The 168263-nt window shown below is 49.4% G+C and carries 155 protein-coding genes and 1 tRNA gene (1 of these 156 running past the window's edge); 73 read left to right on the forward strand and 83 right to left on the reverse strand.

Annotated features, from left to right (window positions below; all coding sequences use genetic code 11):
- Positions 1–545, forward strand: the final stretch of a protein-coding gene (locus tag AR688_RS11710; protein WP_068233633.1) for an HD-GYP domain-containing protein. Its footprint begins 583 nt before the window's first position; 545 of the gene's 1128 nt are visible here — the last part of the coding sequence; the start codon falls outside the window, past its left edge; it ends in the stop codon at positions 543–545.
- Position 546: 1 nt separating this feature from the next.
- Here AR688_RS11710 and AR688_RS11715 read toward each other — a convergent pair whose 3' ends face one another.
- Positions 547–1320, reverse strand: coding sequence for a general secretion pathway protein GspB (locus AR688_RS11715; RefSeq protein WP_068233636.1), 774 nt, complete (start codon positions 1318–1320; stop codon positions 547–549).
- Between the two features lie 18 nt (positions 1321–1338).
- A complete protein-coding gene (locus tag AR688_RS11720) occupies positions 1339–2265 on the reverse strand; it encodes an ExeA family protein (RefSeq protein ID WP_068233638.1) in 927 nt (308 codons plus the stop codon).
- 97 nt (positions 2266–2362) lie between these two features.
- Here AR688_RS11720 and AR688_RS11725 point away from each other — a divergent pair, with 97 nt between their 5' ends.
- A complete protein-coding gene (locus tag AR688_RS11725) occupies positions 2363–3592 on the forward strand; it encodes a multifunctional CCA addition/repair protein (protein WP_197412222.1) in 1230 nt (409 codons plus the stop codon).
- Between the two features lie 6 nt (positions 3593–3598).
- Here AR688_RS11725 and AR688_RS11730 read toward each other — a convergent pair whose 3' ends face one another.
- From AR688_RS11730 to folB, 3 genes are read right to left on the reverse strand one after another with little or no spacing between them, the layout of a single operon-like run.
- A complete protein-coding gene (locus tag AR688_RS11730; RefSeq protein ID WP_068233640.1) occupies positions 3599–4402 on the reverse strand; it encodes an undecaprenyl-diphosphate phosphatase in 804 nt (267 codons plus the stop codon).
- A 2-nt stretch (positions 4403–4404) separates the two neighbouring features.
- Complete coding sequence (folK, locus tag AR688_RS11735) at positions 4405–4893, reverse strand: 2-amino-4-hydroxy-6-hydroxymethyldihydropteridine diphosphokinase (protein WP_068233643.1); 489 nt, start codon at positions 4891–4893, stop codon at positions 4405–4407.
- Positions 4893–5246 carry a dihydroneopterin aldolase gene (gene folB / locus AR688_RS11740; protein WP_068233653.1) on the reverse strand — a complete coding sequence of 118 codons (354 nt, stop codon included), beginning with the start codon at positions 5244–5246 and terminating at the stop codon, positions 4893–4895. The genes folK and folB overlap by 1 nt, the downstream gene beginning before the upstream one ends.
- Positions 5247–5384: 138 nt before the next feature.
- Between folB and plsY the strand changes: the two genes are divergently transcribed.
- The gene (plsY, locus tag AR688_RS11745) at positions 5385–5990 is read left to right on the forward strand and encodes a glycerol-3-phosphate 1-O-acyltransferase PlsY (RefSeq protein ID WP_068233655.1); all 606 of its coding nucleotides are present in this window, start codon (positions 5385–5387) and stop codon (positions 5988–5990) included.
- A gap of 151 nt (positions 5991–6141) precedes the next feature.
- Here the strand turns inward: plsY and tsaD are convergent, their stop codons facing one another.
- A complete protein-coding gene (tsaD, locus tag AR688_RS11750; RefSeq protein WP_068233658.1) occupies positions 6142–7155 on the reverse strand; it encodes a tRNA (adenosine(37)-N6)-threonylcarbamoyltransferase complex transferase subunit TsaD in 1014 nt (337 codons plus the stop codon).
- 180 nt (positions 7156–7335) lie between these two features.
- On the opposite strand from tsaD, the gene rpsU reads away from it, so the two are divergent.
- The 5 genes from rpsU (at position 7336) to AR688_RS11775 (ending at position 12793) form a co-directional block, all read left to right on the forward strand.
- Entirely contained in the window at positions 7336–7551 is a 216-nt protein-coding gene (gene rpsU, locus AR688_RS11755) for a 30S ribosomal protein S21 (protein ID WP_027671378.1), read from the forward strand.
- Positions 7552–7744: 193 nt separating this feature from the next.
- Positions 7745–9499, forward strand: a complete 1755-nt coding sequence (dnaG, locus tag AR688_RS11760) for a DNA primase (protein WP_068233661.1) — start codon at positions 7745–7747, stop codon at positions 9497–9499.
- A gap of 84 nt (positions 9500–9583) precedes the next feature.
- Positions 9584–11428 (forward strand): RNA polymerase sigma factor RpoD, encoded by a 1845-nt coding sequence (gene rpoD, locus AR688_RS11765; protein WP_068233666.1) that lies wholly within the window; start codon positions 9584–9586, stop codon positions 11426–11428.
- 162 nt (positions 11429–11590) lie between these two features.
- Positions 11591–11667 (forward strand) — tRNA-Ile (locus AR688_RS11770).
- A gap of 127 nt (positions 11668–11794) precedes the next feature.
- Complete coding sequence (locus AR688_RS11775) at positions 11795–12793, forward strand: PAS domain-containing protein (RefSeq protein WP_068233668.1); 999 nt, start codon at positions 11795–11797, stop codon at positions 12791–12793.
- A 50-nt stretch (positions 12794–12843) separates the two neighbouring features.
- Here the strand turns inward: AR688_RS11775 and AR688_RS11780 are convergent, their stop codons facing one another.
- Positions 12844–14010, reverse strand: a complete 1167-nt coding sequence (locus tag AR688_RS11780; RefSeq protein WP_082694765.1) for an MBL fold metallo-hydrolase — start codon at positions 14008–14010, stop codon at positions 12844–12846.
- A gap of 120 nt (positions 14011–14130) precedes the next feature.
- On the opposite strand from AR688_RS11780, the gene AR688_RS11785 reads away from it, so the two are divergent.
- Positions 14131–14727, forward strand: coding sequence for a TetR/AcrR family transcriptional regulator (locus tag AR688_RS11785; protein ID WP_068233672.1), 597 nt, complete (start codon positions 14131–14133; stop codon positions 14725–14727).
- 6 nt (positions 14728–14733) lie between these two features.
- On the opposite strand, the gene AR688_RS11790 is transcribed toward AR688_RS11785, so the two are convergent.
- The 6 genes from AR688_RS11790 to AR688_RS11815 all read right to left on the reverse strand — a co-directional run bounded on the left by AR688_RS11790 (position 14734) and on the right by AR688_RS11815 (position 23762).
- On the reverse strand, positions 14734–15000 hold the full coding sequence (locus AR688_RS11790) for a DUF3325 family protein (RefSeq protein ID WP_068233674.1): 267 nt from the start codon (positions 14998–15000) through the stop codon (positions 14734–14736).
- Positions 14997–15320 (reverse strand): hypothetical protein, encoded by a 324-nt coding sequence (locus tag AR688_RS11795; protein WP_156420287.1) that lies wholly within the window; start codon positions 15318–15320, stop codon positions 14997–14999. The genes AR688_RS11790 and AR688_RS11795 overlap by 4 nt, the downstream gene beginning before the upstream one ends.
- Positions 15311–16861, reverse strand: coding sequence for a PepSY-associated TM helix domain-containing protein (locus AR688_RS11800; protein WP_197412209.1), 1551 nt, complete (start codon positions 16859–16861; stop codon positions 15311–15313). The genes AR688_RS11795 and AR688_RS11800 overlap by 10 nt, the downstream gene beginning before the upstream one ends.
- A 196-nt stretch (positions 16862–17057) precedes the next feature.
- Positions 17058–20993, reverse strand: a complete 3936-nt coding sequence (locus AR688_RS20650) for a di-heme oxidoredictase family protein (RefSeq protein WP_068233683.1) — start codon at positions 20991–20993, stop codon at positions 17058–17060.
- 392 nt (positions 20994–21385) lie between these two features.
- Positions 21386–22021, reverse strand: coding sequence for an alternative oxidase (locus AR688_RS11810; protein WP_156420288.1), 636 nt, complete (start codon positions 22019–22021; stop codon positions 21386–21388).
- 118 nt (positions 22022–22139) lie between these two features.
- A complete protein-coding gene (locus AR688_RS11815) occupies positions 22140–23762 on the reverse strand; it encodes a methyl-accepting chemotaxis protein (protein ID WP_068234182.1) in 1623 nt (540 codons plus the stop codon).
- A 249-nt stretch (positions 23763–24011) separates the two neighbouring features.
- On the opposite strand from AR688_RS11815, the gene AR688_RS11820 reads away from it, so the two are divergent.
- From AR688_RS11820 to AR688_RS11835, 4 genes are all read left to right on the forward strand, one after another.
- Positions 24012–24875 (forward strand): DUF4394 domain-containing protein, encoded by an 864-nt coding sequence (locus AR688_RS11820; protein ID WP_068233688.1) that lies wholly within the window; start codon positions 24012–24014, stop codon positions 24873–24875.
- A complete protein-coding gene (locus AR688_RS11825; protein WP_068234184.1) occupies positions 24865–25464 on the forward strand; it encodes a methylamine utilization protein in 600 nt (199 codons plus the stop codon). The genes AR688_RS11820 and AR688_RS11825 overlap by 11 nt, the downstream gene beginning before the upstream one ends.
- Positions 25465–25545: 81 nt before the next feature.
- Positions 25546–26649: a DUF2891 domain-containing protein gene (locus AR688_RS11830; RefSeq protein ID WP_068233695.1), complete on the forward strand. Its 1104-nt coding sequence runs from the start codon at positions 25546–25548 to the stop codon at positions 26647–26649.
- Between the two features lie 218 nt (positions 26650–26867).
- The gene (locus tag AR688_RS11835; protein ID WP_068233701.1) at positions 26868–28412 is read left to right on the forward strand and encodes an ATP-binding cassette domain-containing protein; all 1545 of its coding nucleotides are present in this window, start codon (positions 26868–26870) and stop codon (positions 28410–28412) included.
- 151 nt (positions 28413–28563) lie between these two features.
- On the opposite strand, the gene AR688_RS11840 is transcribed toward AR688_RS11835, so the two are convergent.
- Genes AR688_RS11840 through AR688_RS11850 form a run of 3 tightly spaced genes read right to left on the reverse strand, consistent with a single transcriptional unit; the run spans position 28564 to position 34384 of the window.
- On the reverse strand, positions 28564–29946 hold the full coding sequence (locus AR688_RS11840) for an efflux transporter outer membrane subunit (protein WP_068233705.1): 1383 nt from the start codon (positions 29944–29946) through the stop codon (positions 28564–28566).
- A complete protein-coding gene (locus AR688_RS11845; RefSeq protein ID WP_068233708.1) occupies positions 29939–33103 on the reverse strand; it encodes an efflux RND transporter permease subunit in 3165 nt (1054 codons plus the stop codon). Before AR688_RS11845 ends, AR688_RS11840 begins: the two co-directional genes overlap by 8 nt.
- A 9-nt stretch (positions 33104–33112) precedes the next feature.
- Entirely contained in the window at positions 33113–34384 is a 1272-nt protein-coding gene (locus AR688_RS11850; RefSeq protein ID WP_068233711.1) for an efflux RND transporter periplasmic adaptor subunit, read from the reverse strand.
- 452 nt (positions 34385–34836) lie between these two features.
- Here AR688_RS11850 and AR688_RS11855 point away from each other — a divergent pair, with 452 nt between their 5' ends.
- From AR688_RS11855 to AR688_RS11865, 3 genes are all read left to right on the forward strand, one after another.
- The gene (locus AR688_RS11855; RefSeq protein WP_068233715.1) at positions 34837–35451 is read left to right on the forward strand and encodes a TetR/AcrR family transcriptional regulator; all 615 of its coding nucleotides are present in this window, start codon (positions 34837–34839) and stop codon (positions 35449–35451) included.
- Between the two features lie 122 nt (positions 35452–35573).
- Positions 35574–36473: an AraC family transcriptional regulator gene (locus AR688_RS11860; protein ID WP_197412210.1), complete on the forward strand. Its 900-nt coding sequence runs from the start codon at positions 35574–35576 to the stop codon at positions 36471–36473.
- A 91-nt stretch (positions 36474–36564) separates the two neighbouring features.
- Positions 36565–37494, forward strand: a complete 930-nt coding sequence (locus AR688_RS11865; protein WP_068233718.1) for a DMT family transporter — start codon at positions 36565–36567, stop codon at positions 37492–37494.
- Between the two features lie 18 nt (positions 37495–37512).
- Here the strand turns inward: AR688_RS11865 and AR688_RS11870 are convergent, their stop codons facing one another.
- A complete protein-coding gene (locus AR688_RS11870; protein ID WP_068233721.1) occupies positions 37513–38379 on the reverse strand; it encodes a pirin family protein in 867 nt (288 codons plus the stop codon).
- Positions 38380–38474: 95 nt separating this feature from the next.
- Here AR688_RS11870 and AR688_RS11875 point away from each other — a divergent pair, with 95 nt between their 5' ends.
- On the forward strand, positions 38475–39359 hold the full coding sequence (locus AR688_RS11875; RefSeq protein ID WP_068233724.1) for a LysR family transcriptional regulator: 885 nt from the start codon (positions 38475–38477) through the stop codon (positions 39357–39359).
- A 55-nt stretch (positions 39360–39414) separates the two neighbouring features.
- Here the strand turns inward: AR688_RS11875 and AR688_RS11880 are convergent, their stop codons facing one another.
- The 5 genes from AR688_RS11880 to AR688_RS11900 all read right to left on the reverse strand — a co-directional run bounded on the left by AR688_RS11880 (position 39415) and on the right by AR688_RS11900 (position 44059).
- A complete protein-coding gene (locus AR688_RS11880) occupies positions 39415–40053 on the reverse strand; it encodes an NAD(P)H-dependent oxidoreductase (RefSeq protein WP_068233726.1) in 639 nt (212 codons plus the stop codon).
- Between the two features lie 106 nt (positions 40054–40159).
- Positions 40160–41002 carry a DNA ligase gene (locus tag AR688_RS11885; protein ID WP_068233729.1) on the reverse strand — a complete coding sequence of 281 codons (843 nt, stop codon included), beginning with the start codon at positions 41000–41002 and terminating at the stop codon, positions 40160–40162.
- A gap of 70 nt (positions 41003–41072) precedes the next feature.
- Positions 41073–42305: a serine hydrolase domain-containing protein gene (locus tag AR688_RS11890; RefSeq protein WP_068233731.1), complete on the reverse strand. Its 1233-nt coding sequence runs from the start codon at positions 42303–42305 to the stop codon at positions 41073–41075.
- Between the two features lie 79 nt (positions 42306–42384).
- Complete coding sequence (gene mtgA / locus AR688_RS11895) at positions 42385–43074, reverse strand: monofunctional biosynthetic peptidoglycan transglycosylase (protein ID WP_068233735.1); 690 nt, start codon at positions 43072–43074, stop codon at positions 42385–42387.
- Between the two features lie 103 nt (positions 43075–43177).
- Positions 43178–44059 (reverse strand): YihY/virulence factor BrkB family protein, encoded by an 882-nt coding sequence (locus AR688_RS11900; protein WP_231732047.1) that lies wholly within the window; start codon positions 44057–44059, stop codon positions 43178–43180.
- A 226-nt stretch (positions 44060–44285) separates the two neighbouring features.
- On the opposite strand from AR688_RS11900, the gene bla reads away from it, so the two are divergent.
- Positions 44286–45197, forward strand: coding sequence for a subclass B3 metallo-beta-lactamase (gene bla / locus AR688_RS11905; protein ID WP_068234194.1), 912 nt, complete (start codon positions 44286–44288; stop codon positions 45195–45197).
- A 291-nt stretch (positions 45198–45488) separates the two neighbouring features.
- Here bla and AR688_RS19920 read toward each other — a convergent pair whose 3' ends face one another.
- On the reverse strand, positions 45489–47327 hold the full coding sequence (locus tag AR688_RS19920; RefSeq protein ID WP_197412211.1) for an eCIS core domain-containing protein: 1839 nt from the start codon (positions 47325–47327) through the stop codon (positions 45489–45491).
- A gap of 448 nt (positions 47328–47775) precedes the next feature.
- Between AR688_RS19920 and AR688_RS11915 the strand changes: the two genes are divergently transcribed.
- Both AR688_RS11915 and AR688_RS11920 read left to right on the forward strand, forming a co-directional pair.
- Positions 47776–48726, forward strand: a complete 951-nt coding sequence (locus AR688_RS11915; RefSeq protein WP_082694749.1) for a peptidylprolyl isomerase — start codon at positions 47776–47778, stop codon at positions 48724–48726.
- Positions 48727–48779: 53 nt separating this feature from the next.
- Positions 48780–49061 (forward strand): hypothetical protein, encoded by a 282-nt coding sequence (locus tag AR688_RS11920; RefSeq protein WP_068233742.1) that lies wholly within the window; start codon positions 48780–48782, stop codon positions 49059–49061.
- Positions 49062–49245: 184 nt separating this feature from the next.
- On the opposite strand, the gene AR688_RS11925 is transcribed toward AR688_RS11920, so the two are convergent.
- The 5 genes from AR688_RS11925 to AR688_RS11945 all read right to left on the reverse strand — a co-directional run bounded on the left by AR688_RS11925 (position 49246) and on the right by AR688_RS11945 (position 53188).
- Complete coding sequence (locus AR688_RS11925; RefSeq protein WP_068233749.1) at positions 49246–49713, reverse strand: hypothetical protein; 468 nt, start codon at positions 49711–49713, stop codon at positions 49246–49248.
- Positions 49714–49777: 64 nt separating this feature from the next.
- Entirely contained in the window at positions 49778–50695 is a 918-nt protein-coding gene (locus AR688_RS11930; RefSeq protein ID WP_068233751.1) for a DUF2971 domain-containing protein, read from the reverse strand.
- 48 nt (positions 50696–50743) lie between these two features.
- A complete protein-coding gene (locus tag AR688_RS11935) occupies positions 50744–51106 on the reverse strand; it encodes a hypothetical protein (RefSeq protein ID WP_068233752.1) in 363 nt (120 codons plus the stop codon).
- Between the two features lie 312 nt (positions 51107–51418).
- A complete protein-coding gene (tmpT, locus tag AR688_RS11940) occupies positions 51419–52072 on the reverse strand; it encodes a thiopurine S-methyltransferase (protein WP_068233753.1) in 654 nt (217 codons plus the stop codon).
- A gap of 225 nt (positions 52073–52297) precedes the next feature.
- Entirely contained in the window at positions 52298–53188 is an 891-nt protein-coding gene (locus AR688_RS11945) for a LysR family transcriptional regulator (RefSeq protein ID WP_197412212.1), read from the reverse strand.
- 149 nt (positions 53189–53337) lie between these two features.
- On the opposite strand from AR688_RS11945, the gene AR688_RS11950 reads away from it, so the two are divergent.
- Entirely contained in the window at positions 53338–53955 is a 618-nt protein-coding gene (locus AR688_RS11950; RefSeq protein ID WP_068233757.1) for an FMN-dependent NADH-azoreductase, read from the forward strand.
- Positions 53956–54287: 332 nt separating this feature from the next.
- Here the strand turns inward: AR688_RS11950 and AR688_RS11955 are convergent, their stop codons facing one another.
- Both AR688_RS11955 and AR688_RS11960 read right to left on the reverse strand, forming a co-directional pair.
- On the reverse strand, positions 54288–56552 hold the full coding sequence (locus AR688_RS11955; RefSeq protein ID WP_068233760.1) for an exonuclease domain-containing protein: 2265 nt from the start codon (positions 56550–56552) through the stop codon (positions 54288–54290).
- Between the two features lie 32 nt (positions 56553–56584).
- Positions 56585–57556 (reverse strand): calcium/sodium antiporter, encoded by a 972-nt coding sequence (locus AR688_RS11960; RefSeq protein WP_068233763.1) that lies wholly within the window; start codon positions 57554–57556, stop codon positions 56585–56587.
- Between the two features lie 136 nt (positions 57557–57692).
- On the opposite strand from AR688_RS11960, the gene AR688_RS11965 reads away from it, so the two are divergent.
- A complete protein-coding gene (locus AR688_RS11965) occupies positions 57693–57881 on the forward strand; it encodes a hypothetical protein (RefSeq protein WP_068233764.1) in 189 nt (62 codons plus the stop codon).
- Here the strand turns inward: AR688_RS11965 and AR688_RS11970 are convergent.
- The 3 genes from AR688_RS11970 to AR688_RS11980 form a co-directional block, all read right to left on the reverse strand.
- Entirely contained in the window at positions 57811–61023 is a 3213-nt protein-coding gene (locus AR688_RS11970; protein ID WP_068233765.1) for an efflux RND transporter permease subunit, read from the reverse strand. The genes AR688_RS11965 and AR688_RS11970 overlap by 71 nt on opposite strands.
- 3 nt (positions 61024–61026) lie before the next feature.
- Positions 61027–62088 (reverse strand): efflux RND transporter periplasmic adaptor subunit, encoded by a 1062-nt coding sequence (locus tag AR688_RS11975; protein ID WP_068233768.1) that lies wholly within the window; start codon positions 62086–62088, stop codon positions 61027–61029.
- 92 nt (positions 62089–62180) lie between these two features.
- Complete coding sequence (locus AR688_RS11980) at positions 62181–63002, reverse strand: zinc-dependent peptidase (RefSeq protein WP_068233770.1); 822 nt, start codon at positions 63000–63002, stop codon at positions 62181–62183.
- 182 nt (positions 63003–63184) lie between these two features.
- On the opposite strand from AR688_RS11980, the gene AR688_RS11985 reads away from it, so the two are divergent.
- Positions 63185–63646, forward strand: a complete 462-nt coding sequence (locus AR688_RS11985) for a tellurite resistance TerB family protein (protein WP_068233772.1) — start codon at positions 63185–63187, stop codon at positions 63644–63646.
- Between the two features lie 150 nt (positions 63647–63796).
- Here AR688_RS11985 and AR688_RS11990 read toward each other — a convergent pair whose 3' ends face one another.
- Entirely contained in the window at positions 63797–64105 is a 309-nt protein-coding gene (locus AR688_RS11990) for a hypothetical protein (RefSeq protein WP_197412213.1), read from the reverse strand.
- A gap of 132 nt (positions 64106–64237) precedes the next feature.
- On the opposite strand from AR688_RS11990, the gene AR688_RS11995 reads away from it, so the two are divergent.
- Entirely contained in the window at positions 64238–65416 is a 1179-nt protein-coding gene (locus AR688_RS11995) for a substrate-binding periplasmic protein (protein WP_156420290.1), read from the forward strand.
- Here AR688_RS11995 and AR688_RS12000 read toward each other — a convergent pair.
- From AR688_RS12000 to AR688_RS12010, 3 genes are all read right to left on the reverse strand, one after another.
- On the reverse strand, positions 65413–66591 hold the full coding sequence (locus AR688_RS12000) for an ABC transporter permease (protein ID WP_068233779.1): 1179 nt from the start codon (positions 66589–66591) through the stop codon (positions 65413–65415). The genes AR688_RS11995 and AR688_RS12000 overlap by 4 nt on opposite strands.
- On the reverse strand, positions 66588–67517 hold the full coding sequence (locus AR688_RS12005) for an ABC transporter ATP-binding protein (protein ID WP_068233780.1): 930 nt from the start codon (positions 67515–67517) through the stop codon (positions 66588–66590). The genes AR688_RS12000 and AR688_RS12005 overlap by 4 nt, the downstream gene beginning before the upstream one ends.
- Before the next feature lie 107 nt (positions 67518–67624).
- On the reverse strand, positions 67625–69901 hold the full coding sequence (locus AR688_RS12010) for a patatin-like phospholipase family protein (RefSeq protein WP_068233781.1): 2277 nt from the start codon (positions 69899–69901) through the stop codon (positions 67625–67627).
- Positions 69902–70096: 195 nt separating this feature from the next.
- On the opposite strand from AR688_RS12010, the gene AR688_RS12015 reads away from it, so the two are divergent.
- Complete coding sequence (locus tag AR688_RS12015) at positions 70097–72430, forward strand: putative bifunctional diguanylate cyclase/phosphodiesterase (RefSeq protein WP_068233782.1); 2334 nt, start codon at positions 70097–70099, stop codon at positions 72428–72430.
- Positions 72431–72442: 12 nt separating this feature from the next.
- Here the strand turns inward: AR688_RS12015 and AR688_RS12020 are convergent, their stop codons facing one another.
- Positions 72443–72682 carry a DUF2798 domain-containing protein gene (locus AR688_RS12020; protein WP_068233783.1) on the reverse strand — a complete coding sequence of 80 codons (240 nt, stop codon included), beginning with the start codon at positions 72680–72682 and terminating at the stop codon, positions 72443–72445.
- A 138-nt stretch (positions 72683–72820) separates the two neighbouring features.
- On the opposite strand from AR688_RS12020, the gene AR688_RS12025 reads away from it, so the two are divergent.
- Positions 72821–73771 carry a D-2-hydroxyacid dehydrogenase gene (locus AR688_RS12025; protein WP_068233787.1) on the forward strand — a complete coding sequence of 317 codons (951 nt, stop codon included), beginning with the start codon at positions 72821–72823 and terminating at the stop codon, positions 73769–73771.
- A gap of 53 nt (positions 73772–73824) precedes the next feature.
- Positions 73825–75879, forward strand: coding sequence for a tetratricopeptide repeat protein (locus AR688_RS12030; RefSeq protein ID WP_068233790.1), 2055 nt, complete (start codon positions 73825–73827; stop codon positions 75877–75879).
- A gap of 12 nt (positions 75880–75891) precedes the next feature.
- Here the strand turns inward: AR688_RS12030 and AR688_RS12035 are convergent, their stop codons facing one another.
- Positions 75892–76737 (reverse strand): RluA family pseudouridine synthase, encoded by an 846-nt coding sequence (locus AR688_RS12035; RefSeq protein WP_068233796.1) that lies wholly within the window; start codon positions 76735–76737, stop codon positions 75892–75894.
- A gap of 85 nt (positions 76738–76822) precedes the next feature.
- Between AR688_RS12035 and AR688_RS12040 the strand changes: the two genes are divergently transcribed.
- Both AR688_RS12040 and AR688_RS12045 read left to right on the forward strand, forming a co-directional pair.
- A complete protein-coding gene (locus AR688_RS12040; RefSeq protein WP_068233798.1) occupies positions 76823–77479 on the forward strand; it encodes a choice-of-anchor H family protein in 657 nt (218 codons plus the stop codon).
- Complete coding sequence (locus tag AR688_RS12045) at positions 77480–78403, forward strand: hypothetical protein (RefSeq protein WP_068233802.1); 924 nt, start codon at positions 77480–77482, stop codon at positions 78401–78403.
- Here the strand turns inward: AR688_RS12045 and AR688_RS12050 are convergent.
- Both AR688_RS12050 and AR688_RS12055 read right to left on the reverse strand, forming a co-directional pair.
- Entirely contained in the window at positions 78395–79465 is a 1071-nt protein-coding gene (locus AR688_RS12050) for a hypothetical protein (protein WP_068233806.1), read from the reverse strand. The genes AR688_RS12045 and AR688_RS12050 overlap by 9 nt on opposite strands.
- 107 nt (positions 79466–79572) lie before the next feature.
- The gene (locus AR688_RS12055; RefSeq protein WP_068233810.1) at positions 79573–80964 is read right to left on the reverse strand and encodes a PhoH family protein; all 1392 of its coding nucleotides are present in this window, start codon (positions 80962–80964) and stop codon (positions 79573–79575) included.
- Positions 80965–81204: 240 nt separating this feature from the next.
- Between AR688_RS12055 and rapA the strand changes: the two genes are divergently transcribed.
- From rapA to AR688_RS12080, 5 genes are all read left to right on the forward strand, one after another.
- A complete protein-coding gene (rapA, locus tag AR688_RS12060; protein WP_068233811.1) occupies positions 81205–84117 on the forward strand; it encodes an RNA polymerase-associated protein RapA in 2913 nt (970 codons plus the stop codon).
- A gap of 26 nt (positions 84118–84143) precedes the next feature.
- Positions 84144–84758, forward strand: coding sequence for a pseudouridine synthase (locus tag AR688_RS12065; protein WP_442965998.1), 615 nt, complete (start codon positions 84144–84146; stop codon positions 84756–84758).
- Between the two features lie 169 nt (positions 84759–84927).
- Entirely contained in the window at positions 84928–86007 is a 1080-nt protein-coding gene (locus tag AR688_RS12070) for an OmpA family protein (protein ID WP_068233817.1), read from the forward strand.
- A 213-nt stretch (positions 86008–86220) separates the two neighbouring features.
- The gene (locus AR688_RS12075) at positions 86221–86580 is read left to right on the forward strand and encodes a hypothetical protein (protein WP_068233819.1); all 360 of its coding nucleotides are present in this window, start codon (positions 86221–86223) and stop codon (positions 86578–86580) included.
- A gap of 72 nt (positions 86581–86652) precedes the next feature.
- Positions 86653–87429 (forward strand): DUF3530 family protein, encoded by a 777-nt coding sequence (locus AR688_RS12080; protein WP_068233821.1) that lies wholly within the window; start codon positions 86653–86655, stop codon positions 87427–87429.
- On the opposite strand, the gene djlA is transcribed toward AR688_RS12080, so the two are convergent.
- On the reverse strand, positions 87424–88233 hold the full coding sequence (djlA, locus tag AR688_RS12085; protein WP_068233824.1) for a co-chaperone DjlA: 810 nt from the start codon (positions 88231–88233) through the stop codon (positions 87424–87426). The two genes, AR688_RS12080 and djlA, sit on opposite strands and share 6 nt — an antisense overlap.
- 139 nt (positions 88234–88372) lie before the next feature.
- On the opposite strand from djlA, the gene lptD reads away from it, so the two are divergent.
- The 7 genes from lptD to AR688_RS12120 all read left to right on the forward strand — a co-directional run bounded on the left by lptD (position 88373) and on the right by AR688_RS12120 (position 97025).
- Positions 88373–90646: an LPS assembly protein LptD gene (gene lptD / locus AR688_RS12090; protein ID WP_068233827.1), complete on the forward strand. Its 2274-nt coding sequence runs from the start codon at positions 88373–88375 to the stop codon at positions 90644–90646.
- Positions 90647–90657: 11 nt separating this feature from the next.
- Positions 90658–91947, forward strand: coding sequence for a peptidylprolyl isomerase SurA (gene surA, locus AR688_RS12095; RefSeq protein ID WP_068233830.1), 1290 nt, complete (start codon positions 90658–90660; stop codon positions 91945–91947).
- Complete coding sequence (gene pdxA, locus AR688_RS12100) at positions 91947–92942, forward strand: 4-hydroxythreonine-4-phosphate dehydrogenase PdxA (RefSeq protein WP_068233833.1); 996 nt, start codon at positions 91947–91949, stop codon at positions 92940–92942. Before surA ends, pdxA begins: the two co-directional genes overlap by 1 nt.
- Complete coding sequence (gene rsmA / locus AR688_RS12105; RefSeq protein ID WP_068233836.1) at positions 92935–93747, forward strand: 16S rRNA (adenine(1518)-N(6)/adenine(1519)-N(6))-dimethyltransferase RsmA; 813 nt, start codon at positions 92935–92937, stop codon at positions 93745–93747. The genes pdxA and rsmA overlap by 8 nt, the downstream gene beginning before the upstream one ends.
- Entirely contained in the window at positions 93744–94121 is a 378-nt protein-coding gene (apaG, locus tag AR688_RS12110) for a Co2+/Mg2+ efflux protein ApaG (protein WP_068233839.1), read from the forward strand. Before rsmA ends, apaG begins: the two co-directional genes overlap by 4 nt.
- A complete protein-coding gene (locus AR688_RS12115; protein ID WP_068233842.1) occupies positions 94121–94939 on the forward strand; it encodes a symmetrical bis(5'-nucleosyl)-tetraphosphatase in 819 nt (272 codons plus the stop codon). Before apaG ends, AR688_RS12115 begins: the two co-directional genes overlap by 1 nt.
- Positions 94940–95012: 73 nt before the next feature.
- Positions 95013–97025, forward strand: a complete 2013-nt coding sequence (locus AR688_RS12120; protein ID WP_068233845.1) for a methyl-accepting chemotaxis protein — start codon at positions 95013–95015, stop codon at positions 97023–97025.
- Positions 97026–97086: 61 nt separating this feature from the next.
- Here the strand turns inward: AR688_RS12120 and AR688_RS12125 are convergent, their stop codons facing one another.
- The 5 genes from AR688_RS12125 to rplU form a co-directional block, all read right to left on the reverse strand.
- Positions 97087–97467 (reverse strand): DUF3718 domain-containing protein, encoded by a 381-nt coding sequence (locus AR688_RS12125; RefSeq protein ID WP_068233847.1) that lies wholly within the window; start codon positions 97465–97467, stop codon positions 97087–97089.
- Between the two features lie 76 nt (positions 97468–97543).
- On the reverse strand, positions 97544–98032 hold the full coding sequence (gene folA, locus AR688_RS12130; protein ID WP_082694751.1) for a type 3 dihydrofolate reductase: 489 nt from the start codon (positions 98030–98032) through the stop codon (positions 97544–97546).
- Between the two features lie 9 nt (positions 98033–98041).
- The gene (gene cgtA / locus AR688_RS12135) at positions 98042–99199 is read right to left on the reverse strand and encodes an Obg family GTPase CgtA (protein ID WP_068233850.1); all 1158 of its coding nucleotides are present in this window, start codon (positions 99197–99199) and stop codon (positions 98042–98044) included.
- 167 nt (positions 99200–99366) lie between these two features.
- Positions 99367–99624, reverse strand: coding sequence for a 50S ribosomal protein L27 (rpmA, locus tag AR688_RS12140; protein ID WP_068233853.1), 258 nt, complete (start codon positions 99622–99624; stop codon positions 99367–99369).
- Positions 99625–99639: 15 nt separating this feature from the next.
- Positions 99640–99948 carry a 50S ribosomal protein L21 gene (rplU, locus tag AR688_RS12145; RefSeq protein WP_068233856.1) on the reverse strand — a complete coding sequence of 103 codons (309 nt, stop codon included), beginning with the start codon at positions 99946–99948 and terminating at the stop codon, positions 99640–99642.
- A 210-nt stretch (positions 99949–100158) separates the two neighbouring features.
- On the opposite strand from rplU, the gene ispB reads away from it, so the two are divergent.
- Positions 100159–101130, forward strand: a complete 972-nt coding sequence (ispB, locus tag AR688_RS12150) for an octaprenyl diphosphate synthase (protein ID WP_068233859.1) — start codon at positions 100159–100161, stop codon at positions 101128–101130.
- A 56-nt stretch (positions 101131–101186) separates the two neighbouring features.
- Here ispB and mdh read toward each other — a convergent pair whose 3' ends face one another.
- Positions 101187–102125 carry a malate dehydrogenase gene (gene mdh, locus AR688_RS12155; protein WP_068233862.1) on the reverse strand — a complete coding sequence of 313 codons (939 nt, stop codon included), beginning with the start codon at positions 102123–102125 and terminating at the stop codon, positions 101187–101189.
- 187 nt (positions 102126–102312) lie between these two features.
- Between mdh and argR the strand changes: the two genes are divergently transcribed.
- Positions 102313–102786 carry a transcriptional regulator ArgR gene (gene argR / locus AR688_RS12160; protein ID WP_068233865.1) on the forward strand — a complete coding sequence of 158 codons (474 nt, stop codon included), beginning with the start codon at positions 102313–102315 and terminating at the stop codon, positions 102784–102786.
- On the opposite strand, the gene AR688_RS12165 is transcribed toward argR, so the two are convergent.
- Entirely contained in the window at positions 102787–103707 is a 921-nt protein-coding gene (locus tag AR688_RS12165; protein ID WP_068233868.1) for a Dyp-type peroxidase, read from the reverse strand.
- Between the two features lie 705 nt (positions 103708–104412).
- Between AR688_RS12165 and prsT the strand changes: the two genes are divergently transcribed.
- Positions 104413–107226: an XrtA/PEP-CTERM system TPR-repeat protein PrsT gene (gene prsT / locus AR688_RS12170; protein ID WP_068233871.1), complete on the forward strand. Its 2814-nt coding sequence runs from the start codon at positions 104413–104415 to the stop codon at positions 107224–107226.
- Here prsT and AR688_RS12175 read toward each other — a convergent pair.
- Together AR688_RS12175 and ilvC are read right to left on the reverse strand one after the other, a co-directional pair.
- Complete coding sequence (locus AR688_RS12175) at positions 107218–107655, reverse strand: methylglyoxal synthase (protein WP_068233874.1); 438 nt, start codon at positions 107653–107655, stop codon at positions 107218–107220. The genes prsT and AR688_RS12175 overlap by 9 nt on opposite strands.
- A gap of 183 nt (positions 107656–107838) precedes the next feature.
- Entirely contained in the window at positions 107839–109320 is a 1482-nt protein-coding gene (gene ilvC, locus AR688_RS12180; protein WP_068233877.1) for a ketol-acid reductoisomerase, read from the reverse strand.
- A 158-nt stretch (positions 109321–109478) separates the two neighbouring features.
- On the opposite strand from ilvC, the gene ilvY reads away from it, so the two are divergent.
- Positions 109479–110363, forward strand: a complete 885-nt coding sequence (gene ilvY, locus AR688_RS12185; protein ID WP_068233880.1) for an HTH-type transcriptional activator IlvY — start codon at positions 109479–109481, stop codon at positions 110361–110363.
- Between the two features lie 20 nt (positions 110364–110383).
- Here ilvY and AR688_RS12190 read toward each other — a convergent pair whose 3' ends face one another.
- The 8 genes from AR688_RS12190 to zapE form a co-directional block, all read right to left on the reverse strand.
- Positions 110384–110803 carry a ClpXP protease specificity-enhancing factor gene (locus tag AR688_RS12190; protein ID WP_442965999.1) on the reverse strand — a complete coding sequence of 140 codons (420 nt, stop codon included), beginning with the start codon at positions 110801–110803 and terminating at the stop codon, positions 110384–110386.
- Complete coding sequence (sspA, locus tag AR688_RS12195) at positions 110803–111441, reverse strand: stringent starvation protein SspA (RefSeq protein WP_068233883.1); 639 nt, start codon at positions 111439–111441, stop codon at positions 110803–110805. Before sspA ends, AR688_RS12190 begins: the two co-directional genes overlap by 1 nt.
- Before the next feature lie 77 nt (positions 111442–111518).
- Positions 111519–112256 carry a cytochrome c1 gene (locus tag AR688_RS12200; RefSeq protein WP_068233886.1) on the reverse strand — a complete coding sequence of 246 codons (738 nt, stop codon included), beginning with the start codon at positions 112254–112256 and terminating at the stop codon, positions 111519–111521.
- Positions 112256–113530 carry a cytochrome b gene (locus AR688_RS12205; protein WP_068233888.1) on the reverse strand — a complete coding sequence of 425 codons (1275 nt, stop codon included), beginning with the start codon at positions 113528–113530 and terminating at the stop codon, positions 112256–112258. Before AR688_RS12205 ends, AR688_RS12200 begins: the two co-directional genes overlap by 1 nt.
- A complete protein-coding gene (gene petA, locus AR688_RS12210; RefSeq protein ID WP_068233891.1) occupies positions 113530–114120 on the reverse strand; it encodes a ubiquinol-cytochrome c reductase iron-sulfur subunit in 591 nt (196 codons plus the stop codon). The genes AR688_RS12205 and petA overlap by 1 nt, the downstream gene beginning before the upstream one ends.
- Positions 114121–114378: 258 nt before the next feature.
- The gene (gene rpsI / locus AR688_RS12215; RefSeq protein WP_068233894.1) at positions 114379–114771 is read right to left on the reverse strand and encodes a 30S ribosomal protein S9; all 393 of its coding nucleotides are present in this window, start codon (positions 114769–114771) and stop codon (positions 114379–114381) included.
- A 12-nt stretch (positions 114772–114783) separates the two neighbouring features.
- The gene (gene rplM / locus AR688_RS12220) at positions 114784–115212 is read right to left on the reverse strand and encodes a 50S ribosomal protein L13 (RefSeq protein WP_068233896.1); all 429 of its coding nucleotides are present in this window, start codon (positions 115210–115212) and stop codon (positions 114784–114786) included.
- Positions 115213–115415: 203 nt separating this feature from the next.
- Complete coding sequence (zapE, locus tag AR688_RS12225; RefSeq protein ID WP_068233899.1) at positions 115416–116507, reverse strand: cell division protein ZapE; 1092 nt, start codon at positions 116505–116507, stop codon at positions 115416–115418.
- 125 nt (positions 116508–116632) lie between these two features.
- Between zapE and AR688_RS12230 the strand changes: the two genes are divergently transcribed.
- The 3 genes from AR688_RS12230 to AR688_RS12240 all read left to right on the forward strand — a co-directional run bounded on the left by AR688_RS12230 (position 116633) and on the right by AR688_RS12240 (position 119686).
- Entirely contained in the window at positions 116633–117073 is a 441-nt protein-coding gene (locus tag AR688_RS12230; protein WP_068233902.1) for a YhcB family protein, read from the forward strand.
- Positions 117074–117160: 87 nt separating this feature from the next.
- Complete coding sequence (locus tag AR688_RS12235; RefSeq protein ID WP_068233905.1) at positions 117161–118510, forward strand: Do family serine endopeptidase; 1350 nt, start codon at positions 117161–117163, stop codon at positions 118508–118510.
- A gap of 159 nt (positions 118511–118669) precedes the next feature.
- Entirely contained in the window at positions 118670–119686 is a 1017-nt protein-coding gene (locus tag AR688_RS12240; RefSeq protein ID WP_082694767.1) for a trypsin-like peptidase domain-containing protein, read from the forward strand.
- Positions 119687–119696: 10 nt separating this feature from the next.
- Here the strand turns inward: AR688_RS12240 and murA are convergent, their stop codons facing one another.
- Genes murA through mlaF form a run of 7 tightly spaced genes read right to left on the reverse strand, consistent with a single transcriptional unit; the run spans position 119697 to position 124221 of the window.
- On the reverse strand, positions 119697–120956 hold the full coding sequence (murA, locus tag AR688_RS12245; RefSeq protein ID WP_068233911.1) for a UDP-N-acetylglucosamine 1-carboxyvinyltransferase: 1260 nt from the start codon (positions 120954–120956) through the stop codon (positions 119697–119699).
- Positions 120957–120962: 6 nt separating this feature from the next.
- A complete protein-coding gene (locus AR688_RS12250) occupies positions 120963–121220 on the reverse strand; it encodes a BolA family protein (protein WP_068233914.1) in 258 nt (85 codons plus the stop codon).
- A gap of 9 nt (positions 121221–121229) precedes the next feature.
- On the reverse strand, positions 121230–121523 hold the full coding sequence (locus AR688_RS12255; RefSeq protein ID WP_068233917.1) for an STAS domain-containing protein: 294 nt from the start codon (positions 121521–121523) through the stop codon (positions 121230–121232).
- Positions 121520–122173, reverse strand: a complete 654-nt coding sequence (locus AR688_RS12260) for an MlaC/ttg2D family ABC transporter substrate-binding protein (RefSeq protein ID WP_068233920.1) — start codon at positions 122171–122173, stop codon at positions 121520–121522. Before AR688_RS12260 ends, AR688_RS12255 begins: the two co-directional genes overlap by 4 nt.
- The gene (gene mlaD / locus AR688_RS12265; RefSeq protein ID WP_068233923.1) at positions 122173–122637 is read right to left on the reverse strand and encodes an outer membrane lipid asymmetry maintenance protein MlaD; all 465 of its coding nucleotides are present in this window, start codon (positions 122635–122637) and stop codon (positions 122173–122175) included. The genes AR688_RS12260 and mlaD overlap by 1 nt, the downstream gene beginning before the upstream one ends.
- Before the next feature lies 1 nt (position 122638).
- Positions 122639–123421 carry a lipid asymmetry maintenance ABC transporter permease subunit MlaE gene (gene mlaE / locus AR688_RS12270; RefSeq protein ID WP_068233926.1) on the reverse strand — a complete coding sequence of 261 codons (783 nt, stop codon included), beginning with the start codon at positions 123419–123421 and terminating at the stop codon, positions 122639–122641.
- Positions 123418–124221: a phospholipid ABC transporter ATP-binding protein MlaF gene (mlaF, locus tag AR688_RS12275; RefSeq protein ID WP_068233929.1), complete on the reverse strand. Its 804-nt coding sequence runs from the start codon at positions 124219–124221 to the stop codon at positions 123418–123420. The genes mlaE and mlaF overlap by 4 nt, the downstream gene beginning before the upstream one ends.
- A 285-nt stretch (positions 124222–124506) precedes the next feature.
- On the opposite strand from mlaF, the gene AR688_RS12280 reads away from it, so the two are divergent.
- The 11 genes from AR688_RS12280 to AR688_RS12330 are packed head-to-tail and all read left to right on the forward strand — an operon-like array spanning position 124507 to position 132229.
- Entirely contained in the window at positions 124507–125484 is a 978-nt protein-coding gene (locus AR688_RS12280; RefSeq protein WP_197412214.1) for a calcium/sodium antiporter, read from the forward strand.
- Between the two features lie 10 nt (positions 125485–125494).
- Positions 125495–126463 (forward strand): KpsF/GutQ family sugar-phosphate isomerase, encoded by a 969-nt coding sequence (locus AR688_RS12285; RefSeq protein ID WP_068233932.1) that lies wholly within the window; start codon positions 125495–125497, stop codon positions 126461–126463.
- Between the two features lies 1 nt (position 126464).
- Complete coding sequence (gene kdsC / locus AR688_RS12290) at positions 126465–127019, forward strand: 3-deoxy-manno-octulosonate-8-phosphatase KdsC (protein ID WP_068233934.1); 555 nt, start codon at positions 126465–126467, stop codon at positions 127017–127019.
- Positions 127016–127570 (forward strand): LPS export ABC transporter periplasmic protein LptC, encoded by a 555-nt coding sequence (gene lptC, locus AR688_RS12295; protein WP_068233937.1) that lies wholly within the window; start codon positions 127016–127018, stop codon positions 127568–127570. Before kdsC ends, lptC begins: the two co-directional genes overlap by 4 nt.
- Positions 127560–128051, forward strand: coding sequence for a lipopolysaccharide transport periplasmic protein LptA (lptA, locus tag AR688_RS12300; RefSeq protein WP_068233939.1), 492 nt, complete (start codon positions 127560–127562; stop codon positions 128049–128051). The genes lptC and lptA overlap by 11 nt, the downstream gene beginning before the upstream one ends.
- On the forward strand, positions 128048–128770 hold the full coding sequence (lptB, locus tag AR688_RS12305; protein ID WP_068233942.1) for an LPS export ABC transporter ATP-binding protein: 723 nt from the start codon (positions 128048–128050) through the stop codon (positions 128768–128770). The genes lptA and lptB overlap by 4 nt, the downstream gene beginning before the upstream one ends.
- Positions 128771–128818: 48 nt before the next feature.
- Complete coding sequence (locus tag AR688_RS12310) at positions 128819–130300, forward strand: RNA polymerase factor sigma-54 (RefSeq protein WP_068233945.1); 1482 nt, start codon at positions 128819–128821, stop codon at positions 130298–130300.
- 26 nt (positions 130301–130326) lie between these two features.
- Positions 130327–130614, forward strand: coding sequence for a ribosome hibernation promoting factor (hpf, locus tag AR688_RS12315; protein ID WP_068233948.1), 288 nt, complete (start codon positions 130327–130329; stop codon positions 130612–130614).
- A gap of 7 nt (positions 130615–130621) precedes the next feature.
- Complete coding sequence (gene ptsN / locus AR688_RS12320; protein WP_068233950.1) at positions 130622–131095, forward strand: PTS IIA-like nitrogen regulatory protein PtsN; 474 nt, start codon at positions 130622–130624, stop codon at positions 131093–131095.
- Positions 131092–131952: an RNase adapter RapZ gene (gene rapZ, locus AR688_RS12325; protein WP_068233953.1), complete on the forward strand. Its 861-nt coding sequence runs from the start codon at positions 131092–131094 to the stop codon at positions 131950–131952. Before ptsN ends, rapZ begins: the two co-directional genes overlap by 4 nt.
- Before the next feature lie 4 nt (positions 131953–131956).
- Positions 131957–132229: an HPr family phosphocarrier protein gene (locus AR688_RS12330; protein ID WP_068233956.1), complete on the forward strand. Its 273-nt coding sequence runs from the start codon at positions 131957–131959 to the stop codon at positions 132227–132229.
- 4 nt (positions 132230–132233) lie between these two features.
- On the opposite strand, the gene AR688_RS12335 is transcribed toward AR688_RS12330, so the two are convergent.
- The 6 genes from AR688_RS12335 to AR688_RS12360 are packed head-to-tail and all read right to left on the reverse strand — an operon-like array spanning position 132234 to position 138082.
- Positions 132234–132602, reverse strand: a complete 369-nt coding sequence (locus AR688_RS12335) for a Na+/H+ antiporter subunit G (RefSeq protein ID WP_068233959.1) — start codon at positions 132600–132602, stop codon at positions 132234–132236.
- Positions 132603–132611: 9 nt separating this feature from the next.
- Complete coding sequence (locus tag AR688_RS12340) at positions 132612–132881, reverse strand: K+/H+ antiporter subunit F (RefSeq protein ID WP_068233961.1); 270 nt, start codon at positions 132879–132881, stop codon at positions 132612–132614.
- Complete coding sequence (locus tag AR688_RS12345; RefSeq protein ID WP_068233964.1) at positions 132875–133414, reverse strand: Na+/H+ antiporter subunit E; 540 nt, start codon at positions 133412–133414, stop codon at positions 132875–132877. The genes AR688_RS12340 and AR688_RS12345 overlap by 7 nt, the downstream gene beginning before the upstream one ends.
- Complete coding sequence (locus AR688_RS12350) at positions 133411–134934, reverse strand: monovalent cation/H+ antiporter subunit D (RefSeq protein ID WP_068233967.1); 1524 nt, start codon at positions 134932–134934, stop codon at positions 133411–133413. The genes AR688_RS12345 and AR688_RS12350 overlap by 4 nt, the downstream gene beginning before the upstream one ends.
- Positions 134934–135287: a Na+/H+ antiporter subunit C gene (locus AR688_RS12355; RefSeq protein ID WP_068233970.1), complete on the reverse strand. Its 354-nt coding sequence runs from the start codon at positions 135285–135287 to the stop codon at positions 134934–134936. The genes AR688_RS12350 and AR688_RS12355 overlap by 1 nt, the downstream gene beginning before the upstream one ends.
- Positions 135287–138082, reverse strand: a complete 2796-nt coding sequence (locus tag AR688_RS12360) for a monovalent cation/H+ antiporter subunit A (RefSeq protein ID WP_068233973.1) — start codon at positions 138080–138082, stop codon at positions 135287–135289. Before AR688_RS12360 ends, AR688_RS12355 begins: the two co-directional genes overlap by 1 nt.
- 363 nt (positions 138083–138445) lie before the next feature.
- Here AR688_RS12360 and AR688_RS12365 point away from each other — a divergent pair, with 363 nt between their 5' ends.
- The 6 genes from AR688_RS12365 to AR688_RS12390 all read left to right on the forward strand — a co-directional run bounded on the left by AR688_RS12365 (position 138446) and on the right by AR688_RS12390 (position 146830).
- Positions 138446–139825 (forward strand): class II fumarate hydratase, encoded by a 1380-nt coding sequence (locus AR688_RS12365; RefSeq protein WP_068233976.1) that lies wholly within the window; start codon positions 138446–138448, stop codon positions 139823–139825.
- A gap of 268 nt (positions 139826–140093) precedes the next feature.
- Entirely contained in the window at positions 140094–142070 is a 1977-nt protein-coding gene (locus AR688_RS12370; protein WP_068233980.1) for a pectate lyase family protein, read from the forward strand.
- A 152-nt stretch (positions 142071–142222) separates the two neighbouring features.
- A complete protein-coding gene (locus tag AR688_RS12375) occupies positions 142223–143302 on the forward strand; it encodes a YjgN family protein (protein WP_068233983.1) in 1080 nt (359 codons plus the stop codon).
- Positions 143302–144348 (forward strand): M48 family metallopeptidase, encoded by a 1047-nt coding sequence (locus AR688_RS12380; RefSeq protein WP_068233986.1) that lies wholly within the window; start codon positions 143302–143304, stop codon positions 144346–144348. The genes AR688_RS12375 and AR688_RS12380 overlap by 1 nt, the downstream gene beginning before the upstream one ends.
- 74 nt (positions 144349–144422) lie before the next feature.
- Positions 144423–146087 (forward strand): amidohydrolase, encoded by a 1665-nt coding sequence (locus tag AR688_RS12385; RefSeq protein ID WP_068233989.1) that lies wholly within the window; start codon positions 144423–144425, stop codon positions 146085–146087.
- Positions 146084–146830 carry a TrmH family RNA methyltransferase gene (locus AR688_RS12390; RefSeq protein ID WP_068233991.1) on the forward strand — a complete coding sequence of 249 codons (747 nt, stop codon included), beginning with the start codon at positions 146084–146086 and terminating at the stop codon, positions 146828–146830. Before AR688_RS12385 ends, AR688_RS12390 begins: the two co-directional genes overlap by 4 nt.
- A gap of 100 nt (positions 146831–146930) precedes the next feature.
- Here the strand turns inward: AR688_RS12390 and AR688_RS12395 are convergent, their stop codons facing one another.
- The 11 genes from AR688_RS12395 to AR688_RS12445 form a co-directional block, all read right to left on the reverse strand.
- Positions 146931–147323, reverse strand: coding sequence for a hypothetical protein (locus tag AR688_RS12395; protein ID WP_156420292.1), 393 nt, complete (start codon positions 147321–147323; stop codon positions 146931–146933).
- Between the two features lie 81 nt (positions 147324–147404).
- Positions 147405–148106 (reverse strand): hypothetical protein, encoded by a 702-nt coding sequence (locus tag AR688_RS20360; RefSeq protein ID WP_068233997.1) that lies wholly within the window; start codon positions 148104–148106, stop codon positions 147405–147407.
- A 111-nt stretch (positions 148107–148217) separates the two neighbouring features.
- Positions 148218–148529, reverse strand: a complete 312-nt coding sequence (locus tag AR688_RS12405) for a hypothetical protein (RefSeq protein ID WP_068234000.1) — start codon at positions 148527–148529, stop codon at positions 148218–148220.
- Between the two features lie 97 nt (positions 148530–148626).
- On the reverse strand, positions 148627–148941 hold the full coding sequence (locus AR688_RS12410; protein WP_068234002.1) for a hypothetical protein: 315 nt from the start codon (positions 148939–148941) through the stop codon (positions 148627–148629).
- A 102-nt stretch (positions 148942–149043) separates the two neighbouring features.
- On the reverse strand, positions 149044–149358 hold the full coding sequence (locus tag AR688_RS12415) for a hypothetical protein (protein ID WP_068234005.1): 315 nt from the start codon (positions 149356–149358) through the stop codon (positions 149044–149046).
- Positions 149359–149802: 444 nt separating this feature from the next.
- A complete protein-coding gene (locus AR688_RS12420; protein ID WP_068234008.1) occupies positions 149803–150582 on the reverse strand; it encodes an MBL fold metallo-hydrolase in 780 nt (259 codons plus the stop codon).
- A gap of 33 nt (positions 150583–150615) precedes the next feature.
- The gene (locus AR688_RS12425) at positions 150616–152010 is read right to left on the reverse strand and encodes a serine hydrolase (protein WP_068234011.1); all 1395 of its coding nucleotides are present in this window, start codon (positions 152008–152010) and stop codon (positions 150616–150618) included.
- A gap of 64 nt (positions 152011–152074) precedes the next feature.
- Positions 152075–152497, reverse strand: coding sequence for an IS1096 element passenger TnpR family protein (locus tag AR688_RS12430; protein WP_068234015.1), 423 nt, complete (start codon positions 152495–152497; stop codon positions 152075–152077).
- 34 nt (positions 152498–152531) lie between these two features.
- Positions 152532–152798, reverse strand: coding sequence for a DUF2442 domain-containing protein (locus tag AR688_RS12435; RefSeq protein ID WP_068234018.1), 267 nt, complete (start codon positions 152796–152798; stop codon positions 152532–152534).
- A gap of 10 nt (positions 152799–152808) precedes the next feature.
- The gene (locus tag AR688_RS12440) at positions 152809–153075 is read right to left on the reverse strand and encodes a DUF4160 domain-containing protein (RefSeq protein WP_068234204.1); all 267 of its coding nucleotides are present in this window, start codon (positions 153073–153075) and stop codon (positions 152809–152811) included.
- Between the two features lie 119 nt (positions 153076–153194).
- On the reverse strand, positions 153195–153479 hold the full coding sequence (locus AR688_RS12445) for a helix-turn-helix domain-containing protein (RefSeq protein ID WP_068234022.1): 285 nt from the start codon (positions 153477–153479) through the stop codon (positions 153195–153197).
- Between the two features lie 197 nt (positions 153480–153676).
- Here AR688_RS12445 and cysM point away from each other — a divergent pair, with 197 nt between their 5' ends.
- The 8 genes from cysM to AR688_RS12485 form a co-directional block, all read left to right on the forward strand.
- Positions 153677–154561, forward strand: coding sequence for a cysteine synthase CysM (gene cysM / locus AR688_RS12450; RefSeq protein WP_068234025.1), 885 nt, complete (start codon positions 153677–153679; stop codon positions 154559–154561).
- A gap of 133 nt (positions 154562–154694) precedes the next feature.
- Entirely contained in the window at positions 154695–156005 is a 1311-nt protein-coding gene (locus AR688_RS12455) for a porin (protein WP_068234028.1), read from the forward strand.
- A gap of 39 nt (positions 156006–156044) precedes the next feature.
- The gene (locus AR688_RS12460; protein ID WP_068234031.1) at positions 156045–157673 is read left to right on the forward strand and encodes a BCCT family transporter; all 1629 of its coding nucleotides are present in this window, start codon (positions 156045–156047) and stop codon (positions 157671–157673) included.
- Positions 157674–157709: 36 nt separating this feature from the next.
- A complete protein-coding gene (locus AR688_RS12465) occupies positions 157710–159593 on the forward strand; it encodes a DUF294 nucleotidyltransferase-like domain-containing protein (protein ID WP_068234034.1) in 1884 nt (627 codons plus the stop codon).
- Between the two features lie 2 nt (positions 159594–159595).
- Complete coding sequence (locus tag AR688_RS12470; protein WP_068234036.1) at positions 159596–160348, forward strand: 3'-5' exonuclease; 753 nt, start codon at positions 159596–159598, stop codon at positions 160346–160348.
- A gap of 45 nt (positions 160349–160393) precedes the next feature.
- Entirely contained in the window at positions 160394–161290 is an 897-nt protein-coding gene (locus AR688_RS12475) for a DMT family transporter (RefSeq protein ID WP_231732048.1), read from the forward strand.
- 121 nt (positions 161291–161411) lie between these two features.
- Positions 161412–162272, forward strand: a complete 861-nt coding sequence (locus tag AR688_RS12480) for a sulfotransferase family protein (RefSeq protein ID WP_068234042.1) — start codon at positions 161412–161414, stop codon at positions 162270–162272.
- On the forward strand, positions 162269–168263 hold a 5995-nt coding region (locus AR688_RS12485), incomplete at its 3' end, for a DUF4347 domain-containing protein (protein ID WP_156420293.1). The genes AR688_RS12480 and AR688_RS12485, both read left to right, overlap by 4 nt.

Consider the following 168263-nt stretch of genomic DNA (forward strand, 5'->3'; position numbering starts at 1 on the left):
ATTATCTGCAAATGGCAGATCATCTGGCAATTCCGGCCAGTTTAAATGCGCTGCAAAAAACAGCCAAACTGGCTGGCGAAGTGTCGTTGTGGATCAGCCAGCATTGTGCCCACCTGGATGGCAGCGGCGTGCCTAAAATTGCCACACGGCAAATAGAAAAAGGCAGCCGGATGCTGGCAATAGTGAATTCTTACGAGAAACTGACCGCATCACTGGCACCTAAACTCGGCCCACTGGCAGCGTCCCGCCAGTTGCTGGAGCGCACACCACATCAGCTGGATGCCGAACTGCTGCAACTGTTTATTAAATGTATTGGTATTTACCCACCGGGATCGGTAGTGAAACTGAGCAGCGGCAAGCTGGCGCTGGTGCTGGAAAATAACGCCAAAAAGCCACTGTTACCCAAGGTTAAAGTGTTTTACCACAGTGTGCACCAACACCATATTCCGCCTAAAATCCTCGACTTATCACGCCAGCAGGAAGAGCAGATAGACAGCTGCGTTGATCTGAAAAAATTCGGCCTGGATGTAAAAAACTATATCTGAATCAGCCCGCTGGCCATTCAGTTAACGCCGCCATACTGAATAACTGCGTACCCAGTTCCATTAGCACATACTGTGGGGTAATTTCTTTAATCCGGATATCCGCGGTTACCCACTGCCCTTCCTGCAAGGTTTTACCATTCACTTTTACCCAGCGCTGGCTGACAGTGGTGGCATATACGTGGGCATCAAAGCGCAGTGGTGGAATTTGCTGCTGTAGCTGTATATCCAGGCTGTTTATATCGGTAGCAGGGGCGTTGTGGCTGCGCAGTGTGCTGGTGTTTGAGCTGGTATTTTCTGTCGCTTTTAACGCTGAGGCAAATTTATCCCGCAGCTCACCGGATATTTCCGCTTCAGGCTTGGCCGCTGGCTCAGGTTCAGGTTTAACCAGTGGCTGTGACTCTGCCGCTGCAGTACCTGCTGTCAGGGTTTTCACCTCAGGCAACGTAGTAAACTGCTCTTGTACCGGCTGTGGCGGTGGTTTTATGGCCTGGGTAATTTTGCTGTCAATAACCGTTGCGGCTGCGCTGGCAGCGGCTTTATTGTCTGCCTCGCTCAGTGCAGCAAAAATATTAACAGGCTGCGCCGGGCTAACCGGTTCAACCACAACAGGTTCAGCCTTGACTGGCAGCTTAAACCAGTATGCGGCAGCAGCACCCACACACCCGGCCAATAATAATGCCAATATTAACGCCAACTTACGCCAAAAAGCACCGCTGTCAGCAGCAACGGGCGCCTGCTGGTTTTGCTGTTTCAATGCTTCCATTAAAATTGACATACGCTTCTCTACTTCACTTTATTGGCTTTGCAGCAACGGCATAATAATCAGTGCCAGGCTAAAGCCCAGCACTATAGCGCAAACGCCCAACACAGGCCAGAACCAGCGTGGTAATGCGGCTTTGGTTACTTGATCTGATAGGGGCAAAATTTCACCGGCTGCGCGGCTTACCAGCTTATCGCTGACGATAGCCTGCTGCTGGCTAAATGCCCCCAGCAGTGCTCTGTCTGCCATCAGGTTAACTAAGCGTGGTATACCGCCACTTAACTGATACAAGCGCTTCACCGCCCCATCGCTAAATACCGGCCGGCTGCAACCGGCAACCTGCAGGCGGAACTTCAGATAATGCCTGACTTCATCCAGGTTTAGTGGCAACAAGTGATAGCGCGCAGTAATACGCTGCGCCAACTGGCGCAAATCATTACGCTTTAACAACTGCTGCAGCTCAGGCTGGCCAATTAAAATCACCTGCAGCAATTTACGGGTATTGGTTTCCAGGTTGGTCAGCAGTCGCAGTTGCTCCAACACTGCCGGTTGCAGATGCTGGGCTTCATCGATAATCAGCAGTGTGTGTTTACCGGCTTCGTGGTTTTTCAGCAGGCGGGCTTTTATTTTATCGCCCAGCAGTTTTAAACTGGCATCAGATTTTTTATAGCGGATTTTCAGCTCATCACAAATTGCCGCCAGCAACTCCAGTTCCGATAAAGTAGGGTTTAAAATAAAGGCCACTTCGGCACGTTCATCCAGTTCTTGCAATAAACAGCGCGATACCGTGGTTTTGCCGGTGCCGACTTCACCGGTAAGCAAGACAAAACCACCGGCTTCGCCTAAACCAAAACGCAAATGCGCTAAAGCTTCGGCATGGCGTGGGCTTAAATACATAAAGTCCGGGTTAGGGGCAATTGAAAACGGGGCACTGGTTAAGCCGAAAAATCCGGTATACATACTGCTTCCTGCTGGTTAGGGCGCTGCCATTTGTTGCGACCGTGCATTTTGAAAGGCGATGGGTATAATGGCAAAAAAATTGCCAACAGGAAAGCCGGTGCAACGATATCTGGTAGGTGGTGCAGTACGTGACAGTCTTTTAGGTTACCCGTTTCACGAGCGTGACTGGGTGATAATAGGTGCCACACCACAGCAAATGCTGGATGCAGGCTACCAGCAGGTGGGCAAAGACTTTCCGGTATTTTTGCACCCGCAAACGAAAGAAGAACATGCACTGGCCCGCACCGAGCGTAAAAGCGGTAAAGGCTATACCGGCTTTACCGTTTATGCAGCACCTGATGTGACACTGGAACAAGACTTATTGCGCCGCGATTTGACTATCAATGCCATCGCTCAGGCCGATGATGGCAGCTTGGTGGACCCTTTTGGCGGCGTAGCCGATATCAGGCAAAAAATACTGCGCCATGTGTCAGACGCTTTTGCCGAAGACCCGCTGCGCGTGCTGCGTGTAGCACGCTTTTATGCCCGCTATGCCCATTTGGGTTTTAGCGTTGCAAGCGAAACCCAGGCGTTAATGCGCCGCTTAAGTGATGAGCTTAGCACTTTGACACCGGAGCGGGTGTGGCAGGAAACCGCCAAAGCGCTTAGCGAACAAACGCCACAGGCGTATTTTCAGCTGTTATACGACACCGGCGCACTGCAAATACTGATGCCGGAACTGGCTGCTTTGTGGGGCGTACCGCAACCGCCTCAGTGGCATCCGGAAATTGATACCGGCGTGCATACTTTAATGGTGTTACAACAAGCCGCTGTGTTATCGCCGCGGCTGGATATCCGTTTTGCTGCGCTGGTGCATGATTTGGGCAAAGGTGTAACCAAACCTGAACTCTGGCCGGCGCATCATGGCCATGAACATACCGGTTTACCGCTAATTAAGCAGTTATGCGAACGTTTACGGGTACCAAATGATTGTCGCGATCTAGCATTGCTGGTGTGTGAGTATCATCAACTGGTGCACCGGGCTCGCGAACTGAAAAGCAGCACGGTATTAAAACTGTTTGAGGCAATAGATCTATGGCGCAAGCCAGAGCGACTGGATGCCATATTACTGTGCTGCACCGCAGACCTGCGCGGCCGTACCGGCTTTGAGCAGGCTGACTATCCGCAGGCCAGCTACCTGCAGGCACTGGCAACTGCAGCCCGCAGTACTAATGCCCGTGATTTGGTAGCACAGGGTTTAACAGGTGAAGCCATCAAGCAGGGCTTACAAAAAGCCCGGCTGAACAGCATAAAAGCGGCTAAAGCAAACGCCCAGAAACCGAATTAAAGCGCATTAAGCCGCACTGCTAAGCACCGCCAGTAACACCACGCCCAGTACCAGCCGGTAGATTACAAACGGCAGCATGCCCATACGCTCTATCACTTTTAAAAACAGGTGAATACAGATAAAGGCGCTGACAAAAGACAAACCTGTGCCCAGTAAAATAGCGCTAACATTGTAATGTGTTGGTTCAGCCAGCAGCTTGGTGCCCTGATAACCGCCGCTTAATATAATAATGGGAATTGACAGTAAAAAAGAGAAACGCGCGGCACTTACTCTGTCTAGCCCCAGCATTAATGCTGCCGTCATGGTAATGCCAGAGCGCGATGTTCCCGGAATTAATGCCACTGCCTGAGCAATACCAATCAGCAATGCCTGTTTCCAGGTTAACTGCTCCATCGTTTGTATTTGCTTTGCTGTCGCGTCTGCCAGCCAAAGCGCCAAGCCAAACACTATCGTAGTAATAGCAATAACATAAGGTGAGCGCAGGAAGGTTTCAATCAGATCAGCTGCCAGTAAGCCAGCTAAACCCGCAGGAATAGTAGCCAGAATCACCCACCACGCCAGTTTACTTTCAGTGCTGTGCTTGCCCCCCAATGACTGCACCCAGCCCACGGTTAAATTGGCGATATCACGGCGAAAATACAACATTACCGCCAGCAAAGTGCCAACATGCACGGCAACATCAAACACCAGGCCCTGATCTTCCCAGCCAAACATCGCTGATGGCAAAATAAGGTGGGCTGAAGAGGAAATAGGTAAAAACTCGGTGAGGCCCTGAATAATGGCCAGAATAATGACTTCCACTGTACTCAAAGTTAGATGCTCCAGTTAAATGGCACCGGCCATAATTTTTGTTGTTTCGAATATTGTTGCCACATGTCACTGTAACTGCGCCTGGTAAGCGGATGCATTACATCAGGTGCAATTTCAGCCAGTGGCCATAATACAAAGGCATTTTCAGTAATTTCGGCCCGCGGCAACTCTACCGGTTGCTGGCACACCACATCATCGTAGGTTAGTAAATCCAGATCCAGAGTACGGCCGCTGAACTTAGCAGCGCTTCTGTCACGGCCGTAACTGTCCTCAATTTGCTTAAATAAGCCAACACAATCGACTATCGATAAGGTGGTATCAACCGCAACAACCATATTGTAAAAAGCACTGCCGGCAAAACCCACGGCCTCGCTTTCATATACCGATGATAGCGTAAGCGGGCCAAAGTGTTGCGTAAGTGCGCTGACTGCTGCCTGAATATGATAACTACGATTGATATTGCTGCCGATACTGATATAAATGCGTGCCATCAGCTACGGCTCCGCACTATAGTAACGCCGACCGTTTCCGCCTGCTCCAGTGCGCCAGGCTTTTGCACAGACACTTTAACCTGAGCGGTGGCAAACTCGTTTAGCAGTAACTGCGCCACGCGCTCGGCTACTGTTTCAATCAGTTCCAGTGGCTGGGCGGTAATTAACGCTATTACACGCTGGGCAATAACGGCGTAATCCAGAGTCTGGCGAATATCATCCTGCTTTGCTGCGTTACTGATATCTGTAACCAGCTCCAAATCTAACAACAAGCGTTGCTGAATGGTTTTCTCCCAGTCGTAAACGCCGATCACGGTGTCTACTTGTAGCTGTTTTATAAAAACTATGTCCATTCAGTTACATCCGCATTGCGTTATTTCTCGTTTCAGGTAGGCTGGTCGGATAGGTAAAACCGCGAAAACCCTATAATCTGCTGGCCTTAAATCAGGCTGCAATCTTAACGTAAAAACTGGTGCTGAGGAACCGCCTTAATGACCCCGCTGATTGGAATTATGATGCTGGCAGCCTATCTTTGTGGCTCCGTTTCGTCGGCAGTGCTGGTCAGCAAGCTGTTTCGCTTACCCGATCCCCGCTTACATGGCTCCGGCAACCCTGGCGCAACCAACGTACTGCGTTTAGGCGGCAAGCTGCCAGCTGTGCTGGTACTGCTGTTTGATATTCTTAAAGGCACTATTCCGGTATGGGGCTCGTACTTTCTGCAAATAGAGCCGTTGTATCTCGGTCTTATTGCCATATGCGCCTGCCTGGGCCATATTTTCCCGCTGTTTTTTGGTTTTCAGGGTGGTAAAGCTGTTGCTACAGCCTTTGGTGCCATGATGCCAATCGGGCTGGATTTAGCCGGTTTACTGATCGCCAGCTGGTTAATTATTGTCGCAATCAGTGGCTATTCATCGCTGGCGGCTATTTTAACCGTTACCTTAGCACCAATTTTTACCTGGTTTATTAAACCACTGTATACCGTGCCGGTGTTAATGCTGAGTATTCTGATTATTGTACGCCACCGCGAGAATATTATGCGGCTGTACCGTGGCAAAGAAAGTAAAGTGTGGGATAAGTCTAAGCGGATTCAGGAATGAGTTAACGGCAACTCAGTGCTAGCTTTCGGTTGCAACTCCCGCCTTGGCTCGCCACAGCAACTCGCTGCCGCTCACGCGTCCGCTCAGACACTCTGTGTCGCCCAAATCGGGATTCCAACCTTCAGCCAAACTACTAACGTAACATCATCATTTAAACTGCCGGCAAATCCTGCATGGGCCAGCGCGGTGTTACACCAATAGTTAAATCCTGCTGCTGCCCTGCTGCTAAGCGGTAATACCCAGCCAGCGCTATCATGGCACCATTGTCGGTGCAAAACTCTTTGCGTGGGTAAAATACCTCACCACCATGGCGCTTCAGTAATTGTGCTAACTGCCCGCGTAGCGAAGTATTGGCGCTCACACCACCGGCTATCACCAGGCGTTTATAACCGGTTTGCAGCAGCGCCCGCTCGCATTTAATCACCAGTGTATCTACCACCGCCTGTTGAAACGACGCGGCGATATCAGCCTGCACCTGCGCGCTGTTACCTTCTTTGGCTATTACATTCGCTGCCGAGGTTTTCAGCCCGCTAAAGCTAAAATCTAGACCGGGCCGGTCTGTCATCGGCCGCGGAAACTTGTACTTTTTGCTATCGCCCTGCACCGCCAACCTAGCTAACAGCGGGCCGCCGGGGTAATCCAGCCCCATTAATTTGGCGGTTTTATCAAAGGCCTCACCGGCAGCATCATCAATAGATTCACCTAGCAGCTCATAACGGCCAATACCTTCTACCGCCACTAACTGGGTGTGGCCACCGGACACCAACAGCGCCAGAAACGGAAATTGCGGCGGATTAGCCTCCAACATCGGCGCCAATAAATGGCCTTCCATATGATGTACTGCCAGCGCCGGCTTGCCCCAGGCCATAGCCAGCGAACGGCCAATAGCCGCACCTACCAGCAAAGCACCGGCTAAGCCCGGACCTGCTGTATAGGCTACGCCGTCAATATCGGCGGCAGCGCAATTGGCTTCAAGCAGCGCCTGTTTTATCAGCGGTATGGTTTTACGGATATGGTCACGCGAGGCCAGCTCCGGCACCACGCCACCGTAATCGGCATGTAGTGGGATCTGGCTGTACAGTACATGGCTTAATAAACCCAGCTTGTCGTCGTAAACGGCAATACCGGTTTCATCGCAGGACGTTTCTATACCTAAAACTCGCATCTGTGTCTCAAATCCGCTAAAATGGCGGCCATTGTACCGGCTCAGTTCATTCAGAGCCAGAGGATCGGATTTAGATCGCAGAACTGCTTTACATCGCCCTGTCTTTTTGCGTAAAATGCCGCACCATTTTTAATCGTATTGGTTCACAGATAACCAATTTGGCCCTGAGGTGAGAATTTAATGCCTGTTGTTAAAGTAAAAGAAAACGAACCGTTTGACGTAGCATTACGTCGTTTCAAGCGCTCATGCGAAAAAGCTGGTGTATTAGCTGACGTACGCGCTAAAGAATTCTACGAGAAGCCAACCTGGATCCGTAAGCGTAAAAAAGCAGCAGCTGTTAAGCGTCATGCTAAGAAGCTGTCTCGCGAAAACGCACGTCGCATCAAGCTGTACTAAGCATCAGCCGCTTATAGTACCTGCTTAGCGACACCGGTGCTTTGGCTGTGCATTATGTTTGCCAGCCCAGCTGTAATAACAGCATGCTTTATTAGCATAGATAAAGCCCGACGTAACAGCGCAAAGTTGACATCTGCATACCGTGCCCGCAAGGCACGGTTTGTCTTTTTCTGAATAACGCCGAAGGAAAAAGGTGGCAGGACAAATCCCCAGACAGTTTATCGACGAGTTATTGGCCCGTACCGATATCGTTGAACTGATTGACCAGCGCGTACCGCTTAAAAAAGCCGGTAGAAACTACGCCGCCTGCTGCCCGTTCCATAGCGAAAAGTCGCCCTCTTTTACCGTTAGCCCGGATAAACAGTTTTATCATTGTTTCGGTTGCGGCGCGCACGGTAATGCCATCAGCTTTATGATGGAATTTGAACAACTCGAATTTGTTGAAGCCATTGAAGAGTTAGCGCAGCAACACCATCTTGAAGTACCGCGCGAGCAAGGCGCCGTTAAAAACCGACCGGCTGCCCAGGCTGATGATTACCATTTGATGCAGCAGGCTGCTGAGTTTTATCAGCAACAGCTGCAAAGCCACCCTAACGCCGGTATGGTGCAGCAATATTTGACCAAGCGCGGCTTAAGCAGTAAAACCCTGACCGATTTTGCCATTGGTTATGCTCCGGATGGCTGGGATAACCTGTTAAAACGCCTAAGCCCGAACAACCACAAAGCGCTGCGCGATCAGCTGTTTGAACTACGGCTGATAAACCGCAACGACAATGGCCGCGAGTATGATTTTTTCCGCGAACGCTTAATGTTTCCAATTCGCGACAAGCGCGGTCGCGTTATTGCTTTTGGTGGCCGCGTACTGGGTGATGGCACGCCGAAATATTTAAATTCACCGGAAAGCCGGCTGTTCCACAAAGGCCGCGAGCTGTATGGCTTGTATGAAGTACGCCAGCAACCAGGTCATGTTGAGCAAATACTGGTAGTTGAAGGCTATATGGATGTAGTGGCGCTGGCCGAGCACGATATCCGCTTTGCCGTCGCCTGCTTGGGCACTGCCACTACATCGGATCATATGCATACGCTGTTTCGCTATACGCCCAAGGTAGTGTGCTGTTACGACGGTGACCGCGCCGGGCGTGATGCAGCCTGGCGCGCATTGCAAAGCGCACTGCCGCAACTAAAAGACGGCGTAGAGTTAAATTTCGTGTTTTTGCCCGACGGCGAAGACCCGGATTCATTAGTACAAAAAGAAGGCAAAGACGCGTTTTTACAACGCATAGCCGGCGCTATGCCGCTAAACCAGTACTTTTTTGAGCATTTGGTGCAGGAGTTTGATCCGGCCACAGACGGCGGTAAATCAGCGTTATCGGTAAAAGCGGCAGAGTTAATTAAACAAATACCGAGTGAATTTTACCGCGACAGCTTAAGCGATAAACTGGCTAACCTGTTGGGTAAGCCGCGTGAGCGCACAAAAGCGGCAGTAAACCGGGCATCAAACCGGGTAAAACCGGCAGCGATGAAAATAACACCAATGCGCCGTGCTATTGGTTTATTGCTGCAGTACCCCAATTTAGCTAATGTCATGCCGGATGCGCCAGAGCTTGGCGAAGCGAATATTCCGGGTATTGGGCTGCTACTGGCACTGCAACAACGGCTGCAACAACAAACGGATTTAACCACGGCGCAACTGATCGAACAATGGCGCGATTTGCCCGAACACAGCATTTTAATGACACTGGCCGCCTGGGATCACCAGATCGAGCCGGAACAATTGTCACAGGAATTTGTCGATACTTTTCACTCGATTGAAGATCAGTATTTGCAACAACGGCTGGAAGCCCTGGAACGAAAAGATAAACTGCAGCAACTGAGTAAAGCCGAATGGCACGAATACAAACTGCTGCTGCAAGCGCTGAAAAGCAAAAAACCAAAGCTTGCGAACTAATGCGGCTGGCTAGAAAAGCCGCGCTTTGTTATAATCGCTAGTTCGCAATTTTACATTAATCAAATTGGTGGAAGATAAGTCTCTATGGAGCAAAATCCTCAGTCGCAGCTAAAACTCCTGATCATTAAAGGTAAAGAGCAAGGTTATCTTACCTTTGCTGAGGTGAATGATCACCTGCCGCAAGACATTATCGATTCAGATCAGATAGAAGACATTATCCGCATGATCAATGACATGGGGATCCAGGTGTTTGAAACAGCACCGGATGCCGACGATCTGATCATGACCGATGCCACCACAGATGAAGACGCCGTAGAAGAAGCGGCCCAAGCTTTAGTCAGCGTGGACAAAGAACTGGGCCGCACTACCGACCCGGTACGGATGTACATGCGTGAAATGGGCACCGTTGAGCTATTAACCCGCGAAGGCGAAATTGACATTGCCAAGCGGATTGAAGACGGCATCAACACAGTTCAAAGCTCTGTTGCCGAATACCCTGAAGCCATTACTTACCTGCTGGAACAGTGGGATAAGTATGAAGCTGAAGAAATTCGCTTAAGCGACATTGTTACTGCCTTTATTGACCCGAACGATATTGACGAAGCGCCGATCGTTGGCAGCCACATCGGCTCAGACGTACCAGAAGATAAGCTGGATGATAACGACAGCGATGATGACGATGAAGACGGCGACGCTGATGCCGACGACGGCGATAGCGGCCCGGATCCGGAAATGGCACGGCTGAAGTTTGGCGAGCTGCGTACCCAGTACGACGTTACCCGTAACTCTATCGTGAAAAACGGCCGTGAACACGCCACTACCAAAGTAGAAATTGAAAAACTAAGCGAAGTATTCCGCTGTTTCCGTCTGGTGCCAAAACAGTTCGATCGCCTGGTTAAAAACATGCGTGAAATGATGGACCGTGTGCGGGTGCAGGAACGCATTGTCATGAAGCACTGCGTTGAATACGCCAAAATGCCAAAGAAAAACTTCGTTAAAGCCTTTACCGGTTTTGAAACCTCAACTGCGTGGTTAGACGCCGAAATTGCGGCTAACAAGCCCTATTCAGCCAAACTGAAAGACATGCAGGAAGAGCTGGTACGCAGCATTGAAAAGCTGAAAAAAGTTGAAGAAGAAACCGGCTTAAGCATCTTTAAAATTAAAGATATTAACCGTCGTATGTCTATTGGCGAAGCCAAAGCCCGCCGCGCGAAAAAAGAAATGGTAGAAGCTAACTTACGTCTGGTTATCTCTATCGCAAAAAAATACACCAACCGTGGTTTGCAGTTCCTTGATTTAATTCAGGAAGGTAATATCGGCTTGATGAAGGCGGTAGATAAGTTTGAATACCGTCGTGGTTACAAGTTTTCAACTTACGCCACCTGGTGGATCCGTCAGGCCATTACCCGCTCTATCGCGGACCAGGCCCGCACCATCCGTATTCCGGTGCATATGATTGAAACCATCAACAAGTTAAACCGTATTTCCCGACAGATGCTGCAGGAAATGGGCCGCGAGCCATCACCGGAAGAATTATCCGAGCGCATGCAAATGCCGGAAGATAAAATCCGCAAGGTGCTGAAAATCGCCAAAGAGCCGATTTCAATGGAAACACCGATTGGTGACGACGAAGATTCGCATCTGGGTGACTTTATCGAAGATGCCACCGGTGAATCACCGCTGGATTCGGCAACCATGGAAAGCCTGAAAAACGCGACTAACGAAGTGTTAGCCGGTTTAACGGCGCGCGAAGCCAAAGTACTGCGGATGCGCTTTGGTATTGATATGAATACCGACCACACGCTGGAAGAAGTAGGCAAACAGTTTGACGTAACCCGTGAGCGGATCCGCCAGATTGAAGCCAAAGCCCTGCGTAAACTGCGCCACCCATCACGTTCAGAAGTATTAAAAAGCTTCCTGGACGAGTAAGCAGCAGCGTTCGTAACAACACAGATAAAGGCGCCAAACGGCGCCTTTACTATTAAAACCCGTTTAAAGACTAAAAAAGCAGCAATTAACCACACTTAGCATAACAAGCCGGATGACAAAGCCGGTAAAAGTTTTTATACTGCCTGCCGCTTCATCTATGATGGCCCCATAGCTCAGTTGGTTAGAGCGCTCGACTCATAATCGATCGGTCGCTGGTTCGAGTCCAGCTGGGGCCACCATTTCACGCTTCGCGCTCATGCTAACCCAGCAGACTATTCTTATATAATTCCCCAAAACACTATTAGCAGTGCTTATTGCTTTAGCTTACACTTAATTACCCGCAGTTATTTTTAATGACGTAACCTTATGCATTTACCGGAAGTTCCTGATAATGAAGCTGAACGTCTGCAGGCGCTGATTGCCTCCGGCTTGCTGGACGACACATCAAGCGATGACTTTGACCGTTTTACCCGTCTGGCCCAGGCATTATTTGGCTGCAAGATATCGCTGTTCAGTTTGATTGATGAACGGCGGCAATGGTTTAAATCGCGCCAGGGTATTGCGCTAAAAGAAACACCGCGAGATATATCGTTTTGTGCCCATGCAGTATTTAACGACAAGTTGCTATATGTACCGGATGCGACGGCAGATGAGCGCTTTGCTGATAACCCGCTGGTAACCGGCGATCCTGCCATACGGCTATATGCCGGTGTGCCGCTGCATTCTGTTGACGGGCTGCCGCTTGGTACTTTGTGTATTGTTGACGATATGCCACGTGAACTAAACCAGTTGCAACTGACATTGCTGCAGGACCTGGCTGCACTGGCCGAAACCGAAATAGCCCGCAGTACGCTGGCAAAACAAACCGCCCAGCTGCAGCAAGACAAAGAACAGCAAGAACAACACCGGCAACGGCTGGCTGCATTTATTGACAGTTCGCGCCTGGCAACCTGGGAATGGAATGTGCAAACCGGCGATGTGATTTTTAACGAGCGCTGGGCAGAAATGCTGGGGTATGCCTTATATGATTTATTGCCGTTAAGTTTTGACACCTGGCTAAAGCTGGTGCACCCGGCTGACAGAGTACGCTCTGAGCGCCTGTTACAGCAGCACTTCGATGGCGAACTGGCACATTATGAGCTGGAATGCCGTATGCAGCATAAAGACGGCCACTGGGTATGGATTTTAACGCAGGGTAAGTTGATAAACCGTACAGAGCACGGCCAGCCGCGACTGATGGCAGGCACGCATCAGGATATCAGTGAACGTAAAGCCAACGAAAACGCCATAACGGAAGCTTACAGTTTGTTGCAGCGGGTATGCCGCAATGCCGGGCTGGATATTACTGATTACAATAACCGCTAACACCGCTATTGCCCGGCCGGTTAGCATACACTTAACGGCCGGGTCGTAATCTATTGAGCTGCCGCTTCGGTAGCGCCAGTTGCAGCCAGTTCAGCCTGCGGTATCAGCGCCTGCCACCAGTGGCTGTTTTGCACCACACTGCTATGCAATTGTGACATAGACACCACTTGGCCAAACTCTGGTGTTAACAGTGCGGTATCAGCTTGTGTTGCAGCTGCACTAACCCGCTCAAGTGGCTCATACCAGGCATGAAACGCCAGGTCAAAAGTACCGTTATGTACCGGCACCATTACCTGGCCTTTTACATCCAGGTGCGCCTGCACACTTTGCTCCGGCGTCATATGAATATGCGCCCAGTCATTATCGTAAGCGCCGGTTTCAATAAAGCTGATATCGAACGGGCCATATTTACTGCCTATTTGCTTAAAGCCATCAAAGTAACCGGAATCACCACTGAAATACACCGCACCGGCCAGAGTTTTAATTACCCAGGAGCCCCATAAAGTGGTGTTACCATCACCAATGCCACGGCCAGAGAAATGCTGCGTTGGCGTAAAGGCAATCAGCGCATTGTCGCTGACCTGCTCCTGCCACCAGTCAAAACGCTGAATTTTCTCTGCTGCCACCCCCCATTTCTGTAAGTCGGTTTCTACCCCCAGCGGCACCAAAAACTGCGTGGTTTTCGCTGCCAGTTGTTTAATGCTGGCTTTGTCTAAATGATCATAGTGGTTATGTGAAATCAGCACTTTAGCAATGGCTGGCAGCTCAGCAATACTGATTGGCGTTTGGTGAAAGCGTTTCGGGCCCAGAAATGAAAACGGCGAAGCGCGCTGCGAAAATACCGGGTCTAACAGCCAGTATTCACCATACACTTTTAACAGCACCGATGAATGCCCCAGCTTAACAAAATGCACATCGTTATCCGACAAGGCATCAAGTTGCTGCCGGCTCAGTGGCTGCAGCGGTATGGTTTTCGCCGGCACCTTGTCTACTGCCGGCTCAGTGAAATAACGTTTGGCAATTTCCAGCGTTTTAAGCAAACCCGGTTGTTCAAAAGCATGCACATTATGAAACTTGCCATGTTGATACTGGCTGGCATCCGTTAAGGTTGTTGCATCAACATTCGCTACTATCTTGGTATTTAGCATCACTATTCCTGCCCCTGTCAGCGCCAGACTGCCCAGCAGCCAGCTTAGTGGTTTAATTACTCTGCGCATAAGCTCACCCGTCATAAACTACACCGTGCAGTTTACATACAAAAACGCACAAGTAAACTGGTTAGTGCAGTTTTTTCTGTCTTGGGCTACAATAGCGGCACTAATGCAAGGCTAAAAACGATGAAACTAACAGACCAGAAACGCATGCAAATACTTGATGCGGCAGAAGAACTGTTCCACAGCAGCGGTGTGGAACATACCAGCATGGACCAATTGGCACTGCAGGCTAAAGTATCAAAACGTACGGTATACAACCATTTCGCCACTAAGGATGCGCTGTTTCAGGCAATCTTGCAGCGTATGTTCGACAAACTGGCGCAAGGCGGTGAAGTAAAGTTTGATGCTGCCGTACCAATTGATCAACAACTACGCCGCATAGCGCAGGATGAAGTTGCGCTGCTTAGCTCTGCCGCTTTTTTACGGGTGGCCAAAATTGCCATTATGCAGGTTATGCAGCGCCCGGAACTGGCACAGCTGATGAGCGACAGCAGCCTGGGTTGCAAGCGCTATATAGACAAATTTTTAGTCGACGCCTGCACTGCCGGGGTGCTGAAAATTACCGATATCCCCTTTGCAGGCAAGCAGTTTATTTACCAGTTGAAGTCCTTTGTATTTTACCCCAGTTTATTTGGTCTGGAACAACAGACCCCGGCGCAACAGGCGCATATTATTAACGAAGCTATAGCGCTGTTTCTGGCGAGGTATCAGGCTAAATAACGTTAGTTAACGCCGCTGCCGGTATGCCAGCACCGATGCTATCAGCAGTGCTGTCATGGTCAGAATACCAAACCAGGTGACTAAGTCTTCAGCCAGTTGTTGGCGCTGCAACACCAGCAGGAAAGACAACAGTAATAGTGCAAAACCGCTTAGCCGCCAGCCACGCTCTGAGCGCTGACTTAAATGGCGCAAGCCAAACAGCCGGCGATAGCGGGGCATGGCCAGGCTCAGCAGGCTAAAACTGGCCAAACATAATAGCCACAGTACAATCATCCGGCTTGCTCCGTTTTGTTGCTGACATCTGTCGGCAGCGCGGTGTAAACCAGGCTCAAATATAAGCCGGCGCTTAACAGCAGCAAGATCAGGCTGGTTCTGCCTAACCGCTTAGTGCTTATTACCCACAGAATAATCAGGCTGTACCAGACAAAGCTCAGCAGCATCAGCCAGACAAAAGCACCGGCTTTATCTGCCCCCGATAGCGCCAGAATGCCGGGCACAGCCGCCGTGGCCAGAATACTCAGGTAAAAGCCGCCGGCAATGGCCAATAACAGACGGTAACTTAACTGCATTGTGGGGTGGGATATTAACGGCATGTCAGCTCCTGCGAAGCATCGCTTTGCGGTTTAGCTTTATTCTCGCGGCGCAAGGTAAAACGCCACAGCAGAAAAAAGCTGGCGGCGCTTAGTAATAACGCCAAATCAACGGCCATTAAGGTGGTGTCAGCAGGAAAACGGTAACTAAGTACATTGCGCTGCACCGTGAGTATGCTCAGCAGCGGTAACGCTAAATACGTTATTGCGAGCAGCAAGGCGCCCTCGCGCCAGCTGTTGCCTATACCACGTAGCAACGGATACAACAGCATTAACGCCCAGCCGGCAAAAAAGCAGTGAATTTCCATCTGTGCGCGGTTTTCCAGCGCCAGCGGTAGTAAGCGGTTGGCGTAAAAATACGCTGCCACAGCCAATGGCAAACCCAGAATAACGCCGACATTTAACCAGCGTACCAGTTGCTGCCCCGGCGCTATCTTATTATTAGCGCCCTGCTTTCGCAGCCGCTTTTCTGACCATAACACCAGCCCGGTAGCGATCATCAGCGTGCCCATCACCCCACTGATAAAATACAGCCAGCGCAGCTGCAAACCAGCAAAGCGGCCTGCATGTAAATTCACCATAGTGCGGCGGGTATGCTCGGCGGCCAACTGTGGTTGCTGCTGGCTGAGCAATTCGCCACTCTCAGCCGAATACATCAGCGAACGGCCGGGCACAATAAGTGACTGCGTACTGCCTTCAGTAAACTGCACAGTGGCAGCCGCATCACCGGGATTATTCACTGCCACAAAAGCAATAGGCGCACCGCTTAACTGTAACATTGCCCGTTGATACAGCTGCTGCAGCGGCAGCATAGCGGCCGCTTCACCACTGGCCACCACCGCCGCAGGTTGCCGGGTTAAGGTTTCAAACAGGGTATTGCGATCACCAAAGCCAAGCGAAATAGCCCAGGACAAATACATAAACATCAGCGTAACCAGGCCGGTGTAGGTGATCATTAAATGAAACGGCAACGCCAGCACAGCCGTAATAGTATGCGCATCCAGCCAGCTGCGCGGCCCTTTGCCCGGCTGAAAGCTGAAGAAATCTTTAAAAATCTTTTTATGAATAATTACGCCGCTGATAATAGCCACCAACATAAACATGGTGCAAATGCCCACCAACCAGCGGGCCCACAGCACCGGCATATAATGTAAATCGAAATGAAAACGGTATAAAAAGCTGCCGCCACGGCTGTCTCTTAACGCGACTTCCTCACCGTTGCCATCGAGCGTAGCACGCTGAAAACCACGCCGGCCGGCGCTGGCATCACGCCAAAACAGATTAGTAGTAGCTGAGCGATTATCAGGCAACGACACAGACCAACTGACAGAGCCCGGCGCTTTTTGCTGCAAAAATGCCTGCGCCTGTGTCAGGCTATGCTCAGGATTGGCTTTATGTTGCAGTTCGGGCTGCATCCAGTCGGTAATTTCGTGCTGGAAAAATGCCAGAGTGCCGGTTAAAAATACCGCAAACAACACCCAGCCAACGACCAGCCCGGACCAGGTATGCAGCCAGGTCATGCTGTCGCGGAATCTTGCTTTCATTCGTCTTACCTTTAATGCACGGCCGTATTATGTAACAACAGAGGCAACTACTGCGGTGGCTACTGTGCGTTTTTGTACCTGTAAAGAAGGCTGGCATTATTAGCATAAAGCACAAACAATAACAATTATCATTTGCATGCATTAACAAAAACGGCACTACTATTGAGTGCCGTTCAGGTAAGCGGGTTGCTATTGGCTACAAGCTGTTTAAAAACGCCAACAAGGCATCTTTGTCTGTTGCCGACAGGTTCTGGTAGTTCACCCGGCTTATTTCTGCTTCACCACCGTGCCAGCGTATCGCTTCATCAATAGTGCGGGCGCGGCCGTCATGCAGATAATTGCCATCCGGCGTGCAATACTCATAGCCATCCAGACCAAACGCATCCCAACCTATATTGCCTGCTACCCCACCGGTAACACAGGCGGATAAACCCAGGCCCCATAGTGGTGCGGTGCGCCACTCAGAACCGCCAGCCTCCCCTTCGGCTAAGTTATCCGCCAGGCCCGGCCCCATATCATGCAGCAGCAAGTCGGTGTACGGGTAGATAGTCTGGTTACGTAACTCTGCCAGCGGGTGATATTCACTGGTTTGAAAGCTTTCGGTATGGCAACCGTTGCAGCCGATAGTGCTGAATACAGCTTTGCCTTGCAACACCTGCGGGTTGTTGTAATCACGCTGTGGCCGCACGCCCAGCAACGAGATGTACTTCACCAGATTATCCAGATGCTGATCTGCCAACTGCGCGCCCGCGCCGCAATTACTCTGGCTGGCGCCGCAGTCTGGTGTGGGTAATATCGTAGTCATTACGCCCATATCGTTATTGAGTGCAGCAGCTACCTGATGTCTTACGCTGGCAGTTGCCGCTTTATAACCAAAGCGGCCTAAACGCGCTTCACCGGTAACGGGGTCAATCACGCGATGGGCACGGCCGGAAATGCCATCACCGTTGGCATCATCAATATCTTCCAACGCTAATATTGCCGCTTCAGGTATGGCCTCCAGCAAGCCGATACCGTTTAACTGTGGTGCAATACGGGCCGAGAAAGTGTCAGGCACAGTGCCACTAAACTGGTAGTTAGGCGTACGCAGGCCGTTACTTTCAGTAAACGAAGCAATAGATGGCATGCTTTCATTACTGGCACTGCCGTTTCGCCGTGGTTGCAATACCCGGCCTAATTCGGCATGTGATAAACCATCGGCATTACCTACCCGAAATACCCATTTGTCCAGCGGCGAGCCAACGGCGCCAATTGGAGCCCGGCCATTACGCACATGGCAGCCGGAGCAGCGCTGGTTAATATAATTCGAACCCGCTAACCCCACCATGCCGGCAAAAATACCGTTTTCGGCGTTTTCGTCATGGCTGCCATCAACAAAAGAGGTATGGTGCAAGCGGCGTCCCAGTACAAAAGGCTGGCCATTGTCGTAACCCAGGTTAGTCGCCATTTGTTGAAAATGGCCGTCTGGCTCGGCAGTCATTTGTACATGCAGGGTGGTGTCACCACCTAAACGCGCGCTGGCAGGCAGCGGCACTGAATCGCGCTGTAAATAGCGGCCGGGCTGGAAAATTTCTTTATCGGTAACATCCCATGGCACTATGCCCTGGCCAACAATATATAAAAAAGTGGTGCCATAATAGTTAGCGCGGCCACGCGGCAGGGTAGAGCCATCTAAAAACTGGCTGACTTCAAACTCCAGCTTATCACCCACCTGAATAGGCCGGCCTTCGCGGCAGTTATAGCTTTCTTCTTTCCAGTAGTGGGTGTTATCTACCATGTTCATCACACCATTACCGCAAAACTCTGCCAGCGTATTCATACCGATATACCACCAGCGGTTTTCTGCTTCGGTGTCATGCAGTTTATTTTGCGTCACCACATTCATCCGAATACTGCTGCCGCCTTTGGCGACGTAGTCGACAATTTCAATGGCAGCCGTTCTGTCTTCCCAGTAAAACGTCAGGTAATGATCATAAGCCTGAAAATGGTTTTCCTTGGCATGTCTGTCGCGGGCGCGATCAGAAAAACGGGTAACCAAGGCATCGCCGCGATCATACTGAATCGCGTTCTCCAGCGGTGTAGCCGCATTAAATAACGGCACTACATTCAGTGCTGTCAGCGGGCAACCATTGGCATTTACCGGTGTACCGGCCGGCGTGCCGGGGCAATTGTCCAGTGCATCATTCACACCGTCGCCATCACTGTCCTGGACCGGATCAGGATCTGGCCCGCCCGGATCCGGGTTAGTTCCGCCGCCATTACCGCTTAGGGTAAAACTTTGCTCTGCCGTATCAACAGCATAGCCATTCGCGGTATCCCAGTAGGTAAAAAAATATGTCAGCACACTACCGGGCGCTAAACCCGATACCTGGTAGCTGTTTACCCCACTTGCCTGTTGCATAGCGACATTAATTTGCCCGCCATTATTTACCCGGTAATGCACATCAGCCCAGCCTGTGCTATTAACAAAAAACCGCACACTATCGGCCGCCGTTTGCGCCACACCAAAAGCCCCGGCGGCAGCCGGGCAACCGTTTGCATCCACTACTGTACCGCTGGCAGTATTGGCGCATTGGTCCAGGTTATCAGGCACACCATCGCCATCACTGTCGGCCAGCGCATTGCCACCGCCGCCTTCCCAGACAATATCATCAATCGCAAACTCAAAGCTGCTGCCGGGTAACTGGCCATCCATGCTGGCGATGTAAAACATGCCGGTTAACGCCTGTAGCGCGATTAGCTCGCCACGTAAATCGGCAACCGGAATAGTGGCCTCTGCCCAGTCTCCGTTGCGTACCAAACCATAGCGGGTTTCATTGGCGGGGAAGTTCAGCCAGTTTTCATTGGTGTATGAATCGGCAATGCCAATTTTAAAGCTAACATTAGCCGGGATTTTGATACTGAACTTCATACTGCCGTTGGCAAAGTTGCTCATATCGCGCACCTGGCGGGCTTGAATTCCACCACCAAACCACTGGTTCGGGCTGGTGTAGTTCCAGGCAATAACATTATTGCCTTCCAGCGGTGCGGTGTTACCCGCCACTACTGACGCCTGGTTCCAGATATAAATATCTGAACTGACACCGGCCTGCAGTTGGTTGCTTGTCGGTGTAGTATCGGTAAATACGCCAAAGCTCCCCGTTTCCGGTGGGTTTACATTGCCGCTAAATACCTGCCCCATACCGTTTAGCTGATATACCCGTACGTAATCGATATACATTTTACCGGGCAACGGCGCCGTCACCTGCGCATTCGTTGCGGCATCAGTAAAGTTACCGCCTACCGCCATATTAAACAGCAAATAAAACGGTTGCTGCAGCTCGCTGGATTCCTCAGTAATACTGATGGGTGCATCGTACATATCGTACTCAACACCATTGTCTATTACGGTAAAACGCAGTTGGGTGTCCGTCCAGTAAGTGCGATAGGTGACAAAACGGTTGCTCAGCGGCTGGGCCGCTACATAGGCGTTGTCGGTTTGCCAAGCTGTCATGGCGGCGCAGGTTGGGTTTTCCGGCACACAGGCAGCATCGGCGTAAAAAATGGCATTGGCACCGACATAGCTATTGATATCCGCACCGGGGTGGCCAGCCTCCGCCCTACCCTGAGCACGATGGCCCATTTCCATCATGTCAATTTCGCCCTTGGCCGGCCAACTGGCGGTACTGGTGCCCAGCATCCAGGCGGCAGGCCATAAGCCAATACCCAGCTGCGGCACCCGCAAACGCACTTCTATCATGCCGTACTGCACGGCCAGCTTTTGTTCACTATCAATTTTACCCGAGCTAAAAGCGCGCCCGCCTATAGCGTCGTTACGCGCCTGCAGCACCAGCGCTTTATTACCGGGCTCACCCGGTACATCTTCAATGCTCAGGTTGTCTGCGCTATACCACTGCAGTTCCTGGTTGCCCCAGCCACATAAGCCGACCTGGCAGCCATCGCCGTCAATTTCATTCCATGTGTTGCTGTTCAAACTGCTGAAATTATCTTCAAATAACAGATTACCAATAACAGGATTAGTTACATCTGCCGAAGAAGCGTGCGACACACCTAAACAACAGAGTGCCAGCAAAGTAGAAAATGACGGCCATAGCTTAGCGTGCTGTGCCGGATTGTTTTGACTGTTTTTCATGTGCAATAACCCACAGTTTATGTGCAATTAAACGGGTCACGCCGCTAGCTTTTACTGCATGCTTAAGCGTGCCAGACAAGGCATGCTGAGTGTGAAAACGGTTTTACGGCTATAACAACAGCGGCAAAACACATTTTGCTGGTGGGGTTAACAACAATAGTGTGGCAGCCCGGTATTTTAGCGGGCTGCGTTTTAACAGCAGGTATTGCCACCTGTTGCTGCACATTACTTTTATCCTGTCCTGCTGCGCTTATCCGTTCTGCCTTGTTACCCGTGGCACAGGCAGTATTATTATGTCTACATCAAAATGTAAGCGCTTACTTAAGCTAGATGAGATTAACCAGCAGGTCAAGTTATTGTGATAAATAAGGCATATATTAGTTGCAGAATACTCACTGCTGAGCTAACTGATTGGCAAAATCGTGGTTAACATCACGATGCCCGGCTTCGTCGGCTCTTACGGCAATAACCACCTCACGCAAGCGGGCGTCAGCGGGTAATTTCCAGTATTCTATTGCCACCTGAGGTGCGGCAATATTGTCAATTGCGCCACTTTCTATCTCGGCCAGATAACAGCTGTAGCTGTATACCGCCTCTTCTTCAAAGTAGCCCACCAGGCGGTGCGCGGTTTTTGCTGACACCATATACAGCACTAAAAAGCCGGTAAAAAACAGGCCCTGCGCCAACAGGATCAGCATGCGCTCAAACCAGTTCGGTTTGGCAATTTCAATAAAGGTCATCAGATGCATGCGCTCGTTTTCGGCCTCATCCAGCAACACCCTGATCCAGCCATGATCGTCTTCCATGCGGCGCAAACTGCGCATATGGCGCAACATGCCAGCCACCATACCCGGCACACCTGCTACGGTTTCCAGAATAACTGCACGATGGCCATAACGTTTGGCAAAAAAGGTGTCGGCGCAAAAGCGCAGCATTTTGGTTAAGCGAAAGGCGATACGATCAGATAAATTCTGTGGTTTATGGTGCGCGGCTAAAGGATCAGACGGGTTCAACTGCTCTTCAGACATCAGTATCTCCTGGTACGATATGGTTAGGCACCGTAGCAGAAGGCAACTGAACCCTTACTGAGCATCACACCAGCAGCTAAGATTGTTAGCTGCTGCAATACTTTATGCCAGCACAAATTTATACACGGAAATGGTTTACCAGTTCGCTAAGTGTTTGTGCCAAACGGGCCAGCTCTGCACTTGATGCCTGGGTTTCATTGGCGCCCGCAGAAGTTTGTACTGATAAATCGCGAATATTCACCAAATTACGGTCAACTTCTCGGGCCACCGTGGCTTGCTCTTCTGCCGCGCTGGCAATGGTCAGGTTTTGATCACTAATTTGGCCAATAGCTTCGGCAATCAATTGCAAGGCTTCGCCTGCCTGCTGGGCAATTTGCAGTGTTTCGGTTGCTTTACCACTGCAGCTGTTCATGCTTTCTACCGTGTTGTGGGTTTCAGCCTGCACCGCATGCATCATCCGTTCAATTTCTTTAGTCGACTCCTGGGTGCGATGCGCCAGAGCGCGCACTTCATCTGCCACAACTGCAAAACCGCGGCCACTATCGCCAGCGCGGGCAGCTTCGATCGCAGCATTTAGTGCCAATAAGTTGGTTTGTTCCGCAATAGCCCGGATAACCCCCAGCACCGAACCAATGTCTTTCACCCTGTCAGCCAGCTTTTCAATGCCGTGGCGTGACGATTGTAGCTCGCCATCCAGCGCCTGAATGGTGTGAATAGTATGGTTTACCCGTTCTTGCCCCTGCCGGGCTTTATCGTTGGCAATTTCGGAATCACGCGAAGTTGAGGCAGCACTGCGGGCAACTTCCTCAATGGCGGTCGTGAGCTCGGTTACTGCCGTTGCGCCCTGCTCCAGCTCTTCACTTTGTTGATGTAAGGTACGGCTAGATTGCTCTGTTACCACACTTAGCTCTTCAGACGTAGCCGCCAGTTGCGATGAAGACTGGTTTATTTCATGTACCGTGGTTTTTAATTGTTGCTGCATTTGTGCCATAGCGCGGATCATTTCGCCGGCTTCGTCCGGCTCGTCATCATGGAAAACCTGATTAAGCTCACCCGCTGCAATTTTCTGGCTAATTGATACCGCCGCCTGCATTGGCCGGACTAAACTGCGGCTTAGCATCAGCCCAAGCACCAAAGCAACTATGACAGCAATAACAACCACCACAATCATATTCATAAAGGCAAGCCCAATGCTGTGCTTGGCACTTTCGGCTTGCTGATTAGCCGTGGTTTGCTGGTAATGCGAAACGGCCATCAGCGCATCAGTCACTTTGCGTGCCGCATCATTTAAACCCTGATGGCGAAATTGCTCGGCCTGCTCCAACTGCCCCTGATTAATTAGCGCCAGCAGTTGCTGGTGTAACTGATCGTATTGTTGTTTAGCCGTTACCACCTGGCTAAATACCGCACTTCCCGCCGCCGTTTTATGAAATGCTGCCGCACTGTCTGACGCCTGCTGATAGCTGCGCATGGCATTTTGTAATGTTGTTTGTGCCGATTGCCGATCCGCGTCAGAATTGGCATACATAACATTGAGGGTGTATAAACGAACTAACAAAAACTCCCGGTTCATATCTCCGGCCAGCAATGAAGCGGGCAGGCGGCGGTCGGCAATATTGTGGATATTCGTTTCCGTTTCAGCAAAACGATACTTTGCTACTGCACCAACAATGATTGTCAGCGACACCATCAATGTAAAGACAACGGCAAGCCTTTTACCAATTTTAATTTTTCTTAACATAAGTTCCTCATCCAACAGCAATTTATTATATGAAACAGACTAAGCATAGGATGCTGGTTACAGGACGCAAGGCTCTATGGTAGATACATACAACAGTGCGGATTTATATTTACTAAACCAATAACAGTGCTATACCGTAATACGTGAAAACTACAGCGAAGAGATCAACTTACCTCACTAATGCTGTGTTTTATAATTATAACGGCCAGCGTATTGCAGGCCAGTTAAAACAGATAAAGGACGTACAATATGAAAATAACTAAACAGGTTTTCGGTTCTACCCTACTGGCTGTTACTGGCTTGCTCTCATCCGGCATAAACGCAGCGGCTATGCCAGAGCTTAAAGGCAATGAAGTACTGTGGTTGCTTAACCAGGCCAATCAGTTAATTAAAGTTAACCCTTCGGCACCGGATAAAGTTATTGAGCAAAAAACGCTTACCGGCCTGGCAAAAGGTGAAATGCTGCAAGGTATAGATTATCGCGTGGCTTATGGTGTGTTATTTGCGTTATCAGATAAAGGCCAGCTTTACACCATTAACACCGGTACTGGTGCCTTAACTGCGGTAGGTGCGCCTTTACCTGCAGGCACTTTACAACAAGGCCAGTTCGGCTTTGATTTTAACCCAGCAGCCGACCGCATTCGTGTTGTTAATGACAAAGGCCAAAACTTGCGCCTGCACCCGGTAACAGCTGAGCTGGCGTCAACCGACCCAACACTGCAGTATGCGCCAGACGACTCGCACCATGGCAAAACCCCGGCGGTTACTGCTGCGGCTTACACTTACAACCAGCAAGACAGTAAAATAACCACCAACTACGCCATAGATATCACAGCAGGTAATTTGCTGACCCAGGGCACCAAAGAAGGCACAACGCCAGCGGTATCACCCAATACCGGGCAGCTATTTACTGTCGGCAGCCTGGGGCTGACAGCATTGCAGCAGGTATCTTTTGATATTTCTGATCTGAGCAATATCGGCCTTGTTGCTGCCAGCACGGCAGCCGAACCGGCCAGCACACTTTATCAGATAGATTTAAGCAGTGGTAAAACCCAAAAACTCGGCACACTGGCCGATGGCAGTGCACTGGCAGGTATCGCCATTGAACCTTAAGCTGTCTCTTAACCTGTTACTGGCAGCGGTATTTCTGCTGCCGCCGGTAACGTTAGCAACGCAGTTACAAGTGCAGGTGCAGCATAGCAGCGGCCAGCCCGTGGCAGGCGCAGTGGTGTTTCTGGAATCTGTATCAGCGTCCGCGGCGGTTAAACCTGCCGCCACTGCCAACATTATTCAGCGCAATACCACCTTTATCCCTGAAGTGCTGGTTATTCCGCGTGGTACCACGGTAACCTTCCCTAATGAAGACACCGTGCGCCATCATGTCTATTCTTTTTCACCCATCAAGCAGTTTGAAATTAAGCTGTATGTCGGCACCCCTACCGATCCGGTTGTATTTGAGCAAAGCGGCGTAGCGGCACTGGGCTGCAATATTCATGATCAGATGATTGCCTGGGTGGTGGTGCTGGACACGCCATATTACAGCCACAGCAACGACGACGGCCTGGCCGTGTTAAATGACGTTCCAGCCGGCGACTACACCCTGCGCGTATGGCATAAAACGCTGTTATCAGAAGCCGATGTGCCAAATCTGCCGCTCAGCCTTAACTCTAAAACGCCCTTGCAGCAGGTAAAGCTTAAATAGTTTAGCCAAGACAGCAGCGCAAAATTGTTTTAATCTCTTTCGCTTAAGCCCTAAATTATCTTTAGCATACAAGGCCGTATTATGAATATCCGCGCTATAACCATAAGTGCAAAATTAATGTGTATCAGCCTGTTTTGTGTCAGCCTGTTTAGCCAGGCACAAAGCCCCACCAACGCCGCACCAAACAGCCTGACTCTGGCCGAAGCCAATAAACTGGTCGCGCTACCGCTGCACTGTGTCGAAACACCTTATCCATATAAAACCGGCGTAGTACTGGCCAGCGCGGCCGACTTACAAGAACCTTCAGCACTGCATCCAGTGTTTTATGGCTGTTTTGACTGGCACAGCGCAGTGCACGGCTACTGGTCGCTGGTAACCTTGCTGCGCCAATTCCCGGATTTAGCCCAGGCAAATGACGTGAAAGCTGTACTGCAACGCAACTTAACTGCCGAAAAAGTAGCACGCGAAGTCGCCTTTTTCAGCAAAGACATTAATGCCTCGTTCGAGCGCACCTACGGCTGGGCCTGGTTGCTGAAACTGTCTGACGAACTGCAGCTGTGGCAAGACCCAATGGCCAAACAACTGGCAGCTAATTTGCAACCGCTGGCCGATCTTATTGCCGAGCGCTATATCAGCTTTTTACCCCGGCTGTTATATCCGATTCGCGTTGGCGAGCATACCAATACTGCTTTTGGTTTAAGCTTCGCTTACGACTACGCTGTCAACCAGCAAAACACTGCCTTGCAGCAGCTTATTGCTCAGCGTGCTAAAGACTATTTTTTGCAGGATAAAAGCTGCCCGATAAACTGGGAGCCCAGCGGTTACGACTTTATCTCGCCTTGCCTGGAAGAAATCGGTCTGATGCAGCGTATTTTACCGTCAGAGCAATTTTTGCCCTGGCTAAATCAATTTATGCCGCAACTGGCCAACCCGGCTTATACGCTGGCGGTGGGCAAAGTGAGTGACAGAACCGACGGTAAGCTGGTGCATTTAGATGGTTTAAACTTCAGCCGTGCCTGGAACCTGTATGCCCTGGCAAAGCAGTACCCACAGTATGCGCACCTGCGCAAAGTAGCCGACCAGCATATGGTACATTCTTACCCCAACCTGATAGGCGACAGCTACGAAGGCGGCCACTGGCTGGGTAGTTTTGCTATTCATGCGCTTAACAGCGCTAATCCATAGCATCATTTAACACTGGTATTGTCTTCACGGCGGAACAGGCTATAATTCCGCCGTCCCCCAGCTTTGGAGCTCATGACTGAAATGAACAACTAAATCCTGATTAGCCGTCAATTTTATTTTTTGGACTTATCAGGGTTAGCGGGTTTGTTTCGGTTGGGCTATCAACAGCACTGCCTTATCTGTCTTTATTACCCGCCCCTGAATTATCGGGAGGCAATATGACCTTATTCAACTTTTCCCCTTGCAGCTTTAGCTTAGCTAACGGCGATGCACTGTATCGTGATGTTCAGCTGGCGCTTGATAACGGACTTAGCGCACTGATAGGCCGCAATGGTAGCGGTAAATCGGTGCTGGCAGCGCAACTGGCACAGCAACAGCCTGCTGATTGCTATTTACTGTCGCAGCTACCACCAACGCACTGGCAGCAACTTAGCCTTGTCGATCTGCTTGGTATTACAGATAAACTTAAAGCGCTGCAACAACTCGCTGATGGCCAATGCGACACTGAAACCCTGAGTATTATTGACGGGCACTGGCAACTGGCGGATGACCTGTACAGCGAACTGCAGCAGGTAGGCGCTGCGCCGGATATCTGGCAACGCTGTAGCAGCTTAAGCGGTGGTCAGCTTAATCACCTGCGGCTGTGGTGGGCCTTTTACCAACAGCGGCCACTGCTGATCCTGGATGAACCGTCCAACCATCTTGATGCGCAGGCACGCAACGGGTTAAGCCAGCGTATTAGTCGCTTTCTGGCCCGGCCCAAAACCGCTATTTTGCTGGTAAGCCATGACCGGGAATTACTGCAACAAGTCAGCGTGATATACGAGCTAAACAGTTCCGGTTTAAGCCGTTACGGCGGCAACTATGAATTTTATCAGCAACAACGTCAGCTGCAGCAAACCGCATTGCAACAGCAGCGCCAACAGGCTGAACGTAATCTGGCACAACAGCAACGCCAGGCACAAACCGCCGCAGAACGTGCCGCCAAACGGCAGCAACAGGGCGAAAAACAGCGCGGCAGCCAGGCAACTATACTGCTGGACTACCAGAAAAACCGCGCACAAAGTGCAGTATCGGCCCGGCGCACACAAGAGCAACACCAGCTCAAACAGGCACAGCAACAGTTGCAACAGGTAAAAGCGCAGCAGGAAGTGATTACCCCCCAGCAGTTCTACCTGCAGGCACCTGCAGTAACCGGCAGCAGGCAGTTGGTAAATGCCGTTGCACTGCAACTGGTGCACGGCAATAACCAGCCGCTAAGCTTTAACTGGCGCAGTAAGCAACGTGTGCATTTACAAGGCTGTAATGGCAGTGGCAAATCTACCTTGCTGCAAACGTTGGCGGGCTTAATAGCGCCTGCTGCCGGCCAGTTGCAACTGAATTGCGCCGTACAGTATCTGGATCAGCACTTCAGCTTGCTCAATAGCAGCCAAAGCGCATTGGCTAACCTGCGCCGGCATTGCCCACTGCTTAGCGAAACCAACGCCCGCACCTTACTGGCCAGCGCCGGCTTTCGTGCTGATAAGGCATTAAAACCTGCTGGCGTATTAAGCGGCGGTGAACGGATGAAACTAGGGATGTTAATGGTGAGCCAACACAGCGACAGCCTGCTGTTACTGGACGAACCGGATAACCATTTGGATTTAGAGACTAAACAGTTGCTGGCACAAGCCTTGTGCCAATATCCGGCCGGCTTTGTCGTGGTAAGCCACGATACGCACTTTATTGCACAGTTGGAGATCGACACTGTATTGCAAATTTAAATGGGAAAGCCATGCTCAGTAGTATCCACAGACCTCCACAGGTGTTTGATACTTACCGTTCGATGATTACTGAGCCAATATCTCCGAAAGAACGTTATCTGCAGCTTAAAGAAGAAAAGCCGGACAAGTCCGGCTTTTCTAATACACAACGCTAAATCAGCTGGATTCCGCCACCAAAGCTGCGGTATATGTCCACTAAGCGGATAAAGCTTTGCTGTTGTACTTGTGCCAGCTGGTCACGGGCACGCAGCAGTTCACGTTCAGCGTCCAGTAAATCCAGAAACTCGCCGGTGCCAGCGTTGTAACGTTCGCGGGCGATTTGCACGGCTCTGTTGCTGGCCTGCCATTGCTGCTCGGTGCTTAGTTGCTGCTCGCGGCTTAAGTTATAACTGCCAAGCGATAACTGCATCTCGTTAATAGCATCAAACACCTGCTGTTCAAACTGGGCCAGCGCCATTTGCGAGCTGGCTTCAGCCTGGCGGATACGGGCCTTAACCGAGCCTAAATCCGCTGCTTGCCAGCTTAATGTTGGCGCCACCGACCAGCTTTGGGTTTCGCTGCCAAGCGTTAAGCCCGGGCCGGATAAAAAGCCTAAAAAGCCGCGTACCGATATATTCGGATATAAATCAGCTGTCGCTACACCAATTTGTGCAGTACGGGCGGCTAACAAGCGCTCTGAACTGGCTACATCGGCGCGGTAACGCAGGTAGTTTTCACCCTCTACCACCGCCACCGGTTGCTTAAGCTCTGGCAGGTTTGGTACCGAGCCCAGTTTTAACTGGCCAGGCTGTTGTGCCAGCAAGGCTGATAAAGTGGCATCAGCGGTTAACCGCGCGACACGGTAGGCTGGTATCGCGGCATGTACCTGATGCACCTGCACGTCTATCTGTGCCAGCTCCAGCTCGGACGCCATACCGGCTTCTAACCGTGCCAGCACGATAGCACGGCTTTGCTGCAGGTTTTGCAGGTTCTGCTCGGCGACCACTAAGCGCAGTTGGGCACCGCGGTATTCACCATAGCTGGTGGCCACCTGGCTTATCAGCTGCACCTGCGCATCGTGCCATAAAATATCGGCTTGCTGCGCCTGAGCTTCCGCCGCTTCACTGGCACGGCGCAATTTACCGAACAAGTCTAAATCCCAGCTTAAACTGGCGCCGGTGCTGTAACCGCGGGTGATTACGCCATTGTCGCTTGGCGATAACGTCGGGTTTTCACTGGCCTGATAACCGGCGTCTAAAGTACCTTTGGGCAGAAAGTCGTTATTCGCATCACGAAACACCGCATAAGCACGGTCGACGTTAGCACGGGCCTGCGCCAGGGTACGGTTCTCCACCAATGCACGGCTTATCAGCTGGTTTAGTACCGCATCGTCAAACGCCAGCCACCAGCTTTGCGCTTGTTCAGCCTGCTGATACGGGCTGTTAAAGCTGATATCCGCTACCTTAGCCGGGGTTTGGTAATCCGGCCCGACGGCGCAGGCGCTTAATGATGCTACCAATACGGCAATAGCACTGAGCTTCAGGATATTACGCATGAGGTGCCTCCGCAGTATCTGTTGTCGCTGCATTTTTTTCGCCACGCTTGGCTAACATGTAATAAAACAGCGGGGTTAAAATTAAGCCGAAAATCGTCACGCCTATCATACCGGCGAACACTGCTACTCCCATGGCCTGGCGCATTTCGGCACCGGCACCGCTGGAGAACACCATTGGCACTACCCCCATAATAAAGGCGATAGAGGTCATCAGTATTGGCCGTAACCGCAAGCGGCCAGCTTCCAGAATGGCTTCCATTGCAGTCATACCGTGGTCTTGCAGCTCTTTAGCAAACTCGACAATTAAGATGGCGTTCTTCGTTGCCAGCCCCACCAGCACGATTAAGCCAATCTGGGTGAAGATATTATTGTCGCCACCGTAAATCAGTACACCGCTCAGTGCCGATAACAGCGTCATCGGAATAATCAGAATAATCGCCAGCGGTAAGCTTAAGCTCTCGTACTGCGCCGCCAGCACCATAAACACAAGCAAAATCACCAGCGGGTAGATAAACATCCCGGCATTACCGGCCAGAATTTGCTGGTAAGTCAGCTCTGTCCACTCGTAGGTCATACCATTTGGCAGGGTTTCAGCCAGTATTTTCTCAATCGCTGCCTGGGCTTCACCGGTGCTGTAACCTGGCGCCGGGCCACCGTTAATCTCTGCGGTGGTAAAGCCGTTGTAGTGCATTACGCGGTCTGGGCCGGCAGTGTCAGTGACATTGATAAAGGAGCCCAGCGGGATCATCTCGCCCTGGGTATTACGCACCTTTAACTGGCTGATTTGCGCCGAGCTTTGGCGGAACTGCTCGTCAGCCTGCATATTAACCTGATAAGTACGGCCAAACTGGTTAAAGTCATTCACATACACCGAACCCATATAAGCCTGCAGGGTTTGGAATACTTCATCCAGTGCTACACTTTGCTGCTTGGCTTTGGTGCGGTCGATATCCAGATCCAGTTGCGGCACATTCACCTGATAACCAGAAAACACTCCGGCCAGTTCAGGCGTGGCCCAGGCTTTTTGCATAACCTGCATGGTCACTTTATACAGCTCTTCATAGCCGTGGTTACCGCGGTCCTGTATTTGCAGCCTGAAGCCACCGATAGTGCCTAACCCCATCACCGGCGGTGGCGGGAAAATAGCGATAAAGGCATCTTCAATACCGGCGAATTTCTGGTTTAGCGCGCCTGCTATGGCATTGCCGGATAATTCGGCGCTGTCACGCTCGTCAAATCCGTCCAGACCAACAAATACAATGCCGGAGTTAGGGCTGTTGGTAAAACCGTTAATGCTAAGGCCCGGAAAAGCGATCGAGTTGGCCACACCAGGATGCTCCAGCGCAACACGCGACATCTCTTTAATCACCTCTTCGGTGCGTTCCAGTGAAGCGGCATCAGGTAACTGGGCAAAAGCAACTAAGTACTGTTTGTCCTGGCCTGGCACATAACCGGTAGGGGTGGTGGCAAACTGCAGGCCGGTTAAGCCCACCAATACCACGTACATTACGCCCACTATTGCGCCAAAACGGATCACTTTTTTAACCAGCCAGCCGTAACCGTTGGATAAACGGGCAAAAAAGCGGTTAAACGGGTTAAACAACCAGCCACCAAACAGCTTGTCCATACCGCGGGTCAGCGCGTCTTTTTTCTCGCCATGGCCTTTTAACAGTAATGCCGACAGCGCCGGGCTTAGCGTTAATGAGTTAATGGCCGAGATAAAGGTAGAAATTGTAATGGTTAAGGCAAACTGCTTATAAAACTGCCCGGTTAAGCCCGACATAAAGGCCGTAGGAATAAACACCGCCGCCAGTACCAGGGTTGTGGCTACTATCGGCCCGGTGACTTCTTTCATCGCTTTTTGCGTTGCAGCAATCGGTGATAAACCTTCGCTGATATTACGCTCAACGTTTTCTACCACTACTATGGCATCATCCACCACGATACCGATGGCCAGTACCAAACCAAACAACGACAACGCATTAAGCGAGAAGCCCAACATATGCATAAAGGCAAAGGTACCGACCAGTGACACCGGTACGGCCACCAGCGGAATAATAGAAGCACGCCAGGTTTGTAAAAACAGCACCACCACTAATACCACTAACAACACGGCTTCAAGCAGGGTTTTGACTACGGCTTCAATAGAGCCACGCACAAATACCGTTGGGTCGTATACAATGTCGTAGGTTAAACCTTCCGGGAAGTTTTCCGACAGTTCGGCCATTTTCGCCCGTACATTGTCAGAAATCTGGATCGCGTTAGAGCCGGACGCCTGGAAAATAGGAATGGCCACTGCATCTTTATTATTCAGCAGTGAGCGCAGCGCATAGGTAGACGCACCCAACTCAACCCGGGCCACATCTTTTAACCGGCTGATTTCGCCGTTAGCGCCCACCTGAATAATAATATCTTCAAACTCTTCTACCGTGGCTAAACGGCCTTTTACGTTAATCAGCAGTTGGAAATCAGCCTCACCACTGGGCTGGGCGCCTAAGCTACCGGCTGCGGCCTGCTGGTTTTGCTCACGAATGGCCGCAGTAATTTGCGCAGGTGATAAACCCAGTGCCGACACTTTGTTCGGGTCCAGCCAGATCCGCATACTGTAGTCACCGGCGCCAAATAAACGCACCGCGCCAACACCTTCAATCCGTGCCAGTTCGTCTTTCACATTTAATGACGCGTAGTTAGACAAATACAGCATGTCGTAACGCTGGTCCGGCGAGGTTAAATGCACCACCATGGTTAAATCCGGTGAGGATTTCTCGGTAACCACACCTAAACGTTGCACTTCCTGCGGTAACCGTGGCATGGCACGGTCTACCCGCGCCTGCACCTGGGTTTGCGCTAAATCAACGTCAGTACCAATGGCAAAGGTCACGGTTAATGTCATGCGGCCATCAGAGGTAGCCTGGGATGACATATACAGCATGTCTTCCACGCCGTTAATTTCCTGCTCCAGCGGCGACGCCACCGTTTCGGCAATAACTTTGGGGTTAGCGCCGGGATAGTTGGCCGTTACTACTACAGTAGGCGGCACCACTTCCGGGTATTCAGTGATCGGCAATTGCCATACTGCTATCGCACCGGTAATAAAAAACAACAGTGAGATAACAGCGGCAAAAATGGGCCTTTTAATAAAAAATTGCGAGAACATAATGTTTCCTTAACCCCGTCCCGGCGTTTTGCCGGCATTGACTGTTGCTGCCGCGTTGTCTGCTTTTGCAGTCAGTGCGGTGCTGGTTTCATCCAGCAGTTGTTGCTCTTTACGTAAACTGGCTATTTGCTCTGCGCTTGCCATATCCACCATTTGGGGATCGATCTGCATATTCGGCATTACCCGCTGCAGGCCGTTAACCACTATGCGGTCTTTTGCGGCTAACCCTTCACGCACGATGCGCAAGCCATTCACTTTTTCGCCCAGCTTCACCGCACGGTACTCCAGCTGATTATCCGCGTTTACCACCAGCACATACTTGTTGTTTAAGTCGGTGCCAACGGCTTTTTCGTCAATCAAAATACCGTCGTAGCTGTCGCTGCCTACCAGCTTGATGCGGGCAAATAAACCCGGTAACAGGTTGTTGTCGCCGTTGGCAAAACTGGCGCGGATACGGATAGTGCCGGTTTGCTGGTTTACGCTGTTATCAACAAAATCAATGCTGCCGGTGTGGTTGTATGCGGTGTCGTTAGCCAGCGCCATATACACCGGGTTTGCACTGGCATCACGGGTATCAGCACGTTTACCGGCTTCGGTTAAACGGGCGTACTTCAGGTAGCTTTGCTCGTCTACATCAAAGTAGGCGTACATTTTGTCGGTCGATACCAGGCTGGTTAACTGGCTTTGACCGGCGTTCACATAGTTACCGGCGGTTACCTGGGCATACGACACCCGGCCGCTAATGGGTGCGGTAATACGGGTGTAGCTTAAATCCAGCTCGGCACGTTGCAGTGCGGCTTTTACCGAGGCGACAGTGGCAGCGGTTTGTTGCTTACGGGCTAAACGGCTGTCCAGCAGTTCGGCTGAAATCGCCCGTTGGCTGCTAAGTTTTTCTGCCCGGTTATATTCGTTATCCGCCAGTGCGGCGGCGCTTTGTGCACTTTGCAGCTCAGCATTAAGCCGGGCCACTTCCGCAGCAAAAGGCCGTGGGTCAATTTGCACCAGCAAATCGCCTTTTTGCACCAGGGCGCCTTCGTTAAAGTGCACCTGTTCAATATAACCTGACACGCGTGGCATCAAATTCACGGTTTGTGGTGCTTGCAGGCGGCCGGTAAATTCATCCCATTCGGTAATGCGCTCGTGTACCACTTGCGCCACACTCACCTGTGGTGCAGCCGGTGCCGCGGCCTGATTAGCGGCTTCGGGGTTGCCACAAGCGGTTAACACCAGCGCGGCTACGCTTGCTAACATAAAAGTTCTTACCGTGTTTTTTCTGCTCATGACGTTTTGCTCCACGTTGTTACTAAAATTGTATAAAAAGACTTGTTATTTTTGTACCGCCCGGTAAATATATAGGACAGCAAAAAACTGTCAACCGATTTTTGTACCGAGCGGTAAATTAATTTAATTCTACAAAAGAAGAATTTGTTCTAAGGCTGAAACAGCACTATTGCAGTGCCGACGACTTCACAAAGCTAACAGAGGCTACTGTCAGGCTACGTCAGTAGTGTATGACGAAAGCGCAGCGGGCTTAATGCCGAATGCTGGCGCATTCTTGCCTGAAACTCCGCAGCTTGTGGTTAAGCCGGAATATACTGAACGATAGCAGCCGGTTAGGGGTCTTAGTGGGTGTCAGTGGCAAGATATATGTACTTATCGGTAAATAACCCTTGCTGGACAAGGGGTCTTTTGCTGTTTACTATATAAGCAAGTTTTAATGCAGGAGCTGAATAATGTCAGCAGTAACTAGCACTGTGAATGTAGGCCGCCCCCGCGCCTTTGATATGGACACCGCGCTGGAAAAAGCGTTGGAAGTATTCTGGCGCAAAGGCTATGACGGCACATCGCTATCAGATTTAACTGAAGCCATGGGCATTAACAAGCCCAGTTTGTATGCTGCCTTTGGCAATAAAGAGCAGTTGTTTTTAAAAGCGATAGAATTATACGAAAGCCGCCCGTGCTCGTTTTTCTTACCGGCGCTGGAAAAAACTACCGCTTATCAGGTGGCCGAACACATGCTGTATGGCGCAGCAATGAATATGGCCGACAGTAACCACCCGCAAGGTTGCGTGGTTGTACAGGGCGCATTGTCATGTAGTGAAGCTGCCGCCAGTGTAAAAGAAGCGCTAATTAACCGCCGGGTAGAGGGTGAACAAAAACTCAAAGTTCGCTTTGATCAGGCTAAAACCGACGGAGACTTACCGCCTGGCACTGATACCGGTGTATTGGCGCGTTATCTGCTTACCGTGCTACAAGGTATGGCAATTCAGGCCAATAATGGCGCTTGTTCTGAGCAACTTCGCCAGGTCGCACACATGACTCTGCAGGCCTTTCCGCGTGCCGGTTAAGTCAGTAGTGGCTGCCTTATAGTCCACACTTATTGCCTGATCCTCCAAAGCACTGCTGCAGTAATAGGCAAAGCCATGTTGGCTGCCTATACTGCGTTTGTCAGTACAGCGGAGAAGCCAATATGATCGATGAACGCGAATTCCTGCGCCAGCAAATGCTGAAGCCGCTGCTTGCTAAACTCACCGGCACCGGTGTCAACGAAAGCTGTATACCCGGGCTAAAACTATATCGCAGCAATGCGCCGACATCTGCAACGCCCACCCTTTATGAACCAACACTTTGCCTGTTACTGCAGGGCAACAAGCAAATATTACTTGGCGAAGAAATGCTGCAGTACAATCCGCTGCAGTATTTACTGGTACCGGTAATGCTGCCTGTTAGCGGTAAAATTATCCGGGCCAGCAGTAACGAACCTTATCTGGGTGTAAGTATCAGTCTGGATTTACGTGAGTTAACCGAGCTGGTCATTGATTTGGGCGATAAAGTACCGCGCCAGCCAGCGCCGGCGCGTGGCATCAGTATTGGCGACGCCGACCTTGATTTACTATCAGTATTTCAGCGTATTTTTGCTTTGTTGGAACGCCCGCAGGATATAGCAGTATTACATCCGTTGTTAAAGCGCGAGCTGCTGTACCGTTTGCTGTTAAGTCCTGCAGGCAGCCATTTGCGGGAATTTACGTTGCTCGATAGCCAGGCTAGCCGGATCGGCAAAGTAATAGATCTGCTGCGCCAGCGCTATAACCAGCCATTGCGCATAAAAGAGCTGGCTGACGCCGCGCATTTAAGTGAATCCGCACTGTTTCAAAGCTTTAAAGCGGTAACCTCAATGTCTCCGTTGCAATTTCAAAAGCAGCTGCGTTTAAATGAAGCGCGCCGCATTATGCTGTACGAAGGTTTAGAAGCGGCTACTGCCAGTTATAAGGTAGGTTATGAGAGCCCATCGCAGTTTAGCCGTGAGTACAGCCGTTTATTTGGTGCACCACCAAAAGCCGATGTGGCCCGTTTTCGCCAGACGCTATAAATTTTCTGCCCGGCGCACTATTTTAACCCGGCACAAGGCTTTATGATCGCTATCTTGTTTGCTGCGAACTGCGCCCACTATGCCATCCACTATGAAAAACATGCTGCTGTATCTGGTTACTGTACTGATTTGGGGCTCTACCTGGTTTGCTATTGAATTTCAGCTAGGCGAGGTGGCGATAGAAGTATCGTTGTTATACCGCTTTGCTATCGCAGCGGCTTTAATGTGGCTATTTTGCTGGTGGCGCAAACTTAATATGCATTTTACGCTGCGCCAGCATGGTTTTATCTTCCTGCTTGCCAGCCTGAATTTTGCGCTGAATTTTTTGTTTATTTATCAGGCGCAGCAATACCTTACCTCTGCCATGACAGCCATTGCCTTTACCACCATGCTGCTGATGAATATCGTTAACACCCGGCTGTTTTTCGGCAAACCGGTAGCCAAACGCATCTATTTTGGTGCTTTGCTCGGTATTGCCGGCATTGTGGTGCTGTTCTGGCCGGATTTAGACGGTATTGATTTTACCAACGCCAGCCTGCTGGGCCTGCTGCTGATTTTATCCGGCGCCTTGTCGGCGTCATTCGGCAATATGGTAAGTGTACGTAACTCGCGGGAAAACATGCCAATTATGCAGGTAAATGCCTGGGGTATGTTGTATGGCACCCTGGTACTGCTGGCAGCCGCGCTTTTTAAAGGCCATAGTTTTAATTTTAGTACCGAACCGGCCTATGTTATCTCCTTGTTGTATTTATCGGTGTTTGGCTCAGTTGTCGCCTTTGCCAGTTACTTTGCCCTGCTAAAACAAATTGGCCCGGAAAAAGCCAGCTACACCATAGTGTTATTTCCGCTGGTCGCCGTTGTGCTTAGCACCTTATTTGAAGGTTTTCACTGGACCGGCTACACCTTTAGCGGCTTTGCGCTGGTGCTGCTGGGCAATGCTATTGTACTTACGCCCTTTGCCAAAATTAGGGCGCTACTGTTGGCGCGCCCCCCCAGCTTGCGCCCTGACATCCGGCACTAAATTAAGAAGCGCTGGCCGTCAGATCCGGCCCTGCGCTCTAAGTTGTTGGCCAATACGTTGTATTTCCTGCTCACCTTGCACCAGTGCCTGCCGGTTGGTATGCACTGAGTACGACCCCTTCACCAGCGGATGTGGGTGCGGCATTGCTGCGCCAAAGACAAAAGAGGTGGCGCCATTTGCCATCACGCTGATCGCTTGCTCTGTTGCCTCAAACACCACTATCTCGCCTTTCTTGATAGCGCCAGGGCCAGTTAAATTGCCTTTATAAAGCGACAACCACGCCACCGTTTGCCCTGGCTCTGGCTGGTAGTGCCAAACCTCGCCGTCCTGCAACTGCACATGGTAGTAATTAACACCGGCAGTAAATTCGATAGGGCTTTTTGCCCCCTGATACTGCCCCAGCAGTACAGCAACCTGGCCGACAACAGGAATATCGGCCGGGTCGATATTTTGGCTTTGCGCCAGCGAGTTTTCATCATGCTGTGGCAACGCCACCCACAGTTGGAAAAACTCAAGCGGCAGGTCGCCCCAAACGCCGCCATCATGCCAAACGCCATTGCCTGCTTTCATCCACTCCATACCGCCCGTTTTAACCACACCTTGGTCGCCTGCGGTGTCCTGATAAAATATTGCGCCACTAATAGGCAACGATAAGGTGGCAATACCCGAATGTGGATGCATACCAAACAATTTATTTTTTGTTGGTGGCACTACACCGTAGTCCAGAAATACAAAGGGTTTAATCAACTCACCTAAGTCTGATGGGCTAACCAGCCGGGTTATTGGCCCTCTGGTGGTGCCGCTGGTCCGCGCCACAATAGTGCGGGCTGTCAAATTTTGGTCTACCGTGCTTTCAGTGTGTGTGTGCTTAATAACAGTATTCATAATGTGTTCCTCCGTTGATGAACAAAAGCATAACCGATAGAAAAACATCAAAATAGCCTATATGATTAGATGAAAACCATCTGGAATTTAGATACATGCTTGACGCAGTCACCCTCGATCAACTTCGTACCTTTGTTGCCGCAGCGGAAGAAGGCAGCTTTTCTGCGGCGGGGCGCAAAATAAAGCGGGCGCAGTCTGTAATCAGCCATACTCTGGCCAACCTGGAGCTGCAGTTGGGTGTAGTGCTGTTTGATCGCAGCAACCGCTACCCCAAGCTTACAGAAGCAGGCGAATCGTTGCTGCTGGATGCCAAGGCGGTAATTGATAGTATGGATCTGTTAAAAGCCAGAGCGCATTCATTAGCAGAAGGCCTGGAGCCGGAGCTGTCGGTCGCAGTGGATGTGATGTTTCCAATGGATACGCTGACCGCAGCTGTGGGTTATTGCAAAGCGCATTTTGAACATACGCCACTGCGGCTTTATGTTGAAGCCCTTGGCGGCGTTACCCAGCAGGTAATGGATGGCACCTGCCGGTTGGGTATTATCGGCTCTTTACCGCTGGTGCCGGATGAGTTAACCGTAGAGCCGCTGAGCAATATTCAGTTTGCTACTGTGGTATCCCCCGGGCACCCGCTCGCACAACAGCCTGTTGATATCACCGAAGAAGAGTTAAGCCGCCATGTGCAGTTAATTCTGACTGATCGCACAACGCTTTCCAGTGGCCGCAATTTTGGTGTGATGTCGCCGCTTACCTGGCGTTTAGCTGATCTTGGCGCTAAACATGCGTTTTTAAAGGCCGGCTTTGGCTGGGGGCATATGCCAAAGCATATAGTGGAAAAAGATCTCGCCGATGGCTTACTGGTGTCATTAACGCTGCAAAATATGCCTGCAGCGGCAATGTATTTAACCACTAAGATTGTTTATCGCAAAGAAGCCCCACCCGGCCCAGCTGGCAGAGCTTTTATTTCACAGCTAAAATGACAAAGCAGAAGCTTCACGCCTCTGCTTTGTTTCTACAAACAGTTTCTAAAAGCCGTTAGTTAATTTCTGTCACAAACTGCTCGCGGCTGCGCCGTACTTTGGTCAGGTTAACCAGCCAGTCGCCTTCATCTGCCCGATAACCCAGCGGCATTAACACGACCGAGCGTAAACCTTTTTGTTTAAGGTCCAGTATTTCATCTACTTTAGCCGGGTCAAAGCCTTCGATTGGTGTGCTGTCTACTTTCAGCTCTGCGGCGGCAATCAGCGCCGAGCCTAAACCAATATATGCCTGGCGGGCAGCGTGCTGGAAATTTGTTTCAGCATCGCGCTGCGGATAGGTGTTCAGCAGCATTGCGCGGTAGTTTTCCCAGCCTTCGTTTTTAAAACCACGAATCTCGTTGGTTAAATCAAACATCTGGTTAATACGCTCTGCGGTGTAGTTGTCCCAGGCGGCAAATACCAGTAAGTGCGAACTGTCGGTGATCTGGCTTTGGTTCCAGGCATGCGGCTTAATTTGTTCGCGCAGGGCCGGGTTGGTTACCACCAGCACTTCATACGGCTGTAAACCACTGGATGTAGCTGTTAAGCGGATGGCTTCCAGAATTAAGTCCACTTTGTCTTGCGTAACAACCTTGCTCGGGTCGTATTTTTTGGTGGCGTAGCGCCAGGTTAAATTACTGATTACATCCGACATCTGTACTTCCTAAAAGATAAACCGAAACTGCATTATACGCCCGGCTGTTTCTGTTTTATTAGTTCAGTTTATGCTGATATATGACAAAAAATTTTGTTTGCTATAACTAAAACTCTTGCTGTACCCGTAAAAACCGGGCAAAACGTGGGATGCCGTTATTGGTATAACCATTGTAGCGATAGGTAATTACTGCGCCAATTTCTGGTGGTGTCTGGCGTAGTGCATCGGTTAAGCCGCTGCCAATGGCAAACTCTTTGCCTTGAGGCGTTTTAACAATTAGCGCCCCCACCATGCCCTTATACTTGCCTTTACCGGGCCGGTAACCAATAACCTCGGCTTCGGTATCCTGATAAGTTTTTAGTTTGAGTAAATCGCTGCTGCGGCCGGTTTTATATAAGGCATCCTGACGGTGCAGCATTAAGCCTTCGGCACCGTTACTTTCCAGCTCGCTAAGTTTGGCCTGCAGCGCGGCGTTATCCGCAATACGAAACTGCGGTACCAGCATTAAATACCTGCTGCTGTGTTGCTGAACAAGGCGTTGCATAGCCTCAATGCGCTCAGTAAAAGTACCCTCAGCATTCGGCAGCTCAAAAATGTAATAGCGGATTTGCTGCCACTGCGCATCAATAGCCTGATGTTTACTGACAATACTTAAGGTATCGGCAAACTTATTGCGGCCCAGCCACAGCTCGCCATCCAGTTTTTGGCTGGGGAAATCCGCCACAAACCACTCTGGCGCAGCAATGGCATTACCACCACGGGAGATCAGTTGTTTACCATCCCAGTAAGCGCGCACACCATCAAGCTTTTCGCTTACCCAATACTGCTGCACATCGATATTGCCGTGATACACTTCAGCCAGCAGTAAATCGGGTTTAGTCGCCGCTATTAACTGAAAGCAGAAATGAAAACAGCAGATAAAAAACAACGAAGTTAACTTTTTAATCATTATTTAGCATCTTTTTATTTAAAATAAAAAGTATAGTAACCCGCCCTGTTTCGGCAAGGGCAAACACAGATTACTGAAAATGATCAGAAAGAGCCTGCAAGAAGCTGTATTCATTTAATCCGGCACGGTTAAGCGGTTTGGCCTGCGCGCTCCACATTGCCACCACCAGTTGTTTATCCGGATCAACAAACAGATACTGGCCAAAAATACCCTCGGCCGCATAGCTTCTGCCGTACAGCGGCCAAAACATATAGCCGTAGTCGACCGTTTCGCCGCCGATCACCTGGCGGCTGCTGGCGGCCTTAGTCCAGCCTTGCGGCAATACCCGCTCGCTGCCAGTTGTCGTGTTAATTACGCCGTCATTAAGTAAAAATAAGCCAAAACGAGCGTAATCACTCAAGGTTGCCGACAAACCGCTGCCACCTATTTCCAGGCCATCGGGCGATTGCAGCCACCAGTTGGCGTCTGCTTCCATACCCAGCTTCGACCAGATTTTTTCTGACAAATACTCGGCCACCGGCTTACCAGTCGCGGCTTGCACCAAAGCCCCTGCCAGTTGGGTTTCACCGGTACTGTAGTTCCACACGGTGCCGGGCGCAGCTGCGCGCGGTAACGACGCCATCAAGTCTAAAATAGCGCCGGGCTGCTGGCTTATTTGCGCCTCCAGCATGCGTCGGCGGTCTGATGTCGGGTCGGTGTAGGTTTCATTCCAGGCAACGCCGGAACTCATTTGCAGCAGGTGTTTAACCGTTACGCCATCGTAAGCGGTACCTTTAAAACGCGGCAGATAGTTAACGATAGGGTCGTCAATACTGTTGATATGGCCGTCATGTATTGCCGCACCAATTAAGGTTGCGGTAATAGATTTAACCACCGACATCGACATCCAGCGGCTATGTTCGTTATTACCCAGCAGGTATTTCTCAAACACTATTTCACCGCGGTGGATAATCAGCAAGCCGCTGACACGGTTCATCGACAGTACGTCGCACAAATCATAGGTTTTGCCATCAACGCTGTAGGAAAAATCCTGCAATGGCTGCTTGCTAAGCGGCAGGGTACTTACTGTTTTGCCACGCGCTACCGTGCGGGTTGGGAACAACCGGTCGATATTGCGAAAGGTGTTAACCTGAATATCCGGGTACAGTTTGCCATCATACAGCTGGCGCACCGTGCCGATGGGCTCTTTGGCATGGCGATAAGGTGTTTGCGCTGCGCTGTCTGTTGCTGCGGCGTTTGCAAGGCTGCTAAATGCCAGCAATACCGCTGCGGTGAAGGCTGTTTTAAATTGGCAGATGTACATTAGGCCTGACTCCTTTTTTAGATGGTGTTAACTGTACCCCTACAAAGGCGACTTAAGTATTGCTAATCTCTTTGTCTTGTTAATTAAGGATAGGTTTTAAATAGCCCGCGCCCAGTTGCCGCATTTGCCGTTCAACCCAAACAACCCGTTCACGCAGGTAAGGCGTTAAATTGCGGGCGTCGCGGCTGCGTGGGCCTGGCAGCAGTACGGCCAGTCGTGCGGCTTCGTTAACACTGAGCCTGCTGGCCGGTTTGCCAAAATAATGCTGGCTGGCCGCTTCTACGCCGTAAATGCCTTTACCAAATTCGGCGATATTTAAATACACTTCGAGTATGCGCTTTTTACCCCAAACTGCTTCCAGGCTTAGCGCCAATGTGGCTTCCAGGCCCTTACGCACCAGGCTGCGGCCCGGCCACAGCAACAGGTTTTTCGCCGTTTGCTGGCTAATAGTACTGGCACCGCGCAAGCCGTCACCATCGTCAAACCGTTCCAGAGCGTTTTTTATCTCGGCCATATCAACACCAAAATGCTCAGGGAAACGCTGATCTTCCGAGGCAACCACCGCCAGCGCCACATGCGCCGGCAGCTTATCAATGCTTACCCACTGCTGGCTAACCGGATAAGGGCTTTGCAGCATAAAAGCTGATGTCGGTGGCGGCACAAAGCGTAATGTCAGTAACAGTGCCAGTAACAATAGCAACAGTACCAGCACAAAGCGCCAGATAACAAACCATGTCCAACCGAAAAAACCGCGTTCACGCTGTGCCATTTACTCTCTCTTATCAGGCTCTGTCGCCGGCAACGGGCAACAGTATAGGTTACTGAGCATTAAAGCCAAACGCGGCTCAATGTGCAAAATAGCTGCCGCAGCCTCAACTTTGCTGCACTTCTTCGATCAATTCCCTGTGCACACACACCGCTGTACTTTTGGGGCGAATGGGCTTGCCTCTGCCCTCAAGGTGCGCCCGCGTAAAGGACGCACCAAACAGCAGAATCATGGAGGAATAGTTTACCCACAACAGTAGCAGTGCCAGAGAACCAGCAGCTCCATAAGCCGATGCCGTAGCAGTATAGGCCAGATAAATTGAGATAAGCGACCGGCCTGCCGTAAACAAAATGGCGGTGATAAAAGCACCAAGTAGCACATCGCCCCAGGATAGCCGCACATCGGGCAGAATCTTGAACATCGCCGCAAACAGCAGCGTGATCACCAGTAGCGACAGCACAAGCTCCATACCCACCATTGCCCAAGCCGGAACCGGCAGCCATCCCTCAGCAAACGCCATAATGCTGCGTAACGCCACCGACAACAGCAGCGACACCAACATAATAAAACCGATGGACAGGATAATAGTCAGCGATAGCAACCGGCTTTTAATGAAAACCCACAGGTTGTTTCTTTTAGGACGGGGGGCAACATCCCAGATCTGATTCAGCGACTGCTGCATTTGCGCAAAAACCGTGGTGGCACCCACTATGGTGGCAATAATCCCTATCAACGCCGGCCAGATACCACTCTGGTCGATCTGTGAATTGATCACTGCTGTTTGCACCACTCCGGCAGCATCCGGACCAAGCGTGGCCTCAAGCTGCGCAAACAGTTCCCCCTGAACCGCGCTCTCGCCCATAACCAGCCCGACCAGACCAACAACCACTACCAAAATCGGCGCGATAGAGAAAACAGTAAAGAACGCCAGTGCTGCAGCATAAATAAAGGCCTGACTGGCCAGCCAGTTGCTGATCGCAGCAGCCAAAATACTCAGCCAGTAGCGCACCACAGCGGGGAGTTTATTGTAAATCTTGATAACCATGCTCGATAGTACCTTAGCGTTGCAGCGAATATCGCCTATTACAGCCAAAACAAGCGTTATATGATAGCAAGAAATGTGCAGCGAAAATGTTACTATTGCTGTTACGCTGGTATTGATGGCTGATACCGCTTACCACTTCAATTCACTGCAAAATAATAAGGCGCTGGTTATGACCCTGGCTAAAAGTTTTCGCTATTTCTCATTTTTCAGTACATTAAGTTTTGCTGCCGTACTGGTCAGTTGCAGCACAACGCCGGTAACGCCGCCCGCCCCACCGGCAAGTGACTGGGTTAACAGCTGTACCGACTGGGACGACTGGGATAAAGCCGGGCCGCCGTATCAAATTTATGGCAACACTTATTATGTGGGTACCTGTGGTATCAGCGCTATTCTGATCACCAGTGCTGACGGCCATATTCTGATCGATGGCGCCACCGCAGCGGGTGCAGAGGTCATCGCCGCCAATATCCGTGCACTTGGCTTTTCACTGCAGGACGTGAAACTGCTGCTGCAAAGCCACGAGCACTTCGACCATGTTGCCGGTTTAGCGCAGCTGCAGCAGTTAAGCGGCGCAAAGCTGCTGGCATCGCCTGCAGCAGCGCCGGTGTTAAGCAGTGGCGTGGTAGATGCAGCCGATCCGCAAGCCGGCATGCACGAGCCGTTCCCGCCCGTCAGGGTGGATGGCCTGGTTACAGCAGGCCAGCAGGTTACTTTGGGCAAGCTCAGCCTGATGCCGGTGGCAACGCCGGGGCATACCCCTGGTGCATTAAGCTGGCAGTGGAGCAGTTGTGAAGCGCAGCAGTGTCAGGTGCTGGTGTATGCCGACAGCTTATCGCCGGTTAGCAGCGACAGTTATCGTTTTAGCCAGCATCTGAGTTACCTGAAAGCTTACCGCGCCGGGCTGGATAAACTGGCAACGCTGGAGTGCCAAATTCTGCTTACGCCGCACCCGTCGGCCAGTAATATGCGTACACGACTGCAAAGCAGCACCGGTTTAACCGATACCAACGGCTGTGTGATGTATTCACAAGCAGTAAAGCAGCGGCTGCAAAAGCGTTTAACAGAAGAAACAGCACAATAAGGTCGTACGGCCGCATTACAGTTTGTATCACTACAGGTTCATACTTGCAGCTGGCCGTTACCGAGCATGTGATTACCCAGCGGTTAGATGATTTTAACCAGTACTGTTAGTTGCTGCTTGGCAAAGACCAATGACACTGAGCCTTTTGATTCCATTTATTTGGACCCCATTTATTTTTTACTCGACACCACCAGTTACAGCATTATATGAGACCAAGATTTCGTGGGGATCCCTCAGGCTCAGCCCCCTTTTTCCTTTTTTCCTGGGGTACCTCAACCTGACCCCGTCCGTTTAGCCGGCAGCTACATAGGCATTCATTGCCGCCACAATTGCCGCATAGTTCGCTTCCACATAGCGGGTTTCGAGTGCATTGTAATTAGTTACGCCGTCGGCAGCCAGGGCCCCCTTTGCAACCCATTCAGTATCTTCTGTAATTGGCGTATCAATCGGCAAGGCAGGTGTATTGGTAATATAGCGTTTAAAAATTGCCAGTATCTCGGGCGTAAGTACCAAACCTTCAGCAAGCCCCTTGTGTGCCATAGTGAGTACCACACGAACCAGTTGTCGCTGATCGCCTTTTCCTACTTTCAGAAAAAGTACTGCCGGGTCGAGCCCCGTGCGTGTTTGCATCACTTGTGCCGAATGCAATATTTTGGCCCCATACACCGCAGGCACATCAGGCAAGGATGCTAAGCTGGTTTGAATGAAATTAAGGTATGCAGCCATCGACAATTGTTCATCAACAGGTTCGGCTCCCTCATCGGCGGCTATCTGCGGCAACCTTGCGGAGGGTAATACTGCAGTGCTCAAACCTAACGCTCTAGATGCCTGTGCATTGGCACGGGGAAAGAAATTGAGATTATCTACTTCGGTCACGCCATGGCCTGCCAATTCCGTATTCACCTCTGGTTTTGTTTTCGTTGTTTTATCGGTGTATCCGAGGGTTTTATCTCCTTGCAGCGCCAGCATGGCCAGCAAATGTGCATTTTCAACGGTAAGGTGATGCCCCGCCTCACGCCTCACCCCGCCACCTGCGCCGGGGGTTTTATAAGTAGAATAGCTGTGGTGAATAAAAGAGTGACGATCACCGGCCACCTCCTCCACATTCATTTTCACCTCCCCCACACCCGCTGGAATATTGCCGGTAAGTGCACCGGGGGTCGAAAAGTCTAGAGTGTTCAAATTAGGCCCGCCATCACCCGCCGTTGCGTGTATAAGTTTGCTATCCCAGGTATGTGCCGCCAAAAAGGCACCTAAATCGCCAAGCACTACCCATGCTCCGTCCACCTTTTTCCTCAATCCACCATCAGGAATGCGTTTTACCATCGTAGCAGTACCACCTGTTAATTTTGCCGCAACATCAGTTGCCAGGTTAGGTTCTATCTTTGTATTCCAGGTATCTTGAGTTATTGCACGTTGCACCAGTGCAGCACCGGCCATAGGCATAACAAGACGGCGCTCTAGCAAGGGTATGCTTGCACTCGCCGACAATGCCCGCCTCCCCATTGTATCCGCCTCAGTCTCCAACCCCACATCATCATTCACTGGCACTTCGCCTTTCATCTGCACCGTAGGTTTCACCCGCCCTTGAGCCTGCTGTACTAAGTGCCAAGCCTCATGCGGCAAATGCTGTTCCTGCCCCGGTGCCACATGAATTTCACTACCTTGCGCATAAGCATGGGCTTGCAACTGCGCTGGTTTATCGGAGTTGTAGTGCACCTTCACATGATCCATGCTCATACCCGAAAGATTTTCTATACCTGCCTTTAAATTATCCGGCAGCCCAGTATTGTTCGGGCGCGGCGCTTCGGCAGCGGCTTCTAATTGTCCTGGTTCGGATTCAAATTTACCTTGCAGGGGTTCTTCGTCCTCCATTTGTTGCAAAGGTTTGGATTTACTAACGGAGGTTTGCGCGGTGGTATTTAACCGCTGCTGCGCAGGACTATTCGCCATCATCTGTGCAGTGGCTTTTAGTTTTTGTTGCTGCGGGCTGTTGGCCATCATCGCTTGTAATGACTGTGTTGCAGTGGTGAGTTCCCGACTATCGGAAAAGGTCTGCGTGGCAGCTTTGATGGAATCTGGCTGATGTTGCGCGCGTGAATTTTCCTTGCGTTGGGAAACGTATGCCATGACTTGTCACCGTTGAGATATGTTGTAGTAACCATAGATGACAATAGTACTGAACGATATGGATTTCACTGCCGCAGCAAACTTTGTAAAGATCGATGAAGACCGAAGGGGTCAGTGATATTTCTGTTAATAACATTTGCCTAGACCAAATCAATGACACTGGCTCGTTTGATTCAGCGCCGCTTACGTAGCTTGCTGATGTATTTGCCATTAAGTGCTCTATTCGCGCCAGCAGGTCAGACGATATTTACGATGAATGAATTAAAAACCTGCTGGCCGCCAAAGCAGACCTTAGCCGCAGAGTCGGATAAAAGGTAAACCTTAAACTTATCATATATTTAATTATGAGCTGACACCGTTAATTCATGTATTGGTCAAAAATGCCATAGTAGCGGCCGGGGCAGTTGTCTGTTAGTTTATTTAAAAAAACAATAACAGGAACAAGCCGATGCTAAAAAAACAGCACATCTTTTCTTTACTGGCCAGCGCTGTACTGGCGACTGCCAGTACAATAACCTGTGAAACAGCGGCCAGTACCAGTGCAGTAGCCAGCGAAAAAGCAGCCAAAGCGACGACAGTAGCCGACTGGCTGGCGCATAGTAGCGCCACCGATTGGCGCGAACTCGACGCCGAAAATACCTTATATCTGGAACTGCCAACAGGCCGGGTTATTATAGAATTAGCCAGTGATTTTGCACCCAAGCATATCAGCAATATTAAGGCTTTGGTGCGCGAGGGGTTTTACCAGAACATACCCATAGTGCGGGTGCAGGATAACTATGTGGTGCAATGGAATGAACCCGATGGCGTTACGCCAAAAGCGCTAAAGCAGGCCAAGCGCAACATAGCGGCAGAGTTTAGCGTTAAGCTGCCGGCGAATTTCGCTTTTACTCCCCTAGCCGACCGTGACGGCTATGCACCACAAACGGGCCACGTTAACGGCTTTGCCATGGCAATAGACCCAAGTAACAACAACGGCTGGTTAACTCATTGCTACGGCGCCGTGGGTATAGGCCGCGACAACGACGCTGACAGCGGCTCCGGCACCTCTATGTATGTGGTAACAGGCCATGCGCCACGGCATCTGGATCGCAATATTACGCTGGTAGGCACCGTGCGCCAGGGCATGGCGTTATTATCAACCTTGTCCAGAGGACAGGGCGCTATGGGCTTTTATTCTTCAGCCGACCAGTACACTGTTATTAAAGACATTACCCTCGCCGCAGACATGCCGCCAGCACAGCGTACCGCACTGCAAGTGCTGCGCACCGACACAGCAACCTTTAAAGGCGTAGTAGAAGCACAGCGCAACCGCGGCGGCGATTGGTACCAACACCCCGCCGGTTATATTGAAGTCTGTAATGTCAGAGTGCCGGTGAGAGAAACGCCAGTGAACTAACCGCATGCGGATAGAGCTGGGGGTGTGACGTTGATATTGCTGTCATTTAATCAATGTCACTGAGCCTATTGATTGCCGACAGCTTATCGCCGGTTAGCAGCGACAGTTACCGTTTTAGCCAGCATCTTAGTTACTTAAAAGCGTACCGCGCCGGGTTGGATAAACTGGCAGCGCTTGATTGCCAAATTCTGCTTACGCCCCACCCGTCGGCCAGTGATATGCGCACGCGGCTACAAAGCAGCACGGGTTTAACAGATGCTAACGGCTGTGTGATGTATTCACAGGCAGTAAAGCAGCGGCTGCAGAAACGTTTAACAGAAGAAACAGTACAGTAAGGTAGCAGCTAACGGGTAGCTATTACTTGTTAATAGCTACGACCCCATATTCCATTACTTGTTAATAGCTACGACCCATATTCCAGCTCCGACCCTATATTCTGGCTTCAATTTTCTGGCTTTTTATCGATCTTGCTTAATATCTCGTCAGAGGGCTTTCCAGGGTCTTTTAGCTCTTTCTCTTTCATTTCTTGTTCAAATTTTTTGTATGTTTTTTTGCGCCATCAATAACTTCGCTTGCCTCTTTTTGGGTTATTGGTTTTCCACCATTTTTGGAAATTTGGATTGTAAGCAAACCTATTATGTATGTTTGGAGGCCGGCAGTGCTTGCTCCTACCGCTGAAAGTGCAATTGCCGCCCAAGCATTACCTGTTCCCCATGACAATGCCTTGGCGGCCTCAATGAATATGGCTCTGCCGGCTACGTTAAGCGTTCCAGCAACCCCTAAAGACGTAAGGACGGAATCCCATGTGGTAATTATTCCAAGTTGTGATGAAACGTGGGCAATCATAAACCCATTGTTTGCAATTATTGCAAGTGATGTTGCGGGTACTGGGACTGCGCCTTTTGCCGTGGCTGCAACTGTGTACCAGCCAATTATATCTTTTGCGTCACTTATTTTTTGATTGTCAATTTCTTTCTGAATTGGCACTGTGGTTTCCTTACTGGCTAACGCTCAAAGCAACTGCGCGGTACGCGTCGGCAGCTTTTGCTTGTTAGCGCCCTTCTGGGGATTCCCCCCAATATCGTGAACTTATATCCATGATATATCGACATAATTTTGCGCTGTGATCATCACGAACTGTTTGGTAAAAGCGTGTTTTCTTTTGATGATACCTAAGCAAATGGCTTACCGCTGTTTTAGTTTCAACCGAAGTATTAAGTCCAAAAGTAATGCTAGTGATGGCTTCAATATTTAAATTGAAAACCTGCCCACCATTCTCTGGCAATAAGTAGCGCCACTCTTTCTCGTATTTCCAATTTATAGACTTAGTGCAAAGAGTCTTAAAAAACAATCTGAATGCGGCATCGTTTGAATGCCACATACCACATGCAGCATACAACAAATATGCGTTTCTGGTAATTTCACTTTCTTCTTTATACTCAACTTCGTGTAACCAATCACTGACCATTGAAATAGACTTAGGAAATAGCTTTTCAGGACAATAACCAATACAAATACCTGAGTGATTATTTCCGTAATGTGACCACATCAAAGTATTAATTGGGTCTGATGATAATGACAGCACTCCAACTGTTTCCGCTTTATCATTCCAGTAATCAGCCACCATACCAGCTTTTTGTTTGAGGTATGTACTTGGCTTTCCATTTTCAAATAAATCATCAAAACCATTATAAGTGATAAGCTTACCAGTCTCGTTTTTGTACCAGTGCTGGAACTTACCAAAGTCTTCGATAAACTCAGCTTTACTAACATCGCTAACCAGTAACTTAAGTTGCGAGTCAAATGGATCATTAAGCTGAACAGGTTTTGGCACCCAAAGTCCCTTATTCAATAGACTTAGGATGGTGTACTTTTCAAAGTTTCTATATTTGAATAACTCTTTAGGTACCATCATTCCTCGATTTTTTCTTTGAAAGCTAACGCCCAAAGCCGCGGCGCGCGTTAGCACATCCAGCCCGAAGGGCGATGCTCCCTTTGCTTGTTAGTTATTATCGGGTTACTTAAGTACATCGTTATCCACTGGTTGATATGAACCCCAGCCACCTTTAACTACTTCTTTTAGGCGGCCTGATACGATGTTGAAAGATACGATATATCTATCGTATGCGTATTTTGAATATTCATCTGAGTGAAGTGAGTTTTTATCTACAAAGCTAAGTTCAATATAGATTTCCGCCAATTTTTTACTCTTGGTCTCCACCTCCATATCTACAAACACCAAATCATTACCCTTCGTATTCGGGTGGATTTTATGGATTTCCTTGATTGAACCTTCCCTAAGCTTGTTAATATCAATGCCTTCGTTTGCGTGTGCGAAAGATATAAATAGAAGGCCGAAAAGTATAACTAAGAATTTCATTTTCACTCCTGGTAGAACTAACAGCTTGTTCAAAGGATCAGAACCCGCGAGCGGCGTTTTTCGATCCCGCAAGTTCTATAATTGGTTTCAGTCTATGGCGCTAGCTGAATGTAAATCAAGCATTTTTATCTTGTAGCAATTTATGTTGCTGCAAAATACGGGCTTTAAGCCCGCAAGTTGCGGATAAAAAACTCAAAGGTAAAACTGTACATTTAAATAGCCATTTAGTGCAGATTTTTGGTAAAACATAAATTATTAAAATTATGAATTATTAGGGGCAGATAAAAATTAGACCTGATACCTCAACATAATTTAATTTTGCTCTGACTCTATTGGTGTTAAAAGCCAGCCGATCTCGGTGGCCTGGCACTTTCGTTTTAGCCCACCTGGCACTTCACGTTTTTCCAGGCAGTTAAGGCTATAAACACTGCTGTAGAGTTTATGCATTTCCAGGCTGTCAACAGAGAACGGCGGCCCTGCCAGCTGCGCTTGATCATACTCAAAGCAAATGACCAATTGTGGCGCACCCTGGCTGATGGTTATAAGGTGTTGTGCATAGCGCTGTCGCATAGCGTCAGGCAAGGCTACCAGTGCGGCGCGGTCATATATGGCGGCAACCGGGCCCAGGGTGTTTTCTGACAACTGAAAAATATCGCCGACAAACACCTGCAACTGTTCCGCACGATAAAGCTGCAAGTTGCCTGCGCCACTAATGTCGGGCGTTAGCCCAAGCTCAGCAAACAGTTCTTGCACAGCTATTTCGCTTAACTCGGCGCCGACGACGTGATAACCCTGCGCCAGTAGCCAGTGTATATCGAGGCTTTTACCGCACAGTGGCAGAAAAACCGAGGCGCCGGGCGCGAGTGCCAGCTGATTAAACCAACTGACTAACAAAGGATTGGCCGCCGCCTGATGAAAAGCAATCTGTCTTTTTTGCCATTTTTCCTGCCAGAAATCCGGGTCCACGCGCCCTCCTTTTGCTCTGATGCTAATAATGTGTTGCTGTCAGTTACTTCGGCAATGCCATTTCGCACAACCGGTTTGCTGTCGATACTAGCATTGTTTGTACGATTTCTTGCGCTAGCTCTTGCCCTGGCTCAGCTGCCGCCGGGCATTAATCGGAATTAGGTTAAAAGTTTGAGCAAGGATAATTTTGATCTGGCCCTAAATATTATTATGATCGTCTTATATTTACAGACGCCGCCTGAGATCATCGAGCAACCACTGGCCAGCCTGCCCCAGGGGCCGGTTACGCGTATGTGCGGCATAAATCGTCAGGCCTTCCTCTGGCGTCGGATCGTTTTCAATACACAGCGGAACCAGGCGTCCATCTCGTATCAACGTTGATACGAGATGTTCAGGCATGCGGCACCATCCGAAACCACCGAGTAAAAAGTCGAGGCGCCGGCCGAGATCCACGAAGCGCCAAAATCTCACACTTGCCAGCCCAAAGTTTGCGCTTCCGGGATCAATTGGGTCCGATAGAACAAGCTGAACATGCGGCTCCAAATCGATTTGCGTCGCCGCACGGCCAAGCCTGGCAAGCGGATGCCCCGGGGCTACCACCGCCTGCATCCGGACGCGTAGCAATGGATAAGCGGTAATGTCATCCGGAACAGCAGGAAGCAGCAAGCAGATACCGATTGCAGTCGAGTCATTTCTGAGTCGCCGCAACGAGCCGCCCAACCCTTCGGTTGAAAAACTGACAGGCAGATTCGGAAAGGCCAGGCTCAGGGCGGACAGACTTTCGATGAATGGAGCCGAGGGCACTAAAGGATCGATTGCAATGACGAGCTCCGGTTCCAGGCCCATGCGAACCCCCTTTGCGACTCCCTCGAACCTTGCAGCGCTTGCCAATACCAAGCGCGCCTGTTCGACAAGAACCCGCCCGGTGTCTGTCAAAATTGGCCGGTAGCCACTGCGCTCAAACAGCGACACGCCTTGGATATCCTCAAGTGTCGAGATCGTTTGGCTTATCGCGGATTGGACGCGACCCAGCTTTCGCCCTGCAGCCGAAAAACTGCCCACATCCGCAATTGTCACCAAAACCCGAAGCTGATCAAGTGTAAGACTTCCTATCAAGGTGCACTCCAAATCCATCACAAATACCGATATTCTCTATCATATTTTAATCACTTATCTTAATAAAGAGGTTGTTATATATTCTCCATACACCCAGCTTGGGAGAAAAGCCTTTGTGGCACTCCTGACTACTTTTTAGGAGATTTGAAATGCTTAAGCTATTGGTCATAGAAGCCAGCCCCCGCGGTGAGCAATCGGTATCACACAACATGACGCGGCGTTTCGTGCATGACTGGGTTACAGCCCACGCCGATGGCAAAGTCATCCACCGCAACCTTTTGGAGACTAAACTCCGGTTTGTCGACAACGCCTGGTTGCAAGCGTACTTCACACCTGCGGATAAACAGTCGCCCGGGATGGCAGACGCGCTGCGCCTATCAGACGAACTCGTGGAGGAATTACTCGCCGCTGATCACATTGTTATTGCAACGCCCGTGTACAACTACAATGTGCCGGCTGTCCTTAAAGCCTGGGTGGACCACATCGTTCGCAAAGGCATGACATTGGGCTTTGATGGAAGCGGACTCGTGACCGGCAAGAAAGCGACAGTACTGATCGCATCAGGCGGTATCTATACCGAGGGATCACCCATTCAGGACCGCGACATCGCCTCCCGGTATCTGCGCCTGATCCTTGGCGTGATCGGTATCAGCGACGTGACGCTCGTTGCTGGCGGTGGGGCGAAGGCGGTAGATTTAGGCGAGGAAACCATGCAGGGCTTCGTGGGAAAGCTCGGCGAGCAGCTTAAGCTAGCTGCGAACGTCTAAACGTGAATGGAGGAATCGCGGTTTAACCGTATTTTGGGGATGCTTTCGCAGAAAACGCGTTCGGCGCTGCCGCTATGAGTCGATGGAGTCAGTGACGTTGATATTTCTGTAAGTAACTTTTGCCTACAGCAAATCAATGTCACCCTATTGATTTTATATGCCCTTCACCAGCACCGACGTTTTTCTTGATCCTACAGACCTCTTATTAGGGTCATAGAAGGTTTCTACCAGTTCAAAACCGGCTTTTCGCATCATGCCAGCAGAAGCTCTCTCATTTGTTTAAAATCATCGTCATTCAGAGGTCTGGAATGTATTTTCATGTTCCACCAGTTTTATTTTGTCGGAAGTTCTGCCGCACAGCGCCTGGCATTAATCAGCTTTAATAACTCCACCGTTGCGGTTGCGTCATCCAGTGCACGGTGGTGGTTGGTGAGTTTAATGTCGAACTCTTCGCACAGCTTGCCCAGGCTGTAAGATTGCAGCCCCGGATAATAACGGCGCATATTAACTACGGTACAGAGCTGCGGCATATCAAAGGGTTGCTCTAAACGGGCGAACTCGCTGCGGATAAAGCCGTAATCGAACTTGGCGTTGTGTGCGACAAAAACAGCACCTTGTAAAAATTCGGCGAGCTTAGCGGCAATATCGGCAAAGCTGGGGGCATCCGCTACCATGGCGCTGTTAATACCGGTTAGCCGGGTAATAAAAGACGGGATATAACGGCCCGGGTTTAACAGCGTACTAAAGGTGCCCAATACTTCACCGGCCTGCACCTTAACCGCGCCGATTTCGATAACGCGATCTGTCCCCGCTTTGCCGCCGGTGGTTTCGACGTCCAGCACCACATACAGCCGGTTTGGGTCAACTATCCACTGCAGTTTTTCTATGCGCGCGCTAAAACCGGCGTTTTGCAGCGCTAACAGCCGGGCTAACTGGTGACGCTGTATTTTATCGCCGGGGGCTTTTACTTCGATAAATTCAAGCTGGTTATCTTTGAGCAAAAACAGATCCGGGTAACCGCTACTATAGCGGCTAAAATCCTGCGCCATGGCGCGCAGTATTGGCACTAAGCTGTTTACCCCCTCTACTTTGGGGGCGTGTTGCAATAGCGGCAGTAACTGCTCTGCTAAATCGTTGTGCCAGTAAAACAAGCTATTGGCTTTGCCGTAATGCGCCGTTAAAGCACTAAGCAGTGTGCTGGTTGCAGTTGGCGCGGCCAGCTGGTTTAGCTTTTGCTCAATCTCAGTGGCAAACTGCTGATAAAAGCCGCCGCTGGCTAAATTGCGCGGCCGGCGCTCAAACGGGTTATGCAGGGTGCTGTCGCTATGCTCGAATAATTCATGCCAGAACCACAGGCCAAACAGTGCCAGCCAGAGGTTGTTCTCGGCGTGAAATACCGTATAACCCTGTGCGGCATAATGCGCCATTAAGCCTTGCTCGGCTTTACCCAGATACAGCTCGTCTACCCCTACCTGCGGCGCATCGTGCAGTAATTGCGTAAGCTGCGATCTTTTACGGCCACTAGTGGTTTCACCAAACTTACGCTGGTAAAAATCTTCGGCAAACAACCATTCTTCGTCGCAGCTGGGGTCGTCTAATAACTGCTGTAAATACTGTTGGCAGCGCTCCTGATTACCCGTGGTTTGCCCTTGTTGCGCATATAAACGGGCCAGCCGCTCACTGGCCGGAAAGCCATTACTTTGCTGGTAAAACGCGATGGCAATATCGTTCAGCTTATATTGCTCGGCCAGCTTACCCAGCTGATAACAGCGATCGCTGCGCTTTAGCAGTAAGGCGTTATCATCTGGCAGTGGCCACTGCGCCACCTCCTTCAGCCACTGGCTCAGCAGCACTGCAGCATTATCCGGTTGTTTTTTTAGCTGCTTGCCAAGTTCGATAATGGCCGGTTTGGCTTTAGCCAGCTGATAGGCCAGCAGTGCCTGCTGGGCTTGCGTAAAGCGCGGCGTAAACTGCTGTTTAAACTGGCCGGTTTGGCGGATGCCTAAATCACGCAGGGTAAATAATGATAAGTTGGCTTCAAGGCGGCCAAAATAGAGAAAATAAATATAGTTAAGTGCGTCCTGCCGTTGCAGCACCACATAGCGCTGTGGCAACCGGGCAATAAGCACCAGCCAGTTTACCGGCAGCTTTAAGGCTGCGCCCAGCAGTTGCGGTTTGGTTTGGCTTTTCTTAATGCTGCTGGCATCGGTGTGGGCGTGCTCAGCGTTAGCCAGCTCTGCTTTTGCCAGTTGCAGTAATTGCCATAAAGTGTCTTTAGATAAACGCAGCCAAAAATCGGCGAGATCAGGTTCAGTTAACGTTGCAATAAAACCGGCCTGAGTTAACTCGTCCAGCACCGGTGCGGTTGGGCCAATTTCGCTGTAGCTAAGCTCGGTATCGGCAAATACGCTGCCTTTGCGGTTAAGCATGCGCACCAGCAGTTGCTGCGCTGCTGCGCTTAAGGCGGCAAAATCCTGCAATAAGGCACGGCTATCGTTGGTTAATACGCCCTGATAGTGCGCCGCGACAAACTGCAGCAGCTCGTTAAAGTGCTGCAGGTAATATCCACTATCGAGTTCTTTGCGCGGCGCGGCCATTAATCTCCTGTCTGTGTTAAACAATAGTCATGTTAAGCAATAACAGTACTAACCAGATAACCGGTATAACCGATAAACACTGCCAGCAAAATACCGCCTTCTACCCGGTTTATACGGCCCTGCTTTTTATAGCCGTAGCCCATTACAAACACTGCTGCGGTTAATACGGCCATTAAGGTCCAGTCACGGGTTAACACCACGGCATCAACTGCCATTGGCTCTATAGCTGCCGCTATACCTACCACGGCCAGCGTATTAAACAGGTTTGAACCGATAATATTACCCAGCGCAATATCATGCTCGCCTTTTTTAATGGCGATTAACGACGATGCCAGCTCGGGCAGCGAGGTACCAACAGCAACAACAGTTAAACCAATCACCAGGTCGCTAACGCCCAGGCCCTGGGCAATAAACACGGCGCCGTAAACCAGCATGCGCGACGCAACAATTAACAACACCAGGCCTACCAGTAACCAGATAATGGCCTGCTTCAATGTCATTTTGGTGCTGTCGGTCAGCTCGTCGTTCATTTCAGTAGCCAGCGCATCTTGCGGGTTACGCATGCCCTGCCAGATTGACCAGCCCATTAATACAAAGAATACGCCCAGCAAACACGCAGCATCAAAGCTGGTTAGCTGATGATCAAACAACAACCAACCGGCGAATAAGGTAACCAGCATTAAAATAGGCAGCTCTTTGCGCAGCACCTGAGAGTGCACAGCAATAGGGCTAAGCAGGGCAACCAAGCCCAGAATAAGGGCGATATTGGTAATATTAGAACCATAAGCATTGCCCAGCGCCAGTGCCGGGTTACCGTCGGCGGCGGCCATGGCCGACACCACCATTTCCGGTGCTGAGGTACCAAAACCGACAATAAGCATACCAATTAATAACGGCGGCATACCGGCATAACGGGCGGTGGCTGCTGCACCATCTACAAAGCGGTCAGCACTCCATACCAGAAGTGCCAAACCGGCAATTAACGCGACTACTGCCAATAACATTGTTTTGTCCTTAACTTAGCTGATAACTGCGCGCAGCATAGCATGCAGTTATTTTAGCGCGAAGCGGTGACAAGGCCTTTTTGAAACTAAAGTTTAAACAGGTTAAGCTTGCCGCAACCTTGCAACGGAGCACACCATGACCACGTTAATTACCATTTTAGCCCTGCTGTTTGCCGCGCTGTTTATTCTGGTTACACTGGCAGAAAAGTTTGGCAGCCGCGACACAGAAAAAACCGCCAAACTCAGCCGTTATATTATTCCGCTGATGATTGCGCTGGTGGCGGCACAGGTGATCCGTTTTGTGTTTTTCCCTGAACACGGCTAAGCACCGTTACCAGCAGCGCCGGTAAAAATGTCAGACTGATCAGCGTAGAAAACAACAAACCACACAGCACTATAATGCCGACGCCGCGATACAGCTCTGTACCCTCGCCCGGAATTAACACCAGCGGCGCCAAACCAAAAACGGTGGTAGCGGTAGACATTAATATCGGCCGTAGCCGCGTTGCCACGGCCTCTACTACGGCTTCGGTTACCGCCATATGGCCACCACGCAGGTTATTGCGGCTTTGATCAACAATTAAAATCGGGTTATTCACCACAGTACCCAACAAAATTAAAAAGCCCAGCATGGTGATCATATCAAACGGCTGATGAAAACCGCCCAGCCCCACCAGCGCCAACGCACTGCTGACACCGTTAACCGCCGCCAGGCCAACCAAAGCGCCGGCCAGCCCCAGTGGCACAGTAGCCAGAATAAACAGCGGGTAACCCCAATGGGTGAAAATGGCCACCAGCAGCAGGTAAATTAATACAATGGCGATAACAAAGTTACTGCCGAGTGCAGCTTTGGTTTCATCCAGCTGATCAGAAGCGCCGGAGATATCCAGCGTAACGCCGGAACCTATAGCACCATCACGCTGCAATTGCGGCACCAGTTGCTGCTGCACTATCGCCACGGCCGTTTCCAGTGCGACCTCGCGCGGTGGCACTATGTACAGCGTTACGGTACGGCGGCCATCAACCCGGCGCAGAGTGTCACTGTCGGCCACCTCAACCAGATCAGCCAGGCTGTTAAGCGGCAATACGGCACCCTGTGGCGTTAATACAGGCATTTGTGCCAGCCTGGACAAGCTTTGCTCTGCCCCGGCGCTGCTGAACAGGAAAATATCGACTTTATCGTCTGCCAGAAAAAACTCATCCACAAAGGCGCCATCACTGAGTGCCGATACGGCAAAGCCAAAATCGGCGGCGCTAAAATTAAGCTCGGCCAGGCGCTGCCAGCGCGGACGGATCTCCACTAACGGCTGATCCAACGACAACGACGATGGCTCTGAGCTTAACTGTGGGTTGTCAAACAGCTGGCCTGCCGCCACATAAGCTGCATCTGCGGTGCTATATAAACTGGCTAAATCCGGCCCGGAAATATCCAGCGCTACCGCCCGGGTACCGCCGTCATTGCTACTGATAATAGAGCCTCGCGACGAAAATGCCCGCATACCGGGATACTGGCGAAACAGCTCGGTTATCGCATCCATCATGGCACCGATATCCTGCGGCCGGGTGGGCTCGCTTAATACACGGATGCGCCCTACCGATACACTGAGCGAGTAATACTGCAACGACGGCATAGTGGTTTCGCCGCGATCAAATAACGCCGGATCAGCATTTACCTGGGCGCTAAGGTAGGTTTTTACTTCCTCGGCGATCACAGCCATTTCTGACAGGTTATAACCGGGCGGCGCTATCATTGACGAAAAGGCTTTTGGCTCTTCGCCCTCGGGTAAATATTCGGCCGGGGGCAGCAAATACCAGGCAGCGCCCAGTGTGAGCAGTGCGGTAAGTGCCAATACCAAGCCACGGCGCAAACTGGTACGCACAACCGCCTGTACCATGCGTAATATGGCACCGGGTGCCAGGCTCTGGCTGTCTTCCTGTGCGTTGTCCTGGTGCATGCTGTCTTGGTGCATAGCTGCGCTTTTACCAAAGCCCAGCCGGGCAATGGCGGCTGGCACCACAAACACTGCCACCAGCATAGAAGCAATAATTGCCGCAGCAATGGCAATGGCGATATCGGAGTACAGCTGGCCGGCTTCCTGTTCGACAAATAAGATCGGCATAAAGACCAGCACTGTGGTCAGGGTTGAAGCCAGTACAGCAGGCCAGACATCGCGCACACCGCGTATAGCGCCTTCAATACGGTCCAGGCCGCGCCTTCGCGCCTGCTCGATACTTTCCAGCACTACTATGGTGTTATCTACTGTCATGCCGATAGCAAAAGCGACACCTGCCAGCGAAATAACATTGATGGTGCGGCCAAACGCCAGCAGGCCTAAAAACGCCGCTATAGTACAAATGGGCACACCAATTACCCCTACAAACGTAGCGCGGCCAGAGCGCAAAAACAGATACATCACTAAAGTAGCCAGTGAAGCGCCCAATGCCAGGTTGGTCCAGACATTGGCGATAGAATCTTCAACGTAGCGCACATCATCGCTTATCAGCATCAGTTGCAGGCCGTTGGGCGCCAGCATATCGCGGTTAACCTGCTCTACCACCTGCAGCATGCCTTGCTTAATGTTAATAACATTAGAGCCGGGCTCACGCCGTACAGATAACCCCAGCGTTTGTTCACCATCGGCAAACGATAAATCGCGCACTTCAAAGTGGTCCAGCACTATGGTGGCCACATCTTTCAACCGCACCTGATTATCGCCCTGCTGGGTTAGGATCAGGTTTTCCAGCTCGTCGATACGATCAAACCGGCCCACCATCCGCAGCAAATAGCGCCGCTTACCGCTGTCGATATCACCGGCTGAGCTGTCACGGTTACGGGCGCGGATTACGTCACGCACATCAGTCAGGCTAATGCCGCGCTGCGCCAGCCTGGCCGGGTCAACCAACACCTGAACCTGGCGCTCGGCGCCGCCGCTAACACCCACTTCAGACACGCCTGGCACCCGCTCCATTTGCGGCCGCACATAGTCGTCGGCGTAATCGCGCAGCATATCCATATCCAGCTTAAGCGGGTTACCGCTTAGTGGCATCAGGCGAAAATACATAAAAGCATTGCTGGAATAGGAACTGCTAAATAAGCGCGGCTGGTCAACGTTTTCCGGATAAGCCGATACCTGGCTTAGCGCATTGCTAACGCGGATCAGTGCTTCGTTTACATCAACACCAAACGGAAACTCCAGCTCTACCTCAGCCGAGCCGGTACTGGCGCGCGACACCATGCGCTTTAAATTCGGCAGGGTGCGTAAGTAGCGCTCCTGCTCAATCAGAATTTCTTTTTCTACATCCTGTGGCGTGGCGCCGGGCCAGCCGGTAACCACACTGATGGTGCGTACTTCCAGATCGGGGATCATCTGCACCGGAATACGCAGTGCTGCCACAATGCCCAGTACGCAAATAATTAATACCGCTACGGTAAGAATAGTGCCACGGCGAATACCGGCTTCCAGCATGGCTTACTCCTTATCGTCGCTAAGTACGCGCACAGCCTGGCCGTCACGCAGTGTTTCATTGCCGCGCACAACCACCGCTTGTTGTTTCGGCAAGCCGGAGAGAATTTCCACGCCTTGCTCACTGCTACGGCCCAGCGTAACATTGTGGCGGTAGGCTTTATTATCGCGGATAGCAAACAGGCTGAAATTACCATCCGGGTGGCGCAGTAAAGCGTCTGGCGGCACCACCAGTACCGTGGCGTCATCGCGCTCAAAATAAAAAGTCGCACTGGCAGAGGTACCCGGCAGCAACGCCTGTTGCCCGTCGGTTACTTCAAGCCGGGCCAGAAAACTGCGTGCACTGCTGCTACCCACCGGCACCGTGGCCAGCAGCTTAGCACTGAGTTTTTCAGCAGGCAGCATATCGGCACGTACTTCAATACGGCGCAGTGCCGACAGCGCAGCAAAATACTCCTGCGGTACCTGTACATCCAGCAATAGCGGCGTAAGGCTTACCAGTTGCAACACCGGCGTACCCAACGCCACCCATTCCCCCACATCAGTCGTTCGCTGGGCAATAACACCGGCAAAAGGTGCGGTAAGAGTATGGCGGGCGACAATTTCCTGCTGTTGCTGCTGCTCAGCTTTAGCCTGTTGCAACATAGCGTCGGCCTCGGCCAGGGCGGCCCGGCGTAGGCTTAATTCGGTTTGTGGAAAGAGTTGCTGCTCGGTGAGTTTTTCCGCTTCAGTTACCAGACGCAGGCGCTCGGTTTGCAGCACCTCGGCGGCGCTTAATGCTGCCTGGCGCTGCGCCAGTTCGTGCTGCGCCAGGGCGGTGTCCAGTTTCAGTAGCGGCTGACCTTTTTTTACTGTGCTACCGGCATCAACCAGCAATTCAGCCACTAAACCGGCGGTGCGGCTGGACAAACTGGCATCTTGCTGCGCAGTTAAACTACCGCTGAGTACCAATTGCTCTGACAGGCCTTTTTCCTGCGGCATGGCTACCCGTACCGGCACTTGCTCCTGAGCCTGCACCATTATTGACACTGTATTGCAAAGCAAAGCTGTTGCTATCAACCAACGCATAACGCATCCCTAACCAAATAAGAACTGTTCTTAATAAGCTAAAGAGTATGCCGTAAAGCGGGTTTCAGATCACTTTTTTGTTAGTTATAACCTTAGTGCCAGCTAAGCGGATTCAGCCGGTAAAACCGGCTTAACTGCTGATACAGCTGCGGGTGCTGCGCAGATAGTTGTTCTGGTTGTTCAAAAAACACTTCGCTGATTACTGCAAAAAACTCGGCCGGGTTAGTGGCGCCGTAATGGTCAAATAAACTGCCTTCTCCCTTTAGCGCCTGTAACTGTAAGGTGCTAAATTCCGTTGCCATAATGCCAGACCACTGCTGATAATCGCCGCTGCGCTCAAGCAGCGGTGCGCCATTGGCAATGCCTTTTTCCTGATCCAGCTGATGGGCAAACTCATGGATCACCACATTGCGGCCATCACAAGGGTTAGCGGCACCATTTAAGGTGTCGGCCCAGCTTAAAATAACCTTGCCTAAACCCCAGGATTCGCCCGACAGCACCCGGCGCTGTTCATGCATTACCCCGGCGCTGTCAGGGCTGTTACCACTGACCACAAAAGCGGCCGGGTACAGCAGAATCTGTTTTAGTTTCGGGTAGTAATAATCCGGCCGGTTTAGCAGCAACAGGCAAGCCTGCGCGGCTATGGTTACGCGCATTTCATCAGTAACGGTTAAGCCATCGCAGCCAATAAATTGTTTTTCGGCAACAAACACCTGGATATGTTTTTTCAGCTGCAGCTGTAAATCGGCCGGTAAGGCACGAAAATAAGGCAGGCGGCGTTTTAAAATATCGCGCCAGGGCGCCGGAAAGGGTTTTGCCATCAGTTGTTTGCGCTTATAACGCTGCCACAGAGGCGATAATAACACCAGCGCAATGATCGCTGCGCCCAGTAACACTGTAATCAGGATAGCCAAGCTTCACCTCAGACTAAGGCAACGGTATGCTGCCAGCACTATGCTGCAAGTTTATTGCTACCAGCTTAATGCGGTGTTGTGGCTTGTTTTTCAAGTTCGGTATGCTTTAGCCTACAAACAGCCTTAGCAGAACTTTGCGCCGGCAGTGGCCTCTAATGGCGGTAATCAATAAAGGAAATTCAATGTTTCAGTTATTTAAAACCTTACTTGATAAAGTAAATGATGGTTTGTCTGCTCCGGCAGCCAGCAAAACAACCTATGGCCTGACAGAGGCCGAACTGGCTTGTGTATCGTTAATGCTAATGGTGGCACACGCCGATTTTAGCAGCAGCAACGAAGAGCTGGCACTGGCAGAGCAGTATGTAAAAGATGAATTTGAGCTGTCGGCAGCGGATGCTAAAGCGGTAGTGGCGCTGGCAGAGCAACAGGCAAAAGACGCCACCTCGCTGCACCAGTTTACCGCGCAGTTAAAGCAACTTAGTTATGACGCCCGGCTGGCGCTGCTGGATAGCTTGTGGCAGCAGGCGTATGCCGACGGTGTGCTGGACCCGAATGAAGAGGCCATGCTGCGTAAAATTGCTGACTTATTGTTTATCCGCCACGGTGACTATATTCAGGCCAAGCTGGCTGTGTGTGGCGCCTGATAACAGCTAAATGCTTAACCGCCAACCGGTTTGCTCACACCAACACGCCGTAAATATGTCCCTATAGGCTCGATTCAGGCATCCATGCCTTCAACGGTTGGTTTAGAGCAAGCCGGTTGCCGGCCGTATTCCTGAGATGTATGCCTCGGGTTAATCTTCCCGCTTACGCAGCACTTCGCCTTCAATTACACTGCGTGGCTGCTCTGCCGATTGCCCTGTACTACCCGCGCCAGCTTGCTGGCGTTGCTGCCAGGCTTTAATTTTAGCGCGGTGGCGAAACAGCAGTATTGGAATTAAAATCCAGCTTAGTAACAGCATAAACACCAAAATAGCCGCACCGGCCAGCAACATCAGCCCCAGTATTAACCATGCCAGTAAGCGCTGCAGCGGGCCCGCACTTTGGCGCCGGGCAAACATTTGCTGCCACTGACTACCCTGCTGTTTAAACGATGAAAACATAATTACCTCAATTCAGGCCTTTGCCCACAAGTATACAGCCTTAGTGTGGGTGACAGCGCTGAAGTTCAACCCCAACCCGGCTTACTGGCTGCTATACTTGGTGCCGGCTACAAGACACTGTGGATCATCGATATGTTCTTAGCTTTGTCGCTCAGCACCTTAATTGTTATTTCTGACGTAGGCGGCGCAGTGCTGCTGGGCACCAATGTGCCTGCCAACAGCGGCAACACCAGCCATCAGCAAATTAACTGCATTATGCAACAAACCCAGCAACCTTATAAGTTATTGCCGATGCCCTGGCGCCGGGCCAAGCAAGAAGTAAAAATGGGCCGCATTGACGGCTACTTTACCGCTATTCCCAACGATGAAATGAACGATTACGCCAAGCTGTCGGCGCCGTTGTTTCTGGAAAACTGGTATTGGTTCTGGCATCCGCGCCACAGCGGGCCAGACAGCAGCGGTAAAGTGCGTTATGGCGCTATTTTAGGCAGCCATCAGGCCGACTGGTTTAATAGCCAGAACTACAAGCTGGAAGTGGAAGTCAGTGACATTGCGCAGTTGGTGCAGTTATTAGCGATAGGGCGCATCGATGCTGTGCTGGCCGATCTGGAAGAATTTACCCACACCGCCAGCCGGTTAAAACTGCCGGCCGATCAGTTTGAACAGCGCTTTTTTCGTTATGTGCCGCTGGGCGTGTATTTTTCGCAGTTGCGCTTACAACAAAAACCCGGTTTTATGCGCCATTTTAATGCCGCCGTGCATTTATGTGCTTCAGCGCCTTTTGCACTGGCACAGAGCGAGCAACAACAAATTCTGACCTTATTGCTTAGCAACGCACAACAACTGGCCCGCAGCAACACCTTGCTGGAGGCCGTGCAACAGCAAAACCTTGCAGCAACAACACTGGCAGAAATTCGCCGGCAAGACACCCTGTGGCAGCAGCAATTACTGCAAGGCCAAAACGACGGCAGCCTGGCATATAAGCTGCTGGAAACCAAAGCTTCGGCCCAGCTGCGCAACTGGCAGGCAAACTACAGCGGCCTGGTAACAGAAGTGATCCTAATGGACAATCAGGGCGCTAATGTGGCGATCAGCGAAATAACCACAGACTACTGGCAGGGGGATGAAACGCCATTTCTCAGTGTATTTGGCCAGCAAAGTGACTATTTTATCGATGTGGTGGAATATGATCAGTCTACCCGGCGTTTTCAGGTAAAGCTCAGTGTGCCGGTAGCGGATGCACAGGGCCGCCATAGCGGCGCACTCAGCATCGGTATTGATGTTGAGCGCGCTTTGTCGGCAAACGATTAGTCGGCTTTATTACTCAGCGCCCAGCGCACTATATCGCCCCATGACGGCTCTTTACCGTACATTTGCATACCGCGTAAAAACACCCGGCCGGCAACGCGGCGCATCCAGTATACGGTGGCCAGCAGTAGCAACAGTGAGAGCAGCGGCTGCCACCAGGACACCGTTACCATAGCCATTTTTACCGGCATAGCAGCAAAAGACGTTAGCGGTACAAAGCTCAGTATTGTCATGCCGATACCTGCCGGGCTATCAATCACTATGAACGTAAACACCATTGGCAACCAGGTGATCATCATTACCGCACTTTTACCGCTGTTGTTCGGATCGTCAATTGATGCCGCTATCGCGCCCATAAAGCTGGCACATAACACTACGCCCAGTAGCGCAAACGGAATCAGCCACAGCACCACACTGATATCCAGCCAGCTTAAGTCGACGGCTTTTTTCGTAAACACACTGACCACGGCAAAAGACAGCAACATTACCAAAGCTGAGGTAAGCATAGCCTTAAGCGCACTGAAACTATGGCCCAGCACTTTGCCATCCATCCATTGCTGCGGTGTTACTATGGCGTAAAGCTGCTCGGTTACGCGCTGCTGTTTTTCTCCGGTAATGCTTACCAGCACCTGACCAAAAGCCGTACTTAAGCCGACAAACAGCAAAATTAACGCGCCGATGGCAATTATCTTCTCCGGGGTATCTTTGCCTTTGTAGGATTGGTCCAGGTAACGGGTTTCAATCTCTATCGGTTGCTCCAGCGCTGCCAGTTGCGCCGCATTTAACCCCATCTGCTGTGCAGCCTGATGCCGGTAATGCTGTTGCAGTACCTCGTCCAGCTGTTGTAACCATTTTTTACCAGTAAGGGTATGCACAACCAGTTGGCCGTCCTGCTGGCTGATCACGGCATGCCAGGAGTCATCGTTTTGCATCTGCATAAGTTGTGTTTCCAGCGCTATACCGGGGCGCTGAAACTGAAATTGCTCGGTGTTGGTTATTTGCAGCTCGGCCGGCACCGCAATGCGATATTGCTGCTGGCTCTCATCGGTGAAAAAACTCCATAACGCTATAGCCGCAATCACGGCCAGCATCAGTAAATACGACACCAGTTGCTGTTTCCATTTAAAAAAACGTAAAAACTCCCACCTGGCCACAATTAAACTTTGCCGCGATATCATACTGCTGCCTCCGGTTTGTGCCTAGCCATTGCCGCCAGATAAAGCTGATGTAAATCGGCCGACTGCATTTCAACCTGGGTCAGCTCACCATATTGCAGTAGCTGCTTCAGGCAATCTGACACACTAGCCTGCTCTGCCAGCGTTAGCAGATAATGCCGCGCCTGCAGTTGCTGTACCGTGACAACGGCTGCCAGTTGCTCTAACTGTGCCGCATTTACCTCACTGCTAAAGCCCACTTTCATCTGACGCTGGTTCTGGCTTTGTTGCTGAATTTGCTGCAGGGTGCCGGCCAGCACAACCTGGCCTTGTGCCATCAGCAGCATATGGTCGGCCAGTTTTTCTACCATTGCCATCTGGTGGGCACTTAAGATCACCGTCATGCCTTTGGCTTTCAGTTGCTGTAAAAACAGCACGACTTTTTCCTGGTTTATCGGATCCAGCCCGGAGAAGGGTTCATCCAGAATAACCAACGCGGGCTGGTGCAATACGGCTGCGATCAGTTGTACCTTTTGCTGATTGCCCTTCGACAACTGTTTTAACTCGTCGTGGCGCCGCGCTGTCAGCTCAAATACATCCAGCCAGTAGTCCATTTCACTGAGGGCTTTGCTTTTGCTTAAACCATGTAACTGCGCCAGATACAGCAGGTTTTTTTCTATGCTTTTGTCGGGATACAGCCCTCTGTCTTCTGGCAGATAACCCAGCAGGCGGCGCGGCACATGGTCGTAGTGCTGGCTCTGATAGCTGACCATAATGCTGCCGCTGTCAGGTTTGGTCATGCCAACCAGCATACGGATAATGGACGATTTACCGGCGCCATTTGGGCCTAACAAGGCAAAAATTTCGCCGCTGTTAATATGAAAGCTGACATTTTTAACAGCCTGTACTGAGCTGTAAGCTTTATTAATGGCGGTAACAATTAACTGCATGTAGGTTTCCTGTTAATAATATGGCGCCAAGCTTATCACCGGCAAAGCGTTTTATTCCAACGCCAAAGTGTGAGCAAGTATGTAAAACACTGGTACTAGCCGTTGTATTAATAATGTTTGCCAAACGACAGATACACCGCATCAGAGTAATCAGACTCGCCCTGCTCAGCCATGCCTACGCCAAAATACAAAGGCCCCAGCGGCGTATCCCAGCCCAGAAATACACTGCCTGCCCACAACCAATTGGTGGCGTCAGCGCCGCCGGAAGCACCGAACAGATCTTTACGTACCCGGCCGCGTTCCAATGAGGTACCAAAATACAGCGGCGCATTAAAAAATGAGATTTTCTGCTCGGTAAGCCGGTACAGATACACCAGGCTGCCAAACTGGATTTGGCTGCCAAACAGTGAATCAGCCGGATAACCGGACAAATTCAGAAAACCGCCCAGATTAAACTGCTCCAGCGCAAAGCTGTCTTCGTCGGCGTTGTAATGGTCAAAGCGCCAGCGGGTGCGCAGCGTGTGCTGTTGCCAGGTTTTAGCCGCCAACACTTCGGTACTGCTGCTTTTACTGGACACTGCAGTGCCCAGAGCATCATCATTCAGAAAGCGGTAGTTACTGGCCAAACGAATACCGCGGGTGGGAAAGCTGCGGCTGTTCAGCGTATCCCAGATAAACTGCACCTCCGGCCCGTTGCGCTGGTAGCTGACAGTGTCAGTACCAATCTGGCTGGCATACAAACTGGGTAATAAGTATTTGCCGTCGCGCAAGGTCCAGCCCAGTTGCAGACGGGCGTGATCCGATATATTCCAGCCGGTACTTAGCAGCAGGCTGTTTTCTGTGTTTTTCAGCTCACCGGCAGATAACGCCTGCGTATCCTGCAGTGACTGGGTATCTCGGCGGTGGTGGTAACTGGCTTCGGTATAAAAACCGCTGTCTGCCAGCGGCCAGTATAGTTCGGTATGCAGGTATTTATTGCTGCCAAGCGCCAGTTCAGAGTGCCACTCTGCCCCCCAGGGTGACAAATTACTGCGGGTATAACCTGCGGCCAGCTGGTATTGATGGTTATTGCGAAAATCATCTTCAAACATCAGACGGAAGTTCATATATCCCGGCCCCCAGCTTTTCTCTTCGGCCCGCACTGTTAACAGGGTTTCACCGTTATCATCGACGGTAAGCTGCTGGGTAATGCGCTCAAAGGTGTCCAGGCCATACATCTGGCGCAAGCCGCGGCGGATACTGCGCTCGGTATAAAAGTCGCCCGGTTGCAACTCCAGCCGTGCCAGCAACAGCTCGTCACTAAGGCGGGAATCATTTTGCAGGGCAATATTGTCAATTTTAACAGCGGCGGCGTCGGTATGTTCAAACCGGCTGAACCATTCGCGATAGACTTTTTGCGGCTGGCTAAAATCGGCCAGTGCCTGCACAAAGCGGATAGCACTTTGCCGCCCCGACTGCACAGCCTGGGCAATATTGCCAAAATCCAGCATGCTGATATTTACCAGATCCGGTTGCAACAGCAGATCACGCTCGGTCAGCAATTGCATTTGCTGCTGCACCCCGGCCCGCACCAGAAAACTGGTTAGCTGTTCAGTAACGCTAAAGGCAGATTCCATCTGCTCGCGGCGCAACAGTGGCGAATCGATGCTAACAGCAATAATTCGGTCTACCCCCAGTTGCCGCGCCACACTGATTGGCAGGTTGTTTACCACGCCACCATCTACCAGCAACTTACCGTTTAGCTCCAGCGGCCGCACCACACCGGGCAGACTCATTGAAGCCTGAACGGCTTGCACCAGGCTGCCATCGCTGAGAATAACTTCTTCCTGGGTAAGTAAATCTGTTGCCACTGCGCGAAAAGGTACCGGTAAGTCATCAAAATGCTTCAGGTTAGCAAAAGGGCCAAAGGTGCCGTTAAGAATTTCTGCCAGCGCCTGACCGCTTAAAATGCCCTTGGGCAAGCGCACCCCCTCTTCTGATACCCCCAAATCCAGATTTACCGGTAAGTCGTCGCTTTTATGTTTACGCCGCAGCGGCATTTCATCACGGTATACGCGGTCACGAAAGCCATCCGCCCAGGGGGTGTTTTCCAGCCGGGCAGCAATTTCGCTGGCACTATGGCCGCTGGCATACAAACCACCAATAAAGGCGCCAATACTGGTGCCTACTACCAGATCGATCGGTATTTGCTGGCGCTCCAGTTGTTCAATCACCCCCAGATGCGCGCCACCACGGGCGCCGCCGCCGCCCAGCACCAGTGCCACACAAGGCCGCTGCTGCTGCCTGGCTTGCTGGCAAATATCAGCAGCTGTGGCAGCTGGGCTATAAAGTAATGCAATAACCGGCAGTAACAACCCCAGTTGAATGGCTAATCCTGTCTTCATTTAATATCTGTCCGTCTCATTAGCATTACTTTGCTACCAGTTTTTATTTGAGCCTGCTCTGGCTTATTGCTATTGTTAATAAAATTTCCAATTTGGTATCCAGCATTATGCCTTATTCTTGCCTTTTGGCGCCCCTGTTCGTCGTGCTGTTTTGCTAAACCTTATTGTTGTTTTAATAAACATAGTTAAGCCCTGATGACATTCAGCTCTTTACGCACCAAACTAATACTTATTCTGTTGGTATTGTTAAGCCTGCTGGCTACAGCGACCGGGCTGGCTACGCTTAGCGCCATGAAACGCGACAGTGAGTTACAGGCCGGGCATATTCTGAGCGTGGCCAGTAAAGTACTACGTGAAGCACTGAATAACAGAGCTGGCCAGTTAAGCAGCAGCGTGCAAATTCTGGCTACCGATTTTGGCTTTCGCCGTGCTGTTGCCACTGCAGAGCAGGAAACTATAAAATCGGTACTGGCTAACCATGGCAGCCGCATTAATGCCAGCCTTACCTTACTGTTGTCGCCCGACGGTGCTTTGCTGGCCAGCTCGGATACAGCAATTAAAGCCGCCGATATAGCACCGCTGTTTCAACAAACACAGGGCAACAGTACAGCGCCGGTAAACGATATTTTGCATCTGGCTGGCCAACCCTATCAACTGGTATTGGCCCCGGTAAGAGCGCCAGCGTTAATTGCCTGGGTTGGCATGGGTTTTCCGCTTGATAGTACCTTAGCCAAACAGATCCGCGGCATAACTGATCTGGATATCAGCTTTGTGGCCGAGCAGGCGCAAGGTTATCAGTTATATACTTCTACGCTTGATGCAGCTTATCAACAGCAACTACCTGCATTGCTTGATACATTGATAAACGATGCCGGTGTGCCGCATAGCAACACACAGCAAGATTATATCTCGCTGGCGCTGCCGCTGGATCAACAACAGCAGTTATGGGCTGTGCAGCATTTATCTAACCAGCGCTGGCTTAGCAGCTATCAGCAGTTCCGGCATCAGTTGCTGCTTATTTTCAGCGCGGCGTTATCACTTACCTTACTGGCAGGTATTATTTTTGCCCGCAGCATTACCCAGCCACTCAAAGCGCTAAGCTACTATGCCAGACGCATAGGCCAGGGGTTTGACGAAACTATTCCGGTGCGCGGTAAAGACGAAGTAGCGTTGCTGAGCCGCACCCTTAGCGCCATGCAGCATGATATCCGCCAGCGTGAGCAACAATTACAGTTTAATGCCGAGCATGACTCACTGACGGGCTTATATAACCGCAACGCTGTCGAGCGTTTACTGCCAAGCCTGCTGACCAGCAGCGACGGCAGCCTGCTGCAAATTAACATTCAGCAGTTTAAGCATATCAATGACGTACTGGGGTTTAGCAACGGCGATATCTTGTTGCAACAGCTGGCACGGCGGCTACAACTGGGGCCTGAAACGCCGGCAATGCTGGCACGGCTGGGCGGCGATGAGTTTTTACTGGTATACAATACCTTACTAACCGAAGGCCAGGTGCGGGCAAAGCTGGCGGCTTTGGGAGAGGGTTATCAGTTAGCTAACTCTCAAATCAACCTGAAAATTTGTATTGGTATTTATCACTTTTTCCGCCAGCAAAGCAGCGTTAATGACGCCCTGCGCAGAGTCGATATCGCGCTGGACAATGCCCGGCTGGCACCACAACGCACTGCTATTTATCTGCAAGGCCAGGATGAAAGCCACCAGCGAGAGCTGATGCTGATTCGTGACCTGCCTGAGGCGCTGCACAATGGCCAGTTTTACGCTGTATATCAGCCCAAAATTGATCTTGCCTCACAGCAGTGCCACAGTGCTGAAGCATTGATCCGCTGGCAACACCCGAAACTGGGCCCGATTGCCCCGGACGAGTTTATTCGTCTGGCGGAGCATTCCGGCAATATCAGCCTGATTTCTGACTGGATGCTGCAACAGGTCATAGCCCAAACAGCAAAATGGTGGCAGCAAGGGCTACGGCTGCAAATAGCCGTAAATCTGTCGGTACATGATCTGCTAAACCCGGCTTTAGCTGACAATATCAATGCTCAACTGCAGCAATACAAGTTAAGCGCCGCAGCATTAGCGCTGGAAGTTACCGAAAGCGCCATTATGCAGGATGCAGCAACGGTAATAGCGCAGTTGCAGCGTATCCGCAGCCTGGGTATTACGTTGGCGATTGACGATTTTGGCACCGGGCAGTCGTCTTTGGCCTATCTGAAGCAATTGCCGGTGCATGAAATTAAAATTGACCGCGCTTTTGTTAAAGATATTGAACACAACAGCAATGATGCTCTGATTGTTGCCGCAACAACCCAACTGGCGCATAGCCTGGGCTTTGTTGTTACCGCTGAAGGTCTGGAGAATCAGGCCGGGCTGACCAAACTGCAACAATGTGGTTGCGATAAAGTGCAGGGTTATTATTTTTCCCGGCCGCTGCAGGCCGACGCCTTTGCAACCTGGCTACAGCAATATAGCAGCCATCATCCGCACTGGCTTAATGCTCAAACCGTTAAATAATGCTGCATGCTGTTAAACAACGTGGGTATCCGTTTTAACCAGCTTTGCCGTGATCTTGCGGCTTAGCGGTGCAAAAATAAATACCAGCGGAAAAGCACAGGCATGTGCATATAAATAGGCTTTAAGCCAGGCACTGATAAAAGCATCAAACCAACCCAGATTAATAAATGTCAAAATGCCTGACATCAGAAACGCCATAAAGCCAGACATAATAAAAGCAAAAATAAACGGCTGAAAACGCACTGGAAACATGAGCGAGCCACACTATAAGAAAGGTTTTGTTGGTATGCGACTTTAGCATAATTCAGAGCCATAACAGTTTACCGCTCGCCCAAGCGCTGGTATAACGCGCTGGAACAATAACGTCGGCCGCTTTAACAGGACAATATTATGCATAATATGGTTTTTCTCGATACAGACTCTATGGGCGATGCCGACTTATCGCCACTACGCAGCAGCACCACACCCCTGCAGTGTTATCCTTACACCACGCCGCAGCAGGTAGTCAGCCGGTTGCAGCCAGCCAGTATTGCTATCGTTAACAAGGTAGAGCTGACAGCAGAGATGCTGCAGGCCTTACCCGGTTTAAAACTAATTTGCGTAGCCGCCACCGGGGTAAATAATGTCGATGTTGCAGCGGCCCGCCAGCTGGGCATTACCGTCTGCAACGTGCGCGGCTATGCCGACACTGCCGTGCCACAACATGTTTTTGCGCTGTTGCTGCAACTTACCAACAAAGTTCAGCAATACCATCAGGCCGTGCTTCACGGCAAATGGAGCCAGAGTAAACACTTTTGCCTGCTGGATTACCCGGTAACTGAACTGGCAAATAAAAACTTTGTCGTAGTGGGCTATGGCGCTCTGGGCCAGGCCAGTGCTGCACTGGCACAGGCATTTGGTATGCAGCTGATTATTGCCGAACAGCCAGGCGCAGTGTCTTGCCGCCCCGGCAGAGTGTCATTTACCGACGCTCTGGCACAGGCTGATGTAATATCGCTGCACTGCCCGCTGACAACTGCCACTACAAAGCTGTTTAACGCTGAGGTTTTTGCCGCAGTTAAACCTAACGCCCTGCTGATTAATACCGCCCGTGGCGGCCTGATTGATGAGGCCGCACTGCTTGACGCCCTGCAAAACGGTACTTTGGGCGGCGCGGCGCTGGATGTGGTTACACAAGAGCCACCTGCGCCAGACAATATACTGATCCGCACCAATTTACCCAACCTGCTGATTACACCCCATATGGCCTGGGCCAGCGCCGAAGCCCGCCAGCGCATGGTGTTACAACTGGCCGATAACATACAGGCATTTATACAAGGCAGCCCACGGCATCAGGTGTAGCTGCCAGGGTGAAATAAGGCTAAACTGCGATAAAAATAAAAACAGTTATTATTATGCCAATACGTAACGCCCTGCTGTATATAGCTCTGCTATCGCTAGCGCTGCCATCTGCGGCACAGGCTTCTGAGCGCTTACAGTTGCGCCTGAATGAAGCCAGCAGCAATGCCGAACAAGTCAGCAATAAGTTACTGTCGCAGCCAGCGGCGTCTTTCAGTAGTGAAGACTGGCTGGTGCTGGGTTTGACACAGTTGCGGTTGCGTAATAAAGAAGCCGCCATGGACGCCACCGAGCGCGTGCTGCAAAGTTCAGCTCCGGTGTATTTGCAGGCGCAGGCATACTTATTAAAAGCGCAAATTTATGGCATTTTATACCGCGACACTGCCATTGCAATTACCCAACTGGAACGGGCAGAGCTAATACTGCAGGACGAAACCGATCCTTTCAGCCTGCAACTATACAGCGATGTGCTGCAAAATTTCGCTCAGGCTTATAATCAGCTGGGTCATGTGCAAAAAGCCATTCCTTATGCCGAGCGCAGCCTGACACTGGCATTAACCGGACAACAGCCTGAAGCTGAACTAAAAGCCCGCATTATACTGGGCCGGCTGGCGCTGCAGAACAACGCCTATAATCAGGCTTATCAGAATCTTAATCTGGCGCTGCAACTGGCCACAGCACTGCAGGATAACGAAGCGCTGGCTTCCATTCACTTTCGTCTTGGTATGGCGTACCGCAAAATTGAAGACCACAAAAATGCGTTATCTCACTTACTGCAGGCAAAACAGCGCTACCAGCAACTGCAGCAGCATTCCAGCTATACCTATACCCTGTTGTTTATCGGTGAAACCTATCTGGAAGATACTAATACCGCAGAGCAAGCCAGCCAATATCTGAACGAAGCGCTGACACTGGCCAGACAGCAAGATGATTTACTCCGGGTGGGTATGGCCATGCAGGGTCTTGGCCGGCTGGCGGTGTTACAAAAAGAGGATGAGCAGGCACTACAGTATTTTAATGATGCCTTACAGTTATTCCGCCAGCAAAACCTGCAAACATACCTGCATGAGAGCAGCTTAGCCCTGGCCGAGTTATTGTTTCAGCGCCAACAATATGCAGAGGCAAACGCGCTACTGGCAGAGCTGCTACCACATATTCCACAGTTGGCAGCTTACCTGCAATACCGCTACAACGAGCTGGCGTCTAAACTGGCGGCACAACAGGGTAACTGGCAACTGGCCTACACCCGCATGCAGCAAGCCAGTACCCAGCGCTTTGAGCAATTTGCCGAGCAAAATAAACTACAGCTGGATTTAATTAATAACGGCTTAAGCCAGGTTGCAGCGGCCAGCCAGCACCAGACTGAACTGGCACAACTGCAACAGCAATTGCAGCAACAACAGCGCTACAGCCAGTTACTGGCGCTGGCTGTACTGCTGCTGTTTCTGGCAGCGATATCAGCGTTAGTGTGGCGTAAGTGGCGCAAACCTGTAACCCAAAGCACCGTAAGACTGACCTCTGCCGACTGGCACAACTTTTGTCAGCGTACACAACATCAGTCGGCAAAGACCACGCTGCATATCCTGGCGTTTACGCCAGCGGCAATAACAGAGCTAAAATTACAGTTTGGTGAACAACGCTTGCAGCAGGCGGTGCAAACCTTTATGCAACAACTGGATTGTGCGCAGCTAACCGCCAGTTGCGTTAACGACGATGTGCTATGGCTGGCTTTGCATACCGACGACGATACTGCCAAAGCGTTGCAACAACAGCTGGCGGCACAGCTGCAGGCTTTACTGCCGGAGCGTTTTGCCAACCAGGCTTTTATCAGTTTACGCCTGGCATTACCGCAGTTGTCAGATACGCCCTGGCAACTGACAGAACTTAACGCCCTGCCGGAAGCCTTCTGGCTAAGCTGGGCGCTGGCGGCCACTTCGCCACCACAGCAACAACTGTGGTTACTGGCACTGCACGGTAAATCGGCCAGAGCCTGTGAATGGCACAGTAATATGGTACGGCAAGACTTACTCAATGCTATCCGGCTGGGGAGTATTGAACTTAGCTGCAATAACACGCTACTGCCCGCCAGTATTGCCGACGAGCTCACCTGAGCAATTAAGCGGTTATTGCTTTGGTGAACGGTGCAACCTGAGCTCTGGCGGCACACTGAAACTTTGGCTTTTGTGCCGCAACGGGCAGCTAAAGCTAAGCGTAACCGCCTGTAATGCTAAACCAGTGGCATCTTTATTGCCCTGGCCGTATTGCGGATCTCCCATTACCGGATGGCCAACCGCGGCAAAGTGCCGCCGGATCTGATGCTTACGACCACTGATAAGATCAACCTCCAGCCAGCTTTGTTGCGTTAGCGCATCAAACTGCAACAACTGGAAACGGGTAAGGCAAACTTTGTCGTCCAGCGGCAAACTGATTTCGCCCTGCTGCAATAAGCTGTCAGGCAGCGGCCCCTTCACCCGGATAACATATTGTTTGCTGATTTTATGCCCGGCAATCAGCTGGCTAAATGCCGCCGCTGCATTTTTACTATGGGCAACAATAACCACACCACTGGCTTCGCGGTCCAGCCGGTGCAGTAAAAACACCTGGCGCTTTGCGGCAAAATGTTGCTCAACTGCGCGCAGCAGCGCCAGATGGTCGCCCCATTCGTTGCCCTGCGACAACATACCTGCCGGTTTAAACCACACACTGTACTGCTGCTGATCGCTTATTAGCTGTGCCGGCTCACAAGTGCGTTGTAATAGCTCGTCATCATAATGCAGTTGTAATTGCTGACCTGTTTGTAATGCAGTTTGCGCCCGGCGCAGCCGTTTTTGCGGTTTGCCACTTAGCAGCACCGCGCCCTTGGCCATGGCATCTTTCAAACGGCCTTTTGACAGCTCTGGCACACGAAGGCTAAGTAAATCAATTGCATTTATGCTGCCCTCAGCCACTACAGTGCGAACCAGTCTCATTGCTTTACACATCCTTTACGTTGAAGTTCAGCCAAAATTCATCCCGCCAGCCTGTAATAGTAACAAAGCATAAGGAGATACCGTTATGAAAAATATCAGCTTAAGCCTGCTAAGTTGCCTGCTGCTGTGGTTTGCTGCACCAATCGAAGCCAGTAGTGCTGACAGCACTACCACTGAGCGGCGTAGTGAACACAAACCGCTGCTAAAAACCGTGAAAGATACCAGGGTAACGACTCAGGCTTACCAGAGCCATGTCTGGTTTCACAGTGTTGATGTGTTTATCAGCGGCGATCTGAATGACAACGGTTATTACCACAGGTTGGAAGTTGAACTGGATGCCGATACTTCAGTATCGTATCAACAGGTATTTGCTGAATTTACCCTGCTGCCCACCTATGGCGATGAGCGGGTATATTACACCAGCAGTATATTTGAATTGTACGGCCAAAGCCCTGACGACTGGCTGGCAATTGATACCGTGCTGGAAAACCGCTTTGCACCAGACGACTATTTGCTGACTGTCCGTCTGTTTGACGCGGCAACCGGCTACCTGCTGGCAGAGATCTCCGGTTTTGATGACGCAAACCTTGATTACATTCCACTGGAAGATTACAACAGAGACAGCTACATCGGCAGCAGCACAACGGTTGAAGCATCAGGCGGTGCCACTGGTATCTTGTTGCTGCTGGTATTATGCTTATTGTCTGGTCAACGTTATCGGGCATTACGTCAGCGGAGCTAAATGAAATTTATCCTGTTGTTTTTTCTGCTGCTGCCGCCATTACTGGCGGCAGATACGTTACGTTTTTCCCTGCAACAGGATGACGGCCAGGCACATTTTAATTACCGCTTCAGTGTGGCCGGGCAGGCACAGCAACTGAACTTTAGCATCGCACAACCTACGTTAAGCAATCATTTCCGCCAGTTTCGCCGTTTTCAAACCAGCGTTATGCAGCAGTATTTATGGCGGGATCTGCAAATGCATATGGCAAAATACCCAAACGCCCGCCTGATACGCCAGCCAGACAGAAATGCGCTGAGTTATCAGATCGCCAGTGCCGATAACACACTATTGCCACAGCTGCAGCAGGAGCTAAGCCAACTCACTACTGAGCGCAGCCAGTTTTATCTGCAGCAAGCTTATTATTATCAACTGAGCCTGCCCTGGAGCGGGCCTGTTATTGTGCCCGACCACCAGCGGCTGATGCAGGACAGCCTGAAAGACCTGTTGCCGGTAGCCAAAGCCTTGCATGATAAACTGGTTAACACGGCCAGCCGGGATACGGTGGCATACATTAGTAGTTGGTTACAGCAACTGCCCTATCAGGATTTATCTGATCGCCGAAATTCCACCGGCAATACTTTTAGCCCACCGCTAAGAGTGTTGCAGGAGAACCGTGGTGACTGCGACAGTAAAACGGTGTTACTTGCTGCGCTGATCCGTATGCTGTTACCGGATGTAAAACTGGCTATTGTGTACTTACCGCAGCATGCCATGCTGGCAGTACAATTGCCGGTTACCGGCGCTGACGATAAAGCCACCATAGAGGGCAAAGAGTATTTACTGGTAGACCCTACCGGCCCGGCACTGTTCGCCCCCGGTAAGATAAGCCAGGACTATATTATGTATACCCGCAGTGGCCAGTTTGGTTATCGTTTACTCTGAATCCGACTTTTTGCTGTCGTGCAGCTGGTACACCTTATCGAATACCTCTGCCCAGCCTTGTGGAATATGCCGCACTCCATGGGGCTGGCCCGCAGCCAGCCGGTCAATGTGCACAATTAAGCGGCCTACAGCAGACAAGGTGCGTTTTTTATAACGCAATTGTAACGCCACCAACAGCGCCCCCAGCAGCAGCAAATACCCCAGCCAGTGCCAGAAAAATGTCTGCAGCCCGGCTGCAAACACATTGGTTTTAAATTCCAGCACTGCCAGTGACCAGGGAGTACTGCTTAAACGCTGAACCTGCAACATATGCTCATCGGCACGCTGCGGACGTTTTATATTGCCCGCGCCGCCTACCAGCTCGCCAGACTGATCCAGCAACATAAAATCCAGCTGCGGATACTGGCTGTGCACCGGTGCCAGCAAAGAGTCGGTTGCCACTATGTATAAAAAGCTGCCCAGCTTTTTATCCTGATAACTCAGCGGCACCATCATGGCTGCCTGCTGTGGCGAAAAATGCGAATAAAACACTAAGTCGCGTTCAAAGCTTAAAGTTTGCGCGGTGTCCTGTCGCCATTTTAACAATTGCTCGGCCAGGTAATCCGGCCATTTTGAGGCGCCGTTATAAGCAAAACCCTGCTCCGAAAAATAATACAGTCCTTTGACAACCGGCTGCGTTTCACCAGCCAGCTCAAAATAAGGCTGTAAGCGCAACAACATCTGTAGCTCCAGATTAAGCGCCGCATTTTCGCCGTAAAGTGGTAGCTGCTCGGTATCACTCGTGGTAACCGATAACACCGGCAGGCTGTCATCACTTTTTATGGCGGGTAATTGCAGTTTAATCTGTGCATTGCGCCGCAGTGCCTCAGCAAACCCCATCAACGGCAGCAAGGTGCTGTCTAACTGTTGCACTGCATTATCCAGCAGACTTTTGCTATGCACGACTTTGCTGTCAATAGTCAGTAAATAATGCCCGGTGGCGCCCAATAGTGACAGAGCCAGCACCAGCAGCCCCCCCAGCAAGCTACTGCGTTTATATTCGGTGTAGACAGGGTTTTTCATGCAACTCCTTTGCATGTCCGGATGGACCTTAGGGTAATAAGAACAAAAAAAGCCTAGTTGAACTATATAATTAGTCAACCAGGCTTTTCATAAACAACATAACCAGCTTACAAATTAGCTTCGGCAAAAGACGCCAGACGGCTGCGTACCACACCATTTAAGTTAATAGTGGTACTGCCTTCAAAGTTCTTAAATCGTTCAACTATATAAGTTAAGCCTGATGTTACTGCCGTTAAATAGTTACTGTCAATCTGCGATAAATTACCGGAACAAATCAGTTTGGTTCCTTCACCGCAACGGGTAATAATGGTTTTTAATTGTGCTGCGCTTAAATTCTGACATTCATCCAGAATAACGATCGCATTCTGAATACTACGCCCACGCATAAAGTTAACTGACTTGAACTGAATGTTGGCCTTTTCCATAATGTAATTTACGCTGGCATGCGGATGTTCGTCGGTTTTGTGCAGCACTTCCAGCGAATCGGTAATCGCGGCCAGCCAGGGCGCCATTTTCTCTTCCTCTGTGCCGGGTAAAAACCCGATAGACTCGGCAATTTCTGGCGTATTGCGCGTAACAATTACTTTGTCATACATACCTTTTTCTATTACCAGCTCCAGCGCAGCAGCCAGAGCAATTAAGGTTTTACCGCAGCCTGCCGGGCCGGTCAGGATCACTAAATCCATTTGTGGATCCAATAGCGCCTGCATAGCCATGGCCTGATAAATATTTTTCGGGTGAATACCCCAGGCATGACGGTGCATTAAGCGTTCATAACCAAAATCAATGATACGGATCTCTTTATCGGTTATCGCCACCACTTTACCGGCGAAGCCTTCCACTTCATCAATCAGGTATTCATTAAGATAAGCATTAGGCAGCACGCTGCGGCTAACGTAATGATAGGTTTCACGGCCTTCGTTCTCGGTGCGGCACTCGCCTACCTGGCTCCAGAAATCACCGGGGAATTTGTAATAGCCTTTATATAAAAAGCGGACATCATCAATCAGCTGGTCAGTACGATAATCCTCTACCAGTTTTAAACCGGCTCCCTTGGCTTTAAGCCGCATATTGATGTCTTTGGTAACCAGAATTACCTTAGTCGGGCTTTTTTCCCGCTGCAGGTAGAGCGCAGTGTTTATAATTAAGTGATCATTTTCGCCGCCGGGTAAGCCGGGGATTTCATCGGTAATGTGATGATCATTAACAATAAACAAATGGCCGCCCTGCTTTTGTTCACCCTGGCGCGGCATAGCCACACCTTGCAGCATCTGATCCGGCGACGCATCTTTTAACACATCTTCCAGAGCACGAATGGCAACACGGGCGTCACGGCTGACGTCTTTGTTGCGGTCTTTGATATGATCAAGTTCTTCCAGCACCGTCATCGGTATTACAACATCATGTTCTTGGAAGTTAAGGAAGGCAAAAGGTTCGTGTAGCAGGATATTGGTGTCTAGAACGTAGATTTTTTTTTCTTTACTTTTTCTTCGCGCCATACGGGGCTCCTCTTCGCCTGACACTGGTCCTTACCAGTGTCATAAAACAAGCATAGTGCAACTAATAAACTTTGCCTCAGCTTATGCAAAAATTTACTGTAACTTCAGCCACTCTTACTGTGACGTTATGATATGTCAAATAGATGACAAAATACTCTGCGCTATTTAATACGAATACAGATGCAGCAAAGCATGATTCCTAGTACCATAGCGCCCCCGTTTTAGCTGATAGGGTACAAGATGAAGTTTGCTCTGGGACAACGCTGGATTAGTGACACAGAATCCGATTTAGGTTTAGGCACCATAGTCGCGCTGGAAGGCCGCAATGTAACATTGCTGTTTCCCGCCAGCGGAGAAACCCGGCTTTATGCCCAGGCCGAAGCGCCATTAACCCGGGTACAATTTAATATCGGTGACGAAGTCGCCAGCGCTGAAGGTTTTAAACTGCAGATCAGTGCTATCAAACCGTTGCACGACACGCTGGTATATTGCGGCAGCAGGCTGGATGACGGCAGCTACACCGAGCTGCGTGAAACCTTTCTTGATCACTTTATCAGCTTCAACCAACCGCAAGACCGCCTGTTCGCTGGCCAGATTGACCGCTTTGATTGGTTTACCCTACGCTATCAGGCGTGGCAACAGCTGCATTTGCAACAAAAGAACCCGTTACAGGGCTTATCCGGCCCGCGGGTCAGCTTAATTGCGCATCAGCTGCATATTGCCAACGAAGTGGCGCAGCGCCACGCGCCGAGGGTACTGCTGGCTGACGAAGTGGGCCTTGGCAAAACCATTGAAGCCGGTTTTATCATTCACCAGCAAATTATCAGCGGCTTAGCCAGCCGGGTAATGATAGTGGTGCCCGACTCATTGCAGCATCAGTGGCTGGTAGAAATGCTGCGCCGCTTTAATCTGCACTTTGCTGTTTTTGATCAGGAGCGCTGCGAGCAGTCGCTGCTGGATAATCCTAATCCGTTTGATACCGAACAACTGGTACTATGCAGCCTGGCATTTCTGAAAAATCATCCGCGCTGGCATCAGTTAGCCACACAAAGCCAGTGGGATTTATTAGTGGTTGACGAAGCTCACCACCTGCAATGGCATGAACAGGCGCCAAGCGAAGAATATCAGCGCGTAAGTGAGCTGGCAGCCAATACGGCAGGATTAATTCTGCTTACCGCCACGCCTGATCAACTGGGCCATGAAAGCCACTTTGCCCGGCTAAAATTACTCGACCCGGCACGTTTTCACAGCTACAGCGCGTTTTTGCAGGAAGAACAAAGCTATCAGCATATTGCTGTTGTCGCCAAACCACTGTTAACGCAGCGCAACCTGAGCCAGACTGAAGCTCAGGCACTGCAGCAGGTGCTTAATGAAAGCGATATTACTGCTGAACTGGCCTCACTAACCGATGCCAGCAGCGATCCAGAGCAACAAACCACAGCGCGGCAGCAATTACTGGCCCAGTTGCTGGACCGTCACGGCACCGGCCGGATTTTATTCCGCAACAGCCGCGCCAGTGTAAAAGGCTTTCCCAAGCGCCAGGCACGACTTTACCCACTTAGCTTGCCTGAGCAATATCAGAATGCATTAAAAGTGCATTTCAGCCTGAACCCGACACTAACGGAGGCAGAGCGGATTAATGCCAACCTGTTTCCGGAGCAAGTGTTTCAGCAGTTAGATGCGCAAAGCAACTGGTGGCAGTTTGACCCCAGAGTAGAGCAACTGCTGCAATTACTGAAACAACATAAGCACGACAAATTTTTACTGATTTGTGCCCGACCGCAAACCGCTATTGCGCTGGAAGAAGCTGTGCGGGTGCGTGAAGGTATCCGTGCCGCAGTATTTCATGAAGGGATGAGCATACTGGAGCGTGACAAAGCTGCCGCCTATTTTGCCCAGGAAGAATACAGCGCCCAGTTGCTGCTGTGCTCAGAAATAGGTAGTGAAGGGCGTAACTTTCAGTTTGCCCATCATCTGGTGTTGTTTGACCTGCCGCTAAATCCGGATTTACTTGAGCAGCGCATTGGCCGCCTGGACCGTATCGGCCAGCGGGAAGATATTCAGATCCACCTGCCGTATTTTAGCGGCCATGCCCAGCAGGTACTGCTCGATTGGTATCAGCAGGGGCTAAATGCGTTGGAGCATACCTGCCAAACCGGCCGTACAGTGTTTGAGCAGTTTGCACCACAGCTACTGCCGCTGCTGGCAGCACAAACTGCAGACGACAATGCATTGCACCAGCTTATCGCCCAAACCAGTCAGTTTAACCAACAATTAAAACAACAGCTGGAACAAGGCCGGGATCAACTGCTGGAAATAAACTCCGGTGGCGGCGCGGCTGCCAAAACACTGGTAACAGCGCTGGCAGCGCAGGACAACGACACTGCCCTGCCAATGCTAATGTTTAAAGCCTGGGACATGTTGGGTATTAACCAGGAAGACCGCAGCGACACTAGTATTATCCTTACCCAGTCTGAGCATATGCACTGCGCCAGCTATCCGATGCTAAATGATGACGGCATTACCATTACCTTTGATCGCACTACCGCGCTGGCCGAAGAAGATATCCAGTTGCTGAGCTGGGATCACCCGATGGTACGCGGTACGCTGGATATTTTAACCACCGAAATGCATGGCAGCAGCTCAGTGGCGCTACTGGCTAATAAAGCCCTGCCAGTTGGCAGTTATTTGCTGGAGTTTATTTTTATTGTTGAAGCCAGCGCCCCAGCTGCTTTACAGCTTAACCGCTATTTACCGGCAACACCGCTGCGTTTATTGCTGGATAAAAGCGCCAACAACCTGTCGGCTAAAGTCAGCTTCGAGCAGTTAAATAAACAACTGAAACCTGTTGGTCGCCAAACCGGCAGCAAGCTGGCGGGTGCGCTGCAAAGCTTAATTCATCCGTTAATTGCCAATGCCTCTGCGATGGCAGAACAACAATTAGCAGATATTATGCAGGCTGCGCAACAAAGCGCAGAGCAAGCACTGAACGAACAACAGCAGCGCCTTACTGCCTTGCGTAAATACAACCCGTCTGTAAGACAAGACGAAATTGATGCTTTGGCTCAGCAACAACAGCAACTAACACATTACATCAGTAAAGCACGGCTGAAGCTTGATGCCATCCGCCTTATTGTTGTAAGCCACGATTAATTATGTTGCTGGAGTACAAGCCACCGATGTCGCCTTATCTGGATATTTTGTATCAGGATGAGGCGCTGGTGGTGTTTAATAAGCCCAGCGGCTTGCTGACAGTGCCAGGCAAAGCAGCAGAGCACAAAGACAGCCTGGAATACCGCGCACGGTTAGTCTGGCCTGGGGTACGAATAGTACACCGGCTGGATATGGCAACATCAGGTATTGTTGTTATGGCGCTGACAGCCGACAGCCAGCGCGAACTTAACCGCCAGTTTCAACAACGTGAAACTGAAAAGCATTATATTGCGCGCGTTAGTGGGCGGGTTGAAGCTGACAGCGGCAGTATAAACCTGCCGTTAATCTGTGACTGGCCAAACAGGCCAAAGCAAAAAGTCTGCTTTGAACATGGTAAGCCATCATTGACGCATTATCAGGTACTACAGCGTGAAGAGCATTTCAGCCGGCTAAAGTTAACCCCGGTGACCGGTCGCTCGCATCAGTTACGGGTGCACCTGCAATGGCTGCAACACCCTATTCTTGGCGACAAATTTTATGGTGATGCAAAGGGCAGGCTGCAGTTACATGCCGAAAAACTGATATTAACCCACCCCACCACGGGCCTGAAGTTACATTTTGTTACTAAAAGTCCTTTTTAATAAGATATTACTGCATTTATTAACCCGCGGTTCATATAAGTGGTATATCATATGCAAATACAAATAAGATTGTTAGTTAATAGAAATTAATTTCTATCTACAAAAAATCAAAAACCAACGCATAATAACTTAATTGTTAAAAGTGTCAGTGTAGTCTAAGGAGATATGGATGAAACTTAATAAAACTTTTCTGGCTGTAGCAGCAGCTTTACCATTGTTCAGCTTTGCAGTTAATGCAGATACTGTAACGTCAGCTGATCTGAAAGAGCGCGTATTTGGTTCTTTATTCGGTGAGTATTACATGCCGGATACTGACAAAACTGAATCTCCAGATTGGAATTACATGGAGAAAGATTGGGGCTACGGTGTTGAGTTAGGTTATTACCTGACTGAACAGTGGGCTATCCGTGCAGAATATGCCCGCATGGAAATGCAATCAAAGCTGGACGGTTCAGATGTTAACGGTAACCGTTATGGTTTAGATGTAATGTATCATTTGCCACAGTGGTCTTCTGTTTATCTGGTAGGTGGTTTAAAGCGTTTTGATGCGGCTCAAAATACCACAGCATTTAATGTGGGTTTAGGCTACAAACATTTCTTTAATCAAAACTTCGCTTTATACGCTGAAGCTAACCGTTATCAGGGCATTGACGAAACATACGGCGATGCTGGTATCAAACTGGGTATGACTTACGCATTTGGTTCTGCTGCAGCAAAAGCGGCACCAACTCCGGCTCCTGCGCCAGTTGCACCAGTTCAGGCTGCACCAGTAGATTCTGACGGTGACGGCGTGCCAGATACTGCAGACAAGTGTGCAAACACTCCTGCAAACCATAAAGTAGATGCGACCGGTTGTAGCATTTTCGAAGAGAAAATGGCTGCTGTTGGTGATGTAGATATCGAAGTTCGCTTCGCATTCGATTCTGCCGCTATTCCAGCAAACCAGATTTCTGATGTAGAAGGCTTGGGTGCATTTATGCAACGTTTCCCAGAGTCGACAGTGATGATTGAAGGCCACGCTTCCAGCATCGGTCAGGACGATTACAACATGCGTTTATCTGAGCGTCGTGCTAAATCTGTCGCCGATATGCTGAAAAGCAAATTTAACATTGCGCCTTCACGTATTACGTCAGTAGGCTACGGTGAAACCAGACCACGCGTTGAAGGTAATACACCTGCTGCACATGCCGCTAACCAGCGCATTGAAGCTAAAGTAACGGCAACGATTAAAGAGCCAGTACTGCGTTAATTTAAATTTTTCATAAAAAAAGCCGCTGTAAATCAGCGGCTTTTTTATTTTGTCGCCCACTTAGTAAAAAACAGGCTGCACCTTGTAAAAAAGCTGTGCTAGCATGTCGCCGTGCGCTGGTGATGCCACAGTGATATGACAGCCAGTCTGTCTTTATTGCCTAAAAGCGGCAACAGGGAGTGAAGTACCGCTTTTTCTGGTCTGGAGTCTGTTATGTCAAAGTATTATCGGCCAATTCGTTTGTGGTGTTGTGTCAGTATCTTCAGCTGTTTTGCCACATTTGCGGAACAAGCTCCTGTTATTGTTAACCTGATGGAAAACTCGCACGTCTGCAATTCAGAGACAGAAACTGCCCGGCTGGCAGAGAATGAACAACTGCAGGAAATGGCCCGGGCGCTGGTAGAGTTTAAAGCAACAAAATTCTGTTTTATTCTGCCCTCAGCAGCGGCCGTGCAGGTACTGGAACAGCATGCGACTTATATAAAGTTCGACTATAAATCGCAAATTCTTTATACCTTCGCCAAATATGTACAGGTTCAAACTCACACCCTCGCGCAGGAACCAACCTACTAACAAGAGTAAAGCTGTTAAAGAGTTGTCACGAACAGCCGATAACGGATTATTCGCCGCAAATAAGATCAGGCTATGCCTTACCTACTTTTTGGACTACTGATTGCAATGTTTGGCGTGGCAGCTAGCGGCTATGCCAGTATAATAACACCCGAGCAGGCCTTTACAGCAGATTTAAACCGCCAGTTACCCGCTTATGAGCGGACAGAGCAAACAGTAAATGGCAGCACTTTTTTATTGCTGCAACGTGAGAGCATGACCAGCTTTACCAAAGGTACTGCAATATTAGTTCCCGACTGGTCACAGCATGCTGCAAGCCCGAAACATATTGATCATTTGCGCCAGCAACTAACGGACTATGGCTGGCACACATTGGCACTTATGCCCCCTTCTTACCCTGAGCACCCACTGACTGAAGACAGCCTGCAACAGTATCAGCTTAGCCTGAAAGACAGAATGGAAGCGGTGCAACGTACTGCTGAGCAACAACCTGGTGTTAGTATAGTGATAGCCCAGGGCAGTAGCGCTGCGGTACTCAATCGTTTGTATGCCGACAAACAACTGCAAGAACCTGCCGCATTTATTATGCTTGGAGCCTACTTGCCTGATCCCGAACTGAACCGGCAGTTGGCCAAAGCTATGGCCTCTCACCAGATCCCGACTCTGGATATTAATCATCAATACGACAACGACTATGTCAGCAGCCAGTTAAAACTGCGCCAGCAACTGGCAAAAAAGCAGCTCAAAGCCATTTACCGCCAACGCCAGATTGTCGGTTCAGGCTATCACAACGATGAGCAAGAATGGGTATTGCAGGAAATATATGGTTGGCTTACATCAGTCGGCTTATAGTTTATTGCGGTTTCGTTGTTGCTTGATCAATTCATAAGCCGCCTGAATATCCTGCGTTCTGCGTTTTGCTACTTCCAGCATATCTGCTGGCACCCCCTGAGCCATTAGCTTATCCGGATGGTGTTGTGCCATGAGCTTGCGGTAGGCTTTCTTTAATACAGCATCACTGGCTGACTCAGCTACATCAAGCACCTTATAGGCATCTGCCAGGCTGTGCCTTGTGCTGTTGGCAGGTTGATTACGTCCGGCAAAACGGCTCTGCGCCTGAAATGCCATAATTAATGCATCCAGCTGCACACTGCTAAAGTTTAAATGTCCGGCAACCTGTTGCAGTAAAGCATATTGCTCTGCGGTCATCTGGCCGTTAACACAGGCTGTGTTAATCTGAATTTCGACAAAAAGTTGTAACACATCCCGGCGGCGCCGGTACGCCTGATAAAAACTGTTTAGCTGCGGTTGCAATGGAAAACTCACCGCCTTACCGTCACGAAATGCAGCCTGAGCTTCTTTTTGTTGTGCTGGTGTTAAACCAAGCTGATTCATAAACTGCGTGGCCTGGCTGATATGAGCAGACGTCACAACTCCAGTGGCTTTAGCAACGTGCCCCATAGTCGAAAAAGTGGTATAGCGAAATAATGCCTGTTCGTCGAGATTGTCGTTAAACAGCCCGCTAAAGCCGCCATTTCTCTCAAATTGCTGTTTAAAAGCACGATCAAACCAATGGCCAATAATCACGCCAATCAACAGGCCGGGCAGTTTCAGTAATGCCAAACCAAACAAGGCCCCGAGAATTTTACCCCACACAATCAAACCCTTTTGTCACAACGAGATTATCGACTGATTGCACTATATCGGATTAGCAGGATTTCTAAAATTGATTTATCATAGCAAGTCCTTTGCACACCTGATAATGTTAACCTTTACGTAAGGCAAGAGTAGCTGCATGAAGCATGGTTTAGCGCTGTTTTTTTTCGTTCCGGTTGGTGCTGCCTGCTTTGACAGCCATGCTCAGACTTCGCAAGCGGCTATGTGTTATTTGCCAGTCCAGCCCCCGGTAGCATTTAACCAGCTAAATGCGAAGGACCCGGCAATCCGCATTAGTTCTGAAAATGTCAATTTATCCGGTAATCAAACTGCTGAATTTATTGGCAATGTTGAAATAAGTTATCGTGATACCTTGTTAATTGCCCCCAAAGCGAATTTTAGTAGCAGCCAACAGACGGTGTTAGCTGCAGGGGGTATCGAGTACTTTAACAGTTCCATTCAGGTAAGCGGCTCAGAATTTAGCGCCGATCTTATTAATGATAAAGCCAGCCTTAATGATGCCAACTACCGGTTTTTAGAACAGGCTGGCCGCGGCTATGCTGCTGAGCTTACTGCAACAGAGCAGGTGCTGACATTAGACAGCGCATTATTTACTACCTGCCCGGTTGACGATAACAGCTGGGCATTGCATGCCAGCGAGATCCGCATTGAAGAAAGTGAAGGCTGGGGCGAAGCCCGCAATGCTGTGTTTAAAATTAAAGATATTCCGGTATTTTATTTGCCTTATCTGACCTTCCCGGTCAACGAGAACAGACGTAGCGGCCTTTTACTACCCAAAATCAGTAACTCGCAGCGCTTAGGTTTGGATCTTGAGCAGCCGTATTATATTAATCTGGCTGAAAACTATGATATGACTCTGACACCGCGTTATATGAGTAAACGCGGCACTCAGCTCAAATCAGAGTTTCGTTATCTGACCGAGCAACACCGCGGTAATTTACAGCTGGAATATTTACACTCTGACAATGACAAGCCATCAGATTTTGGCAGCCGTTATCTGGGACACATTAGCCATTTAAGCGATTTTACATCAGAGATCAGAGGCTACATTGACTTTACCGACGTCAGCGACGATGCCTATTTAACCGAACTGGGCTCAGACTACAGCAACCAAAGCGATACCCAGTTGCTGCGTCAGGCCGCGTTAAGTTATTACGGTACTCAGGTGCATTCGCAGCTTAAAGTGCAGGGCTTTGAGGTGCTGGGTAACTATAGTAACGCTTACAGTACCTTACCCGAACTTAGCCTGAGTTCAGCCAAGCCTTACAGCCTGTTACCCAATGTTAATTTTAACTGGCAGGCGCAATACGCTCATTTTGAAAACAGTACAGCGCAAATAAGCAATGCCGATCGCCTGCATATCGAGCCTGGTATTGAAATTCCGTTTATCACACCGGCACTGGAGCTTACGGCTCAAGCCAGTCTGATGTATACCTATTATCAGCAAGACTTTGATGATAACAACATCGATTACATCAGCAGCAACGTCACCCGCACCATACCTAAGGTACGTTTGCATTCCCGCGTAAATTTTGAGCGCGAATACGAATGGTTTGGTGAACCGGCACTGCATACCTTTGAACCACAGATCCAGTATCTGTATATCCCCTACCGCGATCAGAGTAATATCGGCTTATATGACACTACCCGTCTGCAGGATGACTACTACGGCTTATTCCGGGAAAACCGCTATTCTGGCCTGGATCGGATTAACGAAGCAAACCAGCTTACAGTAGGCTGGACTACCCGTTTCTACGATAATATCGATAACGAGTTGTTTCGTTTTAGTCTGGGCCAGATTTTCTTTCTGTCAGATCCCAAACCTCAACCTGACAAAACAGAAACCGTTGACGATCTGACATCAACAGAATCTATGCTGGCTGCAGAGATGATTTGGCACTGGTTCAGTAAATGGTATTTCAGTACGGCCGTGCAGTACGATATAGACAGCGATCAGTTAATCAAAAGCAATGCCTCGCTGGATTACCGTGGCAGTGGTAAAAGCCTGTTCCAGTTGAACCATAGATACAGTCGGGCAGTCTCAGGTCAGGAAATCCAACAAATGGGCGTGTTGGGAACTATGCCAGTAAGTGACAACTGGCAACTGGTGGGTACTTACTATCGGGATGTGACAAATAATCGTATGATAGACGCCAGTTTTGGTGTGCAATACGAATCATGTTGCTGGGCCGTGCGTTTAGTTGCACGACGTCAGGTACTGACCGATCTTGAACTACCGGTTGATGCTATTAATGGCACCAGCAGGCTGGATAGCAGCATTGGATTACAATTCGTCCTTAAAGGCTTTGGTGACAGTGCAGGCTTCGGTGTAACCGACATGCTGTCTAACGGTATTTTCAGTTACCGCAAGCCATACTTATTAACTAATTGATGTAGGAATTTATGAAGTTATCACAACTTATCTGTACCGCCTTATTATGCGGTTTCAGCTGCAGCAGCATGGCTGCTGAGCGTGAAATAGACCGGGTAGCCGTTATTGTTGATAACAGCGTGGTACTTGAAAGCGACATTACAGATATCGTTGAGCGGGTAAAGCGTAATGCCGCCAGCCAGGGGCAAACCTTGCCATCTGATGCAGCGCTACGTACCCAGGCATCAGAACGTTTAATTATGACCAACCTGCAGTTGCAGATGGCGCAGCGTATGGGTTTACAGATAAGTGATGCCCAACTTGACGACACCATTCGAAACATCGCACAAGGCGAAAACCTGTCACTTGATGCTTTTCGCCAACAGGTTATTGCAGAAGAAGGTAACTACGAGCGTTTTCGTGAGCGCTTGCGTGAAGAAATGATTACCGGCGAAGTAGTCAGAGCCAACGTACAGCGCCGGGTTTACATCAGCCCGCAAGAAGTAGACAGCCTGCTTAAACTGATGGAAGAACAAGGCGCCAGCAACGAGCAGTACAATTTGGGTCATATCCTGATTTCTATTCCAAGCCAGGCTACCTCAGACGACATTAACGACGCCAAAGAGCGGGCAGATAAAGTCATGGAGCTACTGCGCACTGGCAGTGATTTCAAACGTATAGCCATTGCTTCATCATCAGGAGCCAATGCCCTTGAAGGTGGCGATTTAGGCTGGATGAATATTAATGAAATGCCCACCTTGTTCTCAGAAGCTATTCGTGGCCGCAAAAAAACCGATATTGTTGGCCCATTGCGCTCAGGTGCAGGCTTTCATATCCTGACTATTTTTGACATACGCGGTGAGAATGTTGCAGAAATTAACGAAGTTAAATCACGGCACATCTTAATTAAACCATCAATCATTCTGAGCGAAGATCGCGCCCGCACTATGCTGACCGATTTTGCCGCCAAGCTGCGCGCCGGCGAAGCAGACTTTGCCGAATTAGCCAAACAGCACTCTGAAGATCCAGGTTCAAAACTCAATGGTGGCGATCTGGGCTGGAGCGAACCGGATGTGTTTGTGCCTGCATTTCGCGATACGTTAAACCGTTTGCAGGTTAATGAAATAAGCGAACCCTTTAGAACCGAACACGGCTGGCATATTGCCCAGGTACTGGAGAAACGTACTGTAGACGCTACCGCCGATAAAAAGCGCCAGCAAGTATACCGGATGATTTTCAACCGCCGCTACAACGAAGAGTCGGCTAACTTTTTGCGCGAACTTCGCTCAGACGCACATATTGAAGTAAGGTCAGAGGGCTGATGACACTGCGAATTGGCATTACACCGGGTGAACCGGCAGGTATAGGGCCAGATTTAGTTATTACCCTTGCCCAGCAGGCGTGGCCGGTAGAGCTGGTTGTGTGTGCCAATGCAGCATTGTTAACCGAACGCGCAGCCCAGCTCGGGCTGGCGCTGAGCATTATACCTTACGACGCTTCAGCGGCTCCCAGACCACAACAGGCTGGCACACTGACAGTCGTAGACTTTGCGCTGGCAGAGCCGGTTATTGCCGGCACGCTTAACGTAGCTAATGGCCGTTATGTGGTTGATACGTTAACCTTCGCTGGCGAAAAATGCATAAGCAGTGAATTTGCAGCTATTGTTACCGGCCCGGTGCACAAAGGCATTATTAATCAGGCTGGCATTCCTTTTAGCGGCCATACTGAATTCTTTGCTTTGCAATCTAACACCCCTTATGTGGTAATGATGCTGGCAACAGAAGGCCTGCGCGTCGCACTGGCCACCACGCATATTCCGTTAGCCTATGTGGCAAAAGCCATTACCAGAGAACGTTTACTGAAAGTTCTGACAATACTGCATCAGGATTTACAGCAAAAATTTGCTATTGCTGCACCCAGGATCTACGTGTGTGGCCTTAACCCCCACGCCGGAGAAGATGGCCACCTTGGCAGAGAAGAGCTGGATATTATTATTCCAACCCTGAATGAACTGCGGGCAGAAGGCATGCAACTGATTGGGCCGCTACCGGCGGATACATTGTTTCAGAGTAAATATCTGGATCATGCCGATGCGGTGCTGGCGATGTATCATGATCAGGGCTTACCGGTACTCAAACATATGGGCTTTGGCCGTTCTGTTAATATCAGTCTTGGCTTGCCATTAATCCGAACCTCGGTTGATCACGGTACCGCACTGGATTTAGCCGGTACCGGCAAAGCCGATGCCGGCAGTTTATTTCACGCAGTTAATCAGGCTATTACCCTGGCCAATAAAACGACGACTCTACATGACTGATAATGTACATTTAGGCCACCGCGCCCGTAAACGCTTTGGCCAGAACTTCCTGCACGACCTTCAGGTAATAGGCCGTATTGTTAAAGCCATCGCGCCAAAACCCAACGATCTGCTGGTTGAGATTGGCCCTGGCTTGGGCGCACTGACAGAGCCCGTCGCCGAAGCTGCTGGCCATCTGACCGTTATCGAACTGGACAGAGACTTAGCTGAGCGTCTGGTGCAACACCCAACGCTGGCCAGTAAGTTGACCGTACATCAGGCAGATGCAATGAAATTTGATTTTACTGCATTGGTACAAGAAGGAAAAAAACTGAAGATTTTCGGTAATTTACCTTACAACATCTCTACACCGTTGTTATTTCATCTGTTTCAATACGCAGACCTTATCGAAAACATGCATTTTATGCTGCAAAAAGAAGTCGTGCAGCGCATGACGGCCGTGCATGGCAGCAAGGCATTTGGTCGTTTAAGTGTAATGACTCAGTACTACTGTGAAGCTATGCCAGTAGTTGAAGTAGGGCCAGGCGCATTTAAACCGGCGCCTAAAGTAGATTCTGCCGTGGTACGTTTGCTGCCCCGGGCGGTAGCTGAACGCGCTGCGGTGCCCGCAGAGGTGTTAAACCGGGTTTGTCTGGAAGCATTTAACCAGCGGCGCAAGACAATTCGTAATTGTTTTAGTAATTTTGCCAGCGCAGAACAATTAGAACAGTTAGGGCTGAATCCTGGCCTGCGCCCGGAACAACTTGCAGTGGCCGATTTTGTACGTGTAGCCCAATGGTTGCAACAGCAGGAAACCACAGTATGACATCACATTTTAACGTACCGGTAGAAGTTGAAACCTACTATATTGCTGCACAATCAGATCCGGTAGCAGAACGTTATGTGTTTGCCTATACCATTACCATCCGCAATCACAGTAGTGAGCCAATACAACTGCTAAGGCGTTACTGGCTAATTACAGACGCCAATGGCAAACAAACCGAAGTGGAAGGTGAAGGCGTTATTGGTGAGCAGCCCCACCTGGCGTCGGGCGGAAGTTATCGTTATACCAGCGGTGCAGTACTGGAAACCCCGGTCGGTACCATGCAAGGTCACTATGAAATGATAACCACTCAGCAGGAGCGCTTTCACGCCACTATCCCACTGTTTCGCCTGGCTATGCCAAACATTCTTAACTAATGGCCACTTATGTCATTGGTGATTTGCAAGGCTGCTATGACGCTTTACAGCGCTTGCTTGAACATATCAGTTATAACCCACAGCAGGATCAGCTCTGGTTTTGTGGTGACCTGATCGCCAGAGGCCCGCAGTCATTGGAATGCCTTACTTTTGTTAAAGAATTAGGCGACAAAGCCGTTACAGTACTTGGCAACCACGATCTGCATTTTATTGCTTGTCATTATGGCCTGAGCACGGTTAAACCGCAGGATAAATTGCAGCCATTACTGGACAGTCCGCAGCGGGATGAACTGGTGCAGTGGTTATGCCAGCAACCGTTGCTGCATTTTAGTGCTGATCGACGTTTTATGATGGTTCATGCCGGCCTGGCACCGGAATGGCAATTAGAAGACGCCATTACCGCTACTGCAAAAGTTCAGCAATTACTGCAAGACGACCCGGTAACACTATTAAGCAGCATGTACGGCAACAAACCCGAACGCTACAGCGAGGCAATATCAGACGAACAGCGCTGGCGCTTCACTATTAACAGTTGCACCCGAATGCGCTTTTGCCGCCAGGACGGCTCGCTTGAACTGAAAGAGAAAGGACATCCAAGGAATCAGGCACAACTGGTACCCTGGTATGAATTCTGGCGCACAAAAACACATCCTGAGCTGTTCTTTGGTCACTGGGCAGCATTAAATGGTTATAGTCCGGTAGCAAATATTCATGCACTTGACACCGGTTGTGTCTGGGGTAATGCGTTAACTGCATATTGTATTGATACGCAACAACGTTATAGTGTGGCAGGGATTACACGGAACCTGTATATTTAACGGTGTTGTCCGGACTTGTTAAGTTTTGCAATCTGAACTACGTTGCATAAAAAAACAAAAAATGGGAGTTATTATGAAGTTAACCGTAGCATTACGGGTGATTGGTGGGTTTGGCATCATTTCGCTACTCCTGTTAATCATAGGTACAACATCTTATGTAAGTTTGAACAATATCAGCGCATCAACTGCAGAAGTAAACGAAGTTTCCATACCTGCTCTGGAACAAAGCGCGCTAATGCAAAGCGGCTTCGTGGTAATGAGCAAACAAAGCCTGCAAGCGTTTTACTCTACATCACTGGAAGAAGTGTCTTCTTTACGTAAATTGTTCTCTGAAGAGCAACAGCGTTATGGGCAGGCTGCAAAAAACTTGAGTGCTGCAGTACAAAATGAGGCTACGCTGAGAAGAGCGGCTGAAACAGTAAACGAAGCCTATAGTAATTTCACACCGGTAACCACGCAGTTATTTCAGCAGCTGGAAAATAATTTAACCTTGCGTGACAATATTGACAGCAACCTGTCTGACTTGGAAACTCATGCAGATGATATGGCGTCATTGATCCTGGATTTCACCGACGTGCGCGATGTTCAACGCCGCTTTCCACGTTCCTATCAGGCTGCAACCGCCATTGAAACGGGTATAAACACCCTGATTAGCAATGTGGTAGATTTAAACCGTACTACATCAGACACCACTGCCAATACTATCAGTAACGAAATTGCGTTTCGGCTGAAAGAGCTTAATGATCAGTTCGAAACAATTAGAACAGAAACAGCAGGCCAAGTAAGCCTGATTGATGATTTGGCAGAAAAGTTTGCTGAAATTAATAAATTGCTCGCTGGTAGTGGCAGCATTGTAGAACTAAAAACCCGCCGTCTACAAAGTACTACAGAAGCAACAGCGTTGTTGGCTTCTGCCGAACAGCAAACTGCCAGTGCGATGGCCAGCCTTGCTGGCTTGTTAAACCAGGCCAGCACAGCGGCAGAAACTATCCAGCAAGACTCAGCTTCAGGTGTATCTAATGCTATTACACTGATTTTTACCGTGGTATTGATCTCCATTATTGTTTCAGTTGTTATTGCAACAGTAACCGTGCGTAGTATTTCTATTCCACTGGCTAAGGTAAATCAAATTCTTGGTGTGGTGGCTTCCGGTGATATGACACAAAAACTGGATGACAGTGCCAAAGATGAATTCGGTGAACTGGCCCGCAACTGCAATAAGGTTATTGCTAACCTGCAGCAGCTAATTCAGGGTATTATTTCACGCTCTACTCAGTTAGCAGCAGCATCTGAGCAAACGTCAGCGATTACTGTACAAACCACACAAGCGATCCGTGAGCAGAAATCTCAGGTTACCCAAGCAGCAACCGCTACCACAGAAATGAGCAGCACAGCGCAAGGTGTATTACAGAGTTCTAACGATGCGGTAGCGGAAATTAAGAACGCCGACAATGAAGCAGAACGTGTTAAAGGCATCTCTCTGGAAAATAAAGCTATTATTCTGCAGTTGTCACACGAAGTTGAGCAGGCATCGGTTGTTATCAACAAATTACACAAAGACAGCGCCTCTATCGGTAGCATTTTGGATGTAATACGTGGCATTGCCGAGCAAACTAACCTGCTGGCACTAAATGCGGCTATTGAAGCAGCCCGCGCCGGTGAGCAAGGCCGCGGTTTTGCCGTAGTAGCAGACGAAGTTCGGTCACTTGCCAGTAAAACCCAGGCATCTACCCAGGAAATTCAGGCGATGATCCAGGTGCTGCAAAGCGGCGCCCAGGCTGCGGTAGAAGCAATGAACAAAGGTAAAAAACAAGCTGAAAATTGTGTGGCAAAAACGGAGGTTGCTACCAAGGCGCTGGACTCTATCACCCATGCTGTGCATCTGGCACATGATATGAGTACACAAATCTCTGATGCAGCTAAAGAGCAAAATCAGGTGTCGCATGAGATCAGTAAGCTATTGGAGTCTATTGTTTCTATTGCAGAAGAAACAGCATCAGGTGCAGAACAAACCTCTGAATCCAGTCATGAAGTGGCAAGATTGGCAGAAGAGTTACGTGTTTCTGTAGAGCAATTCAAAGTCTGATTTAACTGCTAGCAATAAAAAAATCCGCCAGCTGGCGGATTTTTTTATTTGCAAACTAAATTTAGTCGCCTTCACCGGCGCGGCTTTTCAGCACAGCAAGCAGTGGTGAAGCCGAAAACCCATTTGCTTCAGCCCAGGCTATATCACCTGACGCGCCAACAGCAGACCCCGGTAACTGTTTAACAATAAATTCGCCAACATCTGCAGCATTGCTTTTAAAAGCGTGCCGGACCAGACTTTCACCGTTACATACAACACCGTCATAAATATTGCGTAAACGCAGACGATAGTCACTAAGAACTTTTCTCAGACGGTTCTTATCATCAGCTGCCACATAATCACACATAGAAGCAGCTAACTGATCATCTGCTACCGCAACCGGCGATACCAGCGCGGCAACAGTTAAAGCAGCACCGCAAAACAACGTTGGTAATAATCTCATTTACTACTCCTTGCTGAACACAACCTGAAGCATCTTAACAATATGCAGCTGCAGGTGCAAATATAGCCAGCAGAAGCTAATTACGTATTAAGGTGATAAAACGACAGTCGTACGGGTTACTATCGTCAGCAGGCAAAAAATGTTGCTCGGCTAAAGTCCAGTTGCCTGCAGCGTGGTAATCAGGGAAGCAGGCATCCCCCTCTGTTTCCAGAGTTATTTCAGTCAAATATAAGCGTTGAGCTAAGGGCAAACACTGGCGGTATATCTCAGCGCCGCCAATGACCATTACCTCAGGTTGGTCCTGCAATAGCTCAAAAGCTTGCGCTAAGCTGTTAACCCATTCTGCGCCACGTTGATCTGTTACTGTTTGACGACTAACAACAATATTGCGCCGCCCGGGCAGCACGCGGCCGATAGATTCAAAGGTTTTACGCCCCATCACAACCGGTTTGCCCAGTGTCACTGCCTTAAAATGCTTTAAATCTGCTGGCAAATGCCAGGGCATCTGATTATCTTTGCCTATTACACGATTGGCAGCCATCGCTGCCACCATAGAGATGATCATGAGCTTACCTTAACGCTGATAAATAACCTCGACATCATAGTCGTCATCATCAAAATCATCATCATCGTCGTCTTCATCAATAACTGGCTGAACATCTGCCGGGCTATCATCCCACTTAAAGCTAACCGGATCAGCCAGCAGCTCAGCAGGTTTATCTACCGGCAGCAGCTCGATATAATTCAGAATATCGGCCGCCAGACGTTCGGTATTAGTGCGGGCAGCTGCAGCAATTTTAAATACCGGCCCTTCCCAGTTCAGCGCAGTAGTAACACTGGCAATAATCTCGTCAAGCTCGTCTTCCATAACCAGATCAAGCTTATTGAATACTAACCAGCGTGGTTTACCTGCCAGCTTTTTGCTGTATTTAGCCAATTCATGCACGATGGTTACTGCATTTTCAGCAGGATCTGAACCATCAGCCGGTAGCACATCAACAACATGCAACAATAAACGGCAACGCTCTAAATGTTTTAGAAACTGAATACCTAAGCCTGCCCCTTCTGCTGCGCCTTCAATTAACCCAGGAATATCGGCAATAACAAAAGAACGGTGAGATTCAACCCGCACTACGCCAAGGTTGGGTACTAAGGTCGTAAAAGGATAATCAGCTACCTTGGGTTTAGCTGCAGACACCGCACGGATTAACGTCGATTTCCCTGCATTGGGTAAACCCAGCAAACCTACATCAGCCAGTAACAACAACTCCAGGCGTAAATTACGAATTTCGCCCGGTGTACCATTGGTTTTTTTCCGCGGAGCTCGGTTAGTACTGGTAGCGAAGCGCGCATTACCTAAACCATGCCAGCCACCTTTGGCTACACGTAAACGCTGACCATGCCGGGTTAAATCACCCATTATCTCATCGGTATCCACGTCTACCGTGCGGGTACCTACCGGTACCCGCAGCTCAAGATCAACACCACGTTTGCCGGTACAATTAACACTACCACCATTTTCACCACGCTCCGCGCGATGGAATTTTTCAAACTGGTAATCAACCAAAGTGTTCAGGTTTTCATCTGCCACCAGATATACATCGCCGCCATCGCCGCCGTCGCCGCCGTTGGGGCCACCCTTTGATATAAACTTTTCACGTAAAAAACTGATAATACCGTTGCCACCGTCGCCGGCTTCAACTCGAATTATCGCTTCATCTACAAACTTCATCGGGCGCGTCCTGATTAATCAGATTAGAACCAGCTAACAGCTAACTGGTGATAAGTATAACTTAGGTTAAGTACAAGTGTCCCGCTAACATCACGTTACGCAGTCTGCTGCACCTTGTTTAATAAAAAACCCCGCACTTAGGCGGGGTTTTTCTGAAGCCTATCAGCTTATTCGCTGACGATGCTTACGAAATTGCGGTTGTACTCGCCTTTCACTTCAAACTTCACTTTACCTTCAGTTAAAGCGAACAAAGTGTGGTCTTTACCGATACCAACGTTAGTGCCAGGGTGGAATTTAGTACCACGCTGACGCACGATGATGCTACCAGCTAAAACTGTTTCGCCACCGAAGCGCTTAACACCTAAACGTTTAGCTTCTGAATCGCGACCGTTACGAGTGCTACCTACACCTTTCTTACTTGCCATGTGTCGATACTCCTGTTACGCGCTGATGCTGGTAATTTTCACTTCAGTGAACCACTGGCGGTGGCCCATCTGTTTACGTGAATGCTTACGACGACGGAATTTAACGATTTTAAGCTTATCGCCACGGCCATGAGTGACCACTTCCGCTACTACTTTACCACCTTCAACTAAAGGTGCACCGATACTGATATCTTCGCCATTAGCGACCATCAACGGTGTAAATTCGATTGTTGCGCCGGTTTCTAAATCTAGTTTTTCTAGACGTAGAGTTTGACCTTCCGTCACACGGTGCTGTTTGCCACCACTTTGGAAAACCGCGTACATAGTTAACTCCGTACAAAGCACGCCATCGCTTGGTTAAGGGGCGTGTTAATTCAATTCACAGGGCGCGAATTGTACGCAATTTCCCCTACCCCCGCAAGTAGTAATATAAAAAAGATCACTCTGTTCAGAAAAGGATCCGGTTTTGCTTTGGGACTGCCCGGCCGATAGTGTAGAATTAGCAGCATTCTATGGTTTAAGCAGTTGTTTTTCATGACGCTCGAACAGATCCAGCAGCTAACGTCTGCCGATATGGCTGACGTTAATCAACATATTTTTTCTCAGTTAAATTCAGATGTCGCCCTGATTAATCAACTAGGCATTTATATCGTCAATAGTGGCGGCAAACGCCTGCGCCCTTTATTAGCCGTATTGGCGGCAAAAGCGCTGGGCTATCGGGGCAATGCTCATGTTACGGTTGCAGCTATTATCGAATTTATTCACACCTCAACACTGCTGCACGATGACGTGGTTGATGAATCTACTTTACGCCGGGGCAAACAAACTGCTAATGCAGTGTTTGGTAACCAGGCCAGCGTATTAGTGGGTGACTTCCTCTATAGCCGCTCGTTTCAGATGATGGTATCGCTGGACAACATGCGTATTATGCAAATTCTTGCTGACGCCACCAACGTGATAGCTGAAGGTGAAGTGCTGCAATTAATGAACGTAAATGACCCGGATACGACTGAGCAAAGCTATATGCAGGTTATTTACTGTAAAACAGCAAAGCTGTTTGAAGCCGCCACCCAGCTAGCCGCTATTATTGCTAACCAACCTGAAGCTATCGTGAACAGTATGAAGCTTTACGGCATGCACCTTGGCACTGCTTTCCAGCTGATTGACGATGTACTAGATTATCAGGCTGATGCCAGTGAGCTGGGGAAAAATATTGGCGACGACCTTGCTGAAGGCAAACCCACGTTGCCGTTAATCCATGCACTGAAACACGGCACTGCAGCCCAACAGGCGCTGATCCGTGAAGCAATAGTAGAAGGCAATGGCATGGCACATCTTGAGGCCATTATGGCCGCGTTGCATGAAACCAAGGCCTTTGATTACACCCGCGACCTTGCAGAGCAAGAAGCAGAAAAAGCCCGTCAGGCATTGGCGATTTTACCAGAGTCTGAACATAAGCAGGCATTACTGGCATTAGCCAATATTGCCGTGTCCAGAACCCACTAAATTTTGCCAGGTATAAAAAAAGGCGCTGACGCGCCTTTTTTTATACTGTGGCTAACTTAGTTATTCTTTACAAACTCTTCGCCTAAGCTGATATCAGCTTTTAAAGTGCCAAGCATGTCGTTCATAGCTTTTTGCTCATAGCCACTTAAAGTACCGATTGGCAGTAATGCTTCTACGCCATTTTTACCCAGCGTAATAGGTTGAGCGAAGAAGCGTGCGTACTCGCCGTTACCTTCAACATAAGCATATTCCGTTACTTTTTCGCCCTGCAAGCCCTTGATTAAGGAAATACAGAAACGCGCAGCAGCCTGGCCCATTGATAACGTAGCAGATCCACCACCGGCTTTAGCTTCAACCACTTCGGTACCGGCGTTCTGGATACGGTGCGTTAATGATGCGACTTCGTCATCAGAGAAACTAACACCTGCAACCTGTGATAATAACGGCAGAATAGTAGTACCACTGTGACCACCGATTACCGGCACTGTTACTTCCGTTGGATTTTTACCTTTTAATTCACCGATAAAGGTTTCTGCACGGATCACATCCAGTGTAGTCACACCGAACAAGCGACGCGGATCGTAGGTACCGGCCTTTTTGAAAACGTCAGCAGCAATAGCAACAGTGGTATTTACCGGGTTAGTAATAATACCCACCAGCGCTTTCGGGCACTGTTGCACAATCGCTTCAGCTAAAGTTTTTACCACACCGGCATTAATGTTGAATAAATCTGAACGGTCCATACCTGGCTTGCGTGGCATACCGGCAGGGATCATCACAATGTCTGCACCAGCCAGTGCAGTGTGTAAGTCTTCTTTACCGTAACCTGTTACTTTAACAGCGGTAGGGATATGGCTTAAATCAACCGCAACACCCGGGGTTACCGGCGCCAAATCATATAACGCTAAATCTGTGCCTGCAGGTAAGTCTAATTTAAGCAATAACGATAATGCCTGGCCAATACCACCGGCGGCACCTAATACGGCAACTTTCATAATTATCTCCCTAGATAACGGTTGAATGAAAACGCGCCAACAATACTGAAACCGCGTTGAAAATACAAATAGCTTAAGCCTAAAGTCTAAGCATTTTAGCGAATTTTAGTGTACTTTACTTCACAAAGTGAATGCGGCCACGAACTTTGCTAAGATAACGCCACGAAACAAGAGGTAAGAGTGTTATATGACCAGGCAAGCCAAACAGGAAGTGTTAATTCAGGCTTTTAAAGCGCTGTTGAAGATGGAAAAATTTGGTTCTCAAAGTGAAATTGTCGACGCCCTGAAAAACGAGGGCTTTGATAATATCAGCCAGTCAAAAGTATCACGCATGCTGAGCAAATATGGCGCTGTGCGCACCCGTAATGCTAAGCAGGAAATGGTATACACCCTGCCGCCCGAATTGGGTATGCCAACGACTAAAAGCTCATTACGCCAGTTAGTACTGGATATCGAACACAACGATGTCATGATCATTATCCGCACCAGCCCGGGCGCAGCGCAGCTTATAGCACGTATGCTCGACTCTATTGGCAAGGCAGAAGGTGTGCTGGGTACTATTGCCGGTGACGACACCATCTTTATCGCGCCAAATAAGGTGCAGAATATTAATGAGATCCTGCAGACAGTAACGCAGCTATTTGAAGGCAAGCTAGCCTAATTACAGTTTTGCTGCCAGCTCAAGAAAACTTATAGACGGCACAAAAAACGCGGCACTAAAATCAATGCGGCTGTAATTTAGTAGCTGATCATAGCCCTGAGTTTGCTCTGCCAGCCCTAACCTGCGTTTGAGTTGCTGCAGCAGAACGCCCGCATCTGCTGCATAGGTTAACTGCAACATCCCTTGTACCTTTGGTTGTGAAAAAGGCATGTTTTGCTGCAAAAAAATACCCTGCGCGGTATCTGGCTGCATCACTGCATAATGGCTATCAGCGGCCTGTCGCCCTGCTAGAAAGGGTTTACCCGACACTTTATCCATTCCCATTATGTCTTCCTGTTGCCCAGTATTCAGTTGCTGCCAACTGCTCAGATCAAAATTAAGACAATGTAAATACAAGTAACTGCCGCCGGCAAAGACCGGCTGCTGAAGATGGTCAACTAATGCTGCCACACGCTTGGTTTTTCCTTTTGGATTACACGGTGCATCAATGAAACCGGTAAGGCTGCGGCCATCAAGATAACGAAACCCCTGAATATGCTCCTGCAACTCAGCATGGCCCTGTAACAGCTGCAACACCTGTTGCGTGGCAATAAAATTAACGTCCAGACGGTCAGAGCGGATTTGAATCATTAAATCCAGTGGCACAGGCGCAAGATCAATATCCTCAGCCGGTAAATCAGGAAAAGGGCTAAGGCCCGCAGGTCTGGCATCCGGATACAACATATCCCAGTAGTTGCTACCAATAGCCACGACACTGGTTAACAATGCTTCAGAGAAATGCGTGGCCAAGCGATCAAATAGCTGTGGCAAACGGGCAAGTTTGTGCCGCAATACCCGCTCGTGCCCCTCCAGCGCGTTAAAGAATAAATAGCCACCATGCAGGTTTGCTTCAGTACAAATTCCCAGTTGCTCTCTGGCCATAACAATCCTTTTTTAACTACATGCCACAATAACCGCTTTCAGGCCGGTATTCTTGTGAGATATATCTCACAAAAGAGTAAGTTTAAACGCTATTTTACATAGAAAGCACAAAGATGGAAAAACTGTATCACTATGAAATTAAAAGCAAAATTACAAAAAATAACACTTTTACAATAATATTACATAGTGCAAATGATAAAAAAGCCATGCCGTATACTCACAATAAAGCGCATACTTTCTTCGTCAACGGATAAGCAGGCTGACAGGATGTCAGCGTTAAATGCACGAAGCAATACCTTGCTAGGATAGCACAGCGGTAGCAGACAGGACATGCTCAGGATGAGCACAGAATTTTCAGATTCTTCACCGGCGCTGAAAATAAAATGGAAGAAAGCAGGACCTCTCAGGATGAGAGTACATTATCAGGATGATAATGTTTATGGATGACAGGACCAGGCAAGATGCCTTTTGGACACTCCGGGATGGAGCCAGGGATGAAATGCTACGGATAGTATCGACACGGATGACGAAAAAGGACCTTAGGTGGCCGCGTAGTTTGCGGCCTACCTTCTTTACCGATACCGCAACAATATCTACCTGCACCACACTCGTTTATCTCATCTTCAGTGCAAAATCCAATGTAATATTATCTTACTCAGGCTACACTTGCCCTTGCTGTAATCTGTCAAAGGACCTGTATCTGATATGCTATTAAATGGACGTAAAACCTGCATTATATTGTTGTGGTGTTTATCATTAACGCCCGGGACATTGTTTGCCTCAGCAGAGGCTGATTATGAGAAAGCACTACAAGCCTTTCAGCAAAACGAGCAACAGGCCGCTTATATTCACCTGAAAAATGTCCTGCAACAAGCCCCCGATCATATCCCTGCCAAAGTGCTGATGGGAAAGATCCTGCTACAAAAAGGTTATTTCAACGAGGCAATTGTCGAGTTTGAAGAATCCCTGCGTGAAGGCGCCGATATTGAGCTTATGTTAGCTGAACTGGCAAATAGCTATTTATTTACCGGCAAACATCAACAGGTTATTGCTTTGGGCCAGGACCATAAGCTATCTGCCGACAGTCAGTTTGACTGGCATTTATTTACCGCTGCGGCCTATCTTAATCTGAATGACACTGACAACGCGCGGCAGCATTTTCAATTGGCGGGCAAACTGCAGCCAGACTCTGTGCGGCTGTTAAACAGCCAGGCTGCATTGCTGTTAAAAGAAAAGCGTTTAAAAGAAGCCGAATTACTGATAGAGCAAGCGTTGCAACAAAATAACGCTAACCCCCAGTCACTGCAGTTGAAGGCTGAGTTATTACAATTACAAGGACAGTTGCCCAAAGCGCAGCACTACTATGAACAAGCGGTTCAGCTCAGCCCTCAGGATCCCTTACTTCGGCGTGCTTTACTACGCAACTATGTCAGCCAGTATAAAACCGAGCTGGCAGAAAAAACGCTGCAAATAATTTTACAGCAAACCCCGGATGACCCTTATGCCTTGCTATTATCAGCCTGGCTGTCATCATTAAAACAAAATCTGGCTGATGCCACAGCTGTCAGCACTCAGCTTAGCGAAAAATTGTGGCAACTGACGAAAGAGCAAGTAGTTAACCAACCATCACTGCTGTTTTCCCGCGCTTTGTTATCTTACGTCGACGGCAACTATGAGAAAGCCCGCAGTGATCTGGTTTCTTATAATCAGGCGGTGCCGGCAGATCTCAACGCTGTTGCTATCCTGACAGATGTTTATATCAGACAGGGCGATAACGGCGTAGCAATACAATTGTTGGAGCGCCATTTAGCCCAGCTTAATAATATGCCGGAACTGGCACAGCGCCTGATAACACTTTATATAAGAACAAACCGGGCTTATAAAGCGGAGCAGCTCATAGCCAATTTACGCTTACAGTTTCCAGACAATATCGATTTTACACTGCTTCATGCTGCTGTATTAAAGCAAATAGCCCAGGATCAACAAGCCCGTGATTTAATCGCCGAGCAGTCAGCACTGCATAGCGATAACCTATTGCTGCGTATAAACCATGCGTTGCTTGCTTTGGATAATAAAGATTATGCCCAGGCACTGACGCTGGCGGATCAACTGCTGTCGGAAGACGCCGATAATGTGCATTATCTGAATTTTAAAGCTGCGACACTGATCAAAAGTGGCCAGGCACAGCTAGCTATTCCTGTGCTGGAGCATATATTAACGTTGCAGCCAGCACATACGGCAGCGCAGTTTAATCTGGCAACGCTGGCTATTCACCAGCAGCAGTATCAACAGGCCATTGCATTGCTGGAACCTTTGGTACAGCTTTATCCACAGCATAAACCAGCCAGTACCTTATTGGGCATGGCGTATTTCAGGGCTGAGCAGTTTGAAAAAGCTGAAGCGGTGCTGCTGAAAACCGTTGCCAGTAAACCCTATCCACCGGCAGACGAACTGCTGTTTGACCTGTACTTTCAGCAAGGCCGTTACCAGCAAGCTCTGGTTGTAACAGAACAAGCGCTTAAACGTTCTTTTATGGATGAAACACTGCTGTGGAAGAAAGCCCAACTATTGCTGTTATTAAAGCAATCTGACGAAAGCATAAAAGTACAGAACTTGCTGGTTGGCCTGATAACGGCAGATGCAGACAAAATGCTACGCCTGGCCCTGATGCAGCGTGAAAGCGCAGATCTTGCAGCATCCGGCCAGTCACTGCACAGCGCACTGCAACTTGCTCCGCAACATAAGCTATTACAGCTGGAACTGGTCAACCATTACCTTATTACTGAGCAGTACAACAAAGCAGAGCAACAGCTTAAACCGCTGGCAGCTAAGTTTCCATCTGATCCGAACATACTGATGTTACAAGGTGATATTGTCGCCGCTCAGCGGCAATACGAAGCTGCCAGAAAAATCTACTTAAATGCTATAGGGCACGACCCACAGTTCAGACTAGCCTGGGTTAAGCTGTACCAGCTGGCAAAATCTGGCTATGGCGCAAATGCCTTTACTGACGCAGCGTTAAAAACACTAAATACCAGCAAAGATCCAAGTTGGCTTCGAAGATTACTGGCAGAACATTATGTGAATAAGCAACTCACAGCAGAAGCTATTACTCAGTATGAAACGTTGCTGGCCAACGGCGACTTTACGGAAGACGCTTTACTGCACAATAACCTGGCTAACCTGTATCTGGGCTCTGATACCGCAAAAGCCTTACAACATGCCGAAAAAACGCTGGCACTGGCACCCAAACAGGCATTCTCGTTAGATACCTACGGCTGGGTATTGGCGCAATCGGGTCAGTATCAGCAAGCGGTGGCAATCTTGCGGCAGGCAAATGCACTGAATGCCACTGATCCGGCGATTCGTTTTCATATAGCTTATACACTAGTAAAACTGCAGCGTCAGGCTGAAGCTATCGAACTGCTGCGACAATTGCTGGCAAATAGCAATGACTTTACCGAAAAGCAACAAGCGACACAGTTGCTAGAGCAGCTTGTTGCAGCCAACTCAGCCTGATACTTTATCCAGCCGTTGCTGATATACAGAGAAATCTGGCACCTCGCGCTGGTAGTCTTGTTGATAAAGCGAAGAGTGGACAATAAAATCTGCTGTAGCCTGATTACAGGCTACAGGTATATTCCATACCACAGCCAAACGTATAAGCGCTTTCACATCAGGATCATGAGGTTGCGATGACAGCGGATCCCAGAAAAATACCAGCCAGTCAATTTTCTGCTCAGCAATCATCGCACCAATCTGCTGATCGCCCCCCAAAGGCCCGCTGGCTAAACACAGCACCGGTTGTTGCAAGGCTTCAGCCACTAACTTACCGGTAGTGCCGGTTGCTACCAGCTGTTTATCAGCAAAAAAATCTTTGTGCGTAGTCACCCAGCGCAGCAATGCCTGCTTTTTACCATCATGGGCGACCAGTGCTATGGTTTTCATATCTATCGTGCTCCTTAATCTGCATTGCTACGCGTAGGGCGTGAGTGTGGTTAATATATCAGATAAAAAAAAGCCCTGCATAGCAGGGCAAAACAACCAAGGTCCACGTATAACATCGTTATTGGTCAGGTAACACAGCAGCTTCTGGCGGCTTGTGTACCTTTAACCACATAATTATTCCGGTTACTGATTCGACTCCACTATGCGTTTCATCGCTGTCATATAACCACGTAACTTTTTACCTACTGTTTCTACCGGGTGTTGGCGGATAGCATCGTTTACCGCAATCAACTTCAGGTTATCCACGCCATTACTGCCGTTGATACCCTTACCGATATATTCGCTGCTTAAACTATTGACAGTGTCTTTTAACAACGGCACTGCGGCATGGGCAAACAGGTAGTTACCATATTCTGCTGTATCTGAAATCACTACGTTCATCTCATACAAACGCTTACGCGCTATGGTATTGGCAATTAACGGTGTTTCATGTAACGACTCATAGTACGCCGATTCAGCCACTATGCCGGCATCTACCATGGTTTCAAACGCCAGCTCTACGCCCGCTTTAACCATAGCGACTAACAACAAACCACGGTCAAAATAATCCTGCTCAGCGATTTTTTCATCTGACACCGGAGCTTGCTCAAAACCACTGCTGCGGGTTTGTTCACGCCAGGTCAGCAGATTTTTATCATCATTGGCCCAGTCCGCCATCATGGTGCGCGAAAACTCGCCGCTGATAATGTCGTCCATATGTTTTTCAAATAAAGGCCGTAGTGTGTGTTTCAGCTGCTCAGCTAAATCAAAGGCTTTAATTTTTGCCGGGTTACTTAAGCGGTCCATCATGTTGGTAATACCACCATGTTTTAACGCTTCGGTTACTGTTTCCCAGCCGTACTGAATCAACTTGGCGGCATAACCTGCCTCCACCCCATCGGCGACCATTTTATCGAATGCTAAAATAGCGCCGGTTTGTAACATGCCACACAGTATGGTTTGCTCGCCCATCAGGTCGGATTTCACTTCCGCCACGAAAGACGACTGCAGCACACCAGCCCGATCTCCCCCCGTTGCCGATGCGTATGCTTTGGCAATTTCCAAGCCTTGTCCTTTGGGATCATTTTCCGGGTGTACCGCGATTAATGTCGGTACCCCAAATCCTCTTTTATATTCTTCCCGCACTTCCGTCCCCGGGCATTTAGGTGCCACCATCACTACCGTGATGTCAGGCCGGATTTGCTTACCTTCCTCTACTATATTAAAACCGTGTGAGTAAGCTAAGGTTGCACCTTGCTTCATCAGCGGCATAATTGCATCTACTACACTGCTATGTTGTTTATCCGGCGTCAGGTTTAATACTAAATCTGCCGTCGGAATTAACTCTTCGTATGTACCGACAACAAAACCGTTGCTGCTGGCCTTTTGAAACGATGCGCGTTTTTCTGCAATCGCTTCGGCGCGCAATGCATAACTGATATTTAAACCTGAGTCACGCATATTCAGGCCCTGGTTTAACCCCTGAGCACCGCAACCTACAATAACAATATTCCAGCCTTGTAACAGTGCGCAGCCATTGGCAAACTCAGATTTATCCATAAAGCGACATTGGCCTAACTGGCCCAACTGCTGACGTAAATTCAGCGTATTAAAATAATTTGTCATACTACATCTCGGAATTTAGTGAAGTTTGCTCCAGCCAGTTTTGGCGAGCATAAGCAGAGCACAGGCTTTGCTTTAATAACGACATCATAGTTGCTGGATATAATTGCGTGAAGTGATATATTTACAACTCTGTATTTCACTTTATGGAATATAAGTCGATGGATATTCGCAGCGCACAGCTATTTCAGCACCTGGCCAGCAGCCTGAACTTCAGTAAAACCAGTGAGCAACTGTATGTTAGCCCGCCCACGCTGACCCGGGTGATCCAACGTCTGGAGCAGGAGTTAAATACGGAACTGTTCTATCGTGACAAGCGCTCAGTAAAACTGACACCCGCTGGCCATCGTTTTCAGCAGTTCGTGCGGTTATGGCTCGATGAATGGCATCAGCTACAAATTGATCTGCAATTGGCCAGCGCCGGGCTCAGCGGTGAGATCAGACTATTCTGCACTGTCACTGCCAGTTATAGCCATTTGCCCGCTATTCTGGACAGGTTCCGCCTTATGTGTCCCAAAGCAGAAATAAAACTGACTACCGGTGATGCATCAGCCGCGATCGAAAAAGTGCGGTTGGACGAGGCTGATATCGCGCTTGCTGCCCACCCTACGACCTTACCGGCAAATATGGCTTTTCGCAGTATCGCCAAGCTGCCGGTCATGATGATTGCGCCGGTTATTCCCTGCAAAGTAAACGACCTGCTGCAAAAAAAACCTATTCCCTGGCAGGATATACCGGTGATTCTGCCCGAGCATGGCCCTGCCCGCAGCCGTTTTGATCGCTGGTTACACGATACCGGCATTAACCCGCCGGTAGTGGCTAAAGTAGATGGGCATGAAGCGATGGTATCTATGGTAGCCTTGGGTACAGGTATTGCGCTGGCAGCTGACGCAGTAGTGCTACATAGCCCTGTACGTGAGCGGGTGCGCAGCCTGGAGTTGGGGTATCAGTTTGAAGCTTTTGATTTAGGCGTGTGTATGCTGAGCAAACGTTTAAATGAGCCGCTGATCCAGGCATTCTGGCAAGTCGCTGTAGCAAAAAACTAGAAGCTGCCTTAGCAGCTTCATTATTTAATCACTTTCAGGTGTGAGCCTTTCTTCGGTTTGGGTGGCTCAGGATGGGTATCGTCGTGGTCAAAGTTTTCACTGAAAATATCAGCTTCATCTTCCTCTTCTTCCAGCGTAAACACTGTACCAGCGCCATTTTCACGGGCATATATTGCTAATACTGCATTTACCGGAATATATAGCGAAAATGGCTGACCACCAAAGCGGGCATTAAACGTAACCGCATCATTGCCCAGTTGCAGATTACCCACTGCTGAGGGCGTAACATTTAGCACAATCTGGCCATTTTGAATAAACTGAGTGGGCACTTTCACCCGTTCAAAAGTAGCATCAACAACCAGATAAGGCGTGCAATTGTTATCCACAATCCACTCGTAAAACGCCCTTAATAAATAAGGGCGGTTTGCCGTCATCTTCATTAGAACTTCATTCCTCTGCGGATCTCACGCTCAATATCTGTTAAAGATGCCTGGAATGCGTCACGTTCGAAAATTCGCGTCATGTAGTTTTTCAGTTCTTTACTTCCCGGGCCGTTCAGCTCAATACCCAGTAAAGGCAAGCGCCACAACAAGGCAGCCATGTAGCAATCAACCAGCCCAAATTCTTCACTCATAAAGAATGGCGCTTCGTTAAACAGCGGCGCTATAGATAACAAGCCTTCTTTCAGCTCCTGACGTGCCGTTGCAGCGTTATCATCGTTATTCAGTATGGCTGCAGCCTGGCGGTACCAGTCTTTTTCAATGCGGTACATCATCAGCCGCGCCTGACCACGTGCAACCGGATACACCGGCATCAATGGCGGATGCGGAAAACGCTCATCCAGGTATTCCATAATAATATTGGCTTGATACAGCGCCAGCTCACGGTCAAGCAAAGTTGGCAGGCTACCATACGGGTTTACTTCGTACAGATCCTCCGGCAAATTATCTTGTGCGACCTGAAGAATATCGACAGTTACGCCTTTTTCAGCCAGTACTATACGTACCTGATGACTGAACATGTCATCAGCTGCTGAGAACAATGTCATCACAGGGCGTTTATTGGCAGTGATCGCCATGTCTTCCTCCGGTAAAATCTAAAAAACGGCAAAGGGGCGCAAAGGCCCCTGTAAACATATCTAGTTGATATAACTAGTTAATGTACATCTTTCCAATATTCTTTCTTCAGCAAATAAGCCAGCACAAAGAAAATCAGCAGGAACACCATAACCTTGGTACCAAGTTCACGAGCTTCCAGTTTGGTTGGCTCACCAACGTATTCCAGGTAGTTTACCAGATCTGCTACAGCGCGATCATATTCTTCTGCGTTAAGCTCACCGCTACCATCTGTACTAAGGCCAACATAAACTTCTTTTGACTCGCCATCTACCAACCGGGTTTCATATGCCTTATAGGGCATGCCTTGCAGCTCCTGTAACACGTGTGGCATACCAACCAGTGGAAACACTTCATTGTTCACTCCAAAGGGCCGTGACGGATCAGCATAGAAACTGCGTAAATAGGTATATAACCAATCAGGACCGCGTACACGGGCTACGTTAGTTAAATCCGGTGGCGTGGCACCGAACCACTTCTCACCGTCTTTTGCTGACATATTGTTGGTAATATGATCACCCACCTTCTCACCGGTGAACATCAGGTTTTCCATACCTACTTCTTCAGGGATATCTAAATCGCTAAAGGTACGGGAATAACGCTGATACTGCATCTGGTGACAGCCCAGACAGTAGTTCTGAAACAACCGGGCACCGTTTTGCAGCGAGGCTTTATCTGTCAGATCAATAGGTGCTTTGTCCAGATGAACAGCCGGGCCGGCAGCCATCGCCCATGACGACGCTACCAATGCAATTACTGAAAATAAGTTCTTCATCATCAGGTTAACCTTACTGGTAATGGCTTGGTTTTTTCATTTTTGCTGTAAAACCACAACAAAATAAAGAAGCCAAAATATGTAAATGAGAATATCTGCGCCAATAAGGTATAGATACCTTCAGCTGGCAACACACCTAATACACCCAGAGCCACAAAGCTGATACAGAAGTTGATCAGGTTCGCAGTATGTAAACCACTACGATAACGGATAGAACGTACTCTGCCTCTGTCCAGCCAAGGCAACAAGGCTAATGCGACAATAGCAGCAAACATCGCCACAGCGCCCATAAATGGATGAGGAATAGCACGTAAAATGGCATAAAACGGGGTGAAATACCAAACAGGGGCAATGTGCGCAGGCGTCTTCAGAGCATTTGCCGGTTCAAAGTTAGGCGGCTCCAGGAAGTAGCCACCACCTTCAGGGAAGAAGAAGATAACCCAGGCAAAAATTAACAGGAAACCGGCAACGCCTAGTAAGTCTTTAACCGTGTAGTACGGATGGAAAGGTATCGCGTCTACAATGATCTTTTTGCCACCACGGGTAAAATATTGGTGGAAAGTGAATTTTTTATCTGCTTCAGTCTGCACAACAGAACCGTCATTATCTTTCTTTATGTCGATACCGTCTGGGTTATTTGAACCCACTTCATGCAGCGCCATAATGTGCAGGAATACTAAAATAACCAGCACCAGTGGCAGCGCAATAACATGCAACGCAAAGAAACGGTTTAACGTGGCACCAGAGATAACATAATCACCGCGGATCCACAGGGTTAAGTCTTCACCAACAAAGGGGATAGTACCAAAGATACCGATAATTACCTGTGCTCCCCAGAATGACATCTGTCCCCAGGGTAACAAGTAGCCCATGAACGCTTCAGCCATTAACACCAGGAAAATCAGCATCCCGAAAATCCACAGCAGCTCGCGCGGTTTCTGGTAAGAGCCATACATCATGCCGCGTAGCATGTGTAAATAAACGACAACGAAAAACGCCGAAGCGCCGGTAGAATGCATATAGCGCAGCAACCAGCCGTAGTCTACGTCGCGCATAATGTACTCAACAGAAGCAAAGGCGCCTTCTGCTGATGGTACATAGTTCATCGTTAACCAAATACCGGTCAGGATCTGATTAACCAGCACCAGCATGGCAAGCGAACCGAAAAAGTACCAGAAGTTAAAGTTTTTTGGTGCCGGATACTGCATAACATGCAGATTCATCTTATCCATAAAGGGTAAGCGGTATTCAATCCAGCTCATCAGATTTTTAAACATCAGACAGTCCCCTCATCTTCACCAATCACAATGGTATTGTCGTCGATAAACATATATGGAGGGATCTGCAGGTTTTTCGGCGCGGGTACGCTTTGAAATACACGACCGGCCATATCAAACTTAGAACCATGACAAGGGCAGAAAAAGCCTGATTTAACGCCTTCTACCTGAGCGGCAAAATCATTAATGATATAAGTTGGTGAACAGCCCAGGTGAGTACAGATACCAACTGCAACAAAAATCTCCGGCTTTTTCGAACGGTGACGGTTTTGTGCATAAGCCGGTTGTTGTTCAACTTCAGATTCAGGATCACGCAGTTTATCTTCGTGTGTAGCCAGCTCATCCAGCATAGCTTGAGGCCGTTTTACAATCCACACTGGCTTACCACGCCATTCAACCCGAATTAACTGACCCGGTTCAAGCTTACTGATGTCCGCACTGACCGCTGCCCCAGCCTGTTTTGCCTTTTCACTTGGCATCCAGGACGCGACAAAAGGCACAGCAGCTCCGACAGCACCCACGCCCCCTACAACTGAGGTTGCAATGGTAAGGAAGCGGCGGCGACCATGATCTACAGGCGCATTGCTCATCCACTCATCTCCACGTTAACGCTTAAACAGAATTTAAGCGGCTGAATTTCAGCAATTATTATAAATCGAAAAAATATCGCCGATCATAATGAAAAGCCCTGCTTTACACAAGGATTAAGGCGGGCTGAATCAGTATTATCTTAAAGCTTTGCGTTATACGGCAAGCTATAGCCGCCAGTTTGCAGCCACAAAACAACGCAAATTATAGGCGAAAAAAACCCGGCAACTGGTGCCGGGTTCTGGTACTTGATAAAACGATTAACGTTTTGAGTACTGTGGACGTTTACGTGCTTTACGCAGACCCACTTTCTTACGTTCAACCTGACGGGCGTCACGGGTAACGAAGCCTGCTTTACGCAGTGCAGGACGCAGTGACTCGTCAAACTCCATCAGTGCACGGGTAATACCGTGACGGATAGCGCCGGCCTGACCGCTGATACCACCACCTTTAACAGTGATGTACAGGTCGAATTTCTCAACCATACCAACCAGCTCTAATGGTTGCTTAACAATCATACAAGCGGTTTCGCGACCGAAGTATTCAGTTAACGCGCGCTGATTAACAACGATGTTACCTGAACCGGCTTTGATGAATACACGGGCCGTTGAGCTTTTACGACGACCAGTTCCGTAATATTGATTCTGTGCCATGTTATGCTCCGATTAAATATCTAATACTTGCGGTTGCTGAGCAGCATGCTGATGCTCGGCGCCGGCGTAAACTTTCAACTTACGGAACATAGCGCGGCCCAGAGGGCCTTTTGGTAACATGCCTTTAATAGCAAGTTCCAGAACCATTTCTGGTTTCTTCGCGATCAATTTCTCGAAGCTGATTTCCTTGATACCACCAGGGAAGCCAGTGTGAGAATAATACATTTTGTTCTGTGCTTTGTTGCCGGTAACAGCCACTTTTTCCGCGTTTACCACGATGATGTAATCACCGGTATCCACGTGTGGGGTGTACTCTGGCTTGTGCTTGCCACGTAAACGGGCAGCGATTTCTGTTGCGATACGGCCCAGTGTTTTACCTGACGCATCAACAACGAACCAGTCGCGGGTTACGCTTTCTGGCTTAGCAGTAAAAGTTTTCATTTATCTATCCAAAAATAACTTAGTTACACCTGACACCGTGCAGGGCTGATGCAGCGGATGTCGTTAGCGTACCCCTTCGAGTACAAAAACTACCGGGCTAACGGCAGTATTAGGCTGTAACGTAGGCCGGGCGCGGATTATATATTAACCAATTATAAAAATCAGCACTCTGTGCAGAAATTTCCACTGAAATGGCAAAAAAACTATGGCAGGTGCGCTTTGGCCAGATAATCACGTGATTGCATTTCCTGTAGCCGGCTGATGCAGCGTTTAAATTCAAAATTTAAAATGCCCTCGGTATAAAGTTGTTCCAGCGCAGCTTCTGCCGAAATAATCAGCTTAACGTGGCGCTCATAAAACTCATCTACCAGGGCAATAAAACGCCGCGCCACATCGTCATTCTGCCGCCCCATTGTTTTAACACCAGACAGCAACACCGTATGATAACAGCGGCTTAGCTCCATATAGTCATATTGGCTGCGGGCGGTTTCGCATAACTCATTAAACGCAAACCAGACTATACCGTCAGCTTCATGCCGGGCGTGAAGTTTACGGTTGGCGACTTCTATTTGGGCATCTTGCTGGCGCGGCTCTGTAGATAACGCATTAAAATACTGCAACAGGTTTGTTTCTGCCTGTGTATCAAGCGGAAAATGGTAAATTTCAGCTTTTTCCAGCGTGCGCAGCCGGTAGTCTATACCGCTGTCTACATTGACGGTTTGGGTATGTTGCTTAATTAAAGCGATTGCCGGCAAAAACCGGGCACGCTGCAGGCCGTTACGATACAGACCATCGGGCTCAATATTTGACGTTGCCACCAATGTAATACCGCGCGCAAACAAGGCTTGCATTAAAGTACCGAGGATCATCGCATCAGTGATATCTGAAACAAAAAACTCGTCAAAACACAGAATGTCGGTTTCCTGCTTAAACTTATCCGCCACTTTTTCCAGTGGATCACTGACACCTTTTTGCAGCTTCAGCTCTTCATGCACCCGGTGCATAAAGCGGTGAAAATGTATCCGCAGTTTACGGGTGGTTGGCAGACATTCGTAAAAGGTATCTACCAGATAGGTTTTACCACGCCCTACTCCGCCCCAGAAATACAGGCCTTTTAGTGGCTGCTGTACCGTTGTTTTGCCGGTAAGCCGCTGCCACAATGAAGGTGAAGCTGGCTTATGGCTGACAATATCATCATAAAGTCGCTGCAACTGAGCAACAGCAAAAGCCTGCGCCGCATCATGCTGAAAGTCATCCCGCGTTAAATCCTGCTGGTATTTTTCTAATGGTGTCATCTGAGTACTACTTGAAAGCTGGCACGCCAAGCCCTAAATAAGAGCATTAATAGTAACATGCCTTACCACTCTGGATAAGAAGTTAGGTTACACTTATTGCTGAATTTACCCCCGCAGGAGTTGTTATGGAATATATGTATGCTGCAGCCTGGCTTATCGCCGGTTTAGTGATAGGTGCAGGCATCACACGCTGGTTAACGCTGAAACAGTTTAACAAGCATAAACTGCAGCTGGAACTGGAAGAAAGCCAAACTCAATTAAAGCAATACCGGCACGATGTTTCAGAGCATCTGGAAACCACCAACCAGTTAATGACCCAGCTGCAGGATAATTACGCCCGTATTGCCCGCCATATTGCCGACTCCAAAATGCAGCTGGTCGAACGCCCGACAGAGTCTGTACGCCAGGATATAAACTACCTGTCCGGTGACACCGCAGCCTATATTCGCCAGTCGCTGAATCAAATTGACGAGAAACGCCGGGTTTATTCTACCGCAGAGCAACAACCGCGCGATTACTCTGCTGAAGCCAGTGGAATAATTAAGCAGCGTAAACCTGCAGAATAATTTGTTACACAAAGCAAAACCGTCAGCTGAACTTTTTTTATTACGACACGTTCTTAGTCGCACAATGTTAAAGGAGACTATTACGCTATGAATAAGAAATTGTCATTGCTTGGCGCAGCTGTTGCTGCCAGTCTGTTGTTGACAACACCACAACCAGCAGATGCCAGAATACCGCTGTTCTCATCAGAGCAGGAAATGCCTACTCTGGCGCCGATGCTGGAGCAAGCAACACCGGCAGTGGTACATATCTCGGTTGAGGGCAGCCGCGAGGTACGTCAGCGTTTACCTGAAGCTTTCCGTTATTTCTTTGGCCAGCGTGGCCAGGGTGAGTACCGCGAAGAACGGCCTTTTAAAGGCCTGGGTTCTGGCGTGGTAATTGACGCTGATAAAGGTTATATCGTCACCAATAACCACGTTATTCAGGATGCTAACGACATCGAAGTGCGGCTAAAAGATGGCCGCACTTTTAAAGCGAAAAAACTTGGTGCCGATCCGGAAAGCGATATCGCCCTGCTCCAGATTGAAGCGAAAAAGCTGGTACAAATTCCGCTGGCTGACTCAGACAAAACCCGGGTCGGCGACTTTGCTATTGCAATTGGTAACCCTTTTGGCCTGGAGCAAACCGTTACTTCCGGTATTATCAGCGCACTGGGCCGGGGCGGCCTGGGTATTGAAGGCCTGGAAGATTTTATCCAAACCGACGCTGCCATAAACAGCGGTAATTCAGGCGGTGCTTTGGTCAACCTGCGCGGCGAGCTTATTGGCATCAATACCGCTATTCTGGGGCCAAACGGCGGCAATATCGGCATTGGTTTTGCCATTCCGGCCAATATGATGAAAAACCTGGTTGATCAAATTATTGAACATGGTGAAATTCGTCGTGGCAGCTTAGGCATCAGAGGGCAGGATGTCACCGCCGACTTAACTGAAGCAATGAACTTAAGTGTTAGCCGTGGTGCTTTTGTTAACGAAGTTCTGCCCGATAGTGCGGCAGAAAAAGCCGGTTTAAAATCCGGTGACGTTATTGTCAGCATGAATGGCAACAAAATCAGCTCCTTTTTGGAACTACGCGCTAAAGTGGGTACGCTGGGCGCTGGCCGTGAAGCTAAGCTTGGCATACTGCGTGATGGTAAAGAACGTACGGTTACCGTTAAGTTGCAGGAACTGGCCAGTGGCCAGGTAGCAGCGAATCAGATGCACCCTATGCTGGACGGTGCCGAGTTATCTAATGCTGACGGTGGGGTAAAAATTGATGCTGTGGCCAATAACTCAGCAGCAGCTCAGATCGGATTGCTGCCAGATGATGTAATCGTTGGTGTTAATCGTCAGCGTGTTGCTAACCTGGCTGAACTGCGTAAAGCGCTGGAAAACCGCAGTGGTGTAGCTGCACTTAATATTCAGCGCGGTAATACTAATCTTTATGTGTTAATCCGCTGATAGCAAAGGTTTAAGCAGTAGCCAATGGCTACTGCTTAAACAATATTAATGCTATGCTAGCCTAACTTAAACTTTGCAGATAATTCAGATCCCGTGGCCAAATTTTTGTTTTTTTTGCTTAAGAGCATCGCCTACGGGCTCGCGTTAGCATTTTTGCTGATGCTGGTATTTCCATCCCTAAATCAGCTGTCAGTACCACTGTTTAAAGCCGCAGAAGTCAGCGAAGATGACGCCCCTGTCAGCTACGCTCAGGCAGTCCGGCGAGCTGCACCGGCGGTAGTTAATGTTTATACCCGCAGCACCCTGGTTGATCCCCGTTCTTTACGTCCCCGCACTATAGAGCGCCAAGAGCTGGGCTCCGGCGTGGTAATGAGTGCGCAGGGCTATATTCTTACCAACTATCATGTGGTGTATGGTGCCGATCATATTGAGATTGCATTACAGGATGGCCGCTGGCTGGAAGCCGTACTGATTGGCCAGGACGAACTCACCGATCTGGCCGTATTGTATGTACAGGCGGAAAATTTACCGGTTATTCCGCAAGATACCGAGCTTGACCCCCAGGTGGGTGATGTAGTGCTGGCAATAGGTAACCCGCTCAATCTGGGGCAAACGATTACGCAGGGCATTATCAGTGCCAATGGTAACACTGGCCTAAGCTCACGCGGTTATATTGATTTTATGCGGATGGATGCCGCCATCAACCGTGGCAACTCTGGTGGCGCTCTGGTAAACAGCAACGGTACTTTGGTGGGTATTAATGCTGCTGCTTTTCAACTGGAAAACCAGGATATTCAGGGGATCTTTTTTGCTATCCCTTATAAACTGGCGCAGAACGTTATGCAGAAGCTGATAAAGCATGGCAAAGTTACTCGCAGCCACCTTGGTGTATCAGGTGATGCAGTAGTTAACGCGGCTGGCGACAGGCTGATATCATCAGGGCAGACGTTATACGGCCTTAGTATTACTGCGGTAAACGCTAACGGACCGGCAGCCGAAGCTGGCCTGCAAACCGGTGATATTATTCTGGAAATTGACGGTCAGCGCTTTAACAGCGTGCAACAGGCACTGAATATTATTGCCGAGACCACGCCTAACAGCGAAATGGTACTCACCATTGATCGTAATAATCAACAGTTAAGCATTAAAGCCATAACCCGCGAATTACGCCGTTAAAAAACGCGGCTTAAGCCGCGTTTACTCTTTCAATATTGGCGCCAAGCCGCTTTAGTTTATGTTCAATATGCTCGTAGCCACGGTCAATATGATAAATGCGATCTACCACTGTGGTACCTTCAGCTACCAGACCGGCGATTACTAAACTGGCAGATGCACGTAAATCTGTTGCCATAACCTGAGCAGCCATCAGCTTATCTGTATGCTGGCATACCGCCGTATTACCCTCAAGGCTGATCCGCGCGCCCATACGCTGCAACTCTGGTACATGCATAAAGCGGTTTTCGAAGATAGTTTCAGTTACCATACCTACGCCTTGTGCAACGACATTCAGCACAGTAAATTGCGCCTGCATATCTGTAGGAAAGCCAGGGTGTGGCACTGTTTTTACGTTGACAGCTTTTAATATACGCCCGGTCATATTAGCGCGGATCCAGTCGCTACCGGTTGTAATATCAGCGCCAGCTTCACGTAGCTTATCCAGCACAACTTCTAACTCTGCCGGATCTGTGCTACGACAGGTAACATCGCCACCACTAACTACTGCTGCAACTAAAAATGTACCGGTTTCGATCCGATCCGGCAGTACCTTGTGTTTGCCACCGTGCAGTGCTTTAACACCTTCGATGACAATACAGTCTGTACCGGCGCCACTGATTCTGGCGCCCATAGTATTAAGGTATATGGCTAAATCAACAACTTCAGGCTCACGCGCAGCATTATCAATGGTGGTGATACCATCTGCCAGCACAGCGGCCATTAACAGATTCTCTGTGCCGGTTACACTCACCATATCCATAATGATATGAGCGCCTTTAAGGCGGCTGGCAGTTGCTTTGATATAACCATTTTCAACTATGATTTCCGCGCCCATTTTACGCAGGCCATCAATGTGCAAGTTAACCGGCCGTGCACCAATAGCACAACCACCAGGCAGAGATACTTCTGCCTGTCCAAACCGGCTTAGCAAAGGGCCCAGTGCAAGAATGGACGCCCGCATGGTTTTTACCAGTTCATAGGGAGCAAACTGGTTATTTACTTTACCGGCATCAACCTGCACCACATTGTCCGCAAAACTGACATCAGCACCAAATAGCTGTAATAGCTTAACAGTGGTTTCGATGTCTTTTAGTTTAGGTACATTAGTGATAGTAGTGGGCTTTTCAGACAGTAAACTGGCAAAAAGTATCGGTAAAGCGGCGTTTTTCGCGCCGGATATGGTGACATCCCCTGTTAAAGCCTTGCCACCTGTTACAAGAAATTGCTGCATATATTACTACATCGGAGGGTTAAGAAGTTTTTCTCTACGCCACTGCTGCGGTGTAAAGGTCTTAATGCTGACAGCATGAATAGAACCATCAGCTATCGCAGCCATTAAAGGTGCATAAATCATTTGTTGCTGCTTAACACGGCTGACATCAGTAAAACATTCGCCCACTGCAATTACTGCATAATGAGAGCCTTCAGCAGTAACTCTGACTTCAGCTAGCTGCAACTTCTCAGTCAGCAGCTGCTCAATCTGTTTTATTTCCAAAGTTAAACCTTAATCTATAACAGGCAATAACGCCTTGACCGCACTAACATCGGCTAATGATAACAGCTGTTGCGGTACATTACATAATGCTACAGAAACCCCTTGGCTTTTCGCTACTGCCAATTGCTGCAGTAACCAGGCTAAGCCTGCTGTGTCAACGTTGTTCAGTGCGGTAAAATCAAACCGCACTGTACCTTGCAGGCTATTTAACAGGGTAAAGGGTGAATACAGCATTAACGTATCACGATTTAACGCACCGGTAAAACGCAAACTGTCGCCGTCCTGCACGATGTTTAACGTCACTTTTCTTCCGCCTTGGTAATAGGTGCCTTGGCTTTTTCAATCAGCATGGTTGTTACGCTATTAAGGCCTTGCTGACGGATCAGGTTACCCAGCTCTGCTCTTTTGCTATCCAGTAGCGATATACCCTCAGCCACCATATCAAACACCAGCCAGTTGTCTGTATCTTTACCACGGCGCAGTTTAAACTCAATGTTGATGTCTGGCTTGCCAGGGTCAATCACCCGGGTTCTGATGGAAATAATTTTTTGGTTCTCAGCAATACGGCCTGGCTCAATTACCACTTTCTGATCACGATACTGAGTAAACACACCAGCGTAAGTAGCAACCATATAGTTTTGGAATGCATCAACAAACGCCAGCAAATCTTCTCTTGGTGTATTACGCAGATCAGCACTGTTACCAATAACGCGAAGCGCGGCATACCGGCTATCAATATGAGGCACCAGTTCTTCATTTACAATTAAACGCAGTACTTCAGGGTCGGCCTGAATTTTGCTCTGATCCTGAGCAATGCGGCTAAACGTTTTGTCTGCCAGCACTTCCATCATCTTATAAGGGTCTGAGTAGGTGTCTGTCGACGCGTTAGCAGAAGACGTGTAGCCGCTCAAAGCGACCAGAAAAGCTAGTAAGAATGCATAAAGTTTCATCATCAGTTCCCGCGGTTAAATAAGAATTGTCCAATCAGCTCTTCCAGAACTAATGCTGACTTGGTGTCTTCGATGTAGTCACCATCAACCAGAATTTCAACGGTTTCATCCAGAAAACCTGGTTGCAGGCCTAAATATTGCTCTCCCAATAAACCAGACGTCAAAATCGCCAGAGTGCTTGTTTCGGGAAAGTTGCTGTAATCGCTGTTAATTTCCAGCGTAACCACCGGTGTGTAGTAAGTGGTATCCAGTTGTATTGCAGCAACGCGTCCTACCACTACGCCACCTACTTTTACCGGCGAGCGCACTTTCAAACCACCGATATTCTCAAACTTCGCATGCAGTTGGTAAGTTTGACTACTGCCTCCCATGCCGGTACTGGCGACTTTCAATGACAACATCAGAAATGCTGCTATTGCTAATACGATGAAACAACCTACTAAAATTTCTATTTTCCGTGTGGTCATGTTATCCACCAAACATTAATGCAGTTAAAATAAAGTCAAAACCCAACACTGCCAGCGATGCAGTAACAACAGTTTGTGTTGTTGCCCGGCTGATACCCTCAGAGGTGGGCACAGCGTCATAGCCTTTGTGCAGAGCGATCCAGATCACAATAAGAGCGAATACAACACTTTTGATAATGCCATTTACCACATCATCATAAAAATCGACGTTTGCCTGCATAGCAGACCAGTAACCACCACCATCAACACCTAACCAGTCAACACCAACCAGATGCCCCCCCAAAATACCAACCGCCGTAAATATCATCGCCAGTAACGGCAAACTAATTACACCCGCCCAGAACCGGGGTGCGATAATGCGCCGCAGTGGGTCTACCGCCATCATTTCCATGCTGGACAATTGCTCGGTAGCTTTCATCAAGCCAATTTCTGCTGTTAACGCGCTACCTGCCCGCCCGGCAAATAGCAAAGCGGCAACCACAGGGCCCAGTTCACGTAACAAACTTAGAGCGACCAAAGGCCCAAGCATTTGCTCAGCACCAAATTTCACCAGCACTGTGTAGCCCTGCAACGACAGCACCATGCCGATAAACAAACCAGATACCAGAATAATCAGTAAAGACAGCACGCCAATAACATAAAGCTGCTTTATCAACAGTGGTAAACCTTTGCGAACATTCGGAATACCAATAATAGCGCCAAACAACATGATGCCAGCCCGACCAAAGCCAGTGATGTTGTTAATGGTTGCTGCGCCCAGTTGCTGTAACTTGTCTGCAATCACCTGGTTAACTCCATTAATTCCTGCTCATACGGTGCGGCTTTAAAATGAAACGGTACAGCGCCATCAGCCTCGCCTTTAAGGAACTGCTGCACCAATGCAGACGGATCATTACGCAGTTGCTCCGGCGTACCCTGCCCAATTACGGTTTGTTCTGCGACAACATACACATAATCAGCAATACTCATCACCTCTGTTACGTCATGAGATACCACAACAGATGTCAGGCCCAGTGCATTATTTAACGAGCGGATAAGCCGCACAATAACACCCATAGAAATAGGGTCCTGACCGGCAAAAGGTTCATCGTACATTATTAACTCTGGGTCCAGCGCTATTGCCCGGGCCAGTGCAGCACGTCTTGCCATACCTCCGGACAACTCAGCTGGCATTAAGTCACGGGCACCACGTAAGCCAACGGCTTCGAGTTTCATCAGTACAATCAAGCGGATTAAAGCTTCGGGTAGGCGCGTATGTTCACGGATCGGGAAAGCCACATTGTTAAATACAGACATCTCGGTAAACAGAGCGCCGCTTTGAAACAACATACTCATCTTCTTACGTGCCTGATACAGCTCCCGGCGCGACAAATCAGGAATATTTTGGCCTTCAAACAAAATTTTGCCGCTATCAGGCTTTAACTGGCCGCCAATTAAGCGCAACAAAGTGGTTTTACCTATGCCACTTGGTCCCATAATGGCAGTAACCTTGCCGCGGGCAAACTGCATATTCAAATCACGATAAATTATCCGCTCACCCCGGCTAAAGGTCAGGTGCTGGATGTCAATCAGAGTATCAGCCAAACTATTCTCTCCGCTTATCGCAGCTATACTGCTTGCTGTGCTACCCACAACCTGATAATGCTAGGCAATATACATACATCAGTGTATGTTTTCAATCAGACTGCTGCTAAAGTTGTATTATTGTAAACGTGTTCAGGTGTAAAGTCGTTACATTAAATCGTAACAAAGTATGCGAAAAATCGATCTTGCCATCAGAGGCCAGCTTTTTTTGCAATTCGCGCCGATAAGCAGGAAAATACCAGGCAATACCTTACACAGAACTTACAGAGAACAGGGAACTTCATATTGTCACCTTTGCTACTCGCTATTACTTTTGTCATTGTTGGCCTCGTCCTGTTGTTGTGGAGTGCAGATCGTTTTGTTTTTGGCGCTTCGTCTTTAGCCCGCTCAGCTGGTATATCGCCGATGATAATAGGCCTGACGATAGTGGCCATGGGATCCTCCGCTCCGGAAATGCTGGTTTCGGCTAATGCGGCGTGGCAAGGTCGCCTCGACACTTCTGTCGGTAATGCACTGGGTTCAAATATCACTAATATTTTACTGGTTATCGGTGCCGCTGCACTGTTAAAACCTATAGCTGTCTCTTCGCTTACGTTAAAGCGTGAATATCCGCTCGTGCTGCTGTGTACCCTGCTGGGTTATTACTTTATTTCCGATAACTACTTAAGCCGTACCGAAGGTATTATGCTGTTGGTCGCCTTTACCGGCTTTTTGTGTTTAATGGTGTACTGGGGTAAAAACGCCAGCAGCGATGACCCTTTAATCAGTGAAATAAATAGTGAAATACCTGACTATGCGCCGCTGCCTAAAGCCTTGGTATGGGTGTTTATCGGGCTGGTCGTATTACTGGCCAGTTCACAGCTGCTAGTGCATGGTGCGGTGACAATCGCCCGTTACGCCGGGATGAGTGATTTGGTAATAGGCCTGACCATTATTGCTATAGGCACTAGTTTGCCTGAATTAGCTGCCAGTATTATTGGCATTCTTAAAGGCGAGGATGACCTGGCGCTGGGCAATATTATTGGCTCGAATATCTTTAATATTCTGGCCGTAATGGGGCTGGGTGCCGTGATCCATCCATCAATACTGGACCCGATGGCCGGCAGCCGTGACAGCTACGTTATGATAGGCGCCACCCTGCTTATGCTGGTAATGTCATTTCGTTTTGGCCGTATCCGCCGGATCAATCGCATTGAAGGTTTGTTGCTGCTGGCAGGTTTTGTGGGCTATCAGTACCTGCTGTTTACCACTATATTGGCGTGATGGAAGCAATATGAGCACCGATTTTCGTATCAGGGCCGCCGAAGTTCTCAAAATTGAAGCAGCCGCTGTTGAGCAACTACAACAATATCTGAACGCTGATTTTAACCTGGCATGCCAGCTTATTTTTGACAGCAAAGGCAAAACCATCGTATCCGGTATGGGTAAGTCAGGCCATATTGGCAGCAAAATTGCTGCAACACTGGCATCTACCGGCACGCCGGCGTTTTTTGTCCACCCGGGAGAAGCCAGTCATGGCGATTTGGGGATGCTGTCGGTTGAGGATGTCGTGATCGCCATTTCTAATTCCGGTGAAACAGCAGAAATACTGACCATTATTCCGGTAATAAAGCGCCTGGGTATTAAATTGATAGCCATGACGGGGAACCCTGCGTCAACACTGGCGAAGCTGGCTGATGCTCACTTATGTGTTAAGGTAGAACAGGAGGCCTGTCCGCTGGGCCTGGCACCTACGGCAAGCACCACCGCCACCCTTGCTATGGGTGATGCACTGGCCGTGGCACTGCTTGATGCCAGAGGCTTTTCGGCTGATGATTTTGCGCTATCGCATCCTGGCGGCAGTTTGGGCCGTAAACTACTGCTGCGACTGGAAGACATTATGCATCGCTCAGAGCAGGTGCCGGTGGTGCCACAAACCGCTTCGATTAAAGATGCCTTGCTGGAAATCTCCAAAAAAGGCTTAGGCATGACCGCAGTAGTAGATGAGCAAGGCCGGATGGCGGGCATTTTTACCGATGGTGACCTGCGCCGTATTTTAGATCAACGTTATGACATTCACACTAATTTGATTGCAGAAGTTATGACACGCAAATGCATCACTGCCAATGCTCAGATGCTGGCAGCAGAAGCGCTGCAAATTATGCAACAGAAGAAGATTAATGGCCTGATTGTGGTTGATGATACACAAGTGCCAATTGGCGCAATGAATATGCACGATTTGCTACGTGCCGGAGTATTGTAGAATGTCATTGTTTAATACGCTGTATCAGCCGGTATCTGACAGTATTATCCATAAAGCCAGAGCCATAAAACTGCTGATCTGCGATGTTGACGGCGTGTTTTCTGATGGCCGTATCTATTTGGGTAATCAGGGCGAAGAATTAAAAGCCTTTCACACGCGCGACGGCTACGGCGTTAAAGCATTGCGTCAGGCCAAAGTAGAAGTAGCAGTAATTACCGGTCGCAACTCAGCCATAGTGCAACAACGTATGACTGCCCTGACCGTGCCCTTTATCTATCAGGGCCAGGAAAATAAACTGGCCGCTTTTGCTGATCTGCAGCAGCAACTGCAACTAACTCCCGAACAGATTGCCTATATAGGTGACGACCTGCCTGATTGGGCGGTCATGCAACATTGTGGTTTATCAGTGGCCGTTAAAGATGCGCATCCATACCTGCGTCAGCATGCAAATTACATTACGGCCATGGCCGGTGGTTTTGGTGCCGTGCGTGAAATCTGCGATTTAATACTGATAAGCCAGCAGCACTTTGGCCTTTTTGACGGTAGCAGTTCATGAGAAAGTTGCTTGTTTTACTGGTGCTTATATTAACAGGCACCGCTGCCTATTTGTGGTTTGAGCCTGAAGATAACCCGGATGCGCTGCAAACCGATCAGGAGTTATTACCCGATTATGTGGCAGACAACATTACCCGTACCTTGTATAACGAAGCCGGTTACCGCGCCGATTCTGTCACGGCAGTGCGGCTGGAGCACTTTGAATTACTGGGGTTTACCCAGTTTGAACAACCGGTGTATACGCTATTTAATGAAGAGTTTCAGCCCAGTTGGAAAGCCAGCAGTAAATACGCTATCTGGTTCCCACAGGATAAAATCATTCTTGAGCAACAGGTCGTTATTGAAAGTTTACTGCAAAATGAGCTGGTTGAGCGCATAGAAACAGATACACTGGAGATGTTATTTCCTGATAACAGGTTGCAAAACAACCAACCAGTCTACATTCAGGGTAAAGGGTTTTACATTGAAGGCATTGGTTTGCAGGCAGATTTAACCGAAAAAACACTGCAATTAGTCCAACATCAGAAAACGGTATATCGTAATGAAGATTAACATAATTCCGGCTGTAGCCCTGCTGCTGTGCAGCTTATCTGTGCAGGCAAATCAACCTGACTACACCCAGCAAATTCAGATAGATGCTGATAATTTATCTTCAGTCAAAGAAAACGTACTCACTTACCGTAACAATGTTGTGGTTACCCAGGGCTCGCTGCAGCTAAAGGCTGATCAGCTGGAAATTAATGCCACTGCCGGTAAAGGTAATGAAGTTTATATCGCCACTGGCAACCCTGTTACCTATTCTCAACTGCTGGCCGACGGCCAGCAGGTTACCGCCCAGGCGAAAGAAATGCGCTATGAGCCATCAAACCGCACCCTGACATTCAGCGGCGAAGCAGAGTTGGCGCAAAGTGGCAGTGTGGTAAAGGCATCAACCATTCGCTATAACGTAGAAAAGCAGGAACTGAGCGCCGAGAGTGACGAATCAAAACGCGTGACAACCATTTTCACGCCAGAGGAAAAAAACAACCCATGAAGCTAGTCGCGTCGCATCTGGCCAAAAGTTACAAAGGCCGGCAGGTGGTTAAAGATGTCAGCCTTGAAGTTAATGCGGGGCAGATTGTTGGGTTACTGGGGCCAAATGGCGCAGGCAAAACCACCACTTTTTATATGATTGTCGGTCTGGTGCCATCAGACAAGGGCCATATCACTCTGGGTAACAAAGATATCACCTTCGACCCTATTCATACCCGCGCGCGCCAGGGTATAGGCTATTTGCCACAGGAAAGTTCTATTTTTCGTAAGCTGACAGTACACGACAACCTGTTAGCCATTTTGCAAACCCGAAAAGACCTCAGCCGCAGTAAACGTGAAGAAATAGCAGATGACTTATTGGAAGAGTTTCATATCGGCCATATAAAACATAGCCTGGGTATGAGTTTATCCGGCGGTGAGCGGCGCAGGGTAGAAATCGCCAGGGCGCTGGCGGCTAATCCGGCGTTTATTTTACTGGATGAACCTTTTGCTGGTGTTGACCCCATTTCAGTGCTTGATATTAAAAAAATTATCCAGCATTTAGGTCAGCGTGGTATCGGTGTATTAATTACCGACCACAATGTGCGTGAAACGCTTGATGTGTGTGAAGTTGCTTACATTGTCAGCCATGGTGAGCTGATAGCCTCCGGGCCACCACAACAGGTTCTGGCAGATCAGAAGGTACGCGATGTATACCTGGGTGAGCAATTCAGGCTATAGTTAGCAAAAATAATAACAGCGTATCATTCAGGAGAACGGTAGAAGTACATGAAACCCTCTTTGCAACTTCGCTTAGGACAGCAGCTAACCATGACGCCACAGTTGCAGCAGGCTATACGCCTGTTACAGCTGTCGACAATTGAGTTGCAACAGGAAATTCAGGAAGCACTGGACGCCAACCCATTACTTGAAGCTGAAGACGACTTTGACAGCTTCCCGGAGGCAGCAACCCAGGCTGAACGGAATGATTATGCAGATACTGCTGAAACCCAGGCAACTGACGACAATTATGAGCCCGCTGAACCCGATACCAGTGAGGCAATGACTGAACAAAACATTCAGGAAGATTTGCCACTGGATAATAACTGGGATGACTTAGTCAGCGCAGCGCCGGTCAGTGCGGGGAATGGTGCCGACGAAGACTACGTTTATCAGGGCGAAACCTCTGAAACCCTGCAAGACTACCTGCGCTGGCAAATGCAGCTGACGCCGTTTTCAGATACTGACCGCGTTATTGCCGAAATTATTATTGAAGCTATTGATCCCAATGGTCTGCTGACCATCAGCTGCGACGATATTCTTGAATCGCTCGGCATGGACGATATTGAAGCCGACGAAGTTGAAGCAGTAATAAAACGTATTCAGCTGTTTGATCCCGTGGGTGTGGCCGCCCGCTCAGTACAGGAATGTCTGCTGGTGCAGTTACGCCAATTCGACCCTGCTACACCTTATCTGGCCGATGCACAAAAGCTGATCCGCGATCATACTGAATTTTTAGCCAATCGCGACTTTCGTTCTTTGATGCGTGTGACTAAACTCAAAGAGGATGAGTTAAAAGAAGTCATGCAGTTAATTCATAGCCTGAACCCAAGGCCAGGTGCAGACGTTATCCGGGAAGAGCAGCAATATGTCATACCCGATGTCAGTGTACAAAAAGTAAAAGGCCGCTGGCAGGTGGAATTAAACCCCGATGCTATGCCAAAAGTACGTATTAATCAGCAATATGCAGCGATGTCCAGAACAGCTAAAAGCAGTGCAGATACACAGTTTATCCGCTCTCATCTGCAGGAAGCTAAGTGGTTTTTAAAAAGTCTGGAAAGCCGTAATGAAACGTTACTGAAAGTGGCCAACTGCATAGTTCAGCAGCAACAAGCCTTTTTTGAACATGGTGAAGAAGCCATGAAACCTATGGTACTGAATGACGTAGCAGAGATGGTAGGCATGCACGAATCCACCATTTCACGTGTTACTACACAGAAGTATATGCATACACCGCGAGGTATATTTGAACTTAAGTTCTTCTTCTCAAGTCATGTTAGTACAGAGAGTGGTGGAGAGTGCTCATCCACTGCTATCCGCGCCTTTATAAAAAAATTAGTGGCGGCGGAGAATCCGGCCAAACCGCTTAGTGACAGTAAAATGGCTGATATTCTGCTTGAGCAAGGCATAAACGTAGCGCGGCGCACTATTGCCAAGTATCGTGAATCTTTGTTTATTCCGCCGTCAAATCAACGCAAGACCTTGATGTAAGTCAGCCTAAAAGAAGGAATATGTCTATGCAAATCAATCTAACTGGTCGCCATGTTGAAATCACAACTGCATTAAAAGAATACGTTGACAGCAAATTTGCTAAACTGGAACGCCATTTTGATCATATAAATAATGTACATGTGATCCTAAACGTGGAAAAATTAAAGCAGATCGCAGAAGCTAAACTGCATTTGAATGGTGGTGAGGTATTTGCGGTTTCCGAAGACGAGAATATGTATGCGGCCATTGACCAGTTAATAGACAAGCTGGATCGTCAGGTAATTAAACACAAAGAGAAAATAGCCCGGCACTAAGTAAACTATGATGAATTTAACCTCTATGCTGGCCGAGAACTGCACTAAAAGTGCAGTTCTTTTTAATAGCAAAAAACGTATTCTGGAATACATTGCCGAACTGGCGCATCAACAATTACCAGAGATGACCGAGTACGGCATTCTTGAAGCGTTAATGACGCGCGAGAAACTCGGTTCAACCGGTATTGGCGGTGGTATCGCTATCCCACATGGCAAATTAAAATGTGTCACTTCGCCTTTGCTGGTATTTGTGGTCAGTAAAGAAGCTATTCCGTTTGATGCTATTGATAACCAGCCGGTAGATATTTTCTGCGCCATTTTGATACCCGAGGCCCAGTGCCAGGCGCATCTGAGCACCCTGGCTGGTATCGCAAAATTGCTCAGCCAAAAAGAGCTGACCAAAAAAATCCGTCATGCACAGACCAACCAGCAGTTATATCAGTTGCTCGTGCAGTACAGTGAGGCAGAAACGTCAAAATGAAGCTACTGGTAGTCAGCGGTCGTTCCGGTTCGGGTAAGTCTGTAGCCCTGCGTGTAATGGAAGATCTTGGCTACTATTGTGTTGATAATATTCCGGTCAATTTACTGCCTACGCTGGCCACTACAGTAATAGGCCAGTACGAACGTGTCGCTGTTAGCATTGACGTACGTAACCTACCCAAAGACCCAGACGAATTAACCGAGATTTTGTCTTATCTGCCGAGAAAACTGGAACTAACCATTCTGTATCTGGATGCCGATCATGCCAGCCTGATTAAACGCTTCAGCGAAACACGCCGTTTGCACCCGCTGTCACATCAGGCCATGTCGCTTGATGAAGCTATTTCTGAAGAGCAGCAACTGCTGGACCCTATCTCCAGCCGCGCCGACTTATACATTGATACCACTGAACTGAACGTGCATCAGTTAGCAGAGCAGCTACGTGAACGTATCTTAGGCCAGAAAACCGGCCGTCTGGTGATCCTGTTTGAATCATTCGGCTTTAAGTACGGTATACCCAAAGATGCCGATTTTGTCTTTGATGCACGCTTTTTGCCCAACCCGCACTGGGAGCCAGACCTGAAACCATTAACGGGGCTGGACCAACCGGTAAAAGACTATCTGGCGGCACAATCTGTGGTAGTAAAATACATCTGGCAAATTAACAGTTTTATCAGTACCTGGCTGCCACATCTTGAACGTAATAACCGCAGCTATTTAACCATTGCTATCGGCTGTACCGGCGGACAACACCGCTCAGTTTACATTGCCGAAAGCCTGACAGAGAGCTACCGCAGCCTGCGGGATGATGTTCAGGTAAGGCACCGTGAGTTGTTCAGACACGCAGCTAAGGGCTAAAACCATGAGCAAGTGCAGCGAATCCGTTACTATTGTCAATCAGCTGGGTTTGCATGCCCGGGCAGCCAGTAAGCTGGCACAACTGTGCCAGCAGTTTAGTGCCCGTATAGAGCTGGTACAGGAAGACAAAAGCGCTGATGCCAGCAGTGTTCTGGCATTATTGATGCTGGCCAGCAGTAAAGGTAAAACGCTGCAGGTATGTACCGAAGGTGTCGATGCGCAGCAAGCGCTGGACGCGGTGGTCAATTTGATCAAAAACGGTTTCGACGAAAACTAAGCTGCTAAGGCAGCGGTTTTCTGTCATGTTGTTTCTGTTGTGCCGGGTGTATGCTATCTTTTCCTGTCGTTTTATCTACTGCCTTTAACTTATAGTGCAATGCTGTTTTTATCAGCATATGTGCACTAATAGGCGCGGTGATCAGTAAAAATATGGTGATCAGCAGTTCATGCACGCTGGTTTCACCATGGGTATAAAAAAAGAACATCGAGCCAAGCAATATACCGCCCATGCCAAGCGTAGTCGCCTTAGTAGGCCCATGTAAACGCATAAAAAAATCGGGCATCCGGGTCAGGCCAATAGAGCCTATCAGCACGAAACTGCCACCCAGTAACAGGAAAAATGCGACTACCCACTCAATCCAGTATTCCATCATGCTCTCCTATTCTATAATGTCGCCGCGCAGCAGAAACTTACACACAGCTACTGTGCTAACAAAGCCCAGCATTGCTATTAGCAGCGCCGCTTCAAAATACAGCGGCGACTCCATCAACAAACCGTACAGAATAATCAGCGCGATGCTGTTAATGTACATAGTATCCAGCGCAAGAATGCGATCCGGAATACTGGGGCCACGCAACAGGCGATACAGATTTAGCAACAACGCGATGCTGATCATGGCAAACACCAGCATAATGACATTATCTAGCATTGAAAAATCTCCTTTAAAGGCGCTTCGTAGCGCTGTTTAATGTCATTAATCAGCTCTGCCTCGGTACCAGACAGGTTTAATACATGAATTAATAACCAGCGCTGTGGCATCGGCTCGCCCGGTTGTAAACTGTCTTTGCTCGGATAAATTTCAGCGCTGACGGTACCGGGTGTCATCGACACAGTACTGGCCAGAATAGTAATTGGCAGCTCGTGTTGTAAATCCAGCGGCACTTTCACAAAAGCCGGTTTTAATCGTGTTCTTGGCCCCAGAATCAGCAATGCTACCTGAGCATTTGCTGTGACAATATCGGCCAGCACCCGCAGTATATAGCGCAGCCCCAACAAAGGGTGCTCTATTAATGGTTGCGGATCACGGAACCTAAGTGTAAAAAGCGGAATAACTACGGCCAGTATAACGGCAAAAAACAGGTGCACCGGCGCTATACTCTGGCTTAACAGCAGCCAGACAATAAACAGTAAAACGCTACGATAAGGTGTTGGTAGCCAGCGATATTTAGGCTCAAATCTCATGGTTTGATCTCCTGTACCGGCTGCTGGCCAAGAATAATATTGTTGCTGGTGGCTGTATCATATAACTGGGCAGCAGCCTGTTGCGACAGTGCGGTTAACGGCCCGGCAAATACTGCCAGCAAAGGGCTGGCTAGCAGTAACCAGATAACAGCAAAAATCTGTAACCTTGGCGCCTTTCCACCGCCCGGCTCAGTGCCACTTACCCGCCAGAACAAAGTACTGCCAGCACGCGATAATGCCACTATAACCATCAGGCTGCTTAACAGAATAAGGCTCCACAGTAATATCCGGCTAACCGGTTCAACAGCAGATTGTAAAATCATTAGCTTACCAACAAAGCCGGAAAACGGCGGTAATCCCGCAACCGTTAACGCGCCGATCATAAAGATAAAACCAAGCAGGATTGGCTGGCTAACCCGCCGGCCTGAAACCAGTCTGTCTCCGGCTTTACCGCGCTGATTGGCGATTAAGTCTGCAACCAGAAACAGTGCTGCTGTCACCAGTGTGGAATGCACGGTGTAATACAATGCAGCTGCAGCTGACAGCTCGGTTTGCAACGCCACCAGGCTAACCAGGGTACCGACAGACACCAGTACCAGATTGGCAACCAGTTTGCGAAAATCCTGGCTTGCCAATGCACCTACTGCACCTAAAGCGATGGTCGCCAGGCCTGCGGGTAATAACCAATCGCTGGCCATTCCAGCAAGTGGCCCGGCATTCTCGCCAAAGATAGTGCTATACACCCGCAGCAGCGCATAAACCCCTATTTTTGTCATTACAGCAAACAATGCGGCAACCGGCGCTGATGCCGAGGCATAAGTTGCAGGCAGCCAAAACTGCAGCGGCAACACTGCGGCTTTAAGGGCAAATACTATCATCAGCATTAAGCCGCCCGCTTTCACCAGCATCAGATCTTCTGCCGGTAATGTCGCCAATTTTACTGCCATGTCGGCAATATTTAATGTACCCAGCGTGCCATACAGTACCGCCAGCGAGAACAGAAAAATAGCCGAACCGGTTAAATTCAATACCACATAATGTACTGCTGCTTTGGTTTTATTTTTGCCACCGGCGTGGATCAGCAACGCATACGACGCGATCAGTAATACTTCAAAAAACACGAACAGATTAAATAAGTCGCCGGTTAGAAAGGCGCCATTAATACCCATCACCTGAAACTGAAATAGCGGATGAAAGAACGAGCCCTTTTCATCTTCACCGGCACTGCCGTAACAAATAGCTCCTAACGCCAGAAAGGACGTCAGGCAAACCATAACCACTGAAAGGGTATCGGCTACCAGAATAATACCAAACGGTGCCTGCCAATCACCCACTGCATAATGTATTAAACCCTGCTGTTGCACCTGTAACAGTAAGCACACCGCCAGTACCAGCTGAATAGCACTGGAAATCATACTTACCCAGCGGCGGCGCATTGGCGAGTAATGCACCGGTGGCAACATAATTATTAATGCTGTTAAAAATGGCAGCAAAATGGGCGCGGTAATCAGATGCCACATCAGCGACTCTCCTTCTTCGACATCTCAGATTCCGGCAACTTGCCATCGACATGATCATTACCCAGATCTGCCCGGGCACGTATTGCCAGAATCACCAAAAATGCCGTCATAGCAAAGCCTATTACAATTGCGGTAAGCACCAGTGCCTGCGGTAAGGGATCAGCATATTGCTCGCTGGTGCCAAGCACTGCAGCCCCCCGCAGCGTTAAGCGGCCAGAAGAGAAAATAAACAGGTTAACCGCGTAAGACAGCATGGTCAGGCCCAGCACCACAGGGAAGGTGCGGCCACGTAACATCAGAAATACGCCACAAGCGGTAAGAAAACCGATACAGCAAGCAAACAAGGTTTCCATTAAATTGTATCCTTATGCACTGGCCGGTGGCTGGTGGTCATTTTACCCAGACTGGCCAGAATCAGCAGTGTAGAGCCGACAACCGTAATATAAACCCCCAAGTCAAAAGCAATAGCACTGGCCAGCTCAATAGTGCCCAGCAGCGGAATATCAAAATAGTCAAACCAGGACGTCAGGAATGGCCGGCCGAATACCCAGCTGCCCACGCCGGTAAACAAGGCAATCAGCAAGCCTACGGCTACCACGCGCTGGTATTCTACGTTCATCCGCTCTTTTACCCAGTCAACCCCTTGCGCAATGTACTGCAGAATAATTGCCACAGCGGTAATTAAGCCGGCAATAAAGCCGCCGCCGGGTAAATTGTGACCGCGGAAGAAAATATACACCGACACCATAACAGCAAGTGGCAACAGGCTTTGCGATACCGTAGACAGCAACAACGAATGGCGCTCTGTAGCCCAGGGCCGGCCTTCACCGTCACTGCTGGGTTTAAACACCGGAATACGGGTGAGCAGCTTAAAAATACCTAAAGAGGCTATACCCAATACCGCAATTTCGCCCATGGTATCGAACCCACGGAAATCAACCAGAATAACGTTGACCACATTAGTACCACCACCACCGGTTTTAGCATTGGCCAGGAAAAACTCAGAAATACTGTTTAACGGCCGGGTCATCAGGCCATAACTTAAACTGCCAACCAGCACACCTACCATACTGGCAATACTGATATCGCGTACCACCCTTGGGGCCTCTGATTGCTTAGGAGTTTTATGCGGTAAAAAGAATAACGCCAGCATCAACAGAATAACGGTTACCACTTCTACTGAAAGTTGGGTTAGTGCCAGATCCGGCGCAGAAAAACGGGTAAAGGCTATCGAAACCATCAAGCCAACTACCGAGATCATTAGCAACGCCACAACCCGCTTGCGATGCCACACCACAGTAGCAAAAGCGGCAATAAGCAACATAGCGGCGCCCGTGGCATTTACCGCATCAATAGGTAACTCATCACGCCCGCCCCACAGGGTATCCAGCTCCAGTAACGGCATACCTGCCAGCACAATAAAGGCCAATAACACTAGCACCATGTATCGTTGCAACGAGCCGTTGTCGAGCCACTGATAAAACTGGTCACAACGGGCAATCAGCGCCTTAACACCGCCTTCAAAACTGTTTAGCGCATCCATATCAGGTAAGGTGTTCTGAAAATCAAACAGATGTTTGCGATTGACATAAATCAGCGTACCGCCGGCCAGCGCCAGTATGCTCATCATCAGCGGCAGGTTAAAACCATGCCAGATGGCCAGGCTGTATTCCGGCACCGTACCACCGAGCACAGAAGCCGAAGCCGCATGCAACAGATCGCCAATTAAGTAAGCCGGAAAAATACCCACCAGAATACACAGCGCCACTAGTACCTCTACCGGCACGCGCATATAACGCGGCGGTTCGTGCGGTGTTTTGGTTAGGCCCTTCGGCTGGCCGTTAAAAAATACATCATGGATAAAGCGCATCGAATAGGCGACAGAGAAAATAGCGGCTACCGTGGCCAGCACAGGAATAACCCACGACAAAGAGCCCAGCAGGTGCTGATGCAGTGTTTCGGCGAAAAACATTTCTTTCGACAGGAAACCATTTAGCAAAGGTACCCCGGCCATAGCAGCGGCCGCTACCATCGCCAGCGTGGCAGTGATCGGCATAAATTGCCACAAGCCGTTGAGCTTACGCATATCCCGCGAGCCGGATTCATGATCAATAATACCGGCCGCCATAAACAGCGACGCCTTAAAAGTGGCATGGTTGATAATATGGAACACCCCGGCTACTGCCGCTAAATCGGTGCCCATACCAAACAGCAAGGTAATTAAGCCCAGATGGCTGATAGTTGAATACGCCAGCAAGCCTTTTAAGTCATGTTTAAACAGCGCCAGATAAGCACCTATCAGCAAGGTAGTAAGGCCGGTTAAACTCACCAGAATAAACCATAACTCGGTGCCAGACAGCGCCGGATAAAACCGCGCCAGCAGAAAAATACCCGCCTTTACCATAGTGGCTGAGTGTAAGTAAGCACTTACCGGCGTGGGTGCTGCCATGGCATTAGGCAACCAGAAATGAAACGGAAACTGCGCCGATTTGGTAAAACAACCCAACAAAAACAGCACTAACAATATCGGATACCAGCTGTGTTGCTGAATAACATCGGTACTGGCCAGCACCACATCTAAATCATAACTGCCTACCACTTGCCCTATTAATAAAAACGCCGCCAATAAGGCTAAGCCGCCAGCCCCTGTTACCGTTAATGCCATACGGGCACCACGACGCGCTTCCGCTTTATGCCACCAGAAGCTGATTAACAGGAAAGAGCTGATACTGGTTAGCTCCCAGAACATCCAAAGCTGCAGTAAATTGCCCGACAATACTATGCCCAGCATCGCCGTCATAAACAGCATTAAATAAGCATAAAAACGTGGCATCGAATCGCGCTCAGACAAGTAATAGCGCGCATACAGAATAATCAGCAAGCCAATGCCTAAGATCAGCAGGCTGAATAAATACGCCAGGCCGTCAAGCCGTATGGATATATCCAGGCCAAGTAATGGGATCCACGACAGGAAAAAACGCACAGTTTCACCGCTCAGTACCGGTTCGGTATGTACCAGCACTAACATCAGCGCAATAGCGGGCGGCAAAGCGGTAGCCAGTGCGCAGGCACTGCGGTTCCATTTAGCAGCCAGCAGCGGAACCAGAGTTCCCAGCAGCGGCAGAAGTAAAATCCACATAAGTGTCATAACTGTCGCGCGTCCTTATTAGAATAAACTTAACTGATACATTCAGCCTCTGCCATTAATCTTACAGATTAAGTTGTTGATATCCTAGGCAGTTAGCTAAGCATAGAAGACAGATTGCCTTTGCAACATGGGCGGGCTGAAAAATCAGTTTGTCGGGTGTAATGCCGGTATTTATACCGTTATCTGTCAGAAAAGTCTATTGAAACCGGCCTGCCTGACAGCTGCTGGCAGCGGGCTTTACCGCAGAAAAACTGATAGTTATCGCAACTAACCAACGCCACTATTTTGTTGGCAAGCTGGCGCCAGCACTGTAAACAAGATACAACTAAAGACACTAACTGCAGCCAACTCTGAGGAGGTTTTATGACTACCCGCACCGAACATGACAGCATGGGTGAACTACAGGTACCTGCATCAGCTTTGTATCAGGCGCAAACGCAGCGTGCCGTGCAAAACTTCAATTTAAGTGGTTTACCCTTGCCGCGACAGTTTATTCAGGCTTTGTTGCAGATTAAAAAAGCGGCAGCAGGTGCCAACCAACAGCTGGGCTTACTGGATGCCGGCATCAGCCAGGCCATTATACACGCTGCTGATACACAGTTAACCACAACCGATATGCAGCAGTATCCGCTGGATATCTTTCAAACCGGCTCCGGCACCAGCAGCAATATGAACGTAAATGAAGTGCTGGCGACACTGGCCAGCCAAAGCCTGAATGCAGCGGTAAGCCCGAATGATCATGTTAATCTGGGCCAAAGCAGCAATGACACTATTCCCTGTGCAATTCACGTCAGTGCTGCGCTGGCGATACAACAGCAGTTATTACCGGCAATACAACTATTGCAACAGCGCCTGGCTGAAAAATCAGCTGAAGTAGGCCACCTGATTAAAACCGGTCGTACTCATCTGATGGATGCCATGCCGGTTAGCTTTGCTCAGGTACTGGGTGGCTGGCAGGCTCAGTTACACCTGACAGAAAACCAGCTGCAACAACAATTACACCAGCTACAAGCCCTGGCACAAGGTGGCACGGCAGTAGGCAGCGGCATTAATGCCGATCCGCGCTTCGCTGCGGTATTTTGCCAACAACTGAGTAGCAACACCGGTATGCCATTTCGCCCTGCTGACAACTTCTTCAGTGCTATTGGCTCACAAGACACAGCCGTGGCAACGTCTGGTGCATTAAAAACCCTGGCAGTATGCCTGATGAAAATATGCAACGACTTGCGCTGGATGAACTCAGGCCCCCTCGCCGGCCTGGCAGAAATTGAACTGCCAGCACTGCAGCCAGGATCGTCTATTATGCCCGGCAAAGTTAACCCGGTTATTCCTGAAGCGGTTGCCATGATTAGCGCCCAGGTAATAGGCAATGACACCACCATTACCCTTGCCGGCCAGTCTGGTAATTTTGAGCTGAATGTTATGCTGCCTGTTATTGCCTACAACCTGTTGCAGAGCATTGAACTACAAGCCAATGGCTGCAAAGCCCTGGCAGAGCAAGCCATTAAAGGCTTTACGGTGCGCGAGGACAACATCAGTAAAGCACTGGCGCGCAACCCTATTTTGGTTACCGCACTTAACCCGCTAATTGGCTACGCCAAAGCGGCAGAAATTGCCAAGCAAGCCTACAAACAGCAACGGCCGGTATTGGATGTAGCACTGGAACACACCAGCTATAGCCGCAGCGAACTGGAAAAATTACTCGACCCGGCCCGCCTTAGTGCCGGCGGTAATGTGGCGTAGTCTGCTGTGTTTGGTTCAAATACGAACGTTTTGCGCTAAAGCCTTGTGATTTTATCACCATGGCTTGCGCTTTATCCCCCCCTTCGGCCATAACTATGCGCGCAGCAATATGATTACTGCCTTAGTGCGCAACAAAATTGCCACCGGTAGACAAAAACAAAATAAATAGCTGCATATAAAAATAATTATTTAAAATCAACAGGGTGTCTTGCATTTTCGATTAAGCAGTACGACGGTAAGGTGCACCCAAAGCAAAGGGTAGCCAACAATGTTTAATAAAACGCTTCTTGCCATTCTGGTTGGCAGTAGTTTGTTGCTGGGCTGCAACAGCAGCGACAACGACGACACAACACCAGAGCCCGATACCGGCGCTGAAACTCCGGCACCGGATACCAGCGTAGTTAACCTGACTGATCTGGACACGGTATACGGTTATGCCGCAGAAAATGGCGGCACCACCGGCGGCAGTGGTGAAAATAAAGTAGAAATTACTGTCTGTACCGGCGAAGAAATGATCAACGCCATTAAAAATAAAGATCCAAACCGCCCACTTACCATCTGGGTAAATGGCACTATTACACTGCAAAATGCCAACGACAGCCGCATCGACATTAAAGATGTATCAGACATTTCCATTATAGGCCTGGGTACTCAGGGCGAAATGGCCGGCATCGGCTTTAATATTGTGCGTGCAGAAAATATTATTATCCGCAACCTGCGTATTCACCATGTGCGCGCGAATATGGGCGCGCCAGGTGATGGTATCAGCATGGAAGGCCCGGTACGCAATATCTGGATTGACCATAACGAGATTTATAACAGCCTGACAGTGGACGACCCGGCACTAACCGAGGATCAGGTAAAAGACTATTATGACGGCTTGGTAGACGCCAAAGGCGATGCCCAGTTTATTACCATCTCGTTTAATAAATTCCATAACAGCTGGAAAACCTCGCTGGTAGGCTCATCCGACAGCGACAACTTTGACCGCACACTAACCTATCACCACAACCACTGGTATAACGTTAATTCGCGCTTGCCACTGTTCCGTTTTGGTAAAGGCCATATCTATAACAACTTCTATGATGGCGCGCTGGAAAGCGGTATTAATTCGCGCATGGGGGCGGTTATCCGTATCGAGCACAACCACTTCGCTGATATGAAAAACCCGGTAATGTCGTTATACAGCCAGGAAATTGGCTACTGGCAGCTGATTGACAATATCTTTGAAAATATCACCTGGGAAGAAAGCCCGGACGATGGCGCGGTTGCCGGTGAAGATGCCGAGTCTACCGGTGAGCTCGACGTGCCATACAACTACAGTGGAAACCTGATCCCGGTACATAACGTAAAAGCTACAGTACTGTCTTACGCTGGCGTTGGCGTTATCGACACGCCGCCAAGCCCGGGTTTGTGCGCAGCACCGCCACCACCAGAGCCGGTAGACCCGGGGCCAGAGCCGGTACCGATTGACCCGATAGAACCACCGCTGAGTGTCGATTGGGGCGCTTATGATGGCAGCCTGCAGCCCTTTGCTGTCAATTCCATTACCTTACCAGATGGCACACAGAGCAGCTTCGAGCCGCAACAAAGTGGTGGTGCAGCCGAGCCGAATCTGTTTACCGCCAACGGTGATGGCACTATAACATTCGACAGCCTGGCCAATGCTGCCGATCGCAGCCGCGCTAAACTAAATAATGTGGCACCGGCAGATGGTGTTTATCCGAAGTTCTTCACCCTGTTAATGGGTATTCAAGGTAATGCCGGCGGTAACCGCATTCTGGAAACCGAAATTGCGCTGGGCGACAGTGCCGCAGCGGGCGCCACCAGCCGGTTAAAAGTGGTGTTTCGTAATGACGGCAATAACTCAGGGGTACAACTGGAAAATGCCGATAACGGTTCATCTGTTACCGCCGGTAAAGGCAACGAGCCCGATCCGCTGGATATGAGCCAGTTCCGGGTTTACCATTTTACTGTTGCTTTAACCTCGCCCACTACAGGCAATGTTGCCTTGTATGTTGCCGGTAACAACACGCCGTTAGTGCAGCTTGAAGGCGTAACTATGCGCCCTGCCAGCAACAATACCGACAACTACCTGCAACTTGGAGACGCCGGTGGCAGCGGTTATCTTGGCGATATCGACTGGGTGCTATGGACCGACGCCGGCGCTTATACGCCTGATATGCTAAAAGGCCTGCTGCCTGCTGGCATAGGTGATATCAGCGGCTACGAAGCTCAACCTTAAGTAACCCCATCAATACGGTGCAGTATTAGTTATTCAATACTGCACCGTGTTGCCGTTAAATATTTACTAAATATTCATTGCTAAGCCCCCCTACTTTGTCGGTATAATTCTGCTTTTGTTTTACATCAACATAACAATAAGGAAGCTGTCTCATGGAGAATTCTGTTAGCACTACGGCGCAGGAAAACTCGCCTGCGCGTGTTGGTAAAGTAGCCTTTAGCGGCGACGCCGGTGAGTTTTTTGGCATCTGGATTGTCAATCTGTTACTGAGTATTGTTACTTTAGGCATATACAGTGCATGGGCTAAAGTACGTACTAACCAGTATTTTTATGGCCATACCCGCATTGACAACCAACCTTTTCGTTATCTGGCTACACCGATACAAATTTTAAAAGGCCGTATTATCGCCGTTATTATCTTTGCGCTGTTTTTTATTGCATCCTCCTTATCGCCGGTTCTGGCAATTGTACTGGCATTGCTGTTTATGCTGGCGTCGCCCTGGTTAATTGTACAAAGTCTGAAATTCAATATGCGTATGACCAGCTACCGTAATGTGCGGTTTGCCTTTCACGGTGATTATGCCGGCGCATTTAAATACTTTGTATTACTGCCGGTGCTGGCAGTGTTCACTGCGTACCTGGCCATGCCGTGGGTGCTGAAAAAAATTGACCGTTATATTTGCAGTAACACCAGCTTTGCTGGCCAGAAAATGCACATAAATACTGACACCAGTTCATACTATACTGCTGTTTTAGTGGCGATGGCTGCCGTTATGGGTGTTATCACAGTGATGATAATTGTTGGTGTAGTATTAGTAGGTGTTATGGCCGCTACCGGTGTTGCTGACGCTGGCGTTGCCACAGTACTTGTTACCGCCGCAGTATTTGTTTTGTACTTTTTTGCTTTTGCTTTAAGCGGCGCCATTTACCACAGCATGATCCGCAACCATATATTTGAGCGCACCGAACTGCCCGGCATTGCCAAATTTAAGTCTGAAATGCGGGTAATGCCATATTTATGGTTAACGGTAACAAACTTGCTGGCGATTATTTTCAGTTTAGGCCTGGCTTACCCCTGGGCAAAAATCCGTAAAGCGGCTTACCTGGCATCAGTAACAACAGTAGCGGTATATCCGCAGGCTGACTCGTTGGTTGATCAGGTGCAGCAAAGCAGCAATGCCTTTGGCGAAGAAGCGGCAGGCTTGTTTGACGTAGATGTGTCTTTAGCCTGATGTCGCCCTTATCTGCCGTTAACGGCCAGTTCCAGCATGCTGGCAGCAGCACGTTATACCGTGCTGTTGCCACCTTTGCAGATAATGGCCAGCTGATTATCCGCAGCACGCAAAGCGACACCATACTTACCGAAGCCACAGCAGCCGATTACCGTTTTGGCAGTGTGATACCGGGGCTGGCAGTTGAACTGCAACTGCGTGATGGCGCCATCTTTGTGCCAGACGACCCGTGCTTTCGCTGGTCGCAGTTGTCTGGCACAGCCAAAACTGCCGCCAGGCTGGAAAGCCACAAGCTATCTATTCTGGCTGCAGTAATCCTGTCACCCTTGTTACTGTGGTGGATTATTGTTGATTTAATGCCCATGCTGGCCAGCGCTGCCGTGCCTCTGGTACCCGATAGCGTTAAGCAGCAAATGGGCCAGCAAACGTTTTATTCCTTACAACAAACCGCGCTGGAGCCAACAGAGCTAACACCGGCCCAACAAGCTGCAGTGCATTATCACTGGCAAATGGCATTACAAAAGCTACCGCTGGAATATAAAAGCTACAAGCTGCATTTGTATAAATCAGATTTTTTTGGTGCCAACGCGTTTGCCCTGCCAGATGGCACAGTCGTTATGACAGACGAACTGGTTACCTTATTAAAAGACAAACCCGATGCCATTCTGGCCGTACTGTTACATGAAATTGGCCACGTCGAAGGCCAGCACAGTGTGCGGTTAATTGCCCAGTCGTTGGGTGCAGCATTGGTATTTGGTATTTTGTTTGGCGATCCTGAAGGCATTGCCGACTTATTACTCGGCTCTGGCTCAGTAATGCTGCAAAGTGCTTTCTCACGCGATATGGAACGCGAAGCTGATCAGTTTGCTGTGGAACAATTAAAAGTGCTGGGTAAATCGCCCTCGGCTTTTGCCGATGCTATGTCGGCATTACTGAACGAGCGCAGTACTGACGACCAAGGTACCAGCACATTGTTAAAATACCTCAGCACTCACCCCGACACCCGCGAGCGTATCGAACAGGCACGACAACACGACACACCCTGAATAGCGGCGCCAGATTCCGCTGGCGCTGTTTTATTGCTATAGTTGCCAGTAAAACCAAACAGGGACAATACCTTATGTTTCGCTTTGCCAGCTTAGCTTGTGCTTTATTCGCTACCGGTCTTTTTACCAGCAATCTCAGCGCCGCCCCTATTGTACTGTCAGATATTAAAGGTTACGGCTTCGACTCTGCGCGCCAGTTGCAGCAGTTCAGCGTACTGGTGTTTGACGATACAACCGGCAAAGTGCTGGCTCGTGGCGACAGCGCTGTTGCTGCGCAATATCCGCAGGCAAAAAAGCTGGCTGGCAACGGTAAAACCGTATTGCCGGGTTTAATTGATGGCCACGGCCATGTACTGGGGTTGGGACAATATTTAGCCGTAGCAGAGCTGCGTGGCAGCGAAACAGAACAAGACGCCGTAACGCGGGTAGCGCAGTTTGCTGCTGCCAATGCGGATGCGCCCTGGATTATTGGCCGTGGCTGGAACCAGGTACTGTGGCCTACTAAGCAGTTTCCTACCACAGCGTTACTGGATGAAGCCGTTAACAACAAACCAGTGTATTTAACCCGGGTTGACGCCCATGCCGGTTGGGCCAACAGCAAAGCGCTGGCGCTGGCGGGTATCAATAAAGACACCATAGACCCACCCGGCGGTGAAATTATCCGTGACAGTAAAGGCAACCCCACCGGTGTATTAATAGACAACGCCATGGCGCTGGTAGAGCAACATATACCCGAACCAGATGACAACGACACCCTGCGGGCGTTAAACGTGGCGTTTTCCCATTTACTGGCACTGGGCATAACCAGCGTGCATGATGCAGGTGTGGATACCGCCACCGTAAAGCTGTACCAGAAACTGGCGGCAGAGCAAAAACTGCCGCTGCGTATCTACCCGATGCTATCAGCACGCGACTCACAGCTGCCGCAGTGGTTGGAAGCCGGCATTATTGATGATAAAACCGACTTTCTTGATATCCGCTCAGTAAAAATTTATGGCGATGGCGCCCTGGGTAGCCGTGGTGCCGCACTTATCGAGCCCTACAGTGATCAGCCATCGCAAAAAGGCTTACTGGTTACCCAGCCGGACCAGTTAACGCAAATTATGCAAATGACGATAGATGCTGGTTTTCAAACCAACGTGCACGCCATAGGCGACTTGGCTAATCGCTTAGTGCTGGACCGCTTCGAGCAATTAGTGCCGGAGGATAAACGTGAGCCAAGCCGCCACCGGGTAGAACATGCGCAAATTGTGTCACCGAAAGATATTCCGCGCTTTGCCAAACTGCATGTGTTGCCGGCGATGCAGGCGGTGCATGCCACCTCAGATAAAAATATGGCTGGTGATCGCTTAGGCGTGGCACGCTTACGTGGTGCCTATGCCTGGCGCAGCATTGCCGATCAGGGCAGCATTATTGTTGGCGGCTCCGATTTTCCGGTTGAACTGGCCAACGCCTTTCATGGTATTCATGCCTCGGTTACCCGGCAAAGCCAGGATAACCAACCGGTTGGTGGTTGGTTGCCAGAGCAAAAACTCAGCTTAACTGAAGCCTTGCGCTCTTTTACCGTTGACGCCGCTTACGGCGCTTTCCAGGAAACCAGCATGGGCACGCTGGCACCAGGCAGCTGGGCCGACTTTATCCTGGTAGATCGCGATATCTACAATATTCCGGCCAAGCAGTTATGGCGGGTAGAGGTAGAGCAAACCTACGTTAACGGTAAACAGGTATTTGCTAAATGATCAGCCAGAAATGGAGCAAATTAATCCGCTCCTTGCAGCAAAAAAAATACCGCAAAACCGAACAACTGTTTTTTGTTGAAGGCGAAAAAGCCGTGTTAGAACTGCTGGCCTCCGGCTGGCAGGTAGAGGCTGTTTTTGCTACTGATAACTTTTTACAACGCTATCCGCAGCAAGTTACAGCTGCCGCGCTGGTGCAACAATGCAGCGCCGATGAGCTGGTAAAGGTAGGCACCTTTAGCAGCAACGACGCCGCTCTGGCGGTGGTCAAAATGCCCGCGCACAGCGAATTTGTGTCGCATAGTCACGGCTTTGTGCTGGTGCTGGATCAGATCAATGACCCGGGTAACCTCGGTACCATTATCCGCATAGCCGACTGGTACGGTATTAAACATATTGTCTGCTCGCCGGATACTGCAGACTGCTACAACCCCAAGGTTATTGCCGCCGCTAAAGGCTCATTTTTGCGCGTGCAGTTGCACTATCAAAGCCTGCAACCGCTGCTGGCACAAAGCTCTGCGCCGGTGTACGGTGCTTATCTGGGTGGGGAGCCGGTACACAGCTTAAAACTTAGCCAACAAGGTGGTTTTATTGTGCTGGGCAATGAAGCTAATGGTATCAGCGCAGAATTAGAGAGCGTGATCAGCCGTAAAATTACCATCCCGGCCTTTGGTGAAGCGGAATCACTGAATGTTGGTATAGCCGCCGCGGTGATTTGCGATAATCTGCTGCGGCTTAGCCGATAGTAGTAGCGGTGTAAACATTAGTGGTAGTTAAAGCAAACGCAAAGCACACGGGCGGAAAACGCGTTAGCGTTTGACGTCCCAGCGCAGCAGGCCGCGAGTGCTAGTTATGCATTTGCAACGCCTGAATTTTTTGTTGCTTGCCTAAAGCAACACCTAAAAAAAGCGCAATAAACATAGTTATAAAATCAATTTGCCAGCTGCCCAAAAGAGCCTCGCCAGCCAGCAAAAACAGAATACATGATGCAATTAAAGAACTGAGCAAAACAACTATAAGTGCATGTATAAAAGCAAACTTTTCCTGATTCTTCACCAGAAAATAAATGACCGTTGCTTCAACAAGCATAGAAAGGAAAATAAAGCGCCAGTAAACCCAGCTAGGAATAACTTCACCACCTGAATCATAGCGTCCCATTACATACCCCAATGGCACTCCCGAAGCAGCAGAAAAGATAAAGTAAATCAGTGTGTATTTTGCAATTCGTGCCCAGTTCACTTAACTTCCTTTTAACGCTCGCCACACACGAGAGCAACTTGTTGCGAATCGAGCGCCGCAGGCGCGTTGTGCTGGTGTTTGTTATGCATTTTCATCGTGTCCAAGCATCGGATTTTTAGAGTCGCTTGGCAACTCTTCTGCTCTTGCTTGGGTTTTCCATGTTATCTGTGCAATTTCTTTAACTCGATCTACTATTGGCTTAGCGTCCCTACCTAGCTTGCCAAGAACTATGCCGGCATCTCCCACCAACCCCCAGAAGCGATCGAGGTCTGATACTCTTTTATGTAATTCCAATTGTAACTTTTCTAACCTTTTTAAAAGTCGAAGCTTGTGACCTTCTTCTAGCGATTGGTTTTCAATAATATGAGTTCTTATTTCATTAACTAGAACTTGAACGCGATCTAGGTCGCCTTGTGAAAATTCGTAAGCAAATGCTCCCTTGAGAGCTGATCGATATCTGTTCTTGTAAGAATTTATTTTTAATTGGGTAGCTAGCCCTCTAAGAGTAATCGTTACGGCTTCAATATATTCCATTAATTTTCTGCAATTTATGCCTATATCGGTAGTTGCATCTGGCATACTGGCCTCAACAGCTATCTCATTGATGCTCAAAACTAACTGAATAAATGTAGACGCATCCCATAAAATCTCGTGTTCAGCTTCTGTCCATGCATGATTGTTCTCAAATTCTTTTTGCTTTTGTAAAGCAATGTCTCCGGCTTTAATTAAACCCTCGATCGGGTTTTCTTCTACCCATTCAATAAAGTCTTGATCAAATAACATTTCTACTCCCTAAATGAAGTGAACCAACGACCAAAGCAGCGGCGAGCGTTAGCGAGTCCAACCCATGCGGTTTTTGCGTGAGCGATGCTGCCTTTGCTTGTTAGCACTTTACTAGTCATAAATTTTGCGCCAGTTCTCTATAAAATCTGTTTTACTTCCAAATTCTGTAATCCAAGGCCAGTCAGGAGATGTTTCCTTGCTCCATGTGAGGTGTACTACATAGAGTGGTCTTGGAGCACCCTCAATCTTAAATAGGAAATCATCCCGACCATCTTTTCTAGCCAATGCTTTACTATTTAATCCGTGTAATTTGTGAGTCTCACAGGTTTCACGGCCTAGCTCTAAACTCATTTTCATAGACTGGTTGCTATCTAGTAGACACCAGCCTTCGGGAAGTTCTTGTTCGGTAAAATCTATATTCATACGAGAGTGCTAACGCAAAGCACACGGGCGACAAAAACGCGTCAGCGGGTTTGGCGTCCCAGCGACCGCAGGGAGCGAGTGATGCGCCTTGTTATAACTATATGCCCAGTTCATTACACAATTCATGGTGCTTTTCCGTGATGGCATCAATGAGCTGCTGAGAGTCAGACAGAATTAACATTTCTGGTGACTGATTATCTACTTTTATGGCAAAAGCTAATTCACATCTGGCAGACTGAAATGAGAAGGACATTTGAATCACATCATGGCTATTGTCTTTCACACTATAAGCAAACCGCTCAATATGTGTTACTTCCTCTTCGCTGATGCCTCCATCAATCAAATCGCCAATTTTTCTCCAAAATGGGGCAATATTTCTCAAATCACAATTTGCTGAAAATTCATAATCCATTGAAGGAACACCGATAGTTATAACGCCGCCAACATGCGCAGCTTTGTAGTGGAGGCGAAGCCGCAACGAAAAAGCTGTCGCTGTGCTTGGCCTTGTTAACTCTTAGACGATGCGTGGCACGCCCGGCTTGCGATCATTCGCAGCCTCATTTCGGGAAATTAACCCAAGCAGCATCATGAATTCTCCCGCGAGCTTTTTTTCATTTGCACTCTCTAACGCATTTGAAGCGTCGAGCATTACACGAATAATTTGCTTAGAAACAACGTACTCAGCCTTAAGCACCTCGGACTTATTCGCTAGGTAAGCGTAAAGCCTTTGAAACGCAGCAAAATCTAGAGATTGCTGCATAAACCACTTGTCAGTCGCTGCCTCTTTGAGGCTTTCGAGTTCAAGGTCGAAATTAGCTGAATTGCTCATGGTGTTCCTAGAGAGTTAACAATATTATTAGAAGGCAAAATCCCTGCTTTCATCGCGGGACTCTCCCTTCTATCTTGTTTTTACATCCTGCTAAACTAGCTAACATTTTCCGTTAAATCAACAACATCTTGCGCCGGGTTTAATAAGCATCTGTGTGAAAGCGGGGTTTAAGCTTGCGATTAACTTTTTAACAAAAATAGCGCTGTTTTACAGTAGTTTATACAGTGCTTAGGCGAGATATTACGGCAACACAATGACAGAAATTTCAGAAAACATAGCGGCTGTCACCGCCATGAGGTGTTGAAGCTTACCGTGCTTTAAAGCGAGTAGCGGCGATCTATGCCTGAACTACAGCTTCACGCCATAAGCTTGCTGTAAGCTGCTCGTGGCGGGCAGTAGCAAACAATATCTTCGCTATCAGTTATAAGGTAGCCTGCGATTTGCTTAGACTCCTTTTTCGATAACTGTCAGCGTTCTTTCGATAAAACGTTCAAAAGCAGGCTGCGGAATAAAATCAATTTTATTTTCCGGATTAAACTTGCTCAAAATGCGCTGTATTTCAGCGTTGTCTTTAATTTCACTGACTGTCAGGCCTTGTTTGCTCAAGGCTTTTACTGTCGCGACCCATTCCAGCGTGTTTTGCCGGAACAGCTTAAGCTGCTGCTTGTCGCCAGGTTTACCGTGGCCCGGTACGATAAGGCTGTTTTCATTGCCTAAATTTAAGATGGCATCAACAGCTGCGACAAAACCGGCTACGCCTCCCGCATAAAACGTCGGGTGCCAGTTGGTAGTATAAATATCGCCGACAAAAATAGTATTACTTGGCTTATGCACAAAGATAGCATCGTTGGCAGTATGGGATTTCACCGTCAGCATGTCTATTTCTGCCACTGTATCCGCCGATTGCATTAGCTCACTACCACCGGCAATAAAATAGGCATTGCCGCCGCTATGATCACTATGGTCATGCGTGTTCAGAATATAAGTTACTTGGTCAGAAAAGATACTTTTCACCCGCGCACTTAACGCATCTAACTGGCTTTCGCCAGGCATCGGGTCAATCAGCACTACTCCTTTTGCGGTGTTAAACAAACCAATATTGGTCGAATACGCCGGCGTTAATATATAGGCATCAGCTGAGCGTTTAGTTACGCTAATGTCTGCCGTATTGGCAAAACTGAGCAAAGGATAGATTAACACTATAAAAAATAAGATGGTTTTCATTCAGATCCCTTTATCCGTTGCGCCGTCAACAACTCACTTTGACTTTGCATCTGCTTTATAGTTATTGGCATTAAATTGACTGTTAAAGCCGGGTTTAAGCGCTGTTGCTTTGCGAAAAATGCTACGTGCTTCGTTTTCTCGGCCGGCACTAAAATAGCCAAAAGCCAGGCCATCGTAAACTTCAGGGCTTGTAGGGTAACGCTCCGTCAAATAGGCAAACAAAGGTATAGCACCTTGTGCGTCACCGGCAGCAACCAGTTCGCGAGCCAAATCAGTTATCACCTTGCCGGCAAAGGTTTGGTAACCGGCGTCTTTGTACACCGAATCGAACTGTGCTTTAAATGCCTTTTCACCAAGTCGCTGATACAGCTGCCAGGTAAAGACTGTTGCCGGCAGTTTTATTTCAGGGTATTTACCGGTGTGAAACAAAGTGTGCACTCTGGCCGATATTTCTTCAGCAACCAGACGATCGGTATTTGCCAATACCAATACCCAAACATCATTAGCCAAGTCCAGCTCTACGGCTGTACTGACACCTTTGCCGCCGCCAAAGGCAACCCAGTGTTGCTGATCTTGTTGCAATGCCCGAAAATACTGTAATCCTGTTGCCGACAATAAGTGCTTTGCTTTAAACAGCTGATGATAGAAACCATAAAGCTCGAACACATTCATCTGCCCGCCGCCATCAGCAGATCTGCTTTCCTGTTCATTCGCCGCCACCGCGACGCGTTTAGCATCAATATTAAAATGATAAGGCGTGGCAAGCGCAGTACCTTGGCCAAGCTGTTCTGTTGTCAGAGTCATGCGGGCAGACACTAAGATATTTTGCTGCAGTAAATCCCAATATGATTTACCGCTGATTTTTTCCAGAATAGCGCCAAGCACAATGTAACCGTAATTGGAGTAACGCCGATCGGTGCCCGGTTCAAACAGTAACGGTGTGTTTTTCAGTATTGCTAGCTTCTTTTCAATACTGTCGAAAGCTGCCGGGTTCAAGCGGTATTCGGCGGTAAAAATATCAGCAAAACCAGAGCGATGTTCCAATAGGTGCTGAACCGTGATGTTCTTTACCAGATCGTTGGCGAAACCAAGCGAAAATTTATCCAGGCTGTCATCAAGCCGCAAAAGCTTATTGTCGACAGCTTGCAGCACAAGAACGGCTGTCAGATCTTTTTGCACCGAACCAATATCAAAGCGTGTTTGCATGGTGATAGGTGTCAGGGTTTCATCGTTGGCATAGCCGCCAGCCAGCGCGGTGGCTATCTCGTTTTCCTTTATTACCAAAATGGTACCGGAAAACCAGTTTAGCCGCTGATAATCCTGCACAAGATCAGACACAGCAACTTCAGGCGCCGCAGCATTGGGCTCAGCGCGAAGGGGCAATAGGGTTACGCAAATAACCAGCAAAGAGAAATAGACTTGTTTCATTTACATCCTTGTAAATCAGTGTTTTTTGTTAAGCCAAGGCTCTGAACACCGTTTGAGGTAATAATTATTCTTCATCCCAGTCGGGGTACTGATCTGGCTTAGTGCCCTCTTCAGAAACAACCCGAGGGTAAGTTATTCCAGCTTCAGCTGCATGTGGTTTCTTCCGGCTTTTCGTTAACTGAAATAGCCAGCTATCGCCATAGTCAAACATGTAAAACACTTTTTTGCCTGTGGCCGCTGCAAAAAGCTGCGCTACGGTGGTGTCGACAATGATGCCATCATCGCAATCATACCGGTGCAGCTTTTTTCCGCAGTAGGAATTCGCTATATAGAATTCGTACATGTGATCGTTATCAAATTCGACAGCCTGCTGAATAGCATCATGCAGGTCTTCCAGACTGCTTTCGCCCGGAATTTCGATAACGCAGCTCCAGTCTCCGCCAGCATACATACCGTGCAATAAAGACAAATTTACCGTTTGAATCATAAAAAATCTAAACCTTAATCTACTAACAGTGCCACTAAGCGCTAACTGTCGTCACTTTTTCAGCTGTTGAACCTTGGCTTTTGCTGTAAACAAACTCAGGAGCAAGATCGACTCCGGCATCCCACTCTATGGTATCAAATGACACCCGAACCCGGTTAAATGCTTCCACGTCTTGCAACCGCTTAAACACACCAAAGTCCAAATAGGGTTTCATATCCAGAATGCCCTTTTCGCCGTTATCAAAGCTCACTGCCAACAGATAATTATCTAGCGGCGCTACCGTTTTCACAGACGGATACATAATTCACCTCTCACTGTAATGGTTGGACCTTGAATGGTTCTTCACCGTTCATTACCAACTCCCAATCGGCCGTAAGTTCATCCTGATGCAGCTCAGCCCATGCCAACACAAGTTTAGTTTGTTTCTTTGGCAAATTACCTTGAATTACCTCGCATGTACGGATATCAATTGTTGCCTTATGTTCGCCATAGTAGACATGAAAGTGTGGCGGCGGATGTTCTTTTGGCGCAAAGTACATCCGAACAATGATGCCGTAGAACATTGAGATTGTAGGCATAAAATTTATCCCGTCCAACAGATATATCAAAGCTTAGATGCTGTTGTTAGACAACACTAACTTCTATAAAGCCTTTCCGGCTTAAACAACATTTCGAGGGCCAGATCCAATTGTTACTTTTAGGCCAGCGCTCTAAGTACCGCTTGTGGCTCTTTAGCAACAACATGCAATAACGCTAAAGCAGGCCCATGTGGCGTGCGGTCGCCCCGCTCCCAATGCCGCAAGGTAGACACGCTAATGCAAAACTTAGCGGCAAACTCCAACTGAGTCATGCCCAGTTTATGCCGGATCCCCGCTACATCTACCTCTGCCGGGCGATGCGTTTTTGCAGCCACAGGTTGCCCGTTGTTTAGCGCTATGGCTTCTTGCAACCCCTGCGCAATACTGTCAAATACCTTAGCCATGATGTTTCTCCAATGCGCACTTTATATATTCCGGCAATTCAGTAATCGTCGTAAGCATGGCAGCAATATAATCCAATGGATTACTTTAAGCAAATATGGATTCACAGGTTAGTTCCGCAGCGCTTAAGCATTAACAGCCAGTTGGCTTTGGGCTACACTGGCGGCGGTATTTTTCTCTTTCTCCGGCGGTTTTGACTATGACCTTTCCTACGATTGAACACTCTGTTGGTAACACCCGGCTGGTAAAGCTGCAGCGCATGGCGGCGCATACTAACAGTACTGTACTGTTAAAGCTGGAAGGGGATAACCCGGCCGGTTCGGTAAAAGATCGCCCGGCGCTGAATATGATAGTGCAGGCCGAACGGCGCGGTACTATTAAGCCAGGCGATCGTATTATTGAAGCCACCAGCGGCAACACCGGTATTGCTTTGGCGATGGCGGCGGCAATTAAAGGCTATGGCATGACACTGATTATGCCGGATAACGCTACCGAAGAGCGTAAAAGCTCGATGCGTGCTTACGGCGCTGAGTTGATACTGGTAACCAAAGAACAAGGTATGGAAGGCGCGCGCGATTTAGCATTGCAAATGCAGGTTGAAGGTAAAGGCATAGTGCTGGACCAGTTTAATAACCCCGATAACCCGGCAGCGCATTATGCCAGCACCGGGCCGGAAATTTGGCAGCAAAGCCAGCAACAAGTCACCCACTTCGTGTCCAGCATGGGCACTACCGGCACCATTATGGGCGTGTCACGGTACTTAAAACAGCAAAACCCGGCGATCCAAATTATTGGTCTGCAACCGGCGGAGGGTGCCAATATTCCCGGCATTCGCCGCTGGCCCGAAGCTTATTTACCGGGCTTCTTTGATAAAAGCCGCGTTGACCAGGTTATTGATATCGGCCAGCAGGATGCATTAACTGCCATGCGCCGCTTAGCCCGCGAAGAAGGTATTTTTGCCGGTGTCAGCTCTGGCGGTGCAGTACATGCGGCAATACAACTGGCCGAACAGCTCGATAACGCGGTAATTGTGGCGATTATTTGCGACCGTGGAGATCGCTATTTGTCCTCCGCTATCTTTTAAAGCCTGCCGGTTCAACCCGGCCAGCGCCTCTTTTTAGCCAATCTTATTGGCCGCCTAATTTGGCATCAGTGCCAAATTACGCTATTCTTTAAAGCCCTCCTGCTTTAAATCTGATAAAAAATAAGGTTTTACTATGTCTTCACTTCGCAGTATCAGTTTGATCGCTGCCGCCGGGCTATGTCATTTTTCGGCCCTTGCTAATGAACCCGACGATATCAAACAACAACTGGCCGCGCTAAAAGCGCAAATTGCCGCACTGGAACAGCGCCTGGCAGAACAGGAAGCCGCAACCGAAAAAACCGCAGTAACCCAGGCAACTCTTATAGAGCAGACTGCGGCGGCCAGCGGCGCAGATGAACAAAACACCGATGGTATCAGCCTGGGTGGGGCTATCCGTACCAATTACAGCCATACCTCCTATAGCGACGGTAATAAAAACCGTGGCGGCGACTTTGCCTTTGATATCTTCCGGCTGAATTTAAACGGCAGCATCGGCGATGTGCTGTTAAATGCAGAAATCCGCTTTTTTGATTATATGACTGCAGTTAAATACGCCTACGTGGGTTATCAGCTAACTGAAGACTGGCAGGTACAGGCCGGTATTACCCAGGTACCTTTTGGTAACTGGCCGTATAACTCGCATAATTATTTCTTTAGTACCAATTATTACCTGGGCCTGGAAGATGACCATGACCTTGGCATTATGTTTAAGCGTCAGCTGGCCGACAACTGGCAGTTAGATCTGGGCTTTTTTAAAAATGACGAACTGGGCGGCGTAGATGGTTTTGTTGACAGCCGGGCCGATCGATACTCGTACGATATCGTCGGCTTCCGCCTGGGCGAAGAAGGCATTTATGACGACCCGGCGCAGCCACTGGGCGAATACAGCACTTTCTCCGGCCGTTTTGCCTATCAGTTAGAACACAGTAGCGATTTTACCACTGAACTGGGTGTTTCAGCCTTAGCCGGTGGCCTGCACAACGGCACTTCACGGGCGGGTAGCTACAATGCCTGGGCATTGCATCTAAACGGCCATTACCAGCGCTGGAACCTGCAATTGCAACACGGTGAATACCGTTACAACCTTGATGATATGGCCGGTAACGCCATTGATCAGATGGCCGTAGGCGCCTATGCATTTTACGACAGCATTGCTGCCAAAGCGAAAACCAGCACCATCAACCTGGCTTACAGCCTGCCCATTGAGTGGGGCCCGGTAACCGGCCTGCAGTTTTATAACAACTATGGCCTGGTGTACGACAAATCTGATAACAGCCGCGACACCATGATGAATGTCACCGGCTTTTCTGTCGCCGCCGGCGGTCTGTTTACCTATTTTGATTTAGTACACGCCAGAAATCAGCCGTTTGTTGGTGGCAGTGCTGCCGGTGACAGCAGCGAAACCGAGCGGCGCTTTAATATTAATATCGGTTACTACTTCTAAAAAATGCTTCGGCTTTGATAACAGTACAAGGATAACACCATGACAGATAACAAAGATCCGATGATACCGGACGGCAAGGTTAATCCTATCGACACGGATTACCAGATAGGCCAGGACAATATTCTGGTAAAGGTTGGCCCCTTTGGCCTGGATATTCATAACAGAGTATTTTTAATTTCAGCCCTGACAGTAATACTGTTTGTTGTGCTGACGATCAGCTTTAAACAACAGGCAGAGCCGGTTTTCAGCAGCATGCGCGGTTGGCTTACCGCAAACCTGGACTGGTTTTTTATCTCAGCGGCCAATGTTTTTGTACTGCTGTGTTTAGTTCTTATTGTATCGCCGCTTGGCAAAGTGCGCCTCGGTGGCACTGAAGCCACACCCGACTTTGGCTACGCCGGTTGGTTTTCTATGCTGTTTGCCGCCGGTATGGGTATTGGCCTGATGTTTTACGGCGTGTCTGAACCCTTATCGCATTTTAGCAGCGCTTATGCCGGGGTAAATATTGAAGATGGCGTGCGTGTTGACTGGGCGCCTCTGGGTGGCGCGGCCGGTGATGCCCTAGCGGCAGAGCGATTGGGTATGGCCGCGACTATCTACCACTGGGCCCTGCATCCCTGGGCAATTTATGCCATTCTGGCACTGGGGTTGGCGCTGTTTTCGTTTAACAAAGGCCTGCCGCTTACCATCCGCTCGGTATTTTATCCGCTGCTGGGCGAGCGTATTTGGGGCTGGCCGGGCCATATTATTGATATTCTGGCCGTTTTGGCCACCTTGTTTGGTTTGGCAACATCTTTAGGCTTAGGTGCTTCCCAGGCTGCAGCAGGCTTGCATTACCTGTTCGACTGGCCGCAAAGCAGCACAGTGCAAATATTGCTGGTGGTGGGTATTACGCTGATTGCGCTGGCGTCTGTGGTTGCCGGGCTTGAAGCCGGGGTAAAGCGGCTGTCTGAAATCAATATGATGCTGGCGGCAATGTTGCTGCTGTTTGTTATTATTGTGGGCCCTACGCTGGCCATCGCTACCGGTTTTGTGGCTAACCTGGCGGCCTATCTGCAGCATTTACCGGCTCTGGCCAATCCGCTTGGCAGAGAAGATGTTAACTTCTCTCAGGGCTGGACGGCATTTTACTGGGCCTGGTGGATCAGCTGGTCGCCTTTTGTCGGCATGTTTATCGCTCGGGTGTCGCGCGGGCGCACGGTGCGTGAATTTTTAATTTCGGTGCTGTTAATCCCCTCGCTGGCTTGTGTATTGTGGATGACCGTATTTGGCGGTACCGCCATCAGCCAGGTGGTGCAGCAAGGCTATGAAGTCGCTGTCGGTGCAGAACTGCCGCTACAGTTATTTGCTATGCTCGATGCACTGCCACTGGCACAAATCAGCTCCTTTATCGGTATTATTCTGGTGGTGGTGTTTTTTGTTACCTCGTCTGACTCCGGCTCGCTGGTTATCGATACTATTGCCGCAGGCGGTAAAGTAAACGCCCCTACACCGCAGCGCGTATTTTGGTGTACCTTTGAAGGCCTGGTGGCCATTGCGCTTATTTTAGGTGGCGGTTTAGTGGCACTGCAAGCCATGGCGGTATCTACCGGGTTTCCGTTTACGCTGGTGCTGCTGGCAGCCTGTGTGGCGGTGGTAAAAGGCCTGATGTCTGAGCCCAGAGCCTGATCCGGTGAACAATAAGCCCGACGGAAAACCAACACCATGGAAATAGAACAAATTGAAATACTGGAATTTCTGAAGCGGCATTCGCCGTTTCAGGAATTGCCCGAACCGCAGTTATTGCAGCTGGCACAAAGTATTGATGTTGGCTATTTCCAGGCTGGCAGCGAAATACTGCGTTTTAACGACCCCCTGCAGGCATTGCATTTAATCCGCAGTGGCGCAGTGGAAACCTTCCGCCGTAGCGGCGACTTATATAACCGCTTAAGCGAAGGCGGTATTTTTGGCGAACAAGGCTTGCTGCGTGGCGGCAAGGTTCGCTTTCCGGCTACCGCGCTGGAAGACACGTTAATTTACTTTATTCCCGACAACGTATTTCAGCAGCTATTTGACAGTAATGAGTTTTTTGCCGATTACGTTGAAGTGGGCGACACCGAGCGGCGCCAGTCAAGCAAAGCCGCCCGGCAGGCTAAAGCCGATTTGCTCAGTGTAAAAATAAGTACTCTGCTACAGCGCGAGCCGGTGTGTCTGGGCAGCAGTGCCAGTGTCTGGCAGGCTGCTAAAACCATGACAGAGCACAGCGTGTCCTGCCTGTTGATACTGCACGAAAACACCCCCGCTACACCTGATGTTGCAGCGCCCCAGCCGGGCACTCTGGCCGGTATTATTACCGACCGTGATATCCGCTCCCGCCTGGTGGCACCGGGTTTAAAATCAGAGATCAGTGTAAGCCAGATCATGTCAACAAAACTGGTTACGGTTGAACACCAGCAATATGTGTTTGAAGCTATGATGTTGATGCTGCGGCATAATTTACACCACCTGCCGGTGTTAAAACAGGCCAAACCGGTTGGCGTGCTGGCGTTGTCAGATATTATCCGTTACGAGTCGCAAAACAGCTTGTTTGTGGTTAGCAGTATTTTCCGCCAGCAGTCGGTAGAAGAGCTCAGCGCCCTTGGCAAAGATGTTAAAGCCTGCTTTGTACGCATGGTAAATGAAGACGCCAACTCGCAAATGATTGGCAGTGCTATGGCCGCTATCGGCCGCAGTTTTAAACAGCGCTTGCTGGAGCTAGCCGAGCAGCAACTGGGGCCGCCGCCGGTGCCGTACTGTTTTTTAGCCTTGGGTTCAATGGCACGCGATGAGCAGCTTATCGTAACCGATCAGGACAACGCACTGATCCTGGATAACAGCTTTATCGCAGAACAGCACGACGCCTATTTTCAGCAACTGGCCACCTTTGTTTGCGATGGCCTGGCCGCCTGTGGCTACAGCTATTGCAGCGGCAATATTATGGCTACCAACTCACAATGGCGCCAGCCACTTAACGTTTGGCAGCAGTACTTTACTGACTGGATAGAGCACCCCAGCGCCGAGCGCTTATTACACAGCAATATCTTTTTTGATTTAGACGCTGTCTGGGGCCAAACCCAGTGGGCCGACAAGCTTAACCAACTGATACTGGCCAAAGCCGCTGCCCGGCCGCATTTTTTAGCCTGCATGGTACGCAATGCGTTGCAGCGCACACCACCACTGGGCTTTTTTAAAGACTTTGTGATGGAAAACGACGGCAGGCAAAACAACAGCCTGAATATCAAACGCCGCGGCACCGCCCCCATGGTAGATTTAATCCGCGTGCATGCGCTGGCGGTTGGCTGTGGTGCCACTAATTCTTTCGAGCGGCTGCGCGATATTATTGCCGCTAACGTATTGCCCAAAGGCCGCGGCGAAGACTTACGTGACGCCTATGAAGTAATCGCCATGACCCGTATCCGCCAGCAAGCACTGGCATTACAGGCAGATGAAACGCCCGACAATAATGTTATGCCCGAGCGGTTATCTGAATTTGAGCGCAAGCATTTAAAAGAAGCCTTTTCGGTGCTGAGTAATGCGCAAAAATTCCTTAAATTTCACTTTAAGGCTTAGCCATGCTGTATCTGGGGCCATCTGCGTTAAAACACCGTGCCAGCACGCATCTTGAACACCACATTGATAACTGGCAGCAGTTTTACCAACAACAAGCGCACAGTGCCCGCCATCCGCTGCTTCGCCGCTTTTATCAGGCTGGCATGGTAAGCGCCGACACACCTTTACACGACGTGCCTTTACTGGCGCTGGATTTTGAAACCACCGGCCTTAACCCGGCCAACAACGGCATTGTCAGTATTGGTTTATTGCCGATGACACAGCAACAACTGTACAGCTCGCAAGCACGGCAATGGCTGTTAAAACCGCGCTTTGCCCTTAGTGATGAGTCGGTTACGCTGCATCGTATCACCCACTCAGATATTGCCGAAGCGCCGGATTTAACCGCCGTATTGCCAGAACTACTGCAACATATGGCCGGTAAAGTGATCGTGCTGCATTACCGCGGCATCGAGCGGCCTTTTTTAAATGCGGCCATCAAAGCCAGGCTGGGTGAAGGTATTCAGTTTCCGGTTATCGACACTATGGAGCTGGAAGCCAGGCTGCACCGGCACAAACCGCTAAGCTGGTGGCAGCAGCTGCGCGGGCAAAAACCTGCGTCTATCCGCCTGGCAGACAGCCGTTTACGTTACAACCTGCCAGCCTACCGGCCGCATCATGCGGTAACCGATGCGCTGGCCTGCGCCGAGCTATTACAGGCCCAGCTGGCCCACCGTTTTAGTGCAGACACAGCAGTAAGCCAGCTCTGGTGTTAACCATATAGCCACGTATAATCTGCGTTTTTATTCTGCGCAGGCTCTGTGACTTTGTCTTACGAATATATGGCGCTGGCCGCCGCCGCTTGTTGGGCTTTGGGCAGTTTGTTGTCGGCGCAGGCTTCTTCTCATTTAGGTGCCTTTGCTTTTACCCGCTGGCGTATGCTGTGCGCTGCCAGCCTGTTATGGCTGATAGCCGCCATTAGCGGTGGCTGGGCTACACTGGCGTTTAGCAGCTTTGGCTTGTTACTACTCTCCGGTGTGATCGGTATTTTTATTGGCGACACCGCCTTATTTGCCGCGATGAACCGCTTAGGCCCACGCCGCGCCGGTGTGTTGTTTGCTACACATTCACTGTTTTCTGTGGTGTTGGCGTATTTCTTTTTAGGTGAAACCTTATGGGGCTGGACACTGATCGGCAGCAGTTTGCTGATAAGTGGTGTGATGACAGCCATTTTCTTTGGCAAACGTAAAACCGAACTGCATGCCTGGGAGGCAAACCAAAGCCAGTTAACCTCCGGCGTGGCACTGGGCCTGCTGGCGGCACTGTGCCAGGCAGTCGCTACATTAATGTTAAAGCCGCTGATGGAAACTGACATAGACGCCGTAGCCGCTTCAGCAGTGCGCATGACCACCGCCTTTGTGCTGCATCAAATTATTTTTATGCTGGGTTTTAAAGTAGCACGCGCTTATTTGCCCATGAACAAAAAAGTATTCCTGCTGGTGCTGGCCAATGCCGCCCTTTCCATGGTGCTGGGCATGACACTGATACTGCAGGCATTAAAATACGGCGATGCCGGTTTAGTGGCCATACTGTCTTCGGTAAGCCCGGTGCTGGTGTTACCGCTATTGTGGCTGATATATAAACGCAGCCCGGCCACTGGCGCCTGGCTGGGGGCAGTGCTTACTGTGCTGGGTACAATGTTGATCTTGCTAAAATAAGCAACAGTAAATCCCGCAAAATTTGAAAAATAAAAATGAACCTAAACTGAACATATAGCTTGCGGCAAATGACTTCATAGCCCAGACTTGCCTAAAATAACTACAATAATGTGCTTTTCTGATGCCCCAACAGTTTCATTTTATCTCCGGCCTACCTCGCTCCGGTTCAACCTTACTGGCTGGTATTCTCAAACAAAATCCGCGTTTTCATGCTGCAATGAGCAGCCCGGTAGCAGGGCTGGTTAATGGTGCTTTAGAGCAAATGGGCGCGGCCAGCGAATCCTATTCGTTTTTTGATGAAGCAAAACGTAAGACGATTTGCAGGGCCTTGATCGATGCGTACTACGCCGATAAAAACCAGCCGGTGTTGTTCGACACAAATCGGCACTGGACAGCCAGATTGCACCAATTGGTCGAGTTGTTTGACGATTTTAAAGTGATTTGCTGCGTGCGTAATCCGGCCTGGATTATGGACAGTTTTGAAGCCATCTACCGTAAAAACCCTTTTGATTACAGCCGGATGTTTAGTGCCGCCTCACGCGGTACCGTGTATAGCCGGTGCGATTCGCTTATCAACGGTGGTGGCACTGTGGGTAGCGCATGGACTGCTTTGAAAGAAGCCTACTACGGCGAATTTTCTGATCGCTTGTTATTAGTGGATTACGACCTACTCACACAACATCCTGCGCGAACTATCGAGCTAATTTATCGTTTTATTGGTGAGCCGGTGTTTGAGCATGATTTTAATAATGTGAGCTATGAAGAGAGCGAATTTGATCAAAAGCTGGGAGTTAAAGGATTGCACACAGTGAAAAAGAAAGTGGAGTTCAAAACCCGTCGCAGTATTTTACCGCCTGATTTGTTCATTAAGTATCAGGAGATGGATTTTTGGCAGGATACCAAAGGTACTGCTGCCAATATCATTGCCAGTAAGAAAACACCGACGCCTTCTGCAAACAGCAATGGAAATTTACCATCATGAATAAAACACTCCTTACCAGCTTTTCCTCTCTGTTGTTGCCTCTGGGGCTATATGGTGTGCCGATGCAGACTGCCGGCACTTACCAACGCAGCTACCTGAGTACTGCAGGTGCAGGTTACAACCCGGCTTATTCTGACAATAAGCGCATCCTTTCACCTAAAACTGCACAGCGTCGGATTCTGGCAGAGGATGAGCTGGATATTGCCAGTGCCGTTCCTGTAAGTGAACTGGTAGTGATCGATTCGGCGGTGCCGGATAAACAGCAGTTTTATCGCGCGCTAAAACCGGGCGTTGATATTGTTGAAATAGAATCGTCTGCTGCGGGGCTTACGCAGTTGAAAGCTATTTTGGCGAATTATAAAAACCTTGCGGCGGTTCATATTGTGTCTCACGCCCGGGCCGGTAGTTTGCAGTTAGGCAATTCGACAATCTCCGCAGAAACACTTAAAACTGAAGTGGAAACTTTTGCTGCCCTCAATGGCGCAGTGCGCGAAGGTGGCGATTTACTTTTGTACGGTTGTGATTTGGCATCTACCGAAGCCGGTGAGGAATTGTTGGATATAGTGCAGCGCAATACCCATCTTGATGTGGCGGCGTCCAATGATTTAACCGGAAATATCCAGCAACAGGGCGATTGGGATTTGGAAATCCAGCGCGGCAATATTGAAACGGAATTGGCGTTTTCGGAAAAGGCGTTAAAAGATTTTTCGGGTGTGCTGGCGACCTATAACTTGCTCAACTTTACCTATAACGGAAACACTCCTGATGCGGATGTTCAACCTGGTAATCCAAGTCATTGCCCGGATAACAGTCCAAGCCAGAGCTATAATTACGGCTCGCTTTCGTCGGGTAACTACATTGCTTGCGGTTTCATGCACAACAATGGTTATAGCGGAACGACTGTTGCCTTAGCGAATTACTTTGGGGGCGATACCAATGCATTTTTAAAGACAACTGGCCTTGCAGTTGCTCAGGAAACTGTCAGCGGTACAAATCATATTGAAGTGCGCAGAAGCAGCGGTGCTTTTCAGCTGGCCAATGTTGTTGCGGGCGAGTTTCCTGGCAGTCACACTTTTAGTAGCGTGAAGGTAATAGGTTATGTCTCTGGTGGAGGGACTATTGAATCAACAGCCATTACAAGCGATACGGGTGCTGCAAATACTTTTACTTTTATGTCTGGAAGTCAGCTGGAAAATTTTGTCGGCGTGAACTTAACGAAGTTTCGTTTGGCTTTTGTCAATGCGGGTGGATCTAATCTTACCTACATGACACTGAATAGTTTTGAGGCTGAGCCAGCTGATAATACAGGCCCAACCATCAGTGCCATTTCTAATCAGAATATAGTTTCAGGCGGCAACACCGGCGCACTTGCCTTTACCGTCGGTGACAACTATACGCCGGTGGCTAGCATCAATGTTACTCGCGCCAGTTCCAATACCACCGCAGTGCCTCTGAATAATGTCGTGTTGGGAGGGAGCGGTGCAAACCGCACTGTAACGGTTACAGGGGCATCCGTTGGAACTTCTACAATTACCATTACTGCTACAGATCGGTCTGGCAATGTCACCAATCGAACATTCGATGTTGTTGTTTCTGCCCCCGACGCTACCCCACCCGAAGTAACCTCTGTTAACTCCAGCACTGCCAATGGCACCTACAAAGTAGGTGATGCAATTAGTATTCAGGTCAACTTTGATGAATCTGTGACAGTGACCGGCACGCCTCAATTGACACTGGAAACCGGTACTACCGACCGGGTAGCGAGTTGCGCGAGCGGCACCGGCACTAGCATGACCTGTACCTACACAGTTCAGGCGGGTGACACTACAACTGATTTGGATTATGTGGCGACCAATTCGCTGGCCTTGAACGGCGGTACAATACGCGATGCTGCGGCTAACAACGCAACCCTGACGCTGGCAAGCCCGGGGGCAGCCAATTCATTAGGTGCCAATAAAGCGATTGTTGTCGATGGTGTCGCACCAACTGTGAATAGCGTTAGCGTTCCTGCGAACGCAACCTATATCGCAGGTCAAAATTTAGATTTCACTATTAATTTCAATGACAATGTGACGGTCAATACCGGAGGCGGTACACCACAATTATCCATTACTGTTGGCGCGACAACTCGTCAAGCAACCTATCAAAGTGGTTCGGGAACCGGTGCTTTATTATTTCGTTACACCGTTCAAGCGGGAGAGTCTGATTCCAATGGTATTGCTGTCGGCACTTTGAGCGTGAATGGCGGTACCTTGCGAGACTCCGCTTCTAATGATGCTAACCTGACTCTCAATAGTGTGGGGGCAACAACCTCGGTATTAGTTGATGCAACTGCGCCAGCAGTTACGTCCGTCACTGTTCCGGCTAATGCTACTTATACCGCAGGACAAAACTTGGACTTCACCATTAACTTCGGTGAAAACGTCACCGTCAATACCGGAGGCGGTACACCACAATTATCCATTACTGTTGGCGCGACAACTCGTCAAGCAACTTATCAAAGTGGTTCGGGCACCGGCGCATTATTGTTCCGTTACACCGTTCAAGCGGGAGAGTCTGATACAGATGGTATTGCTGTCGGCATTTTGAGCGCAAATGGCGGTACCTTGCGAGACTCAGCGTCTAATGATGCTAACCTGACCCTCAATAGTGTGGGGGCAACAACCTCGGTATTAGTTGATGCAGCCGCCCCCAGCGTCACCAGCATCGCCCCCAGCGGTTCGCCGGCAGCCAATGCGGCAAGCATGGACTTTGCGGTTACTTTTGATGAGTCGGTAAACAACATTTCGACTGATGACTTCGCACTGGTTACGACGGGAACGGCGGCAGGCACTATTGCCAGTGTTTCGGCAGTGTCAGGCTCCACCGTAAACGTCACAATTAGTACCATTAGTGGTACCGGCACGCTAAAGCTGAACTTAAACGGTTCAAGCAATATTGCCGATGCGGCTGGCAATGGTATAGCAGCTTACAATAGTGGCACTTCCCACAGTGTGGATCGCGATGTGCCTGCTGCACCGTCTACACCAGACTTGGACGCAGCTTCTGATACCGGAGTATCCAATACCGATAACATCACCAGCGACAATACCCCAACCTTTACCGGCACGGCAGAAGCCGATGCCACGGTGACAGTGATTTCGTCGCTGAGCGGAACTTTGGGTACTACGACGGCGGATGGCTCCGGCGACTGGAGTTTTACCGCTGGCGTTATGGTCAATGGCAGCCACAACATTACCGCCACGGCAACTGATGCGGCGGGTAATGCCAGCAATGCCTCAGCGGCGTTAACTATCACAATAGATGGCCCGGTTACCGTCACCTCGAATGCTGACTCAGGTGCCGATGCGACTATCGATGGCAGCCTGGGGGTTGATTTAGTCGATGGTGGCGGCCTGTCTCTGCGTGAGGCGCTCAATTATGTAGCGGCTAGCGGTACCGTTGATTTTGCTGTCGGATTGAACGGAACCACTATCACCCTGGGCGCGCCTTTAACCATTCCTGCGGGCATTACGATAGATGCAGATTCGCTGGGCACTGCCACTATTACCGGCAGTACTTTCACGCTGGCGGGCAGCCTCAGCGTGACCAATGGCAGCGGTGACCGGTTAACTTTGGGCAGTGAATTGAGCGGTGCGGGCGCTTTAACCAAAACTGGTGCTGGCCGCTTAATCCTGACGAATACAAACAACAATGGTTACAGTGGTGATGTCACTGTCACAGCGGGTGAATTGTGGATTGGCAGCGATAGTGCTTTCTCTACAGGAACCCTCACCCTGAATGGCGGTGTTCTGGGCAATAACATGGCCAGTTTTAATCTGGATAACCCCATAGTGTTGGGTGCCAGCGGTGGTGGCGTTCAGGTATTGAGCGCGGCACAAACGCTGACATTGTCGGGCAATATCAGTGGCAGCGGTGCTTTGAGTAAAACCAGTGGCGGTAATTTAACACTAAGCGGGACTAATAGTTTCTCCGGCGGTTTATCTGTTTCCGGCACCAATGGTGTGACAGTGACAAATTCGGCTAACCTGGGTTCTGGTGCAGTCACGATCAATGCTTCCAGCCTGTTAACCCTTACCGGTAGCGCACAGACAATTACTAATGCCATTACGCTAGCCGGTGATGCCACTATCAGCAATGCCAATGTGATGACTCTGGCGGGTGTAATCAGCGGCACAGGTGGTTTGACTAAAGCCGGTGGAGGCAACTTAACCCTCAGTGGCACCAATACAGCAACAGGGGCGATCAACGTTGCTGCAGGCAGTTTAGTACTCTCTGGCGGTAGCGCCGTTGCCGATACAGTCCCGGTGACGGTCGGCGCAAGCGCAACCCTGAGCTTGCCGGCTGGTAACGAAACCATTGGTTCCCTTGCAGGCGCCGGCAATGTCGTGTTGAGTTATCGTTTAACCACCGGCGGTGACAACAGTAGCACAACGTTCTCGGGGGTTATTTCTTCTACAAATGCGTCCGGCATTACCAAAAATGGTAGCGGCACTTTCAAACTCACAGGTACCAATAGTTACACGGGTTCAACTCAAGTGTCTGCAGGCAGTTTGATCGTGAATGGTTCCAATTCTACCAGCTCTGATTTGACGGTCGCATCGGGCGCAACCCTGGGTGGGGTGGGTACCGCGCCGGGTGTCGTTATCAGCAGCGGCGGCAACCTGGCGCCGGGTGATTCGGGTATCGGCATTCTCTCTATTGCTAACGGATTAACGATAAATTCCGGTGGTAATCTGGTATTGGATATTGCCGGTACTGCGGCAGGAACGCAATACGATCAGGTAGATGTGACAGGTACAGTATCGCTGTCGGATGCCAACCTCACAGCTACCCACAGCTATGCAGCTGCCAATGGTGACAGCTATACAGTGATTACCAATGATGGCGCCGACGCGATTAGCGGCACCTTCTCCGGTGTTGCTGAAGGGGGTGTCATCGTGGCAGGCGGAAACGCCAGCAATTTAATTGCGAGTTATGTGGCCGGAGATGGCAATGACAAGACCCTGACCTTTACCCTGTTACCCGGTGCACCTACCGGCGTTACCGCTGTGGCGGGCAATGGTTCCGCAACCGTGACCTTTAGTGCACCGGCCTCTAATGGCGGTTCAGTCATTACCGGCTATACCGTTACAGCCAGCCCTGGCGGTATTACTGCAACAGGTGCCGGTTCACCCATTACTGTTGTCGGGTTAACCAATAGTACGGCCTATACCTTTACTGTTACGGCAACCAATGCCACCGGTACCGGTGCAGCGTCTGCGGCATCAAACAGCGTCACACCACTACAGCCTAATCAGGCGCCAACCATAGCAGGTACGCCAGTGTTGAACGTGCCTCAGGGGAACGCTTACAGCTTTATCCCTACCGCCAGCGATGCGGATGGTGGCACTTTGACGTTTAATATTGCAAACAAACCGGTCTGGGCTAGTTTCAGCACCTCTACCGGCGCCTTAACCGGCACGCCAGCGGCAGAGCATGTAGGTGCTACTGCAGGTATCGTGATCAGTGTATCTGACGGTAGTTTAACGGCCGCACTGCCTGCTTTTAGCCTTACCGTCACGGCTGTCAACGCCGCCCCAACTATCAGCGGCACAGCGGCAAGCTCAGTTAATCAGGGTGAGGCCTATAGCTTTACCCCGATGGCAAGCGACGCGGATAACGATACGCTAATCTTTAGCATTAGCAATAAACCAGTCTGGGCCAGTTTTGATACGGCAACCGGCACCTTAACCGGTACGCCACTCAAAGAACATGTCGGTAGCACCAGCGGCATTGTAATTAGCGTGTCTGATGGCGAGCTTTCTGCTGCACTGCCGGCGTTTAACCTGCAGGTGGTCAATGTTAATGCAGCGCCATCTGCCATTGATGACAGCTTCACTCTGCCGTTTAGCATGGATGGCTTCTACCAACTGGATGTGCTGGCTAACGATACAGACCCGGACGGCGACAGCCTGACCATTACGGCCGCTAAAGCCAGTATTGGTCTGG

This window comes from Rheinheimera sp. EpRS3 (assembly GCF_001513785.1).
GTDB lineage: Bacteria > Pseudomonadota > Gammaproteobacteria > Enterobacterales > Alteromonadaceae > Alishewanella.

What these genes read in the sequence shown, in the direction of transcription:
- AR688_RS12205 (WP_068233888.1), bottom strand. Translation starts at nt 113,530, where the DNA reads ATGTTTAAAAATCTGATGAGCTGGATTGAATACCGCTTACCCTTTATG.
- mdh (WP_068233862.1), bottom strand. Translation starts at nt 102,125, where the DNA reads ATGAAAGTTGCCGTATTAGGTGCCGCCGGTGGTATTGGCCAGGCATTA.
- AR688_RS11820 (WP_068233688.1), top strand. Translation starts at nt 24,012, where the DNA reads ATGAAAATAACTAAACAGGTTTTCGGTTCTACCCTACTGGCTGTTACT.
- lptD (WP_068233827.1), top strand. Translation starts at nt 88,373, where the DNA reads ATGAAGCATGGTTTAGCGCTGTTTTTTTTCGTTCCGGTTGGTGCTGCC.
- rapA (WP_068233811.1), top strand. Translation starts at nt 81,205, where the DNA reads ATGAAGTTTGCTCTGGGACAACGCTGGATTAGTGACACAGAATCCGAT.
- ilvC (WP_068233877.1), bottom strand. Translation starts at nt 109,320, where the DNA reads ATGACAAATTATTTTAATACGCTGAATTTACGTCAGCAGTTGGGCCAG.
- AR688_RS11810 (WP_156420288.1), bottom strand. Translation starts at nt 22,021, where the DNA reads ATGTCTGAAGAGCAGTTGAACCCGTCTGATCCTTTAGCCGCGCACCAT.
- AR688_RS11815 (WP_068234182.1), bottom strand. Translation starts at nt 23,762, where the DNA reads ATGTTAAGAAAAATTAAAATTGGTAAAAGGCTTGCCGTTGTCTTTACA.
- AR688_RS11880 (WP_068233726.1), bottom strand. Translation starts at nt 40,053, where the DNA reads ATGTCGGATGTAATCAGTAATTTAACCTGGCGCTACGCCACCAAAAAA.
- AR688_RS11830 (WP_068233695.1), top strand. Translation starts at nt 25,546, where the DNA reads ATGAATATCCGCGCTATAACCATAAGTGCAAAATTAATGTGTATCAGC.
- AR688_RS12480 (WP_068234042.1), top strand. Translation starts at nt 161,412, where the DNA reads ATGCCCCAACAGTTTCATTTTATCTCCGGCCTACCTCGCTCCGGTTCA.
- rpsU (WP_027671378.1), top strand. Translation starts at nt 7,336, where the DNA reads ATGCCTGTTGTTAAAGTAAAAGAAAACGAACCGTTTGACGTAGCATTA.
- AR688_RS12120 (WP_068233845.1), top strand. Translation starts at nt 95,013, where the DNA reads ATGAAGTTAACCGTAGCATTACGGGTGATTGGTGGGTTTGGCATCATT.
- folK (WP_068233643.1), bottom strand. Translation starts at nt 4,893, where the DNA reads ATGGCACGCATTTATATCAGTATCGGCAGCAATATCAATCGTAGTTAT.
- AR688_RS12430 (WP_068234015.1), bottom strand. Translation starts at nt 152,497, where the DNA reads ATGATTCAAACGGTAAATTTGTCTTTATTGCACGGTATGTATGCTGGC.
- murA (WP_068233911.1), bottom strand. Translation starts at nt 120,956, where the DNA reads ATGCAGCAATTTCTTGTAACAGGTGGCAAGGCTTTAACAGGGGATGTC.
- AR688_RS11845 (WP_068233708.1), bottom strand. Translation starts at nt 33,103, where the DNA reads ATGTTCTCGCAATTTTTTATTAAAAGGCCCATTTTTGCCGCTGTTATC.
- AR688_RS12405 (WP_068234000.1), bottom strand. Translation starts at nt 148,529, where the DNA reads ATGAATATAGATTTTACCGAACAAGAACTTCCCGAAGGCTGGTGTCTA.
- AR688_RS12230 (WP_068233902.1), top strand. Translation starts at nt 116,633, where the DNA reads ATGGAATATATGTATGCTGCAGCCTGGCTTATCGCCGGTTTAGTGATA.
- AR688_RS12020 (WP_068233783.1), bottom strand. Translation starts at nt 72,682, where the DNA reads ATGTTTCCAGTGCGTTTTCAGCCGTTTATTTTTGCTTTTATTATGTCT.
- rpsI (WP_068233894.1), bottom strand. Translation starts at nt 114,771, where the DNA reads ATGGCACAGAATCAATATTACGGAACTGGTCGTCGTAAAAGCTCAACG.
- AR688_RS12340 (WP_068233961.1), bottom strand. Translation starts at nt 132,881, where the DNA reads ATGCTAGATAATGTCATTATGCTGGTGTTTGCCATGATCAGCATCGCG.
- plsY (WP_068233655.1), top strand. Translation starts at nt 5,385, where the DNA reads ATGACCCCGCTGATTGGAATTATGATGCTGGCAGCCTATCTTTGTGGC.
- AR688_RS11835 (WP_068233701.1), top strand. Translation starts at nt 26,868, where the DNA reads ATGACCTTATTCAACTTTTCCCCTTGCAGCTTTAGCTTAGCTAACGGC.
- rplU (WP_068233856.1), bottom strand. Translation starts at nt 99,948, where the DNA reads ATGTACGCGGTTTTCCAAAGTGGTGGCAAACAGCACCGTGTGACGGAA.
- AR688_RS12075 (WP_068233819.1), top strand. Translation starts at nt 86,221, where the DNA reads ATGTCAAAGTATTATCGGCCAATTCGTTTGTGGTGTTGTGTCAGTATC.
- AR688_RS12005 (WP_068233780.1), bottom strand. Translation starts at nt 67,517, where the DNA reads ATGCAGTTAATTGTTACCGCCATTAATAAAGCTTACAGCTCAGTACAG.
- AR688_RS12010 (WP_068233781.1), bottom strand. Translation starts at nt 69,901, where the DNA reads ATGAAGACAGGATTAGCCATTCAACTGGGGTTGTTACTGCCGGTTATT.
- lptB (WP_068233942.1), top strand. Translation starts at nt 128,048, where the DNA reads ATGAAGCTAGTCGCGTCGCATCTGGCCAAAAGTTACAAAGGCCGGCAG.
- AR688_RS11800 (WP_197412209.1), bottom strand. Translation starts at nt 16,861, where the DNA reads ATGAAAGCAAGATTCCGCGACAGCATGACCTGGCTGCATACCTGGTCC.
- AR688_RS12070 (WP_068233817.1), top strand. Translation starts at nt 84,928, where the DNA reads ATGAAACTTAATAAAACTTTTCTGGCTGTAGCAGCAGCTTTACCATTG.
- AR688_RS12045 (WP_068233802.1), top strand. Translation starts at nt 77,480, where the DNA reads ATGAAATTTATCCTGTTGTTTTTTCTGCTGCTGCCGCCATTACTGGCG.
- AR688_RS11935 (WP_068233752.1), bottom strand. Translation starts at nt 51,106, where the DNA reads ATGAAATTCTTAGTTATACTTTTCGGCCTTCTATTTATATCTTTCGCA.
- cgtA (WP_068233850.1), bottom strand. Translation starts at nt 99,199, where the DNA reads ATGAAGTTTGTAGATGAAGCGATAATTCGAGTTGAAGCCGGCGACGGT.
- mtgA (WP_068233735.1), bottom strand. Translation starts at nt 43,074, where the DNA reads ATGGCACAGCGTGAACGCGGTTTTTTCGGTTGGACATGGTTTGTTATC.
- AR688_RS11995 (WP_156420290.1), top strand. Translation starts at nt 64,238, where the DNA reads ATGTTCTTAGCTTTGTCGCTCAGCACCTTAATTGTTATTTCTGACGTA.
- tsaD (WP_068233658.1), bottom strand. Translation starts at nt 7,155, where the DNA reads ATGCGAGTTTTAGGTATAGAAACGTCCTGCGATGAAACCGGTATTGCC.
- AR688_RS20650 (WP_068233683.1), bottom strand. Translation starts at nt 20,993, where the DNA reads ATGAAAAACAGTCAAAACAATCCGGCACAGCACGCTAAGCTATGGCCG.
- rplM (WP_068233896.1), bottom strand. Translation starts at nt 115,212, where the DNA reads ATGAAAACTTTTACTGCTAAGCCAGAAAGCGTAACCCGCGACTGGTTC.
- AR688_RS11955 (WP_068233760.1), bottom strand. Translation starts at nt 56,552, where the DNA reads ATGGCCGCGCCGCGCAAAGAACTCGATAGTGGATATTACCTGCAGCAC.
- AR688_RS12025 (WP_068233787.1), top strand. Translation starts at nt 72,821, where the DNA reads ATGCATAATATGGTTTTTCTCGATACAGACTCTATGGGCGATGCCGAC.
- AR688_RS11920 (WP_068233742.1), top strand. Translation starts at nt 48,780, where the DNA reads ATGTCACTGAGCCTATTGATTGCCGACAGCTTATCGCCGGTTAGCAGC.
- bla (WP_068234194.1), top strand. Translation starts at nt 44,286, where the DNA reads ATGACCCTGGCTAAAAGTTTTCGCTATTTCTCATTTTTCAGTACATTA.
- AR688_RS11970 (WP_068233765.1), bottom strand. Translation starts at nt 61,023, where the DNA reads ATGCTGGAAGCCGGTATTCGCCGTGGCACTATTCTTACCGTAGCGGTA.
- folB (WP_068233653.1), bottom strand. Translation starts at nt 5,246, where the DNA reads ATGGACATAGTTTTTATAAAACAGCTACAAGTAGACACCGTGATCGGC.
- AR688_RS19920 (WP_197412211.1), bottom strand. Translation starts at nt 47,327, where the DNA reads ATGGCATACGTTTCCCAACGCAAGGAAAATTCACGCGCGCAACATCAG.
- AR688_RS12330 (WP_068233956.1), top strand. Translation starts at nt 131,957, where the DNA reads ATGAGCAAGTGCAGCGAATCCGTTACTATTGTCAATCAGCTGGGTTTG.
- ilvY (WP_068233880.1), top strand. Translation starts at nt 109,479, where the DNA reads ATGGATATTCGCAGCGCACAGCTATTTCAGCACCTGGCCAGCAGCCTG.
- AR688_RS12310 (WP_068233945.1), top strand. Translation starts at nt 128,819, where the DNA reads ATGAAACCCTCTTTGCAACTTCGCTTAGGACAGCAGCTAACCATGACG.
- AR688_RS12080 (WP_068233821.1), top strand. Translation starts at nt 86,653, where the DNA reads ATGCCTTACCTACTTTTTGGACTACTGATTGCAATGTTTGGCGTGGCA.
- AR688_RS12370 (WP_068233980.1), top strand. Translation starts at nt 140,094, where the DNA reads ATGTTTAATAAAACGCTTCTTGCCATTCTGGTTGGCAGTAGTTTGTTG.
- AR688_RS11960 (WP_068233763.1), bottom strand. Translation starts at nt 57,556, where the DNA reads ATGTTATTGGCAGTAGTCGCGTTAATTGCCGGTTTGGCACTTCTGGTA.
- AR688_RS12360 (WP_068233973.1), bottom strand. Translation starts at nt 138,082, where the DNA reads ATGACACTTATGTGGATTTTACTTCTGCCGCTGCTGGGAACTCTGGTT.
- AR688_RS11795 (WP_156420287.1), bottom strand. Translation starts at nt 15,320, where the DNA reads ATGCCGTTAATATCCCACCCCACAATGCAGTTAAGTTACCGTCTGTTA.
- mlaD (WP_068233923.1), bottom strand. Translation starts at nt 122,637, where the DNA reads ATGACCACACGGAAAATAGAAATTTTAGTAGGTTGTTTCATCGTATTA.
- AR688_RS11870 (WP_068233721.1), bottom strand. Translation starts at nt 38,379, where the DNA reads ATGAATACTGTTATTAAGCACACACACACTGAAAGCACGGTAGACCAA.
- AR688_RS12390 (WP_068233991.1), top strand. Translation starts at nt 146,084, where the DNA reads ATGATCAGCCAGAAATGGAGCAAATTAATCCGCTCCTTGCAGCAAAAA.
- ispB (WP_068233859.1), top strand. Translation starts at nt 100,159, where the DNA reads ATGACGCTCGAACAGATCCAGCAGCTAACGTCTGCCGATATGGCTGAC.
- AR688_RS11885 (WP_068233729.1), bottom strand. Translation starts at nt 41,002, where the DNA reads ATGATTAAAAAGTTAACTTCGTTGTTTTTTATCTGCTGTTTTCATTTC.
- AR688_RS12460 (WP_068234031.1), top strand. Translation starts at nt 156,045, where the DNA reads ATGACAGATAACAAAGATCCGATGATACCGGACGGCAAGGTTAATCCT.
- AR688_RS11860 (WP_197412210.1), top strand. Translation starts at nt 35,574, where the DNA reads ATGATCGATGAACGCGAATTCCTGCGCCAGCAAATGCTGAAGCCGCTG.
- AR688_RS12455 (WP_068234028.1), top strand. Translation starts at nt 154,695, where the DNA reads ATGTCTTCACTTCGCAGTATCAGTTTGATCGCTGCCGCCGGGCTATGT.
- AR688_RS11840 (WP_068233705.1), bottom strand. Translation starts at nt 29,946, where the DNA reads ATGCGTAATATCCTGAAGCTCAGTGCTATTGCCGTATTGGTAGCATCA.
- AR688_RS11965 (WP_068233764.1), top strand. Translation starts at nt 57,693, where the DNA reads ATGACCACGTTAATTACCATTTTAGCCCTGCTGTTTGCCGCGCTGTTT.
- AR688_RS12345 (WP_068233964.1), bottom strand. Translation starts at nt 133,414, where the DNA reads ATGAGATTTGAGCCTAAATATCGCTGGCTACCAACACCTTATCGTAGC.
- AR688_RS11915 (WP_082694749.1), top strand. Translation starts at nt 47,776, where the DNA reads ATGCTAAAAAAACAGCACATCTTTTCTTTACTGGCCAGCGCTGTACTG.
- AR688_RS12415 (WP_068234005.1), bottom strand. Translation starts at nt 149,358, where the DNA reads ATGAGCAATTCAGCTAATTTCGACCTTGAACTCGAAAGCCTCAAAGAG.
- AR688_RS12035 (WP_068233796.1), bottom strand. Translation starts at nt 76,737, where the DNA reads ATGAGACTGGTTCGCACTGTAGTGGCTGAGGGCAGCATAAATGCAATT.
- AR688_RS11790 (WP_068233674.1), bottom strand. Translation starts at nt 15,000, where the DNA reads ATGATTGTACTGTGGCTATTATGTTTGGCCAGTTTTAGCCTGCTGAGC.
- AR688_RS11785 (WP_068233672.1), top strand. Translation starts at nt 14,131, where the DNA reads ATGAAACTAACAGACCAGAAACGCATGCAAATACTTGATGCGGCAGAA.
- AR688_RS12375 (WP_068233983.1), top strand. Translation starts at nt 142,223, where the DNA reads ATGGAGAATTCTGTTAGCACTACGGCGCAGGAAAACTCGCCTGCGCGT.
- AR688_RS11715 (WP_068233636.1), bottom strand. Translation starts at nt 1,320, where the DNA reads ATGTCAATTTTAATGGAAGCATTGAAACAGCAAAACCAGCAGGCGCCC.
- AR688_RS12175 (WP_068233874.1), bottom strand. Translation starts at nt 107,655, where the DNA reads ATGAAAACCATAGCACTGGTCGCCCATGATGGTAAAAAGCAGGCATTG.
- AR688_RS11890 (WP_068233731.1), bottom strand. Translation starts at nt 42,305, where the DNA reads ATGTACATCTGCCAATTTAAAACAGCCTTCACCGCAGCGGTATTGCTG.
- lptC (WP_068233937.1), top strand. Translation starts at nt 127,016, where the DNA reads ATGAGAAAGTTGCTTGTTTTACTGGTGCTTATATTAACAGGCACCGCT.
- petA (WP_068233891.1), bottom strand. Translation starts at nt 114,120, where the DNA reads ATGAGCAATGCGCCTGTAGATCATGGTCGCCGCCGCTTCCTTACCATT.
- AR688_RS12015 (WP_068233782.1), top strand. Translation starts at nt 70,097, where the DNA reads ATGACATTCAGCTCTTTACGCACCAAACTAATACTTATTCTGTTGGTA.
- apaG (WP_068233839.1), top strand. Translation starts at nt 93,744, where the DNA reads ATGACATCACATTTTAACGTACCGGTAGAAGTTGAAACCTACTATATT.
- AR688_RS12425 (WP_068234011.1), bottom strand. Translation starts at nt 152,010, where the DNA reads ATGAAACAAGTCTATTTCTCTTTGCTGGTTATTTGCGTAACCCTATTG.
- AR688_RS11720 (WP_068233638.1), bottom strand. Translation starts at nt 2,265, where the DNA reads ATGTATACCGGATTTTTCGGCTTAACCAGTGCCCCGTTTTCAATTGCC.
- pdxA (WP_068233833.1), top strand. Translation starts at nt 91,947, where the DNA reads ATGACACTGCGAATTGGCATTACACCGGGTGAACCGGCAGGTATAGGG.
- AR688_RS12050 (WP_068233806.1), bottom strand. Translation starts at nt 79,465, where the DNA reads ATGAAAAACCCTGTCTACACCGAATATAAACGCAGTAGCTTGCTGGGG.
- sspA (WP_068233883.1), bottom strand. Translation starts at nt 111,441, where the DNA reads ATGGCGATCACTGCCAATAAACGCCCTGTGATGACATTGTTCTCAGCA.
- AR688_RS12260 (WP_068233920.1), bottom strand. Translation starts at nt 122,173, where the DNA reads ATGATGAAACTTTATGCATTCTTACTAGCTTTTCTGGTCGCTTTGAGC.
- AR688_RS12445 (WP_068234022.1), bottom strand. Translation starts at nt 153,479, where the DNA reads ATGGCTAAGGTATTTGACAGTATTGCGCAGGGGTTGCAAGAAGCCATA.
- hpf (WP_068233948.1), top strand. Translation starts at nt 130,327, where the DNA reads ATGCAAATCAATCTAACTGGTCGCCATGTTGAAATCACAACTGCATTA.
- folA (WP_082694751.1), bottom strand. Translation starts at nt 98,032, where the DNA reads ATGATCATCTCTATGGTGGCAGCGATGGCTGCCAATCGTGTAATAGGC.
- AR688_RS12365 (WP_068233976.1), top strand. Translation starts at nt 138,446, where the DNA reads ATGACTACCCGCACCGAACATGACAGCATGGGTGAACTACAGGTACCT.
- AR688_RS11975 (WP_068233768.1), bottom strand. Translation starts at nt 62,088, where the DNA reads ATGCGTTGGTTGATAGCAACAGCTTTGCTTTGCAATACAGTGTCAATA.
- AR688_RS12240 (WP_082694767.1), top strand. Translation starts at nt 118,670, where the DNA reads ATGCTGGTATTTCCATCCCTAAATCAGCTGTCAGTACCACTGTTTAAA.
- AR688_RS12125 (WP_068233847.1), bottom strand. Translation starts at nt 97,467, where the DNA reads ATGAGATTATTACCAACGTTGTTTTGCGGTGCTGCTTTAACTGTTGCC.
- kdsC (WP_068233934.1), top strand. Translation starts at nt 126,465, where the DNA reads ATGTCATTGTTTAATACGCTGTATCAGCCGGTATCTGACAGTATTATC.
- AR688_RS12040 (WP_068233798.1), top strand. Translation starts at nt 76,823, where the DNA reads ATGAAAAATATCAGCTTAAGCCTGCTAAGTTGCCTGCTGCTGTGGTTT.
- prsT (WP_068233871.1), top strand. Translation starts at nt 104,413, where the DNA reads ATGCTATTAAATGGACGTAAAACCTGCATTATATTGTTGTGGTGTTTA.
- surA (WP_068233830.1), top strand. Translation starts at nt 90,658, where the DNA reads ATGAAGTTATCACAACTTATCTGTACCGCCTTATTATGCGGTTTCAGC.
- AR688_RS12165 (WP_068233868.1), bottom strand. Translation starts at nt 103,707, where the DNA reads ATGGCCAGAGAGCAACTGGGAATTTGTACTGAAGCAAACCTGCATGGT.
- AR688_RS11985 (WP_068233772.1), top strand. Translation starts at nt 63,185, where the DNA reads ATGTTTCAGTTATTTAAAACCTTACTTGATAAAGTAAATGATGGTTTG.
- AR688_RS11775 (WP_068233668.1), top strand. Translation starts at nt 11,795, where the DNA reads ATGCATTTACCGGAAGTTCCTGATAATGAAGCTGAACGTCTGCAGGCG.
- AR688_RS12285 (WP_068233932.1), top strand. Translation starts at nt 125,495, where the DNA reads ATGAGCACCGATTTTCGTATCAGGGCCGCCGAAGTTCTCAAAATTGAA.
- AR688_RS12190 (WP_442965999.1), bottom strand. Translation starts at nt 110,803, where the DNA reads ATGAAGATGACGGCAAACCGCCCTTATTTATTAAGGGCGTTTTACGAG.
- AR688_RS12355 (WP_068233970.1), bottom strand. Translation starts at nt 135,287, where the DNA reads ATGGAAACCTTGTTTGCTTGCTGTATCGGTTTTCTTACCGCTTGTGGC.
- AR688_RS12350 (WP_068233967.1), bottom strand. Translation starts at nt 134,934, where the DNA reads ATGTGGCATCTGATTACCGCGCCCATTTTGCTGCCATTTTTAACAGCA.
- AR688_RS12200 (WP_068233886.1), bottom strand. Translation starts at nt 112,256, where the DNA reads ATGATGAAGAACTTATTTTCAGTAATTGCATTGGTAGCGTCGTCATGG.
- AR688_RS12470 (WP_068234036.1), top strand. Translation starts at nt 159,596, where the DNA reads ATGCTGTATCTGGGGCCATCTGCGTTAAAACACCGTGCCAGCACGCAT.
- AR688_RS12235 (WP_068233905.1), top strand. Translation starts at nt 117,161, where the DNA reads ATGAATAAGAAATTGTCATTGCTTGGCGCAGCTGTTGCTGCCAGTCTG.
- ptsN (WP_068233950.1), top strand. Translation starts at nt 130,622, where the DNA reads ATGATGAATTTAACCTCTATGCTGGCCGAGAACTGCACTAAAAGTGCA.
- AR688_RS11850 (WP_068233711.1), bottom strand. Translation starts at nt 34,384, where the DNA reads ATGAGCAGAAAAAACACGGTAAGAACTTTTATGTTAGCAAGCGTAGCC.
- AR688_RS12385 (WP_068233989.1), top strand. Translation starts at nt 144,423, where the DNA reads ATGTTTCGCTTTGCCAGCTTAGCTTGTGCTTTATTCGCTACCGGTCTT.
- lptA (WP_068233939.1), top strand. Translation starts at nt 127,560, where the DNA reads ATGAAGATTAACATAATTCCGGCTGTAGCCCTGCTGCTGTGCAGCTTA.
- AR688_RS12000 (WP_068233779.1), bottom strand. Translation starts at nt 66,591, where the DNA reads ATGATATCGCGGCAAAGTTTAATTGTGGCCAGGTGGGAGTTTTTACGT.
- argR (WP_068233865.1), top strand. Translation starts at nt 102,313, where the DNA reads ATGACCAGGCAAGCCAAACAGGAAGTGTTAATTCAGGCTTTTAAAGCG.
- AR688_RS11950 (WP_068233757.1), top strand. Translation starts at nt 53,338, where the DNA reads ATGCTTAAGCTATTGGTCATAGAAGCCAGCCCCCGCGGTGAGCAATCG.
- rpoD (WP_068233666.1), top strand. Translation starts at nt 9,584, where the DNA reads ATGGAGCAAAATCCTCAGTCGCAGCTAAAACTCCTGATCATTAAAGGT.
- AR688_RS11780 (WP_082694765.1), bottom strand. Translation starts at nt 14,010, where the DNA reads ATGCGCAGAGTAATTAAACCACTAAGCTGGCTGCTGGGCAGTCTGGCG.
- rapZ (WP_068233953.1), top strand. Translation starts at nt 131,092, where the DNA reads ATGAAGCTACTGGTAGTCAGCGGTCGTTCCGGTTCGGGTAAGTCTGTA.
- AR688_RS12435 (WP_068234018.1), bottom strand. Translation starts at nt 152,798, where the DNA reads ATGTATCCGTCTGTGAAAACGGTAGCGCCGCTAGATAATTATCTGTTG.
- AR688_RS12030 (WP_068233790.1), top strand. Translation starts at nt 73,825, where the DNA reads ATGCCAATACGTAACGCCCTGCTGTATATAGCTCTGCTATCGCTAGCG.
- AR688_RS12335 (WP_068233959.1), bottom strand. Translation starts at nt 132,602, where the DNA reads ATGGAATACTGGATTGAGTGGGTAGTCGCATTTTTCCTGTTACTGGGT.
- rpmA (WP_068233853.1), bottom strand. Translation starts at nt 99,624, where the DNA reads ATGGCAAGTAAGAAAGGTGTAGGTAGCACTCGTAACGGTCGCGATTCA.
- AR688_RS12115 (WP_068233842.1), top strand. Translation starts at nt 94,121, where the DNA reads ATGGCCACTTATGTCATTGGTGATTTGCAAGGCTGCTATGACGCTTTA.
- cysM (WP_068234025.1), top strand. Translation starts at nt 153,677, where the DNA reads ATGACCTTTCCTACGATTGAACACTCTGTTGGTAACACCCGGCTGGTA.
- AR688_RS11990 (WP_197412213.1), bottom strand. Translation starts at nt 64,105, where the DNA reads ATGTTTTCATCGTTTAAACAGCAGGGTAGTCAGTGGCAGCAAATGTTT.
- AR688_RS12380 (WP_068233986.1), top strand. Translation starts at nt 143,302, where the DNA reads ATGTCGCCCTTATCTGCCGTTAACGGCCAGTTCCAGCATGCTGGCAGC.
- zapE (WP_068233899.1), bottom strand. Translation starts at nt 116,507, where the DNA reads ATGACACCATTAGAAAAATACCAGCAGGATTTAACGCGGGATGACTTT.
- AR688_RS12055 (WP_068233810.1), bottom strand. Translation starts at nt 80,964, where the DNA reads ATGGCGCGAAGAAAAAGTAAAGAAAAAAAAATCTACGTTCTAGACACC.
- AR688_RS12065 (WP_442965998.1), top strand. Translation starts at nt 84,144, where the DNA reads ATGTCGCCTTATCTGGATATTTTGTATCAGGATGAGGCGCTGGTGGTG.
- AR688_RS20360 (WP_068233997.1), bottom strand. Translation starts at nt 148,106, where the DNA reads ATGTTATTTGATCAAGACTTTATTGAATGGGTAGAAGAAAACCCGATC.
- rsmA (WP_068233836.1), top strand. Translation starts at nt 92,935, where the DNA reads ATGACTGATAATGTACATTTAGGCCACCGCGCCCGTAAACGCTTTGGC.
- AR688_RS12440 (WP_068234204.1), bottom strand. Translation starts at nt 153,075, where the DNA reads ATGCCTACAATCTCAATGTTCTACGGCATCATTGTTCGGATGTACTTT.
- AR688_RS11875 (WP_068233724.1), top strand. Translation starts at nt 38,475, where the DNA reads ATGCTTGACGCAGTCACCCTCGATCAACTTCGTACCTTTGTTGCCGCA.
- AR688_RS11855 (WP_068233715.1), top strand. Translation starts at nt 34,837, where the DNA reads ATGTCAGCAGTAACTAGCACTGTGAATGTAGGCCGCCCCCGCGCCTTT.
- AR688_RS11865 (WP_068233718.1), top strand. Translation starts at nt 36,565, where the DNA reads ATGAAAAACATGCTGCTGTATCTGGTTACTGTACTGATTTGGGGCTCT.
- AR688_RS12410 (WP_068234002.1), bottom strand. Translation starts at nt 148,941, where the DNA reads ATGGATTATGAATTTTCAGCAAATTGTGATTTGAGAAATATTGCCCCA.
- AR688_RS12465 (WP_068234034.1), top strand. Translation starts at nt 157,710, where the DNA reads ATGGAAATAGAACAAATTGAAATACTGGAATTTCTGAAGCGGCATTCG.
- AR688_RS12420 (WP_068234008.1), bottom strand. Translation starts at nt 150,582, where the DNA reads ATGAAAACCATCTTATTTTTTATAGTGTTAATCTATCCTTTGCTCAGT.